Annotated in this window: 185 protein-coding genes, 5 tRNA genes and 4 pseudogenes (3 of these 194 running past the window's edge); 56 read left to right on the forward strand and 138 right to left on the reverse strand. The window is 70.0% G+C overall.

Features of this window, described 5'->3' with window-relative positions; genetic code table 11:
• A protein-coding gene (locus E4J16_RS08350; RefSeq protein ID WP_136192220.1) for an ADP-ribosylglycohydrolase family protein crosses the window boundary here: on the forward strand, positions 1-990 show its 3' portion. 114 nt of this gene lie to the left of the window's left edge; only the last 990 of its 1104 coding nucleotides appear in the window; its start codon lies off the left edge, out of view; its stop codon occupies positions 988-990.
• Here the strand turns inward: E4J16_RS08350 and E4J16_RS08355 are convergent.
• The 3 genes from E4J16_RS08355 to E4J16_RS08365 all read right to left on the reverse strand — a co-directional run bounded on the left by E4J16_RS08355 (position 987) and on the right by E4J16_RS08365 (position 3170).
• Positions 987-1358, reverse strand: a complete 372-nt coding sequence (locus E4J16_RS08355; RefSeq protein ID WP_111819090.1) for a type II toxin-antitoxin system death-on-curing family toxin — start codon at positions 1356-1358, stop codon at positions 987-989. The genes E4J16_RS08350 and E4J16_RS08355 overlap by 4 nt on opposite strands.
• Positions 1355-1558 (reverse strand): CopG family transcriptional regulator, encoded by a 204-nt coding sequence (locus E4J16_RS08360; RefSeq protein WP_073333116.1) that lies wholly within the window; start codon positions 1556-1558, stop codon positions 1355-1357. Before E4J16_RS08360 ends, E4J16_RS08355 begins: the two co-directional genes overlap by 4 nt.
• A gap of 829 nt (positions 1559-2387) precedes the next feature.
• On the reverse strand, positions 2388-3170 hold the full coding sequence (locus E4J16_RS08365) for a hypothetical protein (protein WP_136192221.1): 783 nt from the start codon (positions 3168-3170) through the stop codon (positions 2388-2390).
• Positions 3171-3451: 281 nt separating this feature from the next.
• Here E4J16_RS08365 and E4J16_RS08370 point away from each other — a divergent pair, with 281 nt between their 5' ends.
• Entirely contained in the window at positions 3452-5038 is a 1587-nt protein-coding gene (locus tag E4J16_RS08370; protein ID WP_136313748.1) for a xylulokinase, read from the forward strand.
• A gap of 58 nt (positions 5039-5096) precedes the next feature.
• Here E4J16_RS08370 and E4J16_RS08375 read toward each other — a convergent pair whose 3' ends face one another.
• Positions 5097-5453 (reverse strand): hypothetical protein, encoded by a 357-nt coding sequence (locus tag E4J16_RS08375; protein ID WP_136192468.1) that lies wholly within the window; start codon positions 5451-5453, stop codon positions 5097-5099.
• Positions 5454-5587: 134 nt separating this feature from the next.
• Between E4J16_RS08375 and E4J16_RS08380 the strand changes: the two genes are divergently transcribed.
• Positions 5588-5827 carry an RNA-binding S4 domain-containing protein gene (locus E4J16_RS08380; protein ID WP_136192223.1) on the forward strand — a complete coding sequence of 80 codons (240 nt, stop codon included), beginning with the start codon at positions 5588-5590 and terminating at the stop codon, positions 5825-5827.
• Positions 5828-6391: 564 nt separating this feature from the next.
• Here the strand turns inward: E4J16_RS08380 and E4J16_RS08385 are convergent.
• Positions 6392-7969 (reverse strand): IS1634 family transposase, encoded by a 1578-nt coding sequence (locus E4J16_RS08385; RefSeq protein WP_136313749.1) that lies wholly within the window; start codon positions 7967-7969, stop codon positions 6392-6394.
• 108 nt (positions 7970-8077) lie between these two features.
• Between E4J16_RS08385 and E4J16_RS08390 the strand changes: the two are divergent.
• Positions 8078-8278, forward strand: a pseudogene (locus E4J16_RS08390) (RNA-binding S4 domain-containing protein); the annotation flags it as partial.
• A gap of 835 nt (positions 8279-9113) precedes the next feature.
• On the opposite strand, the gene dnaE reads toward E4J16_RS08390, so the two are convergent.
• The 24 genes and pseudogenes from dnaE to dinB form a co-directional block, all read right to left on the reverse strand.
• Complete coding sequence (gene dnaE, locus E4J16_RS08395; RefSeq protein ID WP_240038081.1) at positions 9114-12728, reverse strand: DNA polymerase III subunit alpha; 3615 nt, start codon at positions 12726-12728, stop codon at positions 9114-9116.
• Positions 12729-13050: 322 nt separating this feature from the next.
• Positions 13051-13686, reverse strand: coding sequence for a GNAT family N-acetyltransferase (locus tag E4J16_RS08400; RefSeq protein ID WP_240038082.1), 636 nt, complete (start codon positions 13684-13686; stop codon positions 13051-13053).
• Positions 13687-13849: 163 nt separating this feature from the next.
• Positions 13850-14770: an RluA family pseudouridine synthase gene (locus tag E4J16_RS08405; RefSeq protein WP_136313751.1), complete on the reverse strand. Its 921-nt coding sequence runs from the start codon at positions 14768-14770 to the stop codon at positions 13850-13852.
• Positions 14767-15372, reverse strand: a complete 606-nt coding sequence (gene lspA / locus E4J16_RS08410; protein WP_136313752.1) for a signal peptidase II — start codon at positions 15370-15372, stop codon at positions 14767-14769. Before lspA ends, E4J16_RS08405 begins: the two co-directional genes overlap by 4 nt.
• 156 nt (positions 15373-15528) lie before the next feature.
• Positions 15529-16128, reverse strand: coding sequence for a DivIVA domain-containing protein (locus E4J16_RS08415; protein WP_136192226.1), 600 nt, complete (start codon positions 16126-16128; stop codon positions 15529-15531).
• A gap of 131 nt (positions 16129-16259) precedes the next feature.
• Positions 16260-16460: pseudogene (locus E4J16_RS08420) on the reverse strand (DivIVA domain-containing protein); the annotation flags it as partial.
• Positions 16461-16667: 207 nt separating this feature from the next.
• A complete protein-coding gene (locus E4J16_RS08425) occupies positions 16668-16955 on the reverse strand; it encodes a YggT family protein (protein ID WP_136192228.1) in 288 nt (95 codons plus the stop codon).
• Between the two features lie 14 nt (positions 16956-16969).
• The gene (locus E4J16_RS08430; protein ID WP_136192229.1) at positions 16970-17443 is read right to left on the reverse strand and encodes a cell division protein SepF; all 474 of its coding nucleotides are present in this window, start codon (positions 17441-17443) and stop codon (positions 16970-16972) included.
• A 221-nt stretch (positions 17444-17664) separates the two neighbouring features.
• Positions 17665-18399: a purine nucleoside phosphorylase YfiH/LACC1 family protein gene (locus E4J16_RS08435; RefSeq protein ID WP_136313753.1), complete on the reverse strand. Its 735-nt coding sequence runs from the start codon at positions 18397-18399 to the stop codon at positions 17665-17667.
• Positions 18400-18491: 92 nt separating this feature from the next.
• Positions 18492-19727, reverse strand: a complete 1236-nt coding sequence (ftsZ, locus tag E4J16_RS08440) for a cell division protein FtsZ (protein WP_136192230.1) — start codon at positions 19725-19727, stop codon at positions 18492-18494.
• A 148-nt stretch (positions 19728-19875) separates the two neighbouring features.
• Positions 19876-20799 carry a cell division protein FtsQ/DivIB gene (locus E4J16_RS08445; RefSeq protein WP_136313754.1) on the reverse strand — a complete coding sequence of 308 codons (924 nt, stop codon included), beginning with the start codon at positions 20797-20799 and terminating at the stop codon, positions 19876-19878.
• The gene (murC, locus tag E4J16_RS08450; protein WP_136313755.1) at positions 20796-22319 is read right to left on the reverse strand and encodes a UDP-N-acetylmuramate--L-alanine ligase; all 1524 of its coding nucleotides are present in this window, start codon (positions 22317-22319) and stop codon (positions 20796-20798) included. The genes E4J16_RS08445 and murC overlap by 4 nt, the downstream gene beginning before the upstream one ends.
• The gene (locus tag E4J16_RS08455) at positions 22316-23569 is read right to left on the reverse strand and encodes a UDP-N-acetylglucosamine--N-acetylmuramyl-(pentapeptide) pyrophosphoryl-undecaprenol N-acetylglucosamine transferase (RefSeq protein ID WP_136313756.1); all 1254 of its coding nucleotides are present in this window, start codon (positions 23567-23569) and stop codon (positions 22316-22318) included. Before E4J16_RS08455 ends, murC begins: the two co-directional genes overlap by 4 nt.
• Entirely contained in the window at positions 23562-24854 is a 1293-nt protein-coding gene (locus E4J16_RS08460) for a peptidoglycan glycosyltransferase FtsW (protein ID WP_420809305.1), read from the reverse strand. The genes E4J16_RS08455 and E4J16_RS08460 overlap by 8 nt, the downstream gene beginning before the upstream one ends.
• Entirely contained in the window at positions 24851-26377 is a 1527-nt protein-coding gene (gene murD, locus E4J16_RS08465; RefSeq protein WP_136192235.1) for a UDP-N-acetylmuramoyl-L-alanine--D-glutamate ligase, read from the reverse strand. Before murD ends, E4J16_RS08460 begins: the two co-directional genes overlap by 4 nt.
• Before the next feature lie 90 nt (positions 26378-26467).
• Complete coding sequence (mraY, locus tag E4J16_RS08470) at positions 26468-27556, reverse strand: phospho-N-acetylmuramoyl-pentapeptide-transferase (RefSeq protein ID WP_136192236.1); 1089 nt, start codon at positions 27554-27556, stop codon at positions 26468-26470.
• Positions 27553-29031: a UDP-N-acetylmuramoyl-tripeptide--D-alanyl-D-alanine ligase gene (locus tag E4J16_RS08475; protein WP_204519772.1), complete on the reverse strand. Its 1479-nt coding sequence runs from the start codon at positions 29029-29031 to the stop codon at positions 27553-27555. Before E4J16_RS08475 ends, mraY begins: the two co-directional genes overlap by 4 nt.
• Positions 29028-30650 carry a UDP-N-acetylmuramoyl-L-alanyl-D-glutamate--2,6-diaminopimelate ligase gene (locus E4J16_RS08480; protein WP_136313758.1) on the reverse strand — a complete coding sequence of 541 codons (1623 nt, stop codon included), beginning with the start codon at positions 30648-30650 and terminating at the stop codon, positions 29028-29030. Before E4J16_RS08480 ends, E4J16_RS08475 begins: the two co-directional genes overlap by 4 nt.
• Before the next feature lie 73 nt (positions 30651-30723).
• Positions 30724-32508, reverse strand: coding sequence for a peptidoglycan D,D-transpeptidase FtsI family protein (locus E4J16_RS08485; protein ID WP_136314635.1), 1785 nt, complete (start codon positions 32506-32508; stop codon positions 30724-30726).
• Between the two features lie 38 nt (positions 32509-32546).
• Positions 32547-33029: a cell division protein FtsL gene (gene ftsL, locus E4J16_RS15745; protein ID WP_240038083.1), complete on the reverse strand. Its 483-nt coding sequence runs from the start codon at positions 33027-33029 to the stop codon at positions 32547-32549.
• Complete coding sequence (gene rsmH / locus E4J16_RS08495; RefSeq protein WP_136313759.1) at positions 33026-34099, reverse strand: 16S rRNA (cytosine(1402)-N(4))-methyltransferase RsmH; 1074 nt, start codon at positions 34097-34099, stop codon at positions 33026-33028. Before rsmH ends, ftsL begins: the two co-directional genes overlap by 4 nt.
• Before the next feature lie 267 nt (positions 34100-34366).
• Positions 34367-34798, reverse strand: coding sequence for a division/cell wall cluster transcriptional repressor MraZ (mraZ, locus tag E4J16_RS08500; protein WP_092531775.1), 432 nt, complete (start codon positions 34796-34798; stop codon positions 34367-34369).
• A 1500-nt stretch (positions 34799-36298) separates the two neighbouring features.
• A complete protein-coding gene (locus tag E4J16_RS08505) occupies positions 36299-36685 on the reverse strand; it encodes a DUF3040 domain-containing protein (protein ID WP_136313760.1) in 387 nt (128 codons plus the stop codon).
• Positions 36686-36953: 268 nt separating this feature from the next.
• The gene (gene dinB, locus E4J16_RS08510; protein ID WP_136192241.1) at positions 36954-38204 is read right to left on the reverse strand and encodes a DNA polymerase IV; all 1251 of its coding nucleotides are present in this window, start codon (positions 38202-38204) and stop codon (positions 36954-36956) included.
• A 111-nt stretch (positions 38205-38315) separates the two neighbouring features.
• Here dinB and E4J16_RS08515 point away from each other — a divergent pair, with 111 nt between their 5' ends.
• Complete coding sequence (locus E4J16_RS08515; protein WP_168708065.1) at positions 38316-39137, forward strand: spermidine synthase; 822 nt, start codon at positions 38316-38318, stop codon at positions 39135-39137.
• A 61-nt stretch (positions 39138-39198) separates the two neighbouring features.
• Here E4J16_RS08515 and E4J16_RS08520 read toward each other — a convergent pair whose 3' ends face one another.
• A complete protein-coding gene (locus E4J16_RS08520; protein WP_136192242.1) occupies positions 39199-40116 on the reverse strand; it encodes a PAC2 family protein in 918 nt (305 codons plus the stop codon).
• Positions 40117-40482: 366 nt separating this feature from the next.
• Here E4J16_RS08520 and E4J16_RS08525 point away from each other — a divergent pair, with 366 nt between their 5' ends.
• The 3 genes from E4J16_RS08525 (at position 40483) to E4J16_RS08535 (ending at position 46872) form a co-directional block, all read left to right on the forward strand.
• Positions 40483-43014 (forward strand): HelD family protein, encoded by a 2532-nt coding sequence (locus E4J16_RS08525; RefSeq protein WP_136192243.1) that lies wholly within the window; start codon positions 40483-40485, stop codon positions 43012-43014.
• A gap of 208 nt (positions 43015-43222) precedes the next feature.
• The gene (locus tag E4J16_RS08530; protein WP_136192244.1) at positions 43223-45115 is read left to right on the forward strand and encodes an AMP-binding protein; all 1893 of its coding nucleotides are present in this window, start codon (positions 43223-43225) and stop codon (positions 45113-45115) included.
• Positions 45112-46872 carry an AMP-binding protein gene (locus E4J16_RS08535; RefSeq protein ID WP_136192245.1) on the forward strand — a complete coding sequence of 587 codons (1761 nt, stop codon included), beginning with the start codon at positions 45112-45114 and terminating at the stop codon, positions 46870-46872. The genes E4J16_RS08530 and E4J16_RS08535 overlap by 4 nt, the downstream gene beginning before the upstream one ends.
• A gap of 48 nt (positions 46873-46920) precedes the next feature.
• Here E4J16_RS08535 and E4J16_RS08540 read toward each other — a convergent pair whose 3' ends face one another.
• From E4J16_RS08540 to dapA, 3 genes are all read right to left on the reverse strand, one after another.
• Complete coding sequence (locus tag E4J16_RS08540; protein ID WP_168708066.1) at positions 46921-48960, reverse strand: FtsX-like permease family protein; 2040 nt, start codon at positions 48958-48960, stop codon at positions 46921-46923.
• Between the two features lie 50 nt (positions 48961-49010).
• A complete protein-coding gene (locus E4J16_RS08545; RefSeq protein WP_204519773.1) occupies positions 49011-49829 on the reverse strand; it encodes an ABC transporter ATP-binding protein in 819 nt (272 codons plus the stop codon).
• Between the two features lie 290 nt (positions 49830-50119).
• Complete coding sequence (gene dapA, locus E4J16_RS08550; RefSeq protein WP_136192247.1) at positions 50120-51016, reverse strand: 4-hydroxy-tetrahydrodipicolinate synthase; 897 nt, start codon at positions 51014-51016, stop codon at positions 50120-50122.
• Between the two features lie 144 nt (positions 51017-51160).
• Between dapA and E4J16_RS08555 the strand changes: the two genes are divergently transcribed.
• Positions 51161-51826, forward strand: a complete 666-nt coding sequence (locus tag E4J16_RS08555; protein WP_136192248.1) for a GNAT family N-acetyltransferase — start codon at positions 51161-51163, stop codon at positions 51824-51826.
• A 90-nt stretch (positions 51827-51916) separates the two neighbouring features.
• On the opposite strand, the gene dapB is transcribed toward E4J16_RS08555, so the two are convergent.
• From dapB to E4J16_RS08580, 5 genes are all read right to left on the reverse strand, one after another.
• A complete protein-coding gene (dapB, locus tag E4J16_RS08560; protein ID WP_136192249.1) occupies positions 51917-52669 on the reverse strand; it encodes a 4-hydroxy-tetrahydrodipicolinate reductase in 753 nt (250 codons plus the stop codon).
• Positions 52670-52819: 150 nt separating this feature from the next.
• A complete protein-coding gene (locus E4J16_RS16240; RefSeq protein ID WP_136313761.1) occupies positions 52820-52966 on the reverse strand; it encodes a hypothetical protein in 147 nt (48 codons plus the stop codon).
• A complete protein-coding gene (locus E4J16_RS16245) occupies positions 52953-53216 on the reverse strand; it encodes a hypothetical protein (RefSeq protein WP_168709477.1) in 264 nt (87 codons plus the stop codon). The genes E4J16_RS16240 and E4J16_RS16245 overlap by 14 nt, the downstream gene beginning before the upstream one ends.
• A 113-nt stretch (positions 53217-53329) precedes the next feature.
• Positions 53330-54712 (reverse strand): M16 family metallopeptidase, encoded by a 1383-nt coding sequence (locus E4J16_RS08575; RefSeq protein ID WP_420809306.1) that lies wholly within the window; start codon positions 54710-54712, stop codon positions 53330-53332.
• Between the two features lie 176 nt (positions 54713-54888).
• The gene (locus E4J16_RS08580; protein WP_136313762.1) at positions 54889-57258 is read right to left on the reverse strand and encodes a polyribonucleotide nucleotidyltransferase; all 2370 of its coding nucleotides are present in this window, start codon (positions 57256-57258) and stop codon (positions 54889-54891) included.
• 352 nt (positions 57259-57610) lie between these two features.
• Here E4J16_RS08580 and fucO point away from each other — a divergent pair, with 352 nt between their 5' ends.
• On the forward strand, positions 57611-58762 hold the full coding sequence (gene fucO, locus E4J16_RS08585) for a lactaldehyde reductase (RefSeq protein ID WP_136313763.1): 1152 nt from the start codon (positions 57611-57613) through the stop codon (positions 58760-58762).
• A 506-nt stretch (positions 58763-59268) separates the two neighbouring features.
• Here fucO and rpsO read toward each other — a convergent pair.
• Complete coding sequence (gene rpsO, locus E4J16_RS08590; RefSeq protein ID WP_136192252.1) at positions 59269-59538, reverse strand: 30S ribosomal protein S15; 270 nt, start codon at positions 59536-59538, stop codon at positions 59269-59271.
• Between the two features lie 264 nt (positions 59539-59802).
• Here rpsO and E4J16_RS08595 point away from each other — a divergent pair, with 264 nt between their 5' ends.
• Positions 59803-60873 (forward strand): extracellular catalytic domain type 1 short-chain-length polyhydroxyalkanoate depolymerase, encoded by a 1071-nt coding sequence (locus tag E4J16_RS08595; RefSeq protein ID WP_136313764.1) that lies wholly within the window; start codon positions 59803-59805, stop codon positions 60871-60873.
• An 84-nt stretch (positions 60874-60957) separates the two neighbouring features.
• Here E4J16_RS08595 and E4J16_RS08600 read toward each other — a convergent pair whose 3' ends face one another.
• The 3 genes from E4J16_RS08600 to rbfA form a co-directional block, all read right to left on the reverse strand.
• The gene (locus E4J16_RS08600; protein WP_136313765.1) at positions 60958-61998 is read right to left on the reverse strand and encodes a bifunctional riboflavin kinase/FAD synthetase; all 1041 of its coding nucleotides are present in this window, start codon (positions 61996-61998) and stop codon (positions 60958-60960) included.
• A 126-nt stretch (positions 61999-62124) separates the two neighbouring features.
• Positions 62125-63135, reverse strand: coding sequence for a tRNA pseudouridine(55) synthase TruB (gene truB / locus E4J16_RS08605; RefSeq protein ID WP_136192255.1), 1011 nt, complete (start codon positions 63133-63135; stop codon positions 62125-62127).
• The gene (gene rbfA / locus E4J16_RS08610) at positions 63132-63611 is read right to left on the reverse strand and encodes a 30S ribosome-binding factor RbfA (protein WP_136313766.1); all 480 of its coding nucleotides are present in this window, start codon (positions 63609-63611) and stop codon (positions 63132-63134) included. The genes truB and rbfA overlap by 4 nt, the downstream gene beginning before the upstream one ends.
• 256 nt (positions 63612-63867) lie before the next feature.
• Here rbfA and rarD point away from each other — a divergent pair, with 256 nt between their 5' ends.
• Positions 63868-64854 (forward strand): EamA family transporter RarD, encoded by a 987-nt coding sequence (gene rarD / locus E4J16_RS08615; protein ID WP_240038084.1) that lies wholly within the window; start codon positions 63868-63870, stop codon positions 64852-64854.
• A 118-nt stretch (positions 64855-64972) separates the two neighbouring features.
• Here rarD and infB read toward each other — a convergent pair whose 3' ends face one another.
• From infB to E4J16_RS08635, 4 genes are all read right to left on the reverse strand, one after another.
• Positions 64973-67894, reverse strand: a complete 2922-nt coding sequence (gene infB, locus E4J16_RS08620; RefSeq protein ID WP_136313767.1) for a translation initiation factor IF-2 — start codon at positions 67892-67894, stop codon at positions 64973-64975.
• 90 nt (positions 67895-67984) lie between these two features.
• Positions 67985-68320 carry a YlxR family protein gene (locus E4J16_RS08625; protein ID WP_136313768.1) on the reverse strand — a complete coding sequence of 112 codons (336 nt, stop codon included), beginning with the start codon at positions 68318-68320 and terminating at the stop codon, positions 67985-67987.
• Between the two features lie 109 nt (positions 68321-68429).
• Positions 68430-69476 (reverse strand): transcription termination factor NusA, encoded by a 1047-nt coding sequence (gene nusA / locus E4J16_RS08630; protein WP_136192259.1) that lies wholly within the window; start codon positions 69474-69476, stop codon positions 68430-68432.
• A gap of 85 nt (positions 69477-69561) precedes the next feature.
• The gene (locus tag E4J16_RS08635; protein ID WP_136192260.1) at positions 69562-70038 is read right to left on the reverse strand and encodes a ribosome maturation factor RimP; all 477 of its coding nucleotides are present in this window, start codon (positions 70036-70038) and stop codon (positions 69562-69564) included.
• Positions 70039-70146: 108 nt separating this feature from the next.
• Here E4J16_RS08635 and E4J16_RS08640 point away from each other — a divergent pair, with 108 nt between their 5' ends.
• Positions 70147-71127, forward strand: a complete 981-nt coding sequence (locus tag E4J16_RS08640) for a Tat pathway signal protein (protein ID WP_136313769.1) — start codon at positions 70147-70149, stop codon at positions 71125-71127.
• Positions 71128-71613: 486 nt separating this feature from the next.
• Positions 71614-72490 (forward strand): IS5 family transposase gene (locus E4J16_RS08645; protein WP_204520026.1). Its coding sequence is split into 2 segments (ribosomal slippage): positions 71614-71996 and positions 71995-72490, totalling 879 coding nucleotides; the frame shifts between segments, so codons are not numbered across the junction.
• Between the two features lie 496 nt (positions 72491-72986).
• Here E4J16_RS08645 and E4J16_RS15750 read toward each other — a convergent pair.
• The 3 genes and pseudogenes from E4J16_RS15750 to E4J16_RS08660 all read right to left on the reverse strand — a co-directional run.
• Positions 72987-73226 (reverse strand): annotated as a pseudogene (locus E4J16_RS15750) (UTP--glucose-1-phosphate uridylyltransferase); the annotation flags it as partial.
• 410 nt (positions 73227-73636) lie between these two features.
• Positions 73637-73921, reverse strand: coding sequence for a hypothetical protein (locus E4J16_RS08655; protein ID WP_136313770.1), 285 nt, complete (start codon positions 73919-73921; stop codon positions 73637-73639).
• Between the two features lie 237 nt (positions 73922-74158).
• A complete protein-coding gene (locus E4J16_RS08660; RefSeq protein ID WP_420809341.1) occupies positions 74159-75991 on the reverse strand; it encodes a proline--tRNA ligase in 1833 nt (610 codons plus the stop codon).
• A 331-nt stretch (positions 75992-76322) separates the two neighbouring features.
• Here E4J16_RS08660 and E4J16_RS08665 point away from each other — a divergent pair, with 331 nt between their 5' ends.
• The gene (locus E4J16_RS08665; protein ID WP_240038085.1) at positions 76323-76895 is read left to right on the forward strand and encodes a hypothetical protein; all 573 of its coding nucleotides are present in this window, start codon (positions 76323-76325) and stop codon (positions 76893-76895) included.
• A gap of 5 nt (positions 76896-76900) precedes the next feature.
• On the forward strand, positions 76901-77206 hold the full coding sequence (locus tag E4J16_RS08670) for a transcriptional regulator (RefSeq protein WP_136192265.1): 306 nt from the start codon (positions 76901-76903) through the stop codon (positions 77204-77206).
• A 108-nt stretch (positions 77207-77314) separates the two neighbouring features.
• Here E4J16_RS08670 and E4J16_RS08675 read toward each other — a convergent pair whose 3' ends face one another.
• The 11 genes from E4J16_RS08675 to rpsB all read right to left on the reverse strand — a co-directional run bounded on the left by E4J16_RS08675 (position 77315) and on the right by rpsB (position 88801).
• The gene (locus tag E4J16_RS08675) at positions 77315-78283 is read right to left on the reverse strand and encodes a GNAT family N-acetyltransferase (protein ID WP_240038086.1); all 969 of its coding nucleotides are present in this window, start codon (positions 78281-78283) and stop codon (positions 77315-77317) included.
• A gap of 46 nt (positions 78284-78329) precedes the next feature.
• Complete coding sequence (gene ispG / locus E4J16_RS08680) at positions 78330-79511, reverse strand: flavodoxin-dependent (E)-4-hydroxy-3-methylbut-2-enyl-diphosphate synthase (RefSeq protein ID WP_136192266.1); 1182 nt, start codon at positions 79509-79511, stop codon at positions 78330-78332.
• Between the two features lie 110 nt (positions 79512-79621).
• Positions 79622-80938 (reverse strand): M50 family metallopeptidase, encoded by a 1317-nt coding sequence (locus E4J16_RS08685; protein ID WP_136192267.1) that lies wholly within the window; start codon positions 80936-80938, stop codon positions 79622-79624.
• 12 nt (positions 80939-80950) lie between these two features.
• Entirely contained in the window at positions 80951-82252 is a 1302-nt protein-coding gene (gene dxr / locus E4J16_RS08690) for a 1-deoxy-D-xylulose-5-phosphate reductoisomerase (RefSeq protein ID WP_136313772.1), read from the reverse strand.
• 8 nt (positions 82253-82260) lie between these two features.
• Positions 82261-82806, reverse strand: coding sequence for a DivIVA domain-containing protein (locus E4J16_RS08695; RefSeq protein ID WP_136192269.1), 546 nt, complete (start codon positions 82804-82806; stop codon positions 82261-82263).
• Complete coding sequence (gene rlmN, locus E4J16_RS08700) at positions 82803-84086, reverse strand: dual-specificity RNA methyltransferase RlmN (RefSeq protein WP_240038087.1); 1284 nt, start codon at positions 84084-84086, stop codon at positions 82803-82805. The genes E4J16_RS08695 and rlmN overlap by 4 nt, the downstream gene beginning before the upstream one ends.
• 188 nt (positions 84087-84274) lie before the next feature.
• On the reverse strand, positions 84275-85213 hold the full coding sequence (locus E4J16_RS08705) for a phosphatidate cytidylyltransferase (protein WP_240038088.1): 939 nt from the start codon (positions 85211-85213) through the stop codon (positions 84275-84277).
• Positions 85214-85241: 28 nt separating this feature from the next.
• Positions 85242-85799: a ribosome recycling factor gene (frr, locus tag E4J16_RS08710; protein ID WP_136192272.1), complete on the reverse strand. Its 558-nt coding sequence runs from the start codon at positions 85797-85799 to the stop codon at positions 85242-85244.
• 82 nt (positions 85800-85881) lie between these two features.
• Positions 85882-86634 carry a UMP kinase gene (gene pyrH / locus E4J16_RS08715; RefSeq protein ID WP_136192273.1) on the reverse strand — a complete coding sequence of 251 codons (753 nt, stop codon included), beginning with the start codon at positions 86632-86634 and terminating at the stop codon, positions 85882-85884.
• Positions 86635-87017: 383 nt separating this feature from the next.
• Entirely contained in the window at positions 87018-87857 is an 840-nt protein-coding gene (tsf, locus tag E4J16_RS08720) for a translation elongation factor Ts (RefSeq protein WP_136192274.1), read from the reverse strand.
• Between the two features lie 50 nt (positions 87858-87907).
• Positions 87908-88801 carry a 30S ribosomal protein S2 gene (gene rpsB / locus E4J16_RS08725; protein ID WP_136192275.1) on the reverse strand — a complete coding sequence of 298 codons (894 nt, stop codon included), beginning with the start codon at positions 88799-88801 and terminating at the stop codon, positions 87908-87910.
• A gap of 529 nt (positions 88802-89330) precedes the next feature.
• On the opposite strand from rpsB, the gene E4J16_RS15340 reads away from it, so the two are divergent.
• Positions 89331-90149, forward strand: coding sequence for a M23 family metallopeptidase (locus E4J16_RS15340; protein WP_240038089.1), 819 nt, complete (start codon positions 89331-89333; stop codon positions 90147-90149).
• 73 nt (positions 90150-90222) lie between these two features.
• Here E4J16_RS15340 and E4J16_RS08735 read toward each other — a convergent pair whose 3' ends face one another.
• Positions 90223-91206: a tyrosine recombinase XerC gene (locus tag E4J16_RS08735; RefSeq protein ID WP_136313775.1), complete on the reverse strand. Its 984-nt coding sequence runs from the start codon at positions 91204-91206 to the stop codon at positions 90223-90225.
• 271 nt (positions 91207-91477) lie between these two features.
• On the opposite strand from E4J16_RS08735, the gene E4J16_RS08740 reads away from it, so the two are divergent.
• Together E4J16_RS08740 and E4J16_RS08745 are read left to right on the forward strand one after the other, a co-directional pair.
• Complete coding sequence (locus E4J16_RS08740; RefSeq protein ID WP_136192277.1) at positions 91478-92398, forward strand: ABC transporter ATP-binding protein; 921 nt, start codon at positions 91478-91480, stop codon at positions 92396-92398.
• Positions 92395-93222, forward strand: a complete 828-nt coding sequence (locus tag E4J16_RS08745) for an ABC transporter permease (RefSeq protein ID WP_136192278.1) — start codon at positions 92395-92397, stop codon at positions 93220-93222. Before E4J16_RS08740 ends, E4J16_RS08745 begins: the two co-directional genes overlap by 4 nt.
• 847 nt (positions 93223-94069) lie before the next feature.
• Here E4J16_RS08745 and E4J16_RS08750 read toward each other — a convergent pair.
• The 13 genes from E4J16_RS08750 to E4J16_RS08805 all read right to left on the reverse strand — a co-directional run bounded on the left by E4J16_RS08750 (position 94070) and on the right by E4J16_RS08805 (position 105587).
• The gene (locus tag E4J16_RS08750; protein WP_420809307.1) at positions 94070-95065 is read right to left on the reverse strand and encodes a DNA-processing protein DprA; all 996 of its coding nucleotides are present in this window, start codon (positions 95063-95065) and stop codon (positions 94070-94072) included.
• On the reverse strand, positions 95038-95436 hold the full coding sequence (locus tag E4J16_RS16250) for a hypothetical protein (protein WP_420809308.1): 399 nt from the start codon (positions 95434-95436) through the stop codon (positions 95038-95040). Before E4J16_RS16250 ends, E4J16_RS08750 begins: the two co-directional genes overlap by 28 nt.
• Positions 95433-97007, reverse strand: coding sequence for a YifB family Mg chelatase-like AAA ATPase (locus E4J16_RS08755; protein ID WP_136313776.1), 1575 nt, complete (start codon positions 97005-97007; stop codon positions 95433-95435). Before E4J16_RS08755 ends, E4J16_RS16250 begins: the two co-directional genes overlap by 4 nt.
• The gene (locus E4J16_RS08760; RefSeq protein WP_136192281.1) at positions 97007-97513 is read right to left on the reverse strand and encodes a YraN family protein; all 507 of its coding nucleotides are present in this window, start codon (positions 97511-97513) and stop codon (positions 97007-97009) included. Before E4J16_RS08760 ends, E4J16_RS08755 begins: the two co-directional genes overlap by 1 nt.
• A 319-nt stretch (positions 97514-97832) precedes the next feature.
• Positions 97833-98138, reverse strand: a complete 306-nt coding sequence (locus E4J16_RS08765; RefSeq protein WP_136192282.1) for a DUF2469 domain-containing protein — start codon at positions 98136-98138, stop codon at positions 97833-97835.
• A 7-nt stretch (positions 98139-98145) separates the two neighbouring features.
• Positions 98146-98889, reverse strand: a complete 744-nt coding sequence (locus E4J16_RS08770) for a ribonuclease HII (RefSeq protein WP_136314643.1) — start codon at positions 98887-98889, stop codon at positions 98146-98148.
• Positions 98890-98918: 29 nt separating this feature from the next.
• Entirely contained in the window at positions 98919-99794 is an 876-nt protein-coding gene (gene lepB / locus E4J16_RS08775) for a signal peptidase I (protein WP_240038090.1), read from the reverse strand.
• Between the two features lie 111 nt (positions 99795-99905).
• Entirely contained in the window at positions 99906-100256 is a 351-nt protein-coding gene (gene rplS / locus E4J16_RS08780) for a 50S ribosomal protein L19 (protein ID WP_136192283.1), read from the reverse strand.
• A gap of 218 nt (positions 100257-100474) precedes the next feature.
• On the reverse strand, positions 100475-101977 hold the full coding sequence (gene trmD / locus E4J16_RS08785; protein WP_136314644.1) for a tRNA (guanosine(37)-N1)-methyltransferase TrmD: 1503 nt from the start codon (positions 101975-101977) through the stop codon (positions 100475-100477).
• 53 nt (positions 101978-102030) lie between these two features.
• Positions 102031-102582: a ribosome maturation factor RimM gene (gene rimM / locus E4J16_RS08790; RefSeq protein WP_136192284.1), complete on the reverse strand. Its 552-nt coding sequence runs from the start codon at positions 102580-102582 to the stop codon at positions 102031-102033.
• Between the two features lie 537 nt (positions 102583-103119).
• Positions 103120-103356 carry an RNA-binding protein gene (locus tag E4J16_RS08795; RefSeq protein WP_108967793.1) on the reverse strand — a complete coding sequence of 79 codons (237 nt, stop codon included), beginning with the start codon at positions 103354-103356 and terminating at the stop codon, positions 103120-103122.
• Position 103357: 1 nt separating this feature from the next.
• Positions 103358-103801: a 30S ribosomal protein S16 gene (gene rpsP / locus E4J16_RS08800; RefSeq protein WP_136192285.1), complete on the reverse strand. Its 444-nt coding sequence runs from the start codon at positions 103799-103801 to the stop codon at positions 103358-103360.
• Positions 103802-104102: 301 nt separating this feature from the next.
• Positions 104103-105587 carry an alanine/glycine:cation symporter family protein gene (locus tag E4J16_RS08805; RefSeq protein WP_136313777.1) on the reverse strand — a complete coding sequence of 495 codons (1485 nt, stop codon included), beginning with the start codon at positions 105585-105587 and terminating at the stop codon, positions 104103-104105.
• 642 nt (positions 105588-106229) lie between these two features.
• On the opposite strand from E4J16_RS08805, the gene E4J16_RS08810 reads away from it, so the two are divergent.
• Positions 106230-107372 carry a hypothetical protein gene (locus tag E4J16_RS08810; RefSeq protein ID WP_136313778.1) on the forward strand — a complete coding sequence of 381 codons (1143 nt, stop codon included), beginning with the start codon at positions 106230-106232 and terminating at the stop codon, positions 107370-107372.
• A 22-nt stretch (positions 107373-107394) separates the two neighbouring features.
• On the opposite strand, the gene ffh is transcribed toward E4J16_RS08810, so the two are convergent.
• From ffh to E4J16_RS08830, 4 genes are all read right to left on the reverse strand, one after another.
• The gene (gene ffh, locus E4J16_RS08815) at positions 107395-109095 is read right to left on the reverse strand and encodes a signal recognition particle protein (protein ID WP_136192288.1); all 1701 of its coding nucleotides are present in this window, start codon (positions 109093-109095) and stop codon (positions 107395-107397) included.
• Positions 109096-109279: 184 nt separating this feature from the next.
• Entirely contained in the window at positions 109280-110494 is a 1215-nt protein-coding gene (gene ftsY / locus E4J16_RS08820; protein WP_136313779.1) for a signal recognition particle-docking protein FtsY, read from the reverse strand.
• A gap of 107 nt (positions 110495-110601) precedes the next feature.
• A complete protein-coding gene (locus E4J16_RS08825; protein ID WP_136192290.1) occupies positions 110602-110958 on the reverse strand; it encodes a hypothetical protein in 357 nt (118 codons plus the stop codon).
• Positions 110959-111051: 93 nt separating this feature from the next.
• Positions 111052-114837 (reverse strand): chromosome segregation SMC family protein, encoded by a 3786-nt coding sequence (locus tag E4J16_RS08830; RefSeq protein ID WP_136313780.1) that lies wholly within the window; start codon positions 114835-114837, stop codon positions 111052-111054.
• 298 nt (positions 114838-115135) lie between these two features.
• Between E4J16_RS08830 and E4J16_RS08835 the strand changes: the two genes are divergently transcribed.
• Both E4J16_RS08835 and E4J16_RS08840 read left to right on the forward strand, forming a co-directional pair.
• Positions 115136-116095: an ABC transporter ATP-binding protein gene (locus E4J16_RS08835; RefSeq protein WP_136313781.1), complete on the forward strand. Its 960-nt coding sequence runs from the start codon at positions 115136-115138 to the stop codon at positions 116093-116095.
• 3 nt (positions 116096-116098) lie between these two features.
• Complete coding sequence (locus E4J16_RS08840) at positions 116099-117361, forward strand: ABC transporter permease (RefSeq protein ID WP_136313782.1); 1263 nt, start codon at positions 116099-116101, stop codon at positions 117359-117361.
• A gap of 219 nt (positions 117362-117580) precedes the next feature.
• On the opposite strand, the gene ndk is transcribed toward E4J16_RS08840, so the two are convergent.
• From ndk to ileS, 12 genes are all read right to left on the reverse strand, one after another.
• Positions 117581-118015, reverse strand: a complete 435-nt coding sequence (gene ndk, locus E4J16_RS08845) for a nucleoside-diphosphate kinase (protein WP_136192294.1) — start codon at positions 118013-118015, stop codon at positions 117581-117583.
• Between the two features lie 143 nt (positions 118016-118158).
• Positions 118159-120003 carry a bifunctional folylpolyglutamate synthase/dihydrofolate synthase gene (locus E4J16_RS08850; RefSeq protein WP_136313783.1) on the reverse strand — a complete coding sequence of 615 codons (1845 nt, stop codon included), beginning with the start codon at positions 120001-120003 and terminating at the stop codon, positions 118159-118161.
• Positions 120004-120121: 118 nt separating this feature from the next.
• Positions 120122-120940: an MBL fold metallo-hydrolase gene (locus tag E4J16_RS08855; protein ID WP_136313784.1), complete on the reverse strand. Its 819-nt coding sequence runs from the start codon at positions 120938-120940 to the stop codon at positions 120122-120124.
• A 63-nt stretch (positions 120941-121003) separates the two neighbouring features.
• Entirely contained in the window at positions 121004-121714 is a 711-nt protein-coding gene (locus E4J16_RS08860; RefSeq protein WP_136313785.1) for a sugar transferase, read from the reverse strand.
• 28 nt (positions 121715-121742) lie between these two features.
• Positions 121743-122408, reverse strand: coding sequence for a YveK family protein (locus tag E4J16_RS08865; RefSeq protein ID WP_136192298.1), 666 nt, complete (start codon positions 122406-122408; stop codon positions 121743-121745).
• A gap of 211 nt (positions 122409-122619) precedes the next feature.
• The gene (locus E4J16_RS08870; protein WP_136313786.1) at positions 122620-124119 is read right to left on the reverse strand and encodes an oligosaccharide flippase family protein; all 1500 of its coding nucleotides are present in this window, start codon (positions 124117-124119) and stop codon (positions 122620-122622) included.
• The gene (locus tag E4J16_RS08875; RefSeq protein WP_136313787.1) at positions 124116-125414 is read right to left on the reverse strand and encodes an O-antigen ligase family protein; all 1299 of its coding nucleotides are present in this window, start codon (positions 125412-125414) and stop codon (positions 124116-124118) included. The genes E4J16_RS08870 and E4J16_RS08875 overlap by 4 nt, the downstream gene beginning before the upstream one ends.
• Complete coding sequence (locus E4J16_RS08880) at positions 125398-127563, reverse strand: glycosyltransferase family 4 protein (RefSeq protein ID WP_136313788.1); 2166 nt, start codon at positions 127561-127563, stop codon at positions 125398-125400. Before E4J16_RS08880 ends, E4J16_RS08875 begins: the two co-directional genes overlap by 17 nt.
• The gene (locus E4J16_RS08885; protein WP_136313789.1) at positions 127563-128504 is read right to left on the reverse strand and encodes an ATP-grasp fold amidoligase family protein; all 942 of its coding nucleotides are present in this window, start codon (positions 128502-128504) and stop codon (positions 127563-127565) included. The genes E4J16_RS08880 and E4J16_RS08885 overlap by 1 nt, the downstream gene beginning before the upstream one ends.
• A complete protein-coding gene (locus tag E4J16_RS08890; protein WP_136313790.1) occupies positions 128504-129448 on the reverse strand; it encodes an ATP-grasp fold amidoligase family protein in 945 nt (314 codons plus the stop codon). Before E4J16_RS08890 ends, E4J16_RS08885 begins: the two co-directional genes overlap by 1 nt.
• Entirely contained in the window at positions 129445-130275 is an 831-nt protein-coding gene (locus E4J16_RS08895) for a glycosyltransferase family 2 protein (protein ID WP_240038091.1), read from the reverse strand. Before E4J16_RS08895 ends, E4J16_RS08890 begins: the two co-directional genes overlap by 4 nt.
• Positions 130276-130654: 379 nt before the next feature.
• The gene (gene ileS, locus E4J16_RS08900) at positions 130655-134014 is read right to left on the reverse strand and encodes an isoleucine--tRNA ligase (protein ID WP_136313791.1); all 3360 of its coding nucleotides are present in this window, start codon (positions 134012-134014) and stop codon (positions 130655-130657) included.
• A 1296-nt stretch (positions 134015-135310) separates the two neighbouring features.
• Here ileS and E4J16_RS08905 point away from each other — a divergent pair.
• From E4J16_RS08905 to E4J16_RS08920, 5 genes are read left to right on the forward strand one after another with little or no spacing between them, the layout of a single operon-like run.
• Positions 135311-137032 carry a nitrite/sulfite reductase gene (locus tag E4J16_RS08905; protein WP_204519774.1) on the forward strand — a complete coding sequence of 574 codons (1722 nt, stop codon included), beginning with the start codon at positions 135311-135313 and terminating at the stop codon, positions 137030-137032.
• Positions 137029-137868: a uroporphyrinogen-III C-methyltransferase gene (gene cobA / locus E4J16_RS08910; RefSeq protein ID WP_136192307.1), complete on the forward strand. Its 840-nt coding sequence runs from the start codon at positions 137029-137031 to the stop codon at positions 137866-137868. Before E4J16_RS08905 ends, cobA begins: the two co-directional genes overlap by 4 nt.
• Positions 137869-137906: 38 nt before the next feature.
• Complete coding sequence (locus tag E4J16_RS15105) at positions 137907-138050, forward strand: hypothetical protein (protein WP_168709479.1); 144 nt, start codon at positions 137907-137909, stop codon at positions 138048-138050.
• Entirely contained in the window at positions 138047-138763 is a 717-nt protein-coding gene (locus E4J16_RS08915; RefSeq protein WP_136192308.1) for a sirohydrochlorin chelatase, read from the forward strand. Before E4J16_RS15105 ends, E4J16_RS08915 begins: the two co-directional genes overlap by 4 nt.
• Before the next feature lie 55 nt (positions 138764-138818).
• Positions 138819-139586: a UTRA domain-containing protein gene (locus E4J16_RS08920; protein ID WP_240038092.1), complete on the forward strand. Its 768-nt coding sequence runs from the start codon at positions 138819-138821 to the stop codon at positions 139584-139586.
• A gap of 84 nt (positions 139587-139670) precedes the next feature.
• Here the strand turns inward: E4J16_RS08920 and E4J16_RS08925 are convergent, their stop codons facing one another.
• From E4J16_RS08925 to E4J16_RS08940, 4 genes and pseudogenes are all read right to left on the reverse strand, one after another.
• Entirely contained in the window at positions 139671-141698 is a 2028-nt protein-coding gene (locus E4J16_RS08925; protein WP_136313793.1) for a PTS sugar transporter subunit IIABC, read from the reverse strand.
• Between the two features lie 14 nt (positions 141699-141712).
• Positions 141713-143461: an alpha,alpha-phosphotrehalase gene (locus E4J16_RS08930; RefSeq protein WP_136313794.1), complete on the reverse strand. Its 1749-nt coding sequence runs from the start codon at positions 143459-143461 to the stop codon at positions 141713-141715.
• Between the two features lie 287 nt (positions 143462-143748).
• Positions 143749-144240 (reverse strand): hypothetical protein, encoded by a 492-nt coding sequence (locus E4J16_RS08935; RefSeq protein WP_136313795.1) that lies wholly within the window; start codon positions 144238-144240, stop codon positions 143749-143751.
• Between the two features lie 120 nt (positions 144241-144360).
• Positions 144361-145135, reverse strand: a pseudogene (locus E4J16_RS08940) (SDR family oxidoreductase).
• A gap of 52 nt (positions 145136-145187) precedes the next feature.
• On the opposite strand from E4J16_RS08940, the gene proC reads away from it, so the two are divergent.
• From proC to E4J16_RS08965, 5 genes are all read left to right on the forward strand, one after another.
• Positions 145188-146021, forward strand: a complete 834-nt coding sequence (gene proC, locus E4J16_RS08945; RefSeq protein WP_136313796.1) for a pyrroline-5-carboxylate reductase — start codon at positions 145188-145190, stop codon at positions 146019-146021.
• Between the two features lie 237 nt (positions 146022-146258).
• Positions 146259-146954, forward strand: coding sequence for a sugar transferase (locus E4J16_RS08950; protein WP_204519775.1), 696 nt, complete (start codon positions 146259-146261; stop codon positions 146952-146954).
• 71 nt (positions 146955-147025) lie between these two features.
• Complete coding sequence (locus E4J16_RS08955; protein ID WP_136313797.1) at positions 147026-149527, forward strand: ATP-grasp domain-containing protein; 2502 nt, start codon at positions 147026-147028, stop codon at positions 149525-149527.
• Complete coding sequence (locus E4J16_RS08960) at positions 149527-150810, forward strand: glycosyltransferase (RefSeq protein ID WP_136313798.1); 1284 nt, start codon at positions 149527-149529, stop codon at positions 150808-150810. Before E4J16_RS08955 ends, E4J16_RS08960 begins: the two co-directional genes overlap by 1 nt.
• Positions 150807-152363, forward strand: a complete 1557-nt coding sequence (locus E4J16_RS08965) for an O-antigen polysaccharide polymerase Wzy family protein (protein WP_136313799.1) — start codon at positions 150807-150809, stop codon at positions 152361-152363. Before E4J16_RS08960 ends, E4J16_RS08965 begins: the two co-directional genes overlap by 4 nt.
• Before the next feature lie 1003 nt (positions 152364-153366).
• Here E4J16_RS08965 and E4J16_RS08970 read toward each other — a convergent pair.
• Positions 153367-154797, reverse strand: a complete 1431-nt coding sequence (locus E4J16_RS08970) for a lipopolysaccharide biosynthesis protein (RefSeq protein WP_136313800.1) — start codon at positions 154795-154797, stop codon at positions 153367-153369.
• Positions 154798-155080: 283 nt separating this feature from the next.
• Between E4J16_RS08970 and E4J16_RS08975 the strand changes: the two genes are divergently transcribed.
• Genes E4J16_RS08975 through E4J16_RS08985 form a run of 3 tightly spaced genes read left to right on the forward strand, consistent with a single transcriptional unit; the run spans position 155081 to position 158880 of the window.
• A complete protein-coding gene (locus E4J16_RS08975) occupies positions 155081-156949 on the forward strand; it encodes a polysaccharide biosynthesis protein (protein ID WP_136192318.1) in 1869 nt (622 codons plus the stop codon).
• Complete coding sequence (locus E4J16_RS08980; protein WP_136313801.1) at positions 156946-158160, forward strand: DegT/DnrJ/EryC1/StrS family aminotransferase; 1215 nt, start codon at positions 156946-156948, stop codon at positions 158158-158160. Before E4J16_RS08975 ends, E4J16_RS08980 begins: the two co-directional genes overlap by 4 nt.
• A 48-nt stretch (positions 158161-158208) precedes the next feature.
• A complete protein-coding gene (locus E4J16_RS08985) occupies positions 158209-158880 on the forward strand; it encodes a Wzz/FepE/Etk N-terminal domain-containing protein (protein ID WP_136192320.1) in 672 nt (223 codons plus the stop codon).
• A 62-nt stretch (positions 158881-158942) separates the two neighbouring features.
• Here E4J16_RS08985 and E4J16_RS08990 read toward each other — a convergent pair whose 3' ends face one another.
• Positions 158943-159446: a hypothetical protein gene (locus E4J16_RS08990; protein WP_136192321.1), complete on the reverse strand. Its 504-nt coding sequence runs from the start codon at positions 159444-159446 to the stop codon at positions 158943-158945.
• 238 nt (positions 159447-159684) lie between these two features.
• Between E4J16_RS08990 and valS the strand changes: the two genes are divergently transcribed.
• From valS to E4J16_RS09010, 4 genes are all read left to right on the forward strand, one after another.
• Positions 159685-162510 (forward strand): valine--tRNA ligase, encoded by a 2826-nt coding sequence (valS, locus tag E4J16_RS08995; RefSeq protein WP_136313802.1) that lies wholly within the window; start codon positions 159685-159687, stop codon positions 162508-162510.
• Between the two features lie 628 nt (positions 162511-163138).
• Complete coding sequence (locus tag E4J16_RS09000; RefSeq protein ID WP_136313803.1) at positions 163139-165046, forward strand: AMP-dependent synthetase/ligase; 1908 nt, start codon at positions 163139-163141, stop codon at positions 165044-165046.
• Between the two features lie 180 nt (positions 165047-165226).
• The gene (locus tag E4J16_RS09005; RefSeq protein WP_136192487.1) at positions 165227-167110 is read left to right on the forward strand and encodes an AMP-dependent synthetase/ligase; all 1884 of its coding nucleotides are present in this window, start codon (positions 165227-165229) and stop codon (positions 167108-167110) included.
• Positions 167107-169029 (forward strand): AMP-dependent synthetase/ligase, encoded by a 1923-nt coding sequence (locus E4J16_RS09010; protein ID WP_240038093.1) that lies wholly within the window; start codon positions 167107-167109, stop codon positions 169027-169029. The genes E4J16_RS09005 and E4J16_RS09010 overlap by 4 nt, the downstream gene beginning before the upstream one ends.
• Positions 169030-171056: 2027 nt before the next feature.
• On the opposite strand, the gene E4J16_RS09015 is transcribed toward E4J16_RS09010, so the two are convergent.
• The 13 genes from E4J16_RS09015 to E4J16_RS09075 form a co-directional block, all read right to left on the reverse strand.
• Positions 171057-171371, reverse strand: coding sequence for a chorismate mutase (locus E4J16_RS09015; RefSeq protein WP_136192324.1), 315 nt, complete (start codon positions 171369-171371; stop codon positions 171057-171059).
• On the reverse strand, positions 171368-172660 hold the full coding sequence (clpX, locus tag E4J16_RS09020; RefSeq protein ID WP_136192489.1) for an ATP-dependent Clp protease ATP-binding subunit ClpX: 1293 nt from the start codon (positions 172658-172660) through the stop codon (positions 171368-171370). Before clpX ends, E4J16_RS09015 begins: the two co-directional genes overlap by 4 nt.
• Before the next feature lie 163 nt (positions 172661-172823).
• Entirely contained in the window at positions 172824-173792 is a 969-nt protein-coding gene (locus E4J16_RS09025; protein ID WP_136313804.1) for a diaminopimelate epimerase, read from the reverse strand.
• Between the two features lie 9 nt (positions 173793-173801).
• Positions 173802-174752 (reverse strand): tRNA (adenosine(37)-N6)-dimethylallyltransferase MiaA, encoded by a 951-nt coding sequence (gene miaA, locus E4J16_RS09030; protein WP_240038094.1) that lies wholly within the window; start codon positions 174750-174752, stop codon positions 173802-173804.
• A gap of 29 nt (positions 174753-174781) precedes the next feature.
• On the reverse strand, positions 174782-175441 hold the full coding sequence (locus tag E4J16_RS09035) for a type III secretion system chaperone family protein (protein WP_136192327.1): 660 nt from the start codon (positions 175439-175441) through the stop codon (positions 174782-174784).
• The gene (locus tag E4J16_RS09040; RefSeq protein ID WP_136192328.1) at positions 175438-175911 is read right to left on the reverse strand and encodes a type III secretion system chaperone family protein; all 474 of its coding nucleotides are present in this window, start codon (positions 175909-175911) and stop codon (positions 175438-175440) included. Before E4J16_RS09040 ends, E4J16_RS09035 begins: the two co-directional genes overlap by 4 nt.
• 182 nt (positions 175912-176093) lie before the next feature.
• Positions 176094-176636, reverse strand: a complete 543-nt coding sequence (locus E4J16_RS09045) for an FMN-binding protein (protein ID WP_136192329.1) — start codon at positions 176634-176636, stop codon at positions 176094-176096.
• Positions 176633-177403, reverse strand: a complete 771-nt coding sequence (locus E4J16_RS09050) for an ABC transporter ATP-binding protein (RefSeq protein ID WP_168708068.1) — start codon at positions 177401-177403, stop codon at positions 176633-176635. The genes E4J16_RS09045 and E4J16_RS09050 overlap by 4 nt, the downstream gene beginning before the upstream one ends.
• Before the next feature lies 1 nt (position 177404).
• Positions 177405-178766, reverse strand: coding sequence for an ABC transporter permease (locus E4J16_RS09055; RefSeq protein WP_204519776.1), 1362 nt, complete (start codon positions 178764-178766; stop codon positions 177405-177407).
• Positions 178767-178774: 8 nt separating this feature from the next.
• Complete coding sequence (locus E4J16_RS09060) at positions 178775-180064, reverse strand: ABC transporter permease (RefSeq protein WP_136313805.1); 1290 nt, start codon at positions 180062-180064, stop codon at positions 178775-178777.
• 1 nt (position 180065) lies between these two features.
• Positions 180066-181337 (reverse strand): DUF2318 domain-containing protein, encoded by a 1272-nt coding sequence (locus tag E4J16_RS09065; protein WP_136314647.1) that lies wholly within the window; start codon positions 181335-181337, stop codon positions 180066-180068.
• Between the two features lie 89 nt (positions 181338-181426).
• The gene (locus tag E4J16_RS09070; protein WP_136192332.1) at positions 181427-182056 is read right to left on the reverse strand and encodes an iron transporter; all 630 of its coding nucleotides are present in this window, start codon (positions 182054-182056) and stop codon (positions 181427-181429) included.
• 51 nt (positions 182057-182107) lie between these two features.
• The gene (locus E4J16_RS09075) at positions 182108-183847 is read right to left on the reverse strand and encodes an FTR1 family iron permease (RefSeq protein ID WP_136313806.1); all 1740 of its coding nucleotides are present in this window, start codon (positions 183845-183847) and stop codon (positions 182108-182110) included.
• 189 nt (positions 183848-184036) lie between these two features.
• On the opposite strand from E4J16_RS09075, the gene E4J16_RS09080 reads away from it, so the two are divergent.
• Complete coding sequence (locus E4J16_RS09080) at positions 184037-185020, forward strand: FAD:protein FMN transferase (protein ID WP_136313807.1); 984 nt, start codon at positions 184037-184039, stop codon at positions 185018-185020.
• Between the two features lie 95 nt (positions 185021-185115).
• Here E4J16_RS09080 and E4J16_RS15975 read toward each other — a convergent pair whose 3' ends face one another.
• The 4 genes from E4J16_RS15975 to E4J16_RS09100 form a co-directional block, all read right to left on the reverse strand.
• Positions 185116-185499: a GntR family transcriptional regulator gene (locus tag E4J16_RS15975; RefSeq protein WP_136313808.1), complete on the reverse strand. Its 384-nt coding sequence runs from the start codon at positions 185497-185499 to the stop codon at positions 185116-185118.
• A complete protein-coding gene (locus E4J16_RS09090; RefSeq protein ID WP_136313809.1) occupies positions 185493-186440 on the reverse strand; it encodes a hypothetical protein in 948 nt (315 codons plus the stop codon). The genes E4J16_RS15975 and E4J16_RS09090 overlap by 7 nt, the downstream gene beginning before the upstream one ends.
• Positions 186441-186589: 149 nt before the next feature.
• Positions 186590-188269 (reverse strand): tRNA (N6-isopentenyl adenosine(37)-C2)-methylthiotransferase MiaB, encoded by a 1680-nt coding sequence (gene miaB, locus E4J16_RS09095; RefSeq protein WP_136313810.1) that lies wholly within the window; start codon positions 188267-188269, stop codon positions 186590-186592.
• Between the two features lie 102 nt (positions 188270-188371).
• Entirely contained in the window at positions 188372-189874 is a 1503-nt protein-coding gene (locus E4J16_RS09100; RefSeq protein ID WP_136192338.1) for an NAD(P)/FAD-dependent oxidoreductase, read from the reverse strand.
• Positions 189875-190100: 226 nt separating this feature from the next.
• On the opposite strand from E4J16_RS09100, the gene E4J16_RS09105 reads away from it, so the two are divergent.
• Positions 190101-191393 (forward strand): hypothetical protein, encoded by a 1293-nt coding sequence (locus tag E4J16_RS09105; protein ID WP_136313811.1) that lies wholly within the window; start codon positions 190101-190103, stop codon positions 191391-191393.
• Positions 191394-191820: 427 nt separating this feature from the next.
• On the opposite strand, the gene E4J16_RS09110 is transcribed toward E4J16_RS09105, so the two are convergent.
• The 6 genes from E4J16_RS09110 to pgsA form a co-directional block, all read right to left on the reverse strand.
• Positions 191821-192312: a regulatory protein RecX gene (locus E4J16_RS09110; protein WP_136313812.1), complete on the reverse strand. Its 492-nt coding sequence runs from the start codon at positions 192310-192312 to the stop codon at positions 191821-191823.
• A complete protein-coding gene (gene recA / locus E4J16_RS09115) occupies positions 192312-193496 on the reverse strand; it encodes a recombinase RecA (protein ID WP_136192341.1) in 1185 nt (394 codons plus the stop codon). The genes E4J16_RS09110 and recA overlap by 1 nt, the downstream gene beginning before the upstream one ends.
• A gap of 205 nt (positions 193497-193701) precedes the next feature.
• Entirely contained in the window at positions 193702-193938 is a 237-nt protein-coding gene (locus tag E4J16_RS09120) for a DUF3046 domain-containing protein (protein WP_136192342.1), read from the reverse strand.
• A gap of 132 nt (positions 193939-194070) precedes the next feature.
• Positions 194071-194493 (reverse strand): helix-turn-helix domain-containing protein, encoded by a 423-nt coding sequence (locus tag E4J16_RS09125; RefSeq protein ID WP_187271280.1) that lies wholly within the window; start codon positions 194491-194493, stop codon positions 194071-194073.
• Positions 194494-194671: 178 nt separating this feature from the next.
• Positions 194672-195238, reverse strand: a complete 567-nt coding sequence (locus E4J16_RS09130; protein ID WP_136192343.1) for a CinA family protein — start codon at positions 195236-195238, stop codon at positions 194672-194674.
• Positions 195238-195843: a CDP-diacylglycerol--glycerol-3-phosphate 3-phosphatidyltransferase gene (gene pgsA / locus E4J16_RS09135; protein WP_136192344.1), complete on the reverse strand. Its 606-nt coding sequence runs from the start codon at positions 195841-195843 to the stop codon at positions 195238-195240. Before pgsA ends, E4J16_RS09130 begins: the two co-directional genes overlap by 1 nt.
• Positions 195844-195917: 74 nt before the next feature.
• Here pgsA and E4J16_RS09140 point away from each other — a divergent pair, with 74 nt between their 5' ends.
• The gene (locus tag E4J16_RS09140) at positions 195918-197234 is read left to right on the forward strand and encodes a CapA family protein (protein ID WP_240038095.1); all 1317 of its coding nucleotides are present in this window, start codon (positions 195918-195920) and stop codon (positions 197232-197234) included.
• Between the two features lie 62 nt (positions 197235-197296).
• On the opposite strand, the gene E4J16_RS09145 is transcribed toward E4J16_RS09140, so the two are convergent.
• The 6 genes from E4J16_RS09145 to E4J16_RS09170 form a co-directional block, all read right to left on the reverse strand.
• Positions 197297-200023, reverse strand: coding sequence for an FtsK/SpoIIIE family DNA translocase (locus E4J16_RS09145; protein WP_136313813.1), 2727 nt, complete (start codon positions 200021-200023; stop codon positions 197297-197299).
• A gap of 54 nt (positions 200024-200077) precedes the next feature.
• Positions 200078-200992, reverse strand: coding sequence for a PfkB family carbohydrate kinase (locus E4J16_RS09150; RefSeq protein WP_136192494.1), 915 nt, complete (start codon positions 200990-200992; stop codon positions 200078-200080).
• Between the two features lie 47 nt (positions 200993-201039).
• The gene (locus E4J16_RS09155; protein ID WP_136192495.1) at positions 201040-202674 is read right to left on the reverse strand and encodes a ribonuclease J; all 1635 of its coding nucleotides are present in this window, start codon (positions 202672-202674) and stop codon (positions 201040-201042) included.
• 185 nt (positions 202675-202859) lie between these two features.
• A tRNA-Glu gene (locus E4J16_RS09160) sits at positions 202860-202935 on the reverse strand.
• 34 nt (positions 202936-202969) lie between these two features.
• Positions 202970-203042 (reverse strand) — tRNA-Glu (locus E4J16_RS09165).
• A gap of 82 nt (positions 203043-203124) precedes the next feature.
• A tRNA-Gln gene (locus tag E4J16_RS09170) sits at positions 203125-203196 on the reverse strand.
• Positions 203197-203481: 285 nt separating this feature from the next.
• Here E4J16_RS09170 and E4J16_RS09175 point away from each other — a divergent pair.
• Positions 203482-204282 (forward strand): hypothetical protein, encoded by an 801-nt coding sequence (locus E4J16_RS09175; protein ID WP_136192346.1) that lies wholly within the window; start codon positions 203482-203484, stop codon positions 204280-204282.
• A 37-nt stretch (positions 204283-204319) separates the two neighbouring features.
• On the opposite strand, the gene gltX is transcribed toward E4J16_RS09175, so the two are convergent.
• Positions 204320-205894: a glutamate--tRNA ligase gene (gene gltX / locus E4J16_RS09180; RefSeq protein ID WP_136192347.1), complete on the reverse strand. Its 1575-nt coding sequence runs from the start codon at positions 205892-205894 to the stop codon at positions 204320-204322.
• A gap of 212 nt (positions 205895-206106) precedes the next feature.
• Here gltX and E4J16_RS09185 point away from each other — a divergent pair, with 212 nt between their 5' ends.
• Both E4J16_RS09185 and E4J16_RS09190 read left to right on the forward strand, forming a co-directional pair.
• Positions 206107-206898 (forward strand): hypothetical protein, encoded by a 792-nt coding sequence (locus tag E4J16_RS09185; RefSeq protein WP_136313814.1) that lies wholly within the window; start codon positions 206107-206109, stop codon positions 206896-206898.
• 147 nt (positions 206899-207045) lie between these two features.
• Complete coding sequence (locus tag E4J16_RS09190) at positions 207046-208314, forward strand: MalY/PatB family protein (protein ID WP_136192349.1); 1269 nt, start codon at positions 207046-207048, stop codon at positions 208312-208314.
• A gap of 2 nt (positions 208315-208316) precedes the next feature.
• Here E4J16_RS09190 and E4J16_RS09195 read toward each other — a convergent pair whose 3' ends face one another.
• The 6 genes from E4J16_RS09195 to E4J16_RS09220 form a co-directional block, all read right to left on the reverse strand.
• Entirely contained in the window at positions 208317-209144 is an 828-nt protein-coding gene (locus E4J16_RS09195) for a fumarylacetoacetate hydrolase family protein (RefSeq protein ID WP_136313815.1), read from the reverse strand.
• 69 nt (positions 209145-209213) lie between these two features.
• Complete coding sequence (locus tag E4J16_RS09200) at positions 209214-210731, reverse strand: alanine/glycine:cation symporter family protein (RefSeq protein ID WP_136313816.1); 1518 nt, start codon at positions 210729-210731, stop codon at positions 209214-209216.
• A gap of 176 nt (positions 210732-210907) precedes the next feature.
• Positions 210908-212416 (reverse strand): alanine/glycine:cation symporter family protein, encoded by a 1509-nt coding sequence (locus E4J16_RS09205; RefSeq protein WP_136313817.1) that lies wholly within the window; start codon positions 212414-212416, stop codon positions 210908-210910.
• A gap of 3 nt (positions 212417-212419) precedes the next feature.
• On the reverse strand, positions 212420-213940 hold the full coding sequence (locus E4J16_RS09210; RefSeq protein ID WP_240038096.1) for an alanine/glycine:cation symporter family protein: 1521 nt from the start codon (positions 213938-213940) through the stop codon (positions 212420-212422).
• A gap of 36 nt (positions 213941-213976) precedes the next feature.
• Positions 213977-215437 (reverse strand): alanine/glycine:cation symporter family protein, encoded by a 1461-nt coding sequence (locus E4J16_RS09215; RefSeq protein ID WP_136313818.1) that lies wholly within the window; start codon positions 215435-215437, stop codon positions 213977-213979.
• A gap of 132 nt (positions 215438-215569) precedes the next feature.
• Entirely contained in the window at positions 215570-216610 is a 1041-nt protein-coding gene (locus E4J16_RS09220; protein ID WP_240038097.1) for a DUF4241 domain-containing protein, read from the reverse strand.
• A 334-nt stretch (positions 216611-216944) separates the two neighbouring features.
• Here E4J16_RS09220 and E4J16_RS09225 point away from each other — a divergent pair, with 334 nt between their 5' ends.
• Positions 216945-219635, forward strand: a complete 2691-nt coding sequence (locus tag E4J16_RS09225; RefSeq protein ID WP_204519782.1) for a DEAD/DEAH box helicase — start codon at positions 216945-216947, stop codon at positions 219633-219635.
• A 31-nt stretch (positions 219636-219666) separates the two neighbouring features.
• Here the strand turns inward: E4J16_RS09225 and E4J16_RS09230 are convergent, their stop codons facing one another.
• The 5 genes from E4J16_RS09230 to E4J16_RS09250 form a co-directional block, all read right to left on the reverse strand.
• The gene (locus tag E4J16_RS09230; protein WP_136313820.1) at positions 219667-220191 is read right to left on the reverse strand and encodes a GNAT family N-acetyltransferase; all 525 of its coding nucleotides are present in this window, start codon (positions 220189-220191) and stop codon (positions 219667-219669) included.
• Positions 220192-220281: 90 nt separating this feature from the next.
• Positions 220282-220665 (reverse strand): YccF domain-containing protein, encoded by a 384-nt coding sequence (locus E4J16_RS09235; RefSeq protein ID WP_136192356.1) that lies wholly within the window; start codon positions 220663-220665, stop codon positions 220282-220284.
• A 100-nt stretch (positions 220666-220765) separates the two neighbouring features.
• A complete protein-coding gene (locus E4J16_RS09240) occupies positions 220766-221188 on the reverse strand; it encodes a hypothetical protein (RefSeq protein ID WP_136192357.1) in 423 nt (140 codons plus the stop codon).
• On the reverse strand, positions 221185-221823 hold the full coding sequence (locus E4J16_RS09245; RefSeq protein WP_136192358.1) for a hypothetical protein: 639 nt from the start codon (positions 221821-221823) through the stop codon (positions 221185-221187). The genes E4J16_RS09240 and E4J16_RS09245 overlap by 4 nt, the downstream gene beginning before the upstream one ends.
• Before the next feature lie 126 nt (positions 221824-221949).
• Positions 221950-222870, reverse strand: a complete 921-nt coding sequence (locus E4J16_RS09250) for an ATP-grasp domain-containing protein (RefSeq protein WP_136192359.1) — start codon at positions 222868-222870, stop codon at positions 221950-221952.
• Positions 222871-222940: 70 nt separating this feature from the next.
• Between E4J16_RS09250 and pip the strand changes: the two genes are divergently transcribed.
• From pip to bcp, 4 genes are all read left to right on the forward strand, one after another.
• Positions 222941-223993 carry a prolyl aminopeptidase gene (gene pip / locus E4J16_RS09255; RefSeq protein WP_136313821.1) on the forward strand — a complete coding sequence of 351 codons (1053 nt, stop codon included), beginning with the start codon at positions 222941-222943 and terminating at the stop codon, positions 223991-223993.
• 106 nt (positions 223994-224099) lie between these two features.
• A tRNA-Lys gene (locus E4J16_RS09260) sits at positions 224100-224176 on the forward strand.
• 350 nt (positions 224177-224526) lie between these two features.
• On the forward strand, positions 224527-224694 hold the full coding sequence (locus E4J16_RS15110) for a hypothetical protein (protein WP_168709481.1): 168 nt from the start codon (positions 224527-224529) through the stop codon (positions 224692-224694).
• 215 nt (positions 224695-224909) lie between these two features.
• Positions 224910-225389 (forward strand): thioredoxin-dependent thiol peroxidase, encoded by a 480-nt coding sequence (bcp, locus tag E4J16_RS09265; protein WP_136313822.1) that lies wholly within the window; start codon positions 224910-224912, stop codon positions 225387-225389.
• 18 nt (positions 225390-225407) lie between these two features.
• On the opposite strand, the gene E4J16_RS09270 is transcribed toward bcp, so the two are convergent.
• The gene (locus E4J16_RS09270; protein ID WP_136313823.1) at positions 225408-226529 is read right to left on the reverse strand and encodes a Gfo/Idh/MocA family oxidoreductase; all 1122 of its coding nucleotides are present in this window, start codon (positions 226527-226529) and stop codon (positions 225408-225410) included.
• A 235-nt stretch (positions 226530-226764) separates the two neighbouring features.
• On the opposite strand from E4J16_RS09270, the gene E4J16_RS09275 reads away from it, so the two are divergent.
• Positions 226765-226849: transfer RNA gene (locus E4J16_RS09275), tRNA-Leu, on the forward strand.
• 587 nt (positions 226850-227436) lie between these two features.
• Entirely contained in the window at positions 227437-228243 is an 807-nt protein-coding gene (locus E4J16_RS09280; RefSeq protein ID WP_136313824.1) for a hypothetical protein, read from the forward strand.
• A gap of 292 nt (positions 228244-228535) precedes the next feature.
• Positions 228536-229369, forward strand: a complete 834-nt coding sequence (rph, locus tag E4J16_RS09285) for a ribonuclease PH (RefSeq protein WP_136313825.1) — start codon at positions 228536-228538, stop codon at positions 229367-229369.
• Positions 229370-229371: 2 nt separating this feature from the next.
• Positions 229372-230082, forward strand: coding sequence for an RdgB/HAM1 family non-canonical purine NTP pyrophosphatase (gene rdgB, locus E4J16_RS09290; protein ID WP_240038098.1), 711 nt, complete (start codon positions 229372-229374; stop codon positions 230080-230082).
• A 162-nt stretch (positions 230083-230244) separates the two neighbouring features.
• On the forward strand, positions 230245-230686 hold the 5' portion of the coding sequence (locus E4J16_RS09295) for a hypothetical protein (RefSeq protein WP_136313826.1). It continues 5 nt past the right edge of the window; the window shows 442 of its 447 coding nt (coding positions 1-442); it begins with the start codon at positions 230245-230247; the stop codon falls past the right edge of the window.
• Positions 230684-230686: the start of a transcriptional regulator gene (locus tag E4J16_RS09300; protein WP_073330740.1), read on the forward strand. The gene runs 315 nt beyond the window's last position; only the first 3 of its 318 coding nucleotides appear in the window; its start codon is at positions 230684-230686; the stop codon falls past the right edge of the window. The genes E4J16_RS09295 and E4J16_RS09300 overlap by 8 nt, the downstream gene beginning before the upstream one ends.

A 230686-nucleotide genomic window follows, 5' to 3' on the forward strand; every position in this document is an offset into this window, starting at 1 on the left:
TACGAACCGGGCGAGGTGCCCCTGGAGGGTCCCCCGCAGTTGCTCGGCGGCGGCTTCGGCGACTATGCACCGGGCGAGTGGAGCGACGACACTCAGATGTCCCTGTACATCGCCGAGATTACGGCCACGGGCGCGGACCTGACCGAGGACGCGGCCCTAGATGAGATTGCGCGCGGCTGGTGCCGCTGGGTGACCGTTGACGGCGCCACCGACGTGGGAGCGCAGACCCGCGCGGTGATCGACGCCGTCGCCGACACCGCTGCTGCGCCGGGAATCGCCGCCCGGATGCGGGCGGCCGCCGCGGACCTGCATGCGCGCACCGGCCGGACGGCGGGCAATGGTGCTCTGATGCGCAACGGGGTCGTGGGCCTGACCCGCCTGGGCGACCGCAGTGCGACGGCCACCGCCGCCCGAGCGGTCGCCGAGCTGACGCACGCCGATCCCCTGGCCGGGGACGCCTGCGTGATTCAGGCCGAGATGATCCGTGCCAACGTGATGGCGCCGGCCTGGCAGGGGATGCCGTATTTCGGGGCCAACGCCTTGGCGGCCCTGGACCTGATTCCCGCCGAGCGCCGCAAGTACTGGCATGACCTGTTCGACGGCGGGATTCTGGACGCGGACCATTACCAGACCCCGCCGGCCGGCGACGGCTTCGCGGTGCACGCACTCGGACACGCGACACTCGCCTTCATCTTCGCCAACCGCGCCGGCCACCGCTCCGCGGCGGCCATGAGCGGTGACCGCGGGGAGGTGGCGCGCGTCTGGATGAATCTGCTGTTGGACCGGGCGGTACAGGCCAGCCAGGACAAGGACACGGTCGGGGCCATAACCGGTGCGATCGCGGGCAGCTACCTGGGTGTCAGCGCGCTTGACCCGCAGTGGGTCGCGGCCGTGCACGGCCTGCCGCGTCGCAGTGACGGCACCGACCGCACGGCCGCCGACCTGCGTGCCCTGGCCCGGGCCACCGCCACGGCCGGGCTGAACCGTTAAGGCACTCCATTTGCATTCAGCCAGCTCGCTATCCGCTGCCACTCGACTCGCCCCGCAGCAACCTCCACCACGCGGTCATAGGCCTCGTCGTCATCGACGTCCAGTTCCACGCCGTTGAGTCCCAGGAAAACGACCGTGCAGAGCCACCCGAGCCGTTTATTCCCATCGACCAACGCGTGGTTACGAACAACCGATTCCAGGAGGACAGCCGCCTTCGCCGCCAAAGTCGGGTATGCGTCGTGTCCGTAAAGAGTGGTCGTTGGCCGCTGCGCTGCGGCGGCCAACAAACCCAGATCCCGTACCTCCCGCACGCCGAGGTCGGCTGCTAGTGCAAGTAGGTCTTCCAAATCGAGGAAACGTACCCTCACTCACCGAGCCTCCGCAGGAGATCGGCGTAACGGGTCCGAGTCTGCTCGGAAAGCTCGGCCAGCCGTTCCTGATGCAGGTGGCGCTCAGCCGTCTCCACAATCGCGCGCGCAGCGGCCTCCTGCTTAGAGATGTTCTGCGCCGCGGCCAACTCTCTGAGAAGTCGATCCTGGCGCTCGTTCAGCCGCAGAGTCATAGCCACTCAAGAATGATACCAGTTTGGTGGCAGGATCCAGGTGCTGCCGAGAGGCCGGCCCTTATCAGGCTCTTCCGGTTTGAGGGTGTGGTGGTTGGGGCGTGGTGGCTTTGGTCCGGGTTGCGGTGTTCGCGGTGGTCGTGGTTGGGGTGGTGAGGTCGGTGTGGGCCTGGCGGGGACGTTCTCGGGGACGTTCTCGGGGGCGGATGAGGTCGATGTCGGGCCGGCGGGGTCGTGTTCGGGCCGGCGTGGTCGTGCTCGGTGGGTGCTGGTTTGTCGAGAACGTCCTCGTCATCCCCAAACCCTCCACGTTCGGGAGGGTTTCGGGCTTACGAGGACGTGCTCGACCGGCGCAGGTCGTTGTCGGGCGCACAAGGACGTTTTCGGGCCGGCGCGGGCGTGCTCGGGGCGCCGAGGACGTCCTCGGGCCGACGCGGGCGTGCTCGGGTCGGCGCGGGCGTCGTCGGCCCGGTACGGGCGTCCGCGCCGCCGGCCGGGCGGAGTGCTCGAGGACGTGGGTTGAACCTCCACGGCGCCGACTCGCCGCGCCAGAACGCCAGGCCTGGCTGCGCTTGGCTGCCGACGGCTCCGGCGCCCGGGACCGGGACCGTCTGCTACGCCACTTCGCCGTCTGCAACGCCACTTCGGCGTTAACAACGCCAGTTAACCGTCTGCTGAAGGCCCCAGAGGTATACAGCAGAGCGTTAAGTAGCGTTGTTAACGCCCAACCGGCGCACCAGACACCCCACCCCACCCCATGCCATGTCCCAGGACATCGGCAGCACTCCTGCCGCCGCCCCAGACAACCACCACACCCCCAAACCGGAAGAGCCCCTTAACCGGCTCCGCCCCCAGTCGGCGCATCCCGCCGATCGACGATGTGCACGGGCCCCTGCAGGCCGCACTCCCGCAGGGCGGCGTCGAGTTCCTCCACCAGGACCTCGATGCTGGTCAGCCCCGCCGCCACCTCCGCATGGTCGATCCACAGCGCTGCCACTCCCCCGATCTCGGGCACCGGCTCAATGACGAAGCGCTCCGCGGCCGCCTCCTGGAACAGTTCCAGATCCGCGGAAGGGCCGTATACGAACGTCTGCGCAGATGGAGGCGCCTCGGGACCGTTGCCGAACAGCGGATCGTGCAACCTCACCTCCACGAACACGGTGCCGTCCGCCGCCTCCGGCCGTCGTGTGCCGAGGCGACGCGGCCGACCGCGCTCGCCCGCACGTGGCTCGGGCGGCCCGGTGCCCGCGTAGGCGAAGGCGCGCAATCCTGCGGCGTTGAGGGCGTCCGCGAGTGCCGCCAGGCGCGTGTCCGTCAGGCCGTCGACGTCGGCCAGGAGCAGCCAGTCGGCTTCGGGTGTAGCCCGATTCAGGCGAAACCCGGCCCGCCGCGCGGTTGCGGCCACCTGTGCCGTCGCGTCGAGGGGAAAGACATGCACGAAGGCGGTGTGCGGACCGGCCCGGGTTACCAGCGCCGTCGGCAGGACCAGCCCGGTATCGAACAGGTAGGGCACGCCCGGCATGGAGCGGGACGTCATGCCGTCGCCGGCGGACGGTTCGGCACGCCCATCGGCGGACTGCGGATCGGCTGGGCGTGGATCGGAAGTGGGATCGGTCATATGCGGAAGATATCCAGTTGGTACGACACGAATTCGGCGGGCTTACCGGAGACTCGGCGAGTGCCGGGAGTCGCCGACCCACGCGAGCGGGACACGACATTGCCGCCGAGCCGCCCACCGGCGTCCGCCGGGCGGCTTCCACCGAGCGCGCCGACACCTCCCGCAGTGAACGTTCACAATCCGTGGCCGGTCCCACTAGCATGGCGCCCATGGGCCCGGCCGGGCGCGACGTCGCACCCGGCCGGAAGGCAGCAACACACCAATCAGCAACGGAGCTCCGCATGACCTCAGCAACCACCCCCGCAGACACCGATTCGGCCGGCACCGCCCTCGGCGTCGAGTTCGGCTCGACCCGCATCAAAGCGGTACTCATCGACGCCACCGGCACCGTGCTGGCCGACGGCGGCTTCACCTGGGAGAACGAGCTGGTCGACGGCGTGTGGACCTACTCGATGGGCGCCGTCGTCGCCGGGATGCAGGCCGCCTACGCCGACCTGGCCGACCGCTACCGGGAGCACTACGGCACACCGCTGTCCGAGGTGGGGGCAATCGGCATCTCCGGGATGATGCACGGCTACCTCCCCCTGGACGCCGACGGAGAGCCACTGGCGGCCTTCCGGACCTGGCGCAACACCTTCACCCAGGACTCCTCCCACACCCTGTCGGAGCTGTTCGGGCTGAACATCCCGCAGCGCTGGTCGATCGCGCACCTGCACCACGCCATCACCCACGGCGAGGAGCACGTGACCCGCATCGCCCACCTGACCACGCTGGCCGGCTACATCCACTACCGGCTCACCGGCCGCCACATCCTCGGCGCGGGAGAGGCCTCCGGCGTGTTCCCCATCGGCCCGGACGGACGCTCCTTCGACGTCGGCATGCTCGACGCCTTCGACCAGCTGGTCGACATGCCGTGGCAGCTGGCCGACATCCTGCCGGAGATCGCTCTGGCCGGGCAGGACGCAGGCCGGCTTACCTCCGCAGGGGCCCGCCTGCTCGATCCCACCGGGACGCTCCGGCCCGGGGCGAAGCTGTGCCCGCCGGAGGGCGACGCCGGCACCGGCATGGTCGCAACCAACTCGGTGCGCCCACGTACGGGCAACGTCTCCGCGGGCACCAGCGCCTTCGCCATGATCGTGCTGGAGCAGCCGCTGCGCAGCCTGGTGGAGCAGATCGACCTGGTCGCCACCCCGTCCGGCGCACCGGTGGCCATGGCACACGCCAACAACTGCACCTCCGACCTGAACGCGTGGGTGGAGGTCTTCTCCCAGTTCGCCGACGCCATCGGCCATCCCATCCAGCGGGGCACGCTGTTCGACGTCCTCCTGGGCTCCGCCGCCGAGGGCAATATGGACGACGCCGGGGTGCTGTCCTACAACTTCCTTTCCGGAGACGCCATCGTCTCCCTGCCTCAGGGGCGCCCGCTCACGCTCCGCCGGCCCGGCACCCGGTTCACCCTGGCCGGCCTGATGCGCTCACACCTGTTTGCCGCCTTCGCCTCCATGGCCTACGGGTTGAAGATCCTCAAGCAGAACGCCGACGCGCCGATCGACTCCATGTTCGCCCACGGAGGCATCTTCAAGACGCCCGAGATCCCGCAGCGGGTCCTGGCGGCCGCCTTCGACACCCCCGTGTCGGTCGGTCAGGCAGCCGCGGAGGGAGGCGCCTGGGGCATGGCCCTGTTGGCCGGCTTCCTGCTGTGGGGAGACGACCTGCCCCTGGAGGACTACCTGGACGAACGCATCTTCGCCGATCTGACAGTCACTACGATCACGCCCACCGCCGCGGAGGTCGCCGAGTACGACCGCTATCTCGAGCGCTTCGTCGCCGCCCTGCCACTGGAGCGCACTGCCACCGAGGTGTTCTAGTCGACGTCTCCCGGACGACGGCGGGTCAGCCGGCACGTCCCGGCCCCGTCACCAGCCGTCATCCCCGAGACCAGCGATCCCAGCAGGCACCGCGCTCGGGTGGTGCCCAGGCGTCGTCGTCGGTACCGACCTCACCCTTGGCCTGGTTGATCACCAACGCCGGCAGGCTCGGCTCGCCGCGCTCGGCGCAGTCGTGTCCGAGCATGTGCAGCAGCGGACCCATGTGGCGAGCCAGAACGACGCCGCCGATCGCCTCGCTGAGTTCGCCGTAGGTGATGACCTCCCTATGCGTGGCGACCTCGATGAGTACCGAGCGGGCACGCGCCACGGCTTCGGCCAGCCGCGGCGTCAGCGTGTACCTGCGCTCGCCCACCGGGTAGCGCTCCCCCACGGTCAGCGCAAGTTCGCCTCCCATAGGCGGCTCGGGCTCGGGCGATGCCCCAGACGCGGACGATGACACCCGTTCATCCTCCCAGATCCTGATGCAGGCGCGTGCGGAGGCCGGGAACTGCGCTGCGGACAGTACGCAGACCCTGTCATGATTGGCCTATGGCCGCTTCCACGTACCCCTCCGTTTCCGTCTCCGGCGCGATCAAGCTCGGGCAGTTCCTCAAGCTCGCGGGCCTGGTGGAGGACGGAGCCGACGCCCGCATCGCCATCCAGTCCGGCGACGTCACGGTTAACGGCGAGGTCGAGACCCGGCGCGGGCACCGCCTGGCCGACGGCGACGTCGTCGTCGTGGACCTGCCGACGGGTGCGGCCGGCGCCGTAGTGACCGAGGCGCCCTGAGCCGCCCGCCCCATAACCCGCCTGCGTACGGCATCTGGTATGAGCTTTTGCACCCTGGTGTATGGCAAGTAGCCGCACACCTGGGTGCAAGAGGTCGCAGTAGGGCAGTAGCCCGCACCGGGCGACACGACCGTGTGATCTCACCGGCGTCCACAGGGAGCACTCACGACACCCCACGGGCGTTCCATCAACAGCCCACCGAACCCACTGCTCGCGACCGCCGCAGGCCAGGTCCGGTTATGTGAGCGCTTGGGTGTCTGTGTGCGTGGCCCTCCAGCCTGCCAGTTGGACCCCTGTCCCCCCGATGGACCGCCGTAGCCGCCGGTTACAGCGGTCCAACGGGGCGTGAGCGGTCCAACGAGGCGTGAGAGGTCCAACCAGGGCAGCGCAATACCCGCCCGCTCCCTTCGACTGCTGGCAACCAGGCCCCCAACACCGCGGGAACGCCGTGTGGAGTGCTGGGTAGACAGCCGTCATGTCGATTACCGACCTTGGGGTGCGATTCACGACCACCCCGGGGTCGTAAACCGCGCCCCGGGGTCGTAAACCCTGAGTCGTGCCAGTTTAGTGCCCTGCGGCGTTCAGGTTGTTGAGGATTTGCTGTGCGGTCTGGGTGGTCTGGGGCTGGGCGATGATGTGGTGGCCGTTGATGGTGATGGTGACTTCCTGGAGCGGCCGCAGTTCGCGGACGAGCCGCTTGATGCTCACACCGGTGGCTTGTTGTAGGTGGCGGGCGACGGCCAGGGATGCCATCACCACGGTCAGGTGGGCCTGGATGGCGTCGTGGGTGTGGTGGAAGACGGGCCTGGCCCGCAGGTCGTGCTTGCTCATGCGGAATGACTGCTCCACGTGCCACAGCTCGTGGTAGGAGGCGATCACCTCACTGGCGGGCATCACGGTGGCGGGGATATTGCTGACGTAGCCCTTGAGCCCCGCCAAGCGGCGTGCTCTGGCTAGAGCCTTCTCATCCAGGACCTGGTCGCCCTTGCGGGTGGTGACGAAGCGGATTCCCTTGGGGCGCCGCTCCCCGGCGACCACCGCCCGCGCCCGGTTCTCCTGCGCGGTCAGGGTCTTGTTGTCCCTGGCGAACCGCCTGGCGCTGTAAGCCCAGATCGCCCGCCACGAGCCCGGGAACCCCGCTGCGCTCCAGACGGGCTCATCGCGGACGTTCTGGTCGCGTTCCCGGTCGGTGGAGCCTTTACGTGGGGTGATGGTGTCGATCACCTGCCCGTCGGTGAACGCGTCCCCGCGCCAGGCGAAGTGGGCGTCCAGGTCCGCCGGCGCCTTGGTCATGCGGGACCCGACGATGAACCCCAACCCGGCCTGATCGAGTGCTTCGAGGTTGGCCGCGGAGAGCATGCCGGCGTCAGCCACCACGACCAGGTGCTCAATCCCGGATGCCTTCCGGAACTCCTCGACCATGGGGATCAGCGTGCTGGTCTCGGCCTTGCTGCCCTCCCAGCAGCCGACACGTAGTGGGAAGCCCTTCCGGTCCACCAGCAGCCCCACGATGACCTGCGGGTCCACCCTGCGTTCCTTGGAGTAACCCACCCGCCGCAGGTCGTCCTCCTTCTCCGCCTCGAAGTACAGGGTCGTCACGTCATACAAACACAAAGACAGGTCGCCGCGGCCGGTGACGTGGGACAGGCAAGCGTCCGCAATCCGCTCTCGCCACTGGCGGCCCGCGCAGCGGGCCAGCGAGCGGAACAGTGTCCTCCTGGAGGCCGGCTGGACACCCAGCCCGGAGATCACCCGGGGCACCTGCTCCTTACTGGTGGGCTCGACCAGACGGGCCAGCACCATCTGCCTGAACCCCTCATCCCCACCCACCGCTTCATCCAGCCCCAGGACCTCATACGCCCCCGACAGGACATCCCACAGCAGAGCCGACCGCTTGGACTCAACCACCGCCGGAGCCACCACCCGGGCAGAATCAGCGACCAAGGACTCAAGATCAAGAGCCCTCTGGCCCGACCCGGCGGTGATCTTCTCCCGCCCAGCCTGAACCAGGGCCGCCAGCTCCGCCTCATCGTGGGCCGAGCCCAGGTGCTCCACAACCCGGCGCACACCGTGCTCCTTAGCCACGATCTGCACAGCCGTAGCCCCCGACGCGGTACGCACCTTACGAACATACGGGCTCACACACCATCACTCTACCGCCACCGGATTAGTGCCCCACGACCACCAACCCAACCACACCACACCAACGAAAAACCCCGATCATGACGCACCGTCACCAAAAGTGGCACGAGTCAGGAGCTCGGGCAGTTCCTCAAGCTCGCGGGCCTGGTGGAGGACGGAGCCGACGCCCGCATCGCCATCCAGTCCGGCGACGTCACGGTTAACGGCGAGGTCGAGACCCGGCGCGGGCACCGCCTGGCCGACGGCGACGTCGTCGTCGTGGACCTGCCGACGGGTGCGGCCGGCGCCGTAGTGACCGAGGCGCCCTGAGCCGCCCGCCCCATAACCCGCCTGCGTACGGCATCTGGTATGAGCTTTTGCACCCTGGTGTATGGCAAGTAGCCGCACACCTGGGTGCAAGAGGTCGCAGTAGGGCAGTAGCCCGCACCGGGCGACACGACCGTGTGATCTCACCGGCGTCCACAGGGAGCACTCACGACACCCCACGGGCGTTCCATCAACAGCCCACCGAACCCACTGCTCGCGACCGCCGCAGGCCAGGTCCGGTTATGTGAGCGCTTGGGTGTCTGTGTGCGTGGCCCTCCAGCCTGCCAGTTGGACCCCTGTCCCCCCGATGGACCGCCGTAGCCGCCGGTTACAGCGGTCCAACGGGGCGTGAGCGGTCCAACGAGGCGTGAGAGGTCCAACCAGGGCAGCGCAATACCCGCCCGCTCCCTTCGACTGCTGGCAACCAGGCCCCCAACACCGCGGGAACGCCGTGTGGAGTGCTGGGTAGACAGCCGTCATGTCGATTACCGACCTTGGGGTGCGATTCACGACCACCCCGGGGTCGTAAACCGCGCCCCGGGGTCGTAAACCAGCGCTTGCCAGCGCTTCGCGCTTGAGGGCGCGGCCGCCCGGGGCAACCAGGCGACAGGCCTCCCGCGAGCGCGGGCGGGGTAGGCCTCCCTCGGGCGCGGGAAGCTGCGCGCGGGCCAACCAGAACACGCCCCAGCCACACCCCCAAGAAGGAAGAGCCCGCAAAGACTCGAATTAGGGCGCAAAGAGTCGCAGCAGGCCGCCGTCACGCCCAGGGCACGCGGTACCGGGGCCCCGGCACGCCGACGCCGTCGTGACCGCGGCGCCCTGAGCCGCCCTCCGGCAGTCAGCGCTTCAGGCAGCCGGGCCCCAACAGCGCCTTGATGTCGGAATAGAAGGCCGCCGAGGCCTCGACGCGCAGGGAATTGTCCAGTTGCGTGCGCACCTCCCGGCCGGGACTGGTCAGCGTCAGCCGGACAGTGGACATACCGGGGTGCTTCTCCAGCACCGTCTTGAACTGCTCCACCAGCGGGCCGGTGCAGCGGTTGGTAGGCAGCGTGATCGTGACCGCCTCATGCGAGGCGCTGGAGACATCCGGCACCGTCATCTCCTGCACGTACAGCGCGACCTGGCCGTCACGGCGGTTCAGTCGACCCCGCAGAGTCACCACCGTGTCCGGAGCCAGCATGGTGGAGACCGTCTGGTAGGTGGAGGGGAAGAACAACGCCTCAATGCCGCCGCCCAGGTCCTCGATCTGGGCGATCGCCCAAAGGTTGCCCTGCTTGGTGGTCTTGCGGGACAACGAGGTGATCAGGCCGGCGATCGTCACCATGGCGCCGTCGGGCCGGTCGTCGTCCTCAATGAGGTCGGAGATCTCGGTATCGGCAAGCTTGGCCAGCGCGCTCTCCAGGCCGAGCAGCGGATGATCGGAGACATACAGCCCGAGCATGTCGCGCTCGTATGCCAGTTTCTCCTTCTTGTCCCACTCGGGCAGATCGGGAACCTCCGAGGAGAACACCGGTCCGGAGCCGAAGCCGGCAGCGGCGTCGGCGGCCCCATCCCCCATGATGGAGGCGAACAGGTCGAACTGGCCGGCGGCCTCGTTGCGCTTGACACCGATGATCTCATCGACGAAGTCCTCGTGGCAGGCCTGCAGAGCACGCCGAGACTTGCCGAGGCTGTCGAAGGCACCGGCCTTGATCAGGGAGTCGATGGTGCGCTTATTGCATACGACCGCTGGGACCTTGTCGAGGAAGTCCTCGAAGCTGGTGAAGTCCCCCTTCTGCTCGCGGGCCTGCACGATGGCGTCAACCACATTCGCGCCGACGTTCCGGATGGCCCCCAGGCCGAAGCGGATATCGTCACCGACAGCGGAGAACTGGGACCGGGATGCGTTGACGTCCGGCGCCAGCACCTTGATACCCATGTGGCGGCACTCGCCCAGGTACACGCCCAGCTTGTCCTTGTTGTCCTTCTGCGAGGTCAGCAGGGCCGCCATATACTCGGTGGGATAGTGTGCCTTGAGGAAGGCGGTCCAATAGGACACCACGCCGTAGGCGGCGGAGTGCGCCTTGTTGAAGGCGTACTTGGCGAAGGGGACCACCACGTCCCACAGGGCCTTGACGGACTCCTTTGAGAATCCCCGCTCCACCATGCCGGCCTCGAATTCGACGAACATCTTCTCCAGGATGTCCATCTTCTTCTTACCCATGGCCTTGCGCAGTGCGTCGGCCTTGCCCATGGAGAATCCCGCCAGGTCGGTCGCGATCTTCATGACCTGTTCCTGGTAGACGATCAGACCGTAGGTCGTCCCCAGAATCGGCTCCAGGGCCTCCTTGAGCTCGGGGTGGATGGGGATGATCTCCTGCAGGCCGTTCTTGCGCAGGGCGTAGTTGGTGTGGGACTCCGCACCCATGGGGCCCGGCCGGTACAGGGCGCCGACGGCGGAGATGTCCTCGAAGTTGTCCGGCTTCATCAGGCGCAGCAGAGTGCGCATGCCGCCGCCGTCCAGCTGGAAGACGCCCAGGGTGTCTCCACGGGCCAGCAGCTCATAGGTGGCGCGGTCATCCAGCTCAATGTGGTCGATGTCCAGCGGCTCCTTGCCGTTGGCGACGATGTTGTCCAGGGCGTCGGAGATGACCGTGAGGTTGCGCAGCCCCAGGAAGTCCATCTTCAGCAGACCCAGGTGCTCACAAGTCGGGTAGTCGAACTGGGTGATGAAGGCGCCGTCCTGCAGCCGCTGCATCATGGGGATGATGTCGGTCAGGGTGTGGCTGGACATGATCACGGCGCAGGCGTGCACGCCCCACTGGCGGGTCATGCCCTCAAGTCCGCCGGCCAGTTCGACGATCTTCTGCGCGTCCGGATCCTCAGCATGCAGGTCCCGGAACTGCTGTGCCTCCCCGTAGCGCGGATCATCGGGGTTGAACATGCCCTTGATGGTGATGTCCTTGCCCATGATGGTCGGCGGCATGGCCTTCGTGAGCCGATCACCAACGGCGTACGGATAGCCCATGACCCTGGAGGAGTCCTTCAGCGCCTGCTTGGCCTTGATAACGCCGTAGGTGACCACCTGGCTGACACGGTCAGAGCCGTACTTCTGCTTGACGTACTCGATGACCTCGTCGCGCCGACGCTCGTCGAAGTCGACATCGATATCCGGCATGGAGATGCGCTCGGGGTTGAGGAAGCGCTCGAAGATCAGCCCGTGATTGAGCGGGTTCAGCTCGGTGATGCCCATGGCGTAGGCGACCATGGAGCCGGCGCCGGAGCCACGGCCCGGTCCGACGCGGATGCCCTGACGCTTGGCCCAGTTAATGTAGTCGGCCACCACCAGGAAGTAGCCGGGGAAGCCCATCTGCACGATGACGCTAATCTCGTACTCGGCCTGCTTGCGGCACTCCTCGGGGATATTGCCGTGGAAGCGCCGGTCCATGCCCTTCCAGCACTCACTTATGAACCAGGACTCCATGGTCTCCCCCTCGGGCACGGGGAAGACCGGCATGAAGGAGGCGCCCTCGTCAACGGTCTGGAAGTTGACATTGCACTGCTCGGCCACCAGCAGCGTGTTGTCGCAGGCCTCAGGCATCTCCTTGAACAGGGCGCGCATCTCGCGGCCGGGGCGCAGGTAGTAGGTGTCGCCGTCGAACTTGAAGCGGTCGGGGTCGGAAAGCACGGATCCGGAGTTGATGCACAGCATCGCGTCCTGGATGGTGCGGTCCTCCGGACGCACGTAGTGAGAGTCGTTGGTGGCCAGCAGCGGCGCATCGATCGCCTTGGCCAGGCGCAGCAGGTCCTTGGTAACGCGCCGCTCGATCTCCAGCCCGTGGTCCATGAGCTCTACGTAGAAGTAGTCCTTGCCGAAGATGTCCTGCAACTCGCCGGCAGTGCGCAGCGCCTCGTCCCACTGGCCCAGGCGCAGACGGGTCTGCACCTCACTGGAGGGGCACCCGGTGGAGGAGATCAGGCCCTTGGCATAGCGGGAGATGAGCTCACGGTCCATGCGTGGGGCCTTGCCCCACTGCCCCTCCAGGGAGGCGTAGGAGTCCAGGCGCATCAAGTTGTGCAGGCCCTCGTCATTGTGGGACAGCAGAGTCATGTGGGTGTAAGAGCCGCGGGCCGAGACGTCGTCTGCGCGCTGGGACTCGTCCCCCCAGAACACCCGGGTCTTGTCGAAGCGGGAGGTGCCCGGCGTCAGGTAGGCCTCCACCCCGATGATGGGCTTGATGCCGGCCTGCTTGGCGGCCGCGTAGAACTCGTAGGCGCCGAACATGTAGCCGTGATCAGTGATCGCCAGGGCGCGCTGGCCGAGCCGCTTGGCCTCGGCGACGTAGTCCTTGATCTTGCCGGCGCCGTCGAGCATGGAGTAGTCGGTGTGCACGTGCAGGTGGACGAAGTCGTCGTAGGGCTCCTTGCCGTCCGCCTGGTCACCTGTCATCCGTGCCGCGCTCGCCTCTACCATGCGGCACATCCTAGCGTTCACTCCACGGGTGTGCCGCCCGCCCCCATCACACCGCTACGGCTACGACGACGAGTCACGCGACAACCGGAAACATCACCTGAATCGGTCGCGGCAACACGTGTGCAAGGAGCCGAATGGGCGCGTCCGGCTCAGTCGCGCAGTTCCATCCCCACCAGGACTGCATCCACTCCAGGGACGTTGAGGTCGAGCAACGGCAGGCTGTATTGCGCAGTCGACTGCGAAACCACTGATGTCGCCGGGCCGCGAGCCGCTGGCCTTCCCTGTGACGTTCCCCGTCGTCGGCGGCCAGAGGCGGCCCGGGTCAACTTCGGCGTGTGAGCGTGCGGGCCATGTCCTGATGCCAGATGCCTGCATCCAGGTAGCGCTCGCCCGTGAGCACCCGGTAGCCGCAGCGCTGATAGAAGCCCATGGCCTGTTCCTGCGCCGACAGCACCACGGTGACGGCGGCAGGCCCCGCTCCGGCCGCGCCGTCTGGCGGCACTCCTGAACCGGCCTGAGACTCGCCGTAAGCCGCTGGCGAAGCCGCGACGGCGGCGTGGTCGAGGGCGGCCTGCTCGACAGCGGCCACCATCCGCGCGCCCAGGCCGGTGCCGCGGGCCGCTCGCCGCACGGCCAATCGCCCCAGATGCACCTGACCGGGATGAGCGGAGTCGATCAGCAGCCGGGCGGCCGCCAGCGGGACGCCGTCAGCACCGGCGGCGAGTACGTGGATCGTGGTCGCCTCGAAGTCGCGGGCGTCGATCTCCTGGGCCAGGGGTACACCCTGCTCACCTACGAATACCTCAAGGCGCACGTCCGCCAGGCCGCTGCGCAACGAGTCCACGGCGGGATCGGCGTCGTCGCCCCGCGCGGTGAAGAAGCGTATCGGCTCGACGACGGCGAGCAGCGGCTCAATGCGCAGCGGCGGGTGCCCAATCGGGCGGGGGTCGTGGGGCACGGCTCACCTCCGGGGTGCGGGTACGGGCAGCGTACTTCCCCGCGTGGCCCCTGCGACCGACCTCGGCACGTAACAACGACCGACCTCGGTACGTAACAACTACCGACCTCGGTACGTAACAACTACCGACCTCGGTACGTAACAACTACCGATCTCGGCGAGGTCAGGGCAGGCGCAGGAAGTCCAGGGCGTGGGTCAGGTCCTCCGGGTAGTCGCTGTGGAAGGTCAGCCGCCGGCCGGTGATGGGGTGGGCAACAGTCAGCTCCCTGGCGTGCAGCCACTGGCGGTTCAGTCCGCTCTGGGCGGTCAGTGCGGGGTCAGCCCCGTAAGTCGTGTCTCCCACGCAGGGGTGGCCCACGGCCGCCATGTGTACCCGGATCTGGTGGGTGCGGCCGGTCTCCAGGTGTACCTCGACGAGGCTGGCTCGCGGCATGGCCTCGATCACGTCGTAATGGGTGACGGACTCGCGGCCGCCATCGACCACCGCCATCCTCCACTCGCGGCCGGGATGACGGCCGATGGGGGCGTCGATCGTGCCCGACGACGGGTCCAGGTGGCCCTGCACCAGGGCGTGGTAGACCTTGTCCACCGTGTGCTCGCGGAAGGCGCGCTTGAGCACCGAGTAGGCACGCTCCCCCTTGGCGACGATCATGACGCCGGAGGTGCCCACGTCCAGCCGCGACACGATCCCCTGACGCTCGGCGGCTCCGGAGGTCGCCACGCGTACCTGCATGGCCCGCAGGGCGCCGAGCACGTCCGGCCCCTCCCAGCCGACTGAGGGGTGCGCGGCCACGCCGGCCGGCTTGTCCACAACCACGATGTCATCGTCCTCGTACAGGATCCCCAGGCCCGCGACCGGTGTCGGCGCGGGCTGGACGGGCCGCGGGTCGGGAAGATCCGCCTCGATCATGCCGCCCGCCTCCAGGCGCTGCGACTTATCGGCCAAGGCGCCGTCGACACGGATCCTGCCTGCGGCGCACAGCCCCTCCACCTTGGAACGGGACAGACCGGTCATGCGGGCGAGTGCGGCGTCGACGCGCTGTCCGACGAGCCCATCCGGTACCGGAAGCAGGCGCACACTCATGCTTCGCTCTCCGAGTGGCGGCCACGGCTCTCGCCGACGCGTGTGCCATCAATCTCCCAACCACGCAGGGACAGCACCATGATGACAGCCGCGGCCGCAACTATCGCGATGTCGGCCACGTTGCCGACGAACCAGCCGCCGTAGTCGATGAAGTCGACTACGTGCCCGCGCAGTACGCCGGGAGCCCGCACCAGCCGATCGATGAGGTTACCCACCGCACCTCCCAGCACGAGTCCGAGGGCAACCGCCCACCAACTCGAGCCCAGGCGCCTCGAGACACGGACCACCACGACCGTGACCGCAATGGCGATGAGGGCGAATATCCACGTCTGGCCCGTGGCGAAGGAGAAGGCGGCGCCGGGGTTGCGCACCAGCACCAGTGACAGCCAGTCGCCCAGCAGGTGCAGGCGCCGCCCATCGGAAAGCGTCGCCACCGCCCAAGCCTTGGTCGCCTGGTCGACTACTACCACCACCAACGCCAGAAGCCATAGCACCGCCAGACGGCGTCCGGGGCGCTGACCTGAAGCCGCCGCCGAGGACTCATCGGTCGCTTCGCCCGGATCAGGCGGTGTCTGCGTGACGGGTTCAATGAGGTCGTTCATATTCCTTCACGGTTGGCTCGCAAGCGGTGCAGGTTCCGGGCCGACGCCGAACACACGGGTCGGGGGCGGCGCCCGGGTAGGTGCGCCGCCCCCGACCGGCGGGTGGTCGCCCGACGGCGGACCGGCGTTGCGCGCCTGTCCTCCGTCAGAACGCCGTCACAGGTTCGGCGTGGCAGACTCGTTGCCGTCCTCGACAGTGGTGAGGAGGTTCTGCAGGTAGCTCTTGAGGCGGGTGCGGTAGTCGGACTCGAAGCGCCGCAGCTCGTCGATCTTGTGCTCCAGGCCGGAGCGCTCCTTCTCAAGCTGAGCCAGGGTGCGGTTGCGCTGGTCCTCAGCCTCACGGACAACCTGCTCGCCGGTGGCGCGCGCCTCGGCGATGATGCGCTCACCCTCGGCCTTACCGTTGGCGACGTGCTCGTCGTGCAGGCGCTGGGCCAGCTCGAGCATGCCGGAGGCGGCGGCCGGCCCCTGCGACTCGTCTGCAGGCTTGGCGGGGGCCTGCTTGGCAACGGGCTCCACCACGGTGGTCTCCTGCGCCACGACCGGAGCGGCCTGAGCGCCCTCGCCCAGTTCCGCCACCCGCGCGTTGGCGGCCTCGAGCTTCGCCTTCAGATCGGCGTTCTCGGCCTCGAGCTGGCGCATCGCCTCGACGACCTCGTCAAGGAACTCGTCGACCTCGTCCTGCTCGTATCCCTCGCGGAACTTGGTTGCCTGGAACTTCTTGTTGAGCACGTCGTCTGCGGTTAGCAGGGTCATAGTCGTCACCTCGGTGTCGTTACGATAGATGCCACGAGCACCGGATGACCGGCGACTCATGATGACAGATTACCTGAACTCCAGGTTCAGGCCACATTCGGAGGCGCATGTCACGCATTTGGCGTCGCACCCCCGAGTCCCTTCAGACGGGCGTTCGCCGCCTCGAGCCGGGCCACACGGGCATTCACCGACTCCAGCTTCGCCTCGAGGCCGCGCATGGACTCGATGACCTCATCGAGGAACTCTTCCACCATGCGCTGTTCATATCCCTCGCGGAACCTGGTGGTTCGGAACCTCTTATTGAGGACGTCGTCTGCGGTCAACAGAGCCATGATGATCACCTCGGCGTCGTCGGTGGATGCTGGTCGTTCGGGCAGGATTACCTGGAGCGAGGCCAGGCCGCCTCCGTAGGGGCAGTTCGCGCGCTCAACTCCACGAGCAGCTCAGCGCGACAAACCGTGCTACACGCTACCACCACGCCGCCCGATGCGTCGCGACTTCACCATGAAGTTGTCCCGCGGCCCATCAGCTCGGCAGGGTCATACCAGCAGCAGGAGCAGGCGCTGGATGATGATGATGCCGAACCACAGGACCAGGAAACTGAGGTCGATCCCGACCGCGCCCATGCGCACCAGCGGCATGAAGCGGCGTATCTGCCGCAGCGGCGGATCCGTTAAGCCGTACACGACGTTGGCCAGCACGAGCACAACGCCAGTGGGACGCCAGCTACGGGCGAACAGCTGGATCCAGTCCAGCACCACCCTCACCAGCAGGATCAGGACGTACAGGTTGAGCAGGCTCCGCAGAATCGAGACGAGCGCCAGCACCGCGGCCCCTCAGCTCAGCTCTGGTTGAAGAAGCGGCCGTGGGAGTCCTCGGAGCCCTCGCCGTCATCGATCGCAACCGAGGTAGGGGTCAGCAGGAACACCCGGGGCGTCACCCGCTCGATTGCGCCGTGCAGGCCGAACACTAGTCCGGCGGCGAAGTCGACCATGCGGCGGGCGTCGGACTCGCTCATGTTGGTGAGGTTGACGATCACGGGGACACCATCACGGAAGGACTCCCCGATCACGCGCGCCTCGTTGTAGGTCGAGGGGTGGACCGTGACGATCCGGCGCAGGTCCGGGGTGTCGACCGGCGCGGGGGCCTCCTCGAAGGGGGCCTCGTATACGTTGCCCACCGGCTCGCGGTCCGCGTAGTCGTCCACGATGTCCTGGGTGAAGTCGGTGTGGACAGCCTCGGGTGCGTCGCCGAATTCGTCGTCGGCGGGCTCGGAGTAACCGAGGAAGTTAGTCATCTTGCGCAGGGCGCTCATGGGGTGCTCCTTGTCCGTCCGGTCACTGCGATCCGGACGTGGTTGACGGTATCGGGCAGGAACGGCCGGACGCCTGATTCACTGCGGCGTGTCATCGAATATCGGCACCTCAGGAGTGGTCACAGTATTGTTCACAGTACGGGTCGCGCAAGCGCTTGCAGCATTGGTTCACGCCTTGATCGTGGCGCCCGCCGCCGCCCCGCCCCAGCCCTGCGTACCGGTCAGGGAGCGGCCGGCAGGACGACGCCGGCCTGCCGGCCGGTGGTCCCGTCGCGGCGATAGGAGTACAGGTCGTCGTGCTCGTAGGTGCATCGGTGAGCAGCGACGATGCGCCCGACTCCGGCGCGCTCCAGCTGCGCGGTTGCGCCGGCCGCAAGGTCGATCCCCGGAGTGCCCCACCGGGTGACGACGGCGCAGGCGGGCTCGACGGCGGCCGCGGCGTCACGCAGGTCCTCGGGGACCTCGTAGCAGGCCCCGCAGATAGCGGGGCCGATGGCGGCGCGCACCCCGTCCAGCGGCACGCCCTGGGCGTCCATAGCCGTCAGCACCGCCGGAATGATGCCGTCCAGCAGGCCGCGCCGACCGGCGTGCACAGCGGCCACGACCCGACCGTCGCCGCTGGCCAGCAGCACCGGGAGGCAGTCGGCGACGAGTACTGCGGCGGCCGCCGGAGCCGTGTCGGCTCCGCTCGGAGCCACCGCGTTGCGGGTGTCCAGCAGCAGTGCGTCCGCGGTAGGTGCCGCGCCTACCTGCGCGGCGGCGATGCGGGTGGAGTGGACCTGGTTCATCCAGGCGATGCCCGCCCGGGCGCGGCCGGTGGCGGATCCGGCCGCGCCCGGGGCGATACCGAGTACTTCGGCGAGGCGCCTGCGATGAGCGGCGACCCGTGCGGAGTCGTCACCGACGTGAAGGGCGAGGTTGAAGCCCCGGTAGGGGCCGCCCTCCGCTTCGGTCATCCCGGGCGTGGTGCGCGTGGTGAAGAAGCCGCGTGCACCGGCTCCCAGGTCTACAGCTGTAAGCCCACCCGGGCTCTCTTCGCGCACCGCGGTCAGCGCAGGAAGTCGGGCAGGTCGAGATCGTCCTTCTCCGCGTCGACGCCGATCACACGCGGGACGGCCAGCTCCGGCTCCGGCTCGGGCAGCGACTCGTCGACGTAGGTCGGCACCTCTGCCGTCGCCGGCGCGACGACCGTCGGCACGGGCCGCGTCACCGGGTTCTCGGCGGCGTGGGCTCCGCGGGGCGGAGCGGCGGGGGGCTGGGTACGGGCCGAGTTGGCGGAGGCGGCGGCCCGTGCCAGCCCCGCACTGCCGGCCTCGGCGGCGGTTGAGGCCGCGGGCGAGTCCTCGTCGAAGCCGGCGGCGATGACCGTGACGCGCACCTCATCACCGAGCGCACCGTCGACCACGTTGCCGAAGATGATGTTCGCCTCGGGGTGGACGGCCTCGCGCACCAGGTTGGCCGCCTCGGAGATCTCGAAGAGCCCCAGGTCGGACCCGCCCTGGAAGAAGAGCAGCACCCCGTGGGCGCCGTCGATGGAGGACTCCAGCAGAGGCGAGGCGATGGCCTGCTCGGTGGCGGTGAGCGCCCGGTCCTCGCCCGTGGCGGAGCCGATACCCATCAGGGCGCTGCCGGCATCCTGCATGACGGACTTGACGTCGTTGAAGTCGACGTTGATCAGGCCGGGGGTGGTGATCAGCTCCGTGATGCCCTGAACGCCCTGCAGCAACACCTGGTCCGCCTGCTTGAAGGCGTCGACGACGCTGATGTTGCGGTCCGCGATCTGCAGCAGGCGGTCGTTGGGGATGACGATGAGGGTGTCCACCTCGGCGCGCAGGTTGGCAACGCCGTCCTCGGCCTGGTTGGCGCGACGCCGTCCCTCGAAGGCGAAGGGACGGGTGACTACGCCGATGGTCAGCGCTCCCAGGGAGCGCGCCACCTTGGCCACGATAGGGGCGGCGCCGGTGCCGGTGCCGCCGCCCTCACCTGCGGTGACGAACACCATGTCGGCGCCCTCCAGGGCCTCCTGGATGTCGTCCTCGTGGTCCTCGGCGGCCTTGCGACCGATGCTCGGGTCCGCGCCGGCGCCGAGGCCCCGGGTCAGGTTGCGGCCGACGTCGAGCTTGGTGTCGGCGTCGGACATGAGCAGTGCCTGCGCATCGGTGTTCACGGCGATGAACTCCACGCCGCGCAGGCCGGCCTCGATCATGCGGTTGACGGCGTTGACGCCGCCGCCGCCGACGCCCACCACCTTGATGACTGCTTGATAGTGCTGCGATTCCGCCACTGTCTGCCTCCGCTTTTGGTGCCAAGCCCCGAAGGACTCCCCTCAACCTTCAACCTGAAGTCGAGGTCTATACTTATGTCATTCTTCCGATGACGTGCCCAACGCTATGGGTCCCCCAACCGGCTCCCGGGTATTTTGGTTCGGCGTGTCAGGAGGTGGTCGGGCTATGCGGACTGGAGACGTCGTAGGTGTCCGCCTCCTGCCCCAGCAGCACCGCCAGCACCCGCGCCTTGAGCTCACTGTCAGCGGCATCGCCCCAAATCACGTTGGCGCCGCTGGCGAGCACCAGCGTCACCTGCCCCGTGTCTGACACGCGTCCCTGGGCGACCTGCCCACGCACCTCCGCGTCCAGGCTGCCGATGGCCTCGGTCACGGCCGACACCTGTGACTCCGACAGCTCCTGCCCGGATGCCGCGGCGATCACGGCCAGGCCGTCGGGCTTGTGCGCAGTCGTCTCCAGGACCACGGCCTCGCCGTCGAGCACCGCGTAGCCACCATCAGCCTCCCTGACGGCGACCGGTATGCGCAGCGTGAGGCGCACCGCTAGCCCGTGGGGCCAGGAGCGCGTCACCGCCGCCGACTTCACCCGCACCAGGGAGTCGGTCACCTCCTCGCCGAGGGCGGCGACGTCCAGGCGCACCAGCGACTGCCCGGCATGAGCCTCCAGCGCCGCCTGCACGTCGTCGGCCTCCACGTCGGCGCCCCCGCCCGTCACCCTGATGTCGGCGGTGCGAAGCGCCAACAGCGGTGAGAACAGTACCGCCCAAACCAGCACGGCGGTGACGACCAGCACACCCGCGACTCTGAGCAGTCTCCCGCGCCGCAACCGCCCCCGGGCACGCCGACGCTCCTCCAGGCGATCGGCCAGGCCCGTGGACACCACCCGGTCATGGGCATCCGTTCTCTTGGTCAGCGCGCGCGCCGTCGCACCCGTAGCACCGCCTCGCGTCAGCTCGCCGCCGTCCTCCCCGGCGGTTGGCGCCGCGTCTTCCGCCGCGGCAGCAGCGGGATCCCGGGGCTCGACCGAGTCCTCGCCGCCGTGCGGCCGAGGCCGGCTCGGCTTGCGCATCATGCGGGGTCCACACGCCCGGCCAGGGCATCCAGGATCACGGGGCCCAGGCGGGTGACATCGCCGGCGCCGATCGTGAGCACCAGGTCTCCGGGGCGAGCCACGTCCGCCGCGGCCCGGGCCGCGGACTCGGCGTCGGCGATATACCGTCCCTCCCCCTGGATCAGGTCCACCACGCACTGGCCGGTCACCTCGGGATAGTCCGCCTGAGTCTCACGGGCGGGATAGACCGCGGTGACGATCGTGTGGTCGGCCGCCGACAGCGCGGCCCCGAAGCGATCCGCGAAGTTGCGGGTACGGGAGAACAGGTGAGGCTGGAACAGGGCGATCACCCTACCGCCGCGGGCGTCGGCGACCTCCCGGGCGGCCGTGAGTAGGGCCGCGATCTCGGTGGGGTGGTGGGCATAGTCGTCTACCACGCGCACACCGGCCGCCTCCCCCCGGTACTCGAAGCGCCGCCCCGTACCGGCGAAGGTGCCTAGGGCGCGGGCCATTTCCGCGGGGCCTACACCGAGCTCGAGCCCGGCCTCCCAGGCCGCGGCGGCGTCGAGGACGACGTGGTCGCCCGGAGTGGCCAGTTCCAGTGGTACCGGGCCCACACTCGGGGCGGCGTCGGTCCGGGAGCCGACGGCGTCCCAGCGGGTAAGCGCCGCGCTCGTGCCCGTGGCGCTGCGGGACGTGATCTCCACCCGCACATGGTCCGCGCCGACGAGCGGCCCGCCCGCAATGCCGTTCGGCGCCGCGGTGCCGTAGGTGGTCACGCGCGCGCCTTCGGCCAGCGCCCGCCTGGCGAGCCGCAGGGCGCCGGGATCATCGGCGCAGGCGATGAGCAGGCCGCCGGGCACCAAGCGGCCCACGAAGTCGACAAAGGCCTGCTCGAAGGCCTCCGCCGTGCCGTAGTTGTCGAGGTGGTCCGGCTCGATATTGGTGACGATCTCAATGCTGGGCGCGTAGTTGAGGAAGGACCGGTCGGACTCATCCGCCTCGGCGACGAAGGCGCGGCCGGTGCCCAGGTGGGCGCCGGTGCGCAGGGAGCGCACCACTCCCCCGATCGCGAAGGACGGGTCCAGTCCGGCGGAAGTCAGCGCCTGGGCGAGCATGCCCGAGGTGGTGGTCTTGCCATGAGCTCCCGCCACCGCCACGAAGTCGCGGTCGCGCGCGGCCAGCGCGAGAGCCTGCGACCGGTGGATCACGGCCTGGCCACGCTCCCGGGCGGCCCGGAGCTCAGGGTTGGAGTCCTTGATGGCGGTGGACACCACGACCGTTGCCCCAGCCGGAACGTTGGCGGCGGCGTGTCCGAGGCGGACCTGCAGGCCGCCTTCACGCAACTGGTCGAAGGCCTCGCCGCCGTTGGCGTCCGAGCCGGTGACCACGGCACCGCGCTCGGCCAGGATCTGGGCGACCACGCTCATACCGGCTCCGCCGACGCCGATGAGGTGGAAGGCGCGTCCGGTCAGGTCCACGGCCACTGCGGGCGTGCGCACCGGGTCCGCGCCGCTGCCGGAGAGGTGTTCCCCGCTCATAGGCCCTGCTCCTTCTGGTCGTTGCCCTCACGCTCGCCGTCGCTACCACCGGGACCCGCGTCGACGACCTCGCGAATCAGCGCCGCCAGCCGCTGCGCCCCGTCGCGCACTCCGGTGGAGGCGGCCGCGGCTGCGGCGTCACGGCGGCGCCCCGGGTCGGTCAGCAGGGCGGTGAAGCCAAGGACGTCGTCGACGCCCAAGTCGGCGTCGCTCACCAGCTGCCCGCCTCCGGCAGCCACGCAGTCGGCCGCGTTGAGCCGCTGCTCCCCGTTGCCGATGGGCAGGGGGACGTACAGGGCGGGCAGCCCCAGTGCCGTGAGCTCGGCAACAGTGCCGGCGCCTGAGCGGCAGATGACCCCGTCCGCGCAGGCATAGGCGTGCTCCATCGCCGTCAGGTAATCCAGTACGTGGTAGCGGTCAAGCAGCCCGGGTGCGCCGCCCTGGGCCTGCTCCAGGGACGCGCGCACGGGCGCGTCCTTGCCCCGCCCGGTCAGGTGCAACACCTGCAGGCCGGCGGGCAGCCGACTGGCGCACTCGCACATGACCTCGTTGAGGTGCTGGGCGCCCAGCGAGCCGCCGGTCACCAGCAGGGTGGGCACGTCAGGGTCCAGGCCGAGGGCCTCGGCCCCCTCCCGGCGGACCCCGTCCGCGTCGGCCTCCATCCGGGCGACCAGGCCCCCGATCGCGGGGCGCAGCGGTAAGCCGGTGACCTCCGTGCGGCCGTGCGCGGCCGCCAGCGGGGTGGACGCGAAGGTCAGGGCGACGGCGGCGGCCCAGCGGGCTCCGAGCCGGTTGGCCAGTCCGGGCCGGGCGTTCTGCTCGTGGATGACCACGGGCACGCCGGCGCTGCGTGCCGCCAGGTAGGCGGGAGTCGATACGAACCCGCCGAACCCGACGACGACGTCGGCACCGACCCTCTCCATGGCGTCACCGGCCGCGGCCACCGCACCGCGCAGGCGCCGCGGCAGCAGCAGCAGGTCACCGGTGGGACGGCGCGGCATGGGCACGCGCGGGACGTAGGCCAACGGGTAGCCGGCCTCGGGGACGAGCCGCTCCTCCAGCCCCTCCCTGGTGCCCAGTACCAGGATCTCAGTCGCCGGATCACCTCCGGTGGCGGCGTCGCGTAGGGCGGCGGCAGTGGCCAGCAACGGGTTGACATGGCCGGCGGTACCGCCGCCGGCGAGCAGCACTCGCAGCGGTCGGCCGCTACGGCCGTCCACCGTCGAGCCCTGGATGGGGGTATCAGACACGGTTCCTCCTGCGCGGTGCGATGACGGCGAGCGTACGGCGTACGGCGCCGGTCCGGGAGCGCAGCGCCGCGGACGCGCCGGGCTCGTTACGGGCGAAGGCGAGCAGCACCCCGACCGCGAGCAGCACCGACACCAGCGCGGAGCCGCCTGCGCTGACCAGCGGCAGCGGCACGCCCAGCACGGGCAGCAGCCCGACCACGACGCTCATGTTGATCAGGGCCTGCCCCACGATCCAGGTCATGATGCCACCGGTGACCACGGCGACGTACATCGACTCGCTGCGCCGAATTATGCGTATGCAGCACCAGCCGACGACGACGAACAGCAGAATCACCAGCAGGGTGCCGACCAGCCCGAACTCCTCCCCCAGGACTGCGAAGATGTAGTCGGAGTCGGCCTGGGTCAGGTATCCCCACTTCTGGCGCGAGGAGCCGGGGCCCACCCCCCACCAGCCTCCGGTGCCCAGGGCGTAGCGCCCGTGCATGGGCTGGTAGCCGACGTCCAGGGGGTCGTAGCGCTCCGGGTGCAGCCAGGCCAGGATGCGGGCGCGGCGGTTGGCGGACAGCATGGAGGCGCCGGCGAAGCCGACCAGCCCCAGCGCCCCCAGGGCGGCGAACCAGCGCCACCCCAGCCCACCCAGCCACAGGGCTCCGGCCACCAGGGCGGTGAGCACGATGACCGTGCCGAGGTCGCCACCGGCCATGACCAGGCCGATGCCGATGCCGGCGGGCAACAGGATCCAGCCGAAGAACCGTGCGAACGCACCCCAGGAACTCACTCCCCCGAGGAAGGTGTCCCGGCGCCGGGACACCATTACGCCCAGGTACAGGCACAACCCGAGCTTGATGAACTCCGAGGGCTGGGCCGTGCCCAGGCCTGCGGGGAGCATGATCCAGTTCCGGTTGCCGTAGACGTCAATGCCGACACCCGGGACGAATACCAGCAGCTGCATCGCGAATGCCGCCAGCAGCGCCGGCCAGGCGAGCCGCTTGAGGATCCGCAGCGGCAGTCTCGAGAGGGCCACCATGCCGATCAGCCCCACCGCCGCGAAGACCAGGTACTTGGAGAATGCGGTGAAGGCATTGCCGCCCTGCGCGGCGGTGGTCACCGACTGCACCGAGAAGACCATGATGAGTCCGAAGGCGAGCAGCGCCAGCGTGGCGATCAGCAGGGCGTAGTAGCTCAGGGTGCTGCTCTCATCCTTGACCGGCCCGTCCGCGCCGCGCAGACGGCGCAGCCAGGACCGTCCCGGGGGTGTGCCGGTGTTCTTCCCCGAAGCCGTCACCTCAACCCACCCTCTGCTGCGGCGGCCGCCTGCGCGGCACGGGCCGCGGCGCGGGCGAACAGGTCGCCGCGCTGGGCGTAGGAGTCGAACTGGTCCCAGGAGGCACATGCGGGGGCGAGCATGACAGTGTCACCGGGGTGAGCCATGGCGGCCGCCGCCGCAACCGCCGCGTCAGTGACGTCCTGCGGGCCGCCGTCGGGGATCGTGGCCACGGGCAGCCCCGCAGCCTGCTGCGCCAGTGCCTCCAGCACCGCGGTCTGGTCCCGCCCGATGACGACGGCGCCGCGCAGGTGGGCGCGTACCGCACGCACCAGGTCATGGAAGGAGGCGCCCTTGGTATCGCCACCGACGATCCACACGCCCGTGCCCTCCGGCAAGGCGGCAAGGGCCGCCTGGGCGGAATGGGGGTTGGTCGCCTTGGAGTCGTCGATCCACGTGATCGCCCCACCCTGGGCGACGGTTGCGATGCGGTGAGCGCCGGGCCGGTAGGCGCGCAGGCCGCGGGCGACGGCTCCCGGGTCGGCGGCGACGGCGTCCGTGGCCAGTGCCAGGGCGGCCGCGGCCAGTGCGTCCGCGACCACGTGGGCCGGCAGGCGGTCGGCGTCCGCCCCGGGAGCGAGGTGGACCAGGTCGGCGAAGGTGGCCAACTCGACCCCGCTGCGACGCCGGCCGGCGTGATAGGCGCGGTCCACGAGCACGTCCTCGACGCGGCCGACCTGTCCGAGTGCCGGCGCGGCGGTGGTGAAGCCGATGGCACGGCACCCCTCGACTACGTCGGCCTCCTCCACCATCGCCAGGGTGGCGGCGTCGGCCGCGTTGTAGACGGCGGCACCCCGGGTGCGGGCGTATACGCGCGCCTTGTCGGCGGTGTACGCGGCCATGGAGCCGTGCCAGTCAAGATGGTCCGCAGCCACGTTGAGGCAAGTGGAGGCCAGCGGGCTGAGGGTGTGCGTGGAGTGCAGCTGGAAACTGGACAGCTCCACGGCGAGCGCGTCGGCGCGGCCGGCGGCCACCGTGGTGATGGCCGGCTCCCCGATATTGCCGACGGCGGGGGCGTTGAGCCCAGCGGCGGTAAGGATCTGCGCGAGCATGCCCACGGTCGTGGTCTTGCCGTCGGTACCGGTAACGGCCAGCCAGGGCACGTCCGGGCGCGCTGAGGCGCGCTGGAGGCGCCAGGCCAGCTCGATCTCGCTCCAGGTCTCCAGGCCGCGGGCGCGAGCGGCGGCGAGCACCGGGCCGGTGGCGGGAACGCCGGGCGAGACCACGAGCAGTCGCAGGTCGGTTTCCGCGATGGCGGCGGCGATCCCGGCGTCGTCACCGACGACCGCGCCATCCATGCGGTCTGCCGTAGCGGTGCCGAGTGTCTCCCGCAGGGCGTCCACTGCGGCACTGCGCGCGTCGAACGCGGTCACGCGCGCGCCGAGTGCGATCAGGACGTCGACCACTGCGGTCCCGGTGCGGCCGAGTCCGACCACGCCCACGCGTGCCCCGGAGAGTGCCTCAACCGGTGTGCTGGTGCTCATCGCTGCCCTCGACCTCTGCTTCAGGAGTGGATTGCTTGCCATGTTGTGGTGCGCCGACGCGCGGTGGCGTGCGCGGGTCCGCATCACCGTTCAGGAGACCAGGTACTCGGCGTAGAACAGGCCCAGGCCGAGCACCACGCACACCCCGGTGATGATCCAGAAGCGGATGACCACGTTCACCTCGGTCCACCCGCCCAGCTCGAAGTGGTGATGCAGCGGGGCCATCCGGAACACGCGTTTGCCGGTGGACTTGAAGGACACCACCTGGATGATGTCGCTCATGACCTCGGCGACGAACAGCCCGCCGATGAGCACCGCCAGGAACTCGGTGCGGGTCAGGATCGACAGGCCCGCCAGGGCGCCGCCCAGCGCCAGGGAGCCGGTGTCCCCCATGAAGATCTTCGCCGGGGAGGCGTTCCACCACAGGAAGCCGAAGCAGGCGCCCATGAGCGCGGCGGCGATCATGGCCATGTCCCGCGGGTCCCGGGTCTGGTAGCACAGGGTGGCGACGACGTCGGCATGGCCGTAGGTGCAGGACTGGTTGGTCTGCCACACGCCGATGAGGGTGTATGCGGCGAACACCATTGCGGAGCAGCCTGCCGCCAGGCCATCGAGGCCGTCGGTCAGGTTGACCGCATTGGACCAGGCGGTGATCAGGAAGTTGGACCAGATGGTGAACAGGACGATTCCGACGATCGCGCCCGCGAAGGCGAGGTCCAGGCCTGAGTCACGGGCGAAGGAGATCCGTGTGGACGCCGGGGTCAGGCCGTTGCGGTTGGCGAAGTTCAGCGCGGCCACCGAGAAGGTGATGCCGATGAATGCCTGCCCGAGGATCTTCTGCCACGGGCTCAGTCCCAGCGACCGCTGTTTGGAGATCTTCTCGAAGTCGTCCATGAAGCCGATCAGTCCCAGGCCGACTATGAGGAACAGCAGTAGCACACCGCTGGCGTGCGGGGAGCGCAACTCGATCAGGTTCGCCACCGCGTAGCCGAGCACGGTCGCGATGATGATGACCAGTCCCCCCATGGTGGGGGTGCCGCGTTTGGTGAAGTGTCCCTGCGGACCGTCCTGGCGGATGAACTGCCCGTACTCCCGCTTCTGCAGGAAGCGGATGAGCAGAGGCGTGCCTAGTAGCGCCACCAGCAGGGCTACCGCCGCTGACACGAGGATTGCTGTCATTGGGCGTGCTTCTCCTTGAGGCTGTCGCGGAGGTGGTCGGCCAGGCGCCAGGCGCCCGACCCGTTGGATCCCTTGACCAGGACGGCGTCGCCGTCGTGAAGTGGGCCGTCCGGCGAGTCCAGGACCGCCAGGGCCGCGTCGGCGTCCTCCAGTTCAAGCGTGCTCACTCCAGCGGCGCGGGCGGCGGCCGCGGCGGGCGCCGCGCCGGCACCGACGGTCAGCAGCAGACCGACGCCGCACTCGGCGGCGAGCTCACCGGTGCGGGTGTGGTCCGCGACGGAGGATTCGCCCAGTTCCAGCATCTCGGAGATGATGGCGACCCTGCGCCGCTCGCCCGCAAGCGACTTCAGGGCTGCGAGGGCCGCGGTCATGGAGTCGATATTGGCGTTGTAGGAGTCGTCTATCAGCAGCAGGTCCCGCCCCAGAAGGGTGGTGACATCCATGCGGTGAGGGCTCTCCAGGCGGGCGGCGGAGAGCTGGTCGGCGACGTGCTCGGGAGCGACGCCGGCGGCGAGCGCCAGGCCTGCGGCGGCGAGCGCATTGGCGACGTTGTGCGCACCCGGCACCGCCAGCCGCAGTCGCCGGGGCTCGTCCAGCCCGGGCAGGAACAGGTCGAAGACGGCGTGGGCGGAGGCGTCGAGCTCCACGGCGCCGACCCGGATGGCCGCATCCGGTGCGCCCACGGCGGAGAAGGTCAGTACCTGCGGCGCCAGTTCCGCCATGGCGGCGGTGCGGGGGTCGTCGAGGTTGAGCACGGCCGTGCCGGTGGGCAGGAGGCCGCGGACGATCTCGCTCTTGGCGCGGGCCACCCCGTCCACCGATCCGAAGCCCTCCATGTGCGCATGGCCGACCATGAGCACGGCGGCGGCGTCCAGCGGCGCGATCTCCGTCAGGTAGTCGATGTGGCCGGGTCCGGAGGCACCCATCTCCAGCACCAGGTAGCGGGTGTCGCCGCTGGTCTCCAGGACGGTCAGGGGCAGGCCGATCTCGTTGTTGAAGGAGGCGATCGGCGCGACGGTGGAGGCCTGAGAGGCCAGCAGCTGCCGCGTCAGGTCCTTAGTGGTGGTCTTACCCACCGAGCCGGTTACGGCGACGACGGTGAGGCTCCCACCGCCTTCCTCCGCCCGTCGGCGCAGGTCGGCCAGGTGCTCCCGGGCGAGTGCCCCCAGCGCGGCCACGGTGTCCGGCACCACGATCAGCGGCAGCGCGGCTCCCGCGGCACTCAGTGAGGCGCGAGCAGTGGACGCGTCACTGACCAGTGCGGCGGCCGCACCGGCTGCCGCGGCCGTGCCGACGTGGGCGTGCCCGTCGGTGCGTTCGCCCGCCAGGGCGACGAACAGGGCCCCGGGGCCCACCCGGCGGGAGTCCGTCACCACTGCGGAGGCGGTCTGCGCCCCCGGCGCGGGAGCGGCGTCGGCGGGCAGCAGCTCGCCCCCGGTGAAGGCCGCGATCTGGGCCAGAGAGCGCTCAATCATGCGGGCTCCCCCCACTTGGCGATGACGGCCTCGCGCATGACGGGGGCGTCGTTGTAACGGATGAACTCGTCGGCGATCTCCAGGAAGGGCTCGTGCCCCTTGCCGGTGACGATGACCGTGTCCTGCGGGCCGCACAGCTCCACGCCACGACGCACCGCGTCACCCCGCCAGGTGGTGATCTCCTCGACGTCGTTCAGGTCCGGGCGCACGGCGCGCACACCGGCCAGGATCGCGTCCCGGATTGACTGGGGGTCCTCGCTGCGGGGGTTCTCATCGGTGACCACGAGCACGTCTGCCAGGCGGGCGCAGACCTTACCCAGCATGGGACGTTTGCCACGGTCACGATCGCCATCGGATCCGAAGACGACGATGAGGCGCCCGGGAGTGATCTGGCGCACGGCCTTGAGGGTCAGCTCCATGGCGTCGGGGGTGTGGGCGAAGTCGACGATGCAGGTGCCGCGTACGCCGTCGCGCTGGCTGATCCGCTGCATACGTCCGGGGATGTTGTGAGCGGTGGCCAGGGCCGCCACTGCGGTCTGCGCCGGCACGCCGGCACGAATGGCCATGACCAGGGCGAGCGCGGCGTTCTGTACGTTGACGAGTCCGGGCAGCGGGCAGGCGGCGAGGATGCTCTCACCATCGGGCCCGTGCAGGGTGAAGGTGGTGGCCGAGTCCGTCATGGACACGGCGGCGTCACTCACCCACCAGTCGGTGCCGTCGGGGTCGGGGACCGCGGTGGCCGCGTAGGCGCGCACCCGGTCCACCGGGATCAGCCCGGCCGCGGCGATGCGCTCGGCCAGTTGCGCTCCCCACTGGTCGTCGACGCAGACGACGGCGCGGCGGGTGTGCTCGGGCGTGAACAGCTGCGCCTTCGCGTCCAGGTACTCCTGCATGGTCTTGTGGAAGTCGAGGTGGTCACGCTGCAGGTTGGTGAATCCGGCGACGTCCGTCACCAGGCCGTCCAGGCGGTGCAGCACGATGGCGTGGCTGGAGGCCTCCAGGCTGGCGGCGCCCACACCCTGTTCCGCTGCCAGGGCGAGCATGCGTTGCAGCACGGGGGCCTCAACAGTGGTACGGGGGGACTCGACGGACAGCCCGCCCACGCGCAGCTCAACGGTTCCCGCAATCATGCAGGCGCCCCGGTGAGCGGTCATGATCGCATCAAGGAAGTACGAGGTGGTGGTCTTGCCGTTGGTGCCGGTGACGGCGGTGGTCAGTACGTGCTCGGCCGGGTGGTGGTACACGGCGGCCGCCAGTGGGCCGACCACCGCGCGCGGATCGGGGTGGGTCAGCACCGGCGTGCCCGGGCAGCGGTCATGAACCATGTCTGCGCCCGCAGGATCGGTCAGAACGGCCACGGCACCCGCCGCGACGGCCTCGGCGGCGTAGGCCGCGCCGTGAGTCTTGAAACCCGGCAGCGCGGTGAACAGCTCGCCGGCGGCGACGTCACCGGAGTCGACGCTGACACCGCTGATCTCGAGCGCATCCACCGAGTCGGTCCCGCCGTCCTCGCGCCGGGCAGGGGTCAGCGAGAAGGCTCGCGCGAGATCGCTCAAGGGCGTGGGCGCACACTTATGCGGACGCAGCCGGGCGGCCGACTCGTAGGCATGGTTGCTCATGGCTCCCCAATCTATCGTGACAGGACGGTTACGACCGCCGAACGCGAGGCAGCATATGCCAGGACGAGGGTACTCATACTCCCTCATCCGCGCTTTCGGCCTGCGCCGCCTCGACGGCGGCGTCGGCCTCTGCCGCAGCCTGGGCCGCGATGATACTGGGATCCGGGGCGATGCCCAGGGTGTGCATGGCGGCCAGGGCCACCTTGCGGAAGACCGGTGCTGACACGGTACCGCCGTAGGTGCCGTCCGGCCGGTAGACGATGACGGCGACGGCGATGGCGGGGTCGCGGGCCGGGGTGAAGCCGACGAAGGAGGCTACCGTGCCGTCCTCGGTGAGGATCTCCGTGGTCCCGGTCTTCCCCGCCACGAGGTAGCCGTCGATCGAGGCCGCCTCAGCCGTGCCCCCTTCCTGGGTGACGCCGATGAGCATCTCCGTGAGCGTCTGGGCGGTGGCCTCACTGATCACCCGCTGCCCGGCGGGAGTCTCCTGCGGCGTCTCGTTGCCCTCGCCGTCGATCCATGCGTCCACCACCCGCGGAGCAATGCGCACGCCCTTGTTCGCGACGGTGGCCAGCACCTGGACGGCCTGGAGGGCGGTACCCGCAATGCCCTGCCCGAACATGGTGGTGTACCTGGTACGGTCGTCCCAGTCGGCCACGGCACTGACCATGCCGGCGGACTCGGCGGGCATCTCGATGCCGGTGGTCTCCCCGTAGCCGAACCGCCTGAGGTAGTTGTAGCGGACCTCGTCGTCGAGCTGCTCGCCGATCTGGACGGTACCGACGTTCGAGGACTCGGCCAGGACCCCGGCGGAGGTCAGGGTCTGGGTGTCGTGGTAGTGGGAGTCGCGGAAGGTCTGCCCGTTGGCGGCGGTCCAGGTGTAGGGAACCGTCCACGTGTCCTCCGGATCCATGGTGCCCTCCTCGAGGGCGGCTGCGAAGGTGATCACCTTGCCGACGCTGCCGGGCTCGAAGATGGCCTGAACGCTGCGGGCGTTGCGCGAGTCCTCGGGGGTGGCCCCGGGGTCGGACGGGTCTACCGCCCCGGAGTCGGCCAGCACCAGCAGCTTGCCCGTGGCCGGCTCCATGACCACCACGCAGCCCCAGTCGGCGCCCTGGGCCTTGACGACCTCGTCGACGGCCTCCTGGGCGATCACCTGCAGATCGGGGTTGATCGTGGTACGCACAGTCGTGCCGGCCGTGGCCGGCACCTCCTCCTGCCTGCCGGTGGGGATGATGGCGCCGGACTTGCCTATCTCCACGCTGCCGCGTCCGTCAGTACCGGTAAGCGCCTCGTTCTGGGTCAGTTCCAGCCCGGCGGAGCCGATGAGCTCGCGCACCTCGCCCTCGTGGGTGTATCCCAGCACATTGCCCGCGACCGAGCCGGCCGGGTAGATGCGCCGCGTACGCTGGTCCGGTTCGACGCCGGGTATCGCCAGGGCGTTGATGCGCCGCCAGGTGTCCGGGGGGACGGCCTCGGCGATGACCTCGTAGGTGGAGCTCCCGACCATCTTGGCGCCCAGCTCCTGGGCATCCACGCCCAGGATCTCCGCCAGCTGCTCGGCGGCGGCCGCGGCGCCATGGCCGATCACCTCGTTGTCGGCCCGCCCGGACGCGGAGTCGGCGCTGTCCGCGATGCGCTCGTACTGGGCGATCTTGACCTGGTTCACGCCGATGTCGTAGGACACTGCGGAGGAGGCCAGCACCGTACCGTCACGTCCGAGGATGTCGCCCCGAGGGGCGCGGTTGACCCAGGCCACGGTTCGCTCGGCCTGGGCCTTGGCGGCCAGTTTCGGGCCCTCGATCACCTGCCGCCAGGCGGTCGTACCGGCCAGCATGGTGAATCCTGTCAGCCCCATCAGCTGCAGGACGCGCCGTCTGCTCGGATTGACCGGATTCACTTGGTGTCGTCCGCCTCGGCGGCTGCGGCGCCGCCCGCCAGGGTGGAGTCGGACAGGTCGACGACACCCGGCGCCGCGGCGGGGACCATGCCCAGCTCGGCCGCGCGAGCCGCCAGGCTGTCTGCCGAGGACGCCTCCTGCACGTCGGCGCGGACGGTCTCAATGTGGTCGTTGAGCACATTGAGCTCGACCTGTGCCGCCTTCATCTTGTAGGCCGTGTCCGCCATCCGTGCGTTGAGCAGCATGGTGGACACCAGGGCGCAGGCGAGGATACCGATGACCAGCGCCAGGAACGGCAGCGTGCGCGGCGAGGGGACGATGCCCCGTACCACCCGCAGTTCGGGCCTGCCGGCGGCCTCGGAGGCGGGGCGCGCCTGGGGCACCGCCCTGCGGGGCGCCCGCGCGGCGGCGCCGTCGGTGAGCGAGTGCCAGGACGGATTCGCCGTTGCGCTCCGGCGGACCTTGGCTGCGGTGGTCATCGACGGTTCCTTCCTCGTGTCTTTGCGGCTGTGGCTGCTGCGTGGCGGCGCATCGGCGCCGGTGCCCGATCGGCGGGGCGAGTGCGGGTGGCGGCCCGCAGACGCACCGAGGCGCTGCGCGGATTCGCGGCGACCTCCGTCGCGTCCGCCTTCTCGGCGCCGTGGGTCACCAGCTCCAGGTAGGGCTGCAGCTCCTCCGGAATCACCGGGAGGTCGTTGGGGGCGCCCGGCGAGGCGCCGACGGACAGGACCTGTTTGACGATGCGGTCCTCCAGGCTCTGGTAGGACTCGACCACCAGGCGGCCGCCCACGCGCAGGGCGTTGAGCGCCCGCGGCACGGCGCGCTCAAGCAGGTCGAGCTCGCCGTTGACGGCGATTCGCAGTGCCTGGAAGGTGCGCTTGGCGGGATTGCCGCCCCGACGTCGGGCAGCCGCGGGAATGCTCTGGCGCACCAGCTCGGTCAGTTCCACGGTGTTGGTCACGGGGCGCCCCGTGTTCCGGCGGCGTACTACGGCTGCGGCGATGCGCGGGGCGAAGCGCTCTTCGCCGTAGTTGCGCAGTATGCGGGTCAGCTCCTGCTCATCGGCGGTGTCGAGCAGTTCCTGAGCGGTGGTGCCGGCGGACTGGTCCATACGCATGTCCAACGGTGCGGGGTGGGCGTATGAGAAGCCGCGGTCGGCGTCGTCGAGCTGCAGGGAGGAGACACCCAGGTCCATGAGGATGGCATCGACGGCGCGGTCGGGCCGCCGGGAGGCCTCGCGGGCAACGGCGTCGACGGCGTCATAGGTGGCCTGCACGGCACGGAACCGGTCGCCGAAGCGGGCGAGCCTGGCGGTGGCGAGGGCGATCGCCTGCGGATCACGGTCTATTCCCACAAGTGTGAGCTCGGGGAAGCGCTCCAGGGCGCCCTCCGCGTGCCCTCCCATTCCGAGCGTGCAGTCGATCATGACCGGCTCGGCCACGTCGAACGCGGGGGCGAGTAGATCCAGGCAGCGCTCGAGGAGGACGGGGATGTGGCGGTCGGCGGCCTCACCGGCGGGTGCCGGCCGTGCCGGCGGCGTGGTGCTCACGGGTGTCCTCCTTCCGGGCTGGAGCGTTTCGGCCGTATCCCCGTCCTGAGGGGGCGGCGCGCATGTTGGCGATGTTGATCCGTGGGGGCCTACGGCCGGCTCGTTCCGCCAGGACTCCTCCCGCGGTTCCGGCGCCGGGGAAGAGGCGTCGGACGCTGCGGCGGGCGGAGACCTCACGGAGCGAGGACCATTGCCGGTGGCCCCGGCAACAGGGCGGCGGGTGCCGTCCCGGGTGCCTGAGGGGAGATATGCGGTTGTGCTGCCGGATCAGAAGAACCCGGGGATGATCTCCTCGGCGGTGTCGGCGAACACCTGTTCCTGAGCCGCCAGGTAGGTCTCCCAGGCACCTGCGTCCCAGATCTCCACGCGCGCTCCCGCACCAATGACCGCCAGGTCGCGGCCGAGTCCGGCGTAAGCGCGCAGCGGCGCGGGAATGGTGATGCGCCCCTGCTTGTCGGGGATCTGGGAGTCGGCGCCGGAGAGCATGACGCGGACGTAGTCGCGCGCCTGCTTCTGCGCCAGCGGGGCCTCGCGGAGCTGGGCGTACATGCGCTCGAACTCCGCGGAGGTGAAGGCGTAGATGCAGTGCTCCTGGCCGCGGGTGAGGATCACCCCACCGGCGAGTTCGTCACGGAACTTCGCCGGGAGGATGAGCCGTCCCTTCTCGTCGAGTCGGGGAGCGTGGGTGCCCAGGAACAACGGACCTCACTCCTCTCCCCTCGACGATCCGACGCACACCACATTACTCCACTTCCCTCCCCTTTCTTCCACAATGCGGCCGCAAACCGCGGTCACGATCGCGTCGACATGCACGACGAACTCGACTTTTCCGCGGAACTACGCGCTCGTGACGAGGTGGAGGAAGGTGGAGGGAAAAGGCGTCCCGCGGCGGTGCGGGCGTGGCGGTGCGGGGCCGGCGCCCGCGGATGCACGACCGAGCACCGAGGCGGGCGCACCAGTGGCCGTAAGCGGCTCTACCGGTTTACGGGTGCGGTGGGGCGGTTTCCGGTCGGCCGGATCCCGGCGGGTGTGGGGCGTGCGTGCAACCGCGCCCAATACCGACCCCAAAGAACGCCGGATCCCGGCGGGTGTGGGGCGTGCGCGCAGGCGTCCCCGGGGACGGCGCGTCCGAGTTCGGCGCAAGGGCCGTCTGCAACCCCTGGGTCCGGTTGCGTGAGCGCTTGGGTGGCGGTGCGGGGCCGGGTTGTCTGTGTGCGTGGCCGTAAAGCCTGCCGGTTGGACCCCTGTCCCCCCGTTGGACCCCTGTCCCCCCGATGGACCGCCGTAGCCGCCGTTTACAGCGGTCCAACGGGACGCGAGCGGTCCAACGGGAAGTAAGCGGTCCAACGGGGGCGTGAGCGGTCCAACCAGGGCGGCGCAAGACCCCCTCGTCCCCTTCGGCGGGCGACAACCGGGACTCGACACCGCGGAAACGCCGTGGGCCCTGGCTGCGCACAACGATCCTCACCGAGCACACGGGCCAGCCCGCCCGGAGGCACCTACATCGCCAGCACCGCCCCACCACCACAAACGACTCACACAACGCGAGCTAAGGCAGATATGGAAAGCGCATGCTCAGACGTCTTGCCCGCAGTCGTCAGCGCCGGTGGAACCGTTTGTGCCGATCCTGGGCGCTTTGGGCCGCACCGCGGGTGAGTGCGCGGCCGCGGCGAGGAGAGTTATCGGGGCCAGCGCGGTGCGTAAGATCAGGGTTTTGGTTGCTGTAGTACGGGAGAGTCCGGGTGATTGCGGACTGGGAGGTTGATCCGGGCTGGTGCTTGAGATCCGCGGGTAGTTGTGGGGGCAGTGGGAGCACGGCCGCCGCGGGTCGGGCTCTGCCCGCTCCAGCTGATCCCGGTGAAGAGGTTCGGTCGTACAGCGGCGCAGGACGCACCCTAAGTGCCGAGCCGCCTCGGCGTCGGCATGCCCTCCGGGCGGCGAGTCATTCCGAGTCTGGACTGCCTGCGTCAGTTTGGTCCGCCTGGCAGGCGCCACCAGACGGTCCAAACTGCCAAGGCACGCCGCACCTGCCTCCACGACGCACCGGCCTGAAGCACCACGTTCGCGCCTATGACCCGGAGAGGAGCCTGTGGAGGAAAGTGGAGGGGCCCGCCACTACCAGAGGGGTGGGCGGCGATGGAGGGGCGGCGATAGAGGAGCGGCGATGGAGGGGCGGGGCGGGTGGAGTCGGTGAGCTGCTCAGTTCCGGTCCTCGCGACGCCGGTCCCAGCGCTGCGACTGCCGCTCCATGAAGGACGCGCGGCCGGACCCGCGCGGGGCATCAGTGCGCTCCGCAATACTCTCTGCGCCGCCGCGCGTGAGCATCAGGGTCACGCCCCATACCGCGAGCGCGAAGCCGAGCACACCCAGGAGGATGGAGGCGATACCGTTGCCGACGGCCACACCGGCGATGACCACGCTCAGCCCGACCAGCACGAGTGCGACTCCGCCACCGATACGGCGTGGCGACGGCCGTCGCAGCGTCTTTTCGGCATGCTGCATGGTCTCGGCCAACGACGGGTCATCGTCGCTGAGCTGCTCCTCAAGGTCTCGCAGCACCTGCTGCTCGCGTTCCGACAATGGCATGGCACGCCTCCCTTCCGCTTATGGGCTCTCGTGGACTGCCGGGCGGGACGTCTCGGTCAAGCCGCCCGAGCACCGTCAAGAATAGGCGGTTGTCGTCACAGGAAGAAAACCGGAGCGTCCCTACATGAGACAGAACAAGGCGCGCCGCACGGATCTTCCCTCCGTTCTCGCCCCGGCCTGCGCCGCACATGCCACCGGGGACAGCGCGGTGCACCCTGAGGCCTAGGGCGCGGCGTCGTCGGCACCCGCCGCCCGGACCGGGACAGGCTCAGGAGCGGTCGGCGTCGTCGGCCGACTCCCCCGGTACAGGCCGGGACAGCAGAGTCGCCGGGGCCAGAGCGGCGCTTCCCCAGCGCCGCCGCACGGCGTCGGCCGCCCGCTCCGGAGCGCCGCGACGCGGATCATCATCGAGCAGCAGCTGCACACCCTCGTCGCCGCGGGACAGCCCCTCCACCCGTACCCCGAGCAGGCGGAAGCCGCCGCCCGGAGTGGGCAGTGCGCCGAAGAGCGCCTCAACCACGGCGAACAGGTCCCGAGCCAGGTCGGTTGGCGCCGCCATGGTCCGGGAGCGGGTGACGGTGGTGAAGTCGGCGCCCCGGGCCTTCAGGACGACCACCCGCCCACGCAGGCCGCCGGCGCGCAGGCGGGCGGCGCACTGGTGGACCTGGTCGAGCAGCACCCGGCGGGCGTGATCACGGTCGGTGATGTTGTCGAAGAAGGTGGACTCGGTGCCCACGGACTTCTCCTCGTGCTGCGGCGTGACTGGGCGCGGGTCGACGCCGTGGGCGAGGTCGTGCAGGTGACGAGCCGCCGCAGGACCGAGGATGCGCTCCAGCCGACGCACGTCGGTGGCCGCCAGCGCCCGCACATCGGTGATGCCCCAGCGCGCCAGCGCCTGCGCGCTCTTCTCACCCACGCCCCACATGGCACCGACCGGCAGCACGTTGAGGAAGTCCTGGGTCGCGGCGGCGGGCACTAGCAGCAGGCCATCGGGCTTGGCGTGGGCGGAGGCGAGCTTGGCCACGAACTTGGTGGCCGCGATCCCCACCGATGCCGGCACGCCCACGCGAGCATGCACCTCCCGCCTGATCCAGTGCCCGATGGCCACCGGTGAGCCCATGCGACGTCGGGCACCCGACACATTGAGGAAGGCCTCATCGACGCTGACCCGCTCCAGCTCTGGAGTGACCTCGCCAAGGATGCTCATGACGCGGCGGGAAACGGCCGTGTACAGGCCATGCCGCACCGGCAGCACCACGGCCTGCGGGCAGCGGCGCCGCGCCTCGCTCATGGACATGGCCGAGGACACGCCGAAGGCGCGCGCCTCGTAGGAGGCCGCGGAGACGACGCCGCGCCCGTCCCGGCCACCGACGATGACGGGCCGTCCCACCAGCTCGGGGTGCTCGAGCAGCTCGACCGAGGCGAAGAAGGCGTCCATGTCCACATGCAGTATGGGGGTGGCGGAGTCGTCCTCGCCCCAGGAGCGACGTGCGGCCGCCGCTCTCGGTGCCCTGCTCATGCCCGCTCCCTCCCCGTGCGCCGGCCCCGAGCCAGTCCAGGCGCGGTGCGACGGCGTTAGACGCCGCCACGATAACGTGCCCCTGTGACACGCGGTCAAGCATCCTCCCGCATGCGTACTCGACGCGGTGGCTCCGAGCGGGTTCAGTCCCCCGGCGCGCTGCCTACCGAGGCGGTCAAGACCTCCTTCGCGACTGCCCGGCTGCAAATGCGTGACACCGGGGTGCTTCTACTACTTGATGAAACCGAGTCGTCCTGGATCGACTTGCGCGACCCCACGCATCTGGACTTCGAGTACCTCCAGCAGATGGATGCGGTCCTGTCCTGCCTGAGGGGGCGGAGCGCACCGGTTCGGGCGGTGCACCTGGGTGGCGCCGGCTGCGCCCTGGCGCGCGCCTGGGCCGCATCTCGGCCGGGATCGCGGCAGCTGGCGGTGGAGATCGACGCGATTCTGGCTCAGAAGGTGCGTGAGTGGTTCGACCTGCCACGGTCGCCGCAGCTGCGTATACGTGTGGGAGACGCCGCGCAGGTGGTGAGGACCCTGCGGACCGGCGAGTGGGACGTGGTGGTCCGCGACGTCTTCGCCCGCGGCCTGGTTCCGCCCGCTTGCACCGGCCGAGACTTTCTGGCGGAGTGTCGGCGAGCACTCGCCCCGGGAGGGATCTACCTGGCCAATTCCGTGGCGCCCCCGCGCGATGCGGTGGCGGCGGAGCTGGCGCATCTGCGCGAGCTCTTCGGCGCGGCGTTAGTGGTGGCGGATCCGGCCGTGATCCGCGGTCGGCGCCCCGGGAACCTGGTGCTGGTGGCTCGCGCACAGCCTTGGACCGAGGAGGAGCTTGCCGGGATGGAGCGTGCCGTCCGGCGCCTGCCGCTGCCCGTGCGGACCTGGCGGGCCGAGGACCCGGCACTGCCGCAGCCTTCCCGGAGCGGCTGACAGGTGAGCGCTCAGGACGGTTCTCGCGTGGACCGTGACCGGGGACGTCCCTGGGCTCGGGCTACTTCTGCAGGCCGTCGCCGGAGGTGTTCTCGTTCGCCTCCAGGAATGCCTCCAGGCGGGCGCCGATCTCATCTGCGCTCGGCAGGTCGAGCGTCGGGGCGCCCTCGAAGCTCAGGTCCTCGCTCTGCTGCAGCATGGCGTCGTACTGTGCCTCCAGGGCCGAGACGACGGCGCTGACCTCGGGCTGCTGCGCCGCCTCGGCGTCAATCTCCGCCCGGTTGATGTTCGCGGCCGCCTCCAGGTCCCCGAGCGGCAGCGCCAGCCCGGTGTTCTCCGCCACGGAGCGCAGCAGCGCCGCGGCGCCCTGCGGGAAGTCGTCACGGGCGATGTAGTGCGGAATGGAGGCCGACAGCCCACGGGAGTCGATACCGACCTCACCCAGCCGCAGCTCCATGAAGGCGCCCATGGATCCTGGCAGCTCGACGCGGCCGAACACCTCCGTCTGCGAGCTCAGCTTGTCCGGCTGCGAGCCGTGCACGTGCACGTAGGTGGGCCGGGTGTGTGGGATCGCCATGGGAATGCCGCTGATGCCGACGGCCTGGCTCACTCCCATGGATACCGTCAGGTGGGTGACGGCGTCGGTGAACTCCTGCCAGCGGTAGTCGGGCTCCGCGCCGTGCAGGAGCAGCAGGTCCTCACCCTCATCGTCCTGCAGCAGGTCCAGGACCAGCTCGGGCATCGAGACCTCGCTGTAGGTGTTGCGGTCGAAGGTCATTACCGGCCTACGCGCGCGGTAGTCGATCAGGGAGTCGATATCGAAGGTGGCCAGGCGAGTGTGGGGCAGGGTCATGATGAGCTGTTCGACGGCGAGGGAGCCGGCGTGGCCGGCGTCCATGGCCCCCTCGAAGTGGTGCAGGAGCACACGCGGCGAGACGGGCTCCCCCGCAGGGTGCTCCACGGTGTATAGCGGTCGCATCGCTCCTCCTCTCGCGCTCTTGGCGCTCGTGTTCATAATGACGGCGTCGCCGGGGCGGCCGGGGGCCACGCGGGTGGGCCGTGCGTCGGCGTCGGCTGTTGCAACACCGGGGCCGGGACGCGTGTTCCCGGCCGGATACGAGATCCGCGGCTCACCGGCGCATCTTCCCTCCCCGCGAACGAGCCGGAAGCGGTGCGACTGTAGCAACCGACGGGGAGATAATGGACGACCCCGCGGGCGCGGGTCGCCTTTCGCATGGAGGACCCGCGCCTCCCGGAAACCATCTCAACACTCATCTCATGCCACCGTACACGACCCTCATATGAATGCTTCCGACCACCCTCACCAAGTAGCCGCCACCGAAGGATGCTCTCCAAGCGAGGTCATGTGAGCCAGCACCAGTCTCCCGAGTCCGTCCAGTCCCCGCAGCCCGGTCCGGCCGTCCCGGCCGGGCAGCCGCCCCGCCCCTCCGCTCGCGATAGGGAGATCGCCGCGGAGCAGGCGATAGTCGACGTGGCCTACTCCGAGCTTGACCGGCAGCTGGCCCGTGCCCGCCGCTCGCTGGCAGCCACCCAGGCCCGTGGCGCATCCGGCACGCATCAGTCACGCGGGGAGCGGGACGCCTACGCGGCCCACTACTCGGAGCTGGTGTCCTCACTGGAGGGGGTTGAGGACCGGTTGGTCTTCGGCCGCATGGACATGGCGCAGCCCGCCGGCGACGGCGATGCCGACTCCGGGAGTTCCGCCCCGGCGGACGGCCCCGCCGATCCGACCGCGGCGGGGCGGCGACACTACGTCGGGAGGATCGGGCTGCATGACTCCCGCCACCGGGAGGTGGTCCTGGATTGGCGGGCCCCCCTGTCACGCGCCTTCTACCAGGCGACCGCATCCGACCCGATGGGGCTGGTGCGCCGTCGGCACATTGATACGCGGGCCCGCCGCGTGGTTGGGCTCGAGGACGAGCTGATCGACGTGCAGGCGGCGGGTTCCGCGGCATCGGCGGGAAGCACCGGCGACGCCGGCATGAGCGTTGACGGGCTGCAGGGCGAGGGCGCGCTGATCGCAGCGATGTCAGCCGCCCGTGACGGGCGCATGGGCGACATCGTCGCCACCATCCAGGCCGAGCAGGACCGGGTGGTGACCGGTGACGGCAAGGGGGTTCTCGTGGTGCAGGGCGGTCCCGGCACCGGGAAGACGGCGGTGGCCCTGCACCGGGTCGCATACCTCTTCTACGCCGAGCGGGAGCGGCTGGAGCGGTCCGGCGTGCTACTGGTGGGCCCGTCGCGTACCTTCCTGCGCTACGTCGAGCAGGTGCTGCCCTCCCTCGGGGAGACCGGCGTGGTCTCCACCACGCTCGCGGACCTGGTGCCCGGCGTGCACGCCCGCGGCAGCGAGCCCGCCGCCGTCGCCGAGATCAAGTCCCGCCACATCTGGGTGGACATCGCCAGGCGGGCGGTCCGCGATTTGCAACGGGTGCCGGACCGGCCCCGGGACCTCATGGTGCAGGGCACGCGCCTGCAGCTGCTGCCCGCGGACGTGCGAGAGGCCGCATCCCGGGCGCGGCGCAGCGGCAAGCCCCACAACCTTGCCCGCGAGACGTTCGTGCTGTGGCTGCTGGAGCGCCTCACCGACCAGTTCGCCGCGGCCACGCACCAGGATGCCACGGATGCCGACACCCGCGCCTGGATCCGTGAGGACATCCGTACCGCCCGGGACGCCCGCCGGGAGATCAATCTGTGCTGGATGCCGACCACGCCGGCCGGCCTGCTGGAGCGGATGTGGGCACGCCCGGAGCTGCTCGCCCGGCTGGCTCCCGAGCTGCGGCCTCAGGAGCGGCGCCTGCTGGAGCGCCCGGCGGGCAGCGAGTTGACGCCGGCGGACATACCGCTGATCGACGAGTTGGCGGAACTCCTGGGCCCGAGCGAGGACGCCGAGGCGCGCCGCGCCCGCCTGGAGGCTCGGCGGCGCGAGTCCCTGGTCGCCTATGCGGCGCAGGCGATCGAGGCGCAGGAGCTGGGCAATGGCATGGTCACCGCCGAGATGCTCGCAGACCGGGTGGACGAGTCCGGCCCCTCACTGACACTGGCGGAGCGCGCCCGGGCGGACCGCAGCTGGACCTACGGGCACGTCGTCGTCGATGAGGCGCAGGAGCTGGGCGCGATGGCATGGCGGGCGCTGGCACGCCGCTGCCCGGTGCGGTCGTTCACCATCGTCGGTGATCTGGCCCAGTACTCGGGGCCGAGCCGGCCGCGCTCATGGCAGCATGTGCTCGCCGCACTGGGTACTCGCCCCCGCGAGCAGCGCCGCAGGGGCCGAGCGGCACGTGTGCAGCCCGCGTCGACGCCGCTGCGCGAGGAGGCGCTGACCGTCTGCTACCGAACGCCCGCGACGATCATGCGGGCCGCCGAGCGGGTGTCCGCAGGCCTCGGGGCACCGGTCACCTACCCGGTGACTTCGGTGCGGGACCTGCCCGACTGCCTGACCGTCGACGACCTGTCCCACTCCCCCGCGGCAGCCGACTCGGCGAACGCAGCCGCGGCCTGGGCGCAGGCCCTGCGTGACGCCGTGGCGGAGGAGTCCGCGGCGCTGGATGCCGCGGTCGGCACCAATGCCGGCCGGATCGCCGTGATCGCTCCCGATGCACGACGGGCGGCCGCGGCCCTGGCCGAGGATCCGGACCTGGCCGCCGCCATGGAGGCGCCGGGCGGTGACATTCTGCGCAGTCGCCTGGCGGTGATGGATCCGCGCCTGTCAAAGGGATTGGAGTTCGACGTGGTGGTGCTGGTGGACCCCGCCGCGATCGGGCAGACCAGTCCCGGCGACCTGTACGTGGCCATGACGCGTCCGACCCGCCGCCTGCGCGTGGTCTCCCGGCTGCCGCTACCCGCCGGCATGTAGTCGGCTGGCTGGATCCGTACAGGCGCGCCCGGTAGACCGGTACCCGTGAGCGGGTCGGTGACGGGCAGCGCCCGGAGCACGGGAGCAATGAGCGTCACACCACAAGTCACGGTATTCCCGCACACCCACACACCTACGCGACCGTAGGTTACGGTTACGTAGGTAGCCTCATCCCGCCAGTACCGGCGGGAGTACGGGAAAGGGAGAGATGAGCAGCTTCGAACAGGCCGCTGACACCGGTCGCCAGGCGCGAACCCGGATCGACTCAACCGATTTCCAGCGCCCCCATTACGCCCCCGGCATCCCCAGCGTGATCGCACCGGTCACCGAGCCGCTCTCCCGCATGCTCGACGACGCAGCCCGCCGCTTCCCGGACCGCATCGCCCTGGACTTCATGGGGCAGGCGACCACATACCGGCAGCTGAGTGAGCAGGTGGCACGGGCCGCGGAGGCGCTGCGCCGCCTGGGCGTGGGCCGCGGCGACGTCGTCGGGGTGATACTGCCCAACTGTCCCCAGCACGTCGTGATCGCCTACGCCGCCTGGAGGCTCGGGGCGATAGTCGCCGAGCACAACCCGCTGGCGCCCGCCGCCCAGATCCGCGACCAGATTCAGATGCACCACGGCCGGGTGATCATCGCCTGGGAGAAGTCGCTGGCGCGGATCGTGCAGGCCGTCGGCTCGCTGGACGCCGCCGGCATGGCGGGTGCCCGGGTGCTCGCGGTGGACCTCTCCCGCGGACTGCCATGGACCAGCCGCCTGGCGCTGAAGCTCCCGGTGGCGGCCGCGCGCTCCCAGCGCAACGAGCTGCGGGGCAGGGTCCCCGCCGGGGTGGGCTCCTGGGACGCCCTGGTCGCCGCCACCGCGCCACTGCCCGCGGGGCACCCGCTCCCGGGTGTGAACGACGTCGCCGTGCTGCTGTACACCGGAGGTACCACCGGCACCCCCAAGGCGGTCCAGCTGACTCACGCCAATGCGCGCGCCAACGCGGAGATGAGCCTGGCGTGGGCCTCCCAGACCTGCGAGGCCGGGCAGGAGACCTTCTACGCCGTGCTGCCCTTCTTCCACGCCTTCGGCCTGAGCCTGTCACTGCTGTGCGCCGTCGGCCTGGCAGCAACCCAGGTGGTGCTGCCCAAGTTCGGGGCCGACATGGTGCTGGCCGCCTGGAAGCGTCACCCGGCGACCTTCTTCCCGGGTGTGCCGGTCATGTTCGACCGGATCGTCACGCGGGCACGGGACACCGGGGCGGACCTGTCCAGCTGCAAGATCGCCGTCTGCGGGGCGGCGCCGACTCCCAAGGCGGTGGCGGACGCCTGGGAGGAGGCCACCGGCGGGGTCATCATCGAGGGCTACGGCATGACGGAGACGGCACCCATCATCCTGGGCAACCCGATCTCCCCCGAGCGGCGTCCCGGTGCGCTGGGCGTGCCCTACCCCTCCACCGACGTGCGCGTGGTCGACCCCGACCACCCCGAGGTGGAGGTGGAGCCGGGCCAGGTCGGAGAGCTGGTGGTACGCGGGCCGCAGGTGTTCGCCGGCTATTGGGAGAACCCGGAGGAGACGGCCGCCGTCATGCTGGACGGGGGCTGGCTGCGCACCGGCGACCTGGTGCGCCAGGAGGAGGACGGCTTCTACGTGATGGCCGACCGCCGCAAGGAGCTGATCATCTCCGGCGGCTTCAACATCTACCCCAGCGAGGTGGAGGCGGCCGTACGCACCATGCCGCAGGTGGAGGAGGTCGCCGTCGTCGGGCTGCCGGCGGAGGCCGGCAACGAGTCCGTGGTGGCGGCGATCCTGCCCAAGGACGGGCAGACGGTCACACTGGAGCAGGTGCGCGCCTGGGCGGAGAAGACCCTGTCCCACTACGCGCTGCCCCGCCAGGTGGCGATCCTGACGGACATGCCCCGATCCCAGATCGGCAAGGTGCTGCGCCGCGTAGTGCGCGAGGAACTACTGGCCGCACGGGATGCGGCCGCAGGCGCGGCGAATGCGGCCGCATCCGCGTCGCAGTCCGCCGCCACGGCCCTGGTGGGGCGCCTGGGAGAGGTCGGTCGCCCCGAGGCAGACCCGGCCGGTGACGTATCCGAGGAGGGGACCCGATGAGTGCGACCGCGGACGCCGAGCATTACCGCCGCCCGCACTACCAGCCGAATATCCCCGCCGTCATCGACGTGCCGGAGGGGCCCCTGGGCGAGTTGCTGGACACCGCCGCCGAGTTCTACGGCGACCGGGTGGCACTGGACTTCATGGGGGCGACCCTTACCTACCGTGACCTGCTGGAGGCCTCCGAGCGCGCCGCGAGCCTGCTGCGCCGCGCGGGCGTCAAGGCCGGTGATCGGGTGGCCCTGCTCATGCCCAACTGTCCGCAGCACGTGGTGGCGATCTACGGGGCGCTGCGACTGGGGGCGATCGTGGCGGAGCACAACCCGCTCGCCCCCGCGCAGGAGATCCGCGCCCAGCTGGCCCACCACGGTGCGCGGGTGGTGATCGCCTGGGAGAAGGGCGTCGAACTGGTGCTGGATCCGGCTTCGACGGCGGCCGGCGGCACGGATCCGGAGGCCGACCCGCTGGGCGGGCGCACGGTGTTCAGCGTGAACCTGGCCGCCGCCATGCCCGCCCGGCTGCGCGCCGCCCTGCACCTGCCCGTGGCCAGGGCGCGCCAGACTCGCGCCTCCATGCGCGCCGATTCGCTGCCGGCGGGCGTGCGCTCCTGGGACCGGGAGGTGGCCCGCGCGCACCGGCTGGAGGCCTCCTGGCCCCAGCCGGGCGGGGACGACGTCGCCGTGCTGCTGCACACGGGCGGCACCACCGGCATGCCCAAGGCCGCGATGCTCACGCACAAGAACCTGCGCGCCAACGCCAACCAGGCGATCGCCTGGGTGCCGATGCTGCATGAGGGCGGGGAGACCTTCCTGGCGCTGCTGCCCTTCTTCCACGCCTTCGGGCTGACCTTCAACGTGTTCTGCGCGGTACAGAAGGCGGCCACGCAGGTGATGCTGCCGAAGTTCTCGGTCAGCCAGGTGCTGGCGGCCCACCAGCGCCGCCCCTTCACGTTCTTCGTGGGGGTGCCGGTGATGTTCGAACGGATCCTGCGGGGCGCCCAGAAGAAGGGCGTGTCCCTGAAGACGCTGCGCTACGGCGTGTGCGGGGCGGCCCCGATGCCGCCGGCCGTGGGGGCGGAGTGGGAGGCCGCCACCGGCGGCTACTTCGTGGAGGGCTACGGGATGACGGAGACCAGCCCGATCGTCTCGGGCACGCCCATGGGACCCAGCCGCCGCCTGGGGGCGCTGGGGCTGCCCTTCGCCTCCACCGACGTGCGGGTCGTTGACCCCGACGCCCCGGACCCCGAGCGGGAGGTGCCCGACGGGGAGCCTGGCGAGCTGCTGGTGCGCGGGCCGCAGGTCTTCGCCGGCTACTGGGACGACCCGGAGGCGACGGCGGCCGCCATGCTGCCCGGCGGCTGGCTGCGCACCGGGGACATGGTGCGCCGGGAGGACTCCTTCCTGTGGATGGCCGACCGGCGGCGCGAGCTGATCCTCACCGGCGGCTTCAACGTCTACCCCTCCCAGGTGGAGGCGGCCATCCTGAGCCTGGACGGCGTGGCGGACGTCGCCGTCGTCGGGCTGCCGGGCGGGGCAAATGGGGAACTGGTGTGCGCGGCCGTCGTGCTGGAGCCGGGCACGCCGGCCGGGGCGGTCACCCTGGAGACGGTGCGTGCCCACGCCGAGCGGGTGCTCCCCCACTACGCGCTGCCGCGTCACCTGGAGATCATCGAGGAGATGCCGCGCTCCCAGATCGGCAAGATCCTGCGCCGCGTGGTGCGCGAGCAGATCCTCGGCCGGGTCGGCGCCGCGGCCTGAGTTGCACCGACGCCGGACAGCGAGTTTTCGTACGAGTGATTGGCGAAGCTATTTTCCTGCGCTCTTTTCAGCGGCCCCGAATGAGAGGCGCGTGGAGCGCAATATAGTCGCCAAGGCCGTCAGCTGAGGCACCACGAGAGCAGCAGCGGCACTGGCGATCACGAATGACCAGGGTATGGCAGGCGGGACCGTCAAATCGTCGTAATAGGGAACCAGAACGTGAGCCAGCCAGGCCCAAGTCACGGTGATGGCGACGGCCGCTATGGCAAGGCCGAGCAACTGAAGACCGGCAGTCTGAACCAGGGCACTGCGCAGCACGGTTGCACGAGACGCACCGGTACGGCGCAGCAGTCGGCTCTCATAGCGGCGGGAGCGGATCAGAGCGAATACCTGTTGCACCATGACCCCGGCCGCCAATAGGCAAATGCCCCCTGTCGTAGTCGCGTCGTTCGATGCGCCGCGCCTGTTCTCCGCAGCGACGATGCTGTCGGTCCATCCTTGACCAGTAGTTACCGTGGCGGCCGCCGGTGCAACCCGGACGAGAGACTCCAGCAGTTGGTCCTGCTCACCGGAGGTAGCGGTCAAGAACCAGTCCTCGGTGGTCGGCTCCCCCATAGCCGCGGGCAGCACGCTTTCATCCGCCACCAAGGAAGTGTGCAGCGGATAACCGGAATCGAAAAGTGCGGCCACCCGGAGTACCACATCCTGGCCATCCGCACCGAGCAAAGTGATCGAGTCTCCCACCTGATAGATGCCACCGTCTTCACGCGTGCGGCCGGCGCGCAGCGCAATGCCCGTGTCATGGACATCGCCCGTATCGCCTTCCACCATGTGAAGGTCCGCGGCGGCGAGCAAGGTCTCCGGATCGCTCGCGGTGGTCACGGTGACTTGGTAGGTGGCCAGTGTCGTAAGAGGAAACGACTCTAGACGCGCCCGGTCGATGACCTGGGCGGGCGTCTGCCCGACTGGCGCAACCATCCATGCGCTCGAACTGGTTCTTGCACGCACCGCGCTGGCGACCTGAGGAGCCGTCGAGATGCTGCCCCAGGCGACCTCGAGATCGGGGTCAAGCTGATCCGACTCCTGGTGGAGAGCGGCATCGACCTGACCGGACAGGGCGTAATCCTCTCGCCAGTCACGGCCGGAACCGAGGTTGGACGCCATTATTGGTATCGTCGCCAGGGTCACGACGGCAACCACGGGCACGACGACAGCTCCGGCCCGGTGAGCGGCCATCCGGGTATGCGCCCACGCGGTCAAGCTCGCGCCCGGATCCAGCAACTGTAACGGTAGACAGAAAACCCGCATCACTACGTCCACTAGAGCTGGTGCCAGAGCACACAGCCCCACGGCCACGGCAACACCAATCCACAGGCCGACGCCGTCGTCGGCCTCCCAAGGCAAGTGCGCAGGCCCGACCACCCAAATCCAGATCACCAGCGCGGCACAAGCGGCGGACACGATCCAACGAGCACGCCCGACCCTCCGCACGGCTGCTGACGACTCGCGCACTGCCTCCACAGCAGGAGTGCGCGCCGCGCTCCGCGCACCGATCAGGGCGCCGGCGGTCGTCACCACGGTCATTGCCGCCACCGTGAGCAGCAGACCCGACGACGTGACCTTCGGAACGTAACCGTCGGCCCAGTTGTCCTGTGAGGCGAGCAGGCGGGCCAGGGCGCGTAGTCCGAAGACAGAGACCAGGGCGCCCAAGGTCGAGCATGCCATCCCCAGGATGAAGGCCTCCCGGGCGATCATGCGGCGAATCCGACCCGGGGTGGCTCCGGCCAGACGAAGCAGTGCCAACTCTCGGCGGCGCCCCTGCACGGCCACGCTCATGGCCTGAGCCACCAGCACCAATCCCGCCAGCCCTCCCACGGCGAGTTGGAGTATTGCGGTCATATGGCCGGAGTAGACCCGTCCCAAGAAGAAGATCGCTCGTGCCGGCTCCATGGCGGAGACATCGACCACGGACAAGCGCGACGCCTGAAACAGCAACGCCTCCGAGCCGACCAGCACCGAAGTGGCCAACACAACGGCGCCTACACCGACGTAGGGAAGCCTGTGCTCTCGCAGCATCGCGAAGGCCATGCGCCAGCGGGCTCGCGAGCGCAGGAGTCGGGCACGTACACCTGCTCGACTCATGGCTGGCCCTCGTCGGCGAGCAGCGTTGCACCATCGCGCTCGGCTTGTTCTTGGAGCTCGGCCAGTTGCTGGGCGATCTGGGTGGCGTCGGCGCCAATCACCTGGCCGCTGACTTGCCCGTCCACGAGCCACACAACCCGATCGGCCCAGGCCGCCACCCGCGGATCATGGGTCACTACCAACAACCCCGCGCCAGCATCGACCAGTAGATCCAGTTGGTCCAACACTGCTCGGCCCGCGCGCATATCAAGCGCGCCGGTCGGTTCATCAGCGAACACCATCGCTGGATGTGATGCCAGCGCCCGTGCTACCGCCACTCGTTGACGTTGACCACCCGACAGCCGCCCCGGGAGTCGCTTTTCCAGGCCGGTCAACCCCACGCTTCCCAAGGCTTCAACAACTTCCGCATCATCACGGGGACGTCCACCGAGTAAGCCTGGTAGCGCTACATTCTGTGCCGCGGTCAGCGACTCCACCAGATTCAGATCCTGGAACACGAACGCCACTCGGTCTCGGCGCAACATCGTCAATTCCTTCTCCGAGGCGGCCATAACATCCACCCCGTCCAAGGAAACCTGACCTGCCTCTGCCCGCAGCAAACCCGCAGCGCAGAGCAGCAGCGTCGACTTGCCCGAGCCCGACGGCCCCATCACCGCCACCCGTTCACCCGCACGTACGCTCAGATCCACCCCGCCAAGCACCCACGGTCCTGACGACGCGTATCGATACTTCACCCCGACGGCCCTCAACACATCCGGCAGCGGCCCGGTGTGCTCAACCGATGACGCAGAGGAAACGGGAGACATGAACGACATGGCTGTACCCCATTGATCAGATGACGGGAAACGTAGCAGGGCACACCGATCGGTGGCGTTGGTCACCGCGACGTGGGCTGCAGCTCACAAATACATTATCCGCTTCGACCACAGGTCACCCCCTCGTTATCCAGGACGACAACAGCTCCTCCTTGAGGAGGAGATTGCCCTGTTCGAAAGTCTGGCCATCGTTGTGACACCAGTGCATCACCTACCGAATCGGAAGGCGACATCTACGCCTACGCCGTCCGCGGGGCATCAGCGTTGACAGAAACAGTCGACATACCGGCTCAGAGCAGCCCGGCGGCCTGGAGGCTGTCGCGCAGGGCGGCGACCTCGGCGGCGGTGGCGCGCACCAGGGGCAGGCGCACGGTGGCGCTGGGGAGGCGCCCCTGCAGGGCCAGCGCCTCCTTGGCCATCACCGCGCCCTGGCCGCCACCCATGATGGCACGCACCAACGGGCGCATGCGCTGGGCCACGGCGCGGGCGCCGGGCAGGTCACCGGCGTCGACCTCGCGGATCATCTCCCGCCAGGAGTGGGCGTCGGCGTGGGCGACCACGGAGACGACGCCGCTGGCGCCATGGGTGAGCCAGGCGAAGTTCAGCCCGTCGTCGCCGGAGTAGTACTCCAGGCCGGTGGCCTCCATGCGCTCGAAGCCCTGCTCGACGTCGCCGGTGGCGTCCTTGACCGCCAGCACCCGCTCATGCTCAGCCAGGCGGGCGAGGGTGTCGCCGGTGATCTTCACGCCGGTGCGGCCGGGGATGTCGTAGACCATGACCGGCAGGTCGGTGGCCTCGACCACCGCCATGATGTGCCGGTAGACACCCTCCTGGCTGGGGCGGTTGTAGTAGGGGGCGTTGATGAGCAGCCCCTGCGCGCCGGCCTCCTGGGAGCCCACCCCGATGCGCACCGCGTGGGCGGTGTCGTTGGAGCCGGCGCCGGCCACGAGCATGGCCCGCCCCGCCAGCGCGTCCTTCACCTCGCGCAGCAGCGTCTGCTTCTCCGGCAGGTGGGTGGTGGGGGCCTCACCCGTGGTGCCGGCCAGCAGGATCATGTCGGCCCCGTCATCGACCAGGGAGACGGCCAGCTTCTGGGCGGCCTCGACGTCGATCTCCCCCTCCGGGGTGAAGGGGGTGACCATGGCGACGCCGACGGAGCCGAAGGACCGGCTGGGGAGAGTGCTCATAGTGAGCAGCGTAACGGTATTGCCGCTCCGGCGGCGGGGGCGGTCGCGCAGTGAGCAGCCGGAGGCGGGGCATTTGCGGATGCGACGGGCGAGCATGCGGGGTGAAGGCGGCTTCGGCCCGCACGGGCGCATAGGCTCGGCGGCATGACTGATACGCGCCTCCCCGACGGATCGCCCCGCCCGCCGTCATCTTCCCCATCCGCCGTCGGCTTCGTGCGTGAGGCCACCGCCGCGGACCTGGACGCGATCGGGCGGGTGCATGCCGCCGCCATGCTGGCCTCGCTGCGCGCCGCGCATGCGGCCGCCCACGAGGTGCCGCTGCCGGCGGGAGTCGAGGCGATGGTGGCGGCGCCGGTGATCGCCGCCGGCTGGGAGCAGGCGGTGGTGGCTCCGCCGTCGCCGGCGCACCGCGTGTTCGTGGCGGTGGGTGAGGGCGGCGAGGTGGCGGGCCTGATCGGCGTCGCGCCCTCCCCTGACGGCGCGGATGCGACGAGGGCCGCGGGCAAGACGAGCCGAGTCGACGACGACGCGGCGGCAAACCCGGCCCTCACGAGCGAACGGGGCCTGGAGATCACTGCGCTCGGCGTCGCCCCGGGCCAGCAGCGCCGCGGGCACGGCTCCCGGCTGCTGGCCGCCGCCACGGATCAGGCGCGCGCCCAGGGCGCCGACGTGCTGCTGGTGTGGGCTGTGCGTGGGGACGATTCGCTGGCCGGGTTCCTGCGCGGCGCCGGGCTGACCCGCACGGGCTCGTTCCGGGAGCTGCCCGTCGGGCAGGGGGTCACCGAGGACTGCTGGGCCGCCGTCCTGTAAGCGCCTGCGGCCGTCCGAGCCGCCACGCGCCCGGCGCCGGCTGCCGCATGCCACGCAACCGGCGGATCCGGAGCCGGGCACCGCGCGGGGTCAGAGGTCCAGCAGCTGGTCCAGGCCGATGGTCAGGCCCTCGCGCCCGCCGACCTCGCGCACGGCCAGCACCACGCCCGGCATGAAGCTGGCGCGGTCGAAGGAGTCGGTGCGGATGGTCAGCTGCTCGCCGGGGTTGCCGAGCACGACCTCCTCGTGGGCGGTCAGTCCGCGCAGACGCACGGCGTGTACGTGCACGCCATCGACGACGGCGCCGCGGGCGCCGTCCGGGTCGGTCTCGGTGGCGTCGGGCACCGGGCCCAGCCCGGCCTCGGCGCGGGCGGCGGCAATGCCGCGGGCGGTGGCGATGGCGGTGCCGGAGGGGGCGTCCACCTTGTTCGGGTGGTGCAGCTCGATGACCTCGGCGGACTCGAAGTAGCGGGCGGCCTTCGCGGCGAAGGACATGGTCAGCACCGCGGACAGGGCGAAGTTCGGGGCGATGATGACGCTGCGACCGGCCGCCTCGGGCCGGGCGAGGTGCTCGCGCACGCGCCCGTAGGCCTCGTCCGTCCAGCCGGTGGTGCCCACCACCACGTCCACGCCGGCGTCGATGAGGGCGTGGACGTTGGCCTCAGTGACGGCCGGGACCGTGAAGTCGACGGCTACGTGGGCGCCGTTCAGGGTGTCGGCGCTGATGGTGTCGCCGACGTCGAGGCGGGCGACGAGCGCGAGCCCGTCGGCGTCCTGAACGGCCTGGCAGACGGTCGATCCCATGCGCCCGGCGGCGCCGACTACGGCAACAGCAATACTCATGCCGGCATCCTAGCCAGGGTTGTCCAGATTCGGCACAAACGAGGCCTCAGACCCTTACCGGCGGTTTCTGGATCGTTGGAATCATGCGGTTTTACGACCTGCACTCAGCAGCTCCGGCGGCGTTTGTGCCGATTCTGGACACTTTTCGGCTCAAGCGCCCGGGCGGCGCGGTCGTAGGCGGGCTTCGTAGGTACCAGTCAGTCCTGCCTGCTGGAGCACGTGCCCGGCGATGGCCCGCTTGAGCCCGGAGAGCCGGCGCCATTCGGAAAGGCGCAGGACGGTGTCAAGGGCATACACGGTGAAGCGGTAGGTGTGGGTGGGTGGTACCGCGGGGAGACTTCGGCCCGCGGTACCGGTGCAGGCCGTAGGCGATCCCCTGGACTATCCCGGTGCCGGGACTGACACGACCCGGCGGGATGGCCCCGGGGATCAGCTCGCCCGCGGGAATGTTCCACGCCACCCAGTGGGCCATGGTTCCGAACAACGGATGAGTCAGGTCCTCGAGCGTAACCGCCAGAGTCTTCGCGCGGTCATCCAGCCCTTGCAACCGCAGCTCCGGTGAGACGTCCTCACCGCGTCAGGTGTATCTCGTCTCGAAGCGACCGGCGTCATCAAAGCACTCCGAAGTGAGAATGAGTGTGGCGGCGGGATCAGGCGAACTCATGACTCGGCTCCGGTATGTCCGGCACCCGGTCCGACCACCACGCGGCAGCGCTCCTGGGCGGCGAGCTGGGCCGCCAGGGCGCGCACGTCGTCGGCGGTGACCGCGTCCAGGCGGCGCAGGTTCTCCTCCATGGAGCGCAGCCGGCCGGTGACCACCTCGGCGCGCCCCAGCCGCCCCATGCGCGCCAGGGAGTCCTCTCCCCCAAGCACCATGGAGCCGCGGATCTGCCCGCGGGCGCGCTCCAGCTCACGCGCGGTGACGCCGTCGGCGGCCAGCGACTCGAACTCACCGGCCATGACGGTCAGCACCTCCTCGACGTCGCCGGGTGCGCAGCCGGCATACAGCCCGAAGGCTCCGGCCCCGGCGTAGGGGGTGTCGAAGGCGTAGGTGGAGTAGGCCAGACCGCGCTTCTCGCGGATCTCCTGGAATAGGCGCGAGGACATGCCGCCGCCGAGGATGGTGGTGAGCACGCTCATCGTCCAGCGGCGCTCGTCCAGCGCCGGAATCCCCTGGCAGGCGAGGTAGACGTGGGACTGCTCGGACTCCCGATTCACGGTGATGTCATGGACGGTCAGCTCGGCCATGGGCTCGGTCTCGAAGCGGCGCGGACGCGGGGCGACGGCGCCGGTGGTGTCCCAGCCGGCGGCGGCCAGGTCGGCGGCCACGCGCGCGCAGATCTCGTCGTGGTCGACGGCGCCGGCGGCCGCGACCACGAGCGTGTCGGAGGCGTAGGTCCGCTGGTAGTGCTCCCAGACGGCGTCGCGGGGCACGGCGGAGACGGTCTCGTAGGTGCCGCCGATGGGGCGCCCCAGCGGGGTGTGGTCACCGAAGGCGGCGCGGGCGAAGGCCTCCTGGGCGATTTCGGCGGGGTCGTCGGCGGCGTCGGCCAGCTCGGAGACGATCACGCCGCGCTCGGTCTCCACCTCGCCCGGGTCCAGGCGGGAGGAGGTGACCATGTCGGCGAGCACGTCCAGGGCGGTCAGGTCGTCCGGGCCGAGCACGCGGGCGTAGTAGGAGGTGTGCTCCTTGGAGGTGGCGGCGTTGGACTCCCCACCGATCATGTCGAAGGCCTCGGCGATGTCGTGGGCGGAGCGGGTGGCCGTGCCCTTGAACAGCAGGTGCTCCAGGAAGTGGGTGGAGCCCTCCTGGCCGGCGCGCTCGTCGCGGCTGCCGACGCCGAACCACATGCCCAGTGAGGCCGAGCGCAGCGCGGGCACGTGCTCGGTGATCACCCGCACCCCGCCGGGCAGGATCGAGCGGCGGATGGTGGCGCCGTCGTCAACCAGGTGGTGTTCGGTGCCGGGGGCGCCGGCGGGTGCGCGGTCGAGGGTGACTTCAGCGAAGTTGGTTTCGGGGCCGGTTGGGGCGGGAGTAATCACCGCACGAGCCTAGACGACCGACCTCGGTACGTCAGATCTACCGACCTCGGTACGTCAGATCTACCGACCTCGGTACGTAAGATCTACCGACCTCGGCGAGAGAGGGCCGGGCTCCGGCTGATCGTCGTGATCGCGCGGAGCCCGGCCCCAGGTTGTCACCGGGTCAACCGGATCAGTCACTCCTCCTCGGAGGACTCCACGGTGCGCATGCGGCGGCGGCGCGGGCGGCGCTCACGGCGCTCGCCGTCCTCCTCGGTGCGCTCGCGGCGGCGGCGCGGGCGGCGCTCGCCGTCGCCCTCACCACGCTCGACGCGCTGCGCCTTGGCCTCATCCTCAGCGGCCTGCTGCTCCTCGTTGAGGACGGCGTGCAGGCTGAGTTTGCCGCGCTGGTCGATTTCGGCCAGCTCGACCTCGACCTTGTCGCCCACGCCCAGGACATCCTCGACGTTCTCCACGCGCTTGCCACCGACCAGACGGCGGATCTGCGAGACGTGCAGCAGGCCGTCCTTGCCGGGGGTCAGCGACACGAAGGCACCGAAGGTGGTGGTCTTCACAACCGTACCGACGAAGCGCTCACCGATCTCCGGCATCTGCGGGTTGGCGATGGCGTTCACGGCGTCGCGGGCGGCCTCGGCGGAGGGGCCGTCGGAGGCGCCGATGTAGATGGTGCCGTCGTCCTCGACCGTCAGCTCCGCACCGGTGTCCTCCTGGATCTGGTTGATCATCTTGCCCTTGGGGCCGATGACCTCACCGATCTTGTCCACCGGGATGTGCACCGTCAGCACGCGCGGCGCGGTGGGGGCCATCTCATCGGGAGAGTCGATCGCCTGGGCGAGGACGTCCAGGATGAACAGGCGGGCGTCGCGGGCCTGGGCCAGGGCACCGGCGAGCACGTCGGAGGGCAGGCCGTCCAGCTTGGTGTCCAGCTGCAGGGCGGTGATGAAGTCGCGGGTGCCGGCGACCTTGAAGTCCATGTCACCGAAGGCGTCCTCGCTGCCGAGGATGTCGGTGAGCGTGGCCCACTTGGTCTCGCCGTCGATCTCCTCGTGCATCAGGCCCATCGCGATGCCGGCCACCGGGGCGCGCAACGGCACGCCGGCGTTGAGCAGCGACAGGGTGGAGGCGCACACCGAGCCCATGGAGGTGGACCCGTTGGAGCCGAGCGCCTCGGAGACCTGACGGATGGCGTAGGGGAAGTCGTCGCGACTGGGCAGGACCGGCACCAGGGCGCGCTCGGCCAGGGCGCCGTGGCCGATCTCGCGGCGCTTGGGGGCGCCGACGCGGCCGGTCTCACCGGTGGAGAAGGGCGGGAAGACGTACTGGTGCATGTAGCGCTTGTGCTTGATCGGCGACAGGTCGTCGATCTGCTGCTCCATGCGCAGCATGTTCAGGGTGGTCACGCCCATGATCTGAGTCTCGCCGCGCTCGAAGATCGCCGAGCCGTGCACCCGGGGCAGCACCTCGACCTCGGCGGCCAGGGTGCGGATGTCCTTCAAGCCGCGGCCGTCCATGCGCACGCCCTCGGTGAGGGTGCGGTGGCGCACGAGCTTCTTGGTCACGGAGCGGAAGGCGGCCTTGAGGGCCTTGGCGTCCTCCTCGGCCGGGAAGGCCTCAGCCAGGTCGGCGAGTACCGCGTCACGCACGGCGTCGGTGGCCTCATCGCGGGCCTGCTTGCCCTCGGTGGCGATGGCGGCGGCCAGGTCGTGGGCCTGCGCGGCCTTCTCGACGGCGTCGTACTGCTCGTCGGTGTAGTCCAGGTAGAGGGGGAAGTCGGCGGTGGGCTTGGAGGCGTCCTTGGCGACCTCCAGCTGGGCCTCGCACAGCACCTTGATGTGCGGCTTGGCGGCCTCCAGGGCCTCGGCGACGACGGCCTCGGTGGGGGCGGTGGCGCCGGCGGCGATCAGGTCCCAGGCGTTCTCGGTGGCACCGGCCTCGACCATCATGATGGCGACGTCGCCGTCCTCCAGCACGCGCCCGGCCACAACCATGTTGAAGGTGGCGCGCTCGAGCTCGGAGTAGCGGGGGAAGGCCACCCAGTACCCGTCGATGAGCGCCAGGCGGGTGCCGGCGACGGGGCCGGAGAAGGGCAGGCCCGCGATCTGGGTGGACATGGAGGCCGCGTTGATGGCCAGGACGTCGTAGGCGTCGTCGGGGTGGATGGACAGCACGGTCTCAACCACCTGCACCTCGTTGCGCAGGCCCTTGACGAAGGAGGGGCGCAGCGGGCGGTCGATCAGGCGGCAGGCGAGGATGGCGGAGGTGCCGGCGCGGCCCTCGCGGCGGAAGAAGGAGCCGGGGATACGGCCGGCGGCGTACTGCCGCTCCTCCACGTCGACCGTGAGGGGGAAGAAGTCGAACTGGTCCTTGGGGTGCTTGCCCACGGTGGTGGCGGACAGGACGGTGGTCTCACCGTCCAGGTAGGCCATGGCGCTGCCGGCGGCCTGCTTGGCCAGGCGCCCGGTCTCGAAGCGGACCACCCGCTTGCCGAAGGGGCCGTTGTCGATCACGGCCTCGGCGGCCGTGACCTCGGGGTCGTCAAGGAACATATGTAGCGTGTCTCTTTCTGTGTCGATCATTCGGCCGACCGTGGCCTTCGATCGAGGCCCACGGAGCTGCGCACACGCTGGTCCGGAGGCCACCACCGAAAACCGACGGGCCGTGCCGTCCGGCCGCCGAGTCCATCCCGGCCACCGGGTCCGCTAGATCCTACCGTTCCGCCGTGTTCCGCGGGAGCACCGGACGCGGGGGACGACGTGAAATAGAACGCGCCGACGCCCCGGGACCTTCGGGCCTTACATCTGAGGAGATCCTCATGAAATCGTTTCAAACATGGAGGCGGGCCCAAGACGGCCCCGCATCCAACCCCACACGGCAAGCTGCACCAAGGGAGAGTGCTCAATGACCTACCGCATGATCTTCAACCAGACCGGCTACTTCGGACGCGGCGCCATCGCCAACATCCCCACCGAGATCACCGCCCGTGGGCTGAGCAAGGCCTTCATCGTCACCGACCCGGTCCTGGCGGAGAACGGCACCGCCACGCGCATCACCGACCTGCTCGACGGCGCCGGCATCGCCTGGGAGATCTTCTCCGACGTCGTGCCCAACCCGCCGGTGGAGAAGGTCCAGGCCGGCCTGGCCGCCTTCCGTGACTCCGGTGCCGACATCCTCATCGGCCTGGGCGGCGGCAGCCCGCAGGACACCTGCAAGGCGATCTCGGTGATCGCCACCAACCCCGAGTTCGAGGACGTGCTCAGCCTGGAGGGCGCCTCCCCCACGAAGCACCCGGGCACGCCCATCATCGGGGTGCCCACCACCGCGGGCACGGCCTCGGAGACCACCATCAACTACGTCATCACCGACACCGCGAACCAGCGCAAGTTCGTCTGCGTGGACCCGCACGACATCCCGGTGATCGCCGTAGTGGATCCCGACCTCATGGACGGCATGCCGCGTGGGCTGAAGGTCGCCACCGGCCTGGACGCCCTCACCCACGCCATCGAGGGCTACATCACCCCCGGCGCCTGGGAGCTGTCCGACGCCCTGTGCCTGCGCTCCATCCAGATGATCGCCAAGAACCTGCGCAAGGCCGCCGAGGGTGACGCCGACGCCGTGGAGCAGATGGGACTGGCCGCCTACATAAACGGCATGGCCTACTCCAACGTGGGCCTGGGCCTCGTGCACGGCATGGCGCACCCGCTGGGCGGACGCTACAACGCCCCGCACGGGGTGGCCAATGGCATTCTGCTGGCTCCGATCATGGCCTTCAACGCCGAGTACACCGGCGAGAAGTACCGCGACATCGCCGAGGCCTTCGGCGTGGCCGACGCCCAGACCATGCCGCTGGACCAGGCGCGCCAGGCCGCCGTCGACGCCGTCGCCCAGCTGACCCGCGACCTGGGCAACCCCACCCGCATCAGCGAGGTGGGCGTGGACGAGTCCGGCATCGCCGCGCTCACCGAGGACGCCTTCGCCGACGTGTGCACGCCCGGCAACCCGCGCCCGGCAACCCGCGAGGACATTGAGACGCTGTACCGCTCACTGCTGTGAGCCGTGCCGAGCGCGCCGATACCGATCGGTAGGCAGCGGCGCCCCCTGCGGCAGCGGGCTATCGGCATGAGTCACACACCGCGCTGCGTCTAGTACACGAGTTCCCTTCAAAGTCACGTGTTTTGGAGGTCTGTACGGGTTCCGTGCAAGTATGCGGGCTCTTCGTGTTCGACAGGGTGTGGTGCGGGTCGCCCCGTGGGCGACGGTTCGGCACTTCACGTGACGGTTCGGCACTTGACTCGGACGCTTCGGCACTTGTGGCGACGGTTCGTACCCCGGGGTGCCGAACCGTCGAGAAGAAGTACGAACCGTCCTCCTGAAGGTACGAACCGTCAGGTGAAGGTACGAACCCTCAGCCCGCCCCGCCGGAGCGGGCACCGCGGGGCTAGGTGCGAGATCAATTCGCCCAGAATCCCGCAACGCATGGACGCACAACCACCACGCATCGGGCCCCGGTCTCCACAGTGGAGACCGGGGCCCGATGCTCAGTCCTGGATCGCTACCGCTCAGCGGCGGATGCCGAGGCGGGCGATGAGCTTGCGGTAGCGCTCGATGTCCTCGCGCTCGAGGTAGTCCAGCAGGCGGCGGCGCTTACCGATCAGCAGGTACAGGCCGCGCCGCGAGTGGTGGTCGTGGTTGTGCGACTTGAAGTGCTCGGTCAGGTTGGAGATCCGCTCGGACAGGATGGCGACCTGGACCTCCGGGGAGCCGGTGTCGCCCTCGTGGGTGGCGTACTCGGCAATGAGCTCCTGCTTGCGCTCGGGGGAAATCGACACGATGACTCCTGATTCTCGTTGCGCGGAGCGCCGGGGCTGGTTCTCCCGGGCTTGACACGTCCGCGGCCGATCGACGGCTGGGCAACCCTATCAGCCGCGTACCGCCCATCCCGCCCCGTCGCCGGTGGCATCGAGCACACGTTTCAGCCCGCAGACCCTCCCCGGCTGCTAACCTGTTGTTCCTCAGATCACTCACCCTGCATTCTGTTTCTCCGCCCCGTCATCGTCTCACCCTCTCCCTTTGACTGTCCCCGAGGAGTCCCCATGTCCCGTCCTACGCCATACGCGCCGTCGCCCTCACGCCGCCTGCTTTCGCTCGCCTGCCTGCTGACCGCCGCATTCACGGCACTCGCGTCCCTAGCCATTGCCGGATGCGGCTCCCGTCAGTCCGCATCGACCTCGACCGCATCCGCGGTACCGGGGTGCGCCCGCACGCTTTCAGGAACGCAGACCGTTGACGTCGCCTTCGAGGGCCAGACGTACCCGGTGCGAGTGCATGTGCCCGACGGCGCCGACTCCACCACTCCCCTCGCCCTGGTGCTGGACCTGCACGGATCGAACTCCAACGGCGTCTCCCAGGCACAGATCAGTGGCCTGGACGCGGTGGCCGACGCCGACGACGAGGGCTTCGTCGTCGCCGAGCCGACCGCCGCGATCGCGCTGGAGACCGATGAGCCGCTGCCCGACGGCAACTGGGCCTGGAATGTGCCCGGCGTGCCCACCACGGCGGGCGAGTACCCCGCCGAGGACGCCCGCGACGACGTCGCCTTCCTCGCCGCCGTCGTCAGCACACTGACGGAGCAGGCCTGTGTAGACACCGACCGCGTCTACGCGACCGGCTACTCCGGCGGCGGCCGCATGGCCAGCGCCCTGGCCTGTGAGCACCCCGACCTGATCGCCGCCATCGCACCCGTGGCAGGGCTGCGTGCCGGCCGGACCGCCGCCGACTCCACGGCCACACTCGACCCCACCACCTGCACCCCGGCACAGCCGGTCTCCGTACTGACATTCCACGGAACCGACGACGTCGTCAACCCCTATGACGGCAACGACGACGCCCGCTGGGGCTACGGCGTCGAGGCGGCTGTGAGCGGATGGGCGCAGCTGGACGGCTGCACCGTCGAGCCCACCACCGAGCCTGTCAGCGACCACGTGACCCTGACCCGCTACGACTCCTGCACGGACGGCGCCGAGGTGGAGCTGTACACAGTTGACGCCGGCGGTCACACCTGGCCGGGCACGAGCGTGGACCTGTCCGCCCTGGGCACGATCACCCAGGAGATCAACGCCTCGCAGCTGATGTGGGAGTTCTTCGCCTCCCACCCCCGCCAGTGACGACTCGCGCCGGGCACCGCGAGGCCTGACGACTCGCGTCGGGCACCGCGAGGCCGGCGTCAACGGCGCCCGCTGGCCGTTCGGTCAGGCGGCGGTGACGTCCTCCGGGCGGATGGGATCGGGCACCGGCACACCGAGCACCTCAGCGGTGTCCATCACGTCCTGGCGCATCTGCGCCAGCAGCGGCTCCAGGCCGTCGAAGGCCAGCATGGGGCGCAGCCGCTCGACCAGCTCGATGACCACAACCTCCCCGTACAGGTTCAGGTCCGCGCGCCCGAGCACATGCGCCTCGACGGTGCGGTCGGGCACGTCGTCGAAGGTCGGGTTGGTGCCGATGGAGATGGCGGCGGGCAGGCGCTCCTCCCCCGCTTCCCCGCCCTCCCCGACTCCTGGCGAACGTACGAGCCAGCCCGCGTAGACGCCGTCGGGCGGTACCACCCCGGCCGTGGCGGCGTCGAGGTTTGCGGTGGGGAAGCCCAGCTCGCGGCCGCGGCGGTGCCCGTGAATGACGGTGCCGCGCAGGCGGTGGACATGACCGAGGACTTCAGCGGCGCCGCGCATGTCGCCCGCCTCCAGCAGCTCGCGCACCCAGGTGGAGGACCAGCGCCTGCCCGAGGGGGCCAGCACATCGGCGACGATCTCCACGTCAATGCCGCAGTTGCGCCCGATCCGCCGCAGTGTGTCGGCGTCGCCGCTGTTGCCGCGGCCGAAGCGCACGTCGTCGCCGACCACGATTGCGCGCGCCCCGAGCAGGCCCACCAGCCAGTCGCGCACGAACTCCTCCGGCCCCTGGTCGGCGAAGGCCAGCGTGTAGTGGACCACCAGTACGGCGTCCAGGCCGGTGCCCGCCAGGGAGTCCAGCCGGTCGGCGAGCGAGGTGATCATGGGCAGACGGGTCTCGGGCCGGTGCACCACCGCCGGATGCGGGTCGAAGGTGAGCGCCACAGCGCGGGGCCTGCGCCCGTCGGCTCCCGCCGCCCGCCGGGCACGCTCAGCCACGCGGGCGAGGATCGCCTGATGTCCGCGGTGCACGCCGTCGAAGACACCGACCGTGACGATGCTGCCGGGGCCGTCCGGGTCCGTCAGCTCCCCGGGCACCTGCTCGGCGCCGTACCAAGTCTCCATTCCGAGCCCCGCCTCAGATCTCATCGCCGAGGCCGCGCAGGCCGCGGCCGCTCGTGGTCTGGTTCAACTGTGTCTCCTGTGGTGTGGGACGGTGCGGGCAGCGGCATGGCCCGGCGGGTGGCGACGTTACTCCCCCGCCTCGGGCAGTACGAGCACTGGGCGGGTGCGCCCGCCCTTATGAGCCAACAGTGCCACGAGCCCGCCCGCCGGGTCGAACCCGGCCGTCACACCCTGCCCATCAGCGGCGGGGGCCTTGGAGATGACCGGACGGCGCGGGGGCTGTGCCCGATCGAGCACGGGGGCGGGCAGGGCCTGCCCGTAGCGCAGGGCCCGGGCCTCGTCTGCATCCAGGTCGACGGCGGGGAAGCAACGGCGTGCCACCACCGCCAGGGGCAGTACCGGCAGTGCCCGCCCGGCCGTCACCGCCGCGGCCATGGACTCGATGGTGGCGGCCTCAGCCACGTTGAAGGGACCGACGCCGCTGCGGCGCAGCGCGGTCAGGTGCGCTCCGCATCCCAGGGCGACGCCGAGGTCGCGGGCCAGGGCACGCACGTAGGTACCCGAGGAGCAGTGCACCTCCACGTCAACATCGATCACGGGTGTGCCGTCGGCGGCGGTGACCGGGCGCGGCTCGCCGACGCGCGCAAGGGCGTGGACGGTGACTGGGCGCGCGGGCAGGGTGACGTCCTCCCCACCGCGCACGCGCGCATAGGAGCGCACGCCGCCGATCTTTATGGCGGATACGGCCGAGGGCACCTGCATGATCTCGCCGGTCAGGGCCACCAGCGCCGCGTCAAGGCGCGCGGGCAGATCAGGAGCGGCCGTGCAGCCGGCGGCGGCGGTGAGCTCGCCGTCGGCGTCCTCCGTGAGCGTGGTCTGGCCCAGCCGGACGGTCGCCCGGTACGTCTTGTCGGCGCCGACCAGGTAGGTCAAAAAGCGCGTGGCGCGGCCGACGCCGAGCAGCAGCAGGCCGGTTGCCATGGGGTCCAGGGTGCCCGCGTGACCGACCTTACGGGTGGCGGCCATGCGCCGGGTCATGGCGACCACGTCGTGGCTGGTGACTCCGGCATGCTTGTCCACCAGCGCCAGCCCGTCACGGGCTGTCGCGGCGGCGCGCGGGACGTCGGCGAATCTCACGCGTCGGCTTCCTCGTCGCCCTCGTCGTCCGCCTCCTCGTCGCCCTCGTCGTCCGCCTCCTCGTCGTGCCGGTAGGGGTCGGCGTCGCCGGCGTAGGCGGCACCCGCGTGGGTGCGGGCGATCTCCTCATCCCTGGCGCGGGCCTGGGCCAGGGCGTCCTCGAAGGCCTGCGCCTGGGTGGGCAGTGAGTCCAGCTGGAAGGTGATCGAGGGGGTCAGGCGGATTCCGAGCGCCCGGCCGACCTCGGAGCGGATCAGTCCGGTGGCCGAGCGCAGTGCGGCGGCGGTGTCCTGGCGCTCCTCGTCAGTGCCATAGACGGTGTAGAAGACAGTCGCCTGCTGCAGGTCACCGGTCACGCGCACATCGGTGATGGTGACGAAGCCGATTCGGGGGTCCTTGATCCTGCCCTGCAGGAGGCGGGCGACGGTTTCCTGAATGTGGTCGGCGACCTTGCGGACGCGGGCGGCGTCGGCCATGTGAGCTCCTTAAGGTTCGAAGCGGAGTGAAAAAGGCTCGGTGAAGACTTGCGTGTCCGCGGTGGTGTGCGGCGCGCAAGCGCAGCGCGCCGTCGACTGCCGCAGCTCCAACCGGCGGACGGGATATTGTGCCCCAACCGGGTGACGATCGCCAGGTGGCAGCCGCACCGCGCATCTGCAGGTGGTCCAATTCGCGCGCATACGCCTGGGACTATCCTCGTGGCCGCCACTCCCCCAACCTGAACAGGACCGCCCCGTGAACGTCTCCTCCCCCACGCCTGAGCCGCCGCTGGCCGCTGCGGCGCAGGCAGCATCCGCAACACGCACCAGTGCGGCCGCCGACGACGCCTCCGGCGTGGCGATGGTGCTCGGCTGCTACCTGCTGTGGGGCCTGTTCCCGCTGTACTTCCGCCTGCTGCAGGCCGCCGGCAGTGTGGAGATCATCGGGCACCGGCTGGTGTGGACCCTGGTCACCTGCCTGCTGCTGACCGCGCTGCGCCGCTCGTGGCGCACCCTGCGGGCAGTGGTGACGACCCCACGCCTGCTTGGCATCCTCGCGGTCAGTGGCCTGCTGGTGTCGGTGAACTGGCTGGTTTACGTTTATGCGGTCAACTCCGATCGCACCGCGGATGCGGCACTGGGGTACTTCATCAACCCGCTGGTCACAGTGGTACTCGCAGCGGTCTTCCTGGGCGAGCGGCTGCGTCCGGCGCAGGGCGTCGCCGTCGGCATAGCGGTGATCGCCATCGCCGTGCTGGTGGCCGCGCAGGGCGATCTGCCATGGATCTCACTGTCGCTCGCCCTCAGCTTCGGGGTGTACGGGCTGGTGAAGAAGCGCGTGGGCACGCAGGTGGATGCGCTCACCGGGCTCACGGTGGAGAGCGGCTGCATGACTCCGGTGGCGTTGGTCTACTTCGCCTGGCTGTACGCGGGCGGGCAGGGCGCCTTGCAGGGGGCGACGGCGTCCGGGGCGCTGACGGCCGGGTTGATGCTGGCCGGCCCGGTTACTGCGGTGCCGCTGCTGCTGTTCGCTGCGGGCACGCGCCGGGTGCCACTGTCGATCGTGGGGCTGAGCCAGTACATCACTCCGGTAATGCAGTTCCTGCTGGCCTGGGCGGTGTTCCGCGAGGAGATCTCGGCGGCCCGCTGGGTCTCGACGGCGCTGGTGTGGTTGGCGGTGGTCGTGTTCGTCACCGACCTGCTGTGGCAGCTGGCGCGCCGACCGCGCCTGGGCACCAAATGACGTCGGCGCCGCCATCCCTGAAGGGAGCAGCGGCGCCGACGTCATTTCTGCCGGTCGCGGCGCGTCACAGGTGCCGGATTCGGTGCGTGAGGGCCGACCGGCATCTGCGCAACGATGTTCAGTCGCGAGGCTTCTCGCGCATCTCCCAGGTCTCGATGACGTCGCCCTCGGCGATGTCACGGAAGCTGAGGTTGATACCGCACTCGTAGCCCTCGCGGACCTCGGTCACGTCGTCCTTCTCGCGGCGCAGCGTCTCGACCGTGAGGTCCCCGGCCACCACGACGCCGTCGCGCACCAGGCGGGCCTTGGCGCCCCGCTTGATGACGCCCGAGCGGACGATCGAGCCGGCGATTGAGCCGAACTTCGAGGAGCGGAAGACCTGGCGGATCTCGGCCGTCCCCAGCTCGACCTCCTCGTAGATCGGCTTGAGCATGCCCTTCATGGCCGCCTCGACATCCTCGATGGCGTTGTAGATGACCGTGTAGAACTTCATGTCGACGCCCTCGCGGTCGGCCAGCTCGGCCACCCGCACTGCGGGGCGCACGTTGAAGCCGATGATGACGGCGGAGTCCACCGTGGCCAGGTCGACGTCGCTCTGCGTGACCGCGCCGACGCCGCGGTGAATGACCCGCAGGGCCACCTCGTCGCCGACGTCGATCTTGAGCAGCGAGTCCTCCAGTGCCTCAACCGCACCCGAGCTGTCGCCCTTGAGGATGAGGTTGAGGGTGTCGACCTTGCCCTCCTTGAGGACGTCGGTGAGGTTCTCAAGCGAGACGCGCTTGCGGCGCTTGGCGAGCTCCGCGGCACGCCCGGCGGCCTCACGACGGTCAGCGATCTGACGGGCGGTGCGGTCGTCGGGGGCGACGATGAAGGAGTCGCCTGCGCTGGGAACACTGGTCAGGCCGAGCACCTGAGCGGGCCGGGCCGGGCCGGCCTCTTCAAGCGCGTTGCCGTGCTCGTCGAACATGGCGCGCACACGCCCGTAGGCACTGCCGGCGACGATCGGGTCACCCACGTGCAGCGTGCCCCGCTCCACCAGGATGGTGGCGACGGCGCCGCGGCCGCGGTCCAGCTTCGCCTCCACGGTGACGCCGCGGGCGTCCGTGTTCGGGTTGGCGCGCAGGTCCAGGGCGGCGTCGGCGGTCAGCAGGACCGCCTCCAGCAGTCCGTCGATGTTGGTGCGCTGCTTGGCGGAGATGTCCACGAACATGGTGTCACCGCCGTACTCCTCGGGAACCAGACCGTACTCGGTGAGCTGGCCACGGATCTTCTCCGGGTTGGCGCCCTCCTTATCGATCTTGTTCACGGCGACGACGATCGGCACACCGGCCGCCTGGGCGTGGTTGAGCGCCTCAACGGTCTGCGGCATTACGCCGTCGTCGGCGGCCACCACCAGGATGGCGATGTCCGTCACCTCGGCACCGCGGGCACGCATGGCTGTGAAGGCCTCGTGGCCGGGGGTGTCGATGAAGGTGATCGGGCGTGTCTCCTCACCCAGATTCACGCGCACCTGGTAGGCGCCGATGGACTGGGTGATACCGCCGGCCTCGCCGGCAACCACATCGGTGGAGCGGATGGCGTCCAGCAGCTTGGTCTTACCGTGGTCGACGTGACCCATGACGGTCACTACCGGCGGGCGTGCGACCAGGTCCGCGTCGTCCTCGCCGGCCTCCTCGGCCTCAAGGTCGATGTCGAAGGACTCCAGCAGCTCGCGGTCCTCGTCCTCCGGGGAGACGATCTGGACGTCGTAGCCGAGTTCCGCACCCAGCAGGGCGAAGGTGTCCTCGTCCAGGGACTGGGTGGCCGTGGCCATCTCCCCCAGGTGGAAGAGAACGGTCACCAGGGCCGCCGGGTTGGCGTTGATCTTCTCAGCCAGGTCGGTCAGTGTGGCGCCCTGGCGCACACGCACCGGAGTGGAGCCGTCACCGCGGGGGACGACGACGCCGCCGATGGTCGGCGCGCTCTGCTGCTCGAACTCCTGGCGCTTGGCCCTACGCGACTTGCGTCCGCGCGGAGCACCGCCGCCGCGCCCGAAGGCGCCCTGGGTGGAGCCGCGCCCACCACGGCCGCCGCGAGGGCCACCACCGAAGCCGCCGCGCGGGCCGCCGCCTGTGCCTCCACGTCCGCCGGAACCGGGGCCACCGCGGCCGCCCTGACCGCCGCGGGCCGGAGCGCCGGGCCGCCCGACCGAGGACCGTCCCGGCATCATGCCCGGGTTGGGACGGGGGCCACCGGAGCCTCCGGGACGCGGGCCCGGGCGCGGACCGCCCTGACCGGGACGTCCGCCCTGCGGCCGCGGACCACCGGAGCCACCGGGACGCGGGCCCGGGCGCGGACCGCCCTGACCGGGGCGTCCGCCCTGCGGCCGCGGACCACCGGAGCCACCGGGGCGCGGCATGCCCTGGGAGGTGGCGTACGGGTTGTTGCCCGGACGCGGGCCGCCCGAGCGTGCGCCCTTGCCACGGCCACGGCCGCCGGAGCCACCGGGGCGCGGCATGCCCTGGGAGGTGGCGTACGGGTTGTTGCCCGGACGCGGAGCACCTGGCCGAGGACCGGGTGTGGGCGCGGCCGGACGCGGTCCCGGCGTCGGGGCTGCGGGCCGAGGCCTCTGGTCCGGCTTCTGGTCCGTGCCGGGGCCCGGCGCGGGCTGCGCGGCCTGAGGCGCGGGCGTCGGACGCGGCGGCTTGGGACCGGCGGGCTTGGGGGCGGCGGCCGGCTTGGGCGCAGCCGACGCCGACTTTGGAGCCGCGGGGCGCGCCCCGGGCTTGGGCGTGCTGGGCGTCGGCTTCGGCACGGCACCGGGGGTCGGCGTCGCCGGCTTCGCCGCAGGCTTGGGAGCGGTCGGCTTGGGGGACTTGGCCTCGCCCTGGGAGGCGAAGTGCTCGCGTACCCTGCGAGCAACGGGGGGCTCAACGGTGGAGGACGCCGCCTTGACGAACTCCCCCTGATCCTTGAGCCAGGCCAGAATCACCTTGGAGGTGATCTTCTTGCCAGTGGGGTCGAGCTCCTTGGCGAGCTCATGAACGCGTGGTTTTGCCACTTTTCTCCTGTCCGGTTGCCCACCCCGAACAGGGTGGGCGCTAGTAGAGGCAGCTCATTGCTGGGTACTCATCGGGTGCCCATCAGCTTCCTACCCGCCTTTGCTATCGGTCTGCCGCCCCCGGTCGGGAGGCGGTGCTGGCGTGCGGACGTGGTTCACAGCATTGGTGCGGATCCAGTCGCGCACGGGGGCCACATCGGGTGACCCACGCATGCGCAGGGCGCGCCCGAAGGCGCGCCTGCGCTCGGCGAGGTCGACGCATGCCGGGTCCGGGTGGATCCATGCGCCACGCCCCGGCATGAGTGCCCGGGCGTCAACGGTCAGCTCGCCACTGTCCGTCAGGGCCAGGCGCAGCAACTGCGCCCGCGGGGCCTTGCCGCGGCAACCGATACAGGTGCGTTCGGGCACGTGGGGGGTGCTTACCACCGGCTGGCCGCGTCCTTCCGCTTGCTGTCGACTGCCGCCGCGGTGCGTCGAACAGCGGTTCGGCGCATGCCCGCAGGCAGGCCAAGAGCAAGTGTAGCCGGGTTGCGCGCTAGTCCTGAGCGCCGGGGGCTGAGGGACCAGTCACGTCGTCGGCACGGGAGTCGCGGCCGGGGGTGACCTCGCCGGACTCGGTGTCGGCGTGGATGTCGATCTTCCAGCCCGTGAGCCGTGCCGCCAGGCGGGCGTTCTGGCCCTCCTTGCCGATCGCCAGCGACAGCTGGAAGTCGGGAACGATGGCGCGGGCGGAGCGCTCCTGGGCGTCAAGGACCGTCACGGAGGCGACGCGGGCCGGTGACAGGGCGTTGGCGACGAAGCGGGCCGGGTCCTCGGAGTAGTCGACGATGTCGATCTTCTCCCCGCCGAGTTCCGCCATGACGGCGCGCACCCGCTGCCCCATTGGGCCGATGCAGGCGCCCTTGGCGTTCACGCCGCGCACGCGGGCACTGACCGCGACCTTGGTGCGGTGCCCGGCCTCCCGCGCCACGGAGACGATCTCGACGTCGCCGGAGGCGATCTCGGGGACCTCCCGCTCGAACAGTTTGCGCACCAGGCCCGGGTGGGTGCGCGAGAGGATGATCTGTGCGCCCTTGGGACCGCGGGACACCTCGGTGACGTAGGCGCGGATACGGTCTCCGTGCCGGTAGTGCTCACCGGGGACCTGCTCGTGCGGGGGCATGATGCCCTCGTGCTCGTCGTCCAGGCGCACGTAGACCAGGCGCGGGTCGCGACCCTGCTCCACCGTGCCGGAGATGAGCTCGCCGGCCTTGTCCTTGAAGGCGCCCAGGACCTCGAAGTCACGGCGGTCCTGGATGCGCTGCACGATCACCGAGCGGGCGGTGGCCTGGGCGATGCGGCCGAAGTCCTCGGGGGTGTCGTCGAAGTACTCGCCGGTGGGCTCGTCGTTGTCGTCGACCTCCGGGGCGAGTACCGTCATGTGCCCGGTCCTGCGGTCGATCTCCACGTGGGCGCCGCGGATGGCGCCGGGAACCTTGCTGTATGCGCCCAGGATGGCGTCCTCGATGGCGGGTAGCAGATTGTCCAGGTCGATGCCCAGCTCGTCGGCTGCACCTCGCAGCTCCGGCATGTTGATGTCCATGATTCCTGATTCCTTTGTCTCGTCTGGGGCGGTCGGCGTCGCCGGCCGGGTCCTTAAGGGGACGCCGGTGCGGGGTTGGGGCCGCTTACATGCTCACGACCATACGGGCGGCGGTCACGTCCGCCACCGCAATGGTGCGGGGCGAGTCGTGGACCATGAGGGTGACGGAGTCGGCGTCGGCGGCGGTGACCTCTCCCTCCAGGGTCTGCTCCTGCGTGCCTGAGGCGGTGGTGATCACCGCGCGGTGTCCGACGGCGCGGCGGAAGTGGCGGGGCGAACGCAGCTCCCGTTCGGCGCCCGGGGTGGAGACCTCAAGCGTGTACTGGCCTGCCACCGGATCGGCGGCGTCGACGGCGTCGGAGATCGCGCGGGTGGCCTCGCCGAGGGTATCCAGGTCGAGGTCGCCGGGGCCGTCGGGAAGGTCGACGATCACCCGCAGCGTGGTGTACCTGCCGGCCCGCGCCAGGCGCACGTCCTCCAGGAAGAGCCCGGTCTGCTCGACGACGGGGGCGAGTAGCCGGTGCAGGCCTTGCTCCTGGCTCCGGGCGGACGCGTCGGTCATATGGGGGTTCCTCCCGTAATGGGCCCGGTGGGGCCGGTCGTGTCTGAGTCGCTGCAAGACGGCTCGGTTGATCGGCCCCATGCTACCCGTCCGTGCGAGGATGACCACGTGACACCGACTTTCACCGCCGGCCCGGCTGCCTCGCGTTCCCTTCCGACCCGTCGTGTACTGCTGCGCCGTGCGGGCGTCCTCGCCCTGACGGCGGCGGTCGCGGCCACGGGCGCCTGCGGCCTGCGGGTGGGCGGTGGCTCCCCCGCGTCCCTGCCGACGGCGTCCGCTCAGGAGGCGGTGCGTGACGGCCTGGCCCGGCAGGCCACGTTGATCGGCTCGACGGCGGATGTGGTGGCCCGCTCCCAGGACGCCGAGCAGTCCGCCCTGGCCGACGCGATCGCCGCCAGTGCCGCCACCCAGCTGGAGGCGCTGGGTGGAGTGTGGGACCCGTGGGCTACGCCGGTACCCACCACCTATGAGACGGTCGCCCCGCTCCCCTCCGCCGCAGCGGATGCCGACACCACCGACCTGACCGCCGCCCTGACCGACGGGGCGGCGCTGGCGCGCACGGCGGCCGCCGCCTGTGAAGACGCCGCCACCGCCCGCCTGTACGCCTCCTTGGCGGTGGCCTGGTCGCTTCGGGCGCTGCAGCTGGACGGAGCCGCAGTGGAGGTCTCCGGGCGGGATGCCGCCGCGGTGACCGTGGCACTGCCGGGCGAGTTGCTGGCCGCTTACGACGCGGCCCGCTACGCGCTGGAGGAGGTGGGTGCGCGCTCGACGGGTGCGTCCCGCAGCCGCGCCGCGGCGGACGCCGGCTATGCCAAGGCAGTCGTAAGCGCCGCGGTGGCGGCGGGAAGTGAGGACACCCGCCTGGCGGCCTACGCTGCCCCCACGCAGGCGGCGGACTCGGCCACGTCCATTGACGTGACCTGGGCGCGTCAGGTGTGGCTGGCAGTGGAGGAGACCGAGCTGGCCGGTGTGGTCGCAAGCGGAGGTGACGCCACCGAGGCGGCGATCGACGCGGCTCTGGATGCGGCTCTGCGTGCCCGTGCCTGGGGCGCGAATGTGGACGCACCCCTGCCCGGATACGCCGACTGAGCGGCTCGTTTCCTGGATCTTCCGGTTTGAGGGTGTGGTGGTTGGGGCCCGCGGGTTGCCGTGTTCGGCGCGCTGTTCTGTGTGCACCGGGTCGGCTAGGTGGTCGTGCTCGGGCGCGCGAGGTCGTGCTCGAGCGTCCGGCAGCGACGTCGCGGGGGCTTGCGCGGACGTTCTGGGGCTGACGACGACGTTTTTGCCGGCGGGGACGTCCTCGGGGCGGTGTCGCGGGCGTAGAGCGAGTTGGGATCGGGACCAGGGGTGGATCGTTGGGGACGCCCCTTCGGCGACTACTACCCGCCTTCGGCCTGCGCTACGCCTGTTTGACCTCTGCTGAAGGGCTCAGACCCTTTCAGCAGACACCTAGGGCGTGTTGCGTTAGTCGGGTGGGGTGGTCGGCGTGGTGTGCGGGATGGGGTGAGGCCTTTGGGGTATCACGGGTGGTGTGAGAACAAACCGTGACACTGCCAAAGGCCTCGACCGTTGAGTATAGACGCTGCCGCTCGTCATGACCTGACCGATGCTCAGTGGGGGCTGCTCGAGCCCCTGCTGCCCGCCCCGCCTGTTCGTGGCAGGCCGCGCGTGTATCCGCTGCGGGACATGATCAACGCCGTACGGTGGAGAACCCGGGTCGGTGCGCCCTGGCGTGACGTACCGGCCCGCTACGGGCCGTGGTGGAGGGCCTACGCCCTGTACCGGGCCTGGCAGACCGATGGGGTGTGGGAGCGCATCGAGTCCGCCCTTGTCGCCCAGGCCGACGCCGCCGGCAAGATCGGCTGGCGGGTGTCGGTGGATTCGACCACCTGTCGGGCGCATGTGCATGCCGCTGGGGCGCGCAAGGACAGTCCCAGCTGGTGGAGGGGGAGCCGAGGATCACGCCCTGGGGACCTCTCGGGGTGGCTGGTCGACCAAGGTTCACGCCGCCGTGGACGCCGCCTGCGGCATGCTGGCCGGGGTGCTGACCGCGGGACAGGTCGCGGACTGCCCGATGATGATCCCCGTCCTAGACAAGATATGTGTCCAGCGTCCTGCCGGTGGACGGCCCCGCACCAGGCCGCAGATGGTGCTGGCCGACAAGGCCTACTCCTCAAAGGGGAACCGGGACTGGCTGCGCAACCACCACATCAAGGCCACCATCCCCATCAAGGCAGGCCAGGCCGACAACCGCCGCCGACGCGGCAGCGCCGGGGGCAGACCGCCCGCCTTCGACCCCGTGGCCTACAAGGACCGCAACGCCGTGGAGCGGTGCTTCGGCCAGCTCAAGCAGAACCGCGCCATGGCCACCAGGTACGACAAGCTCGCCGTCCGCTACCAAGCCACCACCCACATCGCCAGCATCGACCACTGGCTCAAACGACTTACATAACACGCCCTAACCGGCGTAGTAAACCCCGAACCCGCGTAGCAGACGACGCCAGCGCAAAGCACGCCAGCGAGCCAACCCCCGGCTCCACCCACACCCACGAACACCAAGCACCGGTCATCGGTACGAATGCGTGCGCGGTTCGGGCGTGCCGTGGGGGTGCAGTGGGTTCGTCCGGGAGTCATCGGTGCGAACGCGGTGCTTGAGACCGGCGTTGTGGTCTCTGCCGACCGGTTCGCTTGACCCGCCCCTCGTGTAGGCGGCGGCACCCGCAGCCGGGACGGCTTTGCACGACCCCGGGCGACACAGCACGACCCCGGTGCACGTTCCACGACCCCGGGGTGGTCGTGCAACACACACCAAGGTCGTGGAACGCGGCCCGCGGTCGTGCAACACACGGGACGAATCAGGCAGGCCAAGTTGGCGCAAGCGGTCCAGCTTCCAAGCTCGGGGCGAGGCGTGTCGGCGAACGCCTGAGGCCGCACCTTCGTCGGGCGGCTCAGCCCAGCCGGGCGCCGTCGGCGATCGCCCCGGGGGCCCCCGCCTCGTCCACGGTCGCGTCCCCGGCGGCGACCACGCCGTCCCCGAAGGTCCAGTCACCCCGAACGGTCAGGGAGCTCGCCTCCCGAATTGACGGCACACCGTACGGGAAACGCGCCTCGAAGTCTGCGATCCGCTTGTAGTAGCGCGGGTCAAGATCCACCACACAGGCGCGCTCCGGCAGAAGCTGAACCAGCCCACACGTGGCCACGAGCAACCCTCCGCCGATTCCCGGGCGTATTCCCGTTGCCACCCCAAGAAGCGCCAGGAGAATAGTGCTCCACAACGCAGGCGTCAGCCCCCGTTCGAGTATCACGGAGGGGACATCGATCACAAACAGGAAGACTGAGGCAGCCGTGAAGAACCATAACCGGCCGGACAGATTGGGCAAGTAAGATCGCAATTCCGGCATATTCACCTGCGCAGCCTTGGCACGATGCAGCACATAGGCATGCCTCCTCCATGCGAGAAGGGAGATCGCACAGGGCGTTCCGCGTGACCGCCACCGGCCAGCCCAATTGCCAGTGCCGCTACAGCCAATGCCTTCACGGCATGTCGACCTTACGTGACATACGCCACATCCAGCGCCCACCAGCCCTTGGCGAGGGATTACTTGGGAGAAATACCTCGCATTCCCGCCGACACGCCACGATCATACGCACGATATACGGCCACGGTGGCCCCAATTGCGACCACTAAGCTTAACAGGAACCACCAGGACTCCCACGACACCAGCAAGTTATTTCCCTCGGCACCGGGATTAAGGTCGGCTTCATAACCGAGCGCGACCAGCGCGCCGGTGGAACCAACAAGCGAGAGAAAAGCAAACACCTGAATCATCAAACGGGAAAGAAAACTAGCGAACATGACTATTCCACCTTCAATCAGTTGCATTTATGTGCCACAGTAGTGTCAGCGCATGCAATTCCTCCAGACAAAAGACACAAGCTCGCCACGGCGGTTGGACGACGCATGCATGGCGTCCTAAGGCTCCGCATCATTGTTCGGCTCCTTCACCAGGGATCAAATGGCCTGCGATGTCGGCCACTACGATTTTAAGGTGAAGCCGCAGTAACCTCAATGGGTGTCAACATATGTCGACACATCCGGTGCGATGCCGACACCTGCGCCTCAGACGCCTCGTTCGTCTCCTCCCAAGGCGGTGAGAGCTGCGCGCACGGCTTCCACAACCTGACCGGCTGCCTCGGACACCGGCACGGAGGTGCGCTCGCCGCTGCGACGGTCACGAATCTCCACGGTGCCGTCCTTCGCCAGGTCGCGGCCGACCACCACCGTGTAGGGCATGCCGAGCAGCTCGGCGTCCTTGAACTTCACGCCGGCACTCACCTTGCGCCGGTCGTCATACAGGACCTCCACCCCGGCCTCGTCCAGCGCGGCGGAAAGCGATGCGGCCGCATCGAAGACGGCGTCGTCCTTGCCGGTGGCCAGGACCTGCACCTGGTAGGGCGCCACCTGAATGGGCCAGGCCAGGCCCTGCTCGTCGTGGTTGGACTCGGCCAGGGCCGCCAGGGCGCGGGTGACGCCGATGCCGTAGGAACCCATCGTCACGATCCGGGACTTGCCGTTCTCATCCAGCACGGTAAGCCCCAGGGCACGGGCGTACTTGCGGCCCAGGGCGAAGATGTGCCCGAGCTCGATGCCGCGGGCCAGGTGCAGGGGGCCGGAGCCGTCGGGGGCGGGGTCGCCCTCGCGGATCTCGGCGGCCTCGATGGTGCCGTCTGCGGTGAAGTCGCGGCCGGCCACCAGGTCGAGCACGTGCCGCTGGTAGGCGTTGGCGCCAGTGACCCAGGCGGTGCCGGGCACAACCCGCGGGTCCAGCAGGTAGCGCACCGAACCGGTGAGCACCTCATTGCCCTCCGCGTCCCGCTCCACGCGGCGCTTCGGCGAATTGGGGCCGATGACGGCGGGGCCGATGTAGCCGCGCACCAGCTCGGGGTGGGCGGCGAAGTCGGCGTCGGTGGCCATGTCCACCTCGGCGGGGGCGACGGCGGCCTCCAGGCGCCGCATGTCCACATCGCGGTCCCCGGGGATACCGACGACCAGCAGCTCCCGCTCACCGCCGGGGTGAGTCAGGGCGACGACGACGTTCTTGAGCGTGTCCGCGGCGGTCCAGGCGCGCCCGTCGGCGCGTGAGTGCTCAGCATTGACGAAGTCGACCAGGGTTTCGATGGTGGGAGTGTCGGGCGTGTCCACCTCGCGGGCCGGGCCCACCCCAGAGGCGTCCACGTCCGCAGGAACAGGGGTGGTGACGGCCTCGGCGTTGGCCGCATAGCCGCCGTCGGTGCGCACGAAGGTGTCCTCACCGATGGGCGAGGGGTGCAGGAACTCCTCGGAGTGGGAGCCACCCATGGCGCCGCTCATGGCGTTGACGATCACATACTCCAGGCCTAGGCGCTTGAAGATGCGCTGGTAGACGGCGCGGTGCGCCTGGTAGGAGGCCTCCAGGCCGGCGTCGTCGATATCGAAGGAGTAGGAGTCCTTCATGACGAACTCGCGACCGCGGATGACGCCGGCGCGCGGGCGGGCCTCGTCGCGGTACTTGGTCTGGATCTGGTAGATGGACACCGGCAGGTCCTTGTAGGAGGAGTACAGGTCCTTGACCAGGAGGGTGAACATCTCCTCGTGGGTGGGGGCCAGCAGGTAGTCCGCGTCCTTGCGGTCGGTCAGCTTGAACAGGGTGGGGCCATAATCGTCCCAGCGGCCGGTGGCCCGGTAGGGCTCCGCGGGCAGCAGGGCGGGGAAGAGCACCTCCTGGGAGATGGTGTCCATCTCCTCGCGGACGATCGCCTCGATCTTGCGCAGGGTGCGCAGGCCCAGTGGCAGCCAGGTGTAGACGCCGGGGGCGGCGCGGCGGATGTAGCCGGCGCGCACCAGCAACTTGTGGCTGGCTACCTCCGCATCGGCGGGGTCCTCGCGCAGGGTTCGGATGAAGGCCTGGGACATGGTCTGAAGCACGTGGCGATCTTACGCGGTGACGGCGGAGGACCAAGCCGAGGCCCGCCCTCCGGCGGCGCTGCGGCGGGCGGGTGACACGGGCCGCATCGCCTGCGCACGCCGGGAACGCCGGGGCGAGGAGGCGTCACCCCAGAAGTTTGCGGAACAAACTAGTTGGTGTACACTAGCATCATCGGTTTGCTTTGCAAACTACTTTGATCGAACACAGGAGACGCCATGACCCCCATCCCACCCACCTCAACCAACGACGAGACCAGATTCGAACCGGCCGCCGCGCTCGCCGTCATCGGCGAGCAAGCCAGCGCCTACCAGCGCCTCATTGAGATTCGCTCCGCCCCCCCTCTACACCGTCTGGGGCCTGGCCTGGCTCATCGGTTATGGAGTCTGCGGCCTCAACGTCCGCGCCGACTATGCGCTTGCTTTCAGGCCATTCTTGGTCTTCTTGGGCTGCCTCGCCGCCGCCGCAGTCTTCACCTGCGTCTACATCGCCCGGCGCTCCCGCGGACTGTACGGCCGTACCGCGTGGATCGGCACCGTGCAAGGACTGGCCTGGATGGGCGGCATGATTCTGGCCTTCACCACCTCCGGACGGCTGGGCGCCTTCCTGCGCGAACTGGGCACCCCCGAAGCATTTGACATGATCGCAATTCTCTCCAACGCCCTGCCGTGCCTGGTGGTCGGGGTAATGTTCCTCGCCGGAGCCGCCAGCTGGGAGGAGCCCCCGATGGCCATCACCGGCGGCTGGATACTGGCGGTCACGATTGTCGCCACCATCATCGGTGGGCATGCACTGTGGGCCATCATGTCCCTGGCCGGCGGCGGTGGTCTGCTGCTAGCCGGCGCCGCCTCAGTACTGCTGGAACGCCGCCAAAGCGGCCGCACGGGGGCCTGACAGCGATGAACCGTTCTACCAAACAGCTCGACCCGATCATTCACACCCAGTCCCGCCTGCGGATCATGGCCACCCTGGCCGCGATCCCCCAAGGAGACAGGCTCGTGTTTCCAAGGCTGCGTCAACTGCTGGACATGACGGCCGGCAACCTGTCCACCCATCTGACGAGACTGGAGGAGGCGGGCTATGTGGAGCAGAGCAAGACCTTCTACGGTCGCAGCCCCGCCACCTATGTCTCACTGACTGCCCGCGGCCGCGTCGCCTTTGCCGATTACACCCGGCAGCTACGCGCCCTGCTGGGTGACAAGTAACGCCGACGCCCACCGCGAGGGCGGCAGACTCCTGGCACACACGCGCATGCATGGGACGGCCCGGCTCGACGGGAGCCAGGAGCGGGCCGGGCCGTCCCGCGGCGGCACTCACAGCAGCACGGTGGCGTAGGTGCCCACGCGGGTGAAGCCCAGGCTGCGGTACAGGGCTAAGCCGGCGGCGTTGAAGGAGTTCACGTACAGGCTCACCACGCCGTCGACGCCGAGCCGGTCGCGCCGCAAGACGTCCACCACCGCCGCCAACGCCACCGAGCCGATACCGCGCCCGCGCAGATCCGGGCGGGTCCACACGCCCGTCAACTGTGCCACCGTCCCTCCCGGCGCCGCCCAAAGGGCGCCCACGTCCGCCTTGAAGGCGATCGCACGCGGCCCGTCAGCGCCCGCCGGCGCCCCAGCGCCGTCGTCGAGCAGCACATAGCTGCGGCCGGAGGCGACCAGCCAGCTCACATGCCGGGCATAGGAGGAGCCGGACGCAGTCGGGTCATAGCCGAGCTCGCCGGTGAACATGTCCACGCTCGCCGGCAGCACCAGCGGCTCCTCCGCGGGGGTTGCCCGGTGCACCCCGGCCGCCGCCCAGGCCAGGGCCGGGCGTCGTGCCAGTACCCCGCCCGCCAGCGTGCCGCCGCTGAGCCGCGGCGCCACCAGCAGGGGCTGCTCCCAGCGCTCCTCGCGCGAATGCAGGCCTGCAGCGGCCAGATGCTCCCAGACGGCCGCAACATCCGCCACCGGCCCGGCCACGGAACCGCGGCTGGTCAGGCGCCTGAAGGCATGCTCCGCGAGTGCCCGGGCAACGTCGCCTCCCGCACCGGGGTGGCCGAGCTCCGGCCGCGCGGCCAGACCGAAGGGCATCAGCGAACCGGTGGCCCAGGCACCGGCCGCAGGGCGCCGCCGATCGTCAGCGACGACGTCGCCGCGCGCCCAGCCGGGCCAGCGCAGCACCTGGTGCGCCAGGGCGACACCGGCGACCGGGTCAATGGCGCACAACTCCAGCAGCCCCTCCAGCTGGGAGGGGTCCAGCGGGGTGAGCGGCGGCGGTAGGCGGTGACCGAACAGGTTCACGTACGTGCGGAGGGCCGACAGTAGGGCCTGGGCTGGCGCGGAGCTCTCAGGCGCTGGCGACCACGCTCGGGGAGGTACCCGCCAGGGCGTCCTCACCCAGCTCGGAGCGCATCTGCTCCGCCATGTCCTGGGCGTAGTCCAGCAGGGTCTCGACCACCTGATCCTCGGGGACGGTCTTGACGACCTTCCCACGCACGAAGATCTGTCCCTTGCCGTTCCCGGACGCGCAGCCGAGGTCCGCCTCGCGGGCCTCACCCGGGCCGTTGACGACGCAGCCCATCACGGCCACGCGCAGCGGGGCGGTGACGTCCTTGAGGCCCTCCTCCACCGACTCGGCCAGCGACCACACGTCCACCTGGGCGCGCCCGCACGACGGGCAGGAGACGATCTCCAGCTTGCGCTCGCGCAGTCCCATGAACTCCAGCAGCTTGGTGCCGACCTTGACCTCCTCCACGGGCGGGGCGGACAGGGACACGCGAATCGTGTCACCAATGCCCTGGGCGAGCAGGGTGCCGAAGGCGGCACAGGACTTGATGGTGCCCTGGAAGGCAGGGCCGGCCTCGGTCACGCCCAGGTGCAGCGGCCAGTCCCCCCGCTCGCTGAGCAGCTGGTAGGCCTGCACCATGGTGACCACGTCGTGGTGCTTGACGGAGATCTTGAAGTCGTGGAAGCCGCACTCCTCGAACAGGCTCGCCTCCCACACGGCGGACTCCACCAACGCCTCGGGGGTGGCCTTGCCGTACTTCTTGAGCAGTCGCGGGTCCAGGGAGCCGGCGTTCACACCGATCCGCAGGGAGGTGCCGTGATCGGCGGCGGCCTTGCAGATCTCGGCTACCTTGTCATCGAACTTGCGGATATTACCGGGATTGACGCGCACCGCTCCGCAGCCGGCCTCAATGGCGGCGAAGACGTACTTCGGGTTGAAGTGGATATCGGCGATCACGGGGATGCGCGACTGCTTGGCGATCACCGGCAGGGCAGCGGCGTCCTTGTCCGTGGGACAGGCCACGCGCACGATGTCACAGCCCGCAGCCGTCAGCTCCGCAATCTGCTGCAGGGTGGCGCCGATGTCATGCGTCTTGGTGGTGGTCATGGACTGCACGGAGATCGGGGCGTCGCCGCCCACCGATACGTCACCTACGCGGATCTTGCGGGTGGGTTTGCGCGGGGCCAGGACCGGGGTCTCCTCACGCACGGTCGGCATGCCAAGGGCGATCGCTTCTGTCACGCCCCCAAGTATGGCACCGGCCGGGCGCGGCCGCGGTGGCGGCCGGCTCACAGCGGGGTGCGTTTCGCCTCCGGCGGGTCGGCGCCCATCGGATCCGCACCGGCCGCCGCTCAGATGGGCGCGACGATATCCACCCAGATCAGGATCAGCGCCATGATGATCAGCAGGTAGAAGACCACTTGGCCGACCGGCAGCATGCGTGCGGTATCGGCATAGCCGGGGTCGGGCCGGCCGTGGGCGCGGGCCCACACGCGTCGGCCCCCCTCCCAGCAGGCACCGGCGACGTGCCCGCCATCCAGGGGCAGCAGCGGAATCAGGTTGAAGGCGAACAGGGCCAGGTTCAGCGAGCCGAGCAGGTTCAGCATGTAGAACAACCGGATCGAGAAGGGCATACCGGTATCCGAGCCGGTGCCGGCGCTACTGACCTCGCCGGCTATGCGACCCACTCCGACCAGACTCACCAGGCCGTCCGCACCGCGCTCCTCCAGACCCAGCCCGGCGGCGACGGCGTGGTACAGGCCAGCGGGCAACGTGATGATCGCCTTCAGCGTCATGCCGACCGCGCCCCCCACGACCTGAGGGATCTGAGCCGGGGAGGTGCGGACAGTGCCCAGGGAGGGGCCGATGCCCACGTAGGGGCGCAGTCGCGTGACCGGCTCTCCAGCGGAGTCGGTGGCCGGGTTTCCGTCCGCGTCGTAGACGGTGCGGGCCACCTCCACGGCGGTGACGGTCACAGTCAACTCCTCCCCGTCACGACGCACGACGACGTCCGCCGGCTCGGTGCCGGCAGCGGCAATCGCCTCCTGCACCTGCGCCCAGTCGGAAGTGGCCTCGCCACCCCAGGAGATGATCGTGTCACCCGCCTGCAGCCCGGCCAGCGCGGCCGGGGAGACCGGGTCGGAGGCGGTGCAGGCGGCACCGGCGTCGATGTTGCTTGAGACGCACGCGGACACGGAGCCGAGCTTCGCCGTGTAGGCGGGCTGGCCCACCACGCCCAGGGCTACGGTCAGGCAGATGACGCCCAGGGCCAGGTTCGTGAGGATGCCGCCCGCCATCACCAACAGCTTGCGAGGAGTGCTCAGGCGGTAGAAGGCGCGATCCTGCTCGTCGGGTCCGAGCTCGGCCAGGGACTCCGCGCGCGCCTCGGCGATCATGGAGCCGGGCTTGTCGGGGTGGCCGGGACGGGCAGGCGGCAGCATCCCCAGCAGGCGGACGTAACCACCCAGCCAGATGGCCTTAACACCGTACTCGGTCTCCCCGCGACGCGTCGACCACAGTTTCGGGCCGAAGCCGATGAAGTACTCGGGCACCTTCACGCCGAAGCGCTTGGCTGGCAGCATGTGCCCCAGCTCGTGCAGGGCGACGGACAGGCCGATCCCCACAATGAGGATGACGATGCCCAGGATGTAGGCGAGGGTGTGGCTCAAGGGGCCTCCAGGTCAGCGGGTGCGGGCGGCGATCAGCTCGTCGGCGCGGGCACGTGCCCAGGCATCGGCGGCAAGAACATGTTCCAGGTCGGGATCGGCCTGCCCGACGTGCGCCTCCAGTACGGCGGCGTCGATGGCGACAATGTCCAGCCAGCCCAGGCGCCCGTCCAGGAAGGCGGACACGGCCTGCTCGTTGGCGGCATTGAATACGGCCGGGTGGGTGGCCGACGCGGCGACGGCGGTGCGGGCGAGGTCCACGGCGGGGAAGGTATCGGCATCCAGCGGCTCAAAGGTCCAGGCGGTGGGCGCGTCCCATGCCTGCGGGGCCACCTGGCCCGCCAGATCGGGGCGATCAGGCCAGGTCAGTCCCAGAGCGATGGGCAGCCGCATGTCCGGCGGGGAGGCCTGCACGATGGTGGCGCCGTCGATGAACTCGACCATGGAGTGCACCACGGACTGCGGGTGCACGGCGACAGCGATATCCGCCGGGGCGACGTCGAACAGCAGGTGCGCCTCGATCAGCTCCAGGCCCTTGTTGACCAGTGTGGAGGAGTTGACGGTCACCACCGGGCCCATGTCCCAGGTGGGGTGGTTCAGGGCCTGCGCAGCGGTCACACCCGCCAGCTCCTCGCGCCGGCGGCCGCGGAAGGGCCCGCCGGAGGCGGTCAGGATCAGGCGGCGCACCTCACTGCGGCCGGTGACGACCGGGCTGGTCAGCCCCTTCTCATGCACGCCGGAGCGCAGCGCCTGGGCGATGGCCGAGTGCTCGGAGTCGACGGGCACCACCTGTCCGGGGCGGCGCAGCGCCCGCCTGACCAGGGCGCCGCCGACAACCAGGGACTCCTTATTGGCCAGGGCAAGGGTGGCGCCCGACCGCAGGGCGGCCAGGGTGGGGACCAGCCCGACCGAGCCGGTGATGCCGTTCAGGACCACGTCCTCCTCCCCCGCACCGGCGGCCTCGATCAGCTCGGCGGCGGCCTGCGGGCCGGAAAGGATCTCGGTGACCGGATCGGGGCGGCCGGCGCGGACAGCCGCGGCGGCAAGTGCGGCGCGCAGCCTGGGGACGACCTCGGAGCCGGTCGTGGACACTGCCAGGCGGGGCACGCCGTGGGCGACAGCCTGCTCCGCGAGCAGCTCCAGCCGACTGCCTCCTGCGGCCAGACCGGCCACGCGCGGCGCCTGCTGCGGCCCCTCGGGATGCGCGGCGAGGTGGCCGATCACGTCAAGTGCCTGAGTTCCGATGGAGCCGGTGGAGCCGAGCACGACGACGGCCCGCGTGCCGACCGTGCCGACGCCTGCGGTCGTGGCACCCATATGCGCGCTCACTCCACCGAGAGCAGGACCTCGACGGCCCGGGCGAGGAAGCGGTCGACGCTGGCCTCGTCGTAGGCGCGGTCCCCGCGGGCGGAGGGGAAGACGGCGGCGCGCACCTGGGTGGAGGTCAGGGCGCCGTCGGAGTCGAAGTAGGCGGCGATGCGGTCCATAAGGGCGTCCACGGCCTCCTTGTCGTAGCCCTGTCTGCTGGCCGGGGCGAAGCGCTCACCGGCCGGGCGCAGCAACCGCGGGTAAAGGGTGGTGGCCAGCTGGGCGACCTGGTCCATCCAGGCCTTGCGGCCGTTCGCGGCGACGTACTCGGCGCGCCGACGCTGTAGGAAGGCCGCCTCCAGCCGGTCGAGGGCGGCGTCGACGGCGTCGGGGCGGTAGCCGCCGTGGACGATGTCGAAGGCGACCGTACGCACCCCCTCGGAGTCCATCTCCGCCAGCTCACCGGCGTCGTATATCTCGTGGGCGGTCTCGAAGTAGACGTCCACCTGCTCGACGCGGTAGCCCTGCTTGAGCAGGCCTACCTTGGGGAACATGTCGCTCATCGGGTATCCGCCGCCCTTTCCTGGTTGAGCGCCTCGGTGGCCAACTGGCCGCAGGCGCCGTCGATGTCGCTGCCACGAGTGTCTCGCACAGTGGTGGTGATGCCGGCACGGCGAAGCGTGTCGACGAAGCGGTCCTGGACCTCCGGTTCGGAGCAGGTCCAGATCGAGCCGGGAGTCGGGTTCAGGGGGATGGGGTTGACGTGGGCCCAGCCGTGGCCGCGGCGGTTGAGCTCGTCGGCCAGCAGCTGTGCGCGCCACGCGTGGTCGTTCATGTCCTTGATCAGGGCGTACTCGATGGACACGCGCCGGCCGGTCGCCTCGAAGTAGTCGTGGGCGGCGTCCAACAACTCGCCGACCTTCCACTTGGAGTTGACGGGGATGAGGGCGTCACGCAACTCGTCGTCGGGGGCGTGCAGTGATACGGCCAGGGTGACCGGCATCCCCTCGCCGGCAAGTTTACGGATGAGCGGAACCAGGCCCACGGTGGAGACGGTGACGCCGCGGGCGGACAGGCCGAAGCCCTCCGGGGCAGGATCGACGATCCGATGGAGGGCGCCGACCACGTTCTTGTAGTTGACCATGGGCTCGCCCATGCCCATGAAGACGATATTGGACAGGCGGGCGGGGCCGCCGGACAGGCCGCCCGCCTCGGACAGGGCGGCGGCGTGGCGGATCTGCTCCACGATCTCCGCAGTGGTCAGGTTCCGAGTCAGCCCCATCTGGCCGGTGGCGCAGAAGGGGCAGGCCATGCCGCAGCCCGCCTGGGAGGAGACGCACAGGGTGGTGCGGTCCCGGTAGCGCATGAGTACGGACTCCACGCGGACGCCGTCGTGCAGGGCCCACAGATGCTTGATGGTGCGGCCGCCGTCGGCTCGCAGCGCACGCACCTCGGTGATCAGGTCGGGCAGTAGCTCACCGCACAACTGCTCGCGCTGGGCGGCGGGCAGGTCAGTCATCGCGGCGGCGTCGCGAGTGAAGTGGGTGAAGTAGTGGCGGGAGAGCTGGTCGGCGCGGAAGGCGGGCAGGCCGACCTCCTGCAGGGCCTGCTTGCGTCCGCCCAGGTCCAAGTCGGCCAGGTGCCGGGGCGCCTTGCCACGGGCGGGCGGCACGGCGAAGGACAGGCGCGGGCGGGCATCCGGGCTAGTGGCGCCCTCCGGCGGCTGGTCGGTGGGCAGCACCTGGACGCGTTCCCGATCACCGTGGCGGTGTGCCGCCGCCGGGCGGGCGGCCCCGGAGCGGCGGCCGCGTGCACGCGCGGCGTCATGATGCGTGGTGCTCACTGCAGCCATGATCCTCTTCGGGGTCCTCTCGGCAGTCCTGTCGGTTGTCTGCGGCCACGCAGCAGGGCGGCCGCTGAGGAAGCGTACCCGCGCCTCGCCCCCGATGCCACGGCGTCAGTCACAGTTCACGACCGGCTTCACAACCGGCACCATCATGACCAGGACCGGTGCACCGCGGTGCATGCGCATCATCCGACCAGCAAAGTGAAGACGTAGACGACCGGAGCGGCCACCAGGATGGAGTCGAGCCGGTCCATCAGGCCGCCGTGCCCCGGCAGCAGGGTGCCCATGTCCTTCAGGCCCAGATCGCGCTTGAGCAGGGACTCCCCCAAGTCCCCCAGTGTGGAGACGACCACCACCGTGGCGCCCAGCACCGCGCCGGCAGCCGGCGGACCGTCCAGCGCCCACATGCAGGTCACTCCGGCGCCGACGGCCGCCACCATTGAGCCGGCGAAGCCCTCCCAGGACTTCTTGGGCGACACGCGGGGCGCCATGGGGTGCTTCCCGAAGTTGATGCCCGCCAGCCAGCCGCCGGTGTCGTTGGCGGCCGGCAGGGCGATCAGCATCAAGACCTTGCCCACGCCATGAGGCTGGGCGGCCAGCAGCACGGCGAACCCGGCAAGGAACGGCAGATAAGTCGCGGCGAACACGGAGGCTGAGGCGTCCACGGAGCGGGAGCGCCGCACGGCGTCATGCGCCTCGGTGCGCAGCACGTCATGCCCCGCCTCCTCCAGGACGGTGCCGGACTCGGCCTCGGCCTGGTCCAGGAAGCACCAGACCACGCAGGCGCCGGCAGTGGCGATGTAGGCGCCCAGCGCCACCTCCGCCCCCGCCTTCCAGGCACACACCGCCACCCCCAGCGCGCCCATCCACAGCGGCGCCAGCGGAAGGCGGATTCCCTTACGGGCGAAGGCGCCTGCCAACTCCCACAGGGCGCCGCAAACCGCGAGCACCACCACTCCGACGAACACGGCCTTGTTGAACACCAGCGACGCCAGGACCGCCCCGATCAGGACGACGGCGACCCCGACGGCGGCGGGCAGGTTGCGCCCGGCCCTGCCGGTTGCGGGCAGGGGGGTGCGGTTGCGCGTCGGCGGCGGGGTGAGCAGGACGGAGAGCAGGCTCACGAGCGGAAAGGCGCGGCGGAACGGGCGATCAGACCTCGAGGAGCTCGGACTCCTTGGTGGCCAGGGCGGCGTCGATCTGCTCGACATAACGCTTCGTGAGCGCGTCCAGCTCGCTCTCGGCCCGCTTGACGTCGTCCTCCCCGGCCTCGCCGTCGCGCTTAATGGCCTCCAGCTCCTTCTTGGCCTTCGCGCGCACCCCGCGCACCTGCACGCGGGACTCCTCCGCCCGGGAGCGGGCGAGCTTGACGTAGTCGCGGCGGCGCTCCTCCGTCAGCACGGGCAGGGTCACGCGGATGACCGTGCCGTCGTCGGTGGGGTTCACACCCAGGTCCGACTCGCGGATCGCGGTGGTGATCTCCTTCATGGCGCCCCGGTCGTAGGGACTGACGATCACGGAGCGGGCCTCCGGGATGGTGATGGAGGCGAGCTGCTGCAGGGGTGTGGGCGCCCCGTAGTAGTCGACCATGATCCCGTTGAACATGGAGGGGTTCGCGCGGCCGGTGCGGATGGCGGCGAGCTCGTGCTTGCCGGCCTCCAGGGCCTTGTCCATCTTGTCCTCAGCATCGAGCATGACGTCATCGATCATGGTGGTTTCCTTTTGGTTGTTAGGCAGTTCCGGTCAGTGAAGGGTGTGGGCTTGTGGAAGGCGCAGGCGTCGCGTCCGGCGGTCAGTCCAGCGTGACGAGGGTGCCGATGTCCTCCCCCAGCAGGGCGCGGGTGATGTTGCCGGGCTCCCCCATGCCGAACACGCGCATAGTCAGGGCGTTGTCACGGCTCAGGGCGAAGGCGGAGGCGTCCGCCACCTGCAGCCCGTCGGCCAGGGCACGCCCGTAGGTCAGGCGGTCCAGCTTCACAGCAGTGGGGTCGCGGCGGGGGTCCGCGGTGTACACGCCGTCGACCCCGTTCTTGCCGACCAGTAGCTCATCGCAGTGGGTCTCAAGGGCGCGCTGGGCGGCAACGGTATCGGTGGAGAAGTAGGGCATTCCCGCGCCTGCACCGAAGACGACGGCGCGTCCCTTCTCCATGTGGCGGATGGCGCGCAGCGGGATGTATGGCTCCGCAACCTGAGTCATGCTGATTGCGGACTGTACGCGTGCGGGCACGCCCGCCTTCTCGATGAAGTCCTGCAGCGCCAGGGCATTCATCACGGTGCCGAGCATGCCCATGTAGTCGGCGCGGGCACGGTCCATTCCGTGAGCGGAAAGCTCAGCCCCGCGGAAGAAGTTCCCTCCCCCGACCACGATGGCCACCTGGACCCCCTGCTTGATGGCGGTGGCGATCTGCCCGGCGGCATCGGCCACGACGTCGGGATCCAGGCCCACGGATCCGCCTCCGAAGACCTCGCCGGAGAGCTTGAGCAGCACCCGGCGGGGGTGGGTGCCGTGGGCGATGCGGTCGTCGCGGTTCGGGGACTCGCTCATGCGTGATGCCTCCTGGCTGAGGTGCGGACGGGTACGCGGGTCGCGTGCGGGCGCTCGGGTAAGCGTACCGTGCCGATGCCGTTCCCGCCGCTGACGGGCACCGCGAGGCGGCGAATGCGAGTTATCGGCGCCGACGTGGCGCGGACCGCCTGCGCCGCTTTGGACCGCCTGGCAGGCACCACCAGACGGTCCAAACCGAGAAGCACGGCCCCGACTGCCCGGGCAGGCGACGCCCTCCCCGCAACAGCCCGGCCTGAAGCACCACGTTCGCGCCCAGGACCCGCGAGTACACGCCGTAAACGCGGCGGTGGGGCCCGCGAGCCGAACGCTCACGGACCCCACCGCGTGGACTGGGTGACAGGCCAGTCGGCAGTGCCGACGAATCAGGCGCCGACGCGGAAGCGGACGAAGCCGACCAGCTTGCCGCCGGTGGCCGCGATGACCTTGCCGACCGTGGTCTTGGGGTCCTTCGCGTAGGCCTGGTCCACCAGGCAGTTCTCCTTGTAGAAGCCGTTCATGCGGCCCTCGACGATCTTCGGGATCGCCTTCTCGGGCTTGCCCTCGGCGCGCGTGGTCTCCTCGGCGATGGCGCGCTCCTTCTCCACGGTCTCGGCCGGGACGGAGTCACGGTCCAGGTACAGCGGGGAGTAGGCGGCCACGTGCATGGCGACGTCGTGGGCGACCTCGCCGGCCGCGGCGTCGGTGCCGACCAGCACACCCACCTGCGCGGGCAGGTCGGGGTTGGTGCGGTGCAGGTACAGCTCGACGTGGTCGGCGGCCAGGCGGCCGACGCGACGCACGACGATCTTCTCGCCGATCACGGCCTGCATGGAGTCGGTCAGCTCCTTGACGGTGGTGCCGTCGACGGCGACCTCCGCCAGCGCCTCGGCGGTCTCGGCGCCGGAGTCGATCGCGGCGGAGAGGACCTTGTCCGCGAACTCGAGGAACTTCTCGTTCTTGGCCACGAAGTCGGTCTCGGCATTGATCTCCACCAGGACGCCCACCTGGGCGCCGTCGGCGTCGACCACCTTGGCGGCGATCAGGCCGGCGGAGGCGGAACGCCCCTCGCGCTTGGCGATGCCCTTCAGGCCCTTGACGCGGATGATCTCGATGGCCTTCTCGGCGTCACCGTTCGCCTCGTCGAGCGCCTTCTTGACGTCGAGCATGCCGGCGCCGGTCTTCTCGCGCAGCGCCTTGATGTCAGCGGTGGTGTAGTTGGGCATGGATATCTCCTGAATCTGCTGAGAATGGAGTGAATGGGCGGCTACTGGACTCAGGCCTGCTCGGCGGGAGCAGGCTCGCTATCCGAAGGAGCCGCCGGGGCCTCACTCTGGACGGCCTCGGTGGCCGGCTCGGATGCAGCGGCCTCGGCCTCAGCGTTCTCGGCACCGGCCAGCAGCTGGGCCTCCCACTCGGGCAGCGGCTCGGCCTCAGCGGCGGGGACCTCCGCCTCCTCACCGGTGCGGGCACGGCCGGCGGAACGAGCCACCAGGCCCTCGGCGGCGGCGTCGGCGATGATGCGGGTCAGCAGCGCGACGGAGCGGATGGCGTCGTCGTTGCCGGGGACGGCGTACGTGACCTCGTCGGGGTCGCAGTTGGTGTCCAGAACCGCGACCACGGGGATCCCCAGCTTCTGCGCCTCGGAAATCGCCAGGTGCTCCTTCTTGGTGTCCACAACCCAGATGGCGGCCGGCGGCTTGGCCATGTCGCGGATGCCGCCGAGGGTCTTGACCAGCTTGTCCTTCTCGCGGCGCATCATGAGCAGTTCCTTCTTGGTGCGGCCGGATCCGGCCACGTCGTCGAAGTCGATCTGCTCGAGCTCCTTCATGCGGTCCAGGCGGCCGCGCACGGTGGCGAAGTTGGTGAGCATGCCGCCCAGCCAGCGCTGGTTGACGTAGGGCATGCCGACGCGCTGGGCCTGCTCGGCCACGGCGGCCTGCGCCTGGGTCTTGGTGCCGACGAACAGGATGTTGCCGCCGCGGGCAACAGTCTCCTTGACGAAGTCGTAGGCGGTGTTGATGCCGTCAACCGACTGCTGCAGGTCGATGATGTAGATGCCGTTGCGCTCGGTGAGGATGAAGCGCTTCATCTTGGGGTTCCAGCGGCGCGTCTGGTGCCCGAAGTGAACACCGTTCTCAAGCAGCTGGCGCATGGTCACAATCGCCATGAGGGTCCTTTCAGGTGCGCCCGGCAGACGCACGGTCAGTGGGCGACCGGCCGCGATGCGGCCCAAACGCCCTTTAATGGGTGGTTGTTCCCCTTTGACCGGAGGCCCCGGTGGGGGCGCGGCTGCCCGGAGGCCGGGCATGGGGCCTGGTGTCCGCGGCGCCTGGCCACCCGCGGTGCTCATGCGATGCGGGACCTCGGCCGTGGCGCTCGAAAGGACGTTCCCATCCCGCCTGCGGCGGAACGGGCGCGGACACGCGAAGTCAGCAACACGCGAGCCCGGTGTTAACCACCGAGCTCGCGCAGGGCTGCGGGCGCGAGGTTATCACAGTGCCGGCGTAGCCCGGCGCCGACCGCCCCGGCAGGCACGGCCGAATGCCCTCGGTCCCGGCTCGCAGCCGATGAGCGACACCCGGGAGAGGGCCCGCCGGCCTCCACAAGACGGGTTGAAAACAGCTAAACGGGTGAGTTGTCCACAGGCGCTCGGGTTCGCAGGTGCGCTCCGGCACAGGCGCATGCACCCTGCCTCCATGAGCAACCTCACAACGGCCGACGCCGCCGCAACAGTCACCCCCTGCACAGCCCCAAACATGACCACCACCAAGGCGGGCCGGGACACGAGCACGCCCACCGCCCCGGCGGACGACGCCCACTGCCCCGGTGATCCCGCCTGCACGACACCCAGACGGCCCCCGGCGCCGACGCGCTGGAAGCGATCCCTCATCGGCGGCTGCGCCACGCTCGCCGCATGCGCCGCCCTCGTGCTGGCACCGGTTCCTGCACTTGCGGGTACTGGCCCGCACCCACCGAGTGCCTCCGCGCGGCAGGTGGCAACGGCCTGGAGGGGCGGCTACGGCGACCCGAACCCGTTGCGATCCTTCGCCGTCGGGACAGCGGCGGAGTCCGGCGCGTCCCTGCCCGGGACGGTGACCACGAGGGTGCGCTACGGCTGGCCGTCGGGCGCCGCGACTACGGTGCTGGCCGACTTCGATCCGCCGGCGGTGGTCTGGGGCTCCGGGCACCGCGGCGTCGACCTGGCGCTGGCGGCGGGCTCGCAGGTACTGGCCGCCGCGGACGGGACAGTGGCCTTCGCGGGGATGGTCGCCGGACGCCCAGTGGTGTCCATCGACCATGCCGACGGCATCCGCACCACATATGAGCCCGTGGAACCGTGCGTCGAGGCCGGCGAGGCGGTGACGCGCGGCCAGGTGATCGGCACGCTGCAAGCCGGCCACCGCGCCGACGGCGCCGACGCCCTGCACTGGGGCGCACGCACCGGCCCGAAGACCTACGTCAACCCCCTGCGGCTGCTGGACGCCGCAGTGATCCGTCTCAAGCCGCTGAGCTGACTGGAGGCCGACTTGCCGGCCGGGCCGGGCGGCGTCAGCCCGGGCCGGCGCCGCCTACCCGGTAGCCCAGCCGTCAGGCCCGGGGGAAGGCCTGGGCGTAGACGGCGCGCAGGCGCTCGGCGGACACATGCGTATAGCGCTGGGTCGTGGCCAGTGAGGAGTGCCCGAGCAGTTCCTGCACGCTGCGCAGGTCCGCCCCCCCGCTGAGTACGTGGGTCGCGGCCGAGTGGCGCAGCCCGTGGGGGCCCAGGTCGGGCACGCCGGCACGGGCGGCCGTGCGGTGGACGATCTCACGTACGGCCCGCGGCCCGATACGGCGACCACGGGCGCCCACGAACAGGGCCGCCCCGGCGTCGGGGGCCGCTAAGACGGGGCGCGCCTGCGCCCAGTCCTCCAGGGCCGCAGCGGCGGGGCCGCCGTAGGGCACCGTGCGCTCCTTGTTCCCCTTGCCCAGCACCCGCATGGTGCGACGCGCGGCGTCCACATCCCCCAGGTTCAGGGCGCACAGCTCGGACACACGCACCCCGGTTGCGTAAAGCACCTCCAGGACGGCCCGGTCGCGCAGTGCCAGTGCCCCGGCCACGTCGGCATCGGTGCCGTCATCCGCCGTCGTCCCGGCCGCGGCGACGGCGTCGGCCGCCGCGTCCAAAAGCGCTGCGGCCTGCGCGGGGGTGAGCACGGAGGGCAGGCGCGCGTCGGCGCGGGGCGAGCGCAGCCGGGCGGCGACGTCGGCCCCCAGCAGTCCGTTGCGGTAGGCCCAGTTGGAGAAGGTGCGACAGGCGGCGGCGCGTCGGGCCAGAGTCGCACGGGCGGCGCCGTCGGCGGACATGGTGGCCAGCCAGGCACGCAGGTCCGGCAGGTCCAGGCTGCCCAGGGCGGGGCCCACGGGCTCGCCGTCGCCCTCGCCGACGCCGAGGAAGGTCAGCAGCTCCGCCAGGTCACCGAGATAGGCGCGCACCGTGTGCACGGACAGCCCCCGCTGCAGGTCCAGGTAGCGGGCGTAGGCATCCAGCAGCCCGGCCCGGGTGGCGCACCCGCCCGTGTTCGCCGGCCTCATTCGCCTTCCCCCTGCGAGACCACGTTCTGGGCCTTACCAGCCTCGGAATCCGCGCGCACATCGCCAGTCTAGTGAGTCTTCTGGTTCGGGGATGTGTGCGGGACGCGGTGCTGCGCTTGAGCGCCGCCACAACCGGGCGTGTCGTCATCTGGGACAAACGCCCGCAGTCCGGCTCGCGGACGGGTCTTGTCCCCTCCCGAATCGCGTCTGTAGCGTGATCCGAGAGGCACCGGCGGCCGAGTGCCTGCGTGTAGCCAGCTCGGGAGATCTCATGTCGGCAGTTGTCACGACTCATTCGCTCCACAAGCGCTTCGGACGGGTGCATGCGGTGCGGGGCATCGATCTACAGGTCGAGCGCGGCTGTGTTTACGGACTGATTGGCCCCAATGGGGCCGGCAAGACCACGGTGCTGCGCATGCTGCTCGGCATCATGCGCCCCACCAGCGGCACCATCTGCGTGCTCGGCGCCTCGCCCACCACCGACCGCCCACAGCTGCGCCGCCGCATCGGCTACCTGCCCGGCGAACTCAACTTGGGCGAACGCACCAGCGGCGCCGCGCTGCTGAAGCATCTGGCCGAGATCAGCGGCCCGGTCGCCCCGGGGCGGATCGAGGGTCTGGCCGAGCGCCTCGACCTCGACCTGAGTCGCCCGGTGCGGTCACTGTCAAAGGGGAACCGGCAAAAGCTCGGGCTTATCCAAGCGTTCATGCACTCCCCCGAGTTGTTGATCCTCGACGAGCCCACCAGCGGACTGGACCCACTCATGCAGCGCGAGTTCCTGAACCTGGTGCGGGAGGCACGGGATGCGGGGCAGACCGTACTGCTCAGCTCTCATATCCTCAGTGAGATTCAGCATGCCGCGGACGCGGCTGCCGTGCTGTCCCACGGCAGCATTGTGGCCGAGGGAGAGGTCTCCTCCCTGCGACCGGCGGCCGTGTCCCGAGTGCGCGCGGTGCTGGCCGACACCACCGAGCAGGATGTACGGGCCGCACTCGTAGGTCCCGGACTGCTTAGTGCGCTGCACACCGAGTCGGCGGCCGGGCAGCAGCTACGCGTTCAGGGCTCCTTCCGCGGCCGAGCGGACGGCGTGGTCAAGGCCCTGTCGCGCTTCACGGTCGAAGAACTGGCGATCGAGGAGCCCAACCTGGAGGAGTCGATCCTCAACCTGTACGCCCAGGAGGACCCCGCATGAGGAGCCACCGCCCGCCGGTATCCCCGTCCCGCGCCGCCGTACCTGTCCTGCGCAGGCACCTCGCTGAGGGAGCCCGCTCGCTGCTCGGCTGGAGCGTCGCGCTCGCCGCGGTACTGGCACTGTACCTGCCGGTCTATCCGTCGCTACAGACGCCGGAACTCGCAGACATCCTCGCTGCTCTGCCCGCGGAGCTCGTGTCCGTCCTGGGATACGACCAGATCGCCACGGGTGCGGGCTATGCCCAGGCGGCCTTCTTCGGCCTGCTCGGCTTCGTCCTCGCAACCATCGCCACCACCACCTGGGGCACGCGCCTCGTCGCTGGCGCGGAGGAGAACGGACGTCTGGAGCTCACGCTCGCCCACGCCGTGGGCCGCGTGCAGTACACGGCCGAGAGCGCTGCCGCGCTGCTCATGCGGGTGCTCGGGCTCTCCCTCGTCGCGGTGGCGGTGTTGCTGGTGCTCAACCCGGTCGCCGAGCTCGAGCTGTCCATCGTCAACGTGTTGGCTGCAACGGCCTCCTGGGCTGGTCTCGCCGTGCTCTCCGGCACTGCCGCGCTGGCGGCCGGCGCGCTGACAGGCCGGAGCGCCTGGTCGCTCGGCGCCGGCGCCACGGTGGCCGCGCTCGGCTACGCGCTGAACGCAGTCGGCGGCATGTCCGCCGATCTGGACTGGCTCGTGCACCTGTCGCCGTATTACTGGGCTTTCGGCGAGCGTCCTCTGAGCAATGGCTTCGACTGGGGCGGCCTGGCGCTGCTGTGGGGGCTCAGCTCACTGCTGGTCGCAGTTGCCTGCGTGGCGCTGTCCCGCCGCGACATCGGGCGCTGAGACAAGGGGCACGAGCCTGCTGCGTCCACTGCCGGGCGCCGCAGCTCCTATCACTCGGTACGGGGGCCACGCGCAGATCGGCTCAACTTCGCTCCTTCGGTGCTTACTGCTCGCATTTGGGGGCGCGGTGGCCGGGGGTGGTGGCTGGCCTGGCGGTGGTGGGCGCGTGCCCCGGCGGCGCAGTACGCGGCGCGCCGGACGGAGTTGGGCTGGGGCGTGCGTGCCGAACCACGGCGGGCCGGGCGTGACGACTCGTGCGTTCGGGTCAACATGGCTCTTCCGCTTCGGGGGTGTGGCGGGCTGAGCTGAGGTGTCTGTGCGCGTGGCCGTCGAGCCTGCCGGTTGGACCGCTGCTCCCCCGTTGGACCCCTGTCCCCCCGTTGGACCGCTGTTCCCCCGTTGGACCCCTGTCCCCCCGTTGGACCCCTGTAACCGGTGGCTACGGCGGTCCAACGGGGCGTTAGCGGTCCAACGGGAGGTGAGCGGTCCATCGGGGCGTTAGCGGTCCAACCGGGGGCCCGCCCGACCGCCCACCACCCAACGCCGACACCACCCACACCCACCACAACCCCAAACAAACCCGAGGATGCGGGTTAGTGGCTCTTCAGGTTCAAGGGTGTAGCTGTTGTCTGAGGCCTCCGGGATGGATGAGACTGCGGGCGGTGTGTAGTAGCTGTTGTCTGAGGCCTCCGGGATGGATGAGACTACGGGCGGTGTAGTCGATCAGGTTTTCTGAGTCCCAGGGCGATGCCGCGTAAGTGCTCCAGGCGGTACTGGGCATTGACCAGGGGCGGCCCGGTGAGACTCGTCGGCACCGGGACGGCAGCGGCGCAAACCGCCATCGAGCTCACCGGTGCGCGCGGGCGCGGCGCCAGGAGGCGCCCCGCCGCTCCACCCGGCCTTCGAGTTCCAACAGTCCCAGGGCGGCGATGGTCTCGCGTTCGGTCAGTCCCGCCGCGCGCACAATCGACTCCACACTGGCGTCGGCCCGTGCAGGCAGCGCATCCATTACGGCGGCGGCGGGCGCGTCCAGGCCATCCAGCAGACCCGATCCGGCATTGGCTGGGTCGGCGGCCTTGGCCGCGTCGGGGTCGGTGGCCCCCAGGGGTACGACCAGTTCCAAGGCCTCTTCGGCGTCGGTGACACAGACGACCCCCTGCCGCAGCAGCCGGTGGCAGCCCACCGACGCCATGGAGGTGACCGGCCCGGGCACGGCCCCCACCGGCCGCCCCAGCTCCAGGGCGTGGTGGGCGGTGGACAGGGCCCCGGAGCGCCAGGCGGCCTCGACGACCACGGTGGCGTCGCTCATGGCGGCGATCAGCCGGTTGCGGGTCAGGAAGCGGTGGCGGCCGGGCTGACAGCCGGGCGGCACCTCCGCGACCAGCGCCCCGGCGGCGATCACTTCCTCCAGCACATCGGCGTTGCCGGCCGGGTAGAGTCGATCCACGCCCCCGGCGGACACGGACACGGTAGTGCCGGTGCGCAGGGCGCCGCGGTGGGCGACGGCGTCGATGCCGAAGGCGCCCCCGGAGATGACCACGACGCCGCGCGCCGCCAGGCCGCTGGCCAGGTCGAAGGCGACGTGCTCGCCGTAGTCGGTGGAGGCGCGCGCCCCGACCAGTGCCAGCGCGCATCCGGCGCCGGGCCCGGCCGGCACCAGGTCCTCGCGCATGCGCGGCGCGGGGTCGCTCTCACTGCTGCCCGACTCGGCGCTGCGGCGGGAGGCGAGCAGGGCCGGATCGCCCCGCACCCACAGGCAGTGGGGCGGGCGCTCCAAGTCGTTCAGTCCCGCCGGCCACCATGCATCGGTGGGGATCAGCAGGCTGCCGCCGAGTCGTTCCAACACATCCAGTTCGCGGCGGATGTCGAGTCCTTGCAGGCGCGGCGCCCAACGGGCGGCGGCGGTGGCCCAGTCGGCGCTGGCGCGAGCGACGTCCCCGCGGGGCGGCAGCGGTGGGCGGGCGCAGGGCGGGGCGCGCCCTCAGCGTCGAGCGCCTCATGGGTGAGCCAGTCCAGGGCTGCGGTGGCGCCCAGACGGCCGACCAGGGCGCAGGCGTGGGCGTCGGCGGGCTCGGCCAGCCGCGACCAGGTGGCCCGGGCCAGGGCCTCGGCGTCGCCGTCGGCGCCAGTAGTGATGCCGGCGGCGGGGGCGGGCGGCGGGTCCGGGCGGGCGGCGTGAGCGCCGGATCCTGCGGCAGTTGTGGGCGGGGTCATGGGCGGGCTCCTCTCGTGCGCAGCGCCAGGGCGGCGCCGATGTCGGTCGGGGTGGGCGCGGGGCGGGCGCCGAGGTCGGCCAGGGTCCAGGCCAGTCGCAGCACCCGGTCCACGCCCCGCAGGGTCAGGTCGCCGCGGTCCAGGGCGGTCATCAGCGGGGTCAGCAGGGCGGGATCGATGCCGGAGGCGGGCGAGCGCAGCCAGCCCCCGGGCACCTCCCCCATCATCCGCCAGGGAGTGTCGGCCAGGCGGCGGGCGGCCCGTGCCCGCGCCTCGGCGACGCGGGCGGCGACAACGGCGCTGGGCTCGCCTCCGGCACCTGCGGCCAGGTCGTCGGCGGTGACGGCTCCAACCTCCACCTGGATGTCGACCCGGTCCAGCAGGGGGCCGGACAGGCGGGAGAAGTAGCGGCGCCGCTGCAGGGAGGTGCAGGTGCACTCCAGTCCGCGGCCGGTGGCGCGCCCGCAGGGGCAGGGGTTGGCGGCTAGCACCAGTTGGAAGGCGGCCGGGTAGGTGGCGCGCCCGCCCACCCGGTCGATGGTCACCACGCCGGACTCCAGGGGCTGGCGCAGGCAGTCGAGCACCCCGGCGGAGAACTCGGGGGCCTCGTCCAGGAACAGCACCCCGCGGTGCGCCAGCGACACGTCGCCGGGGCGGGGCATGCCCGTGCCGCCGCCCACCACCGCGGCCCGGGTGGCGGTGTGGTGGGGTGCGCGCAGGGGCGGACGGGTGAGCAGGCCGACGTCGGCGTTGAAGGTGCCGGCCAGGGAGTGGATGGAGGTGACGGTGACGGCGTCGTCGGGGTTCAGGGGCGGCAGGATGGAGGGCAAGCGCTCGGCGAGCATGGTCTTGCCGGCGCCGGGCGGGCCGACCAGCAGCAGGTGGTGCCCGCCGGCGGCGGCCACCTCCAGGGCGTGGCGGGCCTGGGTCTGCCCGACGACGTCGGCCAGATCGGGCTGGCGTGCCGGGCCCGGGTCTGCGGCCGGGCGGGGCGTGTGGGCGGCCGCGGCGTGCGCGCGGCGCATAAGCTCGCGGGCACGGCCGGGAAGCTTCCCGCCATAGCGTTCCAGCAGCTGCCCGATGTGACTGACGGCCGTGACATCCACACCCGGAACCAGCGCCGCCTCCCGGCCGGCACCCGCAGCAACCACCACCTCAGTGACTCCTGCATCGGCGGCAGCACGCACGGCGGGCAGGATGCCGCGCACCGGGTGGACGGTGCCGTCCAGTCCGAGTTCTCCGATGTACACGGTGCGGGCCATGTGGTTGATGGCTCGCTCCGGCAGTTGCCCGCGGGCGCCCAGGACCGCGAGCGCCAGCGCCAGGTCGAAACCGGTGCCGGTCTTGGGCAGGTCGGCCGGCGAGAGGTTGACCGTGAGCCGGTGCTCGCCCCAGGTGACGCCGCAGGTGGACAGGGCGGCGCGGACGCGCTCACGGGACTCGCGCACAGCCGTGTCCGGCAGGCCGACGAGGGTGAACCCGGGCAGCCCGTGCGCGGAGTGCGCCTCGACGTCCACGAGGTGCCCGGCCAGCCCGGTCAGGGTGACGGCGAGGGTGCGTGCCAGTCCCATCAGTCCCCCACCCCCCGGTGGTGCCGCAGCAGGGCCGGTCGGCCGGCGCGCAGCTGCACTGAGACCACGTCCAGGCGCAGGCCGGCATGGGGCACTGGGTGCGCTGCGGCGCAGGGCACCGCGAGCGACCGCAGCCGGAGCAGCTTCAGCGGGCCAACTGCGGCGGCCGGCGGCCCCGCCACCTCGGAGGTGCGGGTCTTGACCTCCACTATCACCAGTACGCCGGGTCCCGACGGCTGCGGTTGCAGGGCGACCAGGTCGACCTCGCCGCGCAGCCCCGGGCCGGGCCGCCAATTACGGTCCAGGATCTGCCACCCCAGATCACTGAGGTAGCGGGCGGCGATGTCCTCCCCGCGCTGCCCGATCTGGCGGCGGGACTGGGCAGGCGGTGCGGCGTCGAAGCCGGGTGCAGGCGGTGGGGTGGCAGTTGGGCGCGACGACGAACTCGTCGTCGTGCTGGCGCCGTGCTCGGATGAGGACTGGGCGGCTTGTGGTGCTGGTTGCATGGGATTGACCTCCGGCACCAGCGTGCCCGTGGGGTCGCGGCGGGGCCAGCGAGCCGTTTGAGCTCTGTGGACGCGGGGTGCACGAACGGTGCCTGTGGACGCCGGTGAGTGCTCGGGGCAGCCGGCGCGCCCCCGAGCACGCCTGGGCAAGCACCTGGGCACGCCTGACCAAGCGCCTGCAAGCGCGTTCGCCGCGAGCGCGCAAGTCGGAGGCGGGCGCGCTCGCCTCGGCGGGGCCGGGATGCGGGCGAGAGGCGGGGCCCGCAGGAGCTGTTCGAGGTTCTGGGCCGCAGCGGGCGACCCTAGGCCTGCGGCGGCGTCAGGAGGGGATGTCGATCTCCGGCTTGGTAAGTTCCTCGACGTTGACGTCCTTGAAGGTGACCACGTGCACGGACTTGACGAAGCGACTGGCGCGGTAGATGTCCCACACCCAGGCGTCCTCAAGCGTCAGTTCGAAGAACACCTCACCGCCATTGGTGCGTACCTGCACGTCCACGGCGTTGGCCAGGTAGAAGCGGCGCTCCGTCTCGACGACATAGGAGAACAGGGAGATGACGTCGCGGTACTCGCGGTACAGGTCGAGCTCCAAGTCGTTCTCATACGACTCCAGATCTTCAGCACTCACCCGTTCATCATGCCCAATGGGCGTCCCTTCCAGCCGGAGGCAGAACGGGCGCGTCGGCCACAGCCCGCCTCCGGGCAGTGAAGCGGTCGAGTCCGGGCAGGTGCCAGGAGCGTCGGTGTAGGTCGGAGGCGCCGAGCCGCGCCAGGGCCTCCACGTGCGCGGGCGAGGCGTATCCCTTGTTGCGCGCCCAGTCGTACCCGGGATCGGGCAGGGCGGCCATGATCGTGTCACGCTCCACCTTGGCCAGCACCGAGGCGGCTGCGACTACAGCGCAGTGGGCGTCCGCCTTGACGGAGGTGTACACGGATGGGATGGGCTGCACGGCGGGCGCTTCCTCGGCCGGAGCCGCCTGCCCCGCGGGCGCCTCGGCGGCGGAGGCCGTCGGCTCGCGCAGCCAGTTCACGGTGCCGTCAAGGATGATGGCGCCGGGCAGGTGGCCGCGAGTGGCGACAGCGGCCAGGGCCCGCTGCCCGGCCAGTCGTAGTGCACCGGTGATGCCGACGGCGTCGATCTCCGCCGGGGCGGCGTGGGCGACGGCGTAGTCGGTGACCCACCTGCGGCAGGGCTCGACGAGCGCCTCCCGACGGCGCGGCGTGAGCTGTTTGGAGTCGGCCAGTCCCGTGGGGAATGCGGGGTCGGTGGCACTGGAGACGACGGCGAGGCCCACGCTGACGGGCCCGGCCAGGGAGCCGCGCCCCACCTCGTCCATGCCGCCGACCAGCGGGTAGCGAGCCAGCAACTGCTCCTCCATGCCGCGGTCGGGGATGATCCGGGCGCCGGTCACGGCTCCGTACTGGTGGTGTCGGCGGTGGACTCGGCGTCGGGCACGGCGTCGAAGGCGCCGCCGTCGGAAAGGGCGGACCAGCGCGAGTACGGCCACAGCACTACCTTGGCGATCCCGGCCACGTCATCCAGGGGTACGAATCCGCCATTGGCATCGTTCTGGTGGAAGCGCGAGTCGGCCGAGTTGGAGCGGTTGTCGCCCATCACCCACACGTAGCCGTCGGGAACGGTGACGTCGAAGGCCACATCCGAGGCGGAGCGCCCGGACTTCAGGTAGGGCTCGTCCACTTCGACGCCGTTGATAGTCAGCGAGCCGCTGCCGTCGGCGACGATGTGGTCACCGCCCACGCCGATGACGCGCTTGATCAGGTAGTGGCCGGTGTTCTCGGGAAGCAGGTGGAGGAAGATCAAGGTGTCCTGGATGACGCCTCTCAGACCCGTCGGCTCACTGACGGTCAGCCAGTTGTCCGGGTCGCTGAAGACCACGATGTCACCGCGGGCGACGTCGTCGGCGTCGTAGATGGTCACGGCCACCCGGTCTCCCTCCCGCAGGGTGTCCTCCATGGAGCCGGAGGGGATGCCGAAGGTCTGCACCACGAAGGTCTTGACCAGGGCGACGATGACCAGCACCACCAGCACGATCAGTAGGGTCGAGCCACGACGGCGCGGCTCGGCGGAATGGGCGTCGGCGCGTGCGGGGGCCGCCAGCGGGGTGGGGCGGCGCACGGGTTCGTAGGAGGGCGGCAGATCGGTGGTACCGGCGCCGTCCGCTGAGTCACCGGCGTCCGCGGCCGGGTCGTCTTCCAGGGAGGCTGCCGGAGCAGTGGTGCCGACGTCAGGCAGGTCGTCGGCGTCTTCCTGCGGTGAGGTCACCGTTTCCCTCTCGAATAGTGGATGGAAGGTTTCAGGATCGGGGCGGGCAGGTGTGCTGGTGCCCGGGACCCGCAGGCCCCGGGCACCAGGGCTCGGAGAAAGCACGAGCCATCAGTTGGCGCGGTACTCCTTGATCTTCGCTGCCTTGCCATGCAGGTTGCGCAGGTAGTACAGCTTGGCACGACGCACGTCACCGCGGGTGACGACCTCGATCTTCTCAATGGTGGGCGTGTGCACCGGGAAGGTGCGCTCCACACCGACGCCGAAGGAGACCTTGCGGATCGTGAAGGTCTCCGACACGCCGCTGCCCTTGCGGGCGATGACGACGCCCTGGAACACCTGGACACGGGTACGGGAGCCCTCGACGACTCGCACGTGCACCCGAAGGGTGTCACCGGCCCGGAACTTCGGGATGTCGTCACGCAGGGAGGCGGCGTTGATCTCGTCGATCAGGTTGGTCATTGCTATCTCTCCACACCCGTGCCACTGGTCAGCGAGTGTTAAACGGGCGGCCCCGCCCGACCGGCGTGCCGGCCGGAGGCGGATGCCGCGGTCTGGCGCCTGCGGGTCCTGCTCATGACCGCCTCCCCAGTGGCAGAGACGGCTCGAGGCCCGAGGCCGGTCCAGTCTGCCACACGCCCCGCACCGCCAGGAGGGGCAATCGGTGCACGTGCCGGATTTCACGCCTGCTGCGATCCGCGCGGATCCACGACCATGACGACGTCGCGGCACTGCTGCCCGCCGACGTCGTAGGTGCGGGTACCCGCCCGCCGGAAGCCGACGCGCCGGTACGCCTTCTGGGCGCGCCTGTTGGCGTCGTTGGTGCCCAGCCACAGGACGGTTGCGCCCAGGGTGTCTGCATCGCAAATGGCCTCGGCGAGCAGGACTGCCGCGATCCCCGAGCCGCGCAGCCGGGCGTCGACGTACACCTTGGACAGCTCCGCGGCCAATCCGGCACCATCGGCGTCGTCCGGGACGGTCACGGCGCGCGGGCGCGGGTCGAGGCCGACCGGGAGCGCGCCGTCGGCGTCGGGGAGCTCGGCGAGCACGGCGCTGTAGCCGACCAGGGCTCCGCGGGGAAGCGGCTCAGCCGCCGCGCCGTCACAGGTGAGGGCGGGCAGGCCGTCCGGAAGCTCCGCCACCGTCAGCACCACCCGTGGGTCCTCCAACCACGTGGCCAGGCGCTGCGGGGACAGGTTGGCGGCGATGTGGGCGGCGACCTGATCGGCGGTGAGGAAGCTCGGGCAGGCGTCGGGGAAGGTGCGTGCAGCCAGGTCCGCGAGCGCGTCGAGGTCAGGCTCCCGGGCCGGGCGAATCACCAGCGGTACCGGGTGGCTGCCGCCCGCAGGCGCCACCCAGCCGTTGCGGGCCAGGGCGACGCGGTCACCGGCGTCCAGGAGGGCGGTGTCGATGCCAGCCACCAGGTCGGGGCGGCGCACGGCCGTACGGGTGATGGCCTGATCGCGCCGGTGGCGGGCGATGCGGGCGTGGTCACCGGACAGGAGCACCGGCTGCTCCGTGGACAGGTCATGCCCACGCCAGGCGACCGGCCGGGTGTAAACGGGGTACTCCAGCAGGCCCGCGCCGGTGTGGGACTCCTCCACGATGGAGTCGGGGTTGCCCAGCACTCCGGGACGCAGTCGCGCAATGGCCTCGATCATGACCAGTGCGGCGGCCTCACCCCCGTTGAGCACGTAGTCGCCGATGGAGGCCTCACGCACCTCCACGCCGTGGGCGGCGTAGTACTCGGCCACCCGGGCGTCGATGCCCTCGTAGCGTCCGCAGGCGAAGACGAGCTGCGCCGCGCCGGCCAGGTCCTCGGCAGTGCGCTGGGTGAACAGGTCGCCGGACGGGGTGGGGATCACCAGGACCCGGCGGGGCTCGGCGGGGCGGGCGCCGGGAGGGGGCGCAGGCGCATCCTTGACGTTCCCGGGGGCGGGCGCTGCGGGCAGGGGGGCGGCGAGGACGTCGTCGAGGGCGGCGCCCCACACGTCGGGCTTCATCACCATGCCCGCTCCCCCGCCGATGGGGGTGTCATCCACGGTGCGGTGGCGGTCATGAGTCCAGTCACGCAGGTCGTGCACGTGCAGGTCCAGTACGCCGTCCGTGGCGGCGCGCCCTATCAGGGACAGCTCCAGTACCCGCAGGTAGTCGGGAAAAATGCTGACCACGTCCAGCCGCAGGGGCGGGGACGCGGGGGCGCAGGCAGGCGACGGGGGCGATGCGGCGGGCCGGGTCACCGATCCTCCTCCGCCTCGCCCACCCCGGGGAACAGGCCGCCGGGCGGATCTATGACTACCGTGCCGGATTCGGGCTCGACCTCAGGGACCAGCTCCTCCACGAAGGGGACGGCGACCTCCTGGCCGTCGGGGGTGCGCACCACCAGCCGGTCCTGGGCCACGCCGGGCTCCATGCCGGTGACCTCACCCAGGACCTGCTCGGAGCCGTCGTCCAGGACCCGCACGGCGGTCATGCCAACTAGTTCGTGGGTGTACCAGGCGTCGTCCTCCGGCTCCTCGGCGTCGGTCTCAACCAGCAGTTTGACGCCGCGCAGCGCCTCCGCGGCGGTTCGGTCGGGGGCCTCGGCGAAGGCGGCGAACCAGCGGGAGCCGTCGAAGCGCAGCCTGGAGACGGTAAGGTGCCCGGAGGCGGCGGGACCGGTGGCGGGCTCAGCCGGCAGCACGCTGCCCGGCGCGAGTCGGCCCTCGGGGTCATCGGTGCGGACTTCCAGGCGGACCTCGCCCTTGAGCGCGTGGGCGGGTCCGATGACAGCGACAGTAAGCAGCACGGCCCCAACCTACCGTGCGCACCACCAGCGCAGGCACCACCACCGCCAGAACGCCATGCGCGCCGGCACCGCGGGCACCCTCTGCTGCGTGCGCTTGTACCCTGGTGTGCAGCAAATACCCGCACACCAGGGTACAAAGGCTCGCAGTAGGCGGAGGCGCCGAGTGTGCGTGTCAGTTCGTCATGGTTTGTGTGGGGTACCGGTCCCGGCTTGATGCAGGAGGGTGATACTGCACGACCTCGGGCCGCGTTCCACGACCTTGGTGCCTGTTGCACGACCACCCCGGGGTCGTGGAGCGCGCACCAAGGTCGTGCAGCGTCGCCCGGGTCGTGCAAAAACTCGGCCACCGCACGCCGCCTGGCAAAACACACGTCCGCGCCGGCAACCCGGTCCAAATGCAACACCTCCGCGCCGACAACCCACCCGCACGCCATCCCCCCCGCGGTCTTGTGTTGGCGGGCACTGTTGAAAACGCCGCCGCCCGCATCCCGGGGTGGGATCGGGCGGCGGCGTCCGCTGTTGTTGGGGACGTGCTCCTCAGCGACGGTCGGTGTCGACGACGTCCACGCGCACCGGCGAGTCCGCCAGGGCGCCGACGACCGTGCGCAGTGCGCGCGCGGTCCGGCCGGAGCGGCCGATCACCCGCCCGAGGTCGTCGGGGTTGACCCGAACCTCAAGCAGGTCGCCGCGGCGCAGAGTCCGGGCGGTCACGGTGACGTCGTCGGGGTTGTCGACGATGCCGCGCACGAGGTGCTCAAGTGCGTCGGCGAGCACGTCAGGCCTCCTCGGCCGGGGCCTCGGCGGCCTCATCGGCCTGGGACTCGGCCTCCGCCTTCGCCTGTGCGACGGCGGCATCGGCCTTGCGCTTCTCGGCGTCGTCCGCGACGGCCTTGACGGCGGCCTGCTTGGCGGCGGCCTCGGCCTCGACGTCCTTGACCTTCAGCCGGGGCTTGACGCCCGTCAGGCCCTTGAAGGTGTGGTAATCGCCGGTGATCTTGAGCAGGTTGAATACGGTGTTCGAGGGCTGCGCGCCCACACCGAGCCAGTACTGGGCCCGCTCGGAGTCGATGCGGATGAGCGAGGGCTCCTGCATCGGGTCGTAAACGCCGATCTCCTCGATGACGCGTCCGTCGCGCTTCTTGCGGGAATCGACGACGACGACCCGGTAGAAGGGGGCGAACTTCTTGCCGAGGCGCTTGAGGCGAATCTTGACTGCCACTTGGTTGAAACTCCTGGTTCTCGATGGTTTGGCCCATGCCGGTTCCCGGTGGGGTTACAGCAACGGGGGCCGGTTGAGGCCGAGACGCGATCGCACCGGGAGAGGGACCGGGAACGGTCGAGTACAGCCGTGCATTCTGCCAGAGCGACGCCGCCGCGTGCCAGCCGTGCAGCGCCCGCGCCGCGCGGAATCCATGCGATATCGCCCACAGAGCACCCGCGGGCACCCACGGGGCGTGTGGGCGCGCCCGCCGCCCGGTCCGGCTCCGCACCGGAGGCATCCACCGGCAGCGGGGCAGGGCTCAGATCTCCTCATGGAGGCTTTCCTGGCGCATGGCCGCACGATCCGCGGTCCACACGTCGCCGCCGAGCTCGCCCGGCAGAAGGGGGTTCCCCGGGGCTACGAACACCGGCTCGGCCACGCCGTCGCGCCGCTGGGCATCGTAGTCCGCAAGCGCCGCCAGCACCCAGCGCGAGAGCCACAGCACGGCCACCAGGTTCAGGATCGTCATCAGTGCCAAGGCCACATCGGCCATCACCCAGGCCAGCTCCAGGGCTGCCAGAGCGCCCAGCCCCGTGGCGACCGTCATGGCCAGACGCAGGACCGTGCCGGCGCGGCGACCGCCGCCGAGGTAGCTGACATTGATCTCTGCGAAGGCGGAGTATCCCAGCACCGAGGAGTAGGCGAAGGTGAGCACCACGAAGCTCATGAACCAGATGACCCAGTTGCCGGGCACGGCGTCGCCCAGGGCGTGCTGGACCAGGGTGGTCTCCGCCCACTGCGGCTCCTTCCCCGGCGTGTAGACCGCAGGAGAGGACAGCAGGATGGTCAGTCCGGTGGCGGTGCAGATCAGGATCGTGTCCACGCATACGCCCAGCGCCTGGATGAGCCCCTGGGTGACGGGGTGGGCGACGTCAGCCGTGGCGGCGCCGTTCGGGGAGGACCCCTGGCCGGCCTCGTTGGAGAACAGGCCGCGCTTGGTGCCGTTGAGGAAGGTGGCGAAGAAGCCGCCGCCGGTGCCGGCCAGGCCGGAGCGCAGGTTGAAGGCACCGGCGAAGATATCCGCGAAGGCGCCGGGCACCCGGTCGACGGAAACGACGATGACCACGAGTACCACCACCAGGTACGCCAGGGCCATCAGCGGTACGAGCCACTCGGTCACCTTTGCCACCACTCGCATGCCGGCCAGGAGGATCGGAGCGGTCAGCGCCATGAGCACCACTGCCGTGACCGGCGTGCTCACGCCGTGTGCCTCTGACAGCGTCACGGCGATGGTGTTGGACTGCACCATCGGGAAGATGAGCCCGTAGGAGAACACCAGCATGACCGCGAACACCACGCCCATGCCCCGCCCCAGGCCGCGGCCGATGCCGCGCTGCATGTAGTAGGCGGGACCGCCCCGGAAGATGCCGTCGACGTTACGGACCTTGAACACCTGGGCCAGGGTCGACTCGGCGAAGCTGGTGGCCATACCGAGGATCGCCACCACCCACATCCACAGCAGGGCGCCCGGGCCGCCGAGGGTGACGGCCAGGGCCACGCCGGCGATGTTGCCGGTGCCCACGCGCCCGCCCAGGCCGATCACGAAGGCCTGGAAGCTGGACAGGGAGCCGCGCTGGTGGCGGGAGTGCGCGACCAGCCGGACGGCGCGCACGAACAGGCGCAGCTGAACGGCGCGCGTGCGTACGGTCAGGTACAGGCCGGTGCCCAGCAGAATCCAGACCAGGATGTTGCCGGAGATAAAGCCCTCGAAGCTGGACAGGGCGTCGGTGAGTGCAGCGGACACGGTGGTTTCCGTCCGTCGGGGATGGCGGGGCGGGTGTGAGGTTACCGCAGGCAACGGCTGCGGATGGCCCGTGCACGAGGAGTGGACACGACACGACCCGTCCAGGTTTCCAATTCCGAGACTGCCCACCACCCCGGTTGACCGTACCGTAATGTTCGGGGCATGAGCCTGTTCTCCCGTCGCAGCATCCGGCCACCCGGGGCGCCCTCCTCCATCCGGCCACCGCGTGAGCTGATAGGCCGCAGCCCGGTCGAGCCCCCAACCGCCAATGGGGTACCCGCGGCACCTCCGAAGTCGATGGGCTCCACCGCCAACGTGCAGCACGGCCCCGCCGCCAGGACGCGCAGCTTCGGCGAGCCGCAGCGCAGAGTCTTGGAGCGCACGCCGCGCACGCCGAATACGGCCGGGCGCTTCCGGGCTCTGACGAGCGGGGTCATCGTCTTAGCCGCGGTTGTCGTCGTGTGCGTCGGCGTACTCGGCGGAGGGGTCGACCCGGCGGGCGCACCCACGGCGACCGCATCCGCGTCCGCCACGCTCCGGAGTGTGAACCATACGGTCGAACCACCGGCCCATACAGGATGTTCGACGACGGCGAGCCTCGCCTCCCCCTCCGATCCGACAGGCTGGGAGGAGACGTGGCGTATGGATGTCGGCTGGGGCGATGTGTTGACCGCTCCGTCCTGGCAGGCGTTCTCCGCCGGAGACTGCCTGGTGATCGCCTCCAGCCGTTCCCGGGACACGCCCGGAAGGCTCGTCGGCTATCGCCTGACCCCTACGGGCGCGGAGCGCCTTTGGGCCCGTTCCGGAGACGACGTCGACGGCGAGGCCGTCAACCGCATCTACCTTCACGGCTACGGCCAGTGGTGGGGAGGTTACTTGGTGGCCGGAGGCCTGCTGATCGACCCGTCTACCGGCGACCTGACACGGGCTCCCTGGGCCGATCAGGTAGGCACAGTCGTCACCGTCGGCGAGGAGTTAGCCATTAGCTGTGCACGCTCCTACAGGATTACCGAGGGCTCCTCCTGCTCGGCCTGGGATTGGAATGGCGGCGCCCCCTCGCAAAGATGGAAGCAGAACTACAAGGAGGAGTCGCTCGATCCAATCCTCGGCTACCTTCCCGGCGGCAGCACGCAGCCCGGCTCGCTACTTGCACGGCTGAACACCGAGTCCAGAAGCGCCCGGGCATACACGGTGCTGTCGTTGGCGGACGGATCCATCCACGGCAGGTGGCCCGACACAGAAATCGACACCCCCTACGTCTTCATTCCGGCCCGCGACGGCTGGATGCTACTGTCCGGAATCCAGCGCCAAGCCACGCTGATTACAGCCGACGGCCAGGAGGGAGAGCAGTTTCCCGTCATCGATGAGCGTCCCACGGTGATGCTCGCAGGCGACCAGCTACCGATGCTCGCCCAGCTGCGTGCGGCCTACCGCGACGGAGACTTCGATTGGGCGGATGTGGTCCTGCGGTGCCAGAGCACATCCACATGCACGCTGAACGGCTCCGATGTTGAGCTTCCCGCCGACGTGCTCATAGACAGCCGCCTCGACGCCGATTACTACCAGGGGGCGTCGGCGGTGACCGGCGACGGCTCCAGCCTTTTGCTTGTGACACGAGGGGACGAGATCACGTGGACAGTTGTCTTCAACACGCGCTCAGGACAGGCACAGATCCCGGCGTTCTCGCGAGATCGCTCCAAGGGCCATGCGCTGGCACGCATTACCGATGACCTGATCCTCATGCTCGTGGGCTCCGAGGTCATCGCCTACGCGCCGACGAGCTGAGTCGTGAGCGCAGGCGTCGCCCTCAGCCCAGGCCCAGGTGGCGGCGCAGGTCCTCCGGCAGGGCGGCCATGGCGTCGGCGACCTCGTCGCCGCCGGGCTGCGACTGCTGCGCCGCGTTGTCCTGAGTGGGCATGATGCCGTAGGTGGCGGCCGCCGGGGCGGGAGCGGCGGGCTGTCCCAGCCCGAAGGCGGAGCCGGCCGGGGCGGGGGCGGGAGCCTCTGCCGCGCCCGTGGCCTTCTGCGCCCGGGCGGCAGCGGCCTCGCGCGCCTGCTGGGCGGCCTTGGCCGGGTTGCCGGAGCGGCCCTTCTTGCCACCCTTGCGCTTCTTGCCCTTGGGCGCCTGGCGAGCCTTGGCACGCTTGCCCGTCGAGGGCAGCGAGCCCATGCCGGGCATGCCGCCGGGTCCGCCCAGGGCTCCCGGACCACCGGCCGCCATGGCCTCCATCATCTTCTTGGCGGCCTCGAAGCGGTTGACCAGCTCGTTGACGGCCTGCACCGTGGTCCCGGACCCCTTGGCGATGCGGGAGCGGCGCGAGCCGTTGAGGATGGACAGGTCGCGGCGCTCCGCGGGCGTCATGGAGCAGACGATCGCCTCGATGCGGTCGACCTCGCGTTCATCGAAGTTCTCCAGGGCGTCGCGCATCTGCCCCATGCCGGGCATCATGCCCAGCAGCTTCTTCATCGACCCCATCTTGCGGATCTGGCGCAGTTGAGCCAGGAAGTCGTCAAGGGTGAAGGTGCCAGAGGCGAGCTTGGCGGCGGCGTCCTCGGCCTCCTTCTCATCGAAGGCCCGCTCGGCCTGCTCGATCAGGGTGAGCAGGTCACCCATGTCCAGGATGCGGGAGGCCATGCGGTCGGCGTGGAAGCGCTCGAAGTCGTCCAGCCCCTCACCGGTGGAGGAGAACAGCACGGGCGCGCCGGTCACCCCGCGCACCGAGAGGGCGGCGCCACCGCGGGCGTCGCCGTCGAGCTTGGACAGCACCACGCCGGTGAAGCCGACGCCGTCGCGGAAGGCCACGGAGGTGTTGACGGCGTCCTGCCCGACCATCGCGTCCAGGACGAACAGGATCTCGTGGGGCGAGACTGCGTCGCGGATACGAATGGCCTGGTCCATCATCTCCGCGTCTACGCCCAGGCGGCCGGCGGTGTCGATGACGACGACGTCGTAGCCCTTGGCCCGGCCCTGCTCGACGCCGCTGCGGGCCACCGCAACCGGGTCGCCCACGCCGTTGCCCGGCTCGGGGGCCCACACGTCCACGCCGGCGCGCTCGGCCACCACGCTCAGCTGCGTGACGGCGTTGGGGCGCTGCAGGTCGGATGCCACCAGGAGGGTGCGCTTGTGGTCACGCTTCAGCCAACGGCCGAGCTTGCCCGCGAGCGTGGTCTTACCAGCACCCTGCAGGCCGGCGAGCATGATGACGGTGGGTCCGCGATCCGCCCAGTTGAGCTCGCGGGACTCGCCCCCCAGCACCTCGATGAGCTCGTCGTTGACGATGCGTATGACCTGCTGGGCCGGGTTCAGGGCCTGTGAGCGGGCGGCGTCCTTGGCCTTCTCCCGCACGGCGGCGGTGAAGGAGCGCACCACCGGCAGGGCGACGTCGGCCTCCAGGAGGGCGCGGCGGATCTCGGAGACGGTGGCGTCAACGTCCGCTTCGCTCAGGCGGCCCTTGCCGCGCAGCGACTTGAACGAGGCGGTGAGCCGGTCGGAGAGGTTGCCGAACACGCGGGGTCCTTCCTTGGCGCGATGGCGCAAGTGGTTGGAGGGGCAGGCTGGTTGTGCGCGCCGACGCCGGGCGCGGCGCACGCTTCAGGATAGCGGTGAGGGCCCGCGCCGTCCCACCCGGGGGACGTGCGGGCCCTCACGCACAGTGACATCAGCGGCACATCACTGCGTCGACGCGGCTGCGTCATTCGACCAGGGCGTCGACGAAGCCCTCCGGGTCGAAGGGCGCCAGGTCATCAGCGCCCTCCCCCAGGCCGACCAGCTTGACGGGCACGCCGAGCTCCTTCTGCACGGTGACGACGATGCCGCCCTTGGCGGTTCCGTCCAGCTTGGTCAGCACGATCCCGGTGATGCCGACGGCCTCGGAGAAGACCTGCGCCTGGCGCATGCCGTTCTGCCCGGTGGTTGCATCCAGCACCAGCAGTACCTCACCGACCGGGGCGACCTTCTCCATGACACGCTTGATCTTGCCCAGCTCGTCCATCAGCCCCGCCTTGTTCTGCAGGCGTCCGGCCGTGTCCACCACCACCACGTCGACTCCCTGCCGGGCGGCGGCGCGGGCGGCGTCATAGGCGACGGATGCGGGGTCGGCGCCCTCGCGCTCGGAGCGAACCACCTCGACGCCGACGCGCTCGCCCCAAGTCGTCAGCTGCTCGGCGGCTGCGGCACGGAAGGTGTCCGCCGCTCCCATGACGACGCTCTTGTCCTCGGCGACGAGTACGCGCGCCAGCTTCCCGCAGGTAGTGGTCTTGCCGGTGCCGTTGACCCCGACCATGAGGACGGCGGCGGCCGGCTCCCCGTCGGTGTCGTTCCAGCCTGCGGCAGGCGTGGGCTTGGCGAGATTCAGGGAACGGTCCATGGAGGGGTCCACCAGCGCGAGCAGCTCCGCGCGCAGGACGGCGCGGATGGCCGCGGGGTCGGAGGTGTCCAGCACCTTGGCCTGGGTGCGCAGTTCCTCCATCAGCGAGGTGGTCACCTCAATGCCAAGGTCAGAGGTCAGCAGCGTGTCTTCAATCTCCTCCCAGTCGGCCTCGGTGAGGTCACCGCGGGACAGGACCGACAGGATGGCTCGTCCGAAGCCCCCGGCGCCGGCCAGGCGCGAGCGCAGGCGCTGCATGCGGCCGGGGATCGACTCGGGGCGCTCCAGGGTGGCGGGCGCGGCCTGCTCGGCGGGCTGCGGCGCGGCAGCCGCCTCCGGCGGCGGCCCTCCGGGCGCCACCTGAGGCTCAGTGGCCTCCTCCTGCGGCGGGGTCAGCAGGACGTCGTCGGCGCTGGTGGGCTTGTGGGCGCTGACCTCCGGCGGCACCTGACCGCCGCGGTTGCGCCCCGCATAGAACCAGATCCCACCGGCAACGGCGAGTACGACGACGACTATGAGGACGATCAGCAAGGGATCCATGACCCCATCATGCCTGATCGCCGTCAACTGCGCGGCGGGAGCTTCGCCACGGGACTAAGGGGCGGTCTACCCGCCGCCAGGCCCGGCTTCTCCCGACGCTGCGGGCATCAGTAGTGCTGCACCGCGGTCTCGCGGCCGCGGCGGGCCGCGGCCGCGTCCTTGCCGCGACGTACCTCGGCCGCCTTGGCCTCGGCGGTGTCCATGGCCTTCTCGACCACGTCCACGAGTCCGGAGAAGGAGTCCGTACCGACGTAGACGGCAGAGTCGTCCCGCGTCATGAGGTCCTCGAGCCGGGCCTCCTGCGGCACCACGGTAACCGGCTCCTCCTTCTCGCGGGCCACCCCTGCCAGATCACGCAGCCGGTCACGCCAGGTGGCGACCGGGTAGCGCTCGGCGACGACCAGGCCGAGCACAATCAGGGCGGCGACGAGGACGACGGCGAGGGGGAGGATCATGGAGCCCATGGGCATTATTCTGCCTTCCGTTCGTCACGGTGCCGCCGAGGCCGGGGCGCCGTGTCGCCCACCCGGCAGCGCCGTGTTCATCACAGTTCACCCCTACGCTCCCCCGTCACCCTGGGCTTCTGGTGAGAGCCGCTGGGAGACCGCCTGGGTGACGCCGTCGCGCATGGTGATGCCGTACAGGGCGTCGGCGATCTCCATGGTGCGCTTCTGGTGGGTGATGATGATCAGCTGGCTGGAGGCGCGCAGCTCGGTGAAGATGTCCAGCAGCCGCCCCAGATTGGTGTCGTCCAGGGCCGCCTCCACCTCGTCCATGACGTAGAAGGGCGAGGGCCGGGCCCGGAAGATCGCCACCAGCAGGGCAACTGCGGCCAGCGAGCGCTCCCCGCCGGACAGCAGTGACAGGCGCTTGACCTTCTTGCCTGCGGGGCGGGCCTCGATGTCGATGCCGGTGGTGAGCATGTCGTCGGGGTCGGTCAGCACCAAACGCCCCTCGCCACCGGGGAAGAGCCGGTCGAAGACGATCGCGAACTCGCGGGCCGTATCCGCGTAGGCCTGGGTGAACACCTCCTGCACTCGCTGATCCACGTCTTCAACGATGCGCAGCAGGTCCGCCCGGGACTGCTTGAGATCGGCGAGCTGCTCGGCCAGGAAGCGGTGACGCTCCTCCAGGGCCGCATGCTCCTCCAGGGCAAGCGGATTGACCTTGCCCAGGCGGGCCAGGTCCCGGCTCGCGCGCTTCAGGCGCCGCTCCTGCTCGGCGCGCACGTAAGGACGACCGCCCCTGCGCACCTGGGGCGGAACCGTCCCGTCCTCGGCGTCGGCAGCCTCCTCAGCGCCCGCCTCGGTGGTCTCCTCCACCGCCTCCAGCACGGGCATGTGGGGCCCGTACTCCTCCACCAAGGGGTCCAGCTCCAGGCCGAGCTCGTTCATGGCGCGCTCGGCCAGGTTCTCCAGGCGCATGCTCTGCTCGGCGCGCGCGATCTCATCGCGGTGGGCCGCATCGGACAGGGCGCCCATCTCACCGGCCAGGGCGTCGAGCTGCTTGCGCACATCGGCGGCCGCGGCGGCGGCATCGGCACGCTCGACCTCAATGCGGGCGCGCTCGCCCTGGGCCTGTTCCACCCAGGTGCGGGCGGTGTCGGCTGCGGTACGGGACTGGTCGCGCACCTGTGCCGCGGTCCGCATCCGGGCGGCGCGCACCTGTTCGGCGCGCTCGGCGGCGGCGCGCTGCTGACGCTCGCGGCGGGCTGCGGCACGCAGCGAGTCGGCGCGGCCGCGCACGCCGCGCTCCCTCTCCTCCGCGGTGCGCAACGCCAGGCGGGCCTCCGTCTCGTCCGCGCGGGCGGCCGTTGCGGCCCGGGAGGCGGCCTCACGGACTGCGCGGGCGGCATCGATGGCGGCGTCAATGTCCACTTCCCGGGCACCACCCGTGCCCGGGCCCGCATTCGCGCTCGCATCCGCGCGCGATGCGGGGCCGTCCCCGTTATCGTCGGCGGGGCCGACGGTCAGCGGGCGGCTCTCCAACTCTGTCAAGGCGGCCTGGGCCGAGGCGAGCTCCGCGGTGCGCTGGGCCGCCTCCGCCTCGGCGCGTTCCAGGACTCGGCGAGCCCGTCCGGCCTCCTCCTCGGCGGCACGGGCGGCGGAGTTCAGGCGCGCCAGTTCCTCCGCCACACGGGCGGCCTCGGCGTCGGCGGCACGCAGCCTCGTCAGCGCCTCGGCAACGGCGTTGCGGGCGGTGGCCTCCGCTTGGCGGGCCGCGCTCAGGGCCGCGTCTGCCTGTTGCTCCGCCGTGACCGCCGCCGTCGCCCGGGCGGCCGCCTCCTCATGGGCTGCGGCAAGAGCGAGCACGGAGGAGACGCCCTCACCGGCACCGGTGGCCCAGGTGGGGGCGAGCACGTCGCCGTCGCGGGTGGCGACGACCGCGCCGGGCACGGCCTCACGCAGTGTCCGGGCGGTCGGCAGGTCGGGAACCACCCAGGCGTCGGCCAGCAGCACGTTCAGAGTGCGGGTCAGCGCCGGGGATTCGGCGGTGATGAGCCCGGGCGCCGACTGTGCACCGGCGGGCACACCGGGTGGGCCGACGGCAGTCCCGGCCGCCGGCGCGACGGGGTCGGCGGCATCGCCGTCGTCGCCGCCTTGGATGACCAGCCGCAGGCCCCCGTCCTCCTGGCTGCGGGCGCGGGTGAGGGCGGCGACGGCGGCAGCGGTGTCGGCGACGATCGCAGCTCCGGCCAGCTCTCCGAGCAGTGCGGCCAGGGCGTTCTCCCAGCCGGGGGTCACCGTGACCGCGCGGGCGAGCGGGCCGAGGATGCCGGGCAGGCCGGCTTGTGCCAGTTCGGCGGTGGCGTCCTGAGCGCGCAGGGACAGGGCGAGGGCGTCGCGGCGAGCGGTCCAGGTGGCCAGCTCGGCGGCGGCCTCGCGACGAGTGTCGTTCGCGGCGGACACGGCATCGCGGGCCGCGTTCAGCGCGGCCGTGGCGGCCTCGTGCGCGGCGGCGGCACTGGCCTGCTCGTCGACGGAGGCGTCGGGGTGGCCGGCGTCTCCTGGCGCCCCGGGCCGATCTGCGTCCTTGGTCGTGGCCTGCGCCAGGGCGTGAGCCGCCTCGGATGCGCGTGCCTGCGCGGCCTCCAGGCCGGTGCGCGCCTGCTCTACTGCCGCTCGGGCGGCCTCATGGCGGGAGCGGGCAGAAGCCAGGCGGCCGCCGGCGCGGGCCAGCAGCTCCCGGTGCTCCGCACGTTGGGACTGCAGGGCCGTCAGCCGCTGCTCGGAGGCAGCCGCGGCGGCCTCGGCGTCGACCCGCTTCTGGGTGGCCTCCACCAGGGCGGCGCCGGCGGACTCAATGGCCGCGGCGAGCTCCTCCTCCTCCGCTGCGGCCTCGCGCGCCCGGCGCTCCAGCTCCTCCGGGTCCGTGCCGCTGGCGGGCCTGGGGGCGTTTGCCAGGCCGCGCACCCGCTCAGCGGCCACGTCCGCAAGGGCGGCCAGGGACTGGGCGGCCGCGGTGAGCTCCTCCCAGGTGGCGGTGGCGCGGGCCAGGCGCTGCCCGGAGGTGGCCTCCACGGCGGTCAGCTCCTCAAGCCTGGCGCGGGCGACCCGCTCGGACTCCTCCAGCGCGGCACGTCGGCCGGCCAGACGGGCCTGATCCTCCTCGCCGGCCTCAAGCAGGGACTGAACCTGGACGACGTCGTCGGCCAGGAGCCGGGCGGTGGCGTCACGGACCTCCGCCTGGATGACGTGGGCGCGCCGGGCGACGGCGGCCTGCCGAGCCAGCGGGCCGAGCTGGCGGTGCAGCTCGGCGGTAAGGTCGGTCAGCCGAGTCAGGTCCGCCGCCATGGAGTCGAGTTTGCGCAGGGCCCGTTCCTTGCGCCGCCGGTGCTTGAGGACGCCGGCGGCCTCCTCGATGAAGCCGCGCCGCTCCTCCGGGGTGGCGGTGAGGACGGCGTCGAGCTGCCCCTGGCCGACCACCACGTGCATCTGCCGGCCCATGCCGGTATCGGAAAGGAGCTCCTGCACGTCCAGCAGGCGGCAGGTGGCGCCGTTGATCTGGTACTCGCTGCCGCCGCCGCGGAACAGGGTGCGGGTGATGGTCACCTCGCTGTAGTCGATCGGCAGGGCGCCATCGGCGTTGTCGATCGTCAGGGAGACCTCGGCGCGGCCGAGCGCGGGGCGGGAGCCGGCGCCGGCGAAGATGACGTCGGCCATGGAGCCGCCGCGCAGGTTCTTGGCACCCTGCTCCCCCATCACCCAGGTCAGGGCGTCCACCACATTGGACTTGCCCGAGCCGTTCGGGCCCACCACGGCGGTGATGCCCGGCTCCAGGCGCAGGGTGGTTGACGAGGCGAAGGACTTGAACCCCTTCATCGTCAACGTCTTCAGGTGCACACGCCAACGATAGCGGGAAAGCCGGAAGCCAGCCGAAACCAGCCGGGCCGCCCCGTGCCGCAGCATTCACCGTGTTCAGCACAAGTCCCGCGCCGAGTTCACTCGCCGCGGTGGTGGCTGCCGGGGTCGGGCGCTGCCAACGCCAAGCGAGCGCCGTTAAGCGCGACGCACCAATCACGGGCAGGACCGGACCGCTCACGGCGGACACGCCGGAAAGCATACTTGACATTTCCGGCGCGAGGAAGCACGCTTCACAAGTCAAGCAGACTTAACGCGGCCGATCACGATTGGAGCCCTCTTGCTAGACATCGCCAACCTGTCCAAACGCTTTGGGAGCCTGCGGGCTCTCGACGACCTGTCCCTGCGCCTGGGTGACGGCGAGATCGTGGGCTTCGTGGGCGCCAACGGCGCCGGCAAGTCCACCACTATGCGCATCGTCATGGGGGTGCTGACCGCCGACGCCGGCTCCGTGACCTGGGACGGCGTGCCGGTGGGTGCCGCCGAGCGGCGTCGCATCGGCTACATGCCCGAGGAGCGGGGCCTGTACCCGAAGATGAAGGTCGGTGAGCAGCTGACCTACCTGGCCCGCCTGCACGGGGTGGCGGCCGCGGCCGCCCGGCGCGCGAGCGAGCAGTGGACCGAGCGGCTGGACATCGCCGCCCGCCGCGACGATGAGGTGCAGAAGCTCTCCCTGGGCAACCAGCAGCGCGTCCAGCTGGCGGCCGCCCTGGTCTCCGACCCCGACCTGCTGATCCTGGACGAGCCCTTCTCCGGCCTGGACCCGGTGGCGGTGGACGTGATGAGCCAGGTGCTGCGCGAGCGGGCCGCGGCCGGGGTGCCCACGCTGTTCTCCTCCCACCAGCTCGACGTCGTGCAGCGGCTGTGCGACCGCGTGGTCATCATCCGGGAGGGCCGGCTGGTTGCCGACGGCACCGTGGCCGAGCTGCAGGCGGGCGCCGAGCCGCGCTGGCGCGCCGTCGTCGAGGTCGCGGGCGAGCCCGAGGCCGCCGTCGGCGCCGCCCGCGCCATGCTGGCCGGAGCCCCCGGGGTGGAGGCGAGCGCCGAGCCCATTGCCGCGGGCGCGCGGGTGACCGTCATGGCCGGCGGCCCCGACGAACAGCGGTTGTTGGAGGCGGCCCAGCACCTGGGACGGCTGCGCGAGCTCGGCCCCGTCGCCCGTCCGCTCACCGAGGTCTTCCGCGAGGCACTCGCCGCCCCCGCCACATCCCCCGCCCCCACGACCGGACAGGAGGCCTGAGCCGTGCCCGCCCCCGAACACTCCAGCACCACCATCTCCCGTTCCCAGGAGATCCGCCTGGTAGCCGGCCGCGAGCTGCGCACCCAGTTGTTCAAGCGCTCGGCGGTGATCTCCACGCTAATCATGCTGGTCCTCGCCGTCGGCGGCATCCTCGTGGTCGCCCACCTGACGGGCGGCGAGGACGAGCCCTACCGGCTGGGCGTATCCGCGCCGGACGCGGCGACCGCCACCGCGCTCACACCCGCCCTGGAACAGGTCACCGGCACCAACGGCGTACCCGTCACCGTCACCGACGTCTCGGGCACCGACGTCGAGGCGGCCCTCGGCATCACCACCGACGACGGCGACGTGGACATGGTGCTCGACCTGACCGGCCCCTCCCCCGCGCTGAAAGTGACCGAGGAGGACAACGTCGACCAGGCGGTGCTCGCCGCCGTCACCAACGTGCTTCAGCAGTCGGCCCTGTCCGAGCAGATCACCGCCCTGGGCGGCGACCCCACCCAGGTGGCGGCATCGCTGGCCGATGCCGCGCCCCAGGTTGAGGCCCTCGACCCACCCGACCGCGACGGCGAGAACTTCGGTGCCCGCTACACCGTGCTGCTGATCATCGACATCCTGCTGTTCGTCGTCGTCATGGGCGGCGGGCAGACGATCGCCATGGGCGTGGTGGAGGAGAAGTCCAGCCGCATCGTGGAGATCCTGCTGGCCTGTGTACGCCCCACCTCCCTGCTGGCGGGCAAGATCCTCGGCACCGGCACCGCCGTGCTGGTCTCCTACGGCCTGATCGGTGTGGTCACCGGAATCACAGCCAAGCTGAGCGGCGTGCTGCCCGACGGCGCCGTCGACATTGATACCGCGCTGATCGCCATGGTCGTCTGGATGATCGTGGGCTACGCGATCTACGCGGTCGGTTACGCGGCCGCAGGGGCACTGGTCAGCCGCCAGGAGGACGTCGCCACCGTGGTCATGCCCCTGACCATGACGCTCATGATCCCGTACATACTGTCTTTCGTGATGGCGTTGGGCGATCCGTCCTCGCTGCTGTACCGGGTGTTGTCCTACCTGCCGCCCTTCGCGCCCTTCCTGATGCCGGCCCGACTAGTACTCGGCGTGTCCTCCTGGGGCGAGCAGCTCACGGCGATGGCGATCACCCTGGTGTTCATCCCGGCCTTCGTGTGGCTGGCGGCGAAGGTGTACACGCGGGCGGTCACTCGCACGGGTGCCCGGGTACCGCTCAAGGAGGTCCTGTTCCGCCACCCCGCCTGACAGCAGCGCCTCGCTCCCCCGCCGAGGTCGGTAGATCTTACGTATCGAGGTCGGTAGATCTTACGTATCGAGGTCGGTAGATCTTACGTACCGAGGTCGGTAGATCTTACGTACCGAGGTCGGTAGATCTTACGTACCGAGGTCGGTCTGAACGGCATGTGGGGCCGCACCAGTGTGGTGGCGGCCCCACATGCTTTATCGCTGCTTCAGCAGCTCGGTTCAGTTCACCAGCTCGGGGAACCAGATCGCGATCTCACGCTCGGCGGATGCCGGCGAGTCCGAGCCGTGCACCAGGTTCTGGATGGCGCTCGTGCCCCAGTCGCGTCCGAGATCGCCGCGGATGGTTCCAGGCGCCGCCGTAGTCGGGTCGGTCGCTCCCATCAGTGAGCGCACCCCCTCCACCGCGCGCTCGCCCTCGACGACGACGGCGACGACGGGCCCCCGGGTCATGTACTCCACGACCCCGGGATAGAAGGGCTTGTCAACGTGCTCGGCGTAGTGGGCGGCCAGGATCTCAGCAGTGGGTGCCACCAGCTTCAGAGCGATGAGGTCGTAGCCCTTGGCCTCGATACGTCGCAGAATCTCACCAACCAGGTGCCGCTCCACGGCATCTGGCTTGAGCAGGACGAGGATGCGTTCGGGAGCGTCGGTCATGATGTTCCTTCCGTTTAGCGGGCTACGGCGGCCCCACGGGCACATCTCGTGCAATGCCGCCCGGCAGAGTCTAAACGAATGTCGCGGTCACGCGACCGCCTTATCGACCGGTCTCGGCATGACCTGAGTTCCGGCCTGAAGGGTCAGGGCTTGCCGAACAGCGCACGCGCCTGCGCAGCCAGCACTACCGAGCCGATGATGAGCACACCCGAGGCGGTCAGAGGCGCATCGAATCCCTCGGACATGTTCACCGCCTGCTCCGTTCCAGCCAGCAGCGTCGGTGCGACCACCACCCGGTCGGCACCGAATACCTCTCGCGCCACTACACCCAGGTCCTCGGCGTCCATGGCCCGTGGGGAATCAATGGGCACGCACACCACCGCATCACAGGCCGGCTCCAGGACGGACAGGATGCCCTCGGCGTCCTTGTCCTTCATCAACCCGACGACGGCGACCAGGTGCTGGAAGCCAAAGGCCTCCTCCACGGCGTCCGCCAGGGCGGTAACACCGTGAGGGTTGTGCCCGGCGTCGACGATCACCGTCGGGCTGGTACGCAGCACCTCCAGGCGACCAGGGCTGGTGACGGATGCGAAACCGTCCTCGACGACCTTCGCCGGAAGCTGCCTGCCACCGAAGACCGCCTCCGCGGCGGCCAGTGCCAGCAGGGCGTTATGCGCCTGATACTCGCCGTGAAGGGGAACGAACACGTCCTCGTACACGGCGGCGGCCGTTGCAAGCGTGACCATCTGGCCCCCGACACCCAGGGAGCGGTCGAGCACCCGCAGCACGCCGGCACCGGGGGCGTCGGGGTCCTCCTCCGCATCGAGCTCACGCCGCCACAGGACCTGATGGGCGCGGGCCGCGTCAGCGATCACCGCCTGCACCGCCTCCGGCTGCGCGGCCGTGATCAGCGTGGATCCGTCCTTGATGATGCCGGCCTTGTTGGCCGCGACCTCCGCCAAGGTGGTGCCGAGCCAGGTGCCGTGGTCGAGTCCGATCGAGGTGATGACCTCGACATCACCGGGCACAACGTTGGTGGAGTCCCAGGTGCCGCCCATGCCGACCTCGATCACCGCCACGTCGACCGGATGGTCCGCGAATGCCGCCAGTGCCATAACCGTGAGCACTTCGAAGAAGCTCAGCCGCGGACCGCCGTCGGCCTGGGAACGGGCGTCGACCATCTCGATGTAGGGGGCGACATCCTCCCAGGCGGCGATGAAGTCCTCCTCGCTGATGGGCTCGCCGCCAAGGGCGATGCGCTCGCGGATCGTGGCCAGGTGCGGACTGGTGAAGCGTCCGGTGCGCATGCCCGTTGCCGCAAGCAGCCGCTCGGTCATACGGGCTGTGGAGGTCTTGCCGTTAGTGCCGGCCACATGCACGATCCGGTAGCTGCGTTCGGGATTCCCCAGGATGTCGAGCACGGCTGCGACGCGCTCCAGTGAGGGCTGCACCTGGTGCTCCGGGGCGCGGGAGAGGATCTCCGCCTCTACCTGCCGCATACGGGCAGACACCTCGACGGCGTGCGCGGCCGCGGCCAGTTCCGCGCGGTGCCGGTCGTCACCGTCCGCCGCTTCGGTCTCGGCGTCGGGCAGAACCGGCTCCCAGTCCTCCCAGTCGTCGCTGTCATCGGCGTCCACTTCAGCGAGAAGGGCATCCAGACGGTCGAGGTCGCCGCCGGGCACCATGTTGGCGGCGACCAGCTCGCGCAGGGCGGCCAGGTCCTCAGCCTCGTCCCGCTCCCTGCTGTGGCCGGCAGCGGCGTCCTCCTCGGCGGCCTGGGCCGGGGACTCGCCCGCGGGTGAGTCTGCGGCCTCCAGGTAGGGCAGCAGGTCGGGGTCGATGCCGGAGAATGTTCCTCCGGGTCCATAGACGGCGTCGACGACGTCCTCGCCCTCCGCTCCGGCGGGGATGCCGAAGGCGGCACCCGGGTGAGTCCCCGTCTCCTCACCGGCGTGGGTGTGCCGATCCTGCTGCTGCTCGCTGCTCATGTGCTCCTGTTCCCGCTTCCTGCTCGAAGACGAACCCGAGCAAGCCTAGATGATTGGTCCCGACGGTCATATCTACCGACCTCAGCACGTAACAACTACCGACCTCGGCACGTAACAACTACCGATCTCGGTGGTTATTCCGGAGGCGGGGTGGTGCGCCGCAAATGCTCCACTCGCCCTCGGGGGTCCGGTCCAGGCGGTCCAGGATGCCGGCGTCACGGAATGCGCGCAGGGTGGCTCCCGGCCCGTCGGCGAAGTGCTCCCAGCCGGTCTGGTGGACGACGACGACGTGCGGCGCACCGAGCACCTGTGCGGCTGCGCCGGCCCGCTCAGCGGTAAGGCTCAATGGCCGGCCCGAAAGCTTCGCGGGCACAGTCGCCCGGCCTGCGTTGAGCACCGCGTGGTCAATGCCGCCCAAGCGCTCCTTGACCCGGGTGATCAGCTCCAGGGAGGCGTTGTCTCCGGTGCAGTAGATGGTGGTGCCGGGGGCCTGGATGACGAAGCCGGTGACCTCGCAGTTGACGAATCCGGCGGCGTCTGTCTCACCGTCGGCAGGACCGTGCTGAGCGGGCACGGCGGTGACGGTGACGCCGTCGCCCACCGAGGCGGACTGCCAGGGGGCCAGGCCCTCGGCACCCGCCCCGAGCTGGCGGGCCGAGCCGGGGTTGGTGAGCAGCCGCGGCGCAGCCAGGGCGAAGGCGCGTCCGGAGACGTCGAGATTGTCCGCATGGTCGGCGTGGCTGACCAGCACCACGTCGACGTCCGCGAGTGCCTGCGCCTCCACTGCCGGGCCGCGGGTCTTGCGCAGGGCACCGTAGTCGGTGGGCGGGTCGAAGGTGGGGTCGAGCACCAGGCGCAGGCCGGCAACGTCGATGACCACGGTGGGACCGCCGACGACCAGGAAGCCGAGGCCGTGACGGGGCAGCAATTCAGTCATGAGTCCTCCCGGGGTTGGTACTCGGCCACGCTACCGGGCGCCGCCGCGGCGCTCGGCACCGCATCACCCCGAGCCCTCCTGGGCCAGCACCACCTTGACGGTCCGGCACAGGATCTTCAGGTCCAGCAGCAGCGTCCAGTTGTCCACGTAGAACAGGTCCAGGCGGATGGCCTCCTCCCACGGCAGGAGGGAGCGTCCACTGACCTGCCACAGGCCGGTCATGCCCGGCTTGGCCCGCAGCCGGCGGGCGGCCACGGCGTCGTACATGGCGACCTCCCTGGGGATCTGTGGGCGTGGCCCCACCAGGCTCATGGTGCCCTGCAACACGTTGAACAGCTGCGGCAGCTCGTCGATGGAGGTGCGCCGCAGTATTCTGCCGAGACGCGTGATGCGGGGATCGTTCTCAACCTTGAACAGGGGCTTGTCGAGACGGTTCTGCTCGCGCAGCAGCCGCTCCAGCTCGGCATCGGCGTTCACACGCATGGTGCGGAACTTCCACATCTGGAACTCCTGCCCGTTCAGACCGATCCGGGTCTGCCGGAACAGGGCGGGGCCGCCGTCCTGCCTGCGCACGAGCAGGGGGACGACGAGCCAGACCGGCGTGAGGGCCGCAATGAGCAGGGCCGACGCGGTCACGTCGAAGATGCGTTTGGCCACCGAGGTAGCGACTGGCGGAGGTGACTGCGCGTCTTCACGGGAGCTGCGCCCGAGCGGCGCCCTCCTGCTCCCGGGGGTGGAAGGTGTTGAGGCCAGGGGAACGGTTGAGTGGGTCATGGGGACTTCCAGAAGACTAGGTGGTGATTCAGGGGTGGGCTGCGTCGGCGGCGTCCTGCTCGGCCACGTCAGCACTCGCTGGTTCCCGGGGATGGGTTCCCAGCACGGCGGCGAGCAGCACGACTGCGTAGGTCAGCACCGGAAGGCCGACGGCGCCTGCGGCGACCGTGCGGCTGGACGACGGCGAGCGCGACACATCATCGAGTTCGGCCGAGGACATCAGCACCACCTCTACCGGTGCCTGAGTTCCCTCCAGGTTCTCAAGCACGGCGGCGGTCTGGGTGACGGCGGCGTCGGCCATGCGCTGTGCGAGCGCGGCCGACTCCGCATGCGCCGTAATCACCAGCGTGTGGGTGTCGGCGGTGTGGGTGGCGGTGAGGGCATCGGCCAGCGCCGCGGGGGAGCTGTCCAGCCCGAGGGACTCGGCCACCGCCTGGGCAACCACCGGGGAGGTGATCACGGGGACCAGTGACTCGGCCTGGCTGATGGCCAGCTGCTCGGCCGCGTACTGCTGGGCCGCGCCGCTCTGGTCGACGACGCCGGGCTCCACGCGCACATAGGCCGTGGCGGTGGCCGTATAGGTCACGGGGGAAAGCCGCACGACGGCGTAGCCGAGGCCGCCGCCGACCAGCGCGGCCAGGACCAGGAGCCAGGCCCAGCGCCGGGTCAGCGCGAGGATGTCTGCCAGCGTCATGCGCCTGACCTCCCTGTCGGGCGCCGGCGCGGGGTGCCGACGACGCGCCCGGTCGGATGGGGGCGTGCGTGGGGTGCGGGGCTGAGTTCATTCATGGTCGGCTCCTGTTGTTCGTCATTTGATCGTTTACTGGCTTGCGGCCCCGCCCGGCACCGGGATGCTCGGGCGGCCTAGGTTCGGGGCCGGCCCCTGGCGGCGGGCCGGCGGGTTGTCATTTCATGGCGTTTATCTCCCGCAATGAGGTGATCACGGCCCCCCGGTTGAGCAGCAGGACGGCTGCGGAGACGCCGCACAGTACGGCCACCGCGACTCCCAGCACCGGAACCCCCAGCGTGTGCAGGAGCATGCGCAGCGCCTGCCCTCCCAGGGCGGCCGCGGCGGTGGTCAGCACGTAGCGCCCCAGCGTGCGGACGTCGAAGGCGGAGGCGAGGCCGCCGTCGATCTCCTTCAGGCTCAGCCGCAGCAGCGTCAGGGTCATCACCAGGTTGACCGCGACGGATGCGGCGGCCGGCCCCACGAATCCGAGCAGCGCGTACAGCGTCGGGCAGGCCACGATGTTGGCGGCGATGGCGACCAGGGACACGGCCATCAGCGTGCGGGTGCGTCCGGCCGCGCTGAGGATGAGTGACAGGCCGGCGAAGCGCACCATCGTGGTGATCAGGTAGAGGCGGAATACGGCGAGCCCGCCCAGGTAGCGCGCCCCGTACAGCACCTGAATGACCTCGGGGGCTACCACCATGGCGGCGACGCAGAAGGTCACCGTGGTCAGGTAGCCGACGGCGAGGTAGTTGCGGAAGAGGCGGCGGACCAGGTCCTTGCGGCCGGCTCCGAGGTACCGGGTGACGATGGGGATGATGACGGTCAGGAAGGATGCGGGGATGACGTCCAGGGGCAGCACGGTGGAGGCGTTGGCGTAGACCGCGTAGCGCTCGGTGGGTTCGTGCATGCCGATCACGAGTGCACCGACCTGCCGCATGACCGATGAGGTCATCACGTACACGCCCATGGGCAGGGCGAACCCGAGGATGTCCCGCGTGAGTGCCCAGCGGGGGCGTGTGGGGAGCAGCAGGTACTTCCAGCGGCGGAAGCAGTCCCAGAACCACAGCACCGACGCAAGGTCGAGGGCGAGCAGCATGATGAAGAGCACCGCGATGGAGGAGGTCACCAACGCGGTAATGAGCACGGCGGTGAGCTTGAGCGCGGAGAATCCCAGGTTGCGCACGGCGATGGCCCGGGCTCTGCCGATCGACACGACCAGCACCTGCAGCATGCTCATCATGTTGGTGAGCATCGGCCGCAGGGCGAGCAGGACGATCAGTGGTTCCAGCAGCGGGTTGGAGAAGTAGCCGCTGATCGCTCCGCGCGCCGCCACCAGCACGGCCGCCGTCACCAGGCCGATGACCGTCTGCAGGCCCAGGATGGTGCGGACGTAGTCGCGGGCGGAGGCATTCGGCCCGCCCCGGTTGAAGAAGTAGTTGACCGCGTCCACCATCCCCAGGATGGTCCCGTCCGAGCAGACGGCCACCAGCAGCACGCCCTGGGCGTAGGTCCCGTAGGAGGTCAGGGAGAGGCTGTGGGACAGGATCATCGTGTTGACCATCGCTGAGGCCAGCGTGACGATCTTGACGGCGGCCAGCAGCAGCGAGTCGGTGGAGGTGCCGGACTTCAGCCTGGGACGGCGCTTGTTGACCGCACGGGGGGAGCTGCTCATCGGGACCGGCTCCCCTCGTGGTCGGCGCTGCCCGTGAGCCGTCCCGCCCGGGCGCCCAGGAAGGGGATCAGGTAGAACAGCGCCATGTTGTAGGTGTAGATCTCGGTTACCATCATGATCGACATGGCGGCGTAGACGGCGATGAAGACGGCGCGCGCGCGGGGTTTCAAGGACGTTCGGTCCACGTGGGCGCCGGCCGTCAGGAGCAGGAGGAGGAACAGGCACACGGCCGCCACTCCGCCGTCGTACATGAGCTGCAGGTACTGGTTGTGCGCCTGCCAGGCGAGGCCGCTGGCGCCGGGGATGAAGGCGCCGAAGCTGTAGTTGATGCCGTAGCCGAACAGGGGCGATTCGCCCAGGATCGGGAAGGCGGCGTCCCACAGGTCGGTGCGGCCGGTCAGGGTCACTGACTTGCCGAACAGGTGCCCGAGCAGCGCGGCGAAGTGGACGTGGATACGCGCCCCGACCACCAGCACGTTCACCAGCAGTCCCATGACGGTGATCCCCCGCATGGACACCAGCCCGCGTCCGCCGCCATCCGGCTGCATGCGGGCCAGGCAGTAGAAGACGACGCCGATGCCCGCCCCGACGGCGGCGGTGGCCACCTGCAGGGAGATGATCTGGACCGCCCCGATGGCAAGCGCCAGCAGCGTGCGCCGGCCGATGCGACGCGATGAGCCGGAGTCGTAGAGCGCCGACACCAGCACGGCCGTGAAGATGCAGTCGGTGACCCGGGTGCGAATGCCGAGCAGGTAGGAGGGCTGGGCGAACTGGCCGTCCATGGTGAAGGTCCGGGAAGTGCCGGTCAGGATCATCAGGTAGTTGATCACCAGATAGGCCAGCAGCAGATCGGCGATGACCCGAAGCAGCCGGCGCCGTGCGTCCGGCCCGGCGTCGGCGTGCAGTTCGATGAGCAGGAACAGGGAGACCTGGGCGACGGTGGCGTAGCCCCAGTTGAGCAGGTCACCGCCGTGATACAGGGTCGGAGGCAGGAAGGCCAGGCGGTAGAAGACGAAGAGGAGGAAGACGGGTGACAGGGGCGGGCGGCGCAGCAGGTGCGCCAGCACCAGGCCGGAGAAGACTACCGCGGTGGCGGCCTTCACCAGCGGCGCCAGGGATGGGTCCTGGTCCACCAGGATGGGCTTCATGAGGATCAGGCACAGCACCACCAGCCCCAGGTAGCGCAGCGGGTAGGCGCGTTCGGTGATGCGTCGCGCGCTCACCGCAGCGGCGCCCGCGGCAGGGGGGCCGACCTGTTTCCAGGCGATGGGGACGATCTCAGCGGTAGAGCTCAAGGTACTTCTCCGTCATGGTGCGAGCCGAGTGCTCCCCGGCACTGCGCGCTGCACCGTTGCTGAGCAGGGTGTAGCGGGCCGGATCCTCCCAGGTGGCCCGGATGGCGTCGGCGGCCCGCTGGGGGTTGGGCGGAACCAGGACCCCGCTCAAGCCGTCGACGACGACGTCGGGCACTCCTCCCACCGGCGTGGCCACTACCGGCAGGCCGGCCGCCATGGCCTCGATCAGGCTCATGGGCTGCCCCTCGTAGTCGGACAGCAGCACGAACAGGTCGGCGTCCCGGTAGAAGGGTCCGGGGTCGCGGTGCACTCCGGCGAAGTGGACGCGGTCGGCCAGGCCGAGGGCGCGGGCCTGAGTCTCCAGCCGTCCGCGCAACGGCCCGTCACCGACGAGCGTGAGGGAGGCGTCCATGCCGGAGCGCCTGATCTCTGCCATGGTCTCCAGCAGCAGGGCGTGGTTCTTCGCCGGCACCATCCGGGCGACGCACAGCAGGCGCACCACGCCGTCGCCGCCGGTGCGCGGCTCGCAGCGGAAGCGTTCGATGTCGACGCCGTTGCCCACGATCGGTACGGCGTCGGGCTCCAGCCCGTACTCGCGGCACACCGAGTCCTGAACCTGCTCCGTGAGCGCCACCGGCATTACCCCGTGGGTGAAGGCACGGCGGTTGAGGCGCCGCAGTACGCTGCGTCGCGTCTCCTTGGCGGCCAGGTTGTGCACCGTGTGGATGACGCGGGCCCCGGTGCCGGACAGGCGCACGGCCGGCATCACGTACTGGAGCACCGGCAGGTGAGTGTGCACGACGGTGGGGGCGAATTCCTGGATCTGGCGGCGCAGCGTGAGGATGGTCCGGGGGTCGGGACCGGGCGCCTTGTTGATGGCGACGACGTCGATGCCGGCTTCCCGCATGCGCGCGCCCACATCCGTGTCCGCCCCGTGCAGGGACACCACCCGCACCGGGACCGCCGCGGCCACCAGTTCGGCGGCCAGGGTCGCCACCATGGTCTCGGCTCCACCGGTGTTCAGCCCGTGCACCACCAGCAGCACCCGGGGTTGTGAGGCGGGCGGAGCCGGCTGTGCCTGCGGGGCGCAGGAGCCTGCCTCGATGGTGCGGATGATCTCCCCGACTACCTCCTGGGAGGAGTAGGCGGCGACGCGGTCGCGCATGCCCTGCCGCATGGCGGCGACCTGCGCCTCGGGCAGGTCGAGGAATCGGCGCAGCGTGTCGTGCAGCTGCTCGGGGTGGTCGTAGTCGTAGCTCAACCCGGTGACGCCGTCCTGCAGCATTTCACCGTAGTAGGGCCACCGGCTGGCGACCACCGGGAGTCCGGCGGCCATCGCATCGATGATGGTGCCGGGAACGCCCTCCCCCGGCCACTGGGTGGGGAAGAGCAGCGCGTAGTAGTCGCGCAGGATCCGGGCGCCCTCGTCGGGAGCCACTTGGCCCATGTAGCGGGCGGACGGGTGGACGGCCAGCAGCCGCTGGAACTCGTCGGCGTAGGCGGGGTCGAGGGGGCCGTACACGTCCAGTGCGGCGGTGTTCGCTCCCGCGCGGGCGTTGATGGCGGTTACGGCCTCGATCGCGCTGGTGATGCCCTTACGGGCAGTGACGCGGCTGAAGGTGCACAACCGCACGGGTCGGCGCTCCGGGACGGGCGAGGCCGCCGGCAGCTCGGGCAGGTCCTTGAAGTTGGGCAGGTAGACGGCGTTGCCCACGCCGAGTTCGCCCAGCCGGTCCGCCAGGGCGTGGCTCTCCACCCAGTTCACGGCGAAGGAGTTGAGCTGCCGTACCAGCCGCCCACTGCGGTCTCGGACGATGTCATCGGCCAGTCGACCGCCGATCAAGCTGTGGTAGACGCGTTTGCGGCCCAGCCGGGCAGCCACCGCGAGGATCGGGAACAGGGCGCGGCGGCCGCCGGCGGACAGGAGCACGATGACGTCGTCGCATGTGCCGAGGCAGCGCAGCAGCTCGCGAGTCACCTGGGGTGCGCGGTGGCGGTAGTCGCGGGTGTCGACGGCGATGATCCGCTCGGCGCCGAAGCGGGACACCAGCCCCCGGTACAGGGTGCGGGTCTTGACGGTCTGCCCGTCCGTGAGCGCCCCTCCGGAGTCGATGCGTCCGATCAGTCCGATTCGTCCCGGGCTGGGCATCAGAGCATCACCCCTTGGAAGGCCTGCTTCGGCGGCAGGCTGATGCGGCTGCCCAGCTCGGTGTCGTAGGCGGCGGGGTCGAAGTGGGGCAGACCGTTGGAGCCGGTGAAGGTGATCTCTCCGACGTACACCTGCCCTGCCACCTCGTAGAAGTCCACGCGGGCCAGGGCGAAGCCCCGTGACAGCTCGGAGGTGATGGAGAGCATCTCCTCCAGCCGCTCCGGGCGCGGCAGGTCGGGTTCTTCCTCAAGCCGGGCGTTGTACCTGAAGGGTGCCCGAGTCCAGTCGGGCAGGAGGGTCGCCATGCGCCGGTGGGCGAAGCGTCCGTCGACGGTGAAGGCGAACTGGACCTCGCCGTCGAAGGCGACGAACTTGTAGTCGCGCAGGCCCTCGCCGCCGTCCTGCAGGAACTGCTCGGCGACGATCCGCGGCTCGCAGAACTCGTAGTGCAGCTCGAAGCCTCCGGTCATGGCCATGCGCCGCCCCAGCCAGCCGGCCAGTGCGCGACGGGCCCGGACCGGGTTCAGCTGCCGCTTGTCCGGCACCACGATGTTCCAGCCCGAGCCGTGGGTGGCCTTGAGCACGTACTGACCGGGCAGGGAGCTGAAGTTGATGTCGGCGGCCGAGTCCCACACCCCGAGCAGCGGCACCAGGTACTCGGGTCCGACCCGCTGAGCGACGACTTCACGCATGAGGAACTTGTCCGCCAGTCTTCCCTTGAGGGGAGTGGAGTCGTACAGCTTGAGCCACTGCGCCTTGTCGGTGAAGGTACGGGGATCGTCCAGGTTGCAGCGGTGCCCGGTGGAGAGCCGGTACCAGCGCTCAAGCTCGCGCCGGTAGCGGCTGGGGTCCAAGTGGCAGTTGCGGCGGTACACGGCCTCACGCACCCAGCCCGACGCGGCCTTGGGCAGAGCCCCCGTGACCAGGTCCTTCACACGCATCACAGCATCACCCCCCGGAAGGGCTTCTTGGCAGGTAGGACGATGCGGTCGCCCAGGATGACGTCGTAGCGCCTGGGGGCGAACCAGGTAAGCCCGTTCGAGTCGGTGAAGGTGATCTCCCCCAGGTACACACGACCGTCGACGTCGTAGAAATCAACTCGTGCCAGGGCGAAGTCGCGCCCGATCTCGCGGGCCACCTCCAGCATCCTGTCCAGCCCCGCGGGCCGCGGCAGCGCCGCAGCCGGGCCCGGGTCCCCGCCGTAGTGGAACGGTGCGGGGCTCCAGTCGGGCAGATAGGTGCGCATCGACATCCCGGAGGTGAAGCGGCCGGAGACGCAGACGACGAACTGCACCTGACCGTTGAAGGTCATGACCTTGTAGTCACGCAGGCCGCCGCTGTCATCGCGCAGCAGCGGCTCGCAGATGATCCGCGGGTGGCAGAACTCGTAGTGCAGCTCGAAGCCTCCGGTCATGGCCGCCCGAGTGCGCAGCCAGGCCGTCAGCCTGCGCCGGGCCGCCGTCGTGTCCAGTTTTCGCACGTCCGGCACGACGATGTTCCAGCGGGTCCCGTGGGTGGTCTTCAGCACGAAGGCGGGCGGCAGGGCGGTGAAGTCGATCAGCTCGGCGCGATCCCATACCCCCAGCAGGGGAACGAGGTGCTCGGCGCCGATACGCTGAGCGGCCCACTGGCGCACAAGGAACTTGTCCGCGAGCCGACCCTTGAGCGGAGTGGAGTCGTAGAGCTTGAGCCACTGGATCTTCTCACCCACGGTGCGCGGATCGTCCAGGTTGCAGCTGTGCCCGGTGGAGAGCCGATACCACCGCAGCAGCTCGGTGCGGTAGCGGTGTGGAGGCAGGGAGCAGTTGTGCCGGTAGATCCGGTGGCGCAGCCCCGCCTCCGCCCTTCCGGATAGCAACGAGCGCGTCATGTCCTTAACAGTCATACGTCTTTCCTCCTCTTCATAACCGCGTGGTACAGCTGCCAGGACAGGCAGTAGGCGGAATAGAGCCGAGAGATCCCCTCAACATTGCGATACAGATTCCAGGTCCGCTTCACCGCCTTGACCTTGTCGCTTGACAGTGAGCCGGCAGTTTTCCGATATTTAGCCAGGCACTCGTCCAGGCCGTAAATAAGATGCCCGTGCTTCATCACCTGCAGCCAGGTCGCCGCGTCCTGGCCGCGCCGCAGGTCCGGCATCACGAGCAGGGAGCGATCGATGACGGCGGTGTCAAACAGGATCGTGAGCGTACAGGTGAGCGTGTTCTTCAGGAAGCCGCGATAGTCGATCACTGGGGGCACGTGCACGTAGTTGCGGTGGGCCCCGTCCTCCTCGATCGTCTCGTAGGAGGTGATGCAGGCGCCCAGTGCGCCGTCGGCCAGGAAGTCGAGCTGCCGCTCGAGCTTGCGCGGCTCCCACTGGTCATCGGCGTCCAAGTAGGCGATGTAGCGGCCACGCGCCCGGGCCAGCGCCCGGTTCCGCGCCCGGGCGACGCCCTGGTTAGTGGTCTGGGCGAGCACCTGCACCCTGGGGTCCCGGGCGGCGCAGCGCTCGGCGAGGGCGAGTGTACGGTCCCGGGAGGCGTCGTCCACCACCAGCACCTCCAGGTCCTCCACGGTTTGGGACAGGATGGAGGCGAGCGCCTGGGTTATGTGCCGCTCACTGTTGTAGGCGGGCACAATCACTGAGACGAGCGGCCTGTGCTCGTCATTGTTATCGATTTGCTCCGCAGGGGTGATGGGGCGGCGCAGCGACGGGCTTTTGCGAGTCACCGATTCCTCCACGTTTAATGGAACAACCTCGACGGGCGGAAGCCCGGCAGGGAGTGAGAAACCCCGGCAGATCCAGGTGGGGTGAATCGGGTCAGGGACGGAGAGTCGCGTCAGGGCCTGGCGGACTCTTCTTTTCTCGGGTGCGATCTGTTCGCACAGCAAAGGCTATCGTGCTCGCATACCCGTTTCACAGGCGCGGCGGTCACGGTTCTACCGCCAAAGCAGCACAACTAATCAACCATTAAGAACAAGCTAATTATAAACGCATGATTGATAGGTGCAGCCTAACCCCGGTGCGGTCGCCGCCTCTCCCGCAAGTCGACGGGGCGCCGACCCGCCCAATAGGCGGTCGGCGCCCCGTCGGCCCGCGTCGGCGAAGTCAGGCGCGCGCTACGCTTGCGCTGGGATCCGCCACGTCCGCGGCAACCACATCCAGCTCCACGCAACTGACCTCACGCTTGATCAGATCCAGGTGCGCACCGGTCCACGCCTGCTTGTCGGCCGGGACCGTCACAACCGCACGCGCCGGCTCGCCGATGTTCAGCCCGGCGGACTTGCGCTCGTCCATGATCAGGCGGACCAGGTCCCGGGCCCAGCCCTCCGCCTCCAGGTCGTCGTCGAGCGCCGTATCCAGCACCACGAACGCGCCCGAGGGCAGCACGGTGGCGGACAGGGCGTCGTCGCTGACCTCAATGCGAGTGGACAGGGTGAAGGCGGAGTCCTCGGCCTCCAGCACCACCGGGACGCCGTCGAGCAGAACCGTCTCGAAGCGGACATCACCGTCAGCGGTGACCTCCCACTCCCCCGCCTTCACGGCAGCAAAGAGCTTGGAGGTGAGCTTGCGGACCTGCGGCGCGAAGGCGCGCGGATTCAGGGCCAGCTCCTCGCGCTGCTCGTAGCCGGCGTCGGCGGCGTCCACCACCCGCACCTGCTTGACGTTGACCTCCTCGGCGATCAGCGCCGCGAAGGGTGCCAGGCCCGCGGGGTCGGCGGTGGCGATGGTCAGGGTGCGCAGCGGCTGCCGCACGCGCAGCTTGTCGGCCTTACGCAGGCTCAGGGCGGCGGAGACCGCGTCGCGCGCCTCATCCATGGCGGTCACCAGCGCCGGATCGGCCACATGCGCGGGCAGCGCGGGCCAGTCGGTCAGGTGCACGGAGCGCTCCCCGGTCAGCCCGCGGTAGATCTCCTCCGCAAGCAGCGGCGCCAACGGCGCAATCACCTGCATGAGCACGCGCAGCACGGTGGCCAGCGTGTCGAAGGCAGGACGGGCGACTGCGGCGGAGCCATCCGTGAAGCGCGAGCGCGAGGTGCGCAGGTACCAGTTGGTCAGCACGTCGATGAACTCACGCACCGTATGGGTGGCGCCGGTTACGTCGTAGGCGTCCAACTGCGCGGCCACCGTGTCTGCCAGGTCCTTGACCCGAGCCAGGATGTAGCGGTCCATCACGTCGAGGGAGCCCTTGGCCCCGAACAGTGAGGAGTCGTCCAGGTCCACGCCGTCGGTGAGGTAGCAGGCGCCGTCGTCCCCGGCCTGGGCGGCGTACAGGCTGAAGAAGTACCAGGTGTTCCACAGCGGCAGCATGACCTGCCGGACCGTGTCCCGGATCGCCCGGTCCGTGACGGCGAGGTTCCCGCCGCGCACCACCGGGGAGGAAAGCAGGAACCAGCGCATGGCGTCGGCCCCGTCGCGGTCGAAGACCCGCTGGACGTCGGGGTAGTTGCGCAGGGACTTGCTCATCTTCTGCCCGTCGTCGCCCAGCAGGATGCCGTGGGAGACGCAGGTGGTGAAGGCGGGCCGGTCGAACAGGGCGGTGGCCAGCACGTGCAGCGTGTAGAACCAGCCGCGGGTCTGCCCGATGTACTCCACGATGAAGTCGCCGGGGTTGTGGGACTCGAACCAGTCCACGTTCTCGAACGGGTAGTGCACCTGTGCGAAGGGCATGGAGCCGGACTCGAACCAGCAGTCCAGCACATCGGGGATCCGCCGCATCATGGACCTGCCGGTGGGGTCATCCGGGTTGGGGCGCACGAGCGTGTCGATGAAGGGCCGGTGCAGGTCCTTGACCTCCACTCCGAAGTCCCTCTCCAGCTCCGCGAAGGAGCCGTAGACGTCGGTGCGCGGGTAGGCGGGGTCGTCACTCATCCACACGGGGATCGGCGCGCCCCAGAAGCGGTTGCGGGAGATGGACCAGTCGCGTGCGCCGGCCAGCCAGTTGCCGAAGATGCCGTCCTTGATGTGACCGGGAACCCAGCTGATCTCCTGGTTGAGCTCCACCATGCGGTCGCGGATGGCGGTCACCTTGACGAACCAGCTGGAGACGGCCTTGTACATCAGCGGCTTACGGCAGCGCCAGCAGTGCGGGTAGGAGTGCACATAGGACTGCTGGCGCACCAGTACCGCGCGCACGGCCGCATCGCGGCGGGCCAGCGGACCGGAGCCGTCACGCAGGTCCGTGACGATCGGCTTGTTGGCGTCGAAGATGTGCATGCCGACGTAGTCGGGCACCTCACCGGTGAACACTCCGCCCTCGTCGACGGGGATGACCGTGCCGACGCCGTAGGCCTGGCAGGTGTACATGTCGTCCTCACCGAAGGCGGGCGCCAGGTGCACCAGGCCGGTTCCATCGGTGGTGGTGACGTAGTCGGCGGCGATGATCTGCCAGGCGGCGGCACCGGGGGCGGCGCCCTCGGCGCGGTGGGCGGCGTCGTCGAAGAAGTCGTAGATGGGTGTGTAGCGCACGCCCACCAGGTCGGCCCCCTTGTAGGCGGCCAGCACCTGTGGGTCCTCCCCCAGCTCCCGGGCGTAGGCGCCCAGCAGATCGCGGGCGAGCAGCACGTCCTGCCCGGCGACCGGGGAGTCCAGGTCCGCGTCCACGTGCACGGTCACGTAGTCGATGTCCGCTCCGACGGCGACCGCGGAGTTGGACGGCAGCGTCCACGGCGTGGTCGTCCAGATCAGGGCCAGCTCGGGGGCGGCGTCCGGGCGGGTGGTGTCCAGACGGCGCTCCAGGCGCAGGCCCACGGTGACGGTGTTGTCCTGACGGTCCTGGTAGACGTCGTCGTCCATCTTGAGCTCGTGGTTGCTCAGTGGCGTGCGATCGTGCCAGCAGTAGGGCAGCACCCGGTAGCCCTGGTAGGCCAGGCCCTTGTCGTACAGGGTCTTGAAGGCCCAGATGACCGACTCCATGTAGGTGGGGTCCAGGGTCTTGTAGTCGTTTTCGAAGTCCACCCAGCGGGCCTGGCGGGTGACGTAGTCCTCCCACTCCTTGGTGTAGCGCAGCACGGAGGTGCGGCAGGCCTCGTTGAACTTCTCGATGCCCAGCCCGCCGGGGCGGGTGATCTCGGTGACGTCGTCGATGCCGAGCTCGCTGAGCGCCTCGAGCTCGGCGGGAAGACCGTGAGTGTCCCAGCCGAAGCGGCGCTCGACCCGGCGGCCGCGCTGAGTCTGGTAGCGGCCGACCGCGTCCTTGACGTAGCCGGTCAGCAGGTGCCCGTAGTGGGGCAGGCCATTGGCGAAGGGAGGCCCGTCGTAGAACACGAACTCGTTGGAGTGGCCGTTGTCATCCGTGGCCGACCGCGCGTCAATGGAGGCCTGGAAGGTGCCGTCCTGCTTCCAATAGGCCAGGACCTCCTCCTCGATGGCAGGGAAGGAGGGGGACGGCTCGACCTTCTGGCCGGGGTGGTGCAGGGGGTAGAAGGCGGCGCCCGTGTGCTCGGTGCCGGTGGGCTCTTCAGCCATGTGGTCTTGCCTCGCGTCTCACTCGTAGTCTTTTGCGCCCGTTGGGGCGCGGGATCCACGAGGACGACGCCGCCCCGCCGGCCGACACGTCGGCTCACGAGGACCGCACCGCGGTACCACCTCGCTTGCCCGCTCCGGCTGGGCCGGGGACGGACCGCTCGATTCGCAGCTGTGACGGGCTGTCCCGTCCGGTTCTACTGGGGACTCCGCCGGGGCGGAGCCGGTTCTTCCGGAGGCTCACCGGTGATGGCCGGGTCTGCGCCTGTGGCGGTGAGTGTAGCCGCGGCCCGCGCACACGGGCCATTCCCCATCGGGTCCCGGCAACGTCATTCTCGCCACATCCCGGGAGCTCTCGCACTCACCGCCACCACCGGCCACACACACACACACCGACGGGCGCGACCAAGACGCGCACGCAAACCGCCACCCGGTCACCGGCACCACACACACCGACGGGCGCGACCAAGACGCGCACGCAAACCGCCACCCGGTCACCCCACCCACCCGCAAACCTGCGCTTAGGTCCCTTTGTGTGGGTTTTTGGGCGGGGGTGCGCGGCCGGGTGTCTGTGCGCGTGGCCGTCAAGCCCGCCAGTTGGACCCCTGTTCCCCCGTTGGACCCCTGTGCCCCCCGTTGGACCCCTGTCCCCCCGTTGGACCCCTGTCCCCCCGTTGGACCGCCGTAGCCGCCGGTTACAGCGGTCCAACGGGGCGTGAGCGGTCCATCGGGAAGTGAGCGGTCCAACCAGGGTGGCGCAAGACCCACCCGCCCCTCCGGCTGGCGCACGCAGCCCACTCAAACTACGGGCCCCGCAGCCACCAGACACGACCAACTCGCCATCCGCTACCAGACCACCACCCACATCGCCGACTACCAGGCCACCACCCACTGCACCAGCGCCGCCCCGCCACCACAAACGACTCACACAACAGGCCCAGGCCGTCTATGAGCTCGGTCCCACCGCATGACATGACGTCGTCTCACGATCCGGCCGTGGTGTTGTGCTTCCCGCGGCCGCATCCTTAAAGTTCCGCGCATGACCGAAGCGCACCCCCTGCTCGCCGCCGCGGACTTCCGCGGGGCGTGGTTGCGCTCCACCCGAGTCATGTGCTGTCAGGCCCGCTGAGCGCCTGACCATCGCGGCCCCCGCCGCACACGGAATCCGGCGCACTGAGGCGTCCGGAGCCGAGCGGCAACATACCGGTCACCGACCGGCAGCAGCTGACAGCACCGATCCGGATCGAGTCCCCGCCCCGATGACTCCGGACGCTCATGCACCGCCAGCCTGGAGGAGACATGAGCCCGATCGAGACCCCGTCCACAAACGATGTCGGCGCAGGCCGCACCATTCGCCCGCCGCGCGCCGGCCGTTCCAATGGCCAGTGGCGCATCGACGGCCGCAAGCCCCTGAACCCCAACGAGGTCGTCAAGCAGGACGGCGATCCGCTTGGCGCGCACGACCGCATCGTCTCCACCTACGCCGCCGCCGGCTTCGACGCGATCCCGGACGACGACCTCCACACACGCTTGCGCTGGTGGGGCCTGTACACGCAGCGCAAGCAGGGTATTGACGGGGGCCGCACCGCCCAGCTCAGCCCCGCCGAGCTGTCCGACCGCTACTTCATGCAGCGGGTGCGCATGGACGGCCAGTCCCTGTCCGTCAAGCAGATGCGCGTCCTCGGCCGGGCGTCGAACGAGTTCGCCCGCGGCACCCTGGACGTCACCGACCGGCAGAACCTCCAGATGCACTGGATCGAGATCGAGTCCGTGCCCGAGCTGTGGCGCCGCCTGGAGGAGGTCGGTCTGACCACCATTGAGGCCTGCGGCGACACTCCGCGCGGCTTCCTCGTCTCCCCCGTGGCGGGGATCGACCCCGACGAGATCATCGACCCGTCCGAAGCCGCCGCCCAGATCCGGGGCACCTTCCTCGGCAACCCCGACATCGCCAACCTGCCCCGCAAGTTCAAAACGGCCTTCACCGGCTCCCCCACGCTGGACATCCTCCACGAGATCAACGACATCGCCTATGTGGGCGTGCAGCATCCCGAGCTCGGCCCCGGCTACGACCTGTGGATGGCGGGCGCCCTGTCGACCGCGCCCTTCCTCGGGCAGCGCCTGGGTGCGTTCGTGCGGCCCGACCAGGTCAGCGACGTGTGGTGGGCTGCCATCCGGCTCTTCCGCGACTACGGCTACCGGCGCCTGCGCAACAAGGCCCGCCTGAAGTTCCTCATGGCCGAGTGGGGCCCGGAGAGGTTCCGCCGCGTCCTGCAGGAGGAGTACCTGGGCTACGCGCTGGCCGACGGTCCCGCCCCCGCACCGCCCACGGGCGAGGCCGACCACATCGGCGTCCATCGGCAGCAGGACGGACGCTACTGGATCGGCGGCAAACCGCCGGTCGGCCGTCTCTCCGGCGACACCATGCTGGGCCTGGCGGACCTCGCCGAGGCGGTCGGCTCGGACCGGGTGCGCACAACCCCGCTGCAGAACATCCTGCTGCTGGACGTGCCCGCCCGGCGCGTGGAGGAGGCCGTGGCCGGCCTGCGGGAGCTCGGCATCGAACCGGATCCGGGGCCGTTCACGCGCTCGCTGCTGGCCTGCACCGGCCTGGAGTTCTGCAAGTTCGCGATCGTGGAGACCAAGTCCCTGGCCGCGCAGGTCGCCGCCGAGCTCGACGCCCGTCTGGCGGACCTCCACCTGGAGCGGCGGATCTCCATCAGCGTCAACGGCTGCCCCAACTCCTGCGCCCGGATCCAGATCGCCGACTTCGGCCTCAAGGGGCAGATCGTCACCGTCGACGGCCAGCAGGTACCGGGCTTCCAGGTGCACCTGGGAGGCGGCCTGGCCTCCGCCGGCCATGAGCAGGCCGAGCTGGGACGCACCGTGCGCGGCCTGAAGGTGGCCGCCACCGACCTGACCGACTACATCGAGCGCGTCGTGCGCCGCTATGCCGCCGGGCGCACCGGAGGAGAGTCCTTCGCCCAGTGGGCGCAGCGGGCACCGCAGGAGGAGCTGATATGACCACCGACGGCGTCGCTCCCCCGGCCGACGAGTGGACACTCGCCGCTACCACTGCCGGACAGCCGGCGCCGGGTGTTGAACGAGTCCCGGATACCGACCGTCCCGGCACCGGGTGGGTGGCACTCATCGGATGCGGGCCAGGGGCCCCGGGGCTGCTCACGGTGCGCGGGCTGGGCCTGCTGCGTCGGTCCGACGTCGTCGTCATCGATCGGCTCGCCCCGCGCCAACTGCTGGAGGCCACCGCCCCCGGCACGGAGGTGATCGACGTGGGCAAACGCCCGGGTCATCACCTGCTGCCGCAGGAGCAGATCAATGCCGTGCTGGTGGAGCGGGCCCGCACCGGGCAACGCGTGGCGCGCCTGAAGGGCGGCGACCCGTATGTGCTGGGCCGCGGCGGTGAGGAGGCTGCTGCCTGCCGGGCGGCCGGCGTCGCCTTTGAGGTGGTCCCCGGGATCACCTCGGCCGTCGCCGTGCCGGCCGCCGCCGGCATCCCGGTTACCCACCGGGGACTGGCCCGCGGCTTCTCCGTGGTCACCGCCCACGAGGAGCTGATCTCCACGGTGCCGGCGCGGCGCGACCACACGCTGATCCTCCTCATGGGTGTGGCGCACCTGCGTCGCTCGGCGACGATCCTCCTGCGGGCGGGGGCCGACCCCGACACCCCGGCCGCCATTGTCGAACGCGGCTTCCTACCCGAGCAGCGAGTTACCACCACCGTGCTGCGATGCCTGCCCGACGTCGCCGCCGAGGTCGGCGTCACCGCTCCGGCGGTCGTTGTCATCGGCGACGTCGTCACCGTCAGCCCCGCATGGAACACGCGGGTCGTCCCCGCCTGATGCGCCCGGCGACACCCCGGCAGCCCTGAAGGATCATCATGCTCGCACTTGTTCACCCCGCCTTGAGGACGGACGCGACCGCGTGGACGCTGTCGGCGCCGGCTGCGGCGCCGCCGCTCATCGACATCACGGGATACCGCCCCCGCCGCACCGCCGTCGCCGCGGAGGTGCAGACCGCATGAGGACACGTCCCCTGGTGGTTTTGGCGCACGGCACCCGCGCGCCCGGCGCGCTGCCGGTCCTCGAACGGGTCAGTGCGCAAGTGGTCGGTCTCCTGCCCGGAGTCGTCGTGCGCCACGGCTTCGTGGAGTTCCAGAACCCGACGGCGCGGGAGGCCTTCTCTGGGCTGCACGATCCCGTCGTGGTCCCCTTCTTCCTGGGCGGGGGCTTCCACGTCCTGCATGACCTGCCCGGCCTGCTCGCCGAGCACGGTTCCGGCAGCGCCACGAGGCATCTCGGCCCCGAGCCGACGATTGTCAAGGTGGTGGCAGACCGCCTCCGGCAGGCAGCGGCGCAGGCCGGCACGGCCGTCACCGACCTGGACGGCGTGGTGCTGGCCGGCTCCGGATCGTTCAGGAGTCGGCCCGTGCGGGAAACCGAGCAGGCGGCGGCGCTGCTGGCGCGGGAGCTCGGCCTTCCCGTCCGGCCCGCCTACCTGGCCAAGACCGCTCCCACGGCCCAGGAGGCGGTGTCCTCCTGGCGCCGGGAGGGCGCGCGCAGGATCGCGGTGGCCCCGTATCTGCTCGCCGAGGGGAAGTTCTCCCGCGCCTTGCACCGCAGCGAGGCGAGCCTCGTCGCCGCGCCCATCGGCGCTCACCCGGCGGTGGCCCGCGTGGTCGCAAGGCGCTACCGGGAGGAGATCGGCAGCCGTCGGCAAAACGGGGCGGGCACATAGGCTTACGGCATCTGGCTCCCCACGCCATCCAGACCACAACCGAGGAGATCACGCCGTGGCCGCCACTCAGCCACCTCGCCGACGCGAGCACGCGAACGTGCCGAAGTACCAGGAGATCTACGCGTTCCTGCGCAGCCGGATCGAGGACGGGACCTATCCCTTCCGTGCATTCCTGCCCAGCGAGAACCAACTGAGCGCCGAGTTCGGCACCACCCGTCCAACGGTGCGCAAGGCCATGCAGTATCTGGGCTCGCAGGGCTATGTTCAGCCCATTCACGGCAAGGGCATCCAGGTGATCTACCGGCCGCGCTCGGCCTCCCTGTTCTTCGTGTCGGGCATCGAGTCCCTGGCCGAGGCCGGTCGCCGCATCGGCACCACTGTGCGCACCGTGCTGCTCTCCTCCACCGTCGAGACCATCTCGGAGTCTGCCGCCGAGGCCTCGGGGCTGGTTGCGGGTGCACAGGTGCTGTACCTGCGTCGGCTGCGCCTGCTGAACGATCGGCCCGCCATCATCGACCACAACCGCTTCCTGCGCTCGGTCGTGCCCGATGTTCCCCGGGACGCCGCGGAGACATCCATCTATGCCTACCTGGAGAAGGAGCTGGGGGTGCAGATCACCACCGCCTCGCGCATGGTCACCGTTGAGGCCGCCGACGAGCTGGACCGCCGTCATCTGGACCTGGGCGGTCTGGACTGCGTGGGCGTGATGGAGTCCCTCGGCTTCGACGCGTCCGGGGTGCCGTTCGAGTACACCCGCTCACACCACGTGCCGGGGATTTTCGGCTTCGTCTCAGCGGCCCAGCGCCTACCCTCCCACCGGTGACAATACTGACGGACCGGCCCGGCCGGAGCGGTTACTCACCTGCGCTCCGACCGGGCCGGTCCGGGAGATAGGTCTCCGGAGCCCTCAGCGGACCACCGGTTCGCGGTTGCCCAGCCGTACCTTCTCCACCGTGCGCTCGGTCTCGAAGTCGGACTCCTTGAAGCCGAAGAAGTAGGTGGCCAGGAAGGAAACGGCCAGGGTCACAAGCGAGGCGATCCAGAAGCCGGTGAAGGATCCGTCAAGGCCCGCGGGGTTGACGAAGGACGGGAAGCCCACGAAGGCGCCGGTGAAGCCCCACATGTTGACGTCGAACAGGCCTGTGAGCAGACCGCCCACGGCGCCACCGACGGAGGCGGTGATGAACACGCGCCCGTACTTGAGGTTGAGGCCGTACATGGCGGGCTCGGTCACCCCGCACAGGGCGGAGATGGTGGCCGGGCCGGCCAGCTGCTTGATGCGGGGGCTCTTGGCCTTCACCCACAGGGCCAGCGCGCCGCCGCCCTGGGCGATCATGGAGGCGGAGACGATCGCGTTGAGCGGTGAGTAGCCGGGGTCGGCGATCTGCTGGGAGATGATCGGGATGACCGCCCAGTGCAGTCCGAAGATGACCAGGCACTGGTAGAAGCCGCCGATGAGGAGCCCGGCCACCGGGTACGAAAGGTTCAGCACCCAGCTGACGCCCTGGGCGATACCACCGGAGATCGTCATGACGATCGGGCCGAATACCACCAGCACCAGGGTGGAGACGATGAAGATCTCCAGCAGCGGGGCGAAGATGGAGCGCACCACCGCCGGGATCCACCGCTTCAGCAAGGGCTCGATCTTGGATGCCAGCCAGGCTGCCACGATGATCGGGAAGATCGAGTAGGCGTAGGCGTTGCCCTCGGGTAGGGACACGGGGATGCCGAAGAAGTCGGAGTTGAAGACCGTCCGCCCGATCCGGGCGATCACGTGGTAGTCCTCGGCGGAGGAGTTGGCCATGGAGACCACGGACGGGAAGGTGAGCACGCCGCCGATAATGGCGACGATGATCGGGTCCGCGCCGAGCCTGCGGGCCGAGGTGAAGCCGATGATGATGGGCAGGAAGTAGAACATCGACGACGCCATGGCGTCGATGAAGGTGTAGGTGGGGGTGCCGGTGTCCACGACTTCGAACTGGGTGAGCAGCGCCAGGATCCCCTTGAGGATCCCGGAGGCGGCCAGCACGCCGATCACGGGGATCATGGAGCCGGTGATCACGCCGATCAGGGAGGAGAAGCCGTACTTCACCCAGCCGATGGGCGTGGTGGGCCGCGGTGCTGCCGGGGCCGCCTCCGCGTCGTCGCCTCCCGCGGCCAGGCGGGGCACCTGCTTGACGACGGCGTCGTAGACGTCGCCTACGGTGGCGCCGATGACCACCTGGTACTGGCCACCCGCACGGGCGACGTCGATGACGCCCTCGGTGGCGGTGACCGCGGCGTCGTCGGCCAGCGACTCGTCCTTCAGGTAGAAGCGCACCCGGGTGATGCAGTGGATGACGGAGCGGATGTTGTCCGCCCCGCCCACCCCGGCGATGATGTCGCGGGCGGTGGCGTCGAAGCCGGTCAGGCCGCCAGCGGCCGCAGGCGCGGCGGAGCCGGCGGCAGCCGCGGAGCCAGTGCTCAGGACGGCGGTGGCCACGCCCGCGCCGGCCTGCGCCTGCCCCTGGGTGACCCGCAGCTCGGCGAGGGTCTTGGCGGAGTTGGTCACGGCCACGATGGTGGTGGTGTCCTTGCCGGCGGCGGTGATGGCGACCAGGTCCATGGCGCCCAGGGACTGGCCGGCGCGGACCTCCTGGCCGACGGCGGCGGTCAGCCGGAAGGGTCGCCCCGCCAACTCGACGGTGTCGACACCCAGGTGCAGGAGCACCTCCAGCCCCTCGGGGGTGGCGAAGCCTACGGCGTGGCCGGTCTCAGCCACCATGGTGATGGTGCCGGAGACCGGCGCTACCACGTCGCCGGAGGTTGGGGCCACGCCAAAACCCGCTCCGAGGGCCCCGGAGGAGAAGACCGGATCGGGTACGTCGGCGAGGGCGATAATGTTGCCGGACACGGGCGCTACCAGCGCCGCATCCGCAGCAGGTGTTGGTGACATGCGAAGAGCTCCTCTCAGAGCCTGGTCGTTGTGCGAATGATGATGGCCAGCGCCTCGTACGGAGACAGAGTCATGACGGGGCTGAGTGGCCGTGCGGGGTAGTTCCCGATGAGCACTTCTCCGGTGAGGAATTCACCGGGAACCTCGACCGTGGTCGGGTGACCACGGAAGCTGTTGATGACGAGCAGGCGGGTGGCGCCGTCGTCGCCGGGGCGCCCGGGCTCGGTGCGGGCGCCGACCCCGGATGCGGGCAGGGTGCGGATGTAGGCGAATACGTCGGGGCTGTCGAGCTCCCAGGGGGCGTAATCCCCCTCGGAGATCACCGGCTCCGTCTTGCGCAGCTCCACCAGGCGGCGGTAGTAGGGCAGGATGCGGCCTCCCGCCTCCTCGGCCGCAACGTTGATCCGCGCGGCGTTGGTGGGTTGCAGCCACGGGGTACCGCGGGTGAAGCCGGCCCCGGCGCTGGCGTCCCACTGCATGGGGGTGCGGGCGTTGTCGCGCGCCTTGGCGTGGACGATGCTGAAGGCCTCCGCCTCGCTGCGCCCGGCGGCCACGAGCTCGGCGAAGGCGCCCAGGGCCTCGACGTCCGCGTAGTCCTCGATACTGGTGTAGTCCGGATCGGTCATCCCGATCTCCTCCCCCATGTAGATGTAGGGGGTGCCGCGCAGCAGGTGGATGGCGGTGGCGAGCATGGTCGCGGACTCGTAGTGGTAGCGGTCCGGGTCGCCGAAGCGGTTGATGGCGCGGGGCTGGTCGTGGTTGTTCCAGAACAGGGCGTTCCAGCCGCCGCCGGCCTGGAGGCCGGCGGCCCAGTCGTTGAGGATGCGCTTGAGAGCGGGGATGTCCGGATCTGCCAGGGTCCACTTCTGGCCCCCGGCGTAGTCGACCTTGAGGTGGTGGAAGTTGAACACCATCGACAGCTCCCGCCGCGCGGGGTTGGTGTAGTCCACGCACGCGGCGATGGAGGTGGAGGACATCTCCCCCACGGTCACCGAGTCCGGGTCCTGACCGAAGCTGGCCCGGCACAGTTCTTGCAGGTAGTCGTGCACGAGCGGCCCGTCGGTGTAGACGAGGCGGTCATCGGTCCCGGCGGGCGCGTCCGCCAGCGGCTCGGTCTTGCCGATCAGGTTGATCACGTCGAAGCGGAAGGCCCGCACGCCGTGGGACCGCCAGAAGTTGATGACCTCAGCCGCCCGGGCGCGCACCTCGGGGTTGTGCCAGTCCAGGTCGGCCTGGCCGGGGTCGAACAGGTGCAGGTAGTACTCCCCTCCCCGCGGGCGGCCGGAGTCGTCCACGGGCCCGAAGGGCGCCCAGGCGGGACCACCGAACTTGGAGACCCAGTTGGTGGGCAGGATCGGCTGCCCCGCCGGGCCGTCGCCACGGGCCGGACGGAGGTAGAAGTAGTCCCGGTAGCGCTGCTCGCCGGCCAGGGCCCGCTGGAACCACTCGTGCTCGGTGGACACGTGGTTGAGCACCATGTCCAGCATGGGGCTGATGCCGTGCTCGGCCAGGGCGGCGACCAGCTCGTCGAAGTCCTCCATGGTGCCCATCGCCGGGTCCACCGCGCAGTAGTCGGCCACGTCATAGCCGTTGTCACGGCCCGGCGAGGGATAGAACGGGTTGAGCCAGACGTAGTCCACGCCCAGGGAGGCGATGTAGGGCACCTTCTCGATGATGCCGCGCAGGTCCCCGACACCATCACCGGTGGTGTCCTTGAAGGACTTCGGATAGACCTGGTAGACGACGGCGTCGTGAAAGCTCATGCGATGCTCCGGGGTCAGTCACGCTGCCGCTCCCATGCGGCAACTTGTATATACAAGTAGACACCCTGGATTCACGTCGCGCAAGCCCGCCACCCTGAGTGTGACGCACACCCCGACACGCCGCTCCCGGCCCCTGCCACGACCAGCCGCGGAGCCGCCACACCACCGCCGGCCCCGCGAGCGCGAGCACCTGCGTCATACAGGTGTGCTGGCGGCTTGCAGGCGCTCAACCCCTGCAAGCCGCCAGCACGCGCTGCTCGGCGCCAGGCCGCGCACAAGACGCCGACTCAGGCCGAAGTGGAGCCGTTCTGCAGCACGCCGGCGCTGCCACCACCCTCTAAGGTGGCGTCGTCGTCGGAGCCGCCGGTGGCGTCGTCGTTGGGCGTGGTGCGTCCGGCACCGCCGCCCTGCTCACCCCGGCCACCGGGCATCTGCCCGTCGCCCGGCATCTGCCCGTCATCCGGCATCTGGCCATTACCCGGCCCGCCCTGCCGCGGGTCGAAGCCGCTGCGCTCGCTGCCGGCCGGGGCCTGGTCGGGCGAGAGCAGCTCGTTCATGCCCCAGCCCGCACCGAAGGCTCCCGCAGCGAGAACGACCACGGCGACGACGGCGACCCAGGTGCGCCGGTACCAGGGACGGTGCCGCTTAGTCCGTGCGGGAGCGACGTCGTTCGTCAGGCCCGCGTCGGCCCCATCGGCCGACGTCGGGTGCTGCGTGGAGGCGTCGGGGGTGGGGATGCGGGCGGTGACGTCGAAGTCGTCGGGCCTGGGCTCGGTCATGTGAGTCCTCTCGGTACGTAGTGACCCCCGTAGCGTCGGGGTGGGAATCAGGCTACGAACCGCGGCTGAGGCCCTCACATACCCGGGCTGTGGCGAGGCTGTGTGCGCGCCGCTCCCGCATCAGTCGCGGGCCACCACCGTGTTGGAGGCCTGGGCGCGGGGACGCACGATCAGCGAGTCGATGTTTACGTGTGCGGGCCGCTCCAGCGCCCACACGATGCACTCGGCGACATCCGCCGCCACGAGCGGCGCGGCGACGCCCGCGTAGACCGCGGCCGCCCGCTCCCGGTCCCCGTGGTAGCGGTTCAGGGAGAACTCGGCGGTGGCCACCATTCCCGGGGGCGATCTCAATGACGCGCACGGGCTCGCCGACCAGTTCCAGGCGCAGGGTGTTGGCGATGACCCGCTCGGCGTGCTTGGCGGCCACGTAGCCCCCGCCCCCGGGGTAGGTGTCGTGCGCGGCGGTGGAGGTCAGGAACACCAGGTCACCGCCCCGCCGGCGCAGTTCCGGCAGGAACGCCTGGGTGACGCGCAGCGCCGCCAGGACATTGCGCTCGTACATGGTGGTCCACTCCTCGACGCTGCCCTCGGCCACCGGGTCCGCACCCAGCGCGCCGCCGGCATTGTTGACAATGGCGTCCAGCGGGCCTGCGGCCTTCACCTGCGCCGCCAGGCGGTCAACATCGGCGGGCTGCTGCAGGTCGGCGGCGACCCAGGCGCAGCCGGTCTCCTCACTCAGGGCGGCCAGGCGGTCACCGCGCCGGGCGGTGGCGACCACCTCCCAGTCGTGGGCGCGCAGCAGGCGGACGGTGGCTGCGCCGATGCCGGTGGAGGCGCCGGTCACCAGGGCGCGGCGGGGAGACGATGCGGATGAGGCGGCAGTGACTTGGATCATGCTTCCATTGTCCCCGCAAACAGCAGCGCGGGCAGGCATCTACCCTGAGGGCATGACGGTCTACGGCTTCATCGGTGCGGGCAATATGGCGGGCGCGATCGTGCGCGGCACCATCGCGGCGGGCACGAGCCCCAGCGATGTGCTGCTGACCAGCGCCCACGAGTCCGCGGCCCGCCTGGCGCAGGCCACCGGTGCACGGCATCTGGAGGCGGCCGCCGAGCTCGTAGCGGCCAGTGATGTGGTAGTGCTCGCCGTCAAGCCGCACATGGTGCCGGCCGCGCTCGAGCCACTGGCCGACGCGCTGGCCTCCCGCCGCCCGCTCGTACTCTCGATCGCCGCGGGACTGACCACCGAGCGGCTGGCCGAGATGCTGCCGGCCGGCACCCGTGTGGTGCGGGCCATGCCGAATATGGCGGCCGCCGTGGGCCAGTCCATGACCGCCCTGACGGCCGGCGCCGCGGCCACCGACGCGGACCTGGATGCGGCCGGTGCCCTGATGGGAACCGTGGGCCGCACCCTGGTTCTGGCCGAGCGGGACTTCTCAGCCTTCACCGCCCTGGCCGGCTCCTCCCCCGCCTTCGTGTTCCAGTTCATCGAGGCGCTGGCCCGCGGCGGCGTGGCGGCCGGCATCCCCAAGGCGCAGGCGGTCGAGATCATCACCCAGGCGGTGCTCGGCTCCGCCCTGACCGTGCAGGCCGAGGCCGCACGCAGCACCCAGACGGGCGGCGGCCGCGGCCGCACCCCGGCCGACCTGATCGACGCCGTCTCCTCCCCGGGCGGCACCACCGTGGCCGGGCTGGTGGCGCTGGAGCGGGCCGGCTTCTCGGCCGCCGTCGTCGACGGCGTGGCGGCAACCATCGACCGCGATCGCACGCTGGGCGCATAATCTCTCACTGCGCCGCCGTGCGCGCGCCCCTCGGAGCGGCTAGGCTAGCGGCGCACCTGTTCCTGACCGTTATCTTCTGCTGTGCCAGTTCCTGACCTTCCTGTTCCTGTCCGTTTACCTCAGCGCATGCCTCGGGCGCGCCGCCCGGCATGCGCTCGAGCCGCATCCTGACATCCGACCGCTCCTGACCACTCCTGACCACTGCCCTCCGGTGCAGCCGTTGAAAGGGGAACACCCATGGCAAACCAGGCGACCCTGAACACCTGGAATCATCCGCAGACCCTGTACGCCCGCTACGGCAAGCGGGCCCTGGACGTGACCGCGGCCCTCGCCGTCATGCCGCTCCTGGGCGTGCTGACCGTCGGCGTCGGCGCCGCCATCAAGCTCGACGACGGCGGGCCCATCTTCTACCGTCAGGAGCGCTGGGGCCGCCAGGGCCGTCCATTCCGCATCTTCAAGTTCCGCTCCATGTCAGTGGGTGCGCCGGACATTCGCAATGCCGACTCCTCCTCGGTCGCCTCCAAGGCAGACGCCCGGGTGACCCGCGTGGGGCGGGTCCTGCGCGCTACCTCGATCGATGAGGTGCCCCAGTTCCTCAACGTCCTCAACGGCACCATGAGCCTGATCGGGCCGCGCCCCAACCTGGCCACCAAGCCCCTGGACCGCATGGGGGACGACGAGCGGCGGCGCCTGACGGTGCGCCCCGGCATCACCGGCTACAACCAGGCCTTCTACCGGAACTCCACCACCCTGCCCGAGCGCTACGCGGCCGACTGCTACTACGTCGACCACCTGTCCTTCGGCCTGGACGTGCGCATCGTGCTCAAGACCATCCAGACGGTGCTCACGGGCAAGTCCGTGTACTCCGACGCCAAGGGATCCGGCGAGCAGACCGCCTCCGCCCAGGCCCCGGCCGCGCCCGCGTCCCGATAGCCGGAGTGCGGCCATCCGCACCCCCGAAACACGACTCCCTGAAACCAGCCACCAACAGGAGACTCCCGCTCATGACCGCCCCTGAATCCCCCACCGCACACGCCCCCGAAGCCGACCGCCCGGCCGCCGTCGACGACCGGCCCCCGGTACTGATCCTGGGAGGCTCCCCCCTCCAGGTGCCGATGATCCGCGCCGCCCGCCGCCTGGGCATGCGTACGCTCGTGGTCGACGTCGATCCGAACGTGCCCGGCGCCGCCCTGGCCGATGAGTTCGCCGCCGTCTCCACCACCGATGTCGAGGGGCTGCTGGCCCTGACCCGCGACCGCGAGCTGGCGGGCGTCACCTCCGTGGGCACCGACCGGCCCGTACGGGCGATCGCCGCCGTCGCCCAGGCGCACGGGCTGCCCGCCGTCTCCCCCGAGACGGCCGCCGCCTGCACCGACAAGGCCCTCATGCTGCAGGCCGTGGCCCGCGCCGGCGTGCCGCATCCGCGTTTCGCCCTGGCCACCGACCTGGCCGAGCTGCGCTCCGCCGTCGCCCACGTGGGTCTGCCCTGCATCGTCAAGCCGCTGGACTCCTCCGGCTCGCGCGGCGTGGTACAGGTTGACACCGAGGCCGACCTGCCGCGCGCCCTGGAGTACGCCCTGGCACCCTCCCACGAGCCGACCGTGATCGTGGAGGAGCTGCTGGTGGGCCGCGAGATCAGCTGCGAAGTGCTGTGCGTGGACGGCGTCTACCACGTCCTGGCCACCACCGACAAGGACACCACCGGCAGCCCCCACTTCATCGAGACCGGACACACTCAGCCCGCCGACCTGGATGAGGAGACGCTGGCGGCCGCGCACGCCCTGGTCGCCCAGTGTCTGGCCGCAGTCGGCATGCACTTCGGGCCGGCGCACGTGGAGATGATGCTCACCGACAACGGGCCGGCACTGATCGAGTTCGGCTCCCGCATGGCGGGCGACTTCGTCTCCTCCCACGTGGTCCCGGGCTCAACCGACATTGACTTCATCAGCCTGGTGCTGCGGCAGGCCTGCGGGGAGCAGATCGAGGTCCCGCCCTCCTCCGGGCGAGCCGCCGCCATTCGCTTCCTGACCGCCCCCGAGGGCGTGCTCCACGCCTTCCACGGGGTGGAGGAGGCGCGCTCCCTGCCCGGCGTCGACGCCGTCATCACCCTCGCCGAGCCCGGTGACGAGATCACGCCGCTGCACTCCAGCACGGACCGTCTGGGCGTGGTGGTCGCCTCCGCGGCAGACCGCGCCACCGCCGTAGCCACCTGCGAGCGGGCCCGCGACCTGATCCGCATCGAGGTCGACCCGAAGCTCCCGTCCCCCGCGGACGCGCAGGCGCCCGCCACCGATTCCCTGCCCGCGCGGGGGCGGCGCGTACTGATCATCGGCGCCGGCCGTGGCCAGCTCGGGCTGATTCGCGCCGTCAAGCGCCTGGGCGCTACCGCCGTCGTCGCCAGCCTGACCGCCGGACCGCCGCCGGGGCTGAAGGAGGCCGATGAGGCGATCAACGTGGACCTTCTCGACCCCGACGCCGTTGCCCGCCAGGCCCGCCTGGCCGGGGTCGACGCCGTCGCCACCAGCTGCCTGGACACGGGCCTGGAGGCGCTGGGCGCAGTCGTGGACGAGCTGGGGCTGCGGGGCCTGACCCGCGCGGCCGCCCGCCTGTGCATGGACAAGCTGGCCATGAAGCGCCGCCTGGTCGAATGCGGCGTGTCCACCGCTCCCTTCCAGGAGGTCTCCACCGCCGAGGAGCTGGCCGCGGCAGTGTCGGAAATCGGCCTGCCCGCAATGGTCAAGGCCGCCGACCTGCAGGGCTCGGCCGGCGTGTTCAAGGTGGGCACCCCCGACGAGGCACGCGTCGCCTTCGATCGTGCCAAGTCCCTGAGCCGCCACGGCGCGGTGATCGTCGAGCGCTTCCTGGACGGGCACGAGTTCGGCGCGCAGGCGCTGGTCCACGACGGCGAGCTCCTTCACGTCACCGTACACGGCGATGACCTCGCCGACGGCGGGCTGCCGATCCCGATCGGCCACCACGTGCCGCTTCAGGACGCCGATCTGGCCGCCCAGGCACGCGCCGTCACCGGCGCCGCCGTGACCGCGCTCGGCCTGAACAACTGCGCGGTCAACATCGACCTGATGGCCTGCGACGGGCAGGTGTATGTCATCGAGCTGACCGGACGGGCGGGCGCCAACGGCCTGCCCGAGCTGATGGGCGCCGTGCACGGCCTGGACTACTACGAGCTGGTCGCCCGGGAGGCGCTGGACCTGGACGTGCCCGCGGCATGGGCGGGACGAGCACCCTGGCCGGGCGCCGCCCTGGCGCTCATGCTCACCGACCCCGCCGCCCACGGCACCGTCGTCGACGTGACCGTGCCCACCGACCTGCCCGACTGGGCGGTGGACCTGGCCCTCTTCCGAGGCCGGGGAGACCAGCTGGACGGCTTCTCCTCCTCCAACGACTGCCTGGGCCAGGTAGTGGTCCGCGGCCAGGACCTCGCGCAGTGCCGGCAGCGGGCCGCCGCCCTGGCCGCACAGGTGTCCTTCAACCTGCAGGGGGCGTGATGAAACGGCTCGTCATCCTGGCCAACGCCTTCCCCTACGGGAACTGGGAGCCCTTCCTGACCACGGAGCTGGACTACGTCAAGGGCTTCGACCGGGTGGACATCATGTCGCTGTCGGTGCGCGAGGATCAGCGTGCCACCGTGCGGCCGCTGCCCGCGGGCATGAGCGCACACCCGATTCCGTTCCGCTCGCGCCTGTTCTACCTGCTGGGCTCGTTCCGGGTGCTGGGTGACGCCAACCTGTACCGGGAGCTGACCGACCTGGCCAAGCGCCGTCGACTCGCCCCCTCCCAGGTAGTGACCCTCTTCATCTTCCTCAGCCGCGCCCGTTACGAGGCGGGACAGATCGACCGCATCCTGGACTCGGTGGGGGCACGCCCCGACGACGAGGTGGTCTTCTACTCCTACCGCTTCGCCTACCAGCCCTATATGGCCGCCCGGCTGCGCCGCAGGTTCCGCCGCGCCGTCTCCGTCGCCCGCGCGCACCGGGCCGACCTGTACGAGGAGCACTCGCCGCGCCGCTACCTGCCGCTGCGCAGGCAGACCGTGGCCGACCTGGACCGCATCTACCTGGTTGCCGACCACGGGCTGCGCTACCTGCTGGAGCGGCAGCCGGAGGCGGAGGGCAAGGCCGTGGTCTCCCGCCTGGGCACCACCGACCACGGCGTCCCCGCCACCGTACCGCCGCGCGCACAGGGACTGCGCATCGTCTCCTGCTCGACGATCGTGCCCATCAAGCGCCTGGACCTGCTGGTTGACGCCCTGTCCGGCACCCGGCTGCCGATCCAGTGGGACCACTTCGGGGAGGGAGAGCTGCGCGACCAGCTAGAGGCCCGTGCTGCCCGGCAGCTGGGCAACAACATCACGCTCACCTGGCGCGGGTTTGTACGCAACGCCGACCTGGTCGAGGAGTACGTGCACTCCCCCCGCCACCTGCTGGTCAATGTCTCCGCCTCCGAGGGCGTGCCCGTATCGATCATGGAGGCGCTGTCTACCGGGATCCCCGTGGTGGCCACCGACGTCGGCGGCACCGGTGAACTGGTACAGACCGGGGTCAACGGAATCCTGCTCCCCGCCGATCCGACACCGCAGGAGGTGCGGGCCGCGATCGAGGAGATCGCCTCCCTGGGTGAGACCGCCTATGCCGCGCTGCGCGCCGGCGCCCGACGCACCTGGGAGGAGCGCTGCGACGCAGGCGCGCTGTACACCGCTTTCGCAGCTGAACTGGCGGGCCTGCTGGAGGACGGTGCGGCCCGCCACGGCGCCCGGGAGGTGCAGGCATGACCACCGCCGCTGGGCCGGATCGCAGGGTCCGTCGTCGGGCAGCGCGCCCGGCCCGCAGGCGCCCCGGTAACGTGCTGGTGGGGCTGGTGTGCAACCTTGCGGTGCTCGCCCTGGCCCTGGCGACCCAGGCGTCGGTCGAGTGGACGCTGATCCTGGTGCTGTGGCTGAACGCGTTGCTGTTCGCCGTCGCCCGCATGTCCAGCCGCACCATCCTGGCGGCCTTCCTGATCTCATTCTTCCTGCTGCTGCTGGGACGCGAGATCACCGTGGACTTCTTCCGCTACGAGACCAGCCAGGCTCCGCCGGGGCAGACCACGCACCTGCAACTGTGCCTGACGCTGAGCCTGCTGGGCATCGTGCTGGGCGCCATCATGATGGAGACCTGGCGCATGTGGAAGCAGGCCGCGAACGAACGCCAAGGCGCCGGGGACGGAGGCGGCCGCCCGGAGCGGCACGGCGGGAGTGTCCTGGCCGACCCCTCGATCGTGCGCTTCCTGTTCTGGGTGACGCTGATCCTGTCCCTGATCTCGGTGGGGCTGCGTGCCCGCTACGTGCTGGCGAACGGATACCTGTCCTACTACACCGAGTTCTCAGACCTGGAGGACGCCTCCGGTTCCATGTACGGCTTGCGGCGCATCGAGGTGATGGCTCCGCTCATGCTGACGATTCACCTGGGCCTGTTCCCCCCGCGCCGCCAGGTCACGGTCGCCTTCGTCGGCTGGAGCGCCTACCTCTCCCTGAGCCTGCTGACCGGGCAACGCGGCACCTTCGTGGGCGGCCTGGTCATCATGATCGCCTACTGGATCGTGCGTGCCCGGCAGGATCCGTCAGGCACCTGGCGGATCGGCAGGGCGGGCCGGATGGTCGGCGCCATCGCGGTCCCGCTGATCGCCGTCGCCCTGACGGTGGTGGAGTCCGCGCGCGGCGTCGGCGCGGTCGCCTCCGACACCGAGGGCCGCAACCCGGTCCTGCAGCTGCTTTACGGGCAGGGCGTGAGCTCAACCGTTGTGCGCAATGCGTACACCTACGCCGACTTCATCCCGAAGGACTGGTATACGGGCGAGTTCCTGCACTCCGGGCTTCCGGCGCGCCTGCTGGGTTACGAGGTCTACCACGGCAACACCGTGGAGCACGCCCTGAACGGCGGTTCCTTCACCCACGCCTTCGCCTACACGCTGCTCGGACCCCAGTACCTCACCGGCCGCGGAACCGGCAGCTCCTTCATCGCCGAGCTGTTCTACGACTACAGCTACGCGGGAGTGCTGGTAGGCGGAATCGTCTACGGGGCGGTTTGCATCTGGGCCTGCACCCTGGTGAAGGGACAGCCGCTGCGCAACGGCCTGCGCCTGGTGATCGTTCCGACGCTCCTGTGGGCGCCGCGCGGCAGCGCCTCCGGCTTCCTGAGCACCTGGCTGACCCCCAGCGTCGTCGTGGCCCTGGTATCCGTGACCGTGCTGTCCCTCGCCGCGGCACTGCTTCGCGAGGCCGGCATCAACCAGCGTGGGCGCCGACGGCGCCTCGCCGTCCCGTCGGCCGCCGAGGCGTACCGCTAGCCTCCCGTTCTGTGAGTGTTTGGGTGGCGGTGGGCGGTCGGGTGTCTGTGCGCGTGGCCGTCAAGCCTGCCAGTTGGACCCCTGTCCCCCCGTTGGACCCCTGTGCTCCCGTTGGACCCCTGTCCCCCCGTTGGACCCCTGGTCCCCCCGTTGGACCCCTGTGCCCCCGTTGGACCCCTGTGCCCCCGTTGGACCGCCGTAACCGGTGGCTAGGGCGGTCCATCGGGGCGTTAGCGGTCCAACGGGGCCGTAAGCGGTCCAACCAGGGGCGGCGCAAGACCTACTCGCCCCCTCCGGCGGGCGCACGCAGCCCACTCAAACTCGTGCCCCGCAGCCACCAGACACGACCAACTCGCCATCCGCTACCAGACCACCACCCACATCGCCGGCACCGCCCCACCACCACAAGCGACTTACACAACACGGCCTAGCGTCCTGTCCGCCGGTTAGGAGGCGTACGACCCCGGGGGTGGTCGTGAATCGCGGTGGTCGCCCACTTGGTGTGACCCGATATGTGCGTACGACCCCGGGTGGTCGTGAATCGCACCCCAGGGTCGGAAACCGACACGACCACCATCCCGCGAAGCTCAACCAGCCAGGGATCGGGGGCCCGCGTCCGACGGTGAAGTCGTCTGCTACGCCACTTAGGGGCTTGCAACGGAGGTTCGGCGTCTGCTGAAGGCCTCCGGGTCATTCAGCAGACGCCGAACCGCCGTACCCAACGACGATGAGGCGTAGCAGACCCGCCCCCGGGAGTCCGGAGACGGGGACGCCCTCGCCACCAGTCCTCATGCTCGCAGCTCCATGTGCTGTCTGCCCGGGCATCGGGGAAGGGCCGACCACCACGCCCCTGGTTGAAGGCACCTGCCCCGACAAGCACGAAGGACCCCATAACGACCGACCTCGGTATGTAAGATCAACCGACCTCGGTACGTAAGATCAACCGACCTCGGTACGTAAGATCAACCGACCTCGGTACGTAAGATCAACCGACCTCGGCAGACTACTCTGCGACGTGACGCCCCCGGCGGCGGCGTCCACCCCCGGGCAGCGCGTCCCGGTGCACGTACCCGTACAGCCCCAGGGTGGCGTACACCGCAAGCAGGCCAACCGGCGGCCCGCCGGCGGCAACCACCGCCAGGAACACTGCACACACCAGCAGCTCGGTGAGGGTGTCCGCAAGAATCGGCACCCTGATGAGGCGGTTGATCAAGACCTCGGAGGCGATCGAGCGGGCCGCGGAGACCACCGCGATCAGGAAGACGGCGGCCGTCGCCGAGCCCCACAGATACACCGTCCACCAGGTTCCCGCGACCGCCAGGCCCAGGCAGACCACGTTGATCAGTGCCATCAACCGCTCCCGCCGCATGACCTTCAAGAACACCACCGACAGCCCGCGGCTCTTGGTCTCGTACACGCTCAGGGGGAACAGCAGCGCCAGGAAGAAGATCGCCTGCGCGTAGTTGGGCAGCCACGCCCGCAGCAGCCAGGCAAGGGGGAAGTACAGGCCCAGCATCAGCACCAGCGGCGTCACGAACCGCGAGCGCAGTGCGGCATAGGCGTCGGCGTAGTGCGCACGATCCAGGTTGCTCAGCTGCGGGTACACGGAGATGGACACCGAGTTGACCAGCACCATGAACATGGTGGTGAACTGAAAGGCCAGGGACACCTGCGCGAACATCTCGATGCCCCAGTGATCCTCCACCGCCCAGCGCACCACGAAGGTGATCAGCGCCGCAGCCAGGTTGGACACCAGCACGAACATGCCCGCCCCGCAGTCGGCGAAGAACTCGCGGGTGGCCTGCCAGCTCAGGTCCGGGCGGGCCAGGAACACCCCGCGGGCGATCAGCACTGCGATGACCAGCCCCAGTGCCTTGCCCAGCGCGTCGAAGACGATGAACACAATCACCTCGCGCACCCCCAGCAGCAGTGCGCCGCCGACGCCGACGAAGGTCACCATCCGCTCCACCACGGTCCCCAGGGCGAAGGCCCGTGCCCTGCCGGCGATCTGCAGGATCACCGTGACCAGCGTGCGCGGCACGTAGAACAGCGCACCCGCGCCCGCCAGCACCAGGATCAGTCCCCGCTGCTGCTCCGGCGCGGACGCGTACACCCATGCCACCAGGCCCACGCAGGCCGCCAGATCCAGCAGGAACAGCCGGATCAGGCCGGCCGACAGGCGGGAACCGGGCATGTCCGCCCAGCGGCGTCCGCCCAGGCGCAGGTAGACGCCGTCCGTATAGCCGAAGGTCACATAGCCGAAGTACATGACGTACAGCTGGTAGAGCTGCCACAGCCCGTAGTCGGCCACGGAGATGATGCGTGGCAGCACGAGCGTCAGCAGCGCCGCCGAGAGCATGTACAGGACGTTGCCGACCAGCACCCAGGGCAGGCCCCGGGTCAGACTGCGGCCGGTCGGGGAGGCGGTGGACACAGAGATTCTCCTCACGTGTCATCGCTGCAGGGCGCAGACGGGTTCAGGGCGCCAGTCTGCGATGACCTCCCCCATGCTGGCCCGTGTGCACCGCGTCCGTCAAACGATTGGCGTTTGACCCCCACCGCATTTACGTCTTAAATGTTAACGGCCCTCGTTTCGCTTCCCTGACGTCGACGCTGTGCCGGACTCACCTCGCTACGCAGGATCGACGTTGCCGCAGTCACGAGGGTGCCGCCCTGAGCCCTGGGTCGGTCTACCGCCAAGAGGTATGTGACCAATCATGCGACCGAATACTGCATCCCCTGAACGCCAACCGCTGTTACTACCCGTCATCGACACCCTGTTCTGGCTTCTGGCCGCCTTCGTCGCCTGCCGATTGCACGGCGACGCCTTCGCCTCCCCCGCCGCTCTCACGCTGCTGGCCGCCGCGGCCATCGCCGGCGTCGTGAGCCTGGCCCTGGGATACCTGTGGCTGCTGACCTACCGACGCCGTTACCCGGCCGGTTCCTTCGAGGAGGCCACCGCCGTCGCCGCCCAGTTCGGCGTCGCCGCCCTGGTCATGCTGGTCCTCTCCGCGGGGTGGGCGGCCGCCACCGGCACCCCGCTGCGCACGCTCACGCTGGCGGCGACCTTCGCACTGGCGCTGCTGGCCTCGCTCACGGTGCGTTTCGCCATGCGGCTGGTGACTACCTACCAGGCCTCCCAGTACTACCAGCGCGTGGCCCGCGATCAGGCACCGATCGTCGTCGTAGGCGCGGGCCGGGTCGGCGAGCAGATCATTCACCTGACCAAGTTCGACGCCGCTTCCCCCTTCACCCCGGTGGGCCTGGTCGACGATGACCCCGCCAAGCGCAACCTGCGGATCCTGGGTGTGCCTGTGCGCGGCACCGTGGACGACCTCATCGGCGTCTGCTCCGAGCTGTCCGCCGCCACGGTGGTGATCGCGGTCGCCGACTTCCCCGCCGACCGCCTCAAGCAGGTCACTACCGGGTGCGCGGAGCACGGCATCCGCGTGATGACGATCGTTCCGGTCCGGCAGCTGACCAACCGCGCCCTGCAGATCTCCGACATCCGGGAGATTGACCTGGCGGAGGTGCTTGGCCGCCGCGAGATCCACACCGACGTGTCCCAGATCGCCGGCTACCTGTCCGGCCGCACCGTCCTGGTTACCGGGGCCGGCGGTTCCATCGGCTCCGAGATCGCACGCCAGATCCACGGCTTCGGCCCCAAGGAACTGGTGCTGCTGGACCGGGACGAGTCGGCCCTGCACTCGGTGCAGCTCGACATCTACGGCAAGGGTCTGCTCGACACCCGCGACATGGTCCTGTGCGACATCCGCGACCGGGAGGCGCTTGAGGCCGTGTTCGCCGAGCACCGCCCGCAGGTGGTGTTCCACGCCGCTGCCCTCAAGCACCTGCCGATGCTGGAGATGTACCCGGAGGAGGGCTGGAAGACCAATGTGCTGGGCTCGCGCAACGTGATCGAGCTGGCGCTCAAGTACGACGTTGAGACCCTGGTCAACATCTCCACCGACAAGGCGGCCGACCCCACCTCGGTGCTGGGACGCACCAAGCTGCTCGCCGAGCGCATGACTACGGCGACGGCACTGGGATGCGGCCGGCGCTTCGTGTCGGTGCGCTTCGGGAATGTGCTGGGCTCGCGCGGCTCCATGCTGTGGACCTTCAAGCGCCAGATCGAGGAGGGTGGGCCGATCACCGTCACCCACCCCGACGTGGAGCGCTTCTTCATGACCATCCCGGAGGCGTGCCAGCTGGTGCTGCAGGCGGGATCCTTCGGTCGCCCCGGTGACACGATGGTGCTTGACATGGGTGAGCCCGTGAAGATCGTCGACGTCGCCCGCCGGCTGATTGCGCAGTCGGGCAAGGACGTCCGCATCGAGTTCACCGGGCTGCGCCCGGGCGAGAAGCTCTCCGAGGACCTGGTTGCCCACTCCGAGCACGGTGAGCGCCCCTTCCACCCGCTCGTCAGTCACGTGCGCGTGCAGGAGGAGGACCCGCAGGCGGTGGCTGAGCTGCACGCCTGGGCGGTGGGCGAGGACCCGCTGGACGGAGCGTCGCAGGCCGTGACCGAGGAGGCCGTCACCGCGGCCGACCTGCGGGTCCCCGACTCCGCGGAGGCACTGCGATGATTCCCTTCTCCCCGCCTACTCTGACCGAGGAAGACATCGACGCCGTCGTGGAAGTGCTGCGCTCGGGCTGGATCACCTCCGGCCCCGTGGGCCGCCGCTTCGAGCAGCGCATCGCGCAGGTGAGTGGCACCAGTGGTGCGGTGGCGCTCAGTTCCGCCACGGCGGCCCTGGAGCTGGCGCTGCGCGTGGCCGGGGCCGGGCCGGGTGACGAGGTGGTGGTGCCCGCTTACACCTACACCGCCTCCGCCTCGGTGGTTGACCACGTCGGCGCGAAGATCGTCATGGTCGATTCCGAGCCCGGCTCCCCGTTCCCCGGCGTGGAGCGCATTGCCGCCGCCGTCACCGAGCGCACCCGCGCGGTGATCACTGTCGACCTGGCCGGTATCCCCTTCGACTCCCGGCCGCTGGCCGAGCTGCTGGCCGGACGCGGGCGCACAGACACCGGGCTGGGTGCCGCGCTGGGACGGCCGGTGATCATCTCCGACTCCGCGCACTCGCTGGGCGCCTCGCTGGACTCACATCCTGCCGGGTCGCTGGCGGACCTGACCGCCTTCTCATTCCACGCCGTCAAGAACCTGACGACGGCGGAGGGCGGGGCGCTCACCTGGCGCTCCGGCCTGCCCACCGACCAGGAGGCACTGGAGCGCTGGGTGCGCACCTATTCGCTGCACGGGCAGACCAAGGACGCGCTGGCCAAGTCGCGGGGCGCCTCCTGGGAGTACGACGTGATCGCCCCCGCCTACAAGTGCAACCTCCCGGACACGCTGGCGGCTCTGGGGCTGTCGCAGCTGGACCGGTACGACCACTCCCTGGAGCGTCGGCGTGAGCTGCTCACCCGCTACGCCGAGGGACTGGCCGGCACCGGGGTGACGCTGCTGGACCACGGCGGCGACGGCGTCATCTCCAGCGGCCACCTGGCGATCGCCACACTGCCGGTGCCCGGAGTCGCCGAGCGCAACCAGGTGATCCAGGACCTGTACGAGGCCGGGGTGTCCGCCAACGTCCACTACAAGCCGCTGCCGCTTTTGACCGCCTACCGCGATCTCGGCTTCGACATCGCCGACTTCCCGAACGCCTTCGCCTTCTACTCCACGGAGCTGACGCTGCCTCTGCACCTGGCGCTCAGCGACGCGGACGCGGAGCAGGTGTGCACCGTGCTCACCGCCGCGCTGCGGCAGCGCTCGGCGCAGGGAACGGTGTCCGCCGCCTGACTCCGCCCACAACCGACCTGAACAGACCTACGCAAAGGATCTAAAGCAATGCAGGAACTCATGACCCTCGTGCGCCGGGGCCTGGTATGGATCATTGTCCTCGGAATCGTCGGCGGTGTGGCCGGGGGCGTGGCCGCTGCGGCGGCCGACCCCGTCTACACCGCCAGCTCGATCGCCTACGTGCAGGTCAAGGTCGACCCCGAGGAGGGTATGAGCGGGTACTCCTACGCCTCCTCCGTGGCCGACTCCGCCACCGACGGCTACCTGCCGGTGCTCACCTCACCGGCCGTTGCCCAGGAGGTCATCGAGGAGCTCGGCCTGACCCAGACGCCGACCGAGGTGGCGGCCTGGATCTCCGCAACCCGTGTCACCGAGTCCCCGGCCATCAGCATTCAGGTGTCAGCGCCCTCCAAGGACGTGGCGGCTGCCGTGGCCGACTCCGTCGTCGCCCATGCCTCCGACGACCTGGGGGCCCTGGCCGGAGACGACTACCCAGTGAGCCTGGCGCTGCTCAGCCCCGCACAGGTCGCGGCTGTTACGCAGGCGCCCTCCGTTACGCGTTACGCCGCGGCTGGAGTCGCGGGTGGCGTGATCCTCGGCATCATCGTGGCCTTCATGCTCGCCACGGCCCGGCCCGCACGCTCGCAGGTGGCACAGCCGACCGCCCGCGGCGGCCGCGCCGCCACCCCGGCTCCCGCGCCCGACGACGAGGCGCGGTAGCGGGCACGTCCAACGGCGCCCCTCGCGCTCTGCGGGTCACCGCTCGAGCTCCGTGCGGATGGTCAGGACTTGGACGGAGAGGGCTCGTAGAGGCGTTCATCACCGCCGGATGCGGGTGCGGTCGCCTCGGCCAGCATTAGCCAGGCCGAGGCGAGCCGCGCCGCATCCGGCGCGACCATTACACGCAGACCCGTCGCCACGGCCTCTTCGTGTACCTCCCCCGGGTGCGCCTGGTCCAGCAGGAGCACCGGGGCGGGGCGCCCCGGCGGGGCGTCGGCCTCGTGCCCGGTGAGCAGCCCCGGCGGGACGCCGTCGGCGTCGGCGATGAGAACTACAGTGTCCGCCCACCGGTCCACCCACCAGTCCGCATCCGGGGCGGGCATCCGCACTCGCACGTCCATGCCCAGCCGCCGTAGCAGCGCGGCCGCCTCCATGACCATGGCGCGCATGCGCGTCGGCGCCTCCTCGCCCCCCGGCCACAGCACGTTGAAGGTGGATCGTGCACCACCGGCCGCGCGGGTCCCGGCGGAGTCACGCCGAGGGCACGCGCTCCGCGTCTCGCTCATGGGCCGCTCCCCCATCATTCAGGTACTCATGCGCTACGGCAGCGGCGATCGTGCTGCTGCGGCGCTCCATGCTGCCACCGGTTCCCGAAGCAGCGAGCCCGACGTCGCCGTCGTCGCCCAGCTGAGGTGGTCTTGCATCCGGCTCGCAACCCAGGAGCATGCCCAGGTTGTCCACCTCACATGCGATGAGACGGCGCCGGGAGAAGCAGGCCCGTCCCGCCGTGACAGAATCGGGGCCATGTCTGAGTCCGCCGCCGAATCCGCTGCGCCAACACCTGCCGCCCCGGCACGGGGCCGCTTCCTGCCCTCCGAGCTCCACTCCCCCCGCGTGCCCGACAAGGTCAGCACCGACGGCCTGGAGGAGACCTGGAAGGAGCGCTGGGAGCAGGACGGCATCTACGCCTTCGACCGCAGCGCGCAGCGCCATGAGGTCTTCTCCATCGACACCCCGCCGCCGACCGTGTCAGGCTCCCTGCACGTGGGGCACGTGTTCTCCTACACCCATACCGACACGCTGGCGCGCTTTCACCGCATGCGCGGCAAGGCCGTGTTCTACCCCATGGGCTGGGACGACAACGGCCTGCCCACCGAGCGGCGAGTGCAGAACTACTTCGGGGTGCGCTGCGACCCCTCGCTGCCCTACGACCCGGACTTCACTCCCCCGCACACCGGCGGTGAGGGCAAGTCCATCAAGGCCCGCGACCAGGTGCCGATCTCACGCCGCAACTTCGTGGAGCTGTGCGAGCGCCTGACCGCCCTGGACGAGGCGCAGTTCGAGGCCCTGTGGCGCCACCTGGGGCTGAGCGTGGACTGGCGGCAGACCTACCAGACCATCGGCACGCGCGCACGCCAGGTCGCCCAGACGGCGTTCCTGCGCAACCTGGCACGCGGCGAGGCCTACCAGGCGCAGGCCCCCGGCCTGTGGGACGTCACCTTCGGCACCGCCGTCGCCCAGGCGGAGATCGAGTCGCGCGAGTACCCGGGCTTCTACCACCGCCTGGCCTTCCACGTCGTCGACCCCCAGGCGGCTGCCACCGCGGCCGCAGCGGGCGCGCCCATCGAAACCGGCCCGGGGGGCACCGCCGACGTGTGCATCGAGACCACCCGGCCGGAGCTGCTGGCGGCCTGCGTGGCCCTGGTGGCCCACCCCGACGACGAGCGCTACCAGCCCCTGTTCGGTACCACCGTGGCCTCCCCCGTCTTCGGGGTGGAGGTTCCCGTCCTGCCGCACCCCGAGGCGGAGATGGACAAGGGCGCCGGCATCGCCATGTGCTGCACCTTCGGCGACACCACCGACATCGACTGGTGGCGCGACCTGAACCTGCCGCTGCGCGCCATCCTGCGCAAGGACGGGCGCATCGAGACCGAGACGCCCGCGTGGATCACCACCGAGGCGGGTCGGCGGGCCTATGCGGACATGGCGGGCAAGACCACCTACTCCGCCCGCCAGGTGATGGTGGAGGCGCTGACCGCCTCCGGCGAGATGCGCGGGGAGCCCACCAAGACGGTGCGGCAGACGAACTTCTTCGAGAAGGGCGACAAGCCGCTGGAGATCGTCACCTCGCGCCAGTGGTACATCCGCAACGGCGGCAAGGCCTGGACCAACCCGGCCTCCGGCAAGGACTTGGCCGACGAGCTGCTCGAGCGCGGCAAGGAGCTGAGTTTCTTCCCCGACTTCATGCGGGTGCGCTACGAGAACTGGGTGGGGGGCCTGAACAACGACTGGCTGATCTCCCGCCAGCGCTTCTTCGGCGTACCCTTCCCGCTGTGGTACCGGGTGGGTGAGGACGGCGAGGTGGACTACGACGCCGTCATCACCCCCGAGGAGTCCGCCCTGCCGGTGGACCCCTCCACCGACGTGCCCGTCGGCTACACCGAGGAGCAGCGGGGCAAGCCCGGCGGCTTCGTCGGCGAGCTGGACATCATGGACACCTGGGCCACCTCCTCCCTGTCGCCGCAGCTGGCATCGGGCTGGCTGACCGACGAGGACCTGTTCGGCCGTGTCTACCCAATGGACCTGCGCCCCCAGGGGCAGGACATCATCCGCACCTGGCTGTTCACCTCCGTGGTCCGCGCGAACCTGGAGTTCGGCGCCCTGCCGTGGGCGAACGCGGGACTGTCGGGCTGGATCCTGGACTCCGACCACAAGAAGATGTCCAAGTCCAAGGGCAATGTGGTCACCCCCATGGGACTGCTGGAGAAGTACGGCTCCGACGCCGTGCGCTACTGGGCGGCCTCCGCTCGCCTGGGCCTGGACGCCGCCTTCGAGGAGACGCAGATCAAGATCGGTCGCCGCCTGGCCATCAAGCTGCTCAACGCCTCCAAGTTCGCGCTGTCCATGGGCATCCCGTGGGACGCCGATGCGGCCACCAAGGCGGCGGCGCCGGCTCCGAGCCTGGACGCCGCGCAGGTCACCGAACCCATTGACCGGGCCGTACTTGCGGCCCTGGCGGATGTGGTCGACGCGGCCACCGCCGCCTTCGAGGGCTTCGAGCACTCCCGCGCGCTGGAGGCGACCGAGTCGCTGTTCTGGACCTTCTGCGACGACTACATCGAGCTGGTCAAGGACCGCGCCAACGACGCGGGCGCCAACCACGACCCGGCCGCGGTGCGCAGCGCCCGCACCTCCCTGGCCATCGCCGTGGACACCTTCGTGCGCCTGTTCGCCCCGTTCCTGCCCTTCGCCGCCGAGGAGGTGTGGAGCTGGTACCGCACCGGCTCGGTGCACCGGGCGTCCTGGCCCGTGGCGGAACCGCTGCGTGAGGCGGCCGGCGATGCCGACGCCGAGCTCGTGGCCCGTGCGGGCGCCGCCCTGGCGGCTCTGCGCAAGGTCAAGTCCGAGGCCAAGACCAGCCAGAAGACCCCGATCCTGGCGGTGACGCTGGCGGTTTCGGAACAGGCCGCTCCCGCCGTCGAGCTGGTGCGCGCCGACCTGGTGGAGGCCGCCAAGGTGACCGGCGAGCTCACGCTCGCCCCGTCCGCGGATGCCGCCGATGCCCCGGCGGTGCAGGTGGTCGAGGTAGAGCTCGGCGAGCCCCCGGCCAAGCCCGCCAAGCGGGGCTGACAAGCAGGTCGACCACCGCGGGCCGCTGGAGCGGCCCAGCCAGACACAAGGCACAGCCCGGCCCGCCGTGCACGGTTGCCCCCGCGCCCGGCGGGTCGGTGTGTGCGCTCGGCCCCGGCGACGCCTCCGGCGCTTGCTCCCCGCGCCCGGCGGGCCGGCGTCCGCTTCACACCAGCTGCCACACCCCGGCCGCGAATTCCTGGCTCCTCCGGTTTGAGAGCGTGGTGTCCGGCCGAGGCGACGAGGTCGTTCTCGGGTTGGTTGGGTCGTCCTCGGGCCGGCGGGAAGGTTGTGGATGAGGATCATCTGCGACGCCACCTCCCCGTCTGCAACGCCACTTCGGGGTTAACAACGCCAGTTAACCGTCTGCTGCAGGCCCCAGAGGTATACAGCAGACCGTTAAGTAGCGTTGTTAACGTCCAACCGGCGCAGCAGACACCCCAGCACACCCCCATAGCCACCACACCCCACGCCGGAAGCACCGCAACAGGCCCTCGGCCTGAACCGCACCTGACCTGCGGGATCGGGAACCGGCCACGCGGTATGGTGAGGGAAACATCACCAGGACCGGAACGCGCGAGCACAGCTCCGCACCATCGCGCAACGCCGGTCGAGGAAGAAGAGGATCATGACCTCAGGCTCAGCGGATTCTGGATCTGCCGCACCGGAGGCGGCCGCCGCGGCCGACTCCCCCGGCACTCCGACGGCGGGCGCCCTCCAGTGGCAGGCCCCCACCCTCATTCGCATTGATGAGCGCACCACGATTCCCTCGTTGCTGCAGGCCAGGGTGCGGCGCTCCGCCGCGCGCCCGCTGATCGCCCGCAAGCAGGAGTTCGGCGAGGCCTGGCAGACCGTCACCGCGCAAGAGTTCTATGACGATGTGTGCTCGGTTGCCGCCGGCCTGATCGGCAAGGGGCTTCAGCCGGGCGCACGGGTGGCGATCATGTCACGCACCCGCTACGAGTGGACGCTGCTGGACTTCGCCTGCTGGGCGGCGGCGCTCGTGCCCGTACCCATCTACGAGACCAGCTCCGCGGAGCAGATCGCCTACGTGCTGGCCGATTCCAAGGCCCGCTTGGTGGTCACGGAGTCCATCACCACCGCGGAGCTGGTGCGTGCCGCCGCGGCCTCACTGGATCGGCCCGAGCCCGAGGTGCTGTCGCTGGACACCGGCGCCCTGCACGCGATCACCGAGGCCGGACGCGGAGTGACCGCCGAGCAGGTGGCCGTGCGCACGGCCTCCCTGACCACCGCATCGACCTCCACCATCGTGTACACCTCCGGCACCACCGGCTCCCCCAAGGGCACGGTGCTGTCCCACGGGAACTTCACCGACCTGTGCTCGAACGCGCACCTGTGGATGCCGGAGATCGCCATGGGACGCGACTCGCGGCTGCTGCTGTTCCTGCCCCTGGCACATGTCTTCGCCCGCTTCCTGGAGGTCTTCCAGATCTCCGGGGAGGGCATCATCGGGCACGTGCCCGACACCAAGAACCTGCTGTCGGACCTGGCCTCGTTCCGCCCCTCCTACCTGCTGGTGGTGCCCCGGGTCCTGGAGAAGATCTACAACTCCGCCGATGCGCGGGCGGGCAATGGCGGAGCGCGGCGGCTCTTCCGCTGGGCGGCGCGGGTCGCCGTCGACTACTCCCGGGCGCAGGACACCCCGGCTGGGCCGTCCCGTGCCCTGCGCGCGCAGCGGGCTGTGGCCGACCGGCTGGTCTACCGGCGGATCCGCGCCCTGGTGGGTGACAACGCCGACTGGATCATCTCCGGCGGGGCGCCGCTGTCGCCACGCCTGGCCCACTTCTACCGGGGCCTGGGTATTCCAGTGCTGGAGGGCTACGGGCTTACCGAGACAGTCGGCCCGATCTCGGTGAACACGCCACGGCTGACGAAGATCGGCACCGTCGGACCGCCACTGCCGCCGATGGCGGTGCGGATCTCCGCCGACGGAGAGATCATGCTCAAGGGGCCGTCCGTGTTCCAGGGCTACCATGACGACCCTGCCGCGACGGCGGCCGCCTTCACCGATGACGGCTGGTTCCGCACCGGCGACCTGGGCTCACTGGACCGGGACGGCTACGTCACCATCACCGGCCGCGCCAAGGACGTGATCGTCACCGCCGGTGGCAAGAATGTCTCCCCCGCCCCGCTGGAGGACTCGCTGCGCGGCCACCCGCTGATCAGCCAGGTGGTGGTAGTCGGTGAGCAGCGCCCGTTCGTGTCCGCCCTGATCACGCTCGACGCCGAGATGCTGCCGTCCTGGCTGCGCGCCCACGGCCTGGGGCCCATGACCGTGTCCGAGGCCGCCTCGGACCCGCAGGTCCTGGCGGCCTTGGACCGAGCCGTTCAGCGCGCCAACACGCACGTGTCCCGGGCCGAGTCGATCCGCAAGATCCGGGTGCTCAAGGTCGACTTCACGGAGGCCAACGGCCTGCTGACCCCATCGCTGAAGGTACGGCGCGGGGTGGCGCTGGAGCGCTTCGCGGCGGACATCGATGACCTGTACGGCGGGCCCACCGGAGTGCAGTCATGACATACCCGTGAACCGTCCGGGCGCGGCGCCGGAGCGCACGTCGGCGGCGAGTGCCCCACCCCCAACCTGCCGGTTGGAGGATTTCTCCAACACCCATTGCCGGTTTCGTCGCTCCGATCCGCGCCCAACCGACCCACTACCTGAAAGAATGATGCAGTGGCCCAACAGTCTTCCGCACCCATGTCCATAGGCATCCCCTCCGAGGCGGGCAGTCCCGCCGTCGTCGACGGCGCCGCCGTCAGCCCCCTGGTCAGGGAGCCGGAGTCGGACTGGACCGTCCCCTGGCTGCTGGCCGACCGCATCTCCCGCTTGCCCGACGCCACCCTGATCGAGCGCAAGACTCAGCTGGGGAACTCATGGGTGAAGGTGACCGCGCGCGCCTTCGGGGACGACGTCGTCCGGGTCGCCTCCGGTCTGATCGGGCTGGGGCTCCAGGTCGGCCAGTCGGTGGGCATCATGGCGCACACCTCTTACGAGTGGACGCTGCTGGACATGGCCATCGCCCGCGCGGGACTGGTGTCCGTACCCATCTATGAGACGGACTCCGCCGAGCAGGTGGAGTGGATTCTGACCGACGCCGACGTCCGGCTCGTGGTTACCGAGAGCGCCGTCCTGGCTGAGCTCGTGAGAGGTGCGGCCGAGCGCGTGGCCGCCGCCTCCCAGGCGCCCGCCGTGAAGGTGCTCTCCCTGGACCATGACGCCATCGCCGTGATCAGTGAGGCGGGCCGGGATGTGAGCCGGGACGAGCTCGAGGCCCGCTCCGCCTCCCTGACCTGCGATGACGTGTACTCCATCATCTACACCTCCGGCACCACCGGTCGTCCCAAGGGCGTGGAGATCACCCACCGGCAGGCCGCCGGCCTGGGGTGGAACGGGGTGCGCTGGATCCCGGAGCTGCTCAACTCCCCCGACACCCGGCTGCTACTGTTCCTGCCCTTGGCGCACGCCTACGCCCGCTTCCTGCAGCTGCTGGCGATTGCCGGCAACGGCGTGCTCGGCCACACTCCCAACGTCAAGACGCTGCTACCGGATCTGAAGGGCTTCGCGCCCTCCTACGTGCTGGCGGTGCCCCGCGTGCTGGAGAAGATCTACAACGCCGCCGACGCCAAGGCCGGCTCCGGCGCCAAGCTGCGGACCTTCCGCTGGGCGGCGAAGGTGGCGATCTCCTACTCCCGGGCCCTGGATACCCCGGAGGGACCCTCCCGGCAGCTGCGGGCCGCCCACGCGCTGGCCGACCGCCTGGTCTACCGCACGATCCGCTCGCTGCTGGGCCCCAACGCCCGCTACGCGATCTCCGGCGGGGGGCCACTCGGTGAGCGGCTCGGCCACTTCTACCGGGGCATCGGCCTGGTCATCCTGGAGGGCTACGGGCTCACCGAGACCATCGGCCCCACCGCCGTCAACCTGGACATCCTCAACAAGATCGGCACCGTGGGCCCGCCCGTGTGCGGCAACCGGGTGCGGGTCGGGGAGGACGGCGAGCTGGAGGTCACCGGCCTGGGCGTGTTTACGCGCTATCACAACAACCCCGAGGCCACCGCGGAGGCCTTCACCCCCGACGGCTGGTTCCGCACCGGTGACATCGGCTCCGTGGATGCCGACGGCTGGGTGCGGATCACGGGGCGTAAGAAGGAGCTGATCGTCACCGCCGGCGGCAAGAACGTGGCCCCCAACATCCTGGAGGACCGGCTGCGCGGGCACCCGCTGGTCAGCCAGGTGCTGGTGATCGGCGACGGCGAGCCCTTCATCTCCGCCCTGGTCACCCTGGACAAGGAGATGCTCCCCCAGTGGCTGGCCAACCACAACCTGCCAGAGATGGACGTCATCGAGGCCTCCACCCACCCACAGGTGCTGGCCGCCCTGGACCGGGCGGTGGCACGCACCAACCGGGCGGTGTCCCGCGCGGAGTCGATCCGCACCTACCGTGTGCTCACCTCCGACTTCACCGAGGCCAACGGGCTGCTCACGCCGTCGCTGAAGGTTAAGCGCAGCCTGGTGATGGAGACCTATGCGGACACCATCGCCGAGATCTACTCCACCACTAAGAAGGGGCCGCAGGAGTGACTCAGGACAACACATCCGCCGACACCGCCGTCGGCCCAGTCCCGCCGCGGGAACAGTCGACTCCGCTGCTGGTGCCGCTGCACGCGGCCATGACGGCGCCGTGGGCACTGGCCGAGCGCGCGCGAACCAACCCCCGCGGGGCCCTGATCGCACGCAAGTCCTCCGTTGGCGGGCGCTGGCGCGACATGTCCGCGCAGGCCTTCCGCGACCAGGTCCGCGAGGTCGCGGCCGGACTCGTCTCCCTGGGGCTGGAGCCCGGGGATGCGCTCGGCATCATGGCACATACCTGCTACGAGTGGACGCTGCTGGACTTCGCCGCCTGGGAGGCCGGACTCGTCGTCGTCCCCATCTATGAGACCTCCTCCGCCGAGCAGGCCCGCTGGATACTCACCGACGCCGCCGTGCGCCTGGTGGTCGTCGAGGACCAGCCCATGGAGACCATGCTGACGGCGCTCGCGGCGCAGGACCCGGCACTGGCGGAGCTGAGGGTGCTGAGCCTGGCCCGGGATGCCATCACCGAGCTGGTCACCGCGGGCAAGGATGTGCGCCCGACCGAGCTGGACACCCGCGCCACCGCGCTGACCAGCACCGACCTGGCCACTATCGTCTACACCTCGGGCACCACTGGCCGCCCCAAGGGCGCGGAGCTGACCCACGGCAACCTGATCCACCTGTGTGTGAACGCCTGCGCGCACGTGCCCGAGGTGCTGGAGGCGCCCGAGACGCGCACGCTGCTGTTCCTGCCGCTGGCGCATGTGCTGGGCAGGTTCGTGGAAGTCGCCATCGTGTGCTCCTCCGCGGGTGTGCTCGGCCACGCCCCCAACGTGAAGAACCTGGTCACCGACCTGGCCTCCTTCAGGCCGACCTTCGTGCCCGCGGTGCCGCGCGTGTTTGAGAAGATCTACAACGCCGCCGATGCGCGCGCCGCCGGCGCCAAGCAGAAGGTGTTCCGTCTGGCCGCCAAGACGGCGATCGCCTACTCCCGTGCGCTGGACACTCCTGCGGGGCCGAGCCGTGGCCTGCGCGCCCAGCGGGCGGCCTTCGACCGGCTGGTGTTCTCCACCCTGCGGGAGCTGCTCGGCGGGCGTGTCACGCATGTGATCTCCGGCGGCGGCCCACTGGGTGAGCGCTTAGGGCACTTCTACCGCGGTGCCGGAGTGACCGTGTTGGAGGGGTATGGGCTCACGGAGACCTCAGCCCCCTGCACCGTGAACCTGCCGGCGGCCACCCGCATCGGTTCGGTGGGCCTGCCCCTGCCCGGCACCGCCATCCGCCTGGACGACGACGGCGAGGTACTGATCAGTGGCATCGGCACCTTCCGCGGCTACCACAACAACCCGGAGGCCACGGCGGAAGCCTTCGTCACCCCGGCCGACACCGCGCACGCACGTTCCGGTGAGCCGGAAACGGTATCCGCCGCAGGCACGCTGTGGCTGCGTAGCGGCGACATCGGCGCCCTGGACGCGGACGGCTTCCTGCACATCACCGGCCGCAAGAAGGAGCTGATCGTCACCGCCGGCGGAAAGAATGTGGCGCCCGCGGTGCTGGAGGACCGGCTGCGCGGCCACCCGCTGGTCAGCCAGGTACTGGTGGTCGGGGAGAACCGGCCGTGCATCGGCGCCCTGGTGACTCTGGACGCCGAGATGCTGCCGCTGTGGCTGTCCAGTCACGGCCTGCCGGACATGGACCCGATCGATGCTGCGAAGGATCCACGTGTGCGCGCCGCCCTGGAGCGGGCTGTTGCCCGCGCCAATGAGGCGGTCTCCCGGGCGGAGGCCATCCGCACCTTCACGGTGCTGCCGGGCGACTTCACTGAGGCCAACGGGCTGCTCACCCCGTCGCTGAAGGTACGCCGGGCGGAAGCCACCAGGCGCTTCGCCAAGGAGATCGACGAGCTCTATCTGCGAGCAAGCATATGAGGTGATTGCACCTATGCCGCCCTACCGGCCCGATGCGGACCAGTCTGCTGCGGCGTCAACGCTGACGCCTCCTGTCCGAGCGCGCGGCGATCGCCGCGCGTCGTCCTGATCTCCACGTGCTTCTGGCGGCGAGGCTGGCCGCCTCTCCCGAGCCGCTGACATGGCTCGCAGTACAACGGATTCGGCGGTCCAGTCCACTCGGACCAGCGGGGAGTACCTGGCTTCCAGCCGTATCCGTACCCGCTCTCGCCAGCTCGGCCTGCACCAATCGACCACCGCCAGACGATCGCCAATTCCACGACGTTCTCAGGCAGTGTGTGGATGAGGCCGAGCCGCTTTCGCGGGCACCTGAGATCGGTCTCATCGTAGGCTTGGCGTATGCCGTGCCTCGCGCTGGGCAGCATCACGGCTCTTCGTGTTTGTGGGTGTGGTGGCTCGGGCTCGCGGGTGGTCGTGTTCGGCGCGGACGGGTCCGACTTGGTGGTCGTGTTCGGGACTGGGAGGTCGTGCTCGGGCGTGCGGGAAGCGAGGTCGTGGGTCCTGCGCGGACGTTCTGAGACTGACGACGACATCACCGGCGGCGGGGATGTCCTCGGGGCGGTGTCACGGGCGTGGAGCAAGTGGGATCGAGGCCAGGGCACGGTCGTTGGGTACGCCCCTTCGGCCTCTACTACGCCCCTTCGGCGTTTACTACGCCCCATCGGCCTCCGCTACGCCCCTTCGGCCTCCGCTGAAGGGCCCAGAACCCTTCAGCAGACACCCAACCGGCGTAGTAAACAGGCGCTTCCGGTTTGGGTTGTGGCGTTCAGCCGGGGCTGTGGTGCGGGGGTGGTGGTCGGGGCGATGCTGGCGTGCTCGGGTCAGTGCGACATCGTCGGACCGCCGAAGACGCTCTCCCGGAAGGCACCCTCGAGGGCCGGGGCATGTCCTCTAGCAACCCCGCCAGGCCATCCGGACCGGCTCGTCGTGCTCGTGGATGTGGCCGCCGACGCGTCGCCGGGTGAGGAAACCGGTGCGCCTGCCGGCTCACCACGGCGACCGCCGCCCAGCTGTCACTGATTGCACCACTTTACCCGCCCGGATACGAGCCACCTAGCACAAATCGTTGAAATCATGCGGTTCTGTTGACCGGGTTCCCGGCGCGTCCCGGCGAAAGTGGTGCAATCTGTGACAGCAGTGAACACCATCGGATGCTCACCGGCGCTACGCGTTTGCGGGCGTGGCGGTACGGACCCGCGGGTGGTCGCGCTCGGGTGTACGAGGTCGTGCCCGGGCGCGCTGTTCAGCGTGCACCGGCCCGGCTAGGTGGTCGCGCCCGGGCGCGCGGGATCGTGCTCGAGCGTCCGGGCGAGGTCGGCGTGGGGCACGTGCGGAGTTCTGGGGCCGACGAGGACATGTGGCCGGCGAGGGGGTGTCCCCGGGGCGGCGTCACGGGCGTCGAGCGAGTGCGGTCAAGACCAGCGCGCGGTCATCGGGCACGCCCCTTAGGCGTCTACCACACCCCTTCGGCCTCTGCCACGCCAGTTAGACCTCCACTGAAAGGCCCAGATCCCTTCAGCAGGCACCAAACCCGAGTAGTAAACCCCGAACCGGCGCAACAGACCACGCCAGCGCAAACCACGCCGACGAACCACCCCCCCCGGCTCCACCCACACCCCCAAACACGAAGCGCCAGCATCACGCGAGCAACTAGATGTGCGGCTATTCGTGTTTGAGGGTGTGGTGGTGGGGCGGGGTGTGTCTGCTGCACCGGTTGGACGTTAACAACGCTACTTAACGGTCTGCTGTACGCCTCTGGGCCCTTCAGCAGACGGTTAACAGGCGTTGTTAACCCCGAAGTGGCGTTGCAGATGAACCCGCTTCCAGACGCCGGGACCGCCGACAGACAAGTGCGGCGCGGTGTACCGGCGGGCTCACCAGGTCCCTCACCCCGCAACACCCGAGCCAACACGCCCACATGCACGAAGAGCCGGTTAACTAGGAGCCGGAAAGTGTTCAGCCGCCAGTTCTCATGGAGTCCAGCGGCCTCAGGCGTCCGCCGATGCCCCGTCCCGGATGGCCTCGTGGTGGCGGATCACCTCGGCCACGATGAAGGCGAAGAACTTCTCCGCGAACACCGGGTCCAGGCCCGCATCCTCCGCAAGCGCACGCAAGCGGGCCACCTGCTGGCTCTCACGGACCGGGTCCGACGGCGGCAGGCTCAGGTCGGCCTTGAGCCGACCCACCTGCCGGGTGCAGCGGAAGCGCTCCGCCAACAGGTGGATCAGGGCTGCGTCGAGGTTGTCAATGGTGGCCCGGTAAGCCGCCAGCTGCGGCGGTACCTGCGCTTCGGAATCGCTCATGCGCTGCGGGTCCTGCCCTTGGACGTGGCCGATAGGGTGCCGCTGCCGTGCTCGTAGCGGGGAGCGCCGGTGCCGCGCACGGCATCGGCGTCGACGACCACGCGGCCGACCTCCGGCATCGACGGCACCTCGAACATGGCCTGCCCGAGCACCTCCTCCACGATGCTAGTCAACCCTCGCGCCCCGGTCTTGCGCTCCAGTGCGAGGGATGCGATCGCCTGGATCGCCTCATCGGTCAGCTCCAGCTCCACACCGTCAAGGCTGAACAGGTACTTGTACTGCGAAACCAGAGCGTTCTTGGGCTCGGTCATGACGCGTACCAGCTCCGGCACGCCCAAGTCGTGGACGGCGGCGATCACCGGCAGTCGACCGATGAACTCAGGAATGAGGCCGAACTTGTGCAGGTCCTCCGGGCGCACCGGCGTGGAGAAGACGTCCTCACTGTGATCCTTGGCCAGGGTGGCGCCGAAGCCGACGAGCTGCGCGCCGGCCTCGCGGCGGCGGCGCTGGCGGACGATCTCCTCAATACCGGAGAAGGCGCCGGCGGCAATGAACAGGATGTTCGTGGTGTCGATCTCCAGGAACTCCTGGTGGGGGTGCTTGCGTCCGCCACCCGGCGGCACCGACGCGGTAGTGCCCTCGATGATCTTCAGCAGCGCCTGCTGCACGCCCTCCCCGGAGACATCGCGGGTGATCGACGGGTTCTCCGCCTTGCGGCCGATCTTGTCGATCTCGTCGATGTAGATGATGCCCTTCTCGGCGCGCTTGACGTCACCATCGGCGGCCTGGATCAGCTTGAGCAGGATGTTCTCCACGTCCTCGCCCACGTACCCGGCCTCCGTCAGGGCGGTCGCGTCGACGATGGCGAAGGGCACATCCAGCAGGCGTGCCAGCGTGCGCGCCAAGTGGGTCTTGCCGGTGCCGGTGGGGCCCAGCAGCAGGATGTTGGACTTGCCCAGCTCCAGTCCGTCCCCCTCGGCGACGGCGCGCTCGCGCATCTGGACGCGCTTGTAGTGGTTGTAGACCGCCACGCTCATGGCGCGCTTGGCTTCCTCCTGGCCGATGACGTACTGGTTGAGGAAGTCGAAGATCTCCTGCGGCTTGGGCAGTTCGAGGGGAACGCCGGAGCTGGACGCTCCCAGCTCCTCGTCAATGATCTCGTTACACAGCTCGATGCACTCGTCGCAGATGTAGACACCCGGTCCGGCAATGAGCTTCTTGACCTGCTTCTGGCTCTTGCCACAGAAAGAGCACTTGAGAAGGTCGACGCTCTCAGCGCTGCGTGCCACCTGGATTCCCTCCCGTTTTCGGGTGTGCCCGTAGGCTACGGGCACCGCCCCAGCCTACGGGGCGCAGGCCGCCACGGCTACAGTCAGACGGCCGGTGTGTTGACACCAATCCTGTCCGGCTCATCGCGCTCGGGCAGGCTACGTCCGTGGGCGGTCAGGGTGATCAAACCAGCGTGATACGGCCCACGAGGTCGACCGGACCCGTCAGCACCGCCATGGCGTCATCCACCAGCGGAGCCGCCCCAACGTGCACACCTACCTCGCCACCGGGGATTTCCAGCAGGTAGTCGGTGAGAGCCCCCTCCCCGGTCCACTCATGCAGGGCTGCCGCCGCCGCGCAGTAGGCCTCGGCCCCGCCGGCCGGCCCCGCACCCGACGTCAGCACCCGCACGCGGGCGAGCCCCACGCGGTCGCCGGTGCCGGGGTCGGTCCGCTCCCCCATGGGAACTACCAGCTCCAGGCTGGGCGCCGCGTCCGGCTCGGGGTCGTAGTCGACCTGGCCCCCGGCAGCCGTCGCGCCCGCCCCTGCGGCATCGAGCTCGGCCTCCTCCCCCAGGGCGACGACGACGTGCCGACCGCACAGGTCCAGGCTCAGTGCCGCTCTCTCCCCGTCCAACCCGGGTATGCGTACCACGGTGTCCCAGCCCTCGTCGTCAGGGACGGCGGCCGGATCGGCCACAGCAGCGGGGTGCGCGGGCCCGGCGTCGACCGCCCACTGCCCGCCCAGGCGAGTGACAGTCCTGGCGCCGCCACGGGTGCCAATGGTGATCGCGGCGCCGTCGTCCAGCGGCACGAGTCCCTCGGAGTCCAGGACGGCGGCCAGCATGCGGCAGGCGTCGCCGAAGGGGAGGTGCGGGCCGACCGCCGGGGTGCCGTCCGCCAGGTAGTAGTCCAGGAACCACTCGGCCTCGGGGACGGCGGCCCGGAATGCCTCGGCGCCGGACAGGGCGTTGATGCGCACCACCCGCACCAGCCCGTCGGCCCCCAGCCCGGCGCGGCGATCACAGACGGCTACGACGTCGGCGGCGGTGACAGCGACCTCCTGCTCGGGGTCGATGAGCAGGAGAAGGTCGGTGCCGGCGGCGTGGCCCTTAATGAGCGCACGTCCGGACAGGCCGGGGGCAATGGTCATGGGGCCACCCTATTGCCTGTCGGGGGATGTCACGGCACTGTCCGCGTCCCGCACGATCCGGGCTGCCTGCTCAACGACGCGCCGGCGCTCCCCGCACGCCCAGGTGCCGTCGGTGGCGGCGACGTCGAGCCAGTGGACGCGTGGATCGCGTCGGAACCACTTCAGCTGCCGGGAGGCGAGCTTGCGGGTGGCGGCAGCGGTGTCGGCCACCGCCTCCGGGACACTCATGCGGCCGTCCAGTACGCCGATGGCCTGGGCGTATCCGATGGCGCGCGGGGCGGTCGGCCCCTCCCGCAGGCCGTCGGCGAGCAGCGCCTCGGTCTCCTCCAGCAGCCCGGAGGCGAACATGGCCTTGGCCCGGTCCTCGATGCGGGCGTTCAGGACGGCACGGTCCCAGCGCAGCGCCAGGTGCACGGTGGGGGCGAGGTCGGCGTACCGGGGCAGGGATGCGGAGAACGGAGCACCGGTGAGCTGAATCACTTCCAGTGCGCGTACGACGCGTCGCGTATTGGCCGCGTCGATGCGTGCGGCGGAGACGGGATCAGCACGCCGCAGCTCCTCCCAGAGGGCGGCGGCGCCCTCACGGCGGGCACGCTCCTCCAGGGCGGCTCGCACAGCCGGGTCGGTGCCGGGAAAGTCGAGGGCGTCGGTCACGGCGCGCACGTACAGACCGGAGCCGCCCACGATGACGGGCCGGTTGCCGCGGGCGGTGATGGCACGCAGGTCGGCGCGGGCATGGGCCTGGTAGGCGGCGACGTTCGCCTCCTGGACGACGTCGAGCACGTCGAGCTGGTGGTGGGGGTAGCCCCGTCGCTCCGCAACGCTCATCTTGGCGGTGCCGACGTCCATGCCGCGGTACAGCTGAAACGCGTCGGCGTTCACCATCTCTGCGCGGCCGCCCAGGGCGTCGGCCAGGTCGAGTGCGAGCGCGGACTTGCCGGTGGCGGTGGGACCAACCACCGCCACCTGCACCGGTGGGACCTGGGCGTTCACAGCTCTGGCAACAGGGGTCGGACCTGCCCGAGAGCCTGGGTGCAGGAGGACAGGGCGGCATCCAGGTGCAGTCGCAGCTGGGAGTCGGTGACGCCTGGCGCCATTCCCACCATGTAGGTGGCACGTACCAGCGGGCCCGCGGGCGTGTCCACCAGGGCGACCGTCGGGAAGTACTTGTCTCGGTTCCAGTCGTTGACGGAGGCGGCGAGCTCGTCACGGTCCCCCTCCGCGGCAGGCTTGTCCCAGTCGCCGGAGACCAGCAGCCAGTCGTCGTGGCCCTCGGGGATCTCGATGACGAATGGGAAGCCGTCCCAGGTGCCCAGCAGGCAGACGTGCTCGTCCTCGCGGTGGCGGCGCACCCCGTAGCCCATGGGGCCGGTGAGCGTCGCCTCTATGCGCTCCAGCGTCAGCGGCGCCGTCTCCTCCCCACCGGAGTGCGCCAGTGCGGCGGGCCCGTCGGGCGCAGTCGGCTCGGAGGGCGGGCGCTCAGGGTAGTCGATGTCGAAGTCGGACAGGTCCACCGGCCGTGGCCGCCGCAGCCGGCGCCCCGCTCCCCGGGGGCCCTGCCGCCCCTCCACCGGGACGTGCTGGTCCCAGGACTTGGCGAACAGCCGCGCGATGAAGTCCGTCCATCGCCGACCCGGGCGGCGGCTCATGGGTCCAGCCTTCCACGGATCGGGTCGGGGAAGACGTCCTCCGCCTCCCGCATGAGGGCGACTATTAGGCGGCACCCGGTGAAGACGAAGTCATCCAGCTGAGCGTCGGTCATGCCGGCGCCCAAGGGGTAGGTGACCTCCCCGTGCAGGCGCACCACCCCGCCGTCGGCAATCGTCAGGTAGGCCTTGGGACCGATGCGGGTCGCGTTCCAGTCCTCCACCAGGCGGCGCAGCTCCACCAGGTGCTCGGTGTCAGCGATGCGGTGCCAGACGCCCCGCAGCTGCAGAGCGCGGTCGCCCTGGAAGATGGCATGGACGGTGACGTAACGCCAGGGGATGCCGATATCGCCCTCATCGTCCAGGAAGAACCGCAGGCCCAATCGGCGCACGCAGTCCATGACGCGGTCCACGTCAACGGGCGCCGGCGTGGCGGGTGCGTCGGCGGCGCTTGCGGGTCCGGACTGCGGCATGACTCCAGCCTAACCGGCGTCCCACCGGTTTCCCATGCGGCTTCGCGCACGGCTGCGCGCCTTGATGGACGCTGGGACCGGATGCGGCGAAGGAGGTCCGGGCCGCATCAGCGGCCCGAGGCGCCAGTGCCGCGGACGGTGAGCCGTCTCCCGGCCCCTCCGGCCACCCCGGCGCCTCGTCGTCAGGAGGCCTCGGCGGCCTGGGCGGCGATGGCGTCGACGGCATCGTTGAACGCGGCCGAGGTCTTGGAGGCGCCGGCCAGGGCGGTCACGTGCGCGTCCTCGATGCTGCGACCGACGACGGCGTCCTCAATCTCCTCCACGAAGCCGGAGATGTAGTTCTTGGAGGTGCCGGTCAGGGCGTGGCCGGTCACCGAGACGTCGGTGATGTAGCCGTCTTCCAGACTGATGGTGACGTCGATGGAGTCCTCCTCCACTACGCCGTCGACAACCCCATACGCCTTACTGGCGGTGTACTCGCCGTCGGCGTACGGACCGCCGGTGGGTGTGGCGGAGGGGGTCCGATTCGCGGAGGCGGTGGCGAGCGCCGTCGGGTTGAGTGTCTGCGCGCGGCCGGCGTACTCGTCCTGGCCGGGCGTGACCTCCCCACCGCCGCAGCCGGCGATTCCGGCAGTAGCCAGGACGGCTCCGACGGCGGCCAGCGTGCGGCGGGCCGGGCCGACGGCGGGCGGCACCTGAGTTAGCGTGCGCGCAGTACTGCTCATGCCGTCCCCTCCTGACCGAAGTCGAGCATGTCGTTCTCCCGGCGTCCGGCGGCGACCGTGTTGAGCTTCTCCCCCGTGAGCCTTCCGTGGTTCAGCAGGATCTGCCGCTGCCCGCAGGAGGCCACGTGGGCGTCGTGCGTGACCACGATCAGGGTCGTGCCGGCCTTGTGCAGGCGGGCGAAGATGTCCAGGACCAGCTGCTCGTTGGCCTCATCGAGGTTGCCGGTGGGCTCATCGGCGAGCACCAGCTGCGGGTGGTTGATCAGCGCCCGGGCGATGCACACGCGCTGCTGCTCGCCGCCGGACAGCTGTGAGGGCAGGTGGTGGGCGCGGTCGCCCAGGCCCACGTTCTCCAGGGCCGCCAGGGCCTCCGCCTGGTCCGTCATGGAGTGGTAGTACTGGGCGACCATGACGTTCTCGATGGCGGTCAGGTGCGGGATCAGGTGGAACTGCTGGAAGACCAGCCCGATCACGTGCTTGCGAATGTCGGTGAGCTGGGCGGCGGAGAGCCTGCCCAGCTCCCGGCCGTCCAGGAGCACGGAGCCGCGGGTGGGGGTGTCCATGCAGCCGATGATGTTCATCAGCGTGGTCTTGCCCGATCCGGAGGAGCCCACCACGGACAGCCACTGCCCGCGCGGCACCTGCAGGCTGAGGTCGTCAACAGCGTGCAGGTCGCCGTAGATCTTGGACACGTGCCGCAGTTCGAGCAGCACATCGGCGCCCTGGTCCGGCGAGCCGGTCCGCGGCGCGGTGAGCGTGTCGGTCATGTCATTCCTCTCTGAGGACAAGCGCGGGGTCGATGCGCGAGGCGCGGCGCACCGGAGAGTATGAGGCGACGACGGCCACCACTGTAGTCAGCACGAGGGAGGCCACCGCCAGCCACCAGTTGAATCCGATGGGGCGGTCGAACACGCCCAGGCCGACGGCGACGGCCAGGCCGTGGCCCACTGCCGTGCCGACCACGCCGCCGACCAGCCCCAGCAGGCCGGCCTCGGCGAAGAACTCGGCGGCGATGGAGCCCTCGGAGGCGCCCAGTGCCTTGCGCAGGCCGATCTCGTTGCGGCGCTCGGCGACCACGACGGTCATGGTGGTGGACACGCCCACGAGCGTCAGGCCGAGCACCACCACCGCCACCACCCAGAACAGGGTGTTGAGCATGGTGATGATGCGGGTATCGCCGCTGGAGATCTTGGACACGGGCTGGGCGGCGACGCGCCCGGCCGCCTCGGAGTCGGCGACCGCGGCGGCGACCTCATCCACGCCGGCCTTGGCGGTGTCCACGGAGAACTCCACCACGTCGTACCCGGCATCTGCGGTGCCGGTGAGGGACTCCAGCGCGGCAGTGGGGACGTAGACGATGTCGTCCTCCTCCCCGCCGGTATCCACGATGCCGGCCACCCGCCACTGGGCCCTGCCCGCGGCGGTCTCGTCTGACTTGGCCGGGTCGTCGGCCGCCGCCGTACTGCCCGCGTCACCGACTCCGGCGAGGTTGTCGCTGGACAGGTACTCGGCGGTGACCGCGGAGCCGACGCTCAGCCCGGCGGCCTCGGCCACGTTCATGCCGACCAGCACCTGCCCCTCGCCCGGCCAGTCGCCGTCGATCTCCCAGTGCCCGTTGAGGGAGCGGACCGCCTCGACGTCGATGCCGGCCAGGAGGTAGGGAGAACGGTTGATGCGGATGGTCTCGTAACGGTAGGCGGCGGTCGCCAGCTGCTCGGGGGCGGCGCCCACGGCATCGGCGACGGCGGCGTCGACCAGGTCCAGGTCGGCCGCGGAGATGCGCACGGTCCGGGCGGCCGCGCCCGACGCCGCCTGCGCGGTTGCTGCCGGCGGCGTCGAGCCGGTGGTGCCCGCGCCCGTCGCGGATGCACCCGCGTCCAGCTCGGCCACCGGCACTACGATGAGATTGGCGCCGAACTGGCGCATCTGCGCGCTCATCTGGGCCGGGACGGCCAGGCAGATGGCGGCGAGGCAGAACAGGGTGGCCGCACCCACTGCGGAGGAGCCGATCGCGGCCAGGGCGCGGGAACGACGCCGGAACATGGCGCCGATGAGCATGGTGGCGAACATGCGCCGGTTGGTCATGGGCCGGGTGGTCGCCGAGCGATTGCTCGCGGAGCGGCTGGTCATGGTGCTCCTCACCGCCTGTGCAGGGCGGTCGCGGGCTGGATCCTCAGGATGGTGCGCAGCGAGGAGGCTGTGGCCACGAGCAGCACCAGCGCCACCAGCACCACCACCAGCACGTACACCATGGGCCGCATGGTGATGGAGGAGCCGAATACCACTTGTCCGATCAGCTGGGCGATGCCGGAGCCGACCAGCGCACCCACAGCCGTTCCGATCACGCCGATGACGGCGGTCTCCGCCAGGATCAGCCGGTTAATGGAGGCGGAGGAGGCACCCACCGCCTTGAGCAGGGCGAACTCGCTGGTGCGCTCCACCAGGGAGGCGTTGGTCAGGGAGGCCACGGCCAGCGCCGCGGCGACCAGGCTGAGGGCGGTCATCAGGATCATCAGCGCCTGAGTCTTCTCCAGCACCTTGCCCTCGACGGCGGCCACCTGCCGCACCTGCTTGGCGACGGCGCCGGGGATGACCTCCTCGATCTGGTAGGTGATGGAGGAGGCGTAGGCGGTGCAGTACCAGGTCTCCCACTCGGCAGCGGACAGCACATTGGGGTTGCGGGCGGCCTTGCGCGACAGGTCGTTCTCCGGAGTGGTCAGGGCCTTGACCTCGACCTCGTCGACCTGGCCTACGTGCCCGGTGAGCTCCTGGACCACCGCCAGTGGGGCGTACAGGGAGTCTTCATCCGCATCGCCGGAGGTGTACACACCGGTGACGGTCAGGACGCGCTCACCGGTCGCGGTGGACAGGGTGAGGGTGTCACCGGTGGTGACGCCCAGGCGCTGGGCGAGGGTGGAGCCGACTACGGTCTCCTCGGCGTCGTCCGCGGGCCAGGCGCCCTCCAGGGTCCACCAGGAGCGCAGGGTGGTGACCCCCGCGGTCGTGGTCTGCCCGGTCGACAGACTCAGCTCCTTGTCGAACCAGGTTCCGGTGACGCTCAGGTCCTGTGCCTGGCCGGAGGCGGAGGCCACATCGACGCGGCCGCTGAGCTTGGCGGAGAAGTCGACGATGTTGTACGCCCAGAAGATCGTCTTGATGCCCGCCACCTCCTCCTCGGCGATGAAGGCGGTGGCCTCGGCGGTCTCCTCGGTCTCGTACAGGCTGGAGACGACGGCGCCGGCCTTGGGCTGGACCACGATGTTGGACCCGTAGGCGGTCAGCTCCGCGTTCAGCTTGTCGCCGACGTCGAGCACGACGCCGAGCATGGCCACCGAGATGGAGGCGCACAGCGCCACGGTCAGCCCGACCAGGGAGCGGCGCCACAGCTGGCGGGTGAAGGAACGGTGCAGTAGGCGTGCGAAGAACACGTCAGGCGAACACCTCCGCGCTGTCCTCCAGGACACTCAGGGGCACGCTGACGGCGCCGTCGTCGACCACGAAGTCGATGGGGATGGGGTTGCAGCCGCCCTTGAAGCCGATAGTGGCCGGGTTGATGGCCACATCACAGCGCTTGCAGATGATCTTGCCGCCACCCTCGTAGTACCCGGCCGGCCCGCAGGACTCGCAGGCGTCCAGCCCCACCCCGTAGGCGCCGCCATTCTTCAGGATCATGATGAAGCGGACCTCGGTGCCGTCGGAGGCCTCGTAGGCGAAGCGGTGCAGGTGGCCGTCGGCCAGGAGGGCGGCGGACACGACGGCGGCGTCGTGGGAGCGCTCGTAGGGCTCGGGATCGGACAGGGTGGGGACCTCGTTGACCTTGGCGACGGCGACGGTCCGGGTGGCCGCGAGGGCGGCGAAGCCGAGCCCGGCGGCGAGCACCCAGCGGCGCGAGCGGCGCCGCTCGGCACGCAGGGCGCGGGTGAGTGCCGGATTGGCCTGTACCGGGGTGCGCCCGACCGCCCGGGCCAGGGCGAAGCCCATGGGGACCAGCCATAGTGCCGCCACAGTCAGTAGGACGATGCCGCCGGCATTGTTGGTGGCCCACGACATGGCGCGGAATGCGTCTGTGCCGAGCCGGATCCGGTGAGCGGACTGCAGCACCCGGGCCAGCTGGAGGGCGTGAATGGCGCCGAAGGCGAGCATGAACACCAGCAGGGTGATCCGCGTGGGACCAACCGGGGCCCGGCGGGCGGCGCGGTAGTAGATGAAGGCGAGCAGGGCGACGGAGATCCAGCCGCCGATGAATCCGAGCGCCCGTAGCAGCATCTGCGAGGACAGTACCTCCTCGCCCGGCTCGATGAATGCCGCGAGCTGCAGCACCACCTCCGGTACGGCACGGAAGAAGCTCAGGGCGATCGCCGAGCAGGCAATCGCCTGGGCGGCCGCGCCCACGCGTCCGTCCACGCCCCAGGTGGGACGGCGCACCAAAAGTGCGAGCACCACGATCAGGGCCGCATCCACTGCCACGCAGGCGATGAGCGTGGGGATGTTGACGATGGTGCGCCGGTCGATCACGGAGGTGGCCCGCAGGACGGCGAACACGAGGGCTCCGGCGGTACCGGTGAGGGCGGAGGCCAGGCGCCAGCGGCTGGCGCGCGGCCACCCCTCTACAGCTGCGGGTGTCAGTACCACCGCCAGGGCGGCGTACAGCAGGAAGGGCAGCGCGGCCCCTCCAACAACGGAAACAAAGCGCTCCAGCACTCCGCAGGTGCTCCTTTCGGTATCGATTGCCCATGCCTGTTCGCCCGCGCCTGCGGGCCACGCGACGGCGGCGCCGTCGCGCCGTGTTTTCACCACTCCATGGGGGTGTAGTCCCAGTCCCAGGTCAGCTCGATCGGCTCGGTCCAGAAGCGGCCCGTGACGCCGGTGTCGGGGTCGGTGTGCAGCACCCAGCCGTTCTCCTCCGGGCTGTGGATGGTGATGGTGACGGTGTACTGGCCGGCGTCCGGCAGGGCGATGTTACCGCCGTAGTGGGGGCCGTCGGAGGCGTTCATCTGCATGAAGGTGCCCTCCACGGCCTCGCCGGAGCCGTCGGCCGGGGCGATGGAGTAGTCCACGGTCAGGCCGGGCACGAAGTCGCCGGCGCCGTAGCCGAGCGTGTTGTCCGCCAGGGCGCTGATGTCCGCCTCCAGGTGCAGGTCCGCCTGTGAGGCGGGCAGTCCGGCGGCGCCGGCGGGTTCCATGTCCACCGGCTGGAAGTAGACCAGGTTGACGTTGATCTGCCCCTCGGCCTCCTGGTCCTTCTGGGACTCGTTGACGTCGAATTCCTCGAATCCGGCCTCGTTACCGGCGTCCGCAGCCGCCTCGGTGGCTGCGGCTGTGGAGCTGTCGGCGGTGTCGTTGGAGGAGCAGGCGGCCAGGCCGAGGGTCCCGGCCAGGACGAGTGCGCCCGCCACGCTGACGAGTTTGAGGGATCGCATGGGGTGTTTCCTTCGTTGGTTGTTGGTGCTGGTTATTCGGAGTGCCCAGGACTACTCGGCCGTGGCCTCGGCATCGGGCTCCGAGGCCGCTCGGGCGGCGTCTACCCGGCGGTGACGCAGCACGGACACGGCGGACAGGACGATGACGAGCGCAGCCATGAAGGCCTGGAACAGGAGGGTCTCCCGATAGGGGTACAGGCCCAGGTAGTCGTACGTGGGCCACCCCTCGACGTAGGTCGCCGGGATGATGTCGCCCTCAATGAGGGCGTGGGCGCCGCCGCCGGCGAATATCACGACGAGGACGGCCATGAGGAAACTCGTGATGGCGAAGAAGGGCCGCAACGGAATCCTCACGCTGGTGAAGCGGATGAGCAGGAAGACGGCCACGAGCACCACCGCCCCAGCGGCAAAGCCCTGCCAGATGCTGGCCGAGCCGGAGGGGTCCATGGCGAACAGGGCCTCGTAGAACATGACGGTCTCGGCGCCCTCGCGGAAGACCGCCAGGAATGACAGGGACGCCAGTGCCCAGAAGCCGCCGTTGGAGATGGAGGCCTCCGTCTTGTCCTTGATGTAGCGGTTCCAGGAGGCCACCGATGACTTGGACAGCATCCAGTTGGAGGTGAACAGCAGCATGACCATGGCGATCAGCGCCACGACGCCCTCGAGGATCTCCTGGTGGGCGGAGGCGGAGTCGTACAGCCAGGCGAACAGCAGCGCCACCATGCCGGAGCCCGCCAGCCCCAGTATCAGGCCGGCGTAGATGTACTTGACACGGTCCTTCATGCCGGCCTTGAGCAGGTAGGCGATGACGGCGGCGACCACCAGGATGGCCTCCAGCCCCTCGCGCAGCAGGATCAGGAAGGCCTGCCCGAAGGAGCCGGTGAGGAAGGCCTTGACGGGGCTGATGTTCTCGGCCGCGCCGCCGTCGAGGGTGGCGGCGTCCTCGGTCAGGTAGTTCTTGAGTGTCTCGGCGTTGGCGGTGATCGTTTCGATGTCGCTGCCGCCCACCATGGCCTTGCGCACGACCTTGAACTGGTTCTCCACCTCGGAGACGCGGTCGCCGGAGATGGCGGACATGACGGTCTTCTCAAAGCCGAGTTTCTCGTAGTAGCCGTAGTAGGCGTTGTTGACGTCGGCGGCGCCGCCCTCGCGGTCCCCGGAGGCGGCCTTGTCCACGCCGGAGTCGATGAGCTCGTTCATCTCGGCGGCTACTTCCGTCCAGGTGCGTTCGCCGCGGCCCTCGTTGATCCGGGTCTTGTTGGCCTGGAGCTCGGCCCGCTCGGTGGCGATGGCGGCGGCCTGATCGGCGGCGTAGGTGCGCGGGTCCGCCAGGTCGGCGAGCTCATCGAGTTGAGCGGTGGTGTCGGCCAGGGAGTCGGAGAGCTCAGTGACGCCCGCGCTGATAGTCGCTTCATTACCGGTGGCGTAGGCGGCCTGACGCAGGTCGGTGAAGTCCTGCCGCTGCTGGGATGCGGTCTCCGCGCCGAGGTTGTCCGTAGTAACCAGCTGCAGATTGGAGGCGACGTATCCGGAGTTGTAGGCGCGCTGGAAGGCGGCGGCGGCGCCGGGGCTGTCACCGGCTGCGTAGGAGTCGGCGGCGGCGTCGAGCTGGGCGGAGATGGCCTCGGCGACGGCGGCCCAGGAGTCGTAGTCCGTGTCGGACTCGGCGGCCCGGGCGGGTGACCACGACCCGCCCAGCACTCCGGTGAGCAGCACCAGTGCCGCGCCTAGCACGATGACGGCGTGCGCCCGGCGGGAGATGCGGTGTTCCTGGGTTGGGGCACTGGGCATGCGGCCGGTTTCCTTCGCGTGACGAGCGGTGCAGGCAAGCCTTCCGAAGTTTAGGCGAGGCATGTCTGTATCCGAAAGACTAGACTCACATAATTGCCCGCGTCAAAGCCGACTTCGGCGAGAACTGGTTGACGCACCACACGTCGCCATGGTCGGATGGCCGACATCGGGCCAGGTCAGGGAGGTTGTATGCACGCACCGAGCGCCCCGGGCGGCCTCTCCCGGCCCTGGTGCTTCGAGGCCACCGGCTGTCACTGGACGGTTAATACACGCACTCAGCTGCCCGACACGCTGCGCAAGCGGATCACGAAGCGCGTCACCACCTTCGAGGACGTCTGGTCCCGCTTTCGGCCGGGCTCGCTGGTCAGGCGGGCGGCCGCCGGGGCACTCCCCCGCCGGGCCGACGGCGGGGTGGAGCTGAGCCTGCCTGCCAGGTCCAGCACGCTGCTGGAGCTGTACGACCGCCTGCACGCGGCGACGGACGGACGCATCGATCCGCTGGTCGGCGCAGACCTGATGGCACTCGGCTACGACGCCGAATACAGCTTCGTGGTGCGCGACGGCGCCGCCCACAGGCTCGGGGCCGACCATGGGCGGCCCACCTGGGCGGACACCGCCCGCCACGATGGCGACAGGCTAGTGCTGCGCGAGCCGGCGCTGATCGACGTCGGCGCCGCCGGCAAGGGCTTCCTGGCCGACCTGCTCGCCGACTGGCTGAAGGACGCCGACCAGGAGGAGTACGTGATCGACGCGAGCGGCGACCTGCTGGTGCGCTGCTCCGAGCCGGTGCGCGTCGGCCTGGAGCGGCCCGGGGCGAGGAGCGGAGGCGAGGGCGAGGTGGTCGGCGTCGTTGAGCTGACCGACGGCGCGGTGTGCGCCTCGGGCATCTCCCGCCGCACCTGGGGGCCGGGACTGCACCACATCCTGGATGCGCACACGGGCCTGCCGGTACAGGGAATGAACGCCGTCATCGCGACCTGGGCGGTAGCGAGCAGTTGCGCCGTCGCGGACGGACTGGCCACGGCGCTGTTCGTGAGTGATCCCGCGGCCCTGGCGGCTGCGGGCTTCGACTACGACTTCACCCTGCTGCGCGCCGACGGCTCCGCGGCCGTCTCCCGCACCTGGCACGACCTGCCCGCCGCACTCTTCACCGCCCCTCACCGAGATCGGTAGAAGTTACGTACCGAGGTCGGTAGAACTTACGCACCGAGATCGGTAGAAGTTACGTACCGAGGTCGGTAGAAGTCACGCACCGAGATCGGTAGAACTTACGTACCGAGATCGGTCGGAGACGGAAGATCGCGCCGCAGGCAGTCCTGCACGGCTGCCACGATCTGCGCGTCGGTGAGCCCGAGCCCCCGCATTCCGGCGACGCAGTACGCCGCGAGCTCGGCCGCGCTGCTCCCGCCCACGGCCGCGGGCGGCGCGACGATCGTGCCGGTGCGCCGGTTGGTGCGGACCAGGCCGGCCTGTTCGAGCTCTCGGTAGGCCCGGGCAACCGTCCCCGGAGCGACCCCGAGGTCCGCTGCGAGCCGACGTACCGAGGGCAGCCTCGTCCCGACGTCGATCTCCCCGGTGACGATCTGCGCCCTCAACTGGTCCCGGATCTGCTCGTAGGGGGGTGTCCGGCCGGAGGCGTCGACCGTCAGCACGCCCGCCCCTCCTGCGCATGCCCCGTGAGGTCATGGTCGCGCCACAGCCCCAGGGAGGGGTTGCGCACCCGCCGTCCGCGCTGCCACGGCACGAGAATCGCCGCCCAGCAGGCGAGCCCCACAAGAAGGGCGGCCAGCCCCAGGAGCGCGGTCAGCTCCATGCCCCGGGCACGCACCTCCGGGGCGATCAGCCACGTGGCAGAGGTCCCGAGAATGACCAGGGTCGCCAGGAGCCCGGTGCCAACAACCACGTCGAGCACTCCCCTGACGGCGCCCGAGCGCAGCGCATCATCCCAGGCGAGCTCGAGGTCGCTGTGTGCCCGCTGGGGACGATCGGCCAGGACCGCTGCGAGCCGCAGGCAGAGCATCTCCGCGACTCCCACACACGCCCCCGCGCCGATGACTGCCGCGAGCACCAGCCACCCGCCGTCCGGGCGCAGCGGGGTCAGCACCCACACGCCCAGGGCGGCGATGCAGGCGAAAGCGATGGACAGGACCGCAAGGAGCGCCGCACGACGGTCCCAGCGGTCGCAGTAATCCCTCCACGTCGTGGCCCGGGCGCGGGCCACCCGGGGCGCGGCTGGGAGGGGATCGACCACCTCCCGCATCAGGCCGATGATCGCGCCGGTCGCATGCCCAAGAGCAGTGGCCAGGAGCGTGATGAGCGGCACGAGGTGGACGGCGCCGAACGCCTGGGCCGCCGCGGCCATCGCGACCCCCACTGCCCAGCCGCCCCAGCCCCAGGCGACGGCGGTATGCGACCGCAGGCGCAGGCGCGAGAGCACCTGCTGCCGAAGGTCGGGCGGCAGCACGAGCCCCTGTCCGCCGAGGTACTCCTCGGTGTGTTGATCCCGGCCGGGGCCATCCCGGAGTGCGCTCGCGGCGGGCAGCTGGAATAAGACGGCGGCGATGAGCACCCAAACGACGAATGTCGACATCATCGACCTCCCACTCAGTGTACCAACACACTTAGTGTGTCAGTACACCGCGTGACTGTCAACTCCCACGGGTCCACCCGGCGACTCCGAGTCGCTCACAATGCGCGCCCTCAAGGCATCACTATTCGTGGTCGCGAAGCGGTGCAGACGACCTACCTCATGCCATGCGCCCCGGGACGGAGCGTCGGCATACCAATGGCCACGGGCGCCGCATCCGGCTCGGGCTCGGCGTGGGATTCACGGCGACGGCGCTCCCAGGCATCCCCGGCCCGGGTGCGCCGCACCTCGAACAGGGCGGGGCCGCCGTCCAGCCAGATGCGGTCCCCGGCACCTCGGCCCGCACCATCCACGGCCGCCCCATCGGCCGCGACGCCGCAGCGGGCGGAGTCGGCAATGAGGTTGTGGGGGGCGCCGTGCGTGACGCGGACGGTGAGCATGTCTCCGGGTCGCGGGGCGCCGGCGGCGTAGTCGTCCGCAGCCAGTCCGGCCGGCAGGGCGGCGTGCACCAGGCGGTTGTCGGCGGCGCGACCGGAGATGCGTGCAGTGGCCCGGTCGCGGCGGCCCTCGCCCTCGGCCACGAGGATCTCGACGATGCGCCCCTCCTGACGCTCGTTCTCCTCCCGGGTGATGCGGCGCACGAGCTCGTCCAGTCGGGCGTAGCGCTCCTTGACCACCTCGATCGGCACCTGGTCGGGCATGCCCGCGGCCGGGGTGCCCGGGCGTGGGGAGAACTCGAAGGTGAAGGCGGAGGCGAAGCGGGCCTGCTCCACGACGTCGAGGGTCGCTTGGAAGTCCGCCTCGGTCTCACCGGGGAAGCCGACGATCAGGTCGGTGGTGATGGCGGCCTGCGGCATCCGGTCGCGCACGCGCTCGAGGATGTCGAGGAACCGGCGGGTTCGGTAGGAGCGGCGCATGGCGCGCAGTATCCGGTCCGATCCGGATTGCAGCGGCATGTGCAGGCTCGGCATGACCGCGGGCGTGTCGGCCATGGCGTCGATGACGTCGTCGGTGAAGGCCGCCGGGTGCGGGCTGGTGAAGCGCACCCGCTCAATGCCCTCCACGCTCCCGGCCGCGCGCAGCAGGCCGGCGAAGGCGCCACGTTCACCGAAGCCGACGCCGTAGGAGTTGACGTTCTGCCCCAGCAGGGTGACCTCGATGGTGCCCTGGGCGGCGACGGCCTGGACCTCGGCCAGGATGTCACCGGGGCGCCGGTCGCGCTGCTTGCCGCGCAGGGAGGGGACGATGCAGAAGGTGCAGGTGTTGTTGCAGCCCACCGCAATGGACACCCAGGCGGCGTAGGGCGACTCACGCCGGGTGGGCAGGGTGGAGGGGAAGACCTTAAGGGATTCCTCGATCTCGACGGCGGCCTCGGCGTTGTGGCGGGCGCGGTCCAGCAGCGCGGGCAGCACGTCGATGTTGTGGGTGCCGAAGACGACGTCGACCCACGGGGCCTTCTCGACGATCCCCTCCCCCATCTGCTGGGCCAGGCAGCCGGCGACGGCGATCTGCATGCCGGGGCGCTCCCGCTTTACGGCGGCGAGCTGACCGAGGTTGCCGAACAGGCGGGTGGCGGCGTTCTCCCGCACGGAGCAGGTGTTGATGATGACGACGTCCGCGCCGCCGTCACCGGCCGCGGTAGCACGCGCCGCCACCTCGGGAACGTCCTCGGCGCGGCGGTATCCCGCCTGCTCCAGCAGGCCCGCCATGTGCTCGGAGTCGTGGACATTCATCTGGCAGCCGAGCGTGCGCACGTGGTAGGTGCGGGGCAGGCCCGCGCCCCGTGTCCGCTCGTTCGGGGATGCGGTGCTGGTAGGCGTGGCGGTCGTAGTCATCGCGGGCAGTGTAGGCCCGTCGGGCACCCGGATCGACGTCCGGGCTGTGGACCTGGGGCGCACGGCGGGCACCCGGCCGCCCATTCCGGTGCGGCGGACGGCTCAGCGACGTCGCTGGGCGAGGCGGGCATCGTGCTCCGCGGCGGCGGCGAATGCCGCTCCCGGTGCGGCCACCGAGCCGAAGCTGGCCAGGTCGCGGCGGAAGACGACGGCGGCGAACCAGTCCATCATGATGCGCACCTTCCGGTTCAGGGTCGGCATGGCGTAGACGTGATAGCCGCGATGCGCGGTCCATGCCATGAATCCGCGCAGGTTGTGGCCCATAATGCGGGCCACTCCCTTGCCGATTCCCAGCGAGGCGACCGTGCCGAGGTTCTCGTGCCGGTAGGAGGACAGCTGCGGGCTCTCGCCGGACTGCGCCGTCAGCGCCGCAACCAGGTTGGCGGCCAGTACCTTCGCCTGCCGAACGGCGTGCTGCGCGGTGGGGGCGCAGGTGGCCTCCGGGTCGGCACTGGTCAGGTCCGGTACGGCGGCGCAGTCTCCGGCGGCCCAGGCGCCGTCCACGACGACGCCGTCACGAGCCACCTGCAGCGTGGGCCGGGCGGTGACGCGGCCGCGAGCATCAATCGGCAGGTCGGAGTCGGCCAGCACCGGCGCGGCCTTGACGCCGGCGGTCCACACGATGGTGTCGGCGTCGAACTCGCTGCCGTCGGACAGGACCACGTGCCCGTCCACGCAGGAGTTCAGGAAGGTGGACAGGCGCACGTCGATGTCACGCTCGCGCAGCTGCTGGAGGCCGTAGCCGGACAGCTCCTCGGTGAGCTCCGGCAGGATCCGCCGGGTGCCCTCCACCAGCACGAAGTGCACGTCCTCCTGCTCGATGCTGGGGATCTTGGCGACGGCGGCACGCGCCATGTCCTCCAGCTCGGCGATCGCCTCGACGCCGGCGAATCCGCCGCCCACGAACACGAAGGTGAGCAGGCGGCGGCGTCGGGCGTGGTCCCAGGTGGAGGCGGCGTCCTCGATGCGGGAGAGCACCCGGTTGCGCAGGGCAAGGGCCTCCTCCACCTGCTTGAAGCCGAGGGCCTGCTCGGCCAGCCCGGGGATGGGCAGGGTACGGGCCTCGGCGCCGAGGGCCAGCACCAGTTGGTCATAGGCGAGCGGGTACGGTTCGGGGGCCAATAGCGTGGACTCGGGCACCGGGGGCGTGATGGTGATGGTGCGGCCGGCGTGATCGATGCCGGCGACCGAGCCGGTGATGATGGTGATGCCGTCCAGGCTGCGCCGGTGTGGGGCCACGACGTGCCGGGGCTGGATGGAGCCGGCGGCCACCTCCGGGAGGAATGGCTGGTAGGTCATGTACGGCCGCGGGTCGACGACGGCGATCTCCACCTCGTCGGTGTTCAGCCGCCTCCGCAGCTCCCTGGCAGTGGTGAAGCCGACGTAGCCGCCCCCGGCTATGACCACGCGCGGCGGCCGGTGGCGGTCGGGGCCGACGGCGACGGCGGGCACGTGCGGGCGGGCCGGACGGGCGGAAAGGGCGAGCGCGGCGCCAGCAGCGGCGAGGCCCACGGTGCCCAGTGCGATGGCAACAGGACGTCTCATAGGAGAAATGTAAGGATTGCCTTATGCAAGAGGGAAGCGGCGCCTGCGCCACCTCCCATGATTCGCCTCACATCCCCGCGCCGGCACGCCGGAGCCGACGCCAGCGAGAATCCGCAGCGCCAGCCACCGCACCTGTACCGGTGCCCGTGTGCGGGCCTTGCCACGACAGGCGCGCTCCCACCTAGACTGGTCGTTGTCCCATTCCTTGACCCAAGGTTATATAGAAATGCTGTTTCGTAACCTCCCCCGCCGCACGGCTGTGCTGCTCACCGCCGCCACCCTGGCCGCCGCAACCGCCTGCTCCTCCCCCACAGGGACGGACACCGAGGCCTCCGCCGCCGCGTCGCCGAGTCGTTCCACTTACGGCACGCAGACCCCCTTGGTGGGCAACTCGAACTACGAGGCGGTCGGCCTGACCGCCACCACCCTCAGCATCAAGGCCGAGGCGGGTACGGTCCGCACCGACGAGCTCGGCGTCACCTTCATCCAGCCGCGTGTTGACGAATCCGCGGACTTGACGGTCCGCCGTGCCCTGTGGGACGGCACCGAGGCCTGGTCGGCCACGGTTCCGGTACCCGATGGCGCCGCCGACATGCAGGCACAGTTGAGCCTGGACCCGGCGATCGGCGTCGTCTCGGTGTGGTTCTCCGGCCCGGACGCGCCGAGTGAGGACGGCGCCAGCTTCCTGAGGAACACCTACGCCATGGCGAATCAGGTCACCTGGCTGGACGTGGAGACCGGCCGGGCCGTCTCCGAGGATCTGATGGTCAGCGCCTTCGATCTTGCGGGGGCGTCTGTGCGCACGAATGAGGACTTCGTGGGCGCTATCGTCATGGAGGACGAGTCGACGACCTCCGGCGTGCTGCATGTCGACGCCGACCTCACCTTGGTCGGCTCGGCCTGGGGCGAACTGATCTCGGCTGAGGGCGACTTCCAATTGAGCGACGTATCCCAGTGGAACAGCGCGCCTTTGTTCACGCTCATCGACAAGAATGACGACAGCAACAACATCGTGCAGCTCGGCTCCACCGAGCTGCTGACCGCCGACAGTGACGCCATCCGGTACATCCCCGGCCCCACACACCTGGGGCTGAAGCACAACGAGGACCTGTGGCTCGTGGATGGGACCGGAGGCGTCACCACGGTGGACACCAGTGCCTGCGAGCTGGGCAACAACCACCTGTACCCGACAATCTCCGACACGGCCCTGTACACGGGCCTCGCCCGTGTATCACTCGCCGACCAGTCGGTGGAGTGCCTGGCAGATATCGCCCCCACCCCGGACGCCAAGATCACCGGGGAGTTCTCCGACGGCGCCCTGCTGCTCACATCAGCTCTGTCCGACGCGCAGGTGCGCGGCACCTGGCTGGTTCCGGCGGACCGCTCAGAGCCGGTGGAGCTGGACAGCCTCGGCCCGGTTAAGGTGCACGCGGACCACATCGTCAGCATCGTGGACGGCTCCGACAGCACGTTCGTAGACGTCTACGACTACCGCGATCTGCTGCCGGCGCAGCAGTGACGTCGACCGCCGAGCACCGCCGGGCAGGGCTAGGCGCCAGGGCTGGGTCGTGTTGCGTGAGTCGTTCGTGGTGGTGGGACGGTGCCGACGATGTGGGTGGTGGTCTGGTAGCGGATGGCGAGCTGGTCGCAGCTGGTGGCTGCGGGCCTGAGTTTGAGTGGACCGCTCACGCCCCGTTGGACCGCTCACGCGCCGATGGACCGCTCACGCCCCGTTGGACCGCTGTAACCGGCGGCTACGGCGGTCCAACGGGGGCACAGGGGTCCAACGGGGGCACAGGGGTCCAACTGGCAGGCTCGACGGCCACGCACCCAGACACCCGGCCGCGCGCCCCCGCCCAGGCTCCAACACAACCGGGCCTAGGCGCCCCGGCCGGTCCCGAGCAGGGCCGCAGCCTACGTGCGTCGTCGACGGGGAAACGCCGGAGCTACTCCTCCGCCAGTGCCCGGTCGACGGCGTCGGCGGCAACGTCCGCCGAGTAGCCCTTGCGTCCCAGCGCCGCCAGCGCCCGCCGACGACGCACGGCCGTCTCAAGCCCCCGGCTGGCGGCCAGGCGCTTGCGGGCCAAGGCCGCAGCGGCCGTCGCCTCGTCCTCGCCGTCGATCTGCGCCAACGCCGCGCGGATGTGCTCCTCCCCCAGCCCCTTGCGGTGCAGCTCATCGGCGATGGCGCGACGGGCGGCACCCTTCTCTGTGAAACGGGTGCGTGCCAGGCGGGCGGCGTAGGCGGCGTCGTCGATCACCCCGGCGGTCTCCAGGCGGTCCAAAACCTCCTGGGCAATGGCCGAATCGACGTTCTTACGCTCCAGTAGCTGCGCCAGCGCGGCACGTGGGGCGGCGGAACGGTCCAGACGGCGCAGGACCATGTCGCGAGCCGCCTCGACCTGCTGCGCATGCGCATCGGGGGTGAGCCAGGGCATCAGAAGCCGCCGGCGTCCTCACCGAACATGGCGTCGGCGTCCTCCGCCGCCGCAGTCTTCTTCTTCCGTCCGCCGGCCTTGGAAGTCGACGCGGCGGCCTTCCCGCCGGCCGGCGCGGACTGTGCCGCAGTCTTCTCCGCCGCCTCCTGCTCCGCGGCCTCACGGGCCTTGCGTCCGGGCTCACCGATGCCGAGGGCGGCGAGGATCTTGTACTCGATCTCATCGGCGAGCTCGGGATTGTCCTTGAGGAAGGTGCGTGCGTTCTCCTTGCCCTGACCGAGCTGGTCGGTGCCGTAGGTGAACCAGGCCCCGGACTTGCGCACGATCCCGTTCTCCACCCCCAGGTCGATGATGCCGCCCTCACGGGAGATGCCCTGGCCGTAGAGGATGTCGAACTCGGCCTGCTTGAAGGGCGGGGCCATCTTGTTCTTGACAACCTTCGCGCGGGTCCGGTTGCCGACCGGCTGATCGCCGTCCTTCAGGGTCTGGATGCGGCGCACGTCGATGCGCACGGAGGCGTAGAACTTCAGGGCCTTGCCGCCGGTGGTGGTCTCGGGATTACCGAAGAAGACGCCGATCTTCTCGCGCAGCTGGTTGATGAAGATGGCGGTGGTACCGGTGGCGGACAGGGCGCCGGTGATCTTGCGCAGCGCCTGGCTCATCAGCCGCGCCTGCAGGCCGACGTGGGAGTCGCCCATCTCCCCCTCGATCTCCGCCTTGGGCACAAGGGCGGCCACCGAGTCGATAACGATGATGTCCAGTCCGCCGGAGCGGATGAGCATGTCCGCGATCTCCAGCGCCTGCTCTCCGGTGTCCGGCTGAGAGACCAGCAGGTTGTCGGTGTCTACGCCCAGCGCCTTGGCGTAGACCGGATCCAGGGCGTGCTCGGCGTCGATGAAGGCGGCGTTGCCACCGGCCTTCTGCGCGTTCGCGACGGCGTGGAGCGCCACGGTGGTCTTACCCGAGGACTCCGGCCCGTAGATCTCCACCACCCGGCCACGAGGCAACCCGCCAATGCCCAGGGCGACGTCGAGCGCGACGGATCCGGTGGGGATGACGGACACGGGCGGCCGAGTGTCATCGCCGAGGCGCATGACGGAGCCCTTGCCGAAGGACTTGTCGATCTGTGCGAGGGCAGTGGCCAGGGCCTTGGAGCGGTCCTGCGTCTGGGTTGCAGCGGGCATTGGTATTCCTCTGTTCTCATGCGGCTCGCCGCCGCGGTGGATACGGCTGGTCCTGTTGCGGGTCCCCTCTCCGGGGCTCGCGAACGACGTTATGCCGGACCACCGACATGTTTCACGACCCATTGGCCGCCCCTGTGGACGTGGGGTGCGCGAACGCCGCCTGTGGACAACAGTAGGCGAACAACTGTTCGAATGAGGAGTGCACTCACCGCGTGTCGCGACGGCGACGTCGCGGATCATCGCGGAATACCCACCGATCCGCCTCACTGCGGTCCGTGTCATCACACAGGGCGTGCCAGACATCACGCGGCGGCACACCCGCCTCCAGGGCCTCAGTGCAGGTCCGCCCGATACCGGTCAGCACCAGGTCCTGCGCCAAGGAGCGCCCATAGGCGGAGCCGAAAACGGCGTCGACGGCGCGCCAGAACTCAGAGTGCTTCATGTTGCTTCCTGCGTTCCTTAGGTGAGAGCAGACGGATCATGGTAGCCCGGTGCGCCGGGCGCAGCTGTGCCCGGGCACCATCCGCCGCAGCGGACGAGCCCGGGCACAGGCAGTATGGATCCCGGATCCGATTCAGCGGAGCGTCAGGCCCTGCTGGCGGACGAGCTCGTCGGGAACGGTGTCGGGCACGGCCACGCCCTCGGCGACGGCGATGCGGTCCGACACCTCACGCAGCACCGCGGAAAGGGGGGCGTCCAGCGCCTGGCAGATGGAGGCCAGCAGCTCGGAGGAGGCCTCCTTCTGACCGCGTTCGACCTCGGAGAGATACCCCAGGGACACGCGTGCCTGGCTGGAGACCTCGCGCAGGGTGCGGCCCTGGTGCTGGCGCACCGAGCGGAGCACCTCGCCGATCTCCCGGCGCAGGAGGATGTTCTCATGCTTGTTCGTCGTGTTGTCCACGACGCCGCCGCGCCCAGCCGCGGAGGCCTGCCGCATCGGTGCGCGGCCGACCGGGCGCGCGGGGCGGTTAGTGCGGGGGTGAGTCACGTTGTTCATCGTGTGGCACAACCATTCATCTGCCGGATTCATTCCCGCCCCCGATGGTCCTCCACCGGTGGCGTTGTGTTGATCCTCGCCGAGAAGCCTGGGAGGAACCTGGAGGTCAAGTAAGCGTTATACAGGTCTGCCGCATCACTCGGCAATCCGATCCAAATACCGGAGTGGCGCGGCCCGCTCATTGCGGATCCCGCGGGGCGTCCTGGCCGGCCTTGGCAGCGTCTCCCGGGGCTGCTTCCAGCAGCGCCCCCGCCAGGGCGAGCACCGCGGTAGTGGCACCATCCCGGACCGCCTCCCGGTCACCGGGCAAGTGCAGTTCGCGGGCCAACGTTCCCCAGGGGGAGGCGACAGCCACGTGCACGGTACCGGCCGGATGGCCGTCCGCCGCCCCCGGGCCGGCCACCCCGGTGGTCGCCAAGCCGAGATCCGCACCCATGAGCCGAGCCACCCCGACGGCCATCTGCTTGGCGACCTCGCCGTCGACCGGCCCGGTCATGGCCAGGCGCTCGGAGTCCACGCCGAGCACCTGCTCCTTGATACGAGTGGCGTACGCGACCACCGCCCCCACCACCACCGCCGAGGCCCCGGGCACGCTCACCAGCGTCGAGGCGACCTCACCGCCGGTAAGGGACTCGGCCGCAGCCAGTGTGAGCTTGCGCTCCTCCGCCTTGGCCAGCAGGAAGCGCGCCGCCTCCACGAGCGTGGAACGGTCGCCATCGACCGTCTGCACCGGATCGGTGGACATCACGCACCCCCCTGAGCACGCCCGATTCGCCGGGCCTGGATGATGTAGTCCACCCCGGTGACCACGGTGACCACCAGGGCGGCACCGATCGCGGCGTACGCGATGGCGGTTAGCGCATTGGTCGGCGGATCGGGCAGGAACAGGGCCCATGGTGTCAGCAGGCCGATGATGCCGACCATCTGCAGGGTCGTCTTGAGCTTGCCGCCGCGGGATGCCGCCATGACGGCGCGGCGCAGCATCATGAAGCGCAACACGGTGATCCCCAGTTCCCGCACGATGATGACCACCGTCACCCACCACCACAGGCGTCCGTCAACCGACAGCAGGATGAAGGCGGACAGAGTCAGCGCCTTGTCCGCGATGGGGTCGGCGATCTTCCCGAAGCTGGTGATCAGGTTGCGGGAGCGGGCCAGCTGCCCGTCCAGCTTGTCGGTTATGGCCGCCGCGATGAACACGACCGTGGCGGCCAGCCGCACCGGTTCACCGCTCTGGAGCATCAGCCAGATGAAGACGGGCACCAGTATCAGCCGCAGCACCGTCAACGCGTTGGCAACGTTGAGCAGCGGAGCACTTCGCTCCTGCACAGTGGAAGTCTTCGCGTTCATCACAGCAAGCTTAGTTCGCCCGAGCCCGCTCATGTGCCCGGTACACCGGCAGTTGCGCGCGTAGACTCACCCATGTGTCACGACGTCGTGATTACTCAACGAGATCCCGGGGCGCCCGCCCGCGCCTCACCGGAGCCGCCCTCGTAGTCGGCACCGTCATCACCGGCATGGTGTACGTGCTGGCTGTGGGCCTGCCGTGGCCACTCGGGCCGCTCCACCCAGGCGCCTCCTCGCCGACTCCGTCGCGCACATCTGCACCACGCACCCCCTCCGCCTCGGCAACTCCCAGCCCTACACGACCACCGGACATCCGGCTGACCATCGGATATGCCGGCGACGTCCTCACCCACATGCCGGTCATTGAGGACACCGCCGACGGGCAGGGCGACATCACCCCGCTCATCGCAGCCGCAACCCCCTGGTCGGCAGGCGTGGACCTGGCACTGTGCGGCATGGAGGTGCCGGTCTCGCCCACCGGCGTCGCCTCCGGCTACCCGGTCTTCGCCACCCTGCCGACAGTGGTCTCGGCGCTTTCGGACTCCGGCTGGGACGGCTGTGCGACTGCCTCGAACCACGCCTGGGACCAGGGCTTCGAAGGGGTACTGACGACGGCGGACGCGCTCCGGGCCAATGGCATGGGCTACGCCGGCACCAACCGGACGGAAGCGGAGGCGGCCAGCGGCTACCAGCTCTACGAGATCGTCCGTAACGGGGTGACGGTCACGGTCGCCGAGATCTCAACCACCTACGGGCTCAACGGCTTCACCGCGGAACCCGCCTGGGCGGTCGACCTCAACGACGTCGACGCCGTCGCGGCCCGTGCACGGCAGGCACGCCGCCGGGGCGCCGCCCTCGTCGTCCTGCATACGCAGATCGGCGAGGAGTACCTGCCGCAGCCGGTGACCGCCCAGACCGAGTACGCCCGCGCCGTCGCCGCCACGGGGGAAGTGGATCTGCTCTTCGGGGCGCACCCCCATGTTCCGCAGACCAATGAGCTCCTCCCGGGCGGCCCCGGCGGCAGGGGCATGTGGGTGTCCTACTCGGCCGGGAACTTCCTGTCCAATCAGTCCGAGGCCCAGGGCACCGTCCTCGCCGGCGTTGGCCTGTTCGTGTGGGCGGACGTGGTCGTCTCCACCGGCACCGACGGCGCCCAGGAGGCCCGGGTCGAGGCGCTCAACTGGCATCCCTTCACAGTGGACAACCTCGGTGGACACCGGCTCGTCGACCTGGCGGCGGCCCAGCGGGGCGAGATCGACGCGGGCTGCACCCTCAGCGCCGCGGAGATAGACCGGCGCTGGCGGGCAGTCATGGACACCGTCAACAATGAGACCTACTCCGACACGATCCCGGTACCGACAGGACAACCGCCGGTGGCCCTGCCCAGGTCCTGAGACCGCCGAGCCTCAGCGGGCGGCCGACTCCTCCCCGTCACCGGCACTGACCGGCGCGGAGGTCACCAGGAGGCGCCGCGGCCGGTGAGGCTCCACGCGTCCTCGGAGTCCTCCTCGGCCGCCAGGTCATCCCAGGACTCCGACTCGCTCATGCCCCGGTCCGCCTCCAGCGGATCCGCAGCGTAACGGTCGGCGGATGACGCGGCGTCGGGCGTGGGCGCGTCGGCGTCACCGGCGGCGCCCGCATCGGGTGCGGCGTCGGCATCCTCACTGCCGGGCGCGGCCCCCTCACCCTTGATCCAGGCGAGGGTCTCCTCCAGCTGCTCGGGCTGGACCAGCACCTCCCGGGCCTTGGACCCCTCGGAGGGCCCCACGACCTCGCGGGTCTCGAGCAGGTCCATGAGTCGGCCGGCCTTGGCGAAGCCGACTCGCAACTTGCGCTGCAGCATGGAGGTGGAGCCGAACTGGCTGGTGATGATCAGCTCGGCGGCCTGCAGTAGCAGGTCCATGTCGTCGCCGATCTCCTCGTCGATCTGCTTCTTGACCTCCGGGACGATCACGTCCTCCCGGTAGTCGGGCTGCAGCTGCCCCTTGACATGGTCGACGACGGCGCGGATCTCGGACTCGGTTACCCACGAGCCCTGCACGCGCACGGGGGCGGAGGCGCCGGGACCCAGGTACAGGGCGTCGCCCTGGCCGGTGAGGGTCTCGGCACCGTTCTGGTCCAGGATGACGCGCGAGTCCAGCTGCGAGGCGGTGGCGAAGGCCAGGCGGGAGGGCACGTTGGACTTGATGAGTCCGGTAACCACCTGCGCGACCGGCCGCTGGGTGGCCAGCACCAGGTGGATGCCGGCGGCACGCGCCAACTGCGTGATGCGCTGGATGGAGGCCTCCACGTCCTTGGGCGCGGTCATCATCAGGTCGGCGAGCTCGTCCACCACCACCAGCAGGTAGGGGTAGGGGGCGATCACGCGCTGGGATCCGGGCAGGGGCTGCACCTCCCCGGCACGCACCGCCTTGTTGAAGTCGTCGATGTGCTTGAAGCCGAAGGAGGCCAGGTCGTCGTAGCGGGCGTCCATCTCCCGCACCACCCACTCCAACGCCTCGGCCGCCTTCTTCGGGGAGGTGATGATGGGGGTGATCAGGTGCGGGATGCCCTCGTATATGGTCAGCTCCACCCGCTTGGGGTCCACCAGCACCATGCGTACCTCCTCGGGCGTGGCCCGCATCATGATGGAGGTGATCATGGAGTTGACGAAGGAGGACTTTCCGGAGCCGGTCTGGCCGGCGACCAGCAGGTGCGGGGTCTTGGCCAGGTTGGTGACGACGTAGTCGCCCTCGACGTCCTTGCCCAGGCCCACCACCAGCGGGTGGGTCTGCTTCTTGGCGGCCTGGGAGCGCAGCACGTCGCCGAGCTTGACCATCTCGCGGTCGGAGTTGGGGATCTCCACGCCGATGGCGCTCTTGCCCGGGATCGGGGTGAGCAGGCGGATCTCGTCCGAGCCCACCGCGTAGGCGATGTTCTTGGCCTGGCTGGTCACCCGGGACACGTTCACGCCGCGGCCCAGGTGTACCTCGTAGCGGGTGACCTGTGGGCCGCGCGTGTAGCCGGTGACGGTCGCGTCCACCCCGAACTCGGTGAACACGTCCTGGAGCTTGTTGACGATCGCGTCGTTGGCGTCGGTGCGGGTGGCGTGGCCGTGGCCGGGCTCGAGCAGCGCGTCCTCGGGCAGGCTGTACGTGGAGCCGTCCGGCAGCTCCATCTGCCCCAGCGCGATGGCGTCGGCGAAGTCCTGCTCCTCCGAGACGGCCGGGGTCTCCTGGGTGTCGGCGTCCGGATCCGCGCCGCCGACGGGCGTGGCGGGCATTGTGGATGCGGCGGGCGCGGCCGCACTCGCCTTGGCCCTGCCGCCCTTGGTGGTCTTCCCGCGGCGGCGCGCGGGCGCGGCGTCGGCCTCGGGCTCCAGCGGGACATCGACCGGAGGGTCGGGCAGCATGTCGGTGGGTGCGTCGCTGGGCACGACGGCGTCGACGGCGTCAAAGGCGACCGTGGCCGCCTGGGGGCGGGGGGTGGTGCGCTTACGGCGACCACTGCCCCGGGACCGCTTGTCGGTCTCGATGGCGCTGCGGAAGGCCTCATCGCCGTCGTAGGCGTCCAACCTGGTGGTGGGGGCGGCGGGGTCCGGGCCGGAGACCGCGTCACGCACCCGATTCAGGGTGCGGGTGGCGAGGCTGCTGTTTCCGCCGGGCGCTGCCCCGCGGCGCTCGGCCAGGTACTCGCGGATCTCAGCGACCGTCTTCCCGGAGATCACCAGGGCGGAGAAGGCAATGAGCAGGATGAACAGGATGACGGCGCCGACCGCGCTGAACAGCGTGGCCAGCGGGTAGCCGACCACCCATCCCAGCAGTCCGCCGGCGTCCTCCAGCGGGGCGATGCCGAAGTCGAGGGAGGGGTTCCCGCGGCACACGTGAATGATGCCGACCACGCCGGTGAGCACCCCGAGGCTGCCGACGCCTACCCGAATATGGGTCGCCCCCAGCGTGCGGGCGCGCAGCATGGCCACGCCCAGGGCCGCGAGCAGTACGGGCACGATGATGCCGAGGACGCCCAGGGGGCCGGCGGCGATGTGATGCAGTACGCCGCCTGCGGCTCCGGAAACACCGAACCACTCGCGCAGTCCGATCACAACGGCTAGCGCCAGTACGACGAACGCCCAGCCGGTGCGGCGGTAGCGTCCGCCGGAGGGCCGGGAGGGGGGCGGCGAGGTCTTAGTGCGACGATTGGCCATGATGGTCGCAACGCTACCCGCGCGTCCCCGAGGCGGCGGGCCAGCCACGCCGGGTCACTCGCGCAGGAACGCGTCTATCTCATCTCGTCGGGGAGCACGGGCCGGGCCGATCCGGCTGACGGCCTCGGCCGCGGCGGCGTTAGCCCGCCGAGCCGCGGCCACGACGTCGAGGCCGTCCATGAGACCGACCACGAGCACGCCCGTATGAGTATCGCCGGCACCGGTGGTGTCCACCACGTCACGGGCGAATCCGGGCACCTCGATGCGGTCGCCTCCCGATGGCCACATCACGCAGCCGTGTACTCCGGTGCGTCGCACCAGCAGCCCGTCGGGGCAGGCGCGGCGCAGCGCCTCGGGGCTGCCCAGGCGGGCGGTGAGCTGCATGGTCTCGAAGTGATTGCCGGTCAGCAGGGTGGTGCGGCGCAGGATGGGCAGCAGCACGTGATCGGGAATCTCCGGCTGGACGGGACCGAGGTCGATGACGAGCCCGACGCCCTCGGGCAGATCCAGCAGCCAGGAGGTGAGTACGTCCCGGCTGGAGCGATGGACCAGGTCGTAGCCGGTGGCGTAGACCCAGTCGCCCTCCTGCAGCTCCAGACGCTGAAGATCCTCCAGCTGCGGCTCGGCCTCCACCCCCTCCGTGGTGATGAAGGTGCGCCTGCCACTGGGCTCGATCAAGGTGGTGCAGGTGCCGATGTCGCCTACCAGCTCCTCCACCAGCAGCTCGACGCCGTCGTGCATCATGGTCTCCCGCACCTGGGCGGAGTTGGGTCCGGTACCCAGGGTGGCCGCGAGGGCCGCGGGCAGCCCCTGGCGGGCGACGGCGGAGACCACCGTGTAGCCGCCACCCACCGTCGGTCCGGCGGAGGTAGCCGTGACGGCCCCACCGGGAGCGGGGATGCGCTCGACGTGCAGGGGCAGGTCGATCAGGACCGAGCCGGTGGAGATGAAGCAGGCCGGGCGGCGCATCGCCCGGTGACCGTTCCCCTTGCTGATCAGTGTGCTGCGGAGCGCGCTCATGCTTCGATTACCACGGGCACGATCATGGGCCGACGGCGCAGGCGGCGACCGATCCAGCGCCCGAGGGTGCGGCGCATCGCCTGCTGGAGGGAGTGGGCGTCGGCGTTGCCCTTGTCCAGGGCCTCGGCCAGCGCGTTGGTGACATCGGGCAGGATCTCGTCGAACACGGAGGGGTCCTCCGCGACTCCGCGCGCCTGAATATCCGGTCCGGCCAGGATGGTGCCCGTGGAGGTCTCGACCACCGCGTATACGGACACGAAGCCCTCCTCGGCGAGGATGCGGCGGTCCTTGAGCTCGGACTCGTCGATCTCTCCGATTGAGGACCCGTCGACGTACACGTAGCCGCACGGCACCTGGCCGACGATCCGGGCCCTGCCGTCGGCCAGGTCCACCACGACCCCGTCCTCGCACAGCATCACGCGACCGGGATCGACTCCGGTCTTGACGGCGAGGGCGCCGTTGGCCACCAGATGCCGGACCTCGCCATGGATGGGCATCACATTGCGGGGGCCGACGATGTTGTACACGTGCAGCAGCTCCTCGGAGGAGGCGTGCCCGGAGACGTGCACCCTGGCGTTGCCCTGGTGGACCACCCGCGCACCCAGGCGCATGAGCTGGTTGATGACCCGATTCACCGAGTTCTCGTTGCCGGGAATCAGGGAGGAGGCGAAGATGACCGTGTCTCCGGGCTCAACGGTGACGGAGCGGTGCTCCCCGTGCGCCATGCGGGACAGTGCCGCCATGGGCTCGCCCTGGGAGCCGGTGACCATGAGTACCCGCTCATCCGGCGGCAGTGACGCCAGGTCGCGGGCGTTGATGAGCACGCCCTCGGGGACGTTCAGATAGCCGCGCTCGGCGGCAATCCCCATGTTGCGGACCATGGAGCGACCGATCAGGGCGACCCGGCGGCCGTGCAGGGCGGCGGCGTCGAGGACCTGCTGCACCCGGTGCACGTGGCTGGCGAAGGAGGCCACGATGATCTGCTGGTCGGACTCGGCGAACACGCCGTCGAGCACCGGGCCGATCTGATTCTCGTGCCCGATCATGCCGGGCACCTCGGCGTTGGTGGAGTCCACGCAGAACAGGTCCACGCCCTCGTCGCCGAAGCGGGCGAAGGAACGCAGGTCGGTGATGCGCCCGTCAATGGGTAGGGAGTCGATCTTGAAGTCCCCGGTGATCAGCACCGAGCCCGCCGCGGTGCGGATCATGGCGGCCATCGCATCCGGGATGGAGTGGTTGACCGCGACGAACTCCAGCTGGAAGGGCCCGTAGCTGACCTGCTCGTGCTCCTCCACCACACGCAGCACCGGGTGCAGGCGGTGCTCGGCGAGCTTGGCGGAGACGAATGCGAGGGTCAGGTCCGAGCCGACCAGGGGGATGTCCTCCCGCAGCCGCAACAAGTAGGGCACGCCGCCGATGTGGTCCTCATGACCGTGGGTCAGCACCATGGCGACCACGTCATCGAGCCGGTCCTCGATGTAGGTGAAGTCGGGCAGGATCAGGTCGACGCCGGGCTGGTCCTCCTCTGGGAACAGGACACCGCAGTCGACGATCAGCAGCTTTCCGTCGACCTCGAAAACGGTCATGTTGCGCCCGACCTCGCCGAGTCCGCCCAGGGGCACGATGCGCATCGCACCGTCGGGAAGCGGGCCGGGGGCACTGAGCTTGTGGAAGTTGGTCACGGCTGCGAGTGTAGCCACTCCCGCCACCGGACCGCGCTGGTCCGCCGCGAGCACCGGCACCAGTGAAAAAAGACCCGGCCGCGAGGGCCGGGTCTGCTCTTCATATCGCGCTGGTGCCAAGAACTGCTTGGCGCTGGTACCCCGTACCGGATTTGAACCGGTGCTGCCGCCGTGAGAGGGCGGTGTCCTGGGCCGCTAGACGAACGGGGCCTGCCATCGGATTCCGCATGGGAACCGTGGCTCGTACCCCGTACCGGATTTGAACCGGTGCTGCCGCCGTGAGAGGGCGGTGTCCTGGGCCGCTAGACGAACGGGGCTCGGATATGGAATTTGTACGAGGTACTGAGGCCGCATTTTGCCCCGGAATCGGCGGTCAATCAACGACGTATCAGTACTCGGCTGGGGTACCAGGACTCGAACCTAGAATGGATGAACCAGAATCACCTGTGTTGCCAATTACACCATACCCCAAGAGATTGGTGCGCCTGAGCGGCTAACGCCCGGGCAGCGATCGGTAATCTACACGGCCGACCGCCCGACGCCAAGTCAGATCGCCGTGAGTGCAGACACACCACGCACAGGACCGGCAGGACCGATGCGCGGGACGCCCGCATCACCAGGACGCCCCAACCATCCACGCCGGCGGAACGGGGAGCTCTCCCCTGCCGCAGTTGGTGCAACAGCGGCCCTCGCACCCTAGACTGCTTCCACCGTACGCTTTACCAACCCGTGTCCAACCCCTTCCCGGAGGCAACGATGACTTCACCTCAGTTCCCGTCCGCACGCCCGGCCGCACGCGCCCTGGCCGTCGCACTCTGCCTGAGCTCAAGCCTCGCCCTGGGCGCCTGCGGCTCCGGCTCCGGCTCCGACAACGCCTCGGGCGCCGCCACCGCGGCCAGCGGCTCCGGCCTGTCACTGCGCGACTCCACGCCCGTCACCGTCCCCACAATCGAGTCGCAGCCGAGCCCGTCGTCGGCCGGAGGCCTGAGCGACCGCGGCACCGAGGCGCCGACGGTGGCCGCACCCACGAAGGACTCATGGACCGCACCGGCACTGAAGTTCTACAACGAGGACACCTCCGTGTGGTACCAGGACGACTCCGTGGTCAACACCGACGCCGTCTCCGACGAAGGCAACATCGAGGGCTACCGAACCTGGGACCACACCTGCATCGGCTACGAGACGCGTGACATCTCCGAGCGCATCCACAACCTCGGTCTGGATGACGACACCATGAGCTCGCTGCTGGTTCCCGTGAATGAGTCCGTGATCACCGACTACGACGAGACCGGACGGGAGACCCTGGACCTGGTGCGCGATGACGGCGGCACCATGGAGGGGTACTCGGTGACCTGGACCGGCACGTTCAACTACGACGACGGCTCCACCGAGGCCGTGGAGGGCTACAAGTTCGCCCGCGCCGTAGGCGACGCCGGGCTGGACTTCAGCGTGCTGATCATCTGCGCCAGCGGCTCCAACGTCTCCGCCGCCCAGTGGAACACGATCCTGTCCGGAATCCGCATTGAGGGGCTCAAGGCCGGCAAGATGAGCAGCTGACGCAGGGGGCGCGAGCCCGCTACGCGTCGTTCACGCGTCAGCCCAGCCGGGCGCGCAGAGCGCGCAGACGCGCCAGCGAGGACTCGGCCCCCAGGATCTCCATGGACTCGAACAGCGGCGGGGACACCTGCCTCCCGGTAACGGCCACGCGCAACGGCCCGAAGGCGAGTCGCGGCTTGATCCCCATGCCGTCAACAATGGCCGCGCGCAGGGCCTCCTCCAGCACCTGAGTGCACCAGGGGCCCGGCAGCTCCTCCAGCGCGGCAATGGCGGTGTCGAGCACCTGCGGGGCGGAGTCCTTCAGCCGGGACACGGCCCGCTCGTCCACCTCGAGCGCGGCGTCGTCCACCAGCAGGAAACCGAGCATGTCGCGCGACTCGCGCAGCAGCTGGATGCGGGTCTGGATCAGCGCGGCCCCGGCGGTGAGGATCTCCTGCTCGCGTTCCGTGAGGTCGCCGAATGCGGTGGCGCTCACCAGGGGGCGCGCCGTCCAGTCCGGATCGGCCGGGTCGGGGTAGACGTCGGCGAGGTAGGGCACCAGCCGGTCGCGGAAGTCATCGCCCTCCAGGCGGCGCAGGTGCTCGGCGTTGATGGCCTCGCACTTCTTCGGATCGAAGCGCGCCGGGTTGGGGTTGACGTCGGTGATGTCGAAGGCGGCCACCAGCTGCGCCGGGGTGAACACGTCCTCGTCCTTGGACAGGGACCAGCCCAGCAGGGCCAGGTAGTTGAGCAGGCCCTCCGGCGCCATGCCGCGGAAGCGGTGGATCAGCAGGTTCGACTCCGGGTCGCGCTTGGACAGCTTCTTGTTCCCCTCCCCCATCACGTAGGGCAGGTGGGCGAACTCGGGCACCCGCTGCGCGCGCCCGATCTCCATCAGGGCCCGGTACAGCACCACCTGGCGGGGCGTGGAGGACAGCAGGTCCTCCCCACGCAGCACGTGGGTGATGCCCATGGCGGCGTCGTCGACTGGGTTGACGAGCGTGTAGAGCGGGTCGCCGCCGGCGCGCACCACCACGTAGTCGGGCACGGAGCCGGCCTTGAAGGTGACGGGGCCGCGCACCAGGTCGTGGAAGGTGATGTCCTCGTCCGGCATCCGCATGCGCAGCACGGGCCGACGCCCCTCGGCGCGGAAGGCCGCCTTCTGCGCCTCGGTCAGGTCGCGGTCGTAGCCGTCGTAGCCGAGCTTGGGGTCCTCGCCCTTGGCGCGGTGGCGCGCCTCAATCTCCGCGGGGGTGGAGAAGGACTCGTACAGGTAGCCGGCCTGGAGCAGCTCATCGGCGACCTGCCGGTACAGCTCGGTGCGCTGGGACTGGCGGTAGGGGGCGTGCGGGCCACCCTTGGCCACCCCCTCGTCCCAGTCCAGGCCGAGCCAGCGCAGCGAGTCGAGGATCGCCTCGAAGGACTCCTCGGAGTCGCGGGCGGCGTCGGTGTCCTCAATGCGCAGTACGAAGGTTCCGCCGGTGTGCCGCGCGTACGCCCAGTTGAACAGGCAGGTGCGCACCATGCCGACGTGGGGCGTGCCCGTGGGCGAGGGGCAGAAGCGGACGCGGATCGGTGAGGATCCGGGGGCGGGCGAGGTGAAGGCGGGGGCCTTGGCGGTGTCGTCACTCATGATGTGCCAACCCTAGCCGCCCGCGCCGCCGAGGCTCACATGCGTCGGGGCTCCTCCCGGACTGCTCCCGGTGCGCCCGGTCTCCTGCCTCGACGCCGGCCCGCCGCCCGCTGCACGCTGAATGTGACGAACGGGGAACGCTCCCCATGGCGTCCGCGGCCTCCGCCCGCTAACGTACGTGATGAACCTGTAATCCCAGCCCAGGAGCACCCATGAATACGACAACCCCTCGGTCGAGACTCACCGCACGCCGCGGCGCGGTGACGCTACTCGCGCTCGGGCTAGCCCTGCCCGGCGTTGTCGCCTGCGACGACGAGGTTCCGGTCGCCAGGGCCCCCGAGACCACGCAGTCGCAGTCCGCCGCCCCCGGAGAGTCGGACTCCCCCAGCCCCACCCCATCAGCGGATGACAAGCCCGGCGTCGGTCTCAGCCCGCTGGACAAGTCCAGTGACGCCCCCGTTGAGAACCAGGAGGATGCCGCGTACTGGTCCTTCCCGATCGCCTTCGAGGGCTGGTACCCGGAGACCATTGACGAGGATGGCCGCAACGAGCTGGACCGCAACGACGGCAACTGCCTGTTCGAGTCCGGTCAGTACCTCTACGAGGACTCGGACTACGGAGACACCGCGGAGTCCCAGTACCAGGCGGACTCCTGGGTCGATTACCTTAAGGAGGAGTACGGCGAGGTCGAGTCCACGCAGACGGCAGACACCACCGTGACCGACATGTCGGGCAAGCCGGTGGAGATGGTCAAGGTCGAGACCTCTTACCAGAACAAGGGAAAGAACATCAAGGCGATCACCTGGATGCGTGTGTTCACGACGATGGAGACGCCCACCATGATGTCCCTGCACTACACCTGCATCGCCGAGCACGTAGACACGACCGAGCTTGCCGACCTGGTCTCCGACACCCACATCGTCAATCCGGGCCCGGCCAAGATGGAGGACGGCGAGCCGGGCAAGTCATCCGGTAGCTCCTCCGGCAGCAGCGACATGGTCTAGTCCCGGCTCCCCGGAACTGCCCCGGTATTGCGGCGCCCCGTGCTGAAAGGCACGGGGCGCCGTCGCCTCAGCCGGCAACGGCGCTCCCCGGCCCGCCGGCGTCGTCGGCGCGGCCCGGCGGTGCGGGGGCTTCCATAGACTGCGCGCATGACTTCGCCCATCCCCGCACAAGGAACCGTCCCCGAGCCGACCGCACCGGCACCCGCCTTCGACGCCGCGCGCACCAGGGCCGCCTTCGACGCCCTGACCCCTGAGGTCATGCGGCGTCGGGGCTCATTGAAGTGGAGCATGTACTCCGGCGACGTGATCGGCGCCTGGGTGGCGGAGATGGACCTGGGTACGGCGCCGTCGGTCACAGACGTCATCCAGCGGGCGGTCACGGACGGCTCCTACGGCTACATGGCACCGGAGACCGCCTGGGCGGCGCGGGCCGAGGCCGCCCGCTTCCAGGCGGAGGAGTTCGGCTGGCAGGTGTCCGTTGACGACGTCAGCCTGCTGCCCGACGTGCTGTCGGCCCTGGGTGCGGTGATCGCCCACCACACGCGCGCCGGCAGCCCCGTGATCGTGCCGACCCCCGCATACATGCCGTTCCTGTCCATCCCGGCGCTGTACGGGCGTGAATGCGTTCAGGTGCCCGCACTGTCCCGGGCCGGAGGGACCGGAGCGCCGCGGTGGGAGCTGGATCTGGACGGGATCGATGCGGCCATGGCCGCCGGCGGCGGGCTGCTGGTGCTGTGCAACCCCTGGAACCCGGTCGGGCGGGTATTGTCGGCCGCTGAGCTCGACGCCGTGGCTGAGCTGTCCGCGCGGCACCACGTGCCGGTCTTCGCCGACGAGATCCACAGCTCCCTGATCCTGGATGCGCAGGCCACGCATATCCCCTACGCGTCCCGGCCGGCGGCCGACCCGGACCTGACCTTCACCGCCACCGCCGCCTCCAAGGGCTGGAACATCCCCGGTCTGAAGTGTGCGCAGCTGATCGCCTCCGGCGGCGCGCGCCGGGCCTGGGACGCCAACGCCCGGTGCCGGTACCTGGCCAATGAGACGGCGGCGCTCGGCGCTCAGGCGGCCGTGGCCGCGCTGCGGGACGGAAGGGAGTGGAATGCCTGCGTGCGCGAGTACGTGCACGCCAACGCCGTGCTCGTGGCGCAGGCGCTCGACGGCGTCGACGGCGTGGAACTGACGGTCCCGTCGGGCACCTACCTCGCCTGGCTCGACTGCTCGGGCCTGCCCCTGCCCGACGGCGTCTCCCCTGCCGAGTTCTTCCGGCGTGAGCCCGGCGTCGCCATGAACGACGGCGCCGCCTTCGGATCCGGCTACGAGGCCTGTTGCCGGCTCAACCTTGCCACCGGGAGGGGCATTGAGGAGCTGACAGTGCAGCGCCTGGTCGATGCCGTCAGCCGTCTACGCGGCTGAGCTCAGCGGCGCACCACCGGGTTGCTGAGGGCCCCGATGCCCTCCACCTCTACCTGGACACGCTGGCCGGCCCGGATCTCACCGACGCCGGCGGGGGTACCCGTGAGCACAACGTCACCGGGCAGCAGCGTGAACACGTGCGAGACGTATGAGATCAGCTCGGGGACGGACCGGATCATGTCGGCGGTCCTCCCCTCCTGGACGACGCGTCCGTCGACGCGGGCACGCACCACGGCGTCGGCCGGGTCGAAGCCCGCCTGGGCGGCGGCGGTCTCCGGCACCTCGATCCACGGGCCCAGCGGGCAGGAGGTGTCGAAGGCCTTGGCGCGGGTCCAGGTCTCATCGTCGCGCTGGCAGTCCCGGGCGGAGACATCATTGGCGACCGTGTACCCGAGGACGGCGGCTGCGGCGTCGGCCGGCCCGGCATCCTTGACGACGGACTTGATGACCACTGCCAGCTCGGCCTCGTAGTGGACCTCAGTGGACCAGGCGGGGAGCACGATCGGCGCATCCGGGCCGATGACCGCCGTATTGGGCTTGAGGAACACGACCGGCTCCGCCGGCGCCTCGCCGCCCATTTCGGCGGCGTGTGCGACGTAGTTCTTCCCAATGCCCACCACCTTCGAGCGTGGAATCACCGGGGAGACCAGGCGCACCTCCGCCAGTGGCAGTACCTCCCCCGTGGCCTCGGGCACCGTGTACAGCGGGTCGCCCTTGAGCACCAGCAGGCGCCCGGTGGACTCGCCTGAGGGAGTGGTTTCGTCAGCGGGTAGCCCGTCGACAATGCCGTAGCGGAGTTCGTCTCCGGTGGAGAAGCGTGCGATCTTCATGGGACGACCCTAGATGATCGTCCCCCGGAGCCGGGCCAGCGGCGGCGGCCCGGCACCGGGTGCCGAAAGTCAGTCGGCGCTGGCCTGAGCCGCCTCGGGCTCACGCTGCGCGGCGGCCTCCTCCGTCCAGATGTCCCCGGGCAGCTCTGCGGGGAGATACGGGTTGCCTGTAGACACGAAGTAGATCTTGTCCCGCACGCCCGCCATGACCTCGCGCTGCTGCTGCTCCCAGTCGCGCAGGGCGCCGAAGGCCCACCTGCCCAGGAGCACCACCGCGATGATGTTGATGATCGCCATGACGCCCATGGCAACGTCGGAGAGGTTCCACACGAAGGACAGCGAGGCGACCGCCCCCAGCGCGGTGGCCACGACGATCATGGCGCGCACGCCGTAGTGGCTGTGTCCCATTCCGCGCAGGAAGTCCATGTTCACCTCGGCGTAGGCGTAGTTGCCCAGCAGGGAGGAGTAGGCGAAGACGAACACCACGATCGCCATCAGGTACTTGGCCCAGGGGCCGAGCACGGCGCTGACCGAGCTCACGGTCAGGGTGCCGGCGGCGTCGATGTCGGCGGTCGCGGGGTCGTACACGCCGGAGAGCAGGATGATCAGGGCGGTGGCGGTGCACACCACGATGGTGTCGACGAACACGCCCATCGACTGGATGAAGCCCTGCTGCACCGGGTGGTGCACGGTGGCCGTGGCGGCCGCGTTGGGTACCGATCCCTCACCGGCCTCGTTGGAGAACAGGCCGCGCTTGATGCCGTTGAGAGTGGCGGCCATGAATCCGCCGCCCAGTCCCCACAGCGCCTGGTCCACGCCGAAGGCCCCCTTGATCACGGAGGCCAGCGCAGCAGGAATGGCGCCGATGTTGAGCACCAGGATGACCACGGCGATGATGACGTAGACCAGGGCCATCAGCGGCGCCAGCCACTCCGTGATGGAGGCGACCCGCTTGATGCCCTTGAAGACCACGGGCGTGGTGATCAGTACCAGAACAATCGCCGTGACCCACGGCTCGACGTCGAAGGTTCCCTTGAGCACATTGGAAATGGCGTTGGCCTGGGTGGCCTCGTAGGCGAAGCCGAATACGAAGGTGATCACCACCGCGAAGATGCTGGCCAGCGTCTTGGAGCCCAGGCCCTTGTGGATGTAGTAGGCGGGGCCACCGCGGAAGGAGCCGTCGGGGTGAGCCACCTTGAACAGCTGGGCCAGGGTGGACTCGACGAATCCGGTGGCCATGCCCACCAGGGCGACGATCCACATCCAGAACACGGCGCCGGGTCCACCCATGGTGATGGCGATGGCGACGCCGACGATGTTGCCGGTGCCCACGCGGGAGGCCAGGCCCACGGTGAAGGCCTGGAATGAGGACATGCCCTCGCCCACATCACCCCGTGAGGAGGTGATGGCGCGCACCATGTGGGAGAACAGGCGCAGCTGCAGGGCGCGCGTGCGCCAGGTGAAATACAGGCCGGCGGCGATCAGCAGCCAGGCCAGCAGGTCGCCGTAGAGGTGGTCGGAGATGTTCTCGAGCACGGCGGCGGGGCCGTCGAAGAAGCCGGCGGTCGGCAGGGGCGTGGGATTCATAAGTCTCCGGACGTAGTCGGGGCGCGCCGCAGGGCGCACGGGCCCGTCACGAAACCGGGCCCGTTCAGTCGGCCGCGGGCCGACTCGGGGAAGTCGGCGCCGAAGCCGACAGCCAGTACAGGCTATGGGGACTCTATTTCAATTCGATGTCCAAGCCCCAGGCAGTGTCTGCCATCTCACTGCCCCAGTGCAGACCGTTCCCGACCCGCCGCTTCGAGGTCCTCATCCCAGACGTCACCCGGCAGCCGGGCCGGCAGGTACGGGTTGCCGGCGGCAACGAAGCGCACCGGGCCGGCGAACGTACCTCCGGTGCGCACCCGGCGCCGCTGGGCCTCCCAGTCGCGCAACACGCCCAGAACCCACGGGGTCAGCACCACCAGGGCGATCAGGTTCAGGACGGCGCCGATGCCGAGCAGCACATCGGCCAGCGTCCACACGGTGGTCAGGGCGGCGCCACCGCCGATGAAGGTGCACGCGACGGCGGCGGCGCGCAGCGTCGTCGTCGCCCAGGGGTCACGGGTGAGGTAGTCCAGGCACACTTCGGCGTAGGAGAAGGCGCCCAGGATCGTTGAGTAGGCGAGCACAATCACCAGTGCCGTCATGGGCCAGGCGGTCCACTGCCCCAGCGTGGCCCCGATGGCCGTCTGCGTGAGGGTGCCGGAAACATTCGGGTCGTCGGCGCCGGTGAGGCCGGGCGTGTAGACGGCGCCGTCGGAGCGGCCGGCAATGAGAATCGCCAGGGCGGTGGCGGTGCAAACGAACATGGTGTCCACCAGCACGCCGAAGACCTGCACGAAGCCCTGCTGGGCGGGGTGGGCGACCGTCGCCGAGCCGGCGGCGCAGGCGGCCCCGCCCAGGCCCGCCTCATTGGAGAACAGGCCGCGGCGCACGCCGTTGAGCAGTGCTGCCGCGATGCCGCCGGCCGTGCCGGCCAGGCCGGCGCGCAGGCTGAAGGCTGCGGCGAAGATGTCGCCTATCGCCTCGGCCGCCTGGAGCGGGTGGGTGACGATGATGGCCAGCACCAGGAGCAGGTACACGACCGCCATCACCGGGGCCAGCCATTCGGTGACCCGCACCACCGACCGCAGCCCGCCCAGCAGCACGGGGGCAACGAGCACCGTGACGACGACCGCGCCCTGCCAGGGGGACGAACCCGTGGATGCACCCAGCGCCGCGGTCATGGCATTGGCCTGGACCATGGGCATGGCCAGGCCGTTGGCGATCATGAAGACAACCGCGAACACGCCGCCCATGACGGGCAGGTGCAGTCCTCGCGCCATGTAGTAGGCGGGGCCGCCGCGGAAGGTCCCGTCCCCGCGGCGCACCTTGAACAGCTGCCCCATGGTGGCCTCGGCGAAGGCCGTGGCCGTTCCGAGGAGTGCGACCACCCACATCCAGAACACGGCTCCCGGTCCGCCGAGCACCAGAGCCAGCGCAACGCCGACGATATTCCCGGTGCCGACTCGGCAGGCGAGCCCCACGGCGAAGGCCTGGAAGGAGGAGATGCCGCCGCGCGCGCCGGAGCGCGACGACGCCACCGAGATCACCATCGAGACCAGATGGCGCAGTTGCAGGCCCCGGCTGCAGATGGTGAACCAGGCGCCCGCGCCCAGCAGCAGCCAGATCAGGATCGTGCCGAACAGCAGGTTGGAGGCGCTGTTCAGGAGGGAGTTCAGGGCTGACACGTCTCAGTCCTCCATTCCCCGGGGCGCCGTGTGGGACGGCCCGGCAGGGTCGAGGGTGTAAGGGGCGGCCGGGTCGACGGGCGGCTCCCACACGCCGGGCAGGACGTCGCCGGGCAGCTCGGGGTTGCCATGGCCGATGAAGACCGGATCGACGCCGAACGCGCGCTGGGCCTCGTAGTCGCGCAGTGCACCGCGCACCCACGGGAACAGCCACACGATCACCACCAGGTTGAGCACGCCCAGCAGGCCCAGGGCGATGTCCGTCAGTGCCCACACGATCGGCAGGGTCAGCACGGTGCCGGCGAAGGCGGCGGCGGTGAGCAGCAGCCCGAATGCCTGCTCGGCGCGCTTCTCCCCGCCCAGGAAGTTGACGTTGACCTGCGAGTAGGAGTAGCAGCCCAGCACGGTGGAGAAGACCAGGACGAAGATCAGTACCACGATCGGCCAGGTGGTCCACTCCCCCAGGTGCTCGGCGACCGCCTGCTGGGTGAGGACGGCGCCGACGACGCCGTCATTCCCCGGCTGGTAGGTGTCGGTCGCGAGCAGAATCAGCAGGCCGGTGGCGGTGCACACCAGGCCGGTGTCCACGAACACGCCGAAGGCCTGAATCAAGCCCTGGCGGACCGGGTGAGTGGTGGTGGCGGTTCCCGCCGCGTTGGGAACGGTGCCCAGGCCGGCCTCGTTGGAGAACAGGCCGCGGCGCACGCCGTTGAGGACGGCCGCCAGCACGCCGCCGGCGGTGCCGAACAGGGCCTGGTCCCGACCGAAGGCGCCCCGCAGGATCTCAGCGAATACGGTGGGGATCTCAGCCAGGTTCATGAGGATGACGACGATGGTGATCAGCACGTAGACCAGCGCCATCAGCGGGGCGACGACCTCGGTGACACGGGCAACGGACTTCAGCCCGCCCAGCACCACCGGTCCGGTGAGCAGCACCAGTGCCACCCCGACCATCCACGGGGCCACCTCGGGGACGGTCGCGTTAATGACGCCGGCCAGGGAATTGGTCTGGACCATGACGACCGTGACACCGACGCTGACGATGCACATTCCGGCGAAGATGCCGCCCCAGAGCTTCGAGCCGAGCCCGTTCTTGATGTAGTACGCGGGGCCGCCGCGGAAGGTGAAGTCGCGGCCACGCTCCTTGAAGATCTGCGCCAGGGTCGACTCGGTGAAGCTGGTGGCCATGCCGATCAGGGCCACCACCCACATCCAGAACAGGGCGCCGGGGCCGCCGGCGACGACGGCGAGCGCCACGCCGGCGATATTGCCGATGCCCACGCGGGCGGCCAGGCCCACGGCGAAGGCCTGGAAGGAGGAGATGCCGCCCTGGGCGCCGGAGCGGGAGGAGGCCACGGCCCGCAGCATGGAGCCGAAGTGCCTGATCTGCACGCCCCGGGTGCGGATGGTGACGTAGATGCCGACGGCGATCAGCAGGGCGGCCAGGAAGTAGGTGTAGAAGCGGTCGTCGACGAGGTTGAGGGTCTCCTCGATATCGGTGAGGCTCAAAAGGGGTGCGGGCATCGGGGCTCCTTGCTGGCTGGGTTCGGCGGGGTGGGATCAGTTCCAGACGTCGCCGGGGACGTCGTCGGGCAGGTGGGGGTTGCTGGTGCCGTGGAAGACCGGTTCGGCCACCCCGGCGCGGCGCTGGGCCTCCCAGTCGCGCAGGGCGCCCACTCCCCACTTGGACAGCAGGATGAGGGCGAGCAGGTTGGTGACGGTCATGACCGCCATGGCGATGTCGACGGCGTTCCAGACGACGTCGAGCGAGAGTACGGCGCCGGCGGTGGCGGATAGTACGGAGACCACGCGCACCGTCCAGGTGGCCCAGGGCCTGCCGCCGGTCAGGAAGGACATGTTGGTGTCGGAGTAGACGTAGGCGGCGATGATTGAGGAGTAGGCGAGCACGAAGATCAGGACCGCGATGGGCAGGATGGTCCAGCCGCCCAGCTCGTGGGAGACCGCCATGATCGTCAGGGTGGACGGGTTGGCGCCGTCGGCGCCCCAGACCTCGGGACCGGCGATGAGGATGACGAAGGCCGTGGCGGTGCACACCACGATCGTGTCGATGAACACACCCAGGGACTGGATCAGGCCCTGCTGCACCGGGTGGGCGACGGTGGCGGTGGCGGCCGCGTTCGGGGCGGTGCCCTGACCTGCCTCGTTGGAGAACAGGCCGCGCTTGGTGCCGTTGACTACGGCGGCGAGGATGCCGCCGCCCAGGCCGCCCACCAGCGGCTGGGGGGCGAAGGCGGAGGAGACAATCAGGCCGAGCACCTCCACGAAGCGGCCCAGGTGCATCAGGCAGATGATGAACACCAGGATGATGTAGATGCCCGCCATGATCGGGGCCATCCACTCGGTCACGCGGGCCACGGTGCGGATGCCGCCGAAGATCACCATGGCCGTGAATACGAACACCAGGGCGGCGATGACCAGCTGGGCGGCGGACAGGCCGCCGAAGCCCTCAATGGCGGCGCCGTCGTCGCCAATCGCACCCAGGAGGGTGCCGGCCACCGCATTGGCCTGCACGGAGGTAATGATGAAGCCACAGGTGACCAGGGTGATGACGGCGTAGACACCGGCCAGCACGGGGCTGCCCACGCCGGCGCGCATGTAGTACGCGGGACCACCGCGGAAGGAGCCGTCGGCGGCGCGGACCTTGAAGATCTGGGCGAGGGTGGCCTCGAAGAAGGCGGTGGCCATGCCCACCAGGGCCACCACCCACATCCAGAACACGGCGCCGGGCCCGCCCATGAGCAGGGCGGCGGCGACCCCGAATACGTTGCCGACCCCCACGCGGGCGGCGAGCGAAATGGCGAAGGCCTGGAAGGAGGAGATGCCGCCGCGAGCACCGGCGCGCGAGGAGGTCACCGCCCGGATCATGTCGGGCAGGTGGCGTACCTGGACGCCGCGGGTACGGATGGTCAGGAACAGGCCGGTTCCGACCAGCACCCACATGGTGATGTGGGCGGTGATCCAGTCGGCGATCGAAAGCAGGCTGGCGGCGAGTGCATCCATGAAGGACCTGGCCTTCCGCGTGGGAGACGGGAACGCGCGGCATCATGTCACAATCCGGGCCACGACCCGGCATCCGTCCGCATGCTCATACGCCATCGGCATTGCCGGGTGGTCGAGCCGTCGACTTGGGACTCAGGGCTGTGACTGTGCGAGCGGCGGCGCCACCGCCTCCCGGACAACTCCGTAGTCGATCATGAGCTGCACCGGACGATCGTCGCGATCGAACCCCCAGTAGACGGCGTAGGTGCCGTCCCCCCACCCGGAGCTCGTCATGACCCCGATGGGCCCGACGCCATAGTCGAACATCGTCATATCCTCCCAACGGCGCTCCGGGAACGGATTCCAGGCATTCCACCACTGCCGCCGCGTCAGGCGCATGTATGCGGCGGCGTCGACGATCGCGGCGGTGCCCGAGTCCACGCCCACAGCGGTCCCGCGCCCTGGGAAGAGCGAGGCGGCGTGCCAGCGCACGGGCTCGCCGGCGGCGAGAACCGCCCGCACCGCGGCAACCCGCTCATAGGGGCCCTGCTTGGTCTCGATGGTCGCCAGCAGGGCCTGGGCGGTGGCATCCCCCGGCGGCATGCGCAGCGCGCAGGAGTACATCATGGTCGTCTCCGAGCCGGCGTCGCCCACAGCGAGTAGGCCGCCGTGTGGGAAGGAGCCAATCGTCTGCACCCTGACTCGTCGGACCGGTGAGCGCCGCTGGGCCTCGGCGAGCGCCCGCTGCCACAGGGGGCCTTCGATTTCATCCACCTGTTCCGCCAGCTCGAATTCGTCCACGGGATCGCGTGCCCAGCCGTCGTGAAACAGCGCACCGGGGTTTGGGCTGTCCACTTCGGGGTTGAGGAGAATGTCCTCATAGGGCGCCATCCCATCCGGTGCCTGGAGCCACTTGCCGCGCCTGCCCTCGGGCACCAGGGGCAGTCCCGGCTCGTCGTGATACTCGTCTAGCCGATCGATTAACCAGTCCCCGGAGTCGTTGCGCAGGACGAATTCGATAATGGGCCTGCCCTGGCCGCCGGTGCGCGCCACCCGCACCCGGGCCCAGTTCCCGTACTCCTCGACCCGCTCCACCTTGCAGCTCTGCGGGCCGTAATAGCATTCCGAGGAGAATCCGTACCGGCGCTCCGCCCAGGACCTCTCGGTCCTGTGGGCCACATCAACTGCATGCATCGCCTGACTCCAGGCATCGAAAGGATCGGGGCCTGAATCATCCTTGTTCTTCCTCCGCTTGCGGGGTCCGCTAAAGACGGCAGAGTGCCCACCCGCGGACGCGCCCTCGTCATCCGGCGGAAAGAACAGCGGCTTGACCTGCGCGTGGGCGGCGGCATAGTCCGCCAGAAATGCTTCTACTCGGCTGCGGGGGTCCATCTCCGGTCCTGTCTTGAGACAACAGCGGCTCTTTAGCCTGCCACATACGTACGCTGCCGGGTCTCCTCAGGCGAGCACCAGTATCGATCGGACCGGCCGTCCCGGAACCGGCGGGGCACCGTGAGACGATGGCCGCATGCCCGCCTCTACCGCGCCCGCGCTCAACGTCATGCTCGACGCCCTCATCCCCGCCGACGACCCGGAGCGGGTCCCGGAGCCGGAGGAGGTTTATGTGGCCTTCGCCGAGTGGGCGGAGTCCACCGGGCGGCCGCTGTACCCGCACCAGGACGAGGCCCTGAGCCAGATCCTGTCCGGTCGGCACGTCATCGCCGCCACCCCCACCGGCTCGGGCAAGTCGATGATCGCCCTGGCCGCACACACCGCCTCCCTGGCACGTGGCGGCCGCTCCTACTACACGGCCCCACTCAAGGCGCTGGTCAGTGAGAAGTTCTTCGAGCTGGTGGGCCTGTTCGGGGCGGACAACGTCGGCATGGTCACCGGCGACACCGCCATCAACGCCGCCGCCCCCATCATCTGCTGCACGGCGGAGATCCTGGCCAACCAGTCCCTGCGCGAGGGCGAGGCGCTGGACGTGGACACGGTGGTGATGGACGAGTTCCACTACTACGCCGACCCGCAGCGCGGCTGGGCCTGGCAGGTGCCGCTGCTGGAGCTGCCGCAGGCGCAGATGGTGCTGCTCTCGGCCACGCTCGGGGACGTTTCCTTCTTCGTGCGGGACCTGCGCGAGCGCACGGGCCGGGAGGTCGCCGTCGTCGACGACGCCGTGCGGCCGGTGCCCTTGGAGTGGGAGTACGCGATTGAGCCGATCGGCGACCTGCTGCAGCGGCTGGTGGAGCAGGACAAGGCGCCCGTGTACGTGGTGCACTTCTCGCAGAAGGAGGCGGTGGAGCGGGCCTCCGCGCTGCTGAGCGTGGACCTGGGGGCGAAGAAGCGCAAGGAGGAGCTGGCGGCGGCCATCGGCGACTTCCGCTTCGGGCCCGGTTTCGGGCGCACCCTGTCGCGGCTGCTGCGCTCCGGCATCGGCGTGCACCACGCCGGCATGCTGCCCCGCTATCGGCGGCTGGTGGAGCGCCTGGCCCGTACCGGGCTGTTGTCGGTGATCTGCGGTACGGACACTCTGGGCGTGGGCATCAACGTGCCCATCCGCTCGGTGGTGCTGACCAGCCTGGTGAAGTTCGACGGCGCCAAGGAGCGGCACCTGACCGCCCGGGAGTTCCACCAGATCGCCGGGCGGGCCGGGCGGGCGGGCTTCGACACCCACGGGTATGTGATCGTGCAGGCGCCCGAGCATGTGATCGAGAACGCGCGCGCCCTGGCCAAGGCCGGTGATGATCCGCGCAAGCGCCGTCGGATCGTGCGCAAGCAGGCGCCCGAGGGGCGCGTCAACTGGACGGACAAGACCTTCGAGCGGCTGCGCGACTCCGCCCCGGAGACGCTTACCAGCCAGTTCCAGGTGACCACCACCATGGTGCTGAACCTGATGGAGCGCGACGGCGATCCGGTGCGGGCCATGGCGCAGCTGCTGGAGCGCGTACACGAGCCGGAGGCGGTCCAGCGCCGGCACGTGCGCCGGGCCGTGGACATCTACCTCTCGCTGCGCACCGCCGGGGTGCTGGAGCACGTCTCCTCCGCCCAGGCCACAGCCGACGGCCGGCCCCGGCTGCGCCTGGCGGTGGACCTGCCCGACGAGTTCGCCCTGAACCAGCCGCTGGCCCCGTTCGCACTGGCGGCCATGGATCTGCTGAACCTGGACTCGCCCGAGCACACGCTCGACGTGGTCTCGGTGGTGGAGTCGACCCTGGACGATCCGCGGCCGCTGCTGTACGCCCAGCAGCGGCAGGCCCGCGGCGAGGCGGTGGCCGCCATGAAGGCCGAGGGCATGGACTACGAGGAGCGCATGGCGGCCCTGGAGGACATCACCTGGCCGCAGCCGCTGGCGGACCTGCTGACTCCGGCGCTGGAGATGTATAAGCAGTCCAACCCGTGGGCGGCCGAGTACGAGCTGAGCCCGAAGTCGGTGGTGCGGGACATGGTGGAGAGCGCCATGACCTTCTCCGACCTGATCTCCCGCTACGACCTGGGCCGCAGCGAGGGGGTGGTGCTGCGCTATCTGACCGACGCCTACCGGGCGCTGCGGCAGGTGGTGCCCGAGGAGCACCGCACCGAGGAGGTGGAGCAACTGACCGACTGGCTGGGCGACCTGGTGCGCGCCGTGGACTCCTCCCTGCTGGACGAGTGGGAGGCGCTGGGTGCCGCCCAGGCCGGTCACGCCCAGGAGGGCGCGGCACTGCGGGAGCGGGAGGCCGCCGACGGCGCGGCCGGGGCCGAGCGTGCCTTCGGGGCCGACGCCGACGGCAGGCTGCCCTTCACCCGCAACCGGCACGCCTTCCGCGTGGCGGTGCGCCGGGAGATGTTCCGCCGCGTGGAGCTCATGGCGCGCGACGACGTCGAGGGGCTGGGACGGCTGGATGCCGCCTCCGGCTGGGGCGAGGACCGGTGGGATGAGGCGCTGGGCCGCTACTGGGACGAGTACGACTGGATCAGCACGGATACACCGGCCCGGGCCGTGGCGCTGGCGCCCCTGGATGAGGCGCCGGACGACGTCGCCCTGGCAGACGCCGGGGTGTCGGAGCGGCTGCGTGAGGCCCTGGCCGGCTCGGGGCGGCGCGTATGGCTGGCCACCCAGATCCTGGAGGACTCCGCGGGCGACCACGACTGGCGGCTGACCGCCCTGGTGGACCTGGCCGAATGCGACCAGGCCGGTGCCGCCGTCGTGCACCTGCTGAAGGTCGGCCCGCAGAACTGAGCGCCGCCGGCTGCCAGGCGGCACCGGACGCTCAGGAGGCCCTCCGCCGGCCGGCTCGGGTGAGCGGCTTGGTGAAGTGGACGAGCTGGTAGGAACCTGCGGTCGTTCTCCCAGCCTCGCGGTAGCCGAGCCGCTCGTAGAGTCGGATGTTGGCGGCGCTGTGCTCGCCGGTGAACAGCCGTATCTCACGCGCATCCGGGAAGACCGCCTCGGCATGGCGCAGCAGGAGGGTGCCCAGGCCCTGTCCCTGGCGGTCGGGAGCGACGATGAGGCGCCCGAGTTCAACCGCGTCGCCTTTGTGGCGCAGGCGCATGGCCGCGATGAGACGGCCGCGCTCGCTGATACCGCGCGCCGTGACGGCGGGGTCGGAGAGCTCCTCCTGCAGCTCGACCAGGGTCTGTGTCAGGGGCGGGAGACCGAAGTCGCTGTGTGCCGTGGCCTCGGTGATGTAGGCGGCCCGTTGCAATGTCAGGATTTCGCCCGCGTCCTGCAAGCCGAGCCCTATGATGGTCGGCGCATGCTCGTACTCGGGGGCGGAGGTGCGGGTGCTGTTCATGCCCCCAGCCTTCCACGTATGGGCGACTCTCCACGTTCCTGTGGCAGACAGGGCCGCGCCGCCCGAGGCGACTACAACAGGCGGGGTGGCTCAGATGATGCCGCGGCCGGGCACGATCTGCTTGCCGAAGGGGAAGCAGGTCACCGGGATCATCTTCAGGTTGGCGACGGCCAGCGGGATGCCGACGATGGTGACGGCCTGCGCGGCCGCCGTGGTGATGTGCCCGATGGCGAGCCAGATCCCGGCGACGAGGAACCAAATGACGTTGGACAGCCCGCTCATCACTCCCGCACTCGGCGTCTCCACCACCTGTCTGCCGAAGGGCCACAGGGCGTAGGAGGCGATGCGGAAGGAGGCGATGCCTGCGGGGATCGTCACGATTAGCAGGCAGGCGATGATGCCGAAGAATATGTACCCCAGCCACAGCCAGAATCCACCGAAGACCACCCAGATGATGTTGAGCAGTGTGCGCATGCGCCCATGTCTACCCGAGGCCCGCCGCCGGTACCTCATCCTCACGCAGGAGACGACCCTGATTCATCCCTGACCCGTGCCCGCCGGAGCCCGTCCGGTGCTACCCCAGTAGCGCCGCGCCGATGATCCCGCACATGCCGGCCCATGTCAGGGAGGCGAGCGTGCCGATGATGAACCGTTCCGTCGACCCGGGGTTGTCCTTCAGATCCGCCCAGCGCCCAAGCCCCTTGACCGCAACGACCACGGCAATCAGCGTCGCATGCCCGGACAGGAGGGCACCCGTCGTCGCCAGGCGCTCAAGCACTCCGATCCAGGTGCCACCGCGAAGAACCGGGGACTCGGAGGCGTCGTCTCGCGGAGACAAGACCGGCGCAGTCGAACCTGCGGGCGTAGGTTCCCGTGACGGCGGCAGCTCGGGCACGCGCGCCCAGCGCAAGACCAGTGCGACGATCCCCCAACCACCGAAAACGGACAGAAGGGAGCAGGAAAGAACTACAACCGCGCTCACCAGGGCCTGAGTCATACGTCATCCACCATATCAACCGACGTCCCCAGCCCCACTGACAGCCGGTGCGCCCGGTCGAGGAGCCGCTCAATGGCCGGCACGGCGGCAACTTCCTCGTCGTAGTGCGATGAGACCCGATGCTTGGAGACGGCCTGGCCGCTCACCCCCAGCCGCTTCGCCGCGTCCTTGCCGCTGAGCCCGGTGTCGAGAAGGGCCACGGCCGAGCGCTGAGCCCTGGTGCGGGAACCGATCAGCACGCCGAGAAGCCGCAGCACCGCCTCGGCGTCGGCCGTCGCCGTACGTGCCTCCCGATCGGCGACGCCGGTTCGGACTGCGAGCGACACACGAGACGATTTGGACTCCTCCACCGCTTGCCGTGCGGCGATGAATGCCGCTCCGCCTCCCGAGCGAGACCCGTGCTCACCTAGCGCACCAGTACCGATCCCCAAACCTATGTGCCATCCGCCGGCCGCCAAGAGGCGGCGCACACACACAACGGCCGCGGCCGCGTCCTCGAGCACCCCCTGTGCCTCGTCTCCGACTGTCCGCTCGAAGGGAGCCAGCGCAGGGACGTCAGCGAGCAAGCGGATCAGGTCCGGGATTTCATCCGCGCCCGCTCGGCTCGCAACCTGGTCCACTGTGAGCACGTACATGCCTACATGCTCCCATCAGCATCCCCAAAAAACAACCATTTTCGGTTGATTCGACCTCAGTCAACCCCACACGGTTGATTACCGTCGGGCCGTGGTCCGCGAGCCGCCCGCGCGGCAGCGCCAGCCCTACCAGAAGACACGCTGGGCGATGGCGTCGGCGAAGTTGTCCAGGGCGGCCGGCGCAGAACCGAGGTAGAGGCCGGCGTCGATGAGGGACACCTCCATCAGGTAGAAGCCGCCCTGCCCGTCACCGACGACGTCGACCCGGTTGAACAGCAACTGCATGTCCCGGCCCGAGCGCTCCTTGATGATGGTGTGGATGGCCTTGCGGACCTTCTCACCCCACAGCCACTCCTGCTCACTGGGCTCACGGGCGGTGACGATCTCCTCATGCACCTCATCCACCGACCGGAAGGAGGGGTGCAGCATGGGTGCCTTCTCCACCGCGTGGGACAGCACGCCGTTGAAGTACACCAGGGACAGCTCACCCTTGCGGTCGACCTCCTCCAGGTAGCGCTGCACCATGACGCTGCGGCCGCGGCCGAGGTGGTGCATGGTGTCATTGATGGCGTCGGCACGGGACTTGGCGTCCGTGGCGGTATAGCGGCCGGTACCGCGCCCGCCTGAGGAGATGGCCGGCTTGACCACGAAGTCGCCGTGCGCAGGGAAACGGGTGTGCACCTGGTGCTTGGAGTAGCCGGCGGACGGCTCCAGCCAAGTCGTGGGGATCACCGGCACACCCAACTCGGCCATGCGCTTGAGGTAGTGCTTGTCGGAGTTCCAGTCGACGACGTCGGCATGGTTGATGAGCCGCCTGATCGAGTGCGCCCAGGACAGGAAGTCCGCGTAGTTGCGGTTCTTGGCGTAGTCACGCACCGAGCGCAGGACCACCACGCCGGCATCCTCCCAGTTCACGTCCGGGTCATTCCACACCGCCACCCGCGGCTCGATACCGCGCTCACGCAGCGCATCGGGCAGCCCGCGGTCATCCTCATCGAGGTCCGCATAGTCGGCTGAGGTCGCCAGAGTCACAATCGGGGCGTTCACAGGCCATACGCTACCGCCCGCGGCTCCCCCACGAGTCCCGGTCGCGGCCCCGATCCAGCACAATGAGCCCATGCACGAACCCGACGCCACCTCAGCCCCCACCACCCGGCACCGCACCCTCTACCCGGCCATTGAGCCTTACGAGACCGGCCTGCTCGACGTCGGCGACGGCCAGCGCGTCTACTGGGAGGTCTGTGGGAACCCGGACGGGGTCCCGGCGGTGTTCGTGCACGGCGGCCCCGGCGGCGGCTGCTCCCCCGAGCACCGGCGCTGCTTCGACCCGGAGCGGTACCGGATCATCCTGTTCGACCAGCGCGGCTGCGGCCGCTCCCTCCCACACGCCTGGGAGCCGGAGGCGGACCTGAGTACGAACACCACCTGGCACCTGGTGGCGGACATGGAGCGACTGCGCGAGCACCTGGGGGTGGAGTCCTGGCTGGTGTTCGGCGGCTCCTGGGGGTCCACGCTGGCGCTGGCCTACGCGGAGCGGCACCCCGAGCACGTCTCCGCGCTCGTGCTGCGCGGCATATTCACGCTGCGCAAGCGCGAGCTGGACTGGTTCTACGAGGGCGCCGGCGCGGACATGATCTGGCCGGACGAGTGGGAGGCATACGTGGCCGCCGCCGGCGAGGACGTCACCCCGGGCGGCTTCATCGACCGCTACCACGAGCTCCTGACCGACCCCGACCCGGCGGTGCACGGCCCCGCCGCCCGCGCCTGGACCACCTGGGAGGCGGCCACCTCCACGCTGCTGCGCAACCAGGCCTACATCGACGAGGTGCAGGACCCGGCCTTCGCCGTCACCTTCGCACGCATCGAGAACCACTTCTTCCGCCACCGCGGCTGGATGGATGACGGGCAGCTCATCGCCGACGCGCACCTGCTCGCCGAGCACTCCATTCCGGGCGTCATCGTCCAGGGCCGCTACGACGTCGTCTGTCCGATGGGAACCGCCTGGGCCCTGCATCGGGCCTGGCCCCAGGCGCAGCTGCACGTCTCACCGGCGGCGGGCCACTCCTTCGCCGAGCCGGAGACCCTCTCCGCACTGATCCTGGCCTCCGATCACTTCGCAGACGTACTCTCTCCCGCCGGTGCTGGCGTCAGACACGGCCGCCAAGGCTGAGACTTCGCGCACACAATGGCGTTTTCAGTCGTTTCGAGTTGGACTTGGCCGGTTCGGTCGCGTAGAGTCCTACCTGTCGCCAGGCGGAACCGCCTGAACGACTCAGGCCTCCTTAGCTCAGTTGGTTAGAGCACCTGACTCTTAATCAGGGTGTCCAGGGTTCGAGTCCCTGAGGGGGTACCACGCAGAGCAGCACATAGCTGCGGCGCCGTTTCGGACAAGGTGAGCACTGTTCCCGCCACCGAGCTTGTCTGACCGGTCTTCCCCATCTCATTTTGGTCGTGGGAATGCCGTACCCGACCGCTGTGTTGCTCGTGTGCAGTTGACGGGTTACCTCGAAGCATTCGAGGTGCCCGGGTGCGCCCCACGGGGACGGACCCGCACCCGTCAGCCAGGGGTGATCCGTGGCGCGTCGCATTGGCGCGCCGCCCGGAGCGCCCGAACAGATTCGAAGCACGACGCCGGGCCGCAGGGGTTACCTGCACTCCGCCCGGCACTGAGGGGCCCGCCTGGGCCAAGAAGGGAAGGAAGACATGATGCATCTAGTCACCTCCGACAACGGGCGCGACGCCGCCGAGCGTGAGCTTGCCGCCGCCCGCACCGAACTGGCGTCCCTCGACGCCGGCACCTCGCCCTCCCGCCTGGAGCGCGCGCTCGAGCGCGTGCGGGCGGCGCAGGACGCGCTCGCGCTCGCCGCCTGACCCACCGAGGTCGGTAGATCTTACGTACCGAGGTCGGTTGAAATGACCGGCGGCGCTCGACTCGGCGCATCGCCTCGGCCGCCATCGGATATGCCTTGCGCACGCCTGGGCCGCCACCGCAACACCGCGGTGGCGGCCCTCGCCGTACCCACCGTGCCGGCAACGGGCTACATTTGCTGAGTCAACACCAGCCCAGCAGGCAACAGGAGAACACCGTGCCCCAGCTCTCAGTCGGCGACGCCGCCCCCGACTTCACGCTGCCCGATCAGGCCGGCACCCCCGTGTCGTTAGCGCAACTGCGCGCCGACACCGAGCGGGGCGTCGTCGTCTACTTCTACCCGCGTGCGCAGACGCCGGGCTGCACGAAGGAGGCCTGCGATTTCCGCGACTCGCTGGACGGCTGGCGAAGCGCCGGGTACGCCGTCGTCGGCATCTCCCCCGACCCGCCTGCCACGCAGGCGCGCTTCGCGGAGAAGCAGTCCCTCCCCTTCCCGCTGCTGTCCGACCCCGAGCACGCCGTGATGGACGCCTGGGGCGCATGGGGGCAGAAGAAGAAGTACGGCCGCACAGTCACCGGCGTGATCCGTTCGACCGTAGTCGTCGACGGCGACGGCAAGGTGGTCCTGGCGCGCTATAACGTGCGGGCCACCGGTCACGTCGACCGCCTGCGCCGCGAACTCGGCCTGGAGGACTGAAGTCCCAACGACCGGCGATTACTCCCCGGGGTAGACGACGCCGAGCTCGCGGCGTACCTCGTCCATGGTCTCCAGCACCGCCAGCGTCTCGCTCCACGGCATGGTCTCCGACTCGATCCTGCCGGCGGCGATGCAGCGGGCCACCTCGGCGGCCTCGAACTGGAAGCCGCCGGGAACGGTGGCGTCCCACTCGTGCCGCCTTGCTCCCGGCCCCTCCCCCAGGACTACCTCCAGCGGCGCGGGCCGGTAGAACTGCGTGGGCAGGAGTACGCGGCCGCTAGTGCCCACAACCTCGGCCGCTGTCTCCGATGCGGCGGACATGCTGGAAGCAGCCGTCGCACAGGCGGCCGGATATGCCATGGCGATCACCTCGTCCAGGTCCACGCCCGCGCCGGACAGCCTCCCGACGGCGGACACCGCCGTCGGCGCGCCCAGCAGTGAGTGCACGAAGCTGACCGGGTAGACACCCAGGTCGAGCAGTGCACCGCCGGCCAGTTCGGGCCGGTTCAGTCGCGCCACGTGCTCCAGCGACTGGAGGTGCTCGGCGCGCACGTAGCGCAATTCCCCCAGCACTCCGCCGTCGGCCAGTGCCCGCAGCAGCACCTGCCCGGGCAGGAAGCGCGTCCACATGGCCTCCATGGCGAACAGGTTCGCCGCGCGGGCGGCGTCGAAGACCCGACGCGCCTCGGCGGCGCTGCGGGTGAAGGACTTCTCCACCAGCACCGGCTTGCCTGCCCCGAGCGCCAGCAGCGCCTGCTCACAGTGGAAGTTGTGCGGAGTGGCGATGTAGACGGCGTCCACGTCCGGGTCGCCCACGAGCGCCTCGTAGGAGCCGTGGGCGCGCACCGGCTGCCCCTTGCCGGCGTCGGGGTGGGCGTCGATGAAGGCCTGTGCCCGAGCCCGATCGCGGCTGCCGACGGCGACGATCCGCCCGGAGGAGAAGGCGGGCACGTCGGTGGCGAAGGTGGCGGCGATGCCGCCCGCGCCGAGAACACCCCAGCGCAGTGCGGGCGCGTCCTGCGGCTCGGGGACAGCGGCGGCCAGGTTGAAGGGGACGTCGGCGCCGGCCAGGGCGTCGAGGACGGGGCCGGGTATGGCAGGGAGATGATCAGTGGTACGGATGGATTTGTCTTGCGCCATGTCAAAACTCTAGACCCCCCCGAAACCCCAGCGCCATACCTCACACCCGCTGCGAGGCCGGAACCGTCGGCAGCAGGTGCATCGGGGCCCGAGGGCGCCGACGGCGAGCCCGGCACCGCCGACGGCCCCGTGTCTCATCCGGGGCCCGGCCGCTGCTAGGCTGTGCCCGGCCGTCGACCGAGCGCTTCGGCTGGCACCGCACGGTGCCGGCACGTTCGGCCGGATGCGGCTGCGAGCGCGAGTGGCGGAATTGGTAGACGCCCCAGATTTAGGTTCTGGTGCCTTCGGGCGTGAGGGTTCGAGTCCCTTCTCGCGCACCATGACACCCTTATACGAACTTTCGTCATGCGAAGTTGGTGTAGGGGTCGTCTCAGCCAACGAAGCGTGCTCACCCTGCAGGGTGGGCGTTTTTCGTTGCGGGAGAGCTTTGTGTCCAGTCTCAAGCCCCGGGTTTTGTAGCGGTTGTTTCGCGGTGGCGGCGGCCAAAGGATCAGCTCGGCCTTGTACAGCGAGTTCAGCGCCTCGGCCAGAGCAAAGCCACAAGGAATCCACCCTTCGACCCCACCGAGGCCACAGCGTCACGGCCCGATAGGACCTGCCCGCCAGGCCTGCCGGGCACCGCTCCTGCCTTGAGCAGAAGCAGGCGCATGCAGCCTGTTTTCCCAAGAAAGCTGGCACTGTTCAAGGGGCGACCGTTACAATCACACAGCATGCGGTCGGCGGTGCGATGTAGACGCAAGGCGCAGCCGGCGATCGATTACGTTTACGTTCGCGGGAGGATCCGCATGGCCAGGACAGGCAAATCGGAGTGGGTTAAGCCACAGCGAACACACGGTGCGGGCGGCAGCGGCCTGATCCGGCTCGCATCCTCTCTATTGCGCTGATTGTCATCGTCGCCGGGGCGGGTTTGCTGTCCTTCCCCGCAGGAGCGCCTCATGAGGTCCTCAACCAGTACGGCGAGTCAGTACAGATGTGGGGAGGCGGATTATACGAGCACGACTCGTACTTCAAGGCGACAATCTTCATCGGCACGGATTGTGCCTGGCTTCTTGTTGTTGTGCCGTTCGCCGTAAAGGTGGTCGCCGACTACCGCAGGCGGGGCGACATGGGCAGTCGCATAAACCTCCTCACATTCTTTTCTCTCGCCCTCTATTACGCCGTTAGCATGTCATTCGGAGCGACATTCAACGAGTTGCACCTACTGTACACGGCGCTGCTCTCGCTATCCTTCTTCGGTACCGCCACCTTATCCCTAAGCCTTCTGGGTGAACGGCCGGAAGACTTCGAATACACAACCCCGAAGGGCGCGGTCGCATTCTTGGCGATTACAGGATCAGCCTTGTTCGCGGCCTGGCTGCCCGACATCGTCGGCGCCTACCTAACCTCGGGCACACTCGATCTCATCGAGGTTTACACAACGGAAGTGACCTACGTCGTCGACATGGGCATTATCGCCCCGCTCATGTTCTTTACGATCGGACATCTTCGGAGGAGGACGTATACCGGGTACGTACTGCTGCGGCTTCTACTCCGAGTTTGCCTGGGCGTCGGCGTGGTTCTGGTGTTTCAGACGGTTGTCCAGGTGCTTGGGCGCGTCGATCTGCCTGTTCAGGCCGTGATCAGTAAGACTGCAGTCTTCGTCATACTCGCGCTTTGCGCCGTTCTCATCGACAAGAAGATTCATGTGACGGAGACGGCTACGAACGCCGTCTGAGTGGGTGAGCGCGGAAGCGGGCCACTTATGAGGATGATGTCGGCCTGAGAAGCAGTGAGCCTTTCTCATCCGGGAATGACATTGACTCCCTCTGCGGGGGCCTCTCAGGTAGGTCTGGATGAGAGTGATCACCCGGCCCGGTACGCCGGCGGAATGACGGTGCGCGACTTCCAGCACCATTTGGCCTCGGCCAGCGGCACCGGCCCCGCGGTGACGAGTGCCGGGCCGCCGCCCGTCCGTGTCGCCGTCCGCCGGTCCCGGGCCCGAATCCAGCCCGGGTAACCTGGGGCGCGTGACTGACACCAAGACCCGTAAGGACGGCCGCTCCCCCAGCGAGCTGCGCTCCATCTCCATCACCCGCAACTGGCAGGTCAACGGCGAGGGCTCGGTCCTCGTCGAGTTCGGCCGCACGCGCGTGCTGTGCGTCGCCTCCTTCGTCGAGGGCGTGCCGCGCTGGCGCAAAGGCGGCGGCGAGGGCTGGGTGACGGCCGAGTACGCGATGCTGCCGCGCGCCGGCTCCGAGCGCTCGGGCCGCGAATCCGTGCGCGGCAAGATCGGCGGCCGCACGCATGAGATCTCCAGGCTGATCGGCCGCTCCCTGCGCGGCGTGGTGGACGTGGCCGCGCTGGGAGAGAACACGATCACCCTGGACTGCGACGTGCTGCAGGCCGACGGCGGCACCCGCACCGCCGCCGTCACCGGCGCCTACGTGGCGCTGGCCGACGCCGTCGCCTGGGGCACGCGCCGCGGCTACGTCAAGCCCCGCGCCGGAAAGCCGGTTGTCTCGGACTCCGTCTCAGCGGTGTCGGTGGGCATCATCGACGGCGTACCCTGCCTGGACCTGCCCTATGAGGAGGATGTGCGCGCCCAGACCGATATGAACGTGGTCCAGACCGGCGCCGGCAACTTCATCGAGGTGCAGGGAACCGCCGAGCACGCCCCCTTCGACCGCACTGAGCTGGGTGCGCTGCTGGACCTCGCCGCGAAGGGCAATGCCGAGCTGGCCGCGCTGCAGGCCCGCGTGCTGGCCGGTCCCGACGGCGTTCCCTTCACCGTGTCCACAGCCGACCAGGCGGTGCAGTCCCCCGCCGGGGCCGACCCGGCGGCCGGAGTCGAGGAGGGCTGACCGTGGCGCCTCAGCTCAACCCGGCGCAGGCCCCGACGCCGTCGGCCGCCGGTTCGGTGGCCGTGCCTGCAGGCGCCCGGCTGGTGCTGGCCAGCCACAATCCCGGCAAGCTCGCCGAGCTGCGCGGGATCCTGACGCCGCTGGTGGACGGACTGGCTCCCGAGCAGATCATCTCCTCGGCCGGCCTCGGCGCCCCCGAGCCGGTGGAGGACGGGCTGACCTTCGCCGCCAATGCCACGCTCAAGGCGCGTGCCCTGGCCCAGGCGACCGGGCTGCCGGCGGTAGCGGACGACTCGGGGCTGTGTGTGGATGTGCTAGGTGGCGCGCCGGGCATCTTCTCGGCGCGCTGGTCGGGCCGCCACGGCGACGACGAGGCCAACCTGCAGCTGCTGCTGGGACAGCTTGCCGACGTCGCCGACCCGCATCGTACGGCGCGCTTCACCTGTGCCGCGGTGCTGGTAGTGCCGATCCGGGGCGGCGAGCCGGAATCCGTAACCGTGGTGGAGCGCTCCATGGCCGGGAGGCTGCTGCATGAGCCGGTCGGTACCGGCGGCTTCGGCTACGACCCGATCTTCGTGCCGGTTCAGGAGGATGCCCCGGGCGGTTCCGGGCGGACGACGGCGCAGCTTAGTGCGGCGGATAAGAACGCCATCTCCCACCGCGGCCAGGCCTTGCGCGCCTTGGCTCCCGCCCTGCGGGACCTGCTCGCCTAGCCTTGCCGGGACCGGCGCCCACACCCCACCGAGATCGGTAGATCTTACGTACCGAGGTCGGTTGAAGCGGAGCGCCGAGGCACGAGCCTCAACCCATCACACACCCTTGCTTTCCGACAGGGAAAACATTACACTTTCCACACTGGAAAGTGAGGTGTAGTCGTGTCCTCATCCTCATCGACAGCCATGTCCCCCAACGAGGCGCGCAGCCGCCTGTACGACGTCGCCGCCACCGAGCGTGCGGCCGCGCAATGGCATCCCGCCACCTGGGCGGTCGCCTTGTTCGCCATCGCCTTCGGCACCACGATCGGCGCCCTGCTCACCGCACACTACTGGGTACTGCTCGGCGGACTCGCCGCACTCGTGCTCATACATGTACTGCTGCGGAACCGGCTTCTCCGCCCCGGGGTCCGCACTCGAGACGACCTGATCGGCACCGACCGGCAGTGGTGGAAACGGAATGGCTTAGCCGTGTGGGCTCTGGTTGTAGGCGCCGTCTTCCATGGGGTATCCATACATCCAGTGCTGGTCGGCGTGCTCGTGCTGCTCGCTACCGCTCACGCCTGGTACTGCGCTGCCGTGGTCTGGCCGGAGGGCACTCGTG

The organism is Actinomyces procaprae (assembly GCF_004798665.1).
Taxonomy (GTDB): Bacteria; Actinomycetota; Actinomycetes; order Actinomycetales; family Actinomycetaceae; genus Actinomyces; species Actinomyces procaprae.

Coding starts and splice junctions, on each gene's coding strand:
- E4J16_RS08860 (WP_136313785.1), bottom strand. CDS start 121,714: ATGACCCACTCAACCGTTCCCCTGGCCTCAACACCTTCCACCCCCGGG.
- lspA (WP_136313752.1), bottom strand. CDS start 15,372: ATGAACGACCTCATTGAACCCGTCACGCAGACACCGCCTGATCCGGGC.
- E4J16_RS09125 (WP_187271280.1), bottom strand. CDS start 194,493: ATGAACAACGTGACTCACCCCCGCACTAACCGCCCCGCGCGCCCGGTC.
- E4J16_RS09120 (WP_136192342.1), bottom strand. CDS start 193,938: ATGAAGCACTCTGAGTTCTGGCGCGCCGTCGACGCCGTTTTCGGCTCC.
- E4J16_RS09245 (WP_136192358.1), bottom strand. CDS start 221,823: ATGTACGTGCTCACAGTGGACCAGGTTGCGAGCCGAGCGGGCGCGGAT.
- E4J16_RS08890 (WP_136313790.1), bottom strand. CDS start 129,448: ATGACTGTTAAGGACATGACGCGCTCGTTGCTATCCGGAAGGGCGGAG.
- E4J16_RS08880 (WP_136313788.1), bottom strand. CDS start 127,563: ATGCCCAGCCCGGGACGAATCGGACTGATCGGACGCATCGACTCCGGA.
- E4J16_RS09055 (WP_204519776.1), bottom strand. CDS start 178,766: ATGACCAGCCGCTCCGCGAGCAATCGCTCGGCGACCACCCGGCCCATG.
- E4J16_RS08580 (WP_136313762.1), bottom strand. CDS start 57,258: ATGTTCCTTGACGACCCCGAGGTCACGGCCGCCGAGGCCGTGATCGAC.
- E4J16_RS08950 (WP_204519775.1), top strand. CDS start 146,259: ATGGCAAACCAGGCGACCCTGAACACCTGGAATCATCCGCAGACCCTG.
- murD (WP_136192235.1), bottom strand. CDS start 26,377: ATGAGCACCAGCACACCGGTTGAGGCACTCTCCGGGGCACGCGTGGGC.
- E4J16_RS09070 (WP_136192332.1), bottom strand. CDS start 182,056: ATGCGATCCCTCAAACTCGTCAGCGTGGCGGGCGCACTCGTCCTGGCC.
- E4J16_RS08480 (WP_136313758.1), bottom strand. CDS start 30,650: ATGAGCAACCATGCCTACGAGTCGGCCGCCCGGCTGCGTCCGCATAAG.
- E4J16_RS08600 (WP_136313765.1), bottom strand. CDS start 61,998: ATGGAGACTTGGTACGGCGCCGAGCAGGTGCCCGGGGAGCTGACGGAC.
- E4J16_RS09045 (WP_136192329.1), bottom strand. CDS start 176,636: ATGAGCAGTACTGCGCGCACGCTAACTCAGGTGCCGCCCGCCGTCGGC.
- rbfA (WP_136313766.1), bottom strand. CDS start 63,611: ATGGCCGACGCCGCCCGCGTCCGCAAGGTCGCCGACCACATTCAGGAA.
- E4J16_RS09040 (WP_136192328.1), bottom strand. CDS start 175,911: ATGCCGCAGTCCGGACCCGCAAGCGCCGCCGACGCACCCGCCACGCCG.
- E4J16_RS09000 (WP_136313803.1), top strand. CDS start 163,139: ATGACCTCAGGCTCAGCGGATTCTGGATCTGCCGCACCGGAGGCGGCC.
- nusA (WP_136192259.1), bottom strand. CDS start 69,476: ATGGACATCAACATGCCGGAGCTGCGAGGTGCAGCCGACGAGCTGGGC.
- E4J16_RS08755 (WP_136313776.1), bottom strand. CDS start 97,007: ATGGGACTGGCACGCACCCTCGCCGTCACCCTGACCGGGCTGGCCGGG.
- ftsL (WP_240038083.1), bottom strand. CDS start 33,029: ATGACCACCGCAGCCAAGGTCCGCCGGAGCGCAACGGCGAATCCGTCC.
- E4J16_RS08670 (WP_136192265.1), top strand. CDS start 76,901: ATGAACCGTTCTACCAAACAGCTCGACCCGATCATTCACACCCAGTCC.
- E4J16_RS08475 (WP_204519772.1), bottom strand. CDS start 29,031: ATGATTGAGCGCTCTCTGGCCCAGATCGCGGCCTTCACCGGGGGCGAG.
- E4J16_RS08980 (WP_136313801.1), top strand. CDS start 156,946: ATGATTCCCTTCTCCCCGCCTACTCTGACCGAGGAAGACATCGACGCC.
- miaB (WP_136313810.1), bottom strand. CDS start 188,269: ATGACTACGACCGCCACGCCTACCAGCACCGCATCCCCGAACGAGCGG.
- E4J16_RS08525 (WP_136192243.1), top strand. CDS start 40,483: ATGCTCTCCAAGCGAGGTCATGTGAGCCAGCACCAGTCTCCCGAGTCC.
- E4J16_RS08370 (WP_136313748.1), top strand. CDS start 3,452: ATGACCTCAGCAACCACCCCCGCAGACACCGATTCGGCCGGCACCGCC.
- rpsB (WP_136192275.1), bottom strand. CDS start 88,801: ATGGCGATTGTGACCATGCGCCAGCTGCTTGAGAACGGTGTTCACTTC.
- E4J16_RS08545 (WP_204519773.1), bottom strand. CDS start 49,829: ATGTCGTTCATGTCTCCCGTTTCCTCTGCGTCATCGGTTGAGCACACC.
- E4J16_RS08925 (WP_136313793.1), bottom strand. CDS start 141,698: ATGTCACCAACACCTGCTGCGGATGCGGCGCTGGTAGCGCCCGTGTCC.
- E4J16_RS08660 (WP_420809341.1), bottom strand. CDS start 75,991: ATGTCCCAGGCCTTCATCCGAACCCTGCGCGAGGACCCCGCCGATGCG.
- E4J16_RS09025 (WP_136313804.1), bottom strand. CDS start 173,792: ATGACCATTGCCCCCGGCCTGTCCGGACGTGCGCTCATTAAGGGCCAC.
- E4J16_RS09035 (WP_136192327.1), bottom strand. CDS start 175,441: ATGAGCCGCCGCCCGGGTCGGCGATGGACGGACTTCATCGCGCGGCTG.
- E4J16_RS08540 (WP_168708066.1), bottom strand. CDS start 48,960: ATGGCCTTCGCGATGCTGCGAGAGCACAGGCTTCCCTACGTCGGTGTA.
- E4J16_RS08735 (WP_136313775.1), bottom strand. CDS start 91,206: ATGAGGCCGGCGAACACGGGCGGGTGCGCCACCCGGGCCGGGCTGCTG.
- ftsY (WP_136313779.1), bottom strand. CDS start 110,494: ATGGATCCCTTGCTGATCGTCCTCATAGTCGTCGTCGTACTCGCCGTT.
- E4J16_RS09105 (WP_136313811.1), top strand. CDS start 190,101: ATGCTGTTTCGTAACCTCCCCCGCCGCACGGCTGTGCTGCTCACCGCC.
- E4J16_RS08985 (WP_136192320.1), top strand. CDS start 158,209: ATGCAGGAACTCATGACCCTCGTGCGCCGGGGCCTGGTATGGATCATT.
- dxr (WP_136313772.1), bottom strand. CDS start 82,252: ATGGGTGCCACGACCGCAGGCGTCGGCACGGTCGGCACGCGGGCCGTC.
- E4J16_RS08740 (WP_136192277.1), top strand. CDS start 91,478: ATGTCGGCAGTTGTCACGACTCATTCGCTCCACAAGCGCTTCGGACGG.
- E4J16_RS08745 (WP_136192278.1), top strand. CDS start 92,395: ATGAGGAGCCACCGCCCGCCGGTATCCCCGTCCCGCGCCGCCGTACCT.
- E4J16_RS08870 (WP_136313786.1), bottom strand. CDS start 124,119: ATGAGCAGCTCCCCCCGTGCGGTCAACAAGCGCCGTCCCAGGCTGAAG.
- E4J16_RS08595 (WP_136313764.1), top strand. CDS start 59,803: ATGTCCCGTCCTACGCCATACGCGCCGTCGCCCTCACGCCGCCTGCTT.
- E4J16_RS09200 (WP_136313816.1), bottom strand. CDS start 210,731: ATGAATCCCACGCCCCTGCCGACCGCCGGCTTCTTCGACGGCCCCGCC.
- E4J16_RS09130 (WP_136192343.1), bottom strand. CDS start 195,238: ATGTCCACCGATCCGGTGCAGACGGTCGATGGCGACCGTTCCACGCTC.
- E4J16_RS08770 (WP_136314643.1), bottom strand. CDS start 98,889: ATGGAGGAGCAGTTGCTGGCTCGCTACCCGCTGGTCGGCGGCATGGAC.
- frr (WP_136192272.1), bottom strand. CDS start 85,799: ATGATCGATGACGTCATGCTCGATGCTGAGGACAAGATGGACAAGGCC.
- E4J16_RS08915 (WP_136192308.1), top strand. CDS start 138,047: ATGAGGACACGTCCCCTGGTGGTTTTGGCGCACGGCACCCGCGCGCCC.
- E4J16_RS09145 (WP_136313813.1), bottom strand. CDS start 200,023: ATGGCCAATCGTCGCACTAAGACCTCGCCGCCCCCCTCCCGGCCCTCC.
- recA (WP_136192341.1), bottom strand. CDS start 193,496: ATGCCCGCTGCAACCCAGACGCAGGACCGCTCCAAGGCCCTGGCCACT.
- E4J16_RS09175 (WP_136192346.1), top strand. CDS start 203,482: ATGACTTCACCTCAGTTCCCGTCCGCACGCCCGGCCGCACGCGCCCTG.
- E4J16_RS08865 (WP_136192298.1), bottom strand. CDS start 122,408: ATGACGCTGGCAGACATCCTCGCGCTGACCCGGCGCTGGGCCTGGCTC.
- E4J16_RS09210 (WP_240038096.1), bottom strand. CDS start 213,940: ATGCCCGCACCCCTTTTGAGCCTCACCGATATCGAGGAGACCCTCAAC.
- E4J16_RS09240 (WP_136192357.1), bottom strand. CDS start 221,188: ATGACTCAGGCCCTGGTGAGCGCGGTTGTAGTTCTTTCCTGCTCCCTT.
- E4J16_RS08635 (WP_136192260.1), bottom strand. CDS start 70,038: ATGACCGACGCGTCCGCCCGGAGCCAGGAGCAAGGCCTGCACCGGCTA.
- valS (WP_136313802.1), top strand. CDS start 159,685: ATGTCTGAGTCCGCCGCCGAATCCGCTGCGCCAACACCTGCCGCCCCG.
- E4J16_RS08415 (WP_136192226.1), bottom strand. CDS start 16,128: ATGACCCTGCTAACCGCAGACGACGTGCTCAACAAGAAGTTCCAGGCA.
- E4J16_RS09090 (WP_136313809.1), bottom strand. CDS start 186,440: ATGATGTCGACATTCGTCGTTTGGGTGCTCATCGCCGCCGTCTTATTC.
- E4J16_RS09215 (WP_136313818.1), bottom strand. CDS start 215,437: ATGGATGCACTCGCCGCCAGCCTGCTTTCGATCGCCGACTGGATCACC.
- E4J16_RS08535 (WP_136192245.1), top strand. CDS start 45,112: ATGAGTGCGACCGCGGACGCCGAGCATTACCGCCGCCCGCACTACCAG.
- E4J16_RS09110 (WP_136313812.1), bottom strand. CDS start 192,312: ATGCCCTGGCTCACCCCCGATGCGCATGCGCAGCAGGTCGAGGCGGCT.
- pyrH (WP_136192273.1), bottom strand. CDS start 86,634: ATGAGCGAGTCCCCGAACCGCGACGACCGCATCGCCCACGGCACCCAC.
- E4J16_RS09015 (WP_136192324.1), bottom strand. CDS start 171,371: ATGAGCGATTCCGAAGCGCAGGTACCGCCGCAGCTGGCGGCTTACCGG.
- E4J16_RS09050 (WP_168708068.1), bottom strand. CDS start 177,403: ATGACCGACACGCTCACCGCGCCGCGGACCGGCTCGCCGGACCAGGGC.
- E4J16_RS08990 (WP_136192321.1), bottom strand. CDS start 159,446: ATGAGCGAGACGCGGAGCGCGTGCCCTCGGCGTGACTCCGCCGGGACC.
- dapA (WP_136192247.1), bottom strand. CDS start 51,016: ATGAGCACTCTCCCCAGCCGGTCCTTCGGCTCCGTCGGCGTCGCCATG.
- dapB (WP_136192249.1), bottom strand. CDS start 52,669: ATGAGTATTGCTGTTGCCGTAGTCGGCGCCGCCGGGCGCATGGGATCG.
- cobA (WP_136192307.1), top strand. CDS start 137,029: ATGACCACCGACGGCGTCGCTCCCCCGGCCGACGAGTGGACACTCGCC.
- fucO (WP_136313763.1), top strand. CDS start 57,611: ATGACCTACCGCATGATCTTCAACCAGACCGGCTACTTCGGACGCGGC.
- E4J16_RS09150 (WP_136192494.1), bottom strand. CDS start 200,992: ATGCGCCGCCCGGCCTGCTTCATCTCCACCGGCTCGGTCCTGATCGAC.
- E4J16_RS08695 (WP_136192269.1), bottom strand. CDS start 82,806: ATGAGCGACATGTTCCCCAAGGTAGGCCTGCTCAAGCAGGGCTACCGC.
- E4J16_RS08850 (WP_136313783.1), bottom strand. CDS start 120,003: ATGAGCAGCGAGCAGCAGCAGGATCGGCACACCCACGCCGGTGAGGAG.
- E4J16_RS16250 (WP_420809308.1), bottom strand. CDS start 95,436: ATGACCCCGCCCACAACTGCCGCAGGATCCGGCGCTCACGCCGCCCGC.
- E4J16_RS08435 (WP_136313753.1), bottom strand. CDS start 18,399: ATGACCGAAGCGGAGGGCGGCCCCTACCGGGGCTTCAACCTCGCCCTT.
- E4J16_RS08655 (WP_136313770.1), bottom strand. CDS start 73,921: ATGCAACTGATTGAAGGTGGAATAGTCATGTTCGCTAGTTTTCTTTCC.
- mraY (WP_136192236.1), bottom strand. CDS start 27,556: ATGACAGCAATCCTCGTGTCAGCGGCGGTAGCCCTGCTGGTGGCGCTA.
- E4J16_RS08955 (WP_136313797.1), top strand. CDS start 147,026: ATGACCGCCCCTGAATCCCCCACCGCACACGCCCCCGAAGCCGACCGC.
- dinB (WP_136192241.1), bottom strand. CDS start 38,204: ATGAGCAGGGCACCGAGAGCGGCGGCCGCACGTCGCTCCTGGGGCGAG.
- E4J16_RS15110 (WP_168709481.1), top strand. CDS start 224,527: ATGATGCATCTAGTCACCTCCGACAACGGGCGCGACGCCGCCGAGCGT.
- E4J16_RS08930 (WP_136313794.1), bottom strand. CDS start 143,461: ATGAGCTTTCACGACGCCGTCGTCTACCAGGTCTATCCGAAGTCCTTC.
- E4J16_RS09225 (WP_204519782.1), top strand. CDS start 216,945: ATGCCCGCCTCTACCGCGCCCGCGCTCAACGTCATGCTCGACGCCCTC.
- E4J16_RS09190 (WP_136192349.1), top strand. CDS start 207,046: ATGACTTCGCCCATCCCCGCACAAGGAACCGTCCCCGAGCCGACCGCA.
- E4J16_RS08430 (WP_136192229.1), bottom strand. CDS start 17,443: ATGAGCGCCCTGCGCAAGATGACTAACTTCCTCGGTTACTCCGAGCCC.
- E4J16_RS08445 (WP_136313754.1), bottom strand. CDS start 20,799: ATGATGCGCAAGCCGAGCCGGCCTCGGCCGCACGGCGGCGAGGACTCG.
- E4J16_RS09185 (WP_136313814.1), top strand. CDS start 206,107: ATGAATACGACAACCCCTCGGTCGAGACTCACCGCACGCCGCGGCGCG.
- E4J16_RS09075 (WP_136313806.1), bottom strand. CDS start 183,847: ATGCCCAGTGCCCCAACCCAGGAACACCGCATCTCCCGCCGGGCGCAC.
- E4J16_RS09235 (WP_136192356.1), bottom strand. CDS start 220,665: ATGCGCACACTGCTCAACATCATCTGGGTGGTCTTCGGTGGATTCTGG.
- E4J16_RS09270 (WP_136313823.1), bottom strand. CDS start 226,529: ATGGCGCAAGACAAATCCATCCGTACCACTGATCATCTCCCTGCCATA.
- E4J16_RS08485 (WP_136314635.1), bottom strand. CDS start 32,508: ATGGGGCTGACAGGATTCACCATGCTGGCCGGTACGACCGCCTGGCGG.
- E4J16_RS08885 (WP_136313789.1), bottom strand. CDS start 128,504: ATGCGTGTGAAGGACCTGGTCACGGGGGCTCTGCCCAAGGCCGCGTCG.
- E4J16_RS09195 (WP_136313815.1), bottom strand. CDS start 209,144: ATGAAGATCGCACGCTTCTCCACCGGAGACGAACTCCGCTACGGCATT.
- pgsA (WP_136192344.1), bottom strand. CDS start 195,843: ATGAACGCGAAGACTTCCACTGTGCAGGAGCGAAGTGCTCCGCTGCTC.
- E4J16_RS09230 (WP_136313820.1), bottom strand. CDS start 220,191: ATGAACAGCACCCGCACCTCCGCCCCCGAGTACGAGCATGCGCCGACC.
- gltX (WP_136192347.1), bottom strand. CDS start 205,894: ATGAGTGACGACACCGCCAAGGCCCCCGCCTTCACCTCGCCCGCCCCC.
- E4J16_RS15340 (WP_240038089.1), top strand. CDS start 89,331: ATGAGCAACCTCACAACGGCCGACGCCGCCGCAACAGTCACCCCCTGC.
- E4J16_RS08375 (WP_136192468.1), bottom strand. CDS start 5,453: ATGGGAGGCGAACTTGCGCTGACCGTGGGGGAGCGCTACCCGGTGGGC.
- E4J16_RS08965 (WP_136313799.1), top strand. CDS start 150,807: ATGACCACCGCCGCTGGGCCGGATCGCAGGGTCCGTCGTCGGGCAGCG.
- ileS (WP_136313791.1), bottom strand. CDS start 134,014: ATGGCTGAAGAGCCCACCGGCACCGAGCACACGGGCGCCGCCTTCTAC.
- E4J16_RS08405 (WP_136313751.1), bottom strand. CDS start 14,770: ATGAGTGTGCGCCTGCTTCCGGTACCGGATGGGCTCGTCGGACAGCGC.
- E4J16_RS08810 (WP_136313778.1), top strand. CDS start 106,230: ATGGATGTCGGCTGGGGCGATGTGTTGACCGCTCCGTCCTGGCAGGCG.
- E4J16_RS15105 (WP_168709479.1), top strand. CDS start 137,907: ATGCTCGCACTTGTTCACCCCGCCTTGAGGACGGACGCGACCGCGTGG.
- E4J16_RS08530 (WP_136192244.1), top strand. CDS start 43,223: ATGAGCAGCTTCGAACAGGCCGCTGACACCGGTCGCCAGGCGCGAACC.
- E4J16_RS08505 (WP_136313760.1), bottom strand. CDS start 36,685: ATGCCATTGTCGGAACGCGAGCAGCAGGTGCTGCGAGACCTTGAGGAG.
- E4J16_RS08555 (WP_136192248.1), top strand. CDS start 51,161: ATGACTGATACGCGCCTCCCCGACGGATCGCCCCGCCCGCCGTCATCT.
- E4J16_RS08905 (WP_204519774.1), top strand. CDS start 135,311: ATGAGCCCGATCGAGACCCCGTCCACAAACGATGTCGGCGCAGGCCGC.
- E4J16_RS08935 (WP_136313795.1), bottom strand. CDS start 144,240: ATGACCGAGCCCAGGCCCGACGACTTCGACGTCACCGCCCGCATCCCC.
- E4J16_RS08380 (WP_136192223.1), top strand. CDS start 5,588: ATGGCCGCTTCCACGTACCCCTCCGTTTCCGTCTCCGGCGCGATCAAG.
- E4J16_RS08515 (WP_168708065.1), top strand. CDS start 38,316: ATGCGTACTCGACGCGGTGGCTCCGAGCGGGTTCAGTCCCCCGGCGCG.
- E4J16_RS08365 (WP_136192221.1), bottom strand. CDS start 3,170: ATGACCGATCCCACTTCCGATCCACGCCCAGCCGATCCGCAGTCCGCC.
- tsf (WP_136192274.1), bottom strand. CDS start 87,857: ATGCCCAACTACACCACCGCTGACATCAAGGCGCTGCGCGAGAAGACC.
- proC (WP_136313796.1), top strand. CDS start 145,188: ATGACGGTCTACGGCTTCATCGGTGCGGGCAATATGGCGGGCGCGATC.
- E4J16_RS08855 (WP_136313784.1), bottom strand. CDS start 120,940: ATGACTGAATTGCTGCCCCGTCACGGCCTCGGCTTCCTGGTCGTCGGC.
- E4J16_RS08520 (WP_136192242.1), bottom strand. CDS start 40,116: ATGCGACCGCTATACACCGTGGAGCACCCTGCGGGGGAGCCCGTCTCG.
- E4J16_RS08975 (WP_136192318.1), top strand. CDS start 155,081: ATGCGACCGAATACTGCATCCCCTGAACGCCAACCGCTGTTACTACCC.
- dnaE (WP_240038081.1), bottom strand. CDS start 12,728: ATGGTAGAGGCGAGCGCGGCACGGATGACAGGTGACCAGGCGGACGGC.
- E4J16_RS08825 (WP_136192290.1), bottom strand. CDS start 110,958: ATGGGCTCCATGATCCTCCCCCTCGCCGTCGTCCTCGTCGCCGCCCTG.
- E4J16_RS08760 (WP_136192281.1), bottom strand. CDS start 97,513: ATGCAACCAGCACCACAAGCCGCCCAGTCCTCATCCGAGCACGGCGCC.
- E4J16_RS09100 (WP_136192338.1), bottom strand. CDS start 189,874: ATGAGACGTCCTGTTGCCATCGCACTGGGCACCGTGGGCCTCGCCGCT.
- E4J16_RS09080 (WP_136313807.1), top strand. CDS start 184,037: ATGCACGCACCGAGCGCCCCGGGCGGCCTCTCCCGGCCCTGGTGCTTC.
- pip (WP_136313821.1), top strand. CDS start 222,941: ATGCACGAACCCGACGCCACCTCAGCCCCCACCACCCGGCACCGCACC.
- murC (WP_136313755.1), bottom strand. CDS start 22,319: ATGAGCGGGGAACACCTCTCCGGCAGCGGCGCGGACCCGGTGCGCACG.
- E4J16_RS09005 (WP_136192487.1), top strand. CDS start 165,227: ATGTCCATAGGCATCCCCTCCGAGGCGGGCAGTCCCGCCGTCGTCGAC.
- E4J16_RS08960 (WP_136313798.1), top strand. CDS start 149,527: ATGAAACGGCTCGTCATCCTGGCCAACGCCTTCCCCTACGGGAACTGG.
- ndk (WP_136192294.1), bottom strand. CDS start 118,015: ATGACCGACGCTCCCGAACGCATCCTCGTCCTGCTCAAGCCAGATGCC.
- E4J16_RS09155 (WP_136192495.1), bottom strand. CDS start 202,674: ATGCGCATCGTGCCCCTGGGCGGACTCGGCGAGGTCGGGCGCAACATG.
- E4J16_RS09220 (WP_240038097.1), bottom strand. CDS start 216,610: ATGCATGCAGTTGATGTGGCCCACAGGACCGAGAGGTCCTGGGCGGAG.
- rplS (WP_136192283.1), bottom strand. CDS start 100,256: ATGACCAACCTGATCGACGAGATCAACGCCGCCTCCCTGCGTGACGAC.